Source organism: Geovibrio thiophilus, from assembly GCF_004087915.1.
Lineage (GTDB): Bacteria > Chrysiogenota > Deferribacteres > Deferribacterales > Geovibrionaceae > Geovibrio > Geovibrio thiophilus.
On the sequence record NZ_CP035108.1, the window covers coordinates 1,205,471 to 1,436,156 of the forward strand.

Here is a 230,686-nt window from a genome sequence, read left to right on the forward strand (position 1 = left end):
GCGGATAGCCCGCTGAACAATGGAGGAGATCTCCTGAAGCACTGTGTCGCCTACCTGATGTCCGTGGGTGTCGTTGACCATTTTAAAGTGATCCACATCGAACATTATGACACTGAGCTTCTGGCTGTATCTGCGTACTCTGTCTATCTCCTTATTGAGTTCATCGTAAAATTTCTTTCTGTTGAAGATTCCCGTCAGGTAATCCTGATTGGACATGACCATATACAGCTCTTTTTCCTGCTCAAGCTTGGTTATATCGCTGAAGCTCAGCAGCCATTCCGCATGTCCGGGAACCTTGTTCACTCTTATCATGAACGATGAGTTATCGGAGTTGTTCGGATCCTTATGCTGGAGATCTCCCGTCATGATCAGCATATGATCGGTTTCGGGATGATTGATTACAGTTTTCACCCACTCGCTGAACGGTCGGTTTCTGTAGAAGCTGTCCTCCTTTTCTATGAGGAAGTAGTCTATGGAGCCGAACTTATCCTGAAACTGTTCGATATTTTCGCATTTTATGTACCTCAGGAAAGACTTGTTCAGGTAAGAGATCTTCTCGCCGTCGGTTATCAGAAGCATCTGGGGGTTGATGTCCAGTATGGTTTTGATGAACTGGTTTTTGGAATCCAGCTCCTTCTGCTGGATGACGGTTTTTGCAGTGCGTATCAGCACCTGAATGAATTCCTTGAAGTTAATCGGCTTCTTAATGTATTTATCTATGCCTATATCTATGGAGCGGAGGAAGAACTCCTCATCATTGTGTCCGGTGGTGATGATGATCGGGATGTCCGTGCTGTGCTCACGGATCTGCTCAGCCATGCTGAGACCGTCCATAACGGGCATGCGTATATCGGTTATAATTATGTCGGGCTTGTGCTCAAGGAACATCTCAAGTCCTTCCCGCCCGTTAGACGCCTGATACAGGGTCTGCGTGCGCCTCTGTAGGAATCGGGACAGCCGCTCCCTGATGGAGTCCTCATCTTCAACGTAAAGTATTGAGAGTTTGTCTATCAGCCCGCTTTCCGCTTCAATCACCGCTAAACCCCGCTAAAATTGTTATTATAATAATATTCTACACCATTCGGCGTAAATTTCTAACTAATTTACCGGAAATAGGAAAAATTGTCTATTACATTGACCTCTGTCTGCCTGTTCATATATATGCCACTCCATTCCCCTCTTGAATTTGGTTTTTCAACCTGATACTATCTGCTTTTCAAGGAAAACTCGGAGGACGTAATTTGAAGGCTGTCATTAAAACCCTTATCGATAAAGCAGTTGAGGAAATATTAAAGGAAGGCGGGCTTGAAGCCGAGCTGCCGGAATACACCGTTGAAGTGCCGAACAACAAAGACCACGGTGATTTTGCGGCGAACACCGCCCTTAAGCTCTCAAAATCCTTAAGAAAAAATCCGTTCGATATAGCCGCAGACATAGCCGGAAGAATGAAGCATCCCCTGATCGAAAAATGCGAGCCGGTACGCCCGGGTTTTATAAACTTCTCTATATCAAAAACATTTTACACTGATCTTCTCCGTGACTGCATAAGCTCCGATGTTCCGTTCATGTCCGATATGGGCGGCGGAAGAAAGGTGATGGTGGAGTTTGTCAGCGCCAATCCCACCGGACCGCTTCATATAGGACACGGGCGCAATGCCGCCTACGGCGACAGCCTCGCACGTATACTGAAAGCCGCCGGATTTGAAGTAATGACCGAATATTACGTCAACGATGCCGGCAAGCAGATGAGCAACCTCGGCAAAAGCATTTACGTGCGCTACCTTCAGGTGTGCGGCAAGGATGCTGAGTTTCCTGAGGACGGCTACAAGGGTGACTACATAACAGACATAGCTAAAGAGCTTCATAAAATACACGGAGATAAACTCCTCTCCATGGACGAAAAGGAGGCGCTCAATCTCGCCTTTGAATACGGTCTTGAGGACATAAGAAGCGGGATAGAGGCGGATCTGGAAGAGTTCCGTGTCACATTCCAGAGATGGTTCAGCGAAAAATCGCTTTATGAAAGCGGAGAGGTTGAGGAGTGCTTGGCAGAACTCCGCACCCTCGGTCATGTCTATGACAGTGAGGGAGCCGTGTGGTTCGCTTCCACTAAATTCGGCGATGACAAGGACAGGGTGGTCAAGCGCCAGAACGGCGAATATACCTACTTCGCTTCCGATATAGCTTATCACCGCAACAAATTCAGAAGAGGGGTAAGAACCAGCATAGATGTATGGGGAGCAGACCATCACGGCTACGTGAAAAGGCTTGCCTCTGCCGTTTACTCTCTTGGGATAGAGGATTTCGATTTCAATGTTTCGCTGATCCAGATGGTGAACCTCATTAAGGACGGTGAGCGTGCGTCAATGTCCACCCGCGCCGGAGAGTTCATCACGCTGAAATGGCTCATAGATGAGATAGGCGTGGACGCGGCTAGGTTCTTCTATCTCATGAGAGACTTCGAGGCGCAGTTCGATTTCGACATTGACCTTGCGAAGAAACGTACCTCCGACAACCCTGTCTACTATGTTCAGTATGCTCACGCAAGGGTTTATGGGCTGTACTCCAAGGCGGCTGAGCAGGGGCTTAAATGGGAGAAGGGCGCAGAACTTCACCTCCTTGAGCTTGATGAGGAAAAGGAAATAATAAGAAAGCTGTACGAGCTCAGGGGGATTGTCGAAACGTCAGCCTTCCACAGACAGCCGCACAGAGTGATATACTATCTTCAGGAGCTGGCTTCAATGTTCCACTCCTACTACTATAATAACGTTATCATAAACCCGGAAAGCCCCGAACTCTCCGGAGCCAGACTGAGCCTCTGCGCGGGTGTTGCCGCCGCCGTGCGCTTCGGTCTTGATCTCCTCGGAGTGAGCGCGCCGGAAAGGATGTAACTTGTCGGACAACAGGGACAACTTCGGCAGGAAGATACAGTCGGTTTTTCTGTTTTTTCTGCTTTTCGGAATGGCGGCGTATTTCTTTGTTTATGTGACAGAGAAGGTGTCTGAACCGTCAAAAATAACAATCGCTCAGAAGCCTGCGGAAAAACCGGATGAAATGACGGATCCTTCCACCGGCGGTGAGATAGTCTACAAGCTTATCGACAACGGCAGTGTTGATGTTTCCGAAAGGGCGGCAGGGGAAAAACCCGCAGGAGAGGAGAAAAAAATATCCGCTCCGCTGCCTTTTGAGGAACCGGAGGAGAAGCCCGCCCCCCCTCCTGTCGGGAAGAGGGAGCCTGAAAAACCCAAACCGGCGCCTGTGGCAGAAAAGAAGCCGGCGCCTGCTCCAAAACCGGTTGAAAGGAAGCCGGAACCTCCGAAACCTGCGGTGAAGCCTGCTGAAAAAAAACCTGAGCCCAAGCCTGTCGTTAAGGAAACTCCCAAGCCCGCCGTTAAGGGCGCTTATGTGCTCCAGCTTGCCGCCTATAAGGAAGAGGCGACTGCGAAAGCCGAGCTGAACAAGCTGAAAAAGAGTTTTCCCGATATTTATTATGTTAAAATAGATTTAGGAGCAAAGGGTGTCTGGTACAGGCTCCGCTGCTCACCCAGCGCAACCTACGGGGAAGCGCAGAAAAAAAGGGATGCCGTAAAGGCGAAATACCGTCTTGAACCCATAATTGTAAAGTCGGATCTATGAAGCGGATAATACTGCTGTTTGCCCTGCTTTTGCCCACGTATCTGTATGCGGGCTCCGTTACCCTCATAGAGAAGACCCGCCCGCTTCTCAACGGTGTTCAGGTGTTTGTGCTTGACCCTGTTTATGAGAAGGATCCGGGAAGGTTCTTTGATGAGGTGAAGAAGCAGGGGGGGAACACGGTTTTCTTCCGTGTCTTCCAGAACTCATCAGACAGACACCATTTTCTCAAAGACAGTGAGTGCGAAACCGGAGTCTACTTCCGGACAGAAGAAGCCTGCGTGGCGGATGATCTCCTCGCCGTGATGACCGAAGAGGCACACAAACGGGGAATCAGACTTTACGCATGGATGGCTACCCGCACCCTCTCATTTCTTAAGACCCCTCTCCTCATGGAAAAAACCTTCGCGGACGGTCAGGGCACGGGCGAAGGTTACGGTGCGAGCATTTTCATGTCCGCAGTCAGGCGGAAGCTTGTTCGTCTTTTTGAGGATCTTGCCGCTTACGATATAGACGGAATCCTTTTTCAGGATGATTTTATAATGCGCCACAGGGAAGGGGCGAGCCTCTCCGCCCTGCATGCCTATTATATGGACACGGGGGTTATGCTCACTTCAGGCGACCTTTTCGGCTGCCTTGAAAGAGAGAACCGCACGAAGGTCTCCGGCGGCTGCAACGAGACCTATATTCCGTGGGCATACTGGAAAGCGCAGAAAATGGCGGACTTTTTCGGGGAGCTGAGGCAGGCTGTGCTGGTGCGCAATCCCTCCGTGCGTTTTGCAGCGAACATATACTACGAAACTCCAGTTGATGCCATGAAAGGGATAAGCTGGTACTCTCAGTCGGTGGATATGCTGCTGGACGCGGGGTTTGACTATCTGGCTGTGATGAGCTACCACGACCAGATGGCAAGAGAAATGAAACTGGATTATGACGGAACTAAGGAATATGTGAACGGAATGCTTGAGAGCCTTGTCGTTAATGTTGATGATAAAGAAAGAATTCTCATGAAGCTCCAGAGAGTTTCATGGGCGGATAAAAGCGGCGTAGACCGCGGAGAGCTTGAGGGTATATGCCGTCTGATTGACTCATACGGCAGTATCAGCAAGGCTATAGTGCCTGTGAATAAGGCATCCGAAATATTCGGCGGCTGTTTCAGGTAAGAAAAGGAAGGTTTATTTATGAAAGTAGGTATCATCGGCGGAGGGATCGCGGGCTTGTCCGCGGCTTTCTGGCTTTCACGCGTGGAAGGGGTATCGGTCACTCTTTTTGAAAAAGATGACAGACTTGGCGGATGTATAGGAACCGCCAGTGAAAACGGGTTTACAATCGAAGCAGGTCCCAACGGCTTTCTGGACAGCAAGCCGCATACTGTACAGCTTTTTAAGGACGCAGGTCTGGGCGACAGGCTTCTGCCAAGCAATGACGCAGCACGCAAACGCTTCATCATGCGCTACGGCAGAATTATAAGAGTTCCTGAAAACGCTCCGGCGTTTTTAAAAACGGATCTGATTACTTTCAAAGGGAAACTCCGGCTGATGGGTGAGCTTCTTGTTCCTCAGAAGAAGGACGATAAGGATGAAACTGTAGCGGAGTTCGCTGTCCGCAGGCTTGGACAGGAAGCGGCGGATTACATGATAGCGCCGATGGTTTCAGGAGTTTTTGCGGGGGATGCGGCAAAGCTCAGTCTCAAATCGGCTTTTCCGGTAATCTGCGAGCTTGAGTCCAAATACGGCGGTCTCTTCAAGGGCATGCTTAAAAAACCTAAGAAGAAAAGCGGTCCGGCGGGTCCCGGAGGAGTTCTTACCTCTTACATCGGCGGACTGATGCAGGGCATAAATGACCTTGAGGAGAAGTGCGCAGGGGTTGAGATAATCAAGGGCTGCACCGTGAACGAGGTTCATAAGGGCGAAAACGGCTTCAGACTCGTTACTGCGGGGGGCGAATACTATTTTGACAATATAATCTCCGCCGCTCCGGCGTATGAGGCGGCTAAGTTTTTCGGCACGCTTGATAAGGAACTGGCGGAAATAATGGCGGGAATACCCTATTCCCCCGCGTTCGTGGCGGGTCTCGGGTTTAATGAGACAGATGTTAAGGACGAGCTGGACGGCTTCGGCTATCTCATTCCCAAGCTTGAGAATAAGAAAATTCTCGGCGCTCTTTTCACTTCCTCTATCTTCCCCTCCAGAAGACCGAAGGACAAAAAACTCGTCAGGGTTATCATGGGCGGAGACACGGATCTGGGCAGGTCTCTCATGGCGAAAAGCGATGAGGAGCTTGTGGATATAGCGTATGACCAGATCAAGGATACATTGGGTATAACAGCAAGACCGGTGCATTACAGGCATTTCCGCTGGGATAAAGCCATCCCGCAGTATTATCCGGGGCATGCCGAAAAGGTCAAGGCGGTTGAAGACATCTGCGGACGTATCGGCGGCGTGTACGTGGGCGGAAACGTTCTGAACGGCATAGCGCTCAACGACTGCACCCGCAGAAGCCTTGAAATAACCGAATCAATCACCCGTTCACTTGAAAAACAGGCTTAAGAGGGTTAAAATATAGAATTATTTGGAGGAGTTTCAATTTTTTCATACTGAGAGAACCTTTTTTAACGGAAAAGAAAGGTTTTCTCTGACTCCTTCCAAATAAAACGGTAAATTTTTACCGTAAAATCAGGGAGGTATTTCAATGCCGAAGATCGGAGTTGTTTTAAGCGGCTGCGGAGTTTTTGACGGAGCCGAGATACACGAGGCGGTTCTTACACTCTATTTTCTCCAGAAGAGCGGCGCGGAAACAATCTGCATGGCGCCTGACATTGAACAGCTTCATGTTGTGGATCACCTCAGGGGTGAGGTCGCCGCGGGAGAAAAAAGAAATGTTCTCACTGAGGCGGCGCGCATCGCAAGGGGCAATATAAAAAATCTTGCTGACGTGAAAGTGAGTGATTTTGACGCACTCATATTTCCCGGCGGGTTCGGAAATGCGAAGAATCTCACTGATTTTGCGGTAAAAGGCGCCGATTGCGGCATCAACCCTGATGTCCTGCGCATAGTCCGTGAGACTGTTATGGCAAAAAAGCCTCTGGGCGCTGTGTGCATAGCTCCAGTGGTGATTGCGAAAGCCCTTGAGGGAACAGGCATAAAAACTTCCGTGACGATCGGCAGCGATTCGGACACAGCGCATGCTGTTGAAGCCCTCGGAACAACTCATGTGAACTGCCCTGTGAAGGATTTCGTGGCGGATGAAAAGAATAAAATAGTGACCTCTCCGGCTTACATGCTGGGGCGAAGCATACCGGAAGTTGCCGAAGGAATTGAGAAAACAGTGCATAAGCTTCTGGCAATGATATAATCGGATTGCCGTTTTGCGGCTTAGCGGTTTGATGCAGTTATGAAATAAATTTTAATCCGGATATTCCGCTGTGTTCTCTTTTGTGCGGGGTATCCGGATAATTTTTTTAATATGACTGTAAAAAATCATTGAGCAGTGAACGGAGTATTGACACACAGGTATTTAGGGTATATAACGCTATATACCAACGTACATAACGGTAGCATTGTATGAAAATTAAAGGTGAGTTGGGTTTTGATGCGGCGGATAATTTTTTTATCAGCGCAGGCAGAATAAACCTTCTTAAGGCTGTCGCCGAAACGGGATCAATATCTCAGGCGGCAAAGCATGTCGGACTCAGTTATAAGGCGGCATGGGACGCCATACAGGTGATGAATGAAGTGAGCGAGAGCCCGCTTGTCCTTAAAAAAACGGGCGGCGCGGGCGGCGGCGGCGCTGAGCTAAGTCCGTACGCGGTGAGGCTTGTCGCTTCTTACGATTTGGTAAACAATAAATTAAGCGTGATCATGTCCGAGATACAGGAGAACATCCATGATCTGGACGATCTTCTGATCGCGCTTCGGAGGCTGAGCGTGAAAACAAGCGTAAGGAACCAGTATTTCGGTAAAATTAAAGAGATTAATCTCGGTCAGGTCAGTGCGGAAGTGATCATCGCTATCAAGGGCGGAGACGAAATAGCCGCTAGGATCACAAAAACAAGCGTTGAAAGGCTCGGGCTTAAAGTCGGCGGAGAGGCTTTCGCCATGATAAAGGCTTCCTCAGTAATAATCGCAGACCCGTCCGTTAAGGATAAGCTCAGTGTGAGAAACTTCCTCACAGGTTCAGTGGAAGATCTTGACGCAGGTGAAGTCAATGCCTTCGTAACAATCAAGCTTGAAGGCGGAAGTGAGCTGACGGGTGTGATCACCAAGGAATCTCTTGCCGCACTCAACCTGAAAAAGGGCGGTAAAATATCAGGCGCCTTTAAAGCCTCCTCCGTCATAATAGGCGTCAACGACTAATTCTCTTTAGTAATAACATATCAGAATATTGCGCCGTTTAATTACGGACAATATTCTGCCGTCCGGAGGCGGAAAATGCTGGAGATTGATGTAAAAAAACAGCTTGGGCAGACATTTATCGATGTTAACGTGCAGATCCCCAGAACGGGTATAACTGTTTTTTACGGTCATTCCGGCGCAGGGAAAACCAGCCTGATAAATATGATCGCAGGGCTCCTTAAGCCGGATCAGGGGCGTTTATCCGTAAACGGAAAAACCTTTTTTGATTCAGACAAAAAATTCAGTCTTCCTCCCGAAAAACGCAGATGCGGCTACATCTTTCAGGACAAACGCCTTTTCCCTTATCTGTCGGTTAAGAAAAACCTTCTCTTCGGCAACGGAAAAAGGGAATCCTCCTTCGGGCTTGACGAGGCGGTGAGGCTTCTTGGCATAGCGCATCTTATGAAGCGCAAGCCTGTTTTTCTTTCCGGCGGAGAAGCGCAAAGGGTGGCGATAGGGCGGGCTCTGCTTTCAAATCCCGAAATTTTCCTTATGGATGAGCCAATGAGCTCACTCGATTCCGAAAGAAAGGATGAGCTTATCCCTTTCATAGGCAAGCTGCCCGCAGCGAGCGGCATCCCCGTTATTCTTGTCACCCATTCCTATGATGAAATGATACGTCTTGCGGATTATGTTGTTGTTCTCAAAGGCGGCAAGGCTGTGAAATGCGGTACTGTGAATGAGGTTTTCCACAAACCCGATAAGGAGATATGCCCTTACTGCTCCGCTCAGTTCACAAAAAAGTTTGTTACCCCTGACAGGCGGTTGAGGGTGTCGTAAAACAAATACTGCCCCATGGAGGGGGCAGCGCCGTGCGGAGCGAAGGCGGGTTTATCCCGCCGCGAGCGTGTATATAAATCCGACAGGATGTGCGGATTTATGCAGCGAGGACAGACGCAGCGCCGTGCGGAGCGAAGGCGGGTTTATCCCGCCGCGAGCGTGTACATAAATCCGACAGGATGTGCGGATTTATGCAGCGAGGACAGACGCAGCGCCGTGCGGAGCGAAGGCGGGTTTATCCCGCCGCGAGCGTGTACATAAATCCGACAGGATGTGCGGATTTATGCAGCGAGGACAGACGCAGCGCCGTGCGGAGCGAAGGCGGTTGTTGCCTAGAGCAATTGCCATTGAAACGTCATGCTGAACGGAGTGAAGCATCTCAGACCGATACGGGGTTTTTCACTGTGCTCAGAATAAAGCATGGTTTTATCAGGATTTCGGAGGAATAATTTATGCTCAAAAAACTTATAATAGTCACAGTTGTTTTTGTTATGTCCTCATGGGCGTTTGCTGCCGATGAAGTCACTGTCGCCGCAGGTGCGGGCTACAGAAAGCTTGTTACCGAGATGGCGGCGTACTGTGAACAGAAAGAAGGCATCAAGGTAAATATGTCCTTCGGCAACCTTGGTCAGGTTATCGCACAGGTTAAGGCAAGCGGGCTTATACCCGTTGTGATAGGAGATAAAAACTTCTTCACAAGAGCCAAGCTTGAAATAACCGAATTCCAGCCCATCGGTAAAGGCAAGCTTGTTCTTGCGTGGAGAAAGGGGATAGATATTGCGTCAGTTGATGAAATAGCTACGGACAAGATAAAACGTCTCGCCATCCCCAACACCGAAAACGCCATCTACGGCATAGCCGGAACTCAGTATATGGCGGGTAAAGGACTCACTGATAAGGTGAAGGACAAGCTTCTTGTGGTTGCGACTGTTCCGCAGGTGAACTCATACGTCGCCACAGGCGAGGTTGACGCCGGATTCTCAAACCTCACGGACACAATGGGCATAGCCGATAAAATAGGCGGCTACATCGAGATAAATGAAGGCTACGCTGAGATCCCCATAGTTGCCGCTTTCCTTAAAGAGAGCGAAGGCAATGCCGCCGCGCTCAGACTGAAAAACTGCCTCGCCGATGCCGAATCCGCAAAAATAGCCAAAAAACACGGATTATGATCGATATACTGAATGATGAAAACATAGCTTTCAGCATTCTGCTTACCGCCAGAACATGCCTTGCCGCGCTTGTGCTTCATTGCGCGGCGGGGCTTCTGCTCGGCTATTACCTCGGAAAAAAGAAGGGCGTGCTTGCGGGTTTTGTCGATTTTCTGGTGACTCTTCCTCTCGTGTTCCCTCCTGTCGGAACAGGTTTTATTCTGCTTTATCTTCTCGGGCGCAATGGGCTCATAGCCGCGCTCACGGGGGGCGCAGTCAGCCCGGACATCATTTTTACCGAAAAAGGCGTTATCATAGCGGCATTCATAGCCGGACTGCCTCTGGTGGTTAAGCCTGTGCAGTCCGCCATTGAGCGTGAGGTGCTTAAGCTCGCAGAAGCGGCGAGAACACTCGGCAAAACCGAATTTCAGACATTCTTCCTTGTGGTTGTGCCTTCTGTCAGGCGCAGCCTCGGTGCGGGGCTTATTCTGGCAGCGGGGAGAAGTCTGGGCGAAGTGGGGATAACGCTGATGGTGGGGGGCAACCTCATAGGTAAAACCAACACGGTTTCACTGGAGATTTACAATTCTGTTATGGATGCCGACTTTACCGGAGCGGCTTTTCTTTGTATACTGCTGGGAAGCATCTCTCTGGCGGTGTTTTTCTCGCTGAAAAAGCTCTCCGCTCTCTGAAGACGCTGCTTGAAGGAGGCGTATTTTGATTATTTACGATCAGCTTATTGAAAGAATTCTGTCCGAAGATGTTCCGTACGGTGATATAACAACAGAAGCGATGGGCATTTCCCATATAAAAGGCATAATGGAGTTCAGGGCTCGGTTTGACTGTGTTCTGGGCGGAGTGGCGGAAGCCTGCGCAGTGCTGAAAAAAGCCGGAGCCGAAGCGGAAGTCCTTTTTCAAAGCGGAAGCAGGGTGGAAGCGGGAACGCTGTTTATGACCGCTAAGGGCACGGCGGGAGAACTTCACGCAGGCTGGAAAGCTGCGCAGAACATCATGGAATATGCCTCGGGCATCGCAACCCGCACGAGAGAAGTTGTGGACAGCGCTAAAAAAGGGAACCCCGCCGTTGTGGTCGCCTGCACACGCAAGAGCCTCCCCGGGGCTAAGACTCTCTGTATGAACGCTGTTGAGGCGGGCGGAGCTGTTCCGCACAGGCTGGGGCTTTCGGAAACCTTCCTGCTGTTTGAGAACCACACTGTTTTTTTTAAATCCGAAGCTGAGGCTTATGCCGCTCTGGAAAAAGCCTGCGCCAAGCTTCCCGAAAAGAAGCCGGCAGTGGAGGCTGATTCACTTGATGCCGCTCTCAGAGCCGCAAGAGCCGGAGCGGGCAATATTCAGTTTGATAAGGTCAAGCCTGAAACACTGAAAGAATGGATAAAGCTGATAAAGGCTGAATATCCGGGCATAATCATAGCAGCAGCAGGCGGAGTAAACGCCTCGAACGCAGAGGAGTATGCCCGCACAGGGATAGACGTGGCTGTCACGTCATCAGTTTACTGGGGCAAGCCCGCCGATATTGAAGTGGTCATGCGTCCCCTTTGAACTTTGTTCATTTATAATTTTCCTAACAATTGACCCGCTTGAAAAAACTCCCCGCTTCATGTATGGTTTAATGGCGGCGTTTTGTGCGCCGCAAACTACGGGTGATTTATGAAAATTCTGCTTACAAACGATGACGGAATCTACTCCGACGGCATATACCAGCTTTATCTCAAGCTGTCTGAGTTTGCGGATGTCACCGTTGTCGCCCCGCTCACGGAGCAGTCCGCCGTGGGGCACGCAATCACTATTTACGATCCTCTCCGCACTGAGGAATTTTACAGATACGGAAAATTCTTCGGCACGGCGGTAAAGGGAACCCCTGCCGACTGTGTGAAGATAGCACTCTCCAATATACTCGCCGAAAAGCCTGACCTTGTGGTCTCAGGCATTAACCACGGGGCAAATGTCGCTACTAATGTCATATATTCCGGCACTGTTTCCGCCGCAACCGAAGGCGCCATGCTCGGCATAAAGTCTATCGCTGTGAGCCTTGCCTCCAAGAGATACCGGAACTTTGAGCCTGCGGCGAAAGTCGGCGCATTTTTTGCGAAAAAGCTGTACAATATGAACGCTGATAACGGAATGCTGCTCAATATTAATGTTCCATCACTCGAATATGAAGACCTGAAAGGCTGGAAATACGCCATTCAGGGAGATACTAAGTTTCTGGACAGCTTCGCTGTAAGGGAAGACCCGAAGGGGAACAGATACTTCTGGCTCACTGGCGAGGAGTACAAAAGAGACGAGCGTGAGGAATCGGACGATTATGTGATCTCTCGGGGATATGTGAGCGTCACTCCTCTTATGTTTGATATGACGCATCACGGGCTTTATAATAAATTAAAATCAACGGAGGACGGCGGTGAAATTAACTAGGCTTTTTATAGCTCTTATCGTGGCTGTTTCGCTTTTCAGCGGTATAGTGGGATGTGAGGGCGGGTGCTCAGACGCTACTTCGCCCGAAAAGAAGACTGAAACCGAATAATGAAAAAATTTATACTCTCCTGTCTGCTTTTTGTTTTTGCCGCTGTTCCGTCGTTCTCGGATGTGCTTATTCCTGAGTTTGCGTTCACGGGCGAGGATATTTCCAAGTTCAGTGTGGCTCCGTCCTATATGGATGTTTCGCTGTCGTTTAACGTGGCTTCCGGTTTTGACACGTACATCAGGCAGGAAAGCTTTAAGCTGGAAAGCACTCAGGAGAAGGAATACACCTCCTCCGAACCCGGGGGAATGTACTCCGGCAGTTTCGGCACAAGTCTCTCATCCGTTTTCGTGGGTGAAAGGGCGTACCGAAACAATATTGTGAAAAATTTCATCCGTAAGGAGTATATTCCGGTGATAGATTCCTACGGCAGATACAGGGAAAAGCTTGTCGGAACACCTTTCATACAGGAATGCTCACTGCTTTACGCACTCTCCCTCATGGAAACAGGCAACCTCACCGGCGGCACGGATATTCTTAAAACTGTTATAAAGTCCGGCGGTCCGGCTGGAGACATAGCCACGGACAGTCTTTTTTCATATTATTTCAATATTAAAAATTATCAGGCTGTTATAGCCGCCGGCAGGGAGCAGCCCAAGTTCACCGAGTATTCACTCTACACATACCTTTATTCACTTATGCAGAGGAAGGAATACGGGGAAACAGAGAAAACCGCCGCAGCTCAGAAAGAGCTTTTCGATAAATACCCCTATATGTACGACTTTGCCGTTGTTGCGGACTACCTTCTCGGCAAACCGGAAGAGGTGGCAAAGCTTGCTGACAAGGCAACTGCGAACACCGCGCCTATGATAGCGGACACCCTCATTTCAAAGGGCGATAAAACAGCCGCTGAAAAGCTTGTAAGCTCAATGTCTGAGGGCGAGGCAAAAAATGTTCTGAATGCCAAGCTCGCCATTCTGGACAGAAACATCAACAGGGCAGCGGAGCTCACCGGAAAACTGACAGCGGATGAAAACAGGCTGAACGTATTCTTCTTTTACGTAAATCAGATGTTTCCCGCCCTTGATCCCGCCTTTGGCGACCGGATCAAGTTCGACAAAAAAACCAACAACGATTATATCAACTACTATAACGGGCTTGCAGCCATGGCAGGGAAAGACTACCCGCAGGCAGTGCGCCGTCTGGACAGTATAATATTCAGCCGGGACCTGATTGAAAGCGCCTATTTCTACCGAGGTATATCCTATTTCCGCACGGATATATCCAAGACTGAGTTCCTTCTGCTGAAGTACATAGATTCCAGTGAAGAGGATGAAAAGGTCAAAATAGCCCGCTATGTTCTGGGGCAGATATATTATCTGCGGGGCAGAACGGCGGATGCGCTGATGCTTGTGGAGGACTGCTTCACGGACGACTGTAAGCTGCTTAAGGCGGAGATTGCCATTGGCGGTCATCAGTATGAGGCGGCGGAAGGTTTTCTCGGAAAGATTCAGGGTGAAAAGGCGTCCAAGCTCCGTGCGGCTATTCTTTATAATAAAAAGGATTTCAGCGGCGCATTGGCGGAGCTGAAAAAAGTTCCGCATACGGAAAAAGAGACGGACTATCTCCTGATGCTCACTTACCTTAAGCTTGATCGGCATGACGAAGCGGTGAGCATATACAAAAAGCACTTTGCCGATATGCAGTTTTTTGACACTCTGACGGAAAATCTTTTCCTTGCGGGGGATTACAGGCGGGTGCTTGACCTTCTGGATTCCACGGATAACGAGCCGAAAAACCTTCTGCTGAGAGCAAAGGTTTACACATCCATGAAGCGCTATGACGATGCGGAGCCTATCTACCGCACGCTGATTGCGAAGAATTATGCCATTTTCGACTCTGTTTACGGTCTGCTTTCAGGCTATGCAGCCAGAAACATGAAAACTGAATTTCTCAAAACAGGCGAAATGTCCCTCACAGGGCTGGGCAGGTTTGAAAGAAAGGATTTCCTGCTTATTCAGGCGGCTAGGCTTGCCATAGACCTTAAAGAGATAGATCTGGCGACTAAGATGGTGAACCGCTTCTTCGGCGAATTCCCCGATTCTCAGTATGTGCGTGAGGGTTATCTGCTGAGGGGCAGGCTGTTTAAAAACACTGGCAGGCTTGAGCAGTGCATAGCCGACGCGGACAGGCTTATGGCTCTGGGCGGGTCGAAAGAGGATGCGCTTTTCCTTAAAGCGGACTGCACAGAGGCGAAGGACTCAGCCGCCGCGGTCAAGATATACATACAGCTTACAGAAACATCCGACAGGTTCAGGGAGCTTGCCAACAGCAAAATTGCCGAGGTCTCCAAAAATCCGGCTGAGGTGCTGAAAGCGGCAGAATATTTTAAGGATAAAGACGCCGAGCTGTATTATGCGGGACTGGAGAGGTTTCTTTCACTCCTTGACGGGGCGGAGCTTGTGAAAAACGAGCAGACGGTTAAGGATATGCTGGCAGGAAAAAACGTTTCAGTTATGCCCGGCGGATATTTCCATCAGGGCAGAGTACTTGAGGCAAAAAAACAGCCGGAACAGGCGGCGGCAGCGTACATGAAAGGGTATTATCTTTTCCCCGAATCAAAATACGCAAAACAAAGCTTGAGGCAAACTGTCGATATATATAAAAAGCTGGGCAAGACTAAGGATGCTCAGGTGCTGGAGAAAAAGCTCAGCGGTAAATGATGGCGGATAACAGCGAACTGGAGAGGAGACTGCCGCGTCAGGCTTACGCCTTCCTCGCAGTGACTGTTGATATGTCATTGCGAACCCCCTAAAAGGTGGAGCAATCTCTCATGCGAATAGGGATAAACTACAGGATGTAGTTTTTTTCAAACTGTACAGTCTTATGACCGTTTGCGGCATAAGACAGCATATAAGCGTATAGTATATTTAAGGTATTTATAAGAGAAGGTAACCGCATGAACGCAACAGGTTCCCATGGAAGGGAACCCGCCGTGCGAAGCGAAGGACGGTTTATCCGTCCGCGAGCGTGTGTAAAAAATTTCCAAGGATGGAAAATTTTTTACAGGCAAGACAGAAGAGGAACCCGCCGTGCGAAGCGAAGGACGGTTTATCCGTCCGTGAGCGTGTTTGAAAAAACACAGGATGTAGTTTTTTTCAAACTGTACAGCCTTATGACCGTTTGCGGCATAAGACAGCATATAAGCGTATAGTATATTTAAGGTATTTATATAATTGGAGGTCTACTGATGTTGGATTCATTCGTGCAGATTATGGAGAAGGGCGGAGTGCTCATGTATCCGATTCTGTTTTTGTCCATGATTTCACTGGGGATATTCCTTGAGAGGCTGTACGCTCTCAGGAAAGAAAGATACATGCCGAAGCTTTTCCTTGAGAAGCTTTTTGAGGCACTCGGCAAGAAAGACCTTGAAGCCGCCAGAACAATAAGCAGCGCGGACGCAAGCTCCGCAGCGAAAATTGCGTCCGATGTGCTCAACAACCTTGATCTTCCTATCTCAAGGCTTATGGAAGCCACAGAGGAATCGGGTCGCTACGAGGCGCGCCGCCTTGAAAAATACCTCCCCACTCTTCAGACCATAGCCAGTGTTTCACCGCTTTTAGGTCTTCTGGGAACGGTGTTCGGTATGATTAAAACTTTCATAGTGATAAGCTCTCAGGGCGTGGGCGATGCTCAGGCTCTGGCGGGAGGCATCTCCGAAGCATTGATAACCACTGCGGCGGGTCTCAGCGTCGCGATTCCCACTATGATTTTCTACTACATCGTGAGGAACAGGTCTGACAGAGTCAGCCTTGAGCTTGAACAGGCAACGAGCAGAATGATCAATCTTATATTCAAAGAGGGCGGACAGTGAAATTTTCCAGAGACGACCGCAAGCAGAGCCTTGATATAAATATTACGCCTCTGATAGACGTGGTCTTCCTTCTGCTTATTTTCTTTATGGTATCAACATCTTTCATAGTCTCAAGCTCAATTGATGTTGATTTGCCCAAGGCGAAAGGGGACCCTGTGGAGGTTAAGAAAAACATCCGCATTTCCATAAACAGCGAAGGCGGAATCCATATAAACGGCGTGCTTTATCCTGATGATAAGGTGGCGGGAATTTTGGACAGTCTTAAAAACGAAAGCGCTGAGGCGACAGTGGTTATTGAGGCTGACAAGTCCGCAACCCACGGCAAAGTTGTTTTTGTGATGGATGCTGCCAGAAAAACCGGATTCGAGAAGTTCGCAATCGCGGTTGAAGAGGAGTAGTCTTGGCACGGCTTTTTCCGTTTGTTCTGATCTCAATTCTGGCGCATATCGCCCTTCTGGGCTTTATTCCGAAGTTTGAGGTCAATTTTTCAGACAGATCGGAACCTGTTGAGGTGGAGATAATTCCGCCGAGACCTAAGATTCTGCCCAAACCTCCGGTTAAGGTAACAGGGGTGCCGGATAGACCTGCGGAAAACCCTTTCAGGAACATTGAACCTACTATCACAATGCCCGAACTTGATATTCCGAAGGTCGATGTGGACACAGACTATGAGGTTGAGATCCCTGATCTCAAGGTGAGCCGAATAACCACGGATTCCGAAGCCAGAGTTGACAACAGGCTGCTTTCCGAGATTCAGTCCACCCGTGAAACCGTGGATAAGGAAACCAGAGCCGGACAGGGTGAAAAATCAGACGCAGAAGCAAAGGAATACGCCGACAGCAGCTTCTTTGTGCTGGAAAATATAAGCAATACCAAGCGCCGCATAACCCATGTGCCGCCTAAGCCCTCGTTCTCCCTTGCCAATAACACAAAGGTGAACCTGCGCTTTAAGATAGACAAACAGGGGACAACCTACGGAATAGTTCTCATAACCAGAAGCGACTCAAACATAGAGAAACTGGCTGTTGAATTTGTGGAGAGACTCAAGTTCAACTCAGTTACATACGCAACCAACGATTCCGCCGAAATAACGCTCTACTTCAAGGTCAGATAATGGATTCTCTCACGGATAAAATACGCTCTCTCATTGCCGCCAAAGGCATGATAACTTTCGCAGAATTTATGAATATGGCTCTCTATGAGCCCGGACAGGGGTACTACCAGAAGAAAAATCCCTTCGGACATCAGGGGAGCTTTTATACCTCGGTCAACGCTTCCGCCTCCTTCGGGCGTACACTGGCAAACGCTTTTTCCGATACAGCCGAAAGGCTCGCTCTGCCTCCCTGTTTCTGTGAAATGGGTGCCGGAAGCGGCATGCTGGCAAACGATATTCTTACGCATCTGAAAACGGTTAAGCCCGAATTTTACTCAAGACTCAGCTATACGATTATAGAAAAAAGCGGGTATCTCATTGAATGCCAGAAGGAACTCCTCAAGGAGCATGACGGCAGGGTAAGCTGGAAAACCTTTGAGGATTTCAGCGGCTTTGAGGGCGTTTTTTACTCTAACGAGCTTGTGGACGCTTTTCCCGTGCACAGAGTAATCAGAATCGGGGAAGAGCTTAAGGAGCTTTATGTTATTGAACACGAAGGCGGGCTGACTTTTTACCCTGAGAAGCTTTCAACCCCGAAAATTCAGGAATATCTGGACAGGATAGGGCTGAGGGTCACTGACGGGCAGATTGTTGACCTGAACCTTGATATGATCGGCTGGGCGCAGGCTCTTGCCTCTAAGATAGACAGAGGCATGGTTTTCACAGTTGACTACGGCTATCCGGCGGAGAATATATTCGCCTCATACCGCAGGGACGGAACGGTGACCTGTTATTATAAGCACTCACAGAACAACGACTTTTTTGACAGAATCGGCGATCAGGACATTACCGCTTTCGTAGATTTTACATCCTTGCAGAGCTACGGCAGGGATGCGGGTCTTGAGCCTGTTTCCCTTACTCCGCAGTGGCTGTTTCTCGTTCAGTCCGGTATTCTGAGTGAGATAGAAAAGGCGGAGACGGATCTTCAGAAAGCGTCCGTGAAAGCGCTGATAATGCCTGAGGGCGGCTTCGGAACAAATTTCTTTGTTTTGGCGCAGAGCAGAAATGTGGAGATTCCGGAAGACTTCCCCTACCGTAAGGGAGCCAAGGAAACTCTTGATATTCTGGCGAAAATGAACGGTTTCTGAAAGCATAAAGCCGAAATAAGCACACCATGCCCTGAAACGGAAGCTGTTTCAGGGCTTTTTTTTAAATTTTAATTCTTTCTTTGCTGACCGAAAGGCAGCGCCTTGTGAAGCGATGGTTTGTTAAGCAGCCCCAAGGGTTTTCGGGAAACCGGCAGGAAGCGCAGTTTCCCGTATTACATCCTTATATCAGCTTCTGCACTAGGAAGAACAGCAGGTAGAACAACAGGAAAAAGCATATAACAAAGGCTGAAAGCCCTATGGACCAGTATTCCACAAGCCCGTCCACGTAACCGTCCTCAGATTTTGCCATCTTCTCTCTCAGTCCTTTGAATCTGCCGTCAGGAACCATGAGGAGCAAGAGCCCCACAGGGTTTCTGGTGAGCATTCCGAGGGTTTTCGGTATGTAGCCGAAGAAGAGAGATTTGCCGAAGTTCATGAACCTGATCAGTATGTTATCCACAAGCCATATGAACAGCTTGTAGCCTTTTCTGTAGAAAAAATCGAAATCGAGGTTGACTGATTTTATCTCAGCGGGATAGAGACCGCTTCTCAGCAGCAGAGTGAACGCCAGTACGGAGAACAGCAGCAGCTGGAGCTGGAATATTGTGTGGTCTGCGGTGTATGCGTTGTAGGTTACCTCATAGGGAAGTATCCGGAACAGATAGCCCGGGAAAATACCGAGGAAAATATTCAAAAATGCGAGGAATCCCATGCCTATGAGCATGTTGAGGGGTGCTTCCTTCGGTTTCAGTCCGCTGTCATGCCCGAAGAAAGCGAAGAACGGAATCTTGATTCCCGAGTGGTCGAGAACGCCCGCAGAGGCAAACAGGAGCACAAGCCAGATTACCATGAAGCCTTCCGTCGCCACGGATGAAAGTATCATCGATTTGGTTACGAATGCCGAAAACAGCGGGAAGGCTGAGATCGTCATTGAGCCGACTATGGTGAAGACCGTGGTAAAAGGCATGTACTTGTAAAGCCCGCCAAGCTCGGTGGCTTTTATTTTCCCCGTCTGATGGAGAACAGCGCCCATGCCCATGAACAGCAGTGATTTGAACATTATATGCACAAAAGCCTGCCCCACAGCGGCGTTTATCGCCATTTCGCTCCCCACGCCTATGCCCACAACCATGAAGCCGAGCTGGTTGATAAGGCTGTATGAGAGAACCTTGCGCAGGTCATTCTCAAGCACTGCGTAGAATATAGGGAAGGCTGTCATCACCGCTCCGATAACGATCAGCGTTTCTTCTCCGGAGAAGCCTCTGGCAAGGGTGTAAATCGCCGTTTTGGTGGTGAAGACACTGAGCATTACCGTTCCGAGGAAACTTGCCTTGGGGTACGAATCCACAAGCCATGTATGCACGAAGGGCCATGCTGCGTTAACGCCGAAGCCTATCATGATCAGCCCTGTGGCAAGGTCTGTCCAGCCCATGTGAACAAATGCGGCATTGCCCGTGGTGATGATATAGATCACTATGCCGATGAGGAGCGCAAGCCCGCCCACGAGGTGGAATATGAAGTAGCGGAAGCCTGCCCCCACTGCGTCTGTTGAGTCTTTACGCCAGATTATGAATGTGGAGGCGACTGTCATTATTTCCCAGAAGATGTAAAGGGTGATCAGGTCATAGGCGAAAACCGCACCCAGACCGCCGCCGGCGTATATCAGTCCGATTATGAACTCTTTATTGCTCTTAACGTGCATTCCGTAGACCAGAACGGCTATGGAAACTATGTGGAAGGCGTATCCGAAGACAAGAGAGAGCTTGTCCACCCTGAAAAGGGCAAGCTGATGACCCAGAAACTCATACTGGAGGTAGACCCCGTGAGGGATCATGGCGAGGTTAATGAGACTCAGCACCGGAACGGCTATAAGCAGCGCATTACGCAGGTTTCCTTTGAGAAAGCCCGCAATCACTCCGCCGAGCATGAAAAAAACAAAAGGAGGAATGAGAAGCCCGCTACTCATAGTAGTTCTCCTTTCTCATGATCAGCGGGCGTATTACGTATTTAGCGAAAAGCACCAGCCCCACGTATGAGATAAAGCCGTAAACGGCGTAAAAGCCTGTTTTTTCCTCAAAGAAGAAGTAGGCGTGCTTGTGGACGAACATATCAGCGAAAAAGATAACGGCGCACAGAACATAAAGAATAATAAGAATTATCTTTATATTCCGGGGGTTATCGAAAATGTATTTCTTTTCGGTATCCTTCATGAGTAATCCGCCCCCTAGTGAGATAAAAATATATAAGCGAGGTAAATAACCGCTGCCGCGAGCACGGCGCCGAAGACAGGCTTGTAGCCCTTTACCGCACCGTGTTTAAGCTCTTCCAGTTCCTTGTCATGTTTTGCAGCCATAAACCCCTCCTACTCTTTAAAGAGACCGCTGACTATTAAGTCTGCGAAGTTTGTGAGAACCTGCGGGAAGAAGAACAGAAGCACCGCTATGCCCGCAGTTATGCACATGGGAATGAGCATGGCTGAGGGGGCTTCGGTGATCTTGTCGTCCATGCCCGCGTCCAGAGGCTTCATGTACGCCGTGTAAATTATCGGCAGGAAGTACAGGGCATTGAGGAATGAGCTCACCGCGAAGACCACTGCCACGGGGAGCATTCCCGCCTCCACAGCTCCTGATACGAAGTAGTATTTGCTTATAAATCCGGAGAGGGGCGGTATGCCTATGAGACTCAGAGCGCCTATGGTGAACACAGCCATGGAGACGGGCATTTTTTTGGCGATGCCGCTTAGCTGACTGATGTATTTCTTATGCAGTGCCACATAAACGGCGCCAGCCCAGAAGAAGAGGCTTATCTTCGAGAAGGCGTGTATTGTTATATGGATTATGCTTGCCTTAATGCCGGAGGGTGAAAGCAGAGCCGCACCGACGACAATGTATGAAAGCTGGCTTATGGTGGAGTATGCGAGCCTTGCCTTGATATTGTCCTGCCTCATGGCGATGAGTGAGGAGACCACTATGGTGACGCAGGCAAAGGCAGCTAAAAACGCTCCTGCGCCTATCTCCCTGAGAAGGTCAACTCCGAAGACATAGAGTATTACCCTCAGTACCACAAAGACACCCATCTTCACCACTGCGACAGCGTGCAGAAGCGAGCTGACCGGAGTCGGCGCAACCATTGCGTTGGGCAGCCATGAGTGAAAGGGCATTATCCCCGCCTTGGCTATGCCCGCTATGTAGAAGGCGAATATAACACCGAAGAAGAGACTGTGTATTCCGCCTGTGTCGCCGAAGACGCCGCCGAGCCTGAAATTCATTGTTCCGGCGGTGAAATAGGTGAAGAGTATAGCCGGAAGAAGGAAAGCTATTGAGGTTCCCAGAAGGTAGATAAGGTAGATCTTGGCTCCTCTGAAAGCTTCTTCGTTTTCCTCATGGGCTATAAGCGGATATGTGAAGAGCGTGAGCGCTTCGTAGAATATGTACATTGTGAACAGGTTTGCAGCGAAGGCAGCGCCTATGGTAACTGAGAGCGAGCCTGCGAAGCATATGAAATATCTGGTTTGAGCGTGCTCCTTAAGCGCCCTGACATAGCCTATGGAGTAAAAGGAGGTGAGAATCCACAGGAAGGACGCCGTGAGCGCGAAGAAAAGCCCGAGGCTATCCACCTTGAAGGCTATGTCAATGCCCGGGTAGGCGGTGACTATCTTGAAGTATATCTCCTTTCCGCCGAGAACAGCGGGAACCATGCTGAGGACAATTAAAAACTTCGCCACAGCTGCGAGAATTGTCCAGCTTTCGCGCAGGTTCGGATTCCTGCGGGAGAAGTATATGGGGATTATGGCGACAAGCGAAACCAGCACGGCATAAAGAGGTGCGGAGGAATGTATTATTTCCATGTCACACCCCCGAGAACCGCCTCAGCGGCTTTGCCCGCCATCTCCACGGGGAAGGTGGCGAAAATGCCGAAATATATGCAGAGAAAGGCGACAAATGCCATGGGGATAACCATGCCCATGGGTTCACTGAGCTTCACCGCCGCAGTGTGTCCGGAATGATCGTGGCATTCATGCCCGCCTTTGAAGTACATAACAAAGATCACCTTGCCGAAATAGATTGCCGTAAGCAGTGAACTGAGCAGCACCACGCCGATTGCGTACCAGTGACCGGAGCCGATTGCGCCGATTATCAGATACCATTTGCTGACGAAGCCGACAGTAAGAGGCACGCCTATTATAGAGAGGGAGAAGATTGTAAACGCCGCCGCCGTGAAGGGCATCCTCCTTCCCAAGCCTTCAAAGTCGCATATCCTCTCAGAGCCTATGTTGAACACAATCAGACCCACAACAAAGAACAAACCGCCCTTCATAAGCGCATGGCTGAATATGTGAACCACGCCCCCTGTGAGCGCTTCTGCGTTGACCATCGCCGCCGCCAGAAGGATGTAGCCTATCTGCCCCACGCTGGAGTAGGCGAGCATTTTCTTTATGTTTGTCTGCGCTATGGCTATCACCGAGCCTGCTATGATCGAGAGCGAGGCGAAGAATATTATTATGCTTGTCATGGGTATTGAGCCGAGGCTGAATTCAATGTCAAACACTGAGTACATCAGCCTTATCAGCACATACGCGCCGACCTTGGTTGATGTGGCTGCCATTGCGGCGCTCACGGCGGACGGGGAGTAGGTGTATGCGTCCGGCAGCCAGAGGTGAAGGGGGAAAACCGCCATCTTCACAAACAAACCAACTATTATGAAGGCGTAGGCTGTCAGCACAACGCTTGAGCCGTGCAGGGGCTTTACCCTTTCGGCGAGATCAGCCATATTCAGCGTTCCTGTCACCATATAAAGGTAGCCAATACCCAGAACAATGAATGTGGCGGCGATAGTGCCTATTACCAGATAGTTGAAGCTTGCCATGGGGGCGTATCTTTTGCTGCTGGTGGCTATGAGCGCATATCCGGCGAGGGATGTTATCTCAAGGAAAACGTAAACGTTGAAAAGGTCGCCCGTGACAGTGATGCCAAGCATGCCGACGATGAACAGGATGAACACCGAGTAGAAGGCAGGGTGCTTGTATTCGGGAATCTCTTTTTCCACAAGCTCTTTGCCGAAGAGCAGAGACACAAGGGATATAAACGAGATAACAGCCAGAACAAAGGCGTTCAGCATGTCTATTCTGTATTCGATGCCTATCGGCGGCGCCCAGTTGCCCATGAAGTATGATATGGGACCCGAGGCACTGACCTTGGCAAGGATTGTCATAATCATGGCGAAAGAGGCTGTTACCACTGTAACTGCCGCATACCAGCATATTTTTCTGTTAATCATACCCAGAAGGGGAATGATCGGAACAAAAATCAGAGGAAGCGTAACAAGAAGAGCGGGGAAATGGACAGATATGTTCATCGGCATGCGCTCCCGCCGGAATCTCCGGCTTCGATTTCCCTTATTTTGTCGTCCTCTATTGTTCCATACGCTTTATAAATCCGGATCATCAGCGCTATGGCGACTGCGGCTGTGCTCACGGAAACAACTATCGCCGTGAGTATCAGAACGTGGGGAAGAGGGTTGTCATACCTGACTGCTCCTTCCCAGATAATCGGCGCAGTACCGTCCTTGACCTTAGCCATTGATATATAAAAAAGGAAGACGGATGTCTGGAATATACTTAAGCCAATAATTTTTTTCATCAGGTTATGCTTGGCGATAACGGCGTAAAAGCCTATCATCATCAGACACACCACAATAAGGTAATTGTATTTGGCGGCAATAAAATCAATCATTTTCCTTCCCCGCGATCTCAAAGAATATCGTGACCATAACCGAAGCAACGGCTATACCCACGCCAAGCTCTATGCCTATCATGCCGAGGTGGTTCCCTTTTTCGGCGGAACCGAAGGGAAGCTTTCCGTATTCCAGAAACAAACCGCCGAAGAGAAGGGTGATAAACCCTATTCCGGCGTATATCATGAGCCCTATGGAGCAGGTGATGTCGCTTATTTTCTTCTTAAACTTTTCTCTCGCTTTTTCCTTGCCCACAGCAAGAGCTATGAGGATGAAGGCGGAGGCGAAGATAACTCCCGCCTGAAAGCCGCCGCCCGGGCTGATTTCACCGTGCGCCTGAACATAGAAGGCGAACAGGAGGATAAACGGAACCATACATCTGGCTACTGTGCGCAGGATTACATCATCTTTCATTTTCATCCCTCCTTCTCAAAAGCAGAATCACGGAAATAGCCGCAGTAAACACCACCGATGTTTCCCCGAGGGTGTCATACCCTCTGTAGCTGGCGAGAACGGATGTAACTATGTTGACGGAGCCAGTCTCATGCTCCGAATTTTCGATGTAGTAAGGCGCAACATGCTTGTTTATGGGTGCTTCGGGGTTATTGTAGGCGGGCATGTCGACTGTTGCGTAGAAAAGCATGACCGCTGTGACCGCTACGATGAAAACAGGCATGTATTTTGACGAGCCTGTTCTTTCTCTGGATGATTCAAAGCGGTTCATACGTGTGAGCGCGCCAATCATGAAAACTCCGGATACTCCCGCACCCACCGCCGCTTCGGTAAAGGCAACATCGACCGCGTTAAGCTCTGTCCACACAAGCGCCATGAACAGGCTGTAAACCCCAAGATACATTATGGAGTTGAGTATGTCCTTCGCCTGAATTGCCGCTATGGCAATTATCACAAGAAAGAGAAGCAGCATAAGGTTAATCATTTCTCTTCCTCCACGGTTTAAGCCCTTCCACCCATGCGGCTTTTGCGATTGCGTGCGCCGCCGTCGGGTTAGCGATGTAAATGAAGATTATCACGAACAGCATTTTGAGGCTCAGTATGTTGAAGCCCTCATAAATTATCAGCCCGATGATGACCAGTGTCTGCCCCAGAGAGTCGGCTTTGCTGCCAGCATGAAGTCTGAGGTAGAAGCCCGGAAGCCTCAGTATCCCTATTGAAGCGGTTATGACGAAAAAGCAGCCGACAAAAATAAAGATACCGCTTAATATGAGTTTAATTTCCATGATTTCTCCCCCTAGTCCAGCCTGCCTCTCTCCATGAAGCGGAGGAGGGCTATAGTGGCAATGAAGTTAATCAGCGCGTAGACAAGGGCGAGATCCGAGAAATGGGGTCTGCCGTAAATGTATCCTAGAAGCAGGATAAGGATGATGGCTTTAGTGCCTATCAGATTCGCCGCCAGAATCCTGTCAAAGACCGTAGGTCCTTTGAGCAGTCTGGCTCCGGAGATAAACACAGATAAAAGAATGATTACCGCTGCGGTTTCAAACATTTCCGTTCCCCTCGATTTTAAGCACTCTGCGTTCCATCTCTCTGCTTAAAAGACCGTTCGCGTGCTCCGGTGTGAGTGCGTGAACAACAAAAACATTATCATCCTTAATGTCCAGCGTGACGGTTCCCGGCGTGATAGTTATGGAGTTCGCCAGAATGGTCAGTCCCAGATCGCTCTTCAAGTCAGACTTGAATTCCACGATCTGCGGATCAATGGGCAGTGAGGGACTCAGGATAATTTTAACTACCTGAAGGTTGGCTATTACAGTCTCTTTCATGAGCCAAGGAAGATAGAGGAGAATCTCCTTAACGATCCTTATGTGATCCTTCCTCAGTCCGCGCAGAAAGAAATCATGGCTCAAATACGCGGCAATCAAGCTGAAAATGACAGCGAAAGCCACCAGAAGTCCGCCGAATTCTCCTGATAACATGAACCAGAAGATGAAAAGCACCAGAAATGTGAATATGAATGTCATCCCCGCTCCTTAAAACAAAACAGGTTTATAGTATCAGTTTTGAAGGCTTAGTCAATATTTTTCGGAAAAACCGTATACGCAGTTTTATTTTTTAAGATATTGTAAACAATGCAAATAGTCAGTCTTACCGAAAAGAACTAATCCCCCTTTATAGAGTTTATATATGAAATATATATCAAAATACTATAGCTGATACGGCTTAATGTATATTGTATACAGTGTACCACTGATTTGCGAAGTTAAGCATTATTTAATAAAAATTTTTATAAAAATTTATTGTTGCAGTATCCGAATATCCGGCGTATAAATTCAGCAAGTTAGATATTTCTAAGAAGGTGAATTATGACTGAAAAGCTTATTCTGCTCGCCATATTGGCAGGCGCCGTGTACGTTCTTTACTACAAATTTTTTAAAAGCAAGGGTTGCGGCTGCGGCGATGGTAAAAGCTGCTGCGGCGGAAGCAAGCACGAGCAGTAGTCAAACACCGTGGACAGATTTTCTCTTTGAGGTATATTATTAGTCACCCAAGGAGATATTCTTATGCACGAACATATAGGTATAGCCCTCAGAGGGGAAAAGGTTCTCTCTCTAAGGGCTGAGGCGGCGGAGGATCCTTCCGGACCGCTGATAAGGCAGCTCGCCAAAGATATGCTCATCGCTATGAAAACCCACGGAGGCGTCGGTATCGCAGCGCCTCAGATAAGGGTTTCCAAGCGTGTCCTCATAATCCACTCCAAACCGAACGAACGCTATCCCGATGCGCCTGAGATGGAGCCTGTTATAATGGTGAACCCTGAGATAATCTCATATTCCGAATGCTTTGACTCCATGTGGGAAGGATGCCTGAGTGTGCCCGGACTCAGAGGACTTGTACCACGACAGACCGGCGTCAGCGTGCGGTACCATGATCTCACGGGGAAAGAGCAGGAAGCCTGTCTTCAGGGTTTTCCCGCAAGAATTTTTCAGCACGAGTTTGACCATCTGGAAGGAATACTCTTCCCTCTGCGGGTGGCTGACTGCTCGGACATTTATTCCGAAAACGAGTACAGAAGAAGGATTCAGGGTCTGCATGATTGATGACAGAGTTTTCAGTGAGCTTTATCATCCGGTGCTTATTCCGCGTACTGTTCTGAAAGCTGCGCAGGGAAGGCTGAGCAAAACGTTTAAACACGCTGTCGGTGTGCCTTTTCAGAATTTCCTTCTGTATATGTGGCTCAAAAGTTATCCAGCCTCGGGTATTATCGAGCGTTTCGGTCTGCCGAGATACGGAGCGGAGAACAGGTACAAAGATAACCTGACAATAAAAGCATCACCTGAATCCCTTGAGCGGATGGCTGTTTTCAAATCAAGGCATCACCGCCGCAGAATGGCGAACCGTTTCATCTGGGACGGTGACTGGGATATGGGCAAGACGCTGTTCAGGGATACAGACCGATACCTCCGCATATCCGATATATGGGAAAACAGGCTTGATTTGCGGAAAAGCAGACGATATGCCGAATTGACGGAAATGATACGCTGCGGCAGACCCTATATCGAATACAACAGAAACCGCATGGGTATTTACCTGAACACGGAAGGGAAGGTTTTACGGTATCTGGAAATATATCTTGAATTTATGAAGCAGCTTGAAACGCACGGATACGAAAGCTCGCTGGAGAAAGATCCTGTCTGTGCGGCAGTGGGCAGGAACGGAGAGCTGATCAAGACGGCGAAAGGGCTTCACCGTCTCGCCATGGCGCAGGTCTTGGGTATGAGGAGCATCCCTGTGCGCATAAGGGGTGTCCATCGTGAATGGTGGGAGAGAACCGCAGGAAAGGAAAATGACACGGATAAAAAGATTCTGCGAGCCTTGGAGCACCTCGGTTAATTCATCTCAATAGTTTTTTCAGCTTTTTCTTGAAGTTTATCCTCATTTTATAATTGTGAAGCCATTTCAGGGCATCCTGCACCGAATTATTGGGATTGTCTCCCGAGAACGCGGCGTACTCACGGATCAGTGTTCGCATGGTGTCATCATCCGCCCAGAGTTTTATAAAATTTTTCAGCCTTTCCTCATATGTGAGTTCCCTGAATTTCATGCGGTTTATATCAACCAGTTCAAAGTTCCAGCCCGAACCGTTTCTGCTGACCAGTATATTCCCCGGGGAGTAATCCAGATGCAGGATGTTCTTTTTATGGAGCCGGAAGGTGAAGGCGGCGAAGGCTTTCAGGAGTCTGCCGCGGTCTTTGATTTCTTTGTCCAGCAGAACTTTCCTTATGGTAAAATCGCTATCCGAATAGGCAGAGACATAAAAGCTTTCCCGCATCAGTCTGCCTTGGAAGAACTCTATATAGCCGAGCGGATCGGGAGTGGGAATGCCCAGTGATTTCAAAGTTACGGCATTCGTGAAAGACCTTTTCGCCTTGCTGTCCCTCAGAAAGGAATACGCAAAGCGGTTCACGGGCGAGGGAACCTTAAAGGATTTCAAAACCAGATCCCTGCCTTGATAGCGGATCACTCTGATTTCGTTCCGGGCTTTCTGCAATACTCTGAAATTTTGTTCAAACAGATTTTTGATGTTGAGCAACAGCTCTTCACTGCCGTTCGGAGCGTCTGCTGTCTCGTACCTGAAATAAGTCAATTTGCCTCACGAAAATTCTGTGCCTAATCATCAACTTTCTGCACATTAAAATAAATAATGTACTTATTGATTATTGTTTCAATAAAAACAGTGTAAATATTTGTAACAAAAAACTGACAAATGGTTGACATTACAGGAATAGGCAATAAGGCTGGCTAAGCGTGGGTTCGTTTTCCCGTTATGTAGGCGATGCGGTATGTGACAGGGACCGTTTCTCCGTCACCGAAGAAAGATTCGTAAAGTTCACAGAAACGGCGGTATGAATCCTTGCCCGCGGCGGCGGTTCTGCCTGTGAACCTTGCTCCGGTGGCTTTTTGCTTCTTCAGAAATTCTTTTACATCAGGAAACCTGAGGACATAGTCGTGTATTTCCAGCCTGTGGGTTATTCCGTTTATGCGCCCGAACAGATCATCATAAAATTCCGCAGTTTTCAGCGGATAAACGCTGCCGAAGCCTGTTATCCTGTTGAGAACTGCCATTTCAGTGAAGGTTCCGTCGCAGAATACGGAAAAATAAAATCTGCCGTCCTTTTTGAGGGTCTCCAGAGCGGCTGGAACGGAAACCTCCGGCTGCTGAAACCATTGCAGAACGGAAGAACTTACCAGTACATCGGCGCATTCCTTCCCGAACGGAAGCCTTTCCCCGTCCGCCTGAATGAAAAGACCGGAAAAGGAAGCGGAAGCCTTGGACATGGAATATGCTATATCAAGACCGATGAATTTTTCCGGTCTGCATTTTGCGAGGAACATTTCAGTGAATATGCCGCTGCCGGTGCCTATCTCAATTGCAGTTTGCGGTGCCACGGCTTCCGTGAGGTCAATCAGCTTTGACGCGGCGATTTTCTGTATGTCCGCAGAGGAATCATAGCAGTCCGCCGCTTTGTCAAAGAATCTTTTTATGTGTATTTTCATAGATAATTTCAGCTATGAGCTTTTCCCTCATGTAGTGTCCGCTTTCAATTGTAATGAGCTTTTCGCCGCGGAGCATGTCCGCCACATCCTCACTGGCACGGAAATTAACTATCATATCGCCTGCGCCCTGCACAAGGACAACCTTATTCTCCGCGCTGCATCCTTTTACATCCGCCCGGCTTTCCAGAAGAAACTCAAGTCCTTCTATAAGCGCCGTAACGGTTTTTTCATCCGTTTCAGGCGTGAATCCGTTTAAACCGCATTTATCGTAGAAATCATTAAGAACTGTCCGTGGGTCACGCTTCATTTTTTTTATCATCAGCATAATAGCCTGAGAATGAAAATAATCGCAGAAGCTTACGAAGGGAGCGAAAAGAAATATTTTTTCATATTTATCCGTTATTCTGTCAATATTTTTAAGAATAATGTGCGCTCCGGTTGACCATCCGGCGAGTATTTCCCCGCCTTCGTCCAGAGCTTTTGCGATTTCGTTTTCCGAATGAGTGACAAACGGGAGATAAAATGGATAGCGTTCAGATATTTGCGGAAAAAGAGCGGGGAAGCCTGCCCAGCCGGAAACAAATTTAAGCATTTTTCAGCCTCCTGACGGAAGATATAACATGCTGCACCTCTTCATCATTCAGATCCAGACGAACAGAGAGGCGCAGCCTAGCCGTGCCGTCCGGCACGGTGGGAGGGCGGATGACTCCCGCCTTAATCCCTGCCTCTTCAAGAAGCGTTCCCGCCTGCTGAACTTTGAAGTTATCTCCTATTATAACAGGAATTATCTGCGTTGAGGAATCCGCCGTATCAAACCCTGCCTCATTGAGGGCAATACGCACGGTCTTTGCTTTCTCAAGCAGCCTGTGTCCGCAGGATGGGTTATCCCTCAGCCATTTCAGTGCGCCCAGATTAGCGCCGATTACAGCGGGGGGAAGGGATGTGGTGAATATGAATGCCCGCCCTTTGTTGCGGATATAGTCAATGATTTCCGCATCGCCCGCTATGTACGCGCCGAAGGAACCCAGAGCCTTGCTGAAGGTGCCCATGTGAACATCTATGCGCTTTTCAAGTCCGAGCTCACGGGCAAGCCCTCTGCCGCCGCCCAGTATGCCCGTTGCGTGGGCTTCGTCCGCCACAGTGAGCGCTCCGTATTTTTCCGCCAGTCTGACGATTTCCGCCAGATCCGCCCTGTCCCCGTCCATGCTGAACACGCTGTCGGTGACGATTATCTTCTCTTCCGTATCCTTATACTGCTCAAGGAGCTCGGCGAGATGAGCCATATCGTTGTGGCGGTAGCGGATGTGTCTTGCACCGCTGAGTTTTATGCCGTCTATTATGCTGGCGTGGTTGAGCTTATCCGAGAAAACAGCGGTGTGTCTGCCCGCCAGAGAGGTTATTACGGCAAGGTTTGCCATGAATCCCGTATTCAGCACAAGACAGCTTTCCGTCTCCTTGAAGTCTGCCATCTCTTTTTCCAGAGAGTTATAAAGCGAAAAGTTTCCGGTAACCACCCTTGATGCTCCGCTGGAACAGCCGAACGCCTTGAGCGCGGCGGCGGATTCATCAACCAGCTCTTTTTTTTTGGAAATACCGAGGTAATTGTTTGAGGCAAGGTTCAGAAGGCACTTTCCGCCGGAGATAATGTATTTCCCCGCCCCTTCGTCTATGTCGGGCAGGCTGCGGTAAAGCCCTTCGGCTTTTATCTTTTCCAGTTCATGTTTCAGTTTTTCTCTCATATTCTTAAGGATATAACCCATGCTTGCACGGTGTCAACGAATATAGTAGACTCTCAGGCATGAAAACAGATTCTAAATGCCCCACAAATATCTGGCATCCGTGTACACAGATGAAAGACCTTGAAGCTCACCCGCTGCTTGAAATTGAGCGTGGAGAGGGAGTTTATCTCATAGATAAAAACGGCAAAAGATACATAGACGCCGTATCCTCATGGTGGGTAAACCTTTTCGGACACTGCAACCCGAAACTCACGAATGCCCTGAAAAAACAGGCGGACAGGCTTGAGCATGTCATATTCGCCGGAGCTACCCATCAGCCTGCCGAAGAGGTCGCGGAAGGGCTGCTTGCTCTCACACCTCCGGAGCTGAACAAGATCTTCTTTGCGGACAACGGCTCGTCCGCAGTGGAATCCGCCATGAAGATGAGCTACGGCTACCGCAGAAACACAGGCAATGCCCGCAAGAACCGCTACGCCTTCCTCACTGACGGCTATCACGGCGAAACTCTGGGATGTCTTTCCGTCTGCGGGGAGACCATGTATGCGGATCTTTACGGCGACATAATGATCGATAATATCAAGGTTCTGGGACCGGACTGCTTCAGATGCCCGTGCGGGAAAAAACGCGGCGCATGCTCTGCGGACTGCTTCGGTTTCATGGAAAAGGCGCTGAGGGAAAATTCAGAAATACTCACCGCTGTTCTCATCGAACCGCTTATCCAGTGCGCCGGAGGGTTTAAGATGTTTCCTCCGGAATACCTTGTGAAGCTTCGCAGCCTGACCACAGAGCTTGATATACACCTTATTTTCGATGAAATAGCAGTCGGCTTCGGCAGGACAGGCACAATGTTTGCCCTTGAACAGGCGGGGGTATGCCCCGACATGCTCTGTCTTTCCAAAGGCATAACCTCTGGTTATCTGCCTCTTAGTGCCGTTCTCACGACTGATGAAATTTTTTACGGATTTTATGACGACTACTCCGCAGGAAAGGCTTTCCTCCACAGCCACAGCTACACGGGCAACCCCCTTGCGTGCTCAGTTGCGGCGGAGACACTGAGAATCTTCCGTGAGGAGAATGTCATAGAGACCAATAAACCAAAGTTCGCCCATATGCGCAAATGTATTGAGGACGTTTTCAGCGGGCATCCGAATGTGGGTGAGATACGTCACACAGGCTTTGTGACCGCCGTGGAACTGGTCAGAGACAGAAACGGAAATGTACCGTTTGACTCAGGACTCCGCACAGGCTTTCAGATATACAGAAAAGCGGTTGAAAAAGGCGCTCTGCTTCGCAATCTCGGCGATATTATCTACTTTATGCCGCCCTATGTGATAAGCAGAGACGAGACGGAAACCCTTGTGAGTATAGCCCGTGAATCGGTGAGAGAGGTGCTGGGGTGAGGCTGTTCATCTCCGGTTCGGGAACAGGGGTGGGGAAGACATTTTTCTCCGCTCTGCTGGCGAAGCATTTACACGGGCAGGGCATGGATGTTTCCTATATCAAGCCCGTGCAGACAGGCTATCCTGCGGATGATGACGCTGCTTTTGTAAAAAGCTTCTCAGGCATAAAAAAAGCGAAGACTCTTTTCACGGCGGAACCGCCTCTCGCACCGTGTCTGTGCTTTGACAGGTTTCCGTTTGAGGAGGCTGCTGCGGCTGTAAAGGCGGATGATTCGGAAATCGTTATAGTTGAGGGAGCGGGAGGGATAGCTGTCCCTCTGGATTACATCCGTATGACATGGGAGATCCCCAAGGAGTGCGGGCTTGAGGTGATTATTGTAATTCCAGACAGGCTGGGCTGTGTGAACGAGGCTGTGCTTAATTACTCCTTCCTTATGGAAAAAGGAGTGAGATTTAATGGTTTCGCCATGAACAGACACTTCTCCGCCGCGGAAAGCGACAGCAAAAATTCGGGGATAATTGAAAGAATCATCCCCGCTTCAATAGCATATTTTTTTTGATCAGGCTCTTTATTCAAACAGAGCTGATACGTCAGCGTTGTAGCTGATCCGTCCCTGACCTGCGTTAGCCGCTCTGTTGGACTCGGCGATTGTTTTAAGCAGGCTGTCGGTGTCACCTTCCTCAATATTTGCTTCCAGAGCCGCTATGACAGCCTCAAGGTTTGTGCTTCCCTCAGTACCGAAATAACTTGAACCCAACTGGAAAAATTTTTCCAGTGCCGCCTTCTGCGCTTCAGTTGTTGCCGTGTCTTCTGACGAGTAGCTGTTCAGCATATCCAGAGCCGCCTGAGAGATCTGCACCTTATCCAGAACGGAAGTTGATGAGTCTGTTTCATCTGCGGATTTGCCTATGAGGAGCGGATTGGCGCTTTCCTTTGCCGATTGAAGGGCGGAGGAAGAATCATTTTTAAGAAGTTTGTTATACTGCTCCAGCATTATGCTCTTGGCTGTGACCTGCATTTTTTGCCTCCGAAATGTTTTCGTTTTTTTATAAGTAGCAGTCCGCATGCCAATTTGCTATATTGCACGGCGGAGGACAGATAAATGACAAAGACACCCGTGGAAAAGCTTCTGAGTCACCGTTTCAGGGGTTATGCCCCCGTTGAGCATACCTTTTCCGGCTTTCTTGAGGCGGCAAAAAGCTCCGTTAAATATTTTGAGATAGACACCAGAGCCTCAAAGGACGGTGTGGTCTATGTTTTTCACGATCCTTACATTCATGGGCATATCTTTCCTCAGACCGGAAGCACGGTTATCGACAGCATAAATATATATAATGATGAGCCTGTTCCCCGCCTTGACGACGCTCTGAGGATATTCAAGACAGATTTTTCTTCGGATACAGTTTTTTGCCTTGATATTAAGGACATAGGTTTTGAAAAGGAGCATATTCGCCTCATAGAAAAGCACGGGCTGGAAAAACAGGTTGCTATAGTTTCATGGTGCGCTCTCGCGTTGATGAATTTCAGCAGGGAAGGTTTTTCCGCCCCGCTGTTTCTTTCCTATCAGAGTCTGTTTTCCTACGGACTCAGAGGGCGGCTTACCGAATTTCTCGCTCAGAACCGTATAAAAGTGAAAAAATACAACGTATTTACCGGAAAGAATGTTTTTGAGTCCATTCCGCGTGAGCTTTATCAGGGCTATTTTCATTCTCTGAGGTGCCGCACCCTGCCTGATAAGCTTCTGAAAGTTATCCGGAAATCCGGCGGCGGAGTATGCGTGGCGAAAAACCTTATCTGTCCCGAACTGGTTTCCTACTGTAATGAAAACGGACTGAGGCTTTGGGTTTATTCCGTTAACGAGATAAACGCCTACAGGCGGTTTGCCTCTATGGACGGGGTGGATATGATCTTCTCCGACAGGGCGGAAAGCATTTTTAAAGAACTCTGAACATAAAAAGAGGAGCCCGAAGGCTCCTCTTTCTGTTTTGTTATTTAAGGAGATAAAAAGGTGTTGTGTTATTCCGCACCCACTCCGAGGTATGTTCTTATTTTTTCCTGCTCGAATTTTTCCTGCGATTCAGGCTCGGGCGCAGTCACTGAGCCAATGAAAGCCGCAATGAAAGCCACTGTCATGGAGACAATCGCGGGGTTTTTCAGCGGGAATACAGCCTGCTCAAAGCCGAGCAGACCTACCCATATAACAGGGCTGAGAATTATGCAGACGGACGCTGAAACAGCGCCGGCTATGATTGACCATACAGCGCCCCTTGTGCTGAACTTTTTCCACGTGATGGAAAGAAGCAGAGCGGGGAAGTTCGCGCTTGCGGCGATGGCAAATGCCAGACCAACAAGGAAGGCAACGTTCTGGTTTTTGAAAAGAATGCCCAGCGCAACTGCCGCCACGCCGAAGATTACCGTTGCTATTCTTGCCACCTTAACCTGCTCAGCCTCTGTCGCCTGACCTTTCTTAAACACGCTTACGTAGATGTCGTGGCTCATCGCGGATGATGCCGCGAGGGTAAGACCCGCAACAACCGCGAGGATCGTGGCGAAAGCAACCGCGGCTATGAAGCCGAGGAAGGGTTTACCGCCGAGAGCCGCGGCGAGGATGGGAGCAGCCATGTTGCCGCCCTTGTCTATTCCGGTAATGAAATCCTGTCCGACAAGCACAGCCGCACCGAAGCCAACTATGGGAATTACGAGGTAGAAGTAGCCGATGAAGCTTGTCGCGTATGCAACGGATTTTCTCGCTTCTTTAGCGTCAGGCACCGTGAAGAACCTCATAAGGATGTGAGGCAGACCGAGAAGACCGAACATAAGCGCCAGACCGAGTGAAAGAGCCTCTATGGGGCTTGTTACGAATCCGCCGGGTTTAAACATTGTTTCAAACCCGTACATGTCGCCCACTGCGCCGAAGAGATTTCCGGGGTTGAAGCCGAACTTGAAGAGAACAAGCCCCGCAAGAACAGTAACACCGAAAAGAAGAAGAACCGCTTTGATTATCTGCACCCATGTGGTAGCGAGCATTCCGCCGAAAAGAACGTACAGAAGCATAACTGTTCCCACGAGGATTTCAGCCAGCTCGTAAGGCATGCCGAACATGAGCTGTATAAGCTTGCCGGCACCCACCATCTGCGCGATTGTGTAGCAGAGAACCACGAGGATTCCGCCCACAGCGGAGGCGATGCGTATCGGACGGTTTTTAAGTCTAGAGGAAACAACATCCGCGAAGGTGAATTTACCGAGGTTTCTGAGAGGTTCCGCTATGAGGAACATAAGAGCAGGCCAGCCCACAAGCCAGCCGACAGCGTATATTGCGCCGTCGTAACCCCGCAGGGCAACCATTCCTGAAATACCGAGGAAAGACGCTGCGGACATATAATCGCCCGCGAGAGCAAGACCGTTCTGAAAACCTGTAACACTGCGCCCCGCGGCGTAAAATTCACTTGTGGTCTTAGTTTTTCTTGCCGCCCAGTATGTGATCATAAGGGTTCCGGCAACTATGATGGCAAAGAAAAGGAGCGATATGGGATCTGCCTTGCCCGCCTGAAAATTTGCAAGTCTCTGAGCAATAACTTCATTCATGTGTGGTATCTCCTATTTCAGCATCTTTTTGAGTTCTTCGACTTCTTTGTCGTACGAGTTGTTTGCCCAGAGAACATAAGTAATTGTGAGTACCCATGCGATAACTATCACTGCGACGAACAGTGCTATTCCAAGAGTAATATTCGGTGTAACCATTTTGATCATCAGTTCCTTATCCAGCGAAATAAGAAACAGATACCCGAAATACACTACAAAGAGGATCGCCAGCATAATATAGCTGAAAGTCCACCTCTTTCTGACTAGGTTTTTGAACCTGTCAGAGTTCACGATTTCGCGAGCGTTCATAAAGACCTCCTACCTGTTTTGAGAAAAGTATAAAACTATAAGCAGTTTCAGTTATGCGGTTTAATTCCTGTTTAAATCCGCATGCGCCTTAAAGTAAAACTACTTTATATAATGTATGTATTATTAAATTATATAGACACTATTTGTCAAGAAGATTTTATAAACCCTGATACAATAAAATGTTATAAGTATGTTGATATGGAGTATAAAAAATTAATAAATCAGTATGTTTATTTAAAGTTATTTGATTAATTATTAATGAGACATCGGTATATAATTAATGATAAATAAATATGTTTATAAATAATTCGTTTAATAAAGAAGTTTATTTTTGGTTCAAAAAGGGTTCTGTAGGTGAAAAATGCAATACATAAATAGTTTATCTTGATATTGCGAACGAGTGAAGGCTTTTTCAAACATAAATGAGATTTGTTCCGGCGAATGCAATTAATAGTGTATTAATTTCTGATGGGTTTAAAATTAGTCTGTTAAAAAAAGACTGATATGTATATAATCAAAAGGAAAAGCCTGCCAGCAGCTGTTTCAGCAGCTGTAGAATGGCGGTTGATTATGCCGTATGCTTGCTTTGCTCCCGCATCTGAGCGAAAAAATTTTCGGAGGCTTTATGGAAATCAGTTCCATGAACGGAATAACCGACATTCTGGACAGACTCACAAGATTTTATGTTTTCAAGGGTATAGAATATTCCCGTCTGAGGCTTCTTCTGGAAAAGAGCGAGTTTGTTTCGGTGGAGCAGGGCGAGGCGCTTTTCAAAAAGGGCGAATCCTACCACAAAGGCGTATATCTTGTTTATTCGGGCGAGGTTGAGCTTTACAGCGATTCAGGGCTGAAGGCTGTTGCCGACGCTGGTGATTTCGCAGGTCTTTCCAACTTTGTGGGTAAGTCCGTTTACCACGTCAGCGCCACGGCGTCCCTGAACTCCGACCTTATTTTTATACCTGAGCTGAGTATCTATAAGCTGATGGAAGTTTCCGAAGAGTTCAGGGAACGCTTCTACGGGCTGGTTACGAGACGTATGAACGCCATCACCGGAAAAGATACGGGCAACATAGAATCCAGCACCCACAGACCTGTCGGAAGCTATATGACCAGTCCTGTGATAACAGCTCAAACCACGGATACGGTCATGGAGGCGGGCAAGGTAATGTCTGAGCACAATATAGGCGCTCTCGCTGTTCTTGACGATAAGGGGGCGCTTGCGGGTCTCATTACCAGTAAACATATGGTTCACAGGTTCCTCTCAAATATAGAGAGCAGCCTTCAGGCCCCGTATGTCAAAAACTTTATGGAAAAGGAACCTCTTGTGCTGCCTGCGGAATTTCCCCTTGCGGAAGCTCTGGGAGAGATGCAGATGAAGGCACAGGAATACGCGCTCATATCCATGAAGAACAAGCCGGTGGGAATCATTTCCAACAATGATATAATGCGCACCCTTTTCAGGAACACATCTATTCACAACACATACATTGAAGGCGTTTCGGGAATTGATGAGCTGCGTGCCTCCTATGCGGGGCTTTATAAAATAGCCGAGGGTCTGGTGGGAAGCTCAAGGCTCACCTATGACGTTCTGCCTGTTCTTTCCGCCGTCCACCTTAACATACAGAAAAAGGTCTATCGGCTCACAGCGGAAAAATTCGCCGCGGAAACAGGGTTCGACATAACAAAGGTGAAGCACTCGCTGATCATAATGGGCAGCGGCGGACGAAAGGAGATGATGCTGGATCCCGATCAGGACAACGGCTTCATCTTTGCGGACGATGTTTCGGATGAGGACATAGCGATGTTCCTCAAATTCGGAGCATTGTTTACTGATAATCTTGAGTTTGTGGGCTACAAAAAATGTCCGGGCAACGTTATGGTTACCAACCCGGAGATGTCCATGAGGCTTTCCGAATGGAAAAACAAGGTGCGTGACTGGGTGGACGGTTCTGCGGGGAAAAGCATTCTCTGGAGCAACATTGTTTTCGATTACGATGGTCTTGCGGGGGATGAAAAGCTTGTGTGGGAGCTCAGGGAATACATCAACATGAAAATATCCCAGAAACCGATATTTCTCATATTTATGCTGGAAAACGACTCCAACCAGCGCAGACCTATCAACCTTTTCGGCAAGTTTATAACCGAAAAGGACGGCGAGCATGCCGGTAAGATGAATATGAAGATCGCCGCTCTGGCTTTTATAGTGGATGTTACTCGTGCCTTTACTCTCAAATACGGACTGAATGACCTTAATACGATCGAGAGGCTGAAGCATCTGCGCCGCAAGAAGATTCTGTCGGATGAACTTGTTTCTCAGACTCAGGATGCCTATGAGATTCTGGTGGATATAACTTTGAATGAGCAGATACGTCAGGCGCATTCCGGTGAGAAAATAAACAAGTTTGTCAGCCCCGAGAGCCTGTCAATGTATAATCAGGAGAAACTCCGGAAGGCGCTTAACCATATGTCGAAGTATCTGTCGGTGGGGCTTAAGTATTTCAAGGGACATCCTTAACTGAATTTATGAAATGAAGCATGGTTTTGTTCCAGTCATTCTGAACGCAATGAAGAATCTTTTTTTGGGTATTTTGATTACTCAGAGTGACCTGTGACTGGTAAAAATGACTCTGACAACTCCATGGATGGAGTTGCGCCGTGCGTAGCGAAGACGAACGAAGTTCGGCGCGAGCGTGTACCCAAAATTTCCAAGGATGGCAAATTTTGGATTATAAAGACCAGATGTTGCGCCGTGCGTAGCGAAGACGAACGAAGTTCGGCGCGAGCGTGTATCCAAAATTTCCAAGGATGGCAAATTTTGGATTATAAAGACCAGATGTTGCGCCGTGCGTAGCGAAGACGAACGAAGTTCGGCGCGAGCGTGTACAGTAGTCCGGCAGGATGCACGGATTACAGTTATTAAGTAAGACGGATTGACTGGCATAAGTTTCTGATATAATCTCAACTCTATGAAATCGGACGCCAAGCGGATATTTTCCAACGCATCATCTCTGTTCATCCTTCAGCTTATAACATATGCCATATCCTTAGCTGCCGTTCCTTATCTTGTCCGTGTTCTGGGACCTTCCAAGTACGGACTTGTGATATTCGCCCAGTCGGTTATAACCTATTTTATCTTCCTTGTTGACTACGGCTTTGACATGTGGGGAACAATGCGCATAGCCGAAAATCAGCATGACAAAAAGCGTCTTTCCGAAATATTTCACAACGTAATGACCGCCAAACTTATGCTGGGCGGTGCGGGTTTTCTGATTATCCTTATTTTCATTGCCTCCGTGGGCAAATTCCGTGAGGAGTGGCGCCTTATTCTGCTCTCCTTCGGCATGATAGGCGGGCAGATACTTATCCCCTCATGGTTTTACAGGGGTATGGAACGGATGAAGTTCATAGCTGTCTGCCTTGTGGCGGTGAAAACGGGGTATCTTATTCTTGTTCTCCTCACCGTGAAGACCGAGGCGGATTATGTTCTCGTGCCGCTGGCTAATTTCATAGCTTATTCTCTTGCCGGTCTGTACGGCATATGGACTGTATACGCCAAATTCGGATTAGGCTTTTCCCTTCCTGTTTTCAGCGAGGTTATAAAGGGAATAAGGGAAGGCTTTATCTACTTCGCGAAAGCGATTACAGATAACTTTGCCAAGATTACCAATACAGTGCTTCTCGGTTTCATCGCCGGAGATGCGGCGGTGGGCTTCTACGGCTCCGCTGAAAAACTCATGGATGCAGTGCGGGCGATGCTTTCCCCTGTGTTTCAGGCTATCTTTCCGCACTCCCGCAGGACGGCAGCCAGATCAAAGCATGAATGGTTTATTTTCATAAAAAAAGCAGGTACAGCGATGGCTGCTTTTGCCGCTGTTCTTTCCGCTTCCATATTCCTGCTTTCCGATTTCGGGGTAAGGCTTGTTCTGGGAGAGGAGTTCATGGCGAGCGTGCCTGTTCTGAGGATGCTTGCCGTTTATCTTTTCTTTTTCTCGATTAACAATATAATGGGTGTTCAGACTCTGGTATGCTTTGACAGGGGGAAGGCGTTTCTCAGCCTCACGCTAGCGGCGAAGCTTCTGGGACTTGCGCTCTCTTTCCTTCTGATTCCGGCATTTTTTGAAAAAGGCGCAGCGTTTGCACTTGTTTCGGCTGAGGCGGCTTACAGCCTTTTTCTTTTCATATATATAATTAAAAGCGGACTCCTGAGCGATGTCCGCAGGAGCGGTAAATGAAAGCGGCTTTTGTGGTGAGCCACCTCAGAACGGAGACCTTTTACGGAATATCAAAGCATATTGATGCCGAAATCTATTGGATCTCAACCGGAGATCCCTATTGGATCAGCTTTCTTAAGGCAAACGGAGTTGAGGAAGACCGTATTCTTGATCTTTCGCCCGCCTCATTCAATAATGATGCGGATATTTCCGAAGTCCTTGAGATGGAGGAGCATTCATCCTACAGGGCTTCCGCTGTCATCATGTCCGACCGCCTCCTCAGCCGCAAGCCCAGAGAAGTCAGCTATTCATACATCGCCGCTGTGTACTCCATGATTAAAAAATTCATAGCAGACAATAAAATAGATGTTATCTTCGGGGAGTCCACATGGACTGCGGAACTTACCGCCGCCGCCGCTGCCGAAAAATGCGGAATACCATACCTTACTCCCGCAACAACAAGGATTCCCAACGGCAGGTTCACTTTCTTCAAAGGCTTTTTTCAGGATAAGCTGTTTCTGGATAAGCCTGTTTTTGATTCCGATCTGGAAGCTGCCGAAGAATTTTACGACAGATTCGTGAACCATCGTCCTGTGCCGGACTACGCTCATATCAAGAGGGATTTTTCTTTGTTCAGTGCGGAGAACTTCCGCAAGATTAAGAAACATCTGGCATATATGATGTTTCATAAAGATAAGGATATGACCCGTCCGGATCTGGATTACCTTTTCGATCAGCGAATATTCCGCCGCAACAACTCCAAAAGACTGAAAAGACTCAGGCTTTCCAAAGATATATCTTTTCTGACAGGGCAGAAATACTGCGTTTACAACCTCCATATGCAGCCGGAGGCGAGTATCGATGTTCTCGGTGCTTACAACTCGGATCAGTTTCATATAATACAGAATATTGCCCGCTCTCTTCCGGCGGACGCTGTCGTCATAGTGAAGGAGCATCCTCAGGCCGTGGGTGACAGAGTGCGGGAGTTTTACAACGCAGTGAACGATTTGCCCAACGCCGTGCTTGTTCATCCCGAGTCCGACAACTGGGAACTGACGGCAGGGGCTTTTGCCGTGATTACGGTTTCCGGCACTGCGGCTTATCAGGCAGCGCTTCTGGGTACCCCCTCAGTTATTTTTGCCGATGTTTTCTTTTCAGAGCTGCCTCTTGTGCACAGATGCCGCAGTCAGGAGGATCTGCCGGAAATTCTGAAAAAGTGCATGGAATCGGACAGAAACCCTGACAGAGACGCATGCACAGCTTTTTTGGCTAAGCTCATCAAAAACTCTTTCGAGGGCTCTGTTTACGGCAGGGAAGTCAGTGATGCTAATGTTCAGGACGCCAACTTCAAAACTGCGGCGAAAGGCTTCAACACAGTTCTGCACCAAGTAAAAGCGGAGAAGCCTAAGATAGTCCGTTAATCCTTAACCAGATACTGCTGATTGTTGTAGTAGCCTTCCAGAAACGCAGTGCGGGCTTCATCGGGGCTGAGGTATGTCTTGCTCACTGCCACATCCGCCGAGTATTTCAGCTTGGCACTCATTACGTCTATGCTTTCGCTGGCCTCATCCTCAAAGCCTTTTCCGGTTATTGTGAGTTTTCTGGCGTAGTTGTCGGAGATTATGCCGCCGAGGAGCGCCTTAAGCTGAGGTGCGGACATGCTCCCTTTGGTGTTGCCCATGCTCACGGTTATATCCATCTTAAGTCCCTCCAGTGTGCCCATTATGGAACCGAGCTCACGTCCTGACTCACTGGTGAGCACAGTGTCCACAAAATCCGCCGTGGGGGCTTCCACGCTGATCTCAAATTTTCTGAAGACTTCCCAGTTCTGGATTTTGTTATACGCATCGCTTATGAAAACAGGATCAAGAACAATGGTATTTTCATCAGCAAGCCAGCGCAGAAACTCCGTGAAGGCTCCCTTGCCCGCTGTGCCGGATGCGGTGAGAAGAAGCCTGTCCTGCGGAAGGGCGAGACCGTAGGTTATATCGCCAAGAGTGCCTGAATTGAGAGGGACTTCGCTGAGTTCGCCGTTTCTGTCATACCATACCGGCCAGCTTGACTTCTCCTTGATAAGCCCGAAGAGATAGGCGGGGAAGCCGTTGACCTCAAAGGATTCAAACAGCTTAAACATTATCTCTCTGCTTTTTGTCTCGAAAAAGCCGTAGTCCATGCCGCTGTCGAACAGGGTGGAGAGCTTTTCGGAGAGTGTCATGAAAACTCCGTCCTCCTGAGATTCTATATTAAAGAAGTTTACGTTGATCCGCTTTTTTTCAGTCATTTCTTTCCTCATTGCATTAGATTATGTTTATACTATCAGCAAAACTGTGAAAAATAAAGGAGGCGTGTATGAGCGCTATGGCATTTGTATCCATAACACCTCTCGGCGAGGGTGAGAGTGTTTCGGAATATGTGGCGAGGGCGGTCAGGGTCATCAAAAACAGCGGGCTTGAGTGGCGCCTTACACCCATGGGGACTATTATTGAGGGGGAAAATACTGCGGCTGTTCTCGGAGTTGTCAATTCCGCCGTGGAGGAACTCGGCGACTGCAACCGCATCTCTGTTTCCATAAAGATCGATTATCGCAGGGGCAGAGAAGCGGGCATGAGCCGCAAGGTGGAAAGCGTGATGGAAAAAATAGACCTGTAGGAAAAATTGTTCATTTTTGTTTTGAGTGAATGATCTTTACCCGCGCTTTACCCTAAGCGTGCTAATAACCGAACACCTGTTCGGAATGCCGCCTTAAGTTATGCGGCTGAAAGCCGATTGGGAAGGCATCGGAGATGTGTCATGCACCAGTCTGAAAATGACTTACTTAATGATGAACCCCAAAACCCGGCAGCCATAGACAGGCTTGAGAGAGTCCTTGAAAAATGCAGAGAGCTTGCCTCTCAGGAACCGAACGGCTGCGCCGTTGTCAACCGGCTGGCAGAGGATTTGGAAATAGTTTTGAGCAAAGCGAAAAGATTGGTTTGAAAGTATTTTTCATCTGAACTGCTTTGTGTGGTATAATATATTATGACGGCTTTGTGAGAAAGCCGCTGGATTGAGGGCTCCTACGGATTAATCCGCAGGAGCCTTCTGCGTTATTGTCGGATTTTGCCACACGCTCGCGGCAGGGTAAACTTTCCTTCGCTTCGCACGGCGCATGTCTTGTCTTAATAATCCCCAATTTTCCATCCATGGAAATTCGGGATACACGCTCGCGGCAGGATAAACCTGCCTTCGCTTCGCACGGCGCATATCTTGTCTTAATAATCCCCAATTTTCCATCCATGGAAATTCGGGATACACGCTCGCGGCAGGATAAACCTGCCTTCGCTTCGCACGGCGCAGTTCCATCCATGGAACTGTTTATGCTCCGATTCTTAGGATGATCATAATGATATTTTCGCCCGTGCCTAAGCTCAAAATATCATTGCGAACTTTAGTGAAGCAATATCTCATTCATGTAAGTACGGCAATTTTTTCCCGGTTTTTTTTGGCATGTTTCCTGCTTAAATAGTCACAGAGATTGAAAAAGGGCAGGATAAGAAGATGCAGACCGCCGAACAGGTTAAAACAACACTTTTTACTGAGAGGCGTAAAGCAAGACTTATTCCATTGTCGGAGATAAGGTTCTGCGACAGGGTATACAGATACCCGGAAGACTTTCCCGCAGAAGTGATAACCACGCTCATTGAGCTTGTGGCTCATGATGAAATAAGCATGAAAGAGCTTAATTATCTCCACCTTGTGCTGATAGAGCTGCCGAAAACTGCGGCTGAACAGCGAAAAACAGCATACCCTTTTTCAGATATGCAGGAAGACAATTTTGCGGAAGGCGGTCTTAGTTTTGCGGAATATGTGGATTACCAGATAGAACGCATGAAAAGGCTTGCTGAAAACGGAATCGGCGAGGAGTACTCCAAGCGGATTCGTGAACTCCTCCTGCGTTTCAGGAACCTTTAAGACGGTTCCGCCCGCTCCGCCTCTCAATACATATGAGGGCGCAAATATAAAATTGCGGCAGCGGGGAAGCATTAACTACGGCGTCGAAAGCGTGATTGCAAAATCACGTAAATACTGTCCTGGGGGTGCAGCGATGCGCCCCCTTCCTAATTTATCTCTATCCACTCCAATCTGCCGGAAACGAAGTTAACCAGATACTTTTTCACTGGTTTTCTGTAAAGCCTTGAGAGAATATCCGCATAGCCGTTTATTTGCTCAGTGTATTCCGCAGTCATCTTCGCGGTTATGCTTCCGGTTTTGAAATCCAGACAGTAGACCGCCTGATCCTTCACCGAGTAAAAGTCCACGGTTTTTATCCCCGATTCGTCAGAGAAGCTTCTCTCACGAAAGATTTCGGCGTTTTCGGTTATTTCTTTGAAGAACGGTTCCGAATACAGCATGAGCAGTGAGTATTTTATTCTTTTCTCATCCTCATCAGTGAGATAAGGAGCATGCTTAATCACGGTGAAGCGGGCTGTTTCCTCTGCCTCCTGCTCATCAAACCGCACACAGAGAAAAATCGCTTCGTGCAGCGCTGTTCCGAATATTTCCCCCTGAAAGTCCGTGCTTTCCTCCGTGATGGGGTATTCCGGTACGGGGCGTGGCACGAATTTCTCCGTTTTACGTTTTTTCTCCTCCGGCTGCTGTGCGAAGGACTTTTTATATTTTTCTCCAAGTACACAGGGGATTTCGATGCTGTTAGCCAGAAGCTGCTCCAATGAATTTGCCGTGGGCTCTTCCTTGACAGGGATGTAAAGCTCCCGTTTTGCTCTTGTCACAGCCACATAAAGAAGGTTCAGCCTGTCGTGGTATGCGGCTTTTTCCTCAGCCCTGTATGCCTCAGTGAAGCCGCCGCTGACGAAGGAGTTCAGCTTTTCGCCGTGGTTGAATATTATGCTGTCGGCGAGCATTGAACCGTCTTCGGAGTAGAAGATCATCCTTGAATTGTTGGCGTTCGGTTTCACGCTTATTTCAAGATCGGAGATGATGACGGCTTCAAACTCAAGCCCTTTTGATTTGTGGATCGTCATGACCGTTACAGCGTCGGATTTTCCGGCTGAAAGGGCGTTTTCGGATTCCGCCCTGCGTCTGAATTCCTCAAAAAAAGCGGGGAGATTCGCTGTTACGGGAACATTTGCCGATATATCGCACAGCTTTTTGAAGTTGGGGTCGCCCTCAAATCTTTCGGCAAGGAAAAACTCATTAACCGCCATGGCAAAAGCCGCCCGCCCGTTCATGCCGTTTGTTTTTTCAGCAAACTCCTTAAGCTCCTCCTGAATTTTTTCGCAGAAGCCCTCTTTTGCCGCCTCTTCCTCTGAGTTCACCGCCGGACCCGTCATTCGGAAGGCGAATGCGTTCAGGCTGTCGCCGTAGAATATATGATTGAAGACATTCATAATTATCTTAAACGGCGCACTGTCCGTGAGTTTCTGCCTTGTTTCGCTCCGTGCGGGTATCCCGTTTTCGTTCAGGTATTCGGTGCAGGTGTCCGCCTTGCTGTTTGTTTCGGTAAGCACGGCTATGTCAGCTGCTCGGAAGCCGCGTTCCAGCAGGTCTTTGACACGCCCGAGGATGTATTCTTCGTTGCTGTCCTTTTCGATAAACTCAACGGAAACATGTCCTTTTTCATCGCTGTTACCCTTTTGCTCAGTGTAGCGGAAGGTTTCATCGTGAAGTTTTCCGAAGAGAAGGTTGGCAAAATCCATGACCGCTTTTGCGCTTCTGTAGTTTGTGTCCAGCTTGTGCTCGGTTATGAAGTCGCTGTAACTTTCTGTTACGGTGTCAAAAAGCCTGCTCTCGCCGCCTCTGAACCTGTAGAGTGTCTGCTTCGGGTCGCCCACGTAAAAGAACGATTTCACCGCGTCCTGCTGTCCGACACCTGCAAGCGCCTGCTGAACAAGCGGTTCGAGTATTTTCCACTGGGCAAGGCTCGTGTCCTGAAATTCGTCTATGAGGATGTGGAGTATGCGCCCGTCCAAACGGAAATAGAGATATTCAGTGTCCTCGGCTATGCTGTTTTCCACAAGCATGCGGTATGCTTTCATGGTGATGTCGGCGAAGGTGAGAACATTCCGGTTTTTTTTCAGGCGTTCAACCTCAGCGAAAAACAGTGTGTAAAACCGGACAGAGAGGCGGATCATCAGATCTCCTTTGGTTTCCAGATATTTACCCATGTTTTCAATGACTTGATAATAGGCTTTGCGCTGTTTGTCATCATAGTCGAAGGTTTTGAAGTTACCGTTTACCGGGTCGCACGCGGCGTAAAGAGCTGTGTCTGTAATTTTTTTCAGATTTGCGGTTGCCGCCAGACCTTCAGCCTGAGTCTTCTGTTTTCCGTTGAGTTTTGAGGCAAGCAGCTCCGCACCGAAGGTGCGGGAAGCGTCAATTGACTGCTGTTTATAGAAATTAAGGCTGTTAATGAGAGCCGTGAAGCTTTCGGAATCTGTTTTGTATTTCTCTGCCAGAACAGGCAGACCGATAAGCTGATTCTCAAAATTTGACTGCTGTTTACGGATTTCATCAATCATCGCCTTGGGGGTCTGCTCCAGTGCGCGGGCGGCGTTTTTCAGCGTGTCTCCGGTTTCTGCCGCAAAAATCTGATATGTTCTGAAAAATGCTTCCGCTTCAAGCTCTTCCTTCTCTTTATCCTGAATAATCGAAAACCCCGGGCGCACATTCGCCTCAAAAGGAAACTGGGAGATTATGCGGTTGATGAATGAGTCTATGGTGCGTATGCGCATCTGGGAGAAGTTTTTCAGCACATAGTCTCGCACGGGTCTGGCTTTTTTTTCAAGCTCTTCATCGGTAAGATTATTATGCTCTCTCAGTATCTCCCTTTCCCCTTTGAAGTCCGCGCGGCTGCCGTCCGCAAGGGCATTGAGCACCTGAATGATCCTCTCCTGCATTTCTGCTGTGGCTTTCACTGTGAAGGTGAGGCAGAGAATCTGCTCCATCTGCGCGCCGTTAAGGAGAAGGTTGATATACCGGAGGGAGAGATTGAAGGTTTTTCCAGTTCCAGCGGATGCGACGAGGGCTATATTTCTTCTGTTATCAAGGTTCTGCATCAGCTCCTCCCGCAGAGATCCGCATAGTCGCAGTAGCGACAGTCGGACTGCCTGTCGGTTCTCGGGTATGCCTGTTCGGGGTCAGCGAGGCGTTTCAGCATCTCCTCCAGAAACTCCCTGAACTCATCCATGCGGCTTACGTCAAACGCTTTCACGGTTCTGAACTCTTTTTTCAAGTCATACCAGAGGATTTCGTCAGGCATATGCCCGTGTTTGTGCATAAAAAGCAGAGCGTAAAGCGGCATCTGCACGTCTTTTATCTTTTCCGGCTTAAAATCCCTGAAATCTTTGACAGTTTTCAGTTTGTAATCGATTATGGCTGTTTTGCCGCCGTTTTCGTCCGTTCTGTCCAGCCTGCCTTTCAGACGCATTCCGTTTATCTTCGCTTCCAGTTCGTCCTCTTCTGTTTTCGGTCGCCATCCTTCGCTGAACCTGTTTATTTCATTGACTGCGAATAAGTAAAGACGTTCCGCCAAATCCTCTGCCTGTTCCTTTTCCAGCGGGTTGACTCTGTATGCGTCAAATTTGCCTATGGCTTCCAGAAAGCCGCTGTAAATCCGCCCATGGAGCTCTTCCGCAGTTTCAGGAAGACCTGCGGAGTATATGTTTTCCAGAACGCTGTGGATTGCCTTGCCGTATTCGTAAGGGGGAATGGAGTCCTCCGGTCTTTCGGCAGGCTTCAAGCCTATGATGTATTTAGCGTAAAACCTGTAAGGGCAGGCAATATAGTCGTTGAGCATTGTAGCTGAAATTCCGCGTTTTTTGAGCTTGCCCGCTATACCTGCATCAGGCTTGAAGGAGGTTTGCTCATACAGTCTCAGTCCGTTTTCCGTTGTGCTGAATATGCGGAATCCGGAGGATGAGTAGGGGCGCACTCGGAGCCTTCGTTTTATTATAATCTCTTCCAGAAACGGGCTGCGGTATGATGAGCCTTTATCACGTGAAATACATGATATGTATGCGAATTTACTTTTAGCTATTATCTGGCTCATATAGTTTTTGATCAGGTGCTCCCTGTCCAGAAATGTGGGCAGACGGAGGCTGCACCGGATTTCCGTGTTGAGGAACAGATCTTTATCACTGGAAGGCGGAAAAACATCCGCATTCATATTGGGGATAAAAACCGCGTCAAACTGCATGTTTCTGGTTTCCAGAAGCCCCATGACAGTCACCTCGCCTCCGGGGCGGTGAAAGCCGAGACGCGCGAGCGCTCCCATCAGCTGGGTGAGGGCGGTATGCAGCGGAAAAATATCCATAACCGGAGCATAGACGGTTATCAGTCTTTTGAGCTCCTTTATCACAAGTGTTCCGTGCTGTTTCTCACGCTGATCCTCAGCGTTTTCGTTAAATATTTCCGCAAGGTTTATCAGCTTTTTAGCCGCATCAGTGAGTGTTGTGTGAGTCTCTTTGAAGAAAGGGGTGAGGACCTTTCGCACGGAAGGGAATCCCGCCGTTTCATCAAAGGTCACGGCAAGACGCTTCATGCCTATCAGATCCTTGATGCGTTCTGCCAATGAACCGAATCCTGTAATTTTTTTCAGGAATGGCTGGGCAGTCAGCTTCTCCATTGTCTCAATGCCTATTAAGCCTCCGGAAAGGAGATTCTCTTCCGCCGCCTTCCTGATTATGTCCGCAGTCTGGTATATTTCAGAGTATGTTCCGTCAGTGCCTGCCGTAATATTGAAAAGGTTGTAAATATCGTTTTCTATGAAGTAGGCTTTCATTTTTTCATCAGGCAGAATCACCGCCATGCGGTTGAAGTCTACCCCTTTTGCCGCTGTCTCGTATATTTTTTCCGTGATGAACTCATACTCTTCCATGCGGGAACCTGTTTCTATGACCTCAATGCTGCCTGTGGGGGCAGCGGGTTCATCGTCCGGCACGGCTGTGCCTAAAGTTTCCTCAATCTCTTTGTGGTTAATGGTCTTATCTCCGATAAAGTGAAAGAAAAGGTGTACGGAGCCTTTTTCGGAGAGTGTTTTCAGCGTCCTCATCTCGTGCCTTGTAAGGAAGCCGGTTATCAGAAACACATAATCGGTGAACCTGTCTGTAAAGAATTGATTAAACTGAGGATTATCGAACATCTCGGAGGAGTCGCACAGTCCGTTAGCTCCCAGAATCCCTGTGTATGCCTCCCAGAGCGCATGGAGAATGCGGGTCTGTCTTTCGTAATCAGTATAGAGGGCATGTTTGGCAAGCTCTTCCGCTGTTATCAGTTCACCCTTTATCTCCCTGAAAAAGCGGAAAAAGGCGCTGCCTGTCTCCGCGAATGTTATAAAGTTTTCCATGAAGTCCGGGTCGGTTCGTTTAAAGAGGGCAAGTTTTTCGTCTCTGCTGAGCCGATCTGCCGCCTGTCTCATGAAAAAATGCCTGAGTTCGGGCGGCACAACAGGTTTTTCCGTGCGGAAAAGGAAGCTGTTGAACTCCGGTATGCTGAGTATTACGGGGGATTTTTCAGACGTATTAAATCTGAGCGCCAGAGAGCGTTTGTTTCTGCCGGTGGGCAGTACGCAGCAGACATTCCCCGAGAGAAGTCCGGAGCTTTTAAGATATTCCGATATAACGGGAATAACAGGTTTTGCCGCAGGGGTTCTGTATATATGAATCATAGTGGAATTTTAGCATCTGAGGGGCAGGTTGTTCAATCTTATTATTTCTGTCCGATACGGCTGAGAACATCTTTGATTTCGGCAAATACCATATCCGGCGTTATGTCACCCATGCAGGAATGGTTTGTCCTTCTCGGGAAACTGCCGTTCTTTATGCAGGGGGAGCACTTCTTCTCAAGCCAGATGTATCTGCTGAGGTGGTTGGTTATGGGGTATCTGTTAAGCGGGCTGGTGGGACCGAATATGGAAACAACGGGTATACCCGCGGCAGCGCCGAGTATCATCGCTCCGCCGTCATTAGCGACAAGGACAGTGCAGCGTTTCAGAGCGGCGTATGAGCCTGCGACAGGGATTTTCCCGCAGAGGTTTTTCACCCTTGCCTCATCGAATCCGCCTGTATCAAGGAGATCCTTATCACTTTTTGAGCCTATCACAAGAACATTGCAGTCACTTTCCGCCACAATTTTTCTGATCAGCTCAAGATACCCCCGCCAGCGTCTGAGGTCATCCTCTGCTTTCATGCCTGAGCGCCCGCCCGGGGCAACGGCTATGACTCTTTTCTCAAAGAGTCTTCCCGTGAGGCTTGCGACCCTTTCCGGTTCCGATTCGCTGTGATAGACATTCATCACATGCCCGTCCGGTTTGAAGCCTTCAGCAAGCTTGCAGAGCTCAATATACGCGTCAACCTCGTGAAACTCGTCCCAGTTTGTGAGAGCGCGGGTGAGGTATTTGCTTTTGCCGTCGCTGAAGCCGAAGCGCTCGGTAATTCCGGCATTTTTGGCGGCATGATCCCAAGCTCCGTCACGCTGCATAATGAATATTTTCTCTGCCCTGCATGACTTTATCAGGTTTGTGACCTTGAACATGGTTCTCATGCGGGTTACAACCCCGCCTGTGTAAAAGGCATCGTCATCAAAGGTTATAAGTCTGTCAATATTGGGATTTCCGAGAAGAGCCGCTTCGCATGTTTTACCGATTATGTAGATGATTTCTTCATGGGGAAAGGATTTGCGGTATGCTCTCAGAGCGGGGGTGGTCATTATGGTGTCCCCAAGCGCTCCGAGTTTGAAAAAAACAGTAACCGGTCTTCTGTTCAAGGTGCGCTCCGATATGTTAGTGAAGATAAAAGAATTTTATACTCAACTTAAAAAATTTGGAAGAGTTATTGAAAGGAGATAACAAAAAAGGCGGGAGCTGAACCCCCGCCCGGTTTGGTGTCAGTGGGTCATGCTTCTGACGTACAGGGTTTCCCTGCCGTTTTCAAAGACAGCCTTTGCCGTAAAGCTTCCCGAGAACGGGGTGAAGCTCACGGAAGACGTGCTGAAAGTCAGGCTGTGCAGCGATGTGTTCACAGGCAGGGCTTTCTCAAAGAAATTGTGCATGGCGTAATTGTCACCTGCCTCAAATGTTGCCCGCATAAAAACGGGATGCTCAGCGGCAGGCTTGCTCAAGGTAGCTGTAAAATCCGTTGTTTTGTAATCTGTTACAATGCCGCTGATCGCTGTTATCGGTTTGAGGAAGTGCCCTTCGGTAACTTCTGTTGAAGTAAAAGGGCGCACCGGAAGATTCAATGTGCGTGTTTCAAGGAGTGTGCCGTTTGAGTCGTAAGCCTTGAAAGTATACGCTGCGTTGTCTGCTATACCTGTGATGTTGTCATCGTCAATGGGATATACGGCTTTATCAAACAGGCGCATTCCGCTTCCGGCAGTTCCGTTGTCCGCTGCCTGAAAGATAAAGTTGTCTCCGCCGTAAGTGCTGCGTATCATTTTTGTTCCGGCGGCTGGGAGTTTCGGACCTGTCACCGTTATGTAGCTGATATTTCCGGTCATGTCATATACATCGGCGTAAATTCCGGAGTATGTTTCCGTATGGTTGTCGGGGTAATATGCCGTGAGGGTTCGGGGGGCTATGTCGAGCTCGTAGAGGAAGCCGTTTCCGGCATATTTCCAGACCCCGTTCTGCTTCACAACACGCAGTGTGTGAAACTCATAGCTGCCGTCCTCATATTTGATTTTTATTTTCAGTATCTTTCCGTATGCCGCAGGCTGAATGTCCGCTATCTCCACATCCTCAAGGGGTGCGGGAATGAATTCACCGTCATCATCTAAGGCGTCCTGAATGAAGGCAGCTCTGTCAAGCCCGTTTTCAATACCGAATGTCGCGTTATCCGCGATGAAAGCTTCAATCTTCTCCGGTGTTCTGTCATTATCGTTTATGAAAAAATCAGCGATTTCATATAATGACGCGCGCAGTGTGGTTTCGTTGTCGAATTTACAGGTGAGGTTTATTTCTGTATCCTGATTTGCTGTGATTGTCGCCGTGTCTGATCCGCTGCACAGCATGAGGTCTCTCACGCCGTAGGCGGAAACCGAGAAAACGTATTCCCTGCCTGCCTCAAGCCCGTCAATGATAACTTCACTGTCGCCGTTTTTTATCCGGTTCAGAATATTGATACGCACATTCGGGTTGTGGTCTCCCTGAGCGTAAACATCCAGAAAGATCCTGCTGATTTTGTATCCTAAACCGATTTCCCCGGTCTCATCTGTAAGCGGGGCTGATATTCCCCTTAGTGATACGCTGACGTCCGTATTACCGTTTCCCGCTGTTCCGTCTGCGCCGCCGCAGGCTGAAACAGTGAGTGATGCCAGCAGAACTGCCGCCAGTGAAAGAAGTTTTCTGAATTTCATTGCTCACTTCCGTTTGTGTAATTAAGTATATTCGGTTTTATTTTAGCAGAGAAACTGATTATTTTAAACGGCTTTCAGCATCGGCACTCCAGTGAAATCCTCCTGCCTTGCTAGGAAATACCTGCTCACATGTGTGCAGAAACTGCACAGATGAGGACGGTTATTGTCAGGATATATATGTTAATTATAAATAACTTATTTCTCAGAACTCCTTATGGCACGGTTTGAGCTATCAGGGTATGACTTTTAACGCTTAGGAGGATAAGAATGAAAAAAGCGGCATTATTAACACTTGCGGTGGTTCTCGCGGCGGGAATGGCGTTCGCCTATGGTCCCGGCGCAAAAGGCGGCAGAGGCGGTTTCGGCGGATGCGGCGGAGCTGGGTATAACACGCCCTGCGGCGGAGGTCCCTGCGGAGCGCCTGTTGCTGATTATCAGCCAGTGACAGAGGACGCAGCCAAGGCGTCTGTTGAAAAATACGTGGCTGAAAATTTCAAAGGCTTCAAAATTGAGAAGTTCGACAAATTTGTCATGCCCAGAGGCGAGTCGTATCAGGCAACTGTTAAGGACGCAAACGGCAATACTTTTTACTTCCATGTCAGGAGAGACGGTTCCGTCTTCGGTCCTATAACCGCAAACTGAATATAAACCTTCTTAAAGATTGACGGGGAGTCCGTAAGGCTCCCCGTTTTTTTTGCCCGTCTTAAATATCTATTAATTATATAGATATTATGTAATTTCTGCTCACCGCTGTGCGGATATTGCACTCCTGTTTTGGGTTCATATTTATTTTATTCTTTTATGACAAATATTTAACCTTTTTGTATATTCAGGCACGCTTCCCGCTTTTAAGTCTGTACGAAAAACATCAGGAGGATGAAATGAAAAAAACAGTATTCCCTGCAATAGCAGTATTTCTCGCGGCAGGTGCCGCTTCAGCCATGGACGGCATGGAAATGGAGAAGCGGATTCACGCTTATGTTGCCTCTCCCGCAGAGATGACAGACGCGGCAGAAAGCTACAACGTGGAGCTCGAACTTCAGCGTTTCACAGGCAGGATTGAAAAAGGAGAGGTGATAAACGCATATGTGGCGCTGCCTGAGGAAATGGTTGATTCTTCCGGCAGTTATAACGTTGAGAACGATCTTAAGCGTTTTCTTGATAAAAGCTCGGAAAAAGGAGAAAGAATAAATGTTTATATTGCTTCTCCCGAGGAAATGGTTGATGCCGCAGGCTCTTACAGCCTTGAGAACGATTTGAAGCGGTTCGGTATCGAATAAAGGTTTGCCGGAACAGGGAAGGAGTCCATGAAGAGGGCTCCTTTTTTAGTTACTTGATCAAAAACGGGAATTTATCCTAAAGAAATATGATCTCCTGCCGATAAATAAAGAATAAGGAGAAAATTATGGATCTCACTTCACTTGCTTCCAGTTTTTCACAGATGAAACAATCCGAATATGCCATGCAGGCTTCCGTTACGGTTGCCAAAAAAGCTCTGGATGTTCAGGAAAGTCAGGGTGCCGCAGCTCTTAAGCTTATTCAGTCTGCGGAACTGCCTAAAAACTCCGGCGGGGAAAAAGGCAACTTTTTTGACGTTATCGCCTGATTACTTTTTCAGCTTGTGCGTGTGGGAGTAGTTAAAGCTGAAATTTCCCATGTCTGAAGTTGCGTATACTTTTCCGTATATCTTCATTTCCGCGTCTTCCGCAAGGTAAGCCTTTATAAATTCCTGTCCGGCGCGTCTCGGGTAAATGGTCATGCTGAATGACAAATTGCCCGTATTTTTCTCTTTTATCATGAAGCTTTCATTATCAGGATTTTTGCCCGACGCTATGATAGCTTTTCCCATAAGCACATTGTACGTGAAGCCGGTAATATACACGGGAAACAGGTTATCGTTTTTAATTGAAAGGTCAATGTTCAGATCGACCTTATCGAAGCTTGCTTTGTTTTTTATGTCTACGCTGTCAATTCTTATGCTCACGTTGGAGGCGTAGTAGTTCACCATTTGGGCACAGGCAGCAGCAAACAGGGCAGCAAGGAGTACGGGCAGCAGTTTTCTAATCATGTCTCACCTTTTACGATGAGAGTATAATATTATTTAAAACACGAAGAGGAAAGGGGAAAATGCCGCTTTTCTATCAGAGCGGCACCGGATGTGAATGTCAGATCTTCCCGCCTGTTTTGTCGGAAATCTTCTGCCACTCTATGTTCAGAAGCGCCTGAAAGTCAGACATTTCGGCAAGATACTGTGTGTCTATGAAGTATGATTTTTCTGAGGAGGAGTTTTCTGATTCGTATTTCTCTTTGACGCCGGAGGTCATGGCAAAGGATGATTTTCCGAATTCAATCGGGTATTCCCTCTCTATTTTATAACTGTCCAGAAGAGTGTCTATCTCAAGCTCTATTCTTACAGTGTTTTTAACTGAATCCACATACTGAACACCTTCCGCCCTGACAATGCTGAGATCACCGGAGTATATGCCCGAAAGCCTGTATGTTCCGTGAAAGCTGTCCGAAACGCTTGCCGAAACAGGTGTTGTTCCCGCTTCGGTGGAGTGAAGGGCGGAGACGTTGTTTCCGCTTCCGCATGATACTGTTAATAAAATAAGAAAAAACACTGACGTTAAATGGGAAGAAACTCTCAGCACCTGACCTTCACCTGTGCGCATAGTATATTGTATGTATCCGTTTAAATTTCGACAGAAAAAGTGAAAACTTCACTTTTTTCTGCAAAGCGCGGATAAATACTTACACTACTTTGAAGCGATTTACAACTCTGTATTGATCTTCGGACTGCCTTTGAAGATCGCTTACCGTGTGGGAGATCTCCGAAAGAGCTATGCTGCTCTGCTCCAAACCGGATGAAATCATCTGAACATTGTCATTAACTGAATTTACCGCATCGCTTTCTTCATTCACTGCGCTGCTGATGGCGCTGTTGTTCAGAGATATATCCTTCACAGAAATCATAATCTGTTCAAATATTTCGCCTGTTTCCGAAATTGCCGTGACGCCCTTGCTTACTGCGCCGACCGCTTTGTTCATGTTCGTCGACGCGTTTTCCGTTTCTTTTCTGAGGGTGGAGATTATGCCTCCGACTTCGCCTGTGGCATTCTGTGTGCGTTCTGCGAGCTTGCGCACCTCATCCGCGACAACAGCGAATCCTCTGCCCGCTTCACCTGCCCTTGCCGCTTCAATTGCGGCGTTGAGCGCAAGGAGGTTGGTCTGATCGGCTATATCATTAATAACGTCGAGTATGGCGCCGATTCTTTCGGATGAATCGGTGAGCTCTTTTATGGTTTTTGCCATATCCTCCACACTGCTTTTAATGTCGGCTATGTCTTTCACTGCGGAGTCAAGTTTCTTTTTACCGTCGTCTGTGAGATGGTTAGCTTCCTGAGATCTCTGAAGAACCTCACCGACATTGACGGCTATTTCTTTCGAGGTTGCTGCCATCTCCTCCACTGACGCGGCTATGCTGGAGATCTGGGATGTCTGCTGGCTCATGGTGTTTGAAAGCTCCTCTGTAGAGGCGGCAAGCTCGCTGGAGCCGGCGGATACGGATTCCGAAGACTGCTGTATGCTGTGAACCGTTTCACGTACTTTTGCTATAAACGTGTTTATGTAGTCCGCCAGAATCTTTGTTTCGTCATAGGCGTCCACTCGGATCTCTTTTGTGAGGTCGCCTTCTCCCTCCGCAAGATCTTTGGCGGTAAATGTTATAGTTTTGACAGACTTGATTATGGAGGTTGAGACGAGAAGGGTAATAATTGTGTTAATTGTTATTATGAAAAGCATTATGAATAAGCTGCTGATTACGGATGCCTTGCTGATTGACGCTGCGGAAGCGGATGTTTTATCAACATCAGCGTTTATTCCGCTGAGTATCTCATTAATCTGATCGTCAATGGCGGAGCTGGTGTCGTCAATTATGTTGTCGAATGCTCCGAAAACAGAGCTGTCAGCCCTGTCCTCCACCGCCGTGATCAGATCGGTGCTCACCAGCGCATAAAGCTTGTCAAACTGCTTGTATATCTCCTCAAATTTTGCCAGAACGGTTTCATCGGTTATCATCTCTTTGATTGCTTTTTTACCGGTCTGATAATCGTTAAGGATGTCTGCCAGCTCCTGCTTTCTTTCTTCGTCCACGAAGCCGTCTATCCTGTCGACTATCATGTCCATTGCGACCAGATTCAGCTTAAGGTTTGCCATTTCCAGATTTCTGACTGCAGTTGATTTATCAAATGAGATACCCTGCTCCGAAGCAAGACCGTTGAGTTTTCTTATGGTAAGATTATTATAAAAACCGAGTACTAAAAAAAGAACGCTGCCGACAATGAGTATTGCCATTATTTTTTTTCTGATGGTAAGGTTTCTCATTTTTTCACCGTTTTTTTTAATTTAATATTTGGTTAATTTCTTTAAACCTCATTTTATTCGATTAATGATACTTAAAAACGTTGATAAATGAAACATAATTATTTTATTGTACTGAAAAAGAGGAAAACTTTTTTGAGAAATACACTTCAGGGTGCAGGACAGTGGCGAAAAACTTATTGAAAATACTGGGTTTTATTTTTGTTAACACGTTCCTTTTCCGATGGTTTTTTGAAAGCCTAGGCGGTTGGCTCTACGAGAGTATAGCCAATAGAAATATATTGCGTATCATAGCCTTTTCATTCGCTGCCGCAGTTGTTATTGTGCTTGTAATCAAGTTCGGTTTTACAGCGGAAAAAAGCGGGTGGTAATGCTTGCTTTTTTCTGAATGATGTATAATATATTCAAAAAAATATATATTAAGGAGGCGGAATGAAGAAGATAATTGTTCCCATTGCTGTTCTGACTGCGGTTGCTGTTATAATGGTTCTTTCGCTTAAAACCGGAAAAGACGGCGGGCTTACCCTTGCCATGCTTCAGGCGGAGGCAGCGGAAAACGGCAGAGCGCTCGTGGTGCAGTTCAGTTCCGACGGCTGTATAACATGCAGGAAAATGAAGCCGGCTCTTGAGAAAATCGAAGCGGAAGGCGGCGAGAGATACTATGTCAAGGTGATTGACGTGGATGTCAATTCCGGCATAGCCATTGAGCTGGGCATAACCGCCGTTCCGGTGCAGCTTTTCATCTCCGATAACGGCGAAATTATGGAAAGACACCTCGGCTATCTTTCCTACAAGGATTTTACCGATATTTTCGCGGAGCACTCCATATAATAAAACACCTGAGCCGCCTTTCGGGGCGGTTTTTTCCTTATGTAAAATTTGTAATTAAGATTCCATTTAATTCCGAAAAAGTTTAGTATATTAAAAAATAAAGCGGTTTTAGCTGCCGTGCTCTTTTTGACTGCGCCTGAGCCGCTCAAAAGCATTTACAAAATTTGTTTTCATTAATATCTTTATAACGATATTGCAAATAAAAGCTGAAGGTTTATTTCAATGGAAAAAGTAATACTTGTCGTTGACGATGACCCTGAAATACTGGAAATAATCAGGCTTCTGCTTTCCCTTGAAAAATATACAGTACTGACAGCCTCCACGGGGATGGAAGGTATAGCGAAGGCAAGGGGAAACAACATTGACCTCATTGTTCTTGATCTGAATCTGCCGGATGTGGACGGTCAGCAGATATGCAGACTGGTCAGAAAGGAGAAAGATGTTCCGATCCTTATTCTCTCCGCCAGAGATAATGTTTCCGACAAGGTTATCTGTCTTGAATACGGCGCGGACGACTACCTGACCAAGCCTTTTGAAAATATCGAACTTACAGCAAGAATCAAGGCAATTCTCCGCAGAACAGAACCCTCCGCCGAAGCATGTCAGGAAGGAGTCATTCAGTTTTTTCATATCTCAATAGATCAATGTGACCGCACAGTGCACATCGGCGGGGAAAAAATCAACATAACTCCCAAGGAGTTTGAGCTTCTTATGTACTTTTATGATAAGAGAGGGCAGGTGCTCTCCAGAGACGAGATAGTTAAGGACATATGGGGGAAAAACACAGTGTACTCATGGTCACGAAGCCTTGATGTGCATGTAAAAAACCTCCGCCAGAAGATAGAGACGAACCCGAAAAATCCGGACATTATTAAAACCGTTTCAGGTGTGGGCTATAAAGTGAAAAAATGAGACTTACTCTCAAGCTGATTACCAATATTGTGATTGTAACAGTAATATTTGTGGTGCTTTCCACAATGTTCCTCTGGCAGCGTCAGAAGGAGCTTATAATCGAACAGGCGCATATTCAGGCAAAAACTCTGTTCGAGATGATAATCATCACCCGTCAGTGGGTGGCGGAGAACAGGAACGATGTGCGCCCCGTGCCTGCCGTTGTGACCAAAGAGCTTTCCAAATACGCGGGTGTTATGTCCCGTTTCAGGTTTCATATAACCAGCACAAGCCTTATCAACCCGGAGAATGCTCCGGATGAGTTTGAAAAACGTGCCCTCACTGCTTTAAGCTCAGGGCAGAAGGAATATGATGAAACCATTGAAGAGGGTAAATCGAAAATATACAGATACATGGCTCCGCTTTACATCAACGAAGCATGTCTTGAGTGCCACATCTATCAAGGCTACACCGTGGGCGATCTGCGCGGCGGCATATCCATTGCCGTTCCTCTGGATGAGATAGAAGCCTCCATAGACCGCAACAACCGTTTTTTTTACATGGCAGGCATAGTGACATTTCTAGGGATAGTTATCACCATAAGTATTCTTGTCCGCAAGCTTGTGCTTAAGAAGCTGGATATACTTGCGGACGCCGCCTCTGCTTTCAAATCCGGCGATTATACAAAAAGCGTTGATATTGACACGGATGACGAAATAGAAGAACTCGCCGAAACCTTCAACCATATGCGGGAAAGCATTCTTCAGAACGAAGACAACCTCAAGCGCAGGCTTAAGGATGTGACGGGCAAGTACGTTATGCTTGTGAACGAGCTTGAGCATAAAAACGAGGAGCTTCGCTCCGTCAACTCTTTCAAAACAGAGATTCTGGATTCCATTTCACACGAGATCAGGACACCTCTCACAAAAATCCTTGCCTATAGCGAGCTTTTGCAGAAGCCTGAGCTTGAGAACGATCCGGAGCTCAGATATAAATCTGCGGAAACCATCAAGAAAAGCTCAAAGGCTCTCAACAGGCTTTTTAACGAGATAATAACCCTCAGCAGGCTTGAGCATAAACAGCATGACTACCATTTTGCTCCGGTGAGGATAGCGTCCATGTTTGAGGAAACGCTTGCCTTCTTTGAGCAGGATATAAAGGAGAAAAAGCTTAAACTCAGTGCGGATATTCAGGAAGACCTTGTGGTGTGTGTGGATGCGGATGTGTTTAAGTATCTGATAGATAACCTTCTCTCAAACGCAATCAAGTTCAACAGACAGGAAGGGGAGCTCAGTGTAAGGGCTTTCAGAAGGGATGAGGCGACATATTTCACTGTGAGAGACACAGGCTGCGGAATTCCTGTTCATGAGATGGAGAATGTGAAAAAACGCTTCTACAGAGCCAGCAACGTCAAAAAGGATTACCCCGGAACAGGGCTGGGGCTTTCAATAGTTAACAGGGTGGTGCATGCCCACAAAGGCAGCATTGAGATCGAATCGGAGCTTGGAGTGTATACCGAGTTCAGGGTGATTCTGCCTGATTCCGCCTCACTCTGTGTGTGACACGGGACAATTTTGTGTTTTTTTGCATGGAATTTGAGAGCCTTCGCCCTTCTGTGAATCTCTTAAATGTTTATATATTTTTTGCTGAGTGTCCGTAGGGTGAGCTTTCGGTGTCCAGCATCATGTTCTCAAGCTCATACTTGGTCATCCAGCCGTTGTCAATATAGCTGGAGGCTGTTTGTGTAATATCGTACAGATATTCCATATAGTGCTCGCTTTCCTGAATCCTGTGACGCTCCACGATAAAAAAAGCATTTCCGCTTAAGGTTTGCGCTTCCCGCACAAAGCTTGCCTTTCCGTTCAGGCAGGCTGCTTCACGTCCGCATACGCAGTTCATGTAGTTTTTGCATTCGGTCTCAAATCCTCTGAAAATGAAGTGGCATTTATGTTTCCCGCAGGAGAATTCGCCGAAAATCCGGTGGGCGGATTCGTTCATGTAGATAAGTGTTCCGTCAGCGTCAAATATTATAACGGGGTAGGTGTGCCTGTTATACGAGCTGTAATCGACTTTCATATCCGCCTCAATACTGTACTTAGTTGAAAATATATCACCATGAAATGAAAAAATCGTGAAAAGAATTGCGGTAATTGACAGACAAGTAATAGATGAATCTAATAATGCTTCATAAGCCTTTGGTAGTGAACTTTAACTACGAATGGTAAAAATATCGGAAATAATCATTTTTATGTTACAGGAAATATGGATATTTGAGAAGAAAGGTGAAAACGGAGTGCTGCGCAGGTTAAACTTATGCTTTAGAGCTAAAGAGTTATACAAAAAGGCGACGCCCGGAATCGAACCGGGGTGCAAGGCTTTGCAGGCCTCTGCCTAACCACTCGGCCACGTCGCCATTTAGATAAAAAAAAGAGCGGGTGACCGGGCTCGAACCGGCGACCTCAACCTTGGCAAGGTTGCGCTCTACCAACTGAGCTACACCCGCAACGGGAAGATATATATACCTTTGTGAGTTTGGTTTGTCAATAAGTAGTTTTCATTTTTTTTTAAATTTTTTTGTAAGTTATATCAGGATCTTCCTGACTTTTGCAGTGTAGTCTTCAAGGCGGCTTATATTGCGCATCACAGAGTTTTTATCCCCCAGTTTCGCACTCTCTTCTATGGCTCTGCCCAGCTCGGTGATGATCTCGAAGCCGTAGCTTGCCCCTGTGCCCTTGATGCTGTGGGCTATGAAGCCTGCTTTCTCGAAATCGTCTCTTTCCGCTGCTTTGCGCATTTCCGCCACTTCCTCAGCCTTACGGCTTATGTAGGCGGGCACAAGGTCAGCAAGATCCGGGTCTATGCTTATCCTGAGATCCTCTTCATCAGCGCTTTTGATAATATCAGGGAAAACGGAGTTAAAGAAGTCCTCCAAATCCTTTTTCTTGAAAGGCTTGCTGAAATGACCGTCATAAAGCCCCTGCGGGAAGCCTGTCTCCCCGGGCAGGTTTGCTGAAAAGCTGAATAACGGTGTCTGCTCTCCGCGTTTTCTTTGGATTCGTCTTATTGCCTCCGCAGACTCGTCTCCGCTCATAACTGGCATGCGTCTGTCCATAAGAACCAGATGGAAACTGCCGTTTTTATATTTATCCAGCGCATCCTGCCCATCCTCGGCAAAGGTGATTTTGACGGGGATATTTTTGGTGTACATTTTTATGAGGTTTTTATTATCTTCCGAATCTTCGGCTATGAGAACCGACGGATTGGCAGTGCGTATTGAGAACTGCTTCTGCTCTGCCGTTTTTTCCTCATCCGCTGCTGCGAATATTACTGAAAAATAGAAGGAGCTGCCCTTGCCCGGTGTGCTGACGGCGTATATTTCTCCTCCCATCATTTTTACCAGCTTTCTGCATATGGCAAGTCCCAGACCGGAGCCGCCGTATTTTCTGGACATGGATTGATCCGCCTGAGTGAATTCATCGAATATTTTTTCAATATTCTCTTTGCTTATACCCATTCCGGTGTCTGTAACCTCGACATTCAGAATCAGGCTGCCGTTTTCTTTCCGTGCGTCCGCCTTTATTGTTATGCTGCCCGTATGAGTGAATTTTATGGCGTTTCCTATGAGATTTGAGAGAATCTGCCGGAGCCTGTGGCGGTCGCCCTTCACGTGCTCCGGTACGCTTTCATCCAGAAACATGTACAGGTTCAGACCCTTTTCCGATGCGGCATATGAGAAAAAATCAGTTGTTACGCCAAACACTTCCCGCAGGCTGAAGTTTTCGCTTTCCAGTTCCATTTTTCCCGTATCAAGCTTGGAGAGATCCAGAAGATCATTCAGTATCCCCATAAGGTTTTCCGCGGCTCCGGCTATGCTTTGCAGCTTGCTCAGCCTTCCTTTGTCCGTTTCATCGGTTTTGAGTATGTCGACCATGCCGATTACAACATTCATCGGCGTGCGTATTTCATGGCTCATCACCGCCATGAAAGCTGTTTTTGCCTTGCTTGCCTCTTCCGCTGCCTGTTTTGCGCTTATGAGCTCAAGCTCGTCCTTCTTTCTCTCGCTTATGTCCCTGATTACTCCGGTGAAGAATACTTCACCGTCTATCATGGAAGCGCTTACCGCCATCTCAATTGGGAAGAGAGTACCGTCGGCGTGCACACCCTCTATGTCTCTTATTATGCCTATGACCGATGACCGTTTGTCGAAATCAAAGGAATCAAGCTTTTGCTGGTGTCCCAGCGCCGCCTGATGAGGCATGAGAATATTGATGCTTTTGCCCAGAAGCTCTTCTTCCGTGTATCCGAACATTTTTTCTGCGGCAGGGTTAAATACGGTAATACTTCCGTCCTGTTTGATAATAACTATCGCATCAACAACGGTTTCCAGAATTCCCCTAATCTTGGCGCTCTCTTCCTCAGCCAGTTTTTTGGCTTTTTCCAGATCATCCAGAAGAACTGTCAGCTCTGTGTGGCTGCTCTGCACCGAGAGCGACATGGCGTTGAATGTTTCGGAAACGGCGGCGAGTTCGTCACTGCCGTCTGCGGTTACGGTGACCCCAAGCTCTCCGGCGGTTATGCGGGCGGATGCTTCGGCTATTCGGTATATCTGTCTGGTGAGGATGTGAGCGAGAATATATGAAAAAATCAGCGTGGTGAAGACCTGTATGGCGGCGAGGATAAACATTTCTTTCAGCGTTTCGGATATGAAGCTGGTGTATGTTCCGGTGGCGATGCCGATTTCAACTCTGCCTATGTAGTATTCTCCGCTGTAGAGATCGGCCGATTTGTCGAAAGAGCCGTCATCAGCGCCGCCGACTTTTGTATCGTCCGTAAAAGGTGCGGAGATGAACTCCTCTTTTCCGTTCTGCGCTATGGTGGAGCCGATTTCATTCTTCACACGGGCGTAAGCTATCTCTTCATGGCTTGAGAGGCTTTTGGTGAGGCTGTCCAGCAGGGCGTAATCATTAACGAGTATAGCCTCCTGTGCTGAGGCGCCCAGAAGGTTTACAGCCGTTTCCGCCCGCAGAAGAATTTCCCTCTCTCCGTAGGCTTTAAGAAACCCGATGCTGACAGAAAGAGCCGCAGCGGTGGTAAGAAGCTGGATAAGGACGGCTCCGAGAGCTATTTTCAGTTTGAAGGACATGTTCAGTCTGCCGAAAATCATTTATCCTCCGGAATTATAAATAACGAGATGCCTAGTTTTTTCATTGCTGCCTTAGTTTCGGAGTGCCTGTGCATATCCGTGAATATTTTTCTGAGATATTCCGCAGTCTCCTCCCCTATGCGTTCGGATACCCCTATTACATAGGATTCGTATTCATCAGTTACGAAAACAGTCTTCAGACTTTCGTCATTCTCGTAAAATCCGCCGAGTACCGAACCCGCCGGATAGAGCTGTTTTTTTGTGCCTATCACCACAGAGGTTACAGAGTTGAGATAAACCGGTTTAAAGCTGATGCCGTGGTCTGAAAGGATTTTCTGCATAACCACTGAGGAAGCGTGCTCGTCCGGCGAGGCGAAGGCTATATGCTTGTTATCTAAGTCTTTCAGCGAATTGATGCCGCTGTTAACGTGTGTTATCACTGCTCCGGACAGGTTTTTTTCAAAAGGAACGGCAATTGCCCTGTAGCGTTTCCTGACTTTTTCATACTGACTGGCTGTCATGAAGGCTATATCGTATTTAGCTGAAAACAGACCGGACTCAAAATCCTGCGTTGAGCGTTCGGTTCTGATAATGATTCCCGTATCGGCATTTTCAGCATAAACGGCGAACGAACCCCATATTTCAAGGGTTTCCGATGCGGAGTAGAGCGGAACTATACCGAAAACAATACTTGTTTTATCGGCAAAGGCTGTGCTACAAATAAAAAGCGAAAGCATAATTATTAAATATTTCATAGACTGCCTGAAAATATATTTTCTGCCGTATTATACATTGTGTAATGATTTATTGTAAACGCGGCACTCAGTTTTTTATCCGCAGGCAATAAAGGAGCTGCTCAGTGGGAATACCGTTACTGTCTGATATTACAATTATATTTCTTTTTGCTGCACTTGCGCTTTTTATTGCCGGAAAGCTGAAAATACCCGAAATTATGGGCTACCTGATTACCGGCGTTCTCGTGGGACCCAACGGCTTTAAGCTTATCCACGGAGTGGAGCAGGTGGATATGATGGCGCAGATAGGCGTTGTTCTCCTTCTGTTTACTATAGGCATAGAATTTTCCCTTGCCACGCTTATCTCTCTGAAGCGTCCTGCCATTTTCGGCGGCGGGCTTCAGGTCACAGGTACAATCATTGTTTTTGCGGTAATAGCCTATCTAGGCGGATACAGCATGAACAGCGCGGTTTTCGTAGGCATGATGGCGGCTGTATCGGGTACTGCTATCATGCTTAAGGTATTTGCCGCAAGGGGTGAGGTGGACTCTCTCTACGGAAGGATAGCCCTTGCCGTCTCAATATTTCAGGACATTGCTGTAATCCCCATGATGTTTATGGTTCCCGTGCTTGCGGGGCAGGGCGGCGGAATCGGAGAAGTTGGGCTTCTGCTCGGCAAGGCTGTTCTTATAGTCGTCTTTGTATTCTTCGGCGCCAGAACAATCGTGCCTAAAATTCTCTACCATGTGGCATCCACCAGAAACAGGGAACTTTTCATGATCACCATAGTTCTCCTCTGCCTCGGTGTTGCGTGGTTCACGTCCATGGCCGGTCTGTCGCTGGCTCTGGGAGCCTTCCTTGCGGGTATAGTGGTCAGCGAATCGGGTTACGGTCAGCAGGCGCTCGGTGATGTTGTTCCGTTTAAGGATGTCTTCACCGGATTTTTCTTTGTTTCCATAGGCATGCTCCTTAACCCCGCCGTTGTTATGGCAAATCCCGTTGCGATAATCGTCAGTCTCCTGCTTCTGGTGCTGTTTAAGTTTGCGGTAACCGGATTCGTGGTTAATATACTTGGCTATCCCATGAGGGTGGCTGTTCTTTCCGGTCTTTCCCTAGCTCAGGTAAGCGAGTTTTCGTTTATCCTAGGTGCTGCGGGTGCTGCTGCGGGGCTTATTGACGCCGACACATACTCGTTTCTCATAGCTGTAACTGTTATATCCATGGCGACCACGCCCTTTCTTATAGTTGCCGCTCCGAAGCTTGCGGACATTCTTTCTGTTCTGCCTCTGCCGACTAAGCTGAGGTTCGGTTATCTCCATGAGAAGAAGGAGGATGACAGCAAAGAGCTTATTGACCACATAATAATAGCGGGGTTCGGTCTCAACGGCAGAAATACAGCAAGAGCCGCCAAGGAGACAGGGATCGATTTTGTAGTTATCGAGATGAATCCTGAAACTGTCAAAAAGGAGAGGGAACTGGGAACGCCGATATTTTACGGTGACGCTTCCCAGTCTGCGGTTCTGGAGCACGGAAGCCTCCGCAGCGCGAGGATAGTTGTTGTCACGCTGCCTGATCCGGTGGCGGTGCGTAAGGTGGTGGAAACCGCCAGACGGGAGAACCCCACGGTTTATATACTCGCCAGAACAAGATACATAACCGAGATAAAGCCGCTGAAGGATCTCGGCGCGGATGAGATTATTGTCGAGGAATATGAAACAGCGATAGAAACCTTTTCCCGTGTGCTGAGAAAGTACCAGATTCCGGCAGAGGAGATAGAGAGAATCGCGTCAAGCATACGCTTTGAGGTTCACGGCGGCTCAAACGGCTCTGAATCCAGAGTGGCTTATAATGAGGGCGTCTGCCTCACCGGAATGAACATTAAGAATGTCACCGTTCCTGTGGGTTCGCCCGTTTCGGGGAAAACTCTCCGTGAGCTTGATCTCAGGTTCCGCTACAATGTCTCCCTCCTTGCGGTGAGAAGAGGGCAGCAGGTAATGGCTAACCCGGGCAGCGGATTTCTTCTGGATGAGAGGGATGAGCTTGTTCTCATGGGGGACGATGACGCTGTGCAGAATTTTATGAAGAGCCTATGATGAATGTTGATAACATACTTATATTTCTCAGCGGATTCATGATAGGCGGTTTTATATGCACCCGTGCGGAGGCGTTTTTGATCGAAAGGCGCTTCCCCGGAGAACGGGAGGCGGAGGATGTTGCTCCGTATATGAAAAGACTCAGCTTCGGCGGAGTGTTCTTCTCCGTTCTGCTGGGTGTTGTGGCGTATAATCTGTTTCCTCATGTTTTCATCTACGGACTTTGCGGAGGGTATGCCCTGTTTGCCGCTAAAATCGGAATGTAGCCCTTTTTATCAAGTTTTCTTATATTTTTATCATGCTATCGGTTTTTAATCTCGGACGATGGTTTTATCTGGTAATATAAATTACGGGTTCAGCCCTTTTCTTTTTCAGCTTTCAGAACAAATTCGGGAGAAAACCATGAAAGGTGTGTTCAGGTTATGTTTCAACATTATTTTTCTGTCCGCGTTTCTTATATTTTCTGCGGTTTCCTGCGGAGACAATGTCTCTGACAGTGAGACAGATAAGGTCAGCGTCCGTCTTAAAATGGACGGACTCTTTGAGGATGCCGGAAGAAGTAAGAGAACCTCTGTCGGCGGGCATACGGTAAGCAGTCTGTATCTTGATGTTTCTGCCTCGGGGTGGTCAGGGCTGAGGCTTAACCTCACTGATATGCTTAACAGAAACGAAAACGAAGTTGATGTGGAGATCACAGCCGGAAAGATATACACCTTTGCGGTGAGCGCATATACTTCCGGCAATGTTCTTCTTTGCAGCGGTTCAGAAAGCGCAATGATCCGCGCTAATTCAGAAGTTAATATCAATCTGGTCTGCGCTCTTCAGATTAGTGTGGATCTTTCATCCGCCAAGGTCGAAGGCGTTATGAACTTCCTTGACTACCAAAGCCTTCCGTCAGTGCAGACTGTTATGCAGAATCTCACGGACGCGATAGATGACGGCGTGAACCTCAGTGAGGTTCAGGATGCAGTGGAGGAAGCGGAGCTTGCGGCGGGAAGTTCTGTCAGAAGTAAAAACTCCCAGAGCTACCGAAATCTGGTTGCAGGTCTCAAGGCGCTTAAACAGAGCTCCGCTGCCGCTTTTAACGCATTTAAAAGCATGGTGAACGCTCTTGACAACACGGCGGAACTTAAGGAAGCCGCATCTATTCTTGAAAGTGTTCTGGAAGAAGGGCTTAAGCCTGAAATATCCGTAAGCCCCCCCTCAGTGAGCTTCGGTGATGTCGCCGTGAACACCTTTTCTCCTGAGGAAACTGTACTGATAACAAACTCCGGCAATTACAGGCTTAATATAAGCAGTGTAATGTCTTCAAATAATTACAGCTTCATGGCTGATATGTCCGGAGGCTCCTCACCCTGCGGCAGTACGCCTTTTACACTTGTTCCGCAGGCAAGCTGCACAGTTACTGTGAAGGCTCACCCCGTGACAGCGGGGATCTTAAACGGCACGCTGAGTATAATCTCATCGGACGCATCGGTTGACTCTGCTTCTGCGGCTCTCACCGTGAACGGAACGGTAACGGCAGCTCCCGTCATTACTGCGGATACCTCAAAGCTCGACTTCGGCGCGGTTGCAACGGGGCACTTCCTCACAAAAAACGTTACACTCACTAACGGCGGTACGACACCTGCCACGGGCATAACGGCATCCTTCACAGGCGGGAACGGCTACACAGAAACAACCGGCTGCACCAGCCTTTCGGCAGGGCAGAGCTGTACCATTACTGTGAGATTTGAGCCCGCTTCCCCCGCCGGATTAAGAGATTCCGTGATGACAATAAGCTCTAACGCCGCGGATGTTTCGGTTGAGCTGAGAGGTTATGCCGTGGTTGACGGCACTATGGCGTCGGAAGTGCTGTTTGAAGACACAGGATTTAACTCCATTACCGAAAAAAGCATAGCAGTATGCGGGGGAGGCAAGGCGCATGCGGTATTTTCCTCCAACGGCAAACTCACTTACGGCTTTTATGACGGTTCTGCGTGGATGTTAAGCAATATGGGAGCCGAACCGGACGAATGGGACAAAGCTGTGATCACAGCGGATTCGGACTGCATGCCGCATGTCGCTTATACAAAGGATCAGACTCTTCATTACGCCCAGAGCAGAACATCCGGCTTCTGGCAGCATTATGAAGTTGATCCTTCCATGACACTGAGAATGGACGGCGCGTTATCCATAGCCGCGGACGGAACGGATATTTATATATCAAGCATAGCTGAAGGCACAGACTCTGTAGTTGTTGATAAAACAGCCGACTTCGGGGCGACCTTCACCAGAAGAACCGTTGAGAGCGGGCTGGCAGGACCTGAAAGCACAATGCTCAAAATAGATTCCGCAGGCGTAATACACATTGTCTATAAAGACAGCGACGGCATTCACTATGCCGACAGCACATCGGATCCGTGGGCGGTGGATGAGGAAATAGCCGACGGCTACAACCCCTCAATCGCTTTTTCCGGCTCGGAGGTTCATGTTATTTATCACAACGGCGGTCTTTACGAGGTTGTCAAAAGCGATATTGCCGGATGGACTTCGGTACCGATTGAAATAGACAACACGCCAATGAACGGCTTAGCAGCTCTCTCCATTCCGGGCGGAATTGAGGTTTATTATAAATATACCGATACTCACAAAATTATGAAAAGCACATACGACGGCACATGGTCGGCTCCTGCCGAATTATATGACAACGTCATACCGTTTTTTACAGGAAGCGCCATGATAGCCGCTTCAGCCGCATCAAACGGCGACAGGATCGTCGTTTATGACGAAAAAGCAGTCCTCTCCTCCAAAAGCTGTACAGGCGGAACTTGGGGCAATTCGGTACCAGTCCAGATGCTGCTGGGCATAAATTCAGCCCTGTCGTTTGATGTGGAGTTTGTTCCGGAAGGAGCAGATTTCTCAGGTGTTCTCGGAGATTTTCTCTACGACACAAGCGGCGGACTATACATATTCCGAATGGAAAGCGGGGGTGTTTCGGCTGAGGTTCTTGATACTCCGGAAAAGTACATTGTTAAGGGTGTGGATTTTCTGAATACCGGCTCCGGCGAATCCGTGTGCTATGTTTATGAAACAGGGGTATCCCGCAAGCTCGGTTATTTTGACGGAGATACATATGCCTCACATGCGGCAATGGATGACTCTACCTCAAAAACATGCGCTCTGGAGAAAGATGATACAGGCGGCATATACATAGCCTACGGCGACAGCGCTTCAAAACCTGCACTCCGCAAAATCGGAACAGGAGTTTCCGGCGGGCTTAACGCAGACGTCAGTGAAACAGGGATGAGCATGAGGTTTCTTCCGTCCGAAAACAAGCTTTATTTCGTTTACTATGATGTTTCAAACGATTACTATGGTTTTAACTATTTCAGCAACACCAACGGCTTGACAGTTGAGAGCGTGTCACATGAAAGTGCTTATGCGGATCTCGCCGTGTCGTCGTCCGGTTCACTTGTTTACCTCTTCGGGGGTTCTGATGCAGCCGGCAATTCAACGGTTATGCTCGCCGAGTGCGAAGCGGATCTTTCTTCCTGCGATACGGAGGAGATTTACTCTCCGGCGGCAGGAAACTACGTGGACGGTGTATCGCTTGCTGTGGACAGTTCGGATCATATTTACGCAGGTATAATTGAGAGCGGAGAAAAGGTTGTTCTGGTTGAAGGTGTGCTGGGTGATACCTACACAGTGCATACTCTCGAAAGCTCCGATAATGTGAGTTCAGGCTCGTATGACGGCATAAAAGTTCTCACAGATCCGGTTACAGGACTTGTATCTGTATTTTATCGCAGCGGCAGCAAGCTTCTGCATGAAACAGAAAGTCTTATACCTGTCCTGAGTCTTTCCCATGTTTATAAAAACTTCGGCAGGATCACAATGGGGACAAATTCGGCGGAGCTTGCGATAACTCTTGCCAACAGCGGCACACAGATGATGAGCGTGGAAGATATAAGCCTAGAACACGGAGACAGCTTTATTCTGGAAACAGAATACGGAGCAGGTTCCTGCCCGCAGGATCAGTTCTCGCTTTATCCGGGTGAATCATGCTCCGTGAAGGTTAAATTCCGCCCGCTCGCGTCAGGCGCTTTTGGCGACAGGCTGGTTGTGGAAACTGACAGAAGCACGGAAATGACGAGCCTGTTCGGGGTGGGGCAGTAGATTGAAATGAGAGGCTTCCCGTTGTTAGGGAAGCCGTTTCTGTATTATATGGCGATGCTTTTATAAAGCTCTATAACTTCGCTGTTGTTCAGGCAGCGTTTCTTTCTGCCGCTGATATTTTTGGCGGCTTCAAGGAGCGCCTTCACTGTTTCGGAAGTGTATTCCAGCCCGTGAGACTTAAGAATGTATTCCAGTATTCCTCTGCCCGAGTGCTTGCCCACTACAAGCCTTCTCTCCATCCCCAGTTCCGCCGGATCAAAGGCTTCGTAGTTGTTGGGATTTTTCAGTATTCCGTCTGTGTGTATGCCGGACTCATGGGTAAACATCAGCTCGCCGATCACCGGTCTGTAAGGCTCAATTGCCCTGCCGGAAGCCTTTGATACATATTCACTGAGGCTTTTTATACACGAGTGATCAAATCCGTCCTCAATACCGTAAACATGGCGGGATGCCATGACTATCTCTTCCAGAGGGGCGTTGCCCGCTCTCTCCCCGAGACCTATGACTGTTGTGTTGACGTGTGTGGCGCCCGCTCTGATTGCAGCCAGCGAGTTTGCCGTAGCCAGCCCGAAATCGTTGTGAGCGTGGATCTCAACATCTATCTGAGCTTCCTCTATAATGCGTTTAACCGTCTCATAGGTCGAAAAAGGATCGAGTATCCCGACTGTGTCGCAGTAGCGGAAGCGTGCCCCGCCGTGCTCCTTTACCAGCTTCGCGTATTCTGTCACAAAATCAATGTCCGCTCTTGAGGCATCTTCGCCGCCGACGGACACATAAAGATTTTTCGATACGCAGAAGTCTATGACACGCCTTATCTGATTCTTGATCCATTCACGATCCTTGTTCAGCTTGGTTTTTATCTGTATGTCCGACAGGGGGAGGGAGATTTCCACCGAATCGGCTCCTGCGTTGATTGATGCCTGAACATCGCTTATGAGCGCCCTGTTCCATGCGATTATGCGGGCGTTTAAGCCGAGATCCACTATGCGTGAGAAGACTCTGCTCTCCTCTTCGCCCATTACGGGGATTCCCGCCTCAATCTCCTGAACGCCTATTTTATCAAGTCCTTTGACTATCTCCAGTTTTTCAGGGAGGGTGAAGCTGACCCCGGGGGTCTGCTCTCCGTCACGGAGGGTTGTGTCGTCTATCACAAAGCTTTTCATATATGCCTCCTTACAACGGGCGTCCTTTGTTTATTACACCTGCAAAACCCGTGCCATAGGTGTTTTCTTGTACGAATTGATATTTATCAGATATTTAGAGAGTTGCGGCACATTGTCGCAACAATGACAAAGTTACAAACATTGTAAGGTTTCGGACAAAGTGACAATTTTATAAGTTATTGATAGTTAATGAAGTGATGTTTGGCAGGCTTTTTGCATAGAGTCTGGCATAAGGAGAGTGCGTTATGGACAGAGAAACAATCAAACAAAAGGTAGAGAAACACCCCTGTTACTGTGCCGGTGCGCACATGAAATATTCACGCATACATCTCCCCGTTGCTCCCGCATGCAACATACAGTGCAACTACTGCAACCGCAAGTTTGATTGCAGCAACGAGTCTCGCCCGGGTGTGACAAGCGATATTCTCACTCCCGAGCAGGCGCTTGAGAAAACAATCTCCGCTTATCACGCAGTTGAGAACCTCAGCGTGGCTGGCATAGCGGGTCCCGGTGACGCGCTTGCGAACCCTGAGGAAACCTTCGGCACATTCAGGCTGATAAAGGAGTTCAACCCCGAAATCAAGCTCTGTCTCAGCACAAACGGTCTTGCTCTTCCCAAATATATTGATCAGATAGTGGAACTGGGCATAGAGCATGTAACGGTCACAATGAACGCCGTTGACCCTGAAATCGCTGTTAAGATATATGACAACGTAGGCGGAGAAAAGGGTATCGAAGCCGTCAAAAAGCTTATCGGCAACCAGATCTTGGGTATACGCATGCTTGTGGCTGAGAATGTTATAGTTAAAATAAATTCGGTACTCATTCCCGGAGTAAATGACGAACACATAGCCGAAGTGGCTAAAACCATAAAGGAGCTGGGCGCTTACATCCATAATGTAATACCCCTGATGTCAAAAAAGGAATACGGAACTAAGTTTGCAGAAATGGAGGTTCCCGAACCCGACTGCGCTATGCTTGCCAAGGTCAGAAACGACTGTGAGGATGCCATGGGCAGCTCAGAGAACATCATGAGCCACTGCCGCCAGTGCAGGGCGGACGCGGTGGGCAAGCTGGGGAGCGTATCCAAAATAGGCGACCTCTCTCTTGATGAGCATTCCAGAACACACAGTGACGCCGTTTTCGGCAAGCTGAACGAACTCGCCAAGGCGGATGTCAGCGTCGGTGTGGCGGAGCTTAAGGATTTCCTCGCAGACCGCACAGTAAGAATCGCCGTTGCTTCCTCAAACGGACGCTATCTTGATTCCAATTTCGGAAAAGCGGGAAGATTTGAAATATACGCTTTCACAGAGAGCGGTTACGCACATGAAAAAACATTCGATCTCGCCGCGGAGATAGCCGGCTCCCCCGAAAACAGACTGGATGCCAGAACATCGGCTATAATATCCGGTCTTGGTATCTGCAACGCCGTTGTCTTCCGTAAAATAGGCAACAGCGCAGCAGAAGAGATGAAAAACTTAGGCATAGCCCCCGTGGTGGGAACGGCTTATAACGTGTGCCTGAAAGAGGCATGGAAAGCGGCTGAAAAAATCATAGCTCCTGAAAAGGCGGAGGTGAAAAAATGATAACAGCACCGGGACTTTCATCCAGAGACTTTAACGGACAGCTTATTAAGGGCACTGTTATAGAGGTGGATTCGGGACTTATAAACGCTTCCGTCCTGATTCAGTCCGGCAAGCGCACCATAAGCATTATGATGTCCGCGGCAGAACTTGTAAAAGCCGGAATCACAGTAAACAGCACGGTTTTCTGTCTGATGAGCGGAAAGGACATAACAATAATAACGGATATAAAGGAATATATGACCAAGCTTCAGAAGAAGAATCCTAATCTGGAGACTTATCTTGTAAAATAAATCTGAGATTTCCTGACGGTATGCTCGGCACACTGTCAGGATTAGAAAGCTAACACCTTTCGACCCTCCTTATGAAAGACCGGAGTTCGCCGCTCCGGTCTTTCCATTTATCGCCGCCTGCCGTGCCGTCCGTGGGAAAGTTTTGCTTCACTGCGAACGAAGTGAAGCCGTCTCACATTCGAGGGGACGGGTGGATTTTCATCACCGCACAACATAGGTTGCCCCGAACTCCGGCACAATAAACTCACTCTCCGCAAGCCCTGCCGCCTCACGTGCTTTTACAAGGTCTGCGGCGGGTTCGTCTATTCCTTCATCGGTAAGCTGGACTGTGCCGAAGTGACCGCCTATGCTGAATTTAGAATTAATCTCCTGATGTATCTGCACGGATTCCTCCGGATTGACGTGGGAATACTTCATGAACCATCTTGGCTCATACGCCCCTATGGGAATAAGCGCCAGCTCAAAACTGCCGAATTTGTCCGCTATCATTTTATCATGGCTGCCCTTTGCCGTATCACCGGCAAAGTATATGTTGCCTGAACTCCCGGTGAGCACAAAGCCACCCCACAGAGTCATATTTCTGTCCCACAGTGTGCGGGCGGAAAAATGCCTTGCCGGAACAAACGTGATTTTCAGCCCCTTGAACTCAGTCTCTTCCCACCAGTCCATCTCCGTAACGTTTTTGAACCCTGTTTCCCGTATGTCCGGCACATTGCCCAGTCCGGTATATACGGCGGCATCGGGGAACAATCCGTGCAGCTTTTCAAGAGCGGGTTTGTCCATATGCTCATAGTGGTTATGGCTGATGAGGATTACATCCACAGGCGGCAGATCCTCCATCCTCACACCGGCATCCCTGACACGTTTCGGTCCTGCCCATGTGAAAGGGCTTGCTCTGTATGAGAAAAAAGGGTCGGTTAGTATGTTGAGCCCGTCAGTCTGTATAAGGAATGTGCTGTGATTTATGAAGGTCACCGAGAGCCCGTCCACTCTCCCGTTCGGGATTTTCTGCGGTGTGCTGTCCACCCACTCCGGCCATTCTGCTTTATTTGAACTGAAACGCCATTTCCAGACATCCCACCTTGAGCGTTCCGGACGGGGATCATAATTATAGAATCTTTCGCCGTCAAAAGGCGCGTTTACTTGTGCTCTCTCAACTTTTGCCGATGCCGAGCAGCCCGCCATAAACAAGGCGAGAAGAATAATTCTCAAATCCATTAAATCCCCCTGAACCGGATTAATAATATATTAAACCTGACTATTTCCGGCATAAAAAGTTTGCTCATTATGCAGATTTCATTTAATAAAAATACTGGACAATAGCCTGTATTAGTTGCTATTGTTGCTTTTGTTCTGGTAATACCTCTTTCCCATATACAATAGTTCTACTGGGGGTTGAACTGTGTTTTATGATGTTTACAAATGGCTTGAACGTTCTTTTTTTAATTCTCTCTCAAAAAAGATAGCGGGTAACCTTATCTTTTTAACAGGCGTTTCTTTTGCGGCGCTGATTTATCTTCTTTCCGAAACGGAAAATGACGGTTTTGTTTATTTCGTTCTCTGTCTTCTGCTTTTTTCTTCTGTTTTTACATTCTTTTTTCTGAGGAGCCTGATTGTGCGTCCGATCAGTGATGTTATTCAGACTCTTGAGGAAATGAATACAGGCTCAAAGGATCTCTCAAGACAGATTAAGTGCGGCTCCATAGACGAAATAGCTGATATGGTCGACAAATTTAACCTGTATCAGAGGAACATAGCCTCAACTGTGGATGATATACGCCGTCTGGGACTCAAAATTGCCGAGGAAACTGCCAAAACAACTAAGAATATCAATGATTCCGCTGATGATGCCCAAAATCAGGGCGAGCTGGCGGGCATAATATTCAACGCAAGCAGCGAGGCGACATCCGCCCTCACAGATATTTCCGTAAGCACCTCCGAAATAACCAGTTCCACCTCTGAGAATCTGGAATCCGTCCGCAGGAGCTATTCAGACATGGTGGGCATTACAGAGGGGATCAACATCATCAAATCAGAGATAGACTCATTTCAGCGCACAGTATCTGATTTGAGCAAAAATTCAGAGAATATCAGGCAGATAGTCTCGCTCATCAGTGATATATCAGACCAAACAAATCTTCTGGCGCTCAACGCCGCAATTGAAGCCGCCAGAGCCGGCGAGGCGGGCAGAGGTTTTGCCGTTGTCGCAGACGAAGTCCGCAAGCTTGCCGAACGGACTCAGAGCGCCACAAACGACATCGGCAGCAACATCAGCGGCATGACGGGACTTGTGAAAAGCACGGACAGCGGAGCTAAGCAGATAGAATCCTACGCCGCTGACATTCAGAATGTGGTCACAGGGGCTACGGCGCAGTTCCAGACTATGATGGACGACCTTGAGAAAAATAACTCAAATCTTCTCCGAATCGCCTCCGCAATTGAAGAACTCTCCGTCACCAACAGCCAGATACACGAAAACGTTGACTCAATAAACACTCTCAGTGTGAATGTTGCCGGGCATATGAAGCTTTCGGAAGAGGCGTCACACAATCTCGGCGGATTTACCGAGGAACTTCTGGATAACGTCGCCTCATTTAAAACGGGCAGCTCGGCAATTGAAAAGCTCATCCGCAGGGCAGGGGAGATGCGGGATATGTTCCAGAAGGAGCTTGAGGCTCTTTCCGCTAAATGCGATGTTTTTGACCGTAACTACAAGCCTGTGAAAAACACAGATCCGCAGAAGTACGAAAACTCCTATAACAAGCAGTTTGAAGCTGCCATGCAGAAAATGTTCGATAAATTCCGCGAGGAACTGGGCTCGATCTACACTCTCGGTGTTGATGCTGGCGGGTATCTGCCCACACACCACAGCCAGTTTTCCCGCCCCATGACGGGCAACGCTCAGGAAGACCTTGTGAACAGCCGCCACATGAGGATATACAACGCCAATCAGGTTGAGAAGAGAAGGGCTAAGAACACCAAGCCTTTCCTCCTGCAAACCTACGCCCGTGACACAGGGGAGCTGCTGAACGATCTCTCCCTGCCGGTATATGTTAAGGGCAAGCATTGGGGCGGTCTTATTATTGGTCTGAAACCGGAGAAAGTGCAGGGCTGAAATATTATTTCCTCCACTGCCGCTTGATTTGCGCAGGTTAGCGGTATACAATTCGTCATAGGTGTTATTGCGAGGCGTATATGGTTGAAATGTTTAAGGAACTCAGTCCGGTTTATCAGGCGCTTCTGGCGACTCTGTTCACATGGGGGATGACTGCTCTCGGCGGTTCTCTTGTATTCTTTTTTGTAAAAATCAACCGCAAGCTTATGGATGGCATGCTCGGCTTCGCAGCCGGAGTAATGATCGCCGCCAGCTACTGGTCTCTCCTTGCCCCTGCAATCGAAATGGCTGAAAACAACGGCGACACACCCGCATGGATACCCGCTGTCGTGGGGTTTCTGGCGGGCGGCGTTTTCCTTTGGGGTATTGACAAGGTCTTGCCTCACCTGCACCTCGGTTTTCCCAAATCCGAAGCAGAAGGCATTAAAACAAGCTGGCAGAGGAGTATTCTTCTGGTGCTTGCGATAACTCTTCACAATATCCCCGAGGGGCTGGCAGTGGGCGTTGCTTTCGGCGCTGTGGCATATGGTCTGCCTTCGGCTGATCTGGCGGGAGCAGTCGCTCTCGCCATAGGTATAGGCATACAGAACTTTCCCGAGGGTACAGCGGTTTCAGTTCCCCTGCGCAGAGAGGGCTTAAGCAAGTTCAAATGCTTCTGGTACGGGCAGCTTTCCGGAATAGTCGAGCCTATCGCAGCCATAATTGGCGTTCTTGCTGTTCTCGCCATGCGTCCGCTGCTGCCGTATGCCCTTGCTTTTGCCGCCGGCGCTATGATTTATGTCGTGGTGGAGGAGCTGATTCCGGAGTCTCAGCTTGAGAAAAACACAGATATAGCCACAATCGGGACCATGCTCGGCTTTGCCGTGATGATGGCACTTGATGTGGCATTGGGATAAAGGAGAAATTTTAATCTAAGTTTATTTATTAACTGAATGTCACTTTTTGTCTTGCAAAAAAGCGTATGTGTAATATTTTGTGACAATATATACAAGAGCAAAACAAAATATATACAAACAGGTGACTTTAATGATTGGAATCGGGTTCGACAAGCTTGACGAACTTACTGATGGTGTATTCTACGTGGACAACAAGCGACGCATCCTCTTCTGGAACAGGGGCGCAGAGGAGATCACTGGCTATCTCAAATCCGAATGTGTGGGGAAAATGTGCTTCGATGATCTTCTGCGCCACGCAGACCATTGCGGGAAGGAGCTTTGCAGGACGGACTGCCCTATGCAGAAAACCCTTAAGGACGGCAAACCAAGAGAGCTTGATGCTTTTCTTCTGAATAAAAGAGGTGAAAGACTTCCCTGCACTGTGAGCATTAAGCCTCTTTATGATTCAACAGGCGCCATAAGAGGAGCCACGGAAAACTTCAGCCTCAGATAACATACAGAGACATTTCCTGTCTGCCAAGCAGTTATAATCCTCCGAAACTTGCGGAGGATTGACTATGCTTGAAACAGTTGCTGTGATTCTGGGGATAGTTCATACAATTACTATGCTTATTTTTGTTCCGGTCTGGAACGTTCTCTCTAAACTCAACAGGAGCATAGGCGGGGTTAAGGACGCTTTGCAGGATCTTAAGCTTCATATATCCGAGAAGTATTCGACCAAGGATGATTTTTACCGTCTGGAACGTCAGTGCGAGGAGGCTGTTCAGCGCGTCCATGAGCGTATAGACGCGCTTACCGACAAACGCTGATTTAGCTGTCGCCGTTGTAGAATCTCCACTTTTTCTCCAGAATAAGCCTTGAGCCCCTGCGGAATGTGAGGTATGACCATGCCCACTGAGCGACGACAAGGAAGCGGTTCTTGAATCCCGCCAGATAGTAGATGTGAACCAGAAGCCACGCCACCCATGCGGTGAATCCGGTAAGGCGCATTATACCGAACTCGGTTATGGCTTTGCTGCGCCCTATAGTTGCCATCTGACCTTTGTCTTTGTATTTGAAGGGTTTTCTGGGCTTGCCTCTCAGCTCCGCGGATATGAGATCCGCAAGGTAATTCCCCTGCTGCATAGCCACAGGAGCTATACCGGGGAGCGGCTTGCCTTCATCGTCCGGAAAGCAGGCGCAGTCTCCCGCCGCAAATATATCCGGATGACCGATAAGACTCAGATCGCTTGTAACCGCTATGCGGTTCATTCTGTCCTTTTCTATTGTGAAGTCGGCGTCGATGGAGTTTGCCTTCACTCCGGCAGCCCAGAGGACTGCTGTGGTCTCGATCCTTTCATTTCCCACATTCAGTCCGTTTTCGTCTATATTCGTGACAATACTGTTTGTCCATACCTGAACACCGAGCTGCTCTAATGATCTGGTTGCCCATGCGGAGAGCTTTTTGCTGAATGACGGGAGTATGCGGCTTCCGCCTTCGATGAGTATTACTCTGGTGAGCTTGGCATCTATGTTTTTGAAGTCCTTGGCGAGTGTATATCTGCTCATTTCTCCGATCGCTCCTGCCAGTTCAACCCCTGTGGGACCGCCGCCAACAACGGCGAAGGTGAGGAATTTTTTCTGAAGGCTGCGGTCTGATGTTTTTTCGGCGTTTTCAAAGGCGGAGAGAACCCTTCTCCGTATTTCCGTTGCCTGCTCCAGAGTTTTCAGCCCGGGAGCGTGCTGCTCCCACTGCTCATTGCCGAAATATGTATGCTTCGCCCCGCATGCTATTATCAGGTAATCGTAGGAGAGCTCACCGAAGTCGGTGACAACTTTTTTATCATCTGAGTTTATGGAGAGCACATTCCCCAGAACAACCTTGATATTGTCATGTTTGGCGAGAAGGCTGCGCACCGGGACGGCTATATCCGCAGGGTTCAGCCCTGCCATAGCCACCTGATAAAGAAGAGGCTGGAAAAGATGATGGTTTGTCTTATCTATCAGAATCACTTCTGCGTCTTTATTTCCGCCGAGCCCCTTGGCTGTGTTTAATCCGGCGAACCCGCCGCCGATAATAATGATTTTTTTCATGCCATCCTCCGGATGCAAAAGGGACAATGCCTGTGTATGCCGCTGATAATTGGTTATTTATTTATGCAGGTCAAGCATTTATTTTGGTTTTTTTTAATCGCTTTATCTTGATATAATATCACAGTGTTATACACATTATGAGGGGTTTTAATGTTGATTTATGAACAAATACTGAAAAGAGTGACGGACAAGCTGAGTAAGGCAAGAACAGACGCCTGTCTCGGAAAGGCTGCCGAACAGGCGGCTGAGGCTGCTGATATGCTCATCGGCAGGGAGAGGGATAAGACTTCGTTTGAATTTATCGCATGCAGGGTCGGGTGCGCACATTGCTGCGTGGTTTATATTACGGTGCTTCTGCCCGAGGCGGTGAATATCGCCCGCTATCTCAGGGAGCAGGGGGAAGCCGAAAGGCTTATTCCGCTTCTTGTGGAACGGGTGCGGGAGACCATGTGGACGGAGGAGCAGGACTGGAGCCTTCTCGGGAAAAAGTGTATTTTTCTCGACAAAAGCGGGGGATGCTCTGTTTATCCGGTGCGTCCTCTGCTTTGCAGGGCGGTAACCTCCGTTTCCGCGGAGGATTGTCATGAAGCTCTGACGGCTAGGATAATGGGGGAGGAAAAGCCGATCCTGATGAATCTTGCGGTGAAAAAAAACTATGAGCAGGCTTTCAGGGCAATGGCGGGTGCCATGGAAAAATGCGGTATGGACAGCGCCGGACTTGAGCTGACACGGGCGGTGCTGTGCGCTCTCAGGCATGACGACATAGCGGAAAGGCTCGGAAAAGGGGAGAAGATACGCCCCTGTTAGGCGGCTATGTACAGGGCAACACCGCCCGCGGCGAGTGCCGCCGCAAACACCGTCATAACCCTGATGCCCACCTGCCTGTTTGATATGAAAAGCACAAGCAGACCCTTGAGCAGGGTGTTTGTCGCCGCCGCCGTCATTATCGCCGTGGCTGCGGTGGTGTGGCTGAGCTCGCCGTGCGCCAGTCTCGCCATTGAGATGGTTATGGCGTCCACATCTGTTAAGCCTGAGAAGAAAGCCAGTACTATAATTCCCGCATCGCCGAAGGATTCCTTGATAAACTGCGAGATTAACAGAATGAGCGAAATAAGCGCCGCAAACTTCAATGCAGGCTTTATCTGAAACGGGTTGCTGAGAGGCGGGACATCCGCTTTCACCTCTTTGTCCTTCGCGCGGGTGAACCAGAAAAAAGCCATGCCCAGATAAACTGCGATGCCGCTGACTAAGAGCGGAGCGGCAACCAGCCTCAGAAGCTCTTTGTTAACAACGGAAACCTCAATGAGCATTCGGGGGAACATCGTTCCGCAGGCGATGAGTATTCCGGCGGAGAAGACTCTTTTAAGCTGTGAATGCTTGCCCAGTCGTGAAAATGAGAGGGTGAGCGCTGTGGAGGACACCAGACCGCCGAGTATGCCCGTTATCATTATGCCTTTGCCCGCACCGGCTATTCGTATGGCGAAATATCCCGCGAACGACATTCCTGTTATAAGCACCACAAACCACCATACTTCATAGGGATTCAGTGCTGCATAAGGACCGTATCCCTGATCGGGAAGCACAGGGAGCAGAACGACAGATATGAGCAGAAGCTTCAGCGTGGCGTGTATCTCCTTTGCTTCAAGCTTTTTTACCCATTGATAAACAACGGGCTTCATGCTGAGTATCACCGCTGTTACAACCGCTATGGAGGATGCTATTGTCATAAAGCCGAGTGATGAGAGCAGCCCGAGGCAGAAGGTAATGTCTGCTGCGATGACTGTTGTTATTCCCACTCCGTGCGGGCGTCCGCAGTCGCTCACATGAACGGCGGTGAGAAGAACAGTGACAGCGGCAAATGCAATGCCTGCTATGAAAAGATTATTGTAAGTGCTGCTGAGAAAACCGATTATTCCGCCGAGAAGACCTATGAGCCCGAAGGTGCGGAGACCGAAAAAAGGTGAGGACTCACCGTCTATAACTTCACGCCAGCCTCTTTCAAGCCCGATGAGAAGCCCCAGCGCAAGGGACAGAAACAAAGGAATAAACTCGTTCATCAGACACCTTCATTAATATAGCCGATAATAGTTTAGCCTATTTCGGGCAGGATAACAAACCAAGAAATTTTAAGGCGTAAGCCGGCGCTCAGCCCATTGTTCTCAGGCTGATACGGTTTCTGCCGGCGTCTTTTGACTTGTAAAGTTCTTCGTCTGCCGCTTTGTACAGTGAATCCATATCAATTTTTGGATATTTTGCCAGATTAACGCATATCCCGCCGAAGGACGAGGTCACGAATTTGGAGGCGGGGTTGCCTGTGTGCTCTATCATAAGATTTTCAAGCGCGCCGCGGATTTTTTCAAGAAACTCAGCGCTCTTTTCTTCGTCCAGACCGCTGAACAGGAGACCGAACTCTTCGCCGCCCAGACGGAAACTGTAGTCCGAGCTCCTCAGCATGAAGCCTTTCAGGCAGTGGGCAACGCTTTTAAGCACCATGTCACCCTGAGTGTGTCCGTAGGTATCGTTGTATTCCTTGAATTTATCTACATCCAGCAGGACAAAGGTGAGGAATTTGCTGTCCCGTCTCACTCTTTTCAGCTCGGCACTGAGAACGGAGTTGAAGAAGCGCCGGTTGTGCAGTCCGGTGAGCTCATCAGTGAGAGAAAGCTCCTCAACTTTTTTTCTGTCGGTTATATCCTGCCTGACAGAGAGCATGCCAATCACTGTGCCGTCAGGGTTGAATTTAGGCGAAACGGTAGCCTTCACCCAATAAAGTTCTCCGTTTTTGCGCCTGTTTCTCACCTCTCCCGTCCATTTTTCTCCGGAGAGTACCATAAAGCGTATGTCGTCCGCCGTGGGCGGGTCGTTTCTGTCATACTTGAAGTCGTTATGCTTCTTGCCTATCAGCTCTTCCCTGCTGAATCCGGAGACAAGGCAGAAGGCTTTGCTGACTGAGGTTATTAACCCTTTTTTGTCAGTTTCGGAGACGATCACGTTTTCATCTATTATTTCCACGTATTCGTTGAGCTTGAAGTAAGCGTTTTTGAGCTCATGCTGAGCCTTGCGCATTGCGGTAATATCCTGCACAGTCCCTGTTATCACCTTTTCCCCGTTTTTCAGAACGGATGTGACGGCTTTGGCGTGCACCCACTTATCCTGACCGCTCTGGTCGCTTACTTTGTATTCGGTTTCAAATGGAATATTTTTTCTTGCCAGATCCTGAAGGTGCTTTTTCAGCCTGTTGCGGTCATGCTCATGAACTTTCTCCAGAAAGCTTTCCAGTACCACTTCCTGTCCTTCCCTGATCCCGTGGATGGTGTAAAACATTCTGGAAAGCCACAGTCTGCCGCTGCGCAGGTTCCATTCCCAATTGCCTATGTTGGATATGGTCTGGGCGTTTTCAAGACTTGCTCTGGTTTTTTCCAGTTCGTCATGAAGTTCTTTTCTGGTGCTGATGTCGCTGAAGGTGGCCGCTGTTTTGTCTACCCTGTCGGCGTTGCTTGTGAACAGAGGCATGACGTTTACTATAAACCAGCTTGTGTTTCCGTCAGGCTTTTTCAGCCCGATTATGCTGTCCACAGACGGCTTGCCGTTAGTTCTGCATGCTGCTATGGGCGGGCAGAAGCTTCCGGTTACATTATCGGTTTCATCGGTGAATTTGAGCCCGACTGATTCAAGGGTTCTCCCTATTATGCCTGTGTCGCCTATGCCGAACATTTCCCGCAGGCTGGCGTTGATGCTGATTATCCGCCCCTGTCCGTCCTGAATAAGCACTCCTTCGCGCATCACGGCAATTACAGTCTTGAAGCGCTTCTCGGTTTCCTGCTTCTCTTCCGTTTCTTTCAGCAGAGCGAGATGTTTTTCTTCCAAGCGGTTCTCAAACCCGATCCTTTCATCAATCATCCTGTTGGCGTATTCCGCAAGGATTCTGAATTCCGTGAAAAACAGCTCGTCGGGAGCTATTCTCGCATTTTCATCCCTTCCTCTTTCAAAGAAGAGCATGAATGAGCCGAAGCTTCTCTTTATACGCTCTGATATTCTGCGGGCAATAAGTGAAATAACTATGAGAGTTACGAGCAGCACAGCGACTGTCTGTATTATGCTTTTTTTTGTCCTTGCCGCCATGACGGTCTTTTCCGCTTCGTATTCCGCTTCTATATCATCGATGTACAGTCCTGTTCCGTAAATTGCGTTCAGTTCCCTGTCTGCGGCGAAGTATGATATTTTGTTGAGGGGCTTGCCGCCTTTGCGTCGTGGATAGAGATAAGAGTAGAATGTACCGTCCTCTTTTTCCAAAAACTCTTTTATTTCGAGATAAGGGTACTTGCCTGTAGAATCCTGAAACTTTTCAAAGTAGAGGGGAGGGTCGTAGAAACTTCCGAAGTTTGCGTGGAGATAGCCGTCAAAGTCTGCGACGATGAAATATCCGTCCTGCCCGAGGGACATATGAGCAAGAGACCTGAATATCTTCTCTCTCATTCTGCCGAGAAAAAGCTCTCTGTTTATCTGAACGCCTATTATGAGCCCGGATCTTTTTTCCAGAGCGGCGGACGCGCTGATGTCTAAAGGACTTCTCTCTTCCTTCGGAGCGCTTCTGAAGCGTGTATTTGCCTTAAAGCCTGTGAGTGCGTTTTTGAAGAGAGTTTCGTAAGGGCTTAATTCATCAGCGTCTTTGTATGTGAATACATGGCTGCCTATAAGCTCGGGCATGGAGGAATGAGCGAGGAACATGCCTTCCTTATCCAGAATGAAAATATCTGTCTGGAGATTCAGCGCAAGAGATATTAGTGAGCTTAAAAGCTCGTTATGTTTTTCGTATTTCGCTATTTGTCCGGCTGAGGCAAGAATATTTTCCAGACCGGCGGAGATGAATCTGCCTATCTCATCTTCTGTCCGCCCCTTTTCAAAGTCTATGAAAGCCTTTACCTCATCCACCTGAGTGCGGATAAGCTCTTTTCTGCTGTTAATCTGAGCGGTTTTCAGGGTCGCCGCTTCTTCATCGAAGCGTGTGTTGATCTCCTTTACCCACAAAAAACCCACCGTAACGACGGTAACTACCGCCGCAGTGAACGCTGACAAAAAAATCTGTTCCGATAGGTTTTTGAATTTAAGCATCAGCCTGCCTTACTATTCCGGCTTCACCCGTAGCTTTTAAGTGCAGACTCAGTATCTTTATATACTTTAAGCACTTTGTGCAGACTGGTGATCCTGAGTATATCCGTAATTCCCGGGCTTACCGCAGCCAGCCTGAGATCTCCGCCTGAGTGTCTCAAATCCGCGGCGGCTTTAACAAGCGTGCCCAAGCCGCTGGAATCAATGTAAATGGTTCTGTTCATGTTTATGACCGCTTTGACGCATCCTGATTCGGCAAGCTCTCTGACAAGCTTTCTGAAATCTTCAAGGGTGTCGTAGTTGATCGATTTCGGCGGCGTTATAACAGTCGTGATTCCGCCCTCATTTTTATATTCCCACATAAGCTACCGTTTTATTATGAATTATATGTTCCCGCACTGCTTTTGTAAACTCAATGTCGGGCTCCATTTTAAGACGCAAAGTACACATACGCCATATAGATCACATAAAGTGCGGCTATAGCCCATGATACAAGTGATATACGCCTGTGCTTTTTTGCTGTTTTATCAAGCTCTATTCCCAGAAGCACAAGAGCGACAACAATTGAGGTGAGCAGCACCGCCAATGTGTTAACCCTGCTCACTGTGGAATATACGTCACCCTTGAGGTAAAACAGGTCACAGAGCCCGACTATCGTTATATTGAATATGTTGGAGCCGATGAGGTTGCCCACAGCCATATTCACCGAGCCCAGCTTAACAGCGGCTATGCAGACTGCAAGCTCCGGCAGGGACGTCACGAACGCCAGAAGAAAGTTGCCCACGAACGAGCCCCCCAGTCCTGTATCAGTGGCTATGAAATCCGCTGACTTGCTGAGCGCAAGCCCCGCCGCCACTATGATTGCCGCTGAAACGGCGAATGATATGAAGGCGGATGAAAGCGTTGTTCCGTTTACGTCAGTCTCCTCCAGCTCTGCTTCAAGCTCGTCTTTGTGGATGAACGCTGTGTACATGGAGATAAAATAAACGGCGAATATGGCTATGCTTGTAACATTCAGCCAGCCTATGGAGGGCATAGGCGCTAAAAGTCCCACACCGCTTATCATCGTGAGGATGATAACGTAGAGTCCGGTTGTCACGTTGGACTTGCTGGCGTGTGCCAGTATGCTCCCCTTGCGGTACATGGCGTCCATTATGAAGATTACCAGCATGTTGAACATGTTTGAGCCGTAAACATTACCGAAGGCGAGATCAGGGTTGTCGACGATCGTTACTGCGCCTATGGAGGAAATTACCTCCGGAAGACTGGTGGAGGCGGCAATGAGCGTAAGCCCTATGAAGCTGTGCCCGAGTCCGGTTTTTTCGGCTATGACATCGCCGCTGACGGACATTTTTTTACCGGCGAAGATTACCGCCGCAGCGGACGCAAGGAAAAGAAGATAATACATTTTAAATACACCCTGAATTTCAGATTATTTTTGAGGCACGCAAGCTATCCGTCAAGCTCTTTGAGAAAAGTTATTTTTCTGCCTTCATAGGCTATAACTTCCTCTTCCGCAAGCTTTTTCAGAAGCCTTGAAAAGGTTTCCGGAGTTGTCCCCAGCAAAAGAGCCAGCTCCCCCTTCGGAACCGGCAGTGTGACTGTGTTTTTACCCTTGTGCTGCAAGGTTTCCAGATAATGCAGGAATCTTCCCCGCACATCCTTAAGGGTGAGGTTTTCGATCATGTTGACGAAATATTTTATCCGTCTGGCGAGCAGACCTATTATCGCCATTGCAACCTTCGGAGTTTTTTCTATCTGCCTGAAAAGCTCCGCGGCGTCCATCTCAAGGAGGACGCAGTTTTCCATTGCTTCTGATGTGACAGGATAGCAGCACTCAAGCTGAAGAATGATTTCAGCGAACATTTCATTCTGCGCAACGAAGTGAACTATGGCTTCCTTGCCTTCGTTATTCGTTTTGTAGAGCTTGATCTTCCCTTCCAGCAGAAAATAGATGTATCTGCCCGTCTGCCCCTCCATGAAGAGTATGCCCCCTTTGTCGAGGGTTTTTACTCTGGAGATCCTGTCAATGACGTCATGCACGCTGTCATCGCCGAAAAATGCCGTTAAAAATTTCTTTACTGCGTTTTTTTTATCCATTCTTGATCCATATCAAATCATTTACTTGTTATTCTTATATCATAACTCCATCAGAAAAAAAAAGACAGGAGGACAAATTAATGGGAATGTTTTGTATGCAGTGTCAGGAAACGGCAAAAAACACCGGCTGCACGGTAAAGGGTGTTTGCGGCAAACAGGCGGATACCGCACAGCTTCAGGATCTTCTTCTTTTCACCCTCAAGGGCATAGCTTTTGCGGGCGAACACGCTCCCGCCGGAGTTTATGAGAAAGAGGCAGGTTTCTTCACAATCAAGGCGCTTTTCGCCACAATCACCAACGCTAACTTTGACAATGTTAAGCTGACATCTCTTGTGAAAGAGGCTTTGAATATAAGGGAATCCGTTAAGGCTAAAGCGGCTCTGCCTGCGCAGACCCCGGACTGTGTTACGTGGACGCCCGCAAGTGACGCTGAACTTGATGCGAAAGCGGCTTCAGTGGGCATTCTGCTTGAAACAAACGAAGACCTCCGCTCTCTGAAAGAGCTGATCACCTATGGTCTTAAGGGAATAGCAGCCTATGCTGAGCATGCGGCGGTTCTCGGTTATGAGGATGACGCCATCTACTCCTTCGCTAAGGAAGCTCTCGCTGCCACAGTTAAGGATCTCGGCATGGAGCAGCTTATAGCGCTTGTTATGAAAACAGGCGAAATCGCTGTAACAACTATGGCACTGCTTGATAAGGCTAACACCACATCCTACGGCAGCCCTGAACCCACTGAGGTTAACATCGGCGTGCGTAAAAACCCCGGGATACTTATCTCCGGTCACGACCTGAAAGACCTTCAGGAGCTCCTTGAGCAGACGGAAGGAACAGGTGTTGACGTTTACACCCACAGTGAAATGCTTCCCGGTCACTACTATCCGGCATTTAAAAAGTACAGCCAGTTTGCAGGAAACTACGGCGGCTCATGGTGGCATCAGGATAAGGAGTTTGAAACATTCAACGGACCTATCCTTATGACTACAAACTGCATCGTGCCCGTTAAGGATTCTTACAAAGAAAGAATCTTCACAACAGGCATGGCGGGCTATCCGGGCGTTAAACACATCGCCGACAGAGCAAAAGGCGGCAAAAAGGATTTCTCCGAAATTATCGCCCTCGCTAAAAAATGTGCGGCTCCCGTTGAGCTTGAAACAGGCAAAATCATCGGCGGTTTCGCTCACGGAACGGTTCTTTCCATAGCTGATAAGGTCATAGAAGCTGTTAAATCCGGCGCTGTGAAGGGCTTTATCGTTATGGCAGGCTGCGACGGCAGACACAAAACCCGCTCACACTACACGGAAGTTGCGGAAAAACTGCCCGAAGGATACATCATCCTCACAGCCGGCTGCGCGAAATACCGCTATAACAAGCTGAATCTCGGTACAATCGGCGGAATCCCCAGAGTGCTTGACGCCGGTCAGTGCAACGATTCATACTCCCTTGCCGTTATAGCGCTCAAACTGAAAGAGGCTTTCGGTCTGGATGATGTGAACAAGCTCCCCATCTACTATGATGTGGCATGGTATGAGCAGAAAGCGGTTACCGTTCTTCTCGCACTTCTTTACCTCGGCGTGAAAAACATCCACCTCGGACCCACGCTGCCCGCGTTTCTTTCTCCGGCAGTGGCAAACTTCATAGTCGAGCAGTTCAAGCTCAGCCCTGTTAAAGAGGCGGATGAGTTTGTAGGAATGCTTGCTTAACTGAAAAAAATTAACGTACCGGAAGGGTGCAGACCCTTCCGGTTTTTTTATCTCTTGACTATAAGTCTCTCAGGCAATATCCTCTAGAAAACACTACATTATTGATAGTAATTTTCATGGGGTGAGGCGTGTCTTCATTGGATTTAAGCAAGCTCAGGGTACTTTGCGTTGAGGATGACGAAATAGCCAGACTCTCCATCGTGAATATCATCCGCAGAAGGGCGGCTGAGGTTTACATGGCTTCCAACGGTCAGGAAGGACTGGATGTCTTTATTGAAAAACGTCCCGATCTCGTGGTGGCAGATCTCGCAATGCCCGTTATGGACGGCGCTGAGATGATAGCCTCCATCAGAGAGCATGATAAGCATGTACCCATCGTAATCGTAACCGCTTTTCCCGATCAGGGAAAAAATCTCGACGGCGCTGACTATATAATGGTCAAGCCCGTTCATAAGGATCTTCTTCTGGAACTTCTCCATGCCTGTGTGAGAAAAATAAACGAAAAAGGGAAAGCCTGAACCCGCCGATCATTAAAATCTTTGTTACTTTCGTTCGTCAGTTAAAAAAATCCATACCTTGTTTTTTGAATTTCAAGTGAACAATCGCTAAGATTTATTCTTAAAAATGTCAGAAAAGTCATAGTTTTGTATTGTTGTTCCGTGGTAAATTTGATATTCTTGGAAATGTAGGGGTATATCTGCACGCTGTTAAATTCTTCAAATAAAGACCATGGAGCAGGATTATGAGCTTCGGAAGTACTGTATATCGTTATGGGCTTTATATTACTTGGGGCGTTGTGTTCATTATGGCTTATATCTACTGTGTCAAAACCTACGGCTTTGCCCTCGGCGGCGGCGTGGGCTGGCTGCCTTCCGCCATTGCCGCTTACGTGGCAGGGCTTGTGTGGCCTGCGGTGGTTCCTCTTCTTGCGTTTATGCTTCTCAGCGGCAGGTTCGTGGTTTGACTTTATGATGAAAAATTTTCTATTCATGGGAAGGTTTGAGTCATTGCGAACTCCGCAGGAGTGAAGCAATCTCTCTGTATACTCAGAGACTGCTTCGTCGCTTCGACTCCTCGCAGTGACATAGTAATGCGTCATTCTGAACCTTGTAATGGCAAAGCAGCTGTTTACTTCTTCTTTCCGAAGTCGTGTCTTATTATTTTGCCTTCCTGATGAGTGTTGTTTTCCTCTTTGGGCTGTTCGGTTTTTTTCTCGGGAACGCGGAAATTTACGATGAACTCAGGAGAGACAGGGTCGTTGAATACTGCCGCTACGGCTTCGTACGGGATGAAAACCTCCTCCCATCTGCCGGAGAATTTCATTGTGACGGATATGAAGCTGTCCTCCATTCTGAAATCACGGTATGACTGCGGACCGAAAACAAGAACAATACCTCTTGTTTTTTCCTCATCCACCAGACCGCGCCTGCCTATAACCACGCCCGGATGCGGCGATATGTGCATGAAGAACTTGAGATAGTTCGCCGTAACGCTTCCGATAAGCTCTTTTTTGAAGGGTATAATTGAATCCATACTGATTTTATAGCAGGAAAATGAGTTTTTACAAACCGGATTTTCTGCTTATGTCAGCAGGCTTTTCTGACAGTCCACAAGCTCGCGGATTGTGTTGTAGTGTTCGTTTGCCTGAAAGATCATCTTAGTGAAAACTTCCGCAGTGGCAAGAGCGTCCCCGAGGGCGGTGTGTCTTCCGTTACACTTGACATTGTACACGTCAAAAAGGTGATCCAGCGTGAGATGATCCTCCTTCTTGATGATAGCACGGGAGTAGATAAGCATTGTATCCAGCCACTGGTTGTGAAGCTGGCAGCCGAAGCAGCTGTTAAGTTCTTTGTTGATCATCTTTATGTCAAAGTTGATGTGGTGACCTACAATTACCGATGAGCCGACAAACTTCATGAAATCAGGCAGAATCTCCTCCACCTTCGGCTTGTCCCGCACCATTTCATCGGTGATGTTGTGCCATTTCACTGATTCCGGCGGTATGACCATTTCAGGGTTGATAAACGTGTTGTAAAAGTCGATTATTTTAAAGTTCTGCACCTTAACGGCGGCTATATTGATCACCCTTGCCTTGGTGAGGTCAAGACCTGTGGTTTCCGTATCGACCACAGAGAAAACGGCTTCCTCTATCTTTTCGCCCATAACGGAATGATTCTTTGCCGCTTCACACATTTTATTAACATAAATAGCAATGGGGTCTTTCGGTTTATTTTCAACGTTCTTCCTGCCGAACAGCTTAGTTATCATTTTTCACCGGAGGCGTTTTTCTGGTTTATGAACATTTGTAATTTATAACACAATTTCATTTCGATGTTATTCTAAATATATTTTTTCCCTTTTTCAAGCTTCTGTTTTTGGTTTATACTGTTTTTTACAATTGTTTACAGAAAAAAAGGTGCTTTTTGTCGGATTCTTCTTTCAGTAAAAGGATATGGACGGTTCTTAAAATATCCTTTCCTGCCGCTATGTATAATCTTCTCGGTATGGTTCAGTCCCTTGTGGATATGCTTTTCGTGGGGCGTATTTCGTCCCTGAGCGTTGCCGCTGTCGGTGTGAGCATGCAGTACGTGGGCATGCTGTACGCTTTTATGTCGCTCTTTTATGTGGGTACGAATGCCCTTGTCTCCCGTTTTTTCGGTGCGAAGGAGCCGGAGAAGGCAGGGCTTGTCAGTTATAACATGTTTGTGCTGGCGCTCGGTTTTTCCGTGCCGCTGTTTATTATGGGCTATTTCAAATCCCATGTATTGTTTCATATTCTCGGTATGAGCGCTGAGATAGAGGCTATAGGTTCGGTTTATATGAAAATATACTCCTTCTCTATCCCTATTCTGTTTGCCCAAGGGGTGCTCTACAGCAGCCTGAACGCATACGGTAAAACAAAAATACCTTTTTATATAGGTATTTTCGGCAATATAGTCAATTTTCTGCTGGACTATGCCCTTATCTTCGGCGCATGGGGTTTTCCTGCTCTCGGTGTGGCGGGCGTTGCCTATGCCACTGTAATCGCAAGGATTCTGGAATTTTTTATCTACGCTTATCTGTGCTTCATCAGAAAGGAGATCGATTTCGTAATGCGTTTTTCCGGCGATCTGCTCCGCAGGGCGCTCAAAGTGGGCTTTCCCACTTGGATGGAGAGGATGATGACCTTTCCTACATATATCGTGCTCTCCGCTCTGGTGGCGAGATACGGAACAGAGGCACTCGCCGGTTATCAGATTGGTCTGCGGATAGAGGGCATTGCCTTTATGCCCGGTGTCGGCTTCATAGTGGCTACAATGGCGCTCACCGGCAGGCATCTTGGGGCAGGTGAACCGGAAGAGGCTGAGAAGGATGCCATGGCTGCGACAGTTGCCGCCTGTGCGTTTATGGGCGCTGTGGGGCTTATGATGTTCCTGTTCCCTGTACCCTTGGCACGGATGTTTACCACGGACGCGCCCACTGTGGAATCCGCGGCGGAATACCTGCGGATAATGGGCTTAAGCCAGATTCCGCTGGGAATCTTTTTCGTGATGAGCGGCGCGCTGAGAGGGGCGGGAGACACAAGAACGACATTCATTGTGAACACCGCCTGCATATGGCTTCTGCGTGTTCTGCCCGCAGCCGTGATGGTGTGGATGGGCATTGCGCTTTTCTGGGTTTATCTGGTCGCTGCGCTGGAAAGCGCTGTGAGAGCCGGGCTATTGGTCAGGGTCTTCCTGCGGGGCAAGTGGAAAAGCATTGCGGTTTAGAGCGGGTTATGGCAGGCGAAGGGGCGGTTTTCCGTCAGCTTTGGCTTTTCAGTGAGGCATTTATCAATCCTGTTGAAACAGCGTTTATGAAAAACGCATGAGTTGTCATACTCTTCCGTGTTTTTATCAATCACGCCCGGAATGGAGTAGAGCTGTTCATTCTTCTCCTCCAGAGTGGGCAGGCATTTTTTCAGGCTGAAGGTGTACGGATGGCGGATTCTGTTTTCTCTCAGGTTTTCCGAGTCTGTTTTTTCCATTATTTCGCCTGCGTAAAGGATTACGCATCTGTGAGAGATTGCCTGCATCAGCGAGAGATCGTGAGTTATGAATATGATGGACAGGTGCTTCTCTTTGTTGAGCTTGAGGAGAAGATCTATAATCTGCTTCTGTATGGTGACATCAAGCGCTGTTGTGGGCTCGTCGGCAATTAGCAGCTCGGGGTTGCTGGCAAGGGCGATGGCTATCATCGCTCTCTGGTTCATCCCGCCGGAAAGCTGGTGCGGATAACTTTCAAGCCTTTCCGAGGGATAATCTATCTCAACCTCTCTGAGAAGCTGTTCGGCTTTTCTGCGTGCTTCCGCCTTGCCGATGCTTTTGTCCGCAGCACGGATCGCCTCTGTTATCTGTGTGCCGATCTTCATGACGGGGTTGAGGGAGGCGGTGGGGTTCTGGAAAATCATTGAGACATTTTTGCCCCGCACTGAGCGGAAGTCTTTCTCGGTTTCGAGAGGCTTTCCCTCAAAAATGATTTCGCCGGAAAGCTTCCGTACCGGACGGCTGAGAAGCCCCAGAACAGTTTTGGCGAGAATCGTTTTGCCGGAGCCTGATTCGCCGCCGATTCCGAGGATTTCTCCTTTCTGAACACTGAGGGAAACATCACGCAAAATATGTATGGTTTTTCCGGAATTTTTTATTCCGATATTGAGACCGTTTATAAAAAGCATGTTAAAATATATTTGAAATAGGATCCTTTGTCTATATTATATAAAGTATGAAGATATTCATTCATCTGCCGATAATTACTTCTTCCTGCTTTCCCAGATTCGTTTGAGATGATAAAGGTTCATGTTCATGTCGTATTTGTTCGGCATCGGCAGTATCCGACAGGATGTGCGGATTTAAGTTATTAACATTCCCAAGGACGGGAATGCGCCGTGCGAAGCGAAGCCGAACTTGTTTCGGCGCGAGCGTGTACTTAAATCCGACAGGATGTGCGGATTTAAGTTATTAACATTCCCAAGGACGGGAATGCGCCGTGCGAAGCGAAGCCGAACTTGTTTCGGCGCGAGCGTGTACTTAAATCCGACAGGATGTGCGGATTTAAGTTATTAACATTCCCAAGGACGGGAATGCGCCGTGCGAAGCGAAGCCGAACTTGTTTCGGCGCGAGCGTGTACTTAAATCCGACAGGATGTGCGGATTTAAGTTATTAAATTAAGAGGTATATTCTATATATGAAAATTCCCGATACGGTTGTCGAAGAGGTTCTGAGTTCAGCGGACATTGTCGACATTGTCGGAGAGGCTGTTCAGCTTAAAAAAACCGGAAACAGCTATAAAGGTCTCTGCCCGTTCCACGGGGAGAAGACTCCGTCGTTCAACGTTAATCCGGAGAAAAACCTGTTTTACTGCTTCGGCTGCGGGGCAGGGGGGAACGCCATAACATTTGTTTCCCGTTTTCATAACCTGAGCTTCACGGATGCGGTTATGTTCCTTGCAGAGCGCTATGGTATAAGTGTGGCTACAGGCAAAGACGATTCCAAGCGCAGCGGCATAATCGGTCTGCATGAGGATATTCTGCTGGAAACAAAGCGCAGGCTGCTCTCCGCCGAAGGAAAAGAGGCGAGGGAATACATCACCTCCCGCAAATTTCCCGATGCAATAGTGGAGGAGTTCGGTCTGGGCTACTTTCCGCTCCGTCTGGACACTGAACCTTACCTCAAGAGGTACGGCAAGGATGTTCTCTTGGCGTCGGGTCTTTTTGTTGAGGGGCAGTACGGCGTGCGGATGCGTTTTTTCAACAGATTATCCTTCCCTATAAGGAGTATAACAGGAAAGGTCGTGGGCTTCTCCGGGCGTTCCATGGACGGCTCCATGCCGAAATATATGAACTCTCCTGAGACTGAGGCGTTCAGAAAGAGAGAAATTCTCTACAACTTTGACAAGGCGAAGGACAAGATAAAAAAAACCGAAACCTGCATAATCACAGAAGGCTACTTTGATGTGATGCGAATGGTGGAAAAGGGCTACGGAAACTCAGTGGCGACTATGGGAACTGCGCTCACCAAGGAGCATGTGGATCAGCTTAAACGCTATGCTCAGGAGATTGTGCTCCTGTTTGACGGTGATGAGGCAGGCTTCAAGGCGGCTCTTAAAACGCTGGACATTTTTCTTGAGTCCAATTTTTTCCCCTACGCCGTCTTTCTCCCCAAGGGGGAAGACCCCGACACGTTTCTTTTGCAGAAGGGCGCGAAGGAATTTGAAAAGCTTCTGGACGCAAAGAAGGATCTGTTTTTGTACACCGTGGATCTGCTTAGAGCGAAGTCCAGCGACTTTAACAGAAAGCTCATACATTTAGGCAGAATTAAAGAGAAACTGATGCGGATAAAGGATCCGTACCGGAAATCACATTACCTTGAAGCTGTCGCGAAGCGCTTTGAAGTTGACCCTGACATTATGAAAAAAGATGTTGATCTTTCTCTTGCCAAAACTAACTTAAAGAAGACCAATTCAGCAGGACTGAATTATATATGCGAGAGGCATTACCTCTCAAGCCTGTTCCAGCTTCCCGAAGACTTGGGGCAGAGACTTGCCGAAGGTGTCGCCGAGTCCTATTTTCACGATCCGGTGGCGCGAAAAATTTTTAAGAAACTAGTTGAAGTTTTTAATGAAGGTGGTAGTATCGAGATTCTTGTCAATGATCCCGAAGTGGGTGAGGATATTGCTGAAATGCGTATCCAGCAAGAGTCTCAGGAAGATTATTACCGTTCCGCAATGGAAAACAGGGGTAAGATCATCAGCAACGCAATGCCTGCTTTCAAAAAAAACATGACTAAAAAAATATCCGAAGCGACCTCGTTTGAAGAGAAGATGGAACTGCTCCGTCTTCAGAACAGTGTCGTTCGGAACGAAGTTATTGATAAGAAATCGGAGGTTTAGGGTAGATGTCGAAAAAGATTAAGACCCCGGAAGTTAAACAGATTATCGCACTGGGGAAAGAGAAGGGATTTCTCACTTTTGACGAGATAAACGACATCCTTCCGGAAGAGATGAGTTCGGCAGAGTTCATTGACGAAATACTCATGCTTCTGGCTCAGCTTAAGATCGATGTTATAGATTCCAAATCCAAGAACAGCAGCCTTCTTTCCGCAGATGATGAAGATGATGAAGCCGATGAGGATGATGAGGTTCTGTCTGCGCTGAAATCCGGCGTTGAGGACACTATGAGCACGGATGATCCCGTGCGCCTTTACCTTAAGGAGATGGGCAACATTCCGCTTCTTAACAGGGAAGAGGAGATTCAGGTCGCAAGGGAAATAGAAGACGGACAAAGCAAGGTAATCAGAAGCGTTCTGCTTTTCCCCACCACCGCCAAGAAGATCATGGAGATAGCCGAGGCGATAAATGACGGCTCCATGAGGCTGAAAGACATAGTGGATGTGGACGACGAACTTGACTTTGAATCCGGTGAAATAGACTTTGATGATGCCGAGCACGAAGCTGAAGCAGAGCACGAAGAGGCTGAGGAAGACAGCTTCAGTGACGCTGAAGAGGGCGCCGAGGAAAAAACCGAGGAAGCCGCCCCCCAGAAGACTGTTGCCGAAGCCGTTGAAGAGATAGAGAGAGCCAAAAGCGCGGCAGCGGAAGCTGCCGAAGACAGGGAAGCGCAGATGCGCGCTCAGTTTGTCTGCATTTTTGAGGATATAACCCAGAAGCTCAAAGAGAACATTGACCTTGCCGCCAGAATCAAGGACGGTTCGATCAATGTGGAAGACATGATCGATGTCAACAGACACAGGCAGTCTACCGTGGATGAAATCACGGAAAAGCTCCTTGAGATCAAGGTCAACTACTCCAAAATATGCCAGATTGCAAACGATATAAGAGAGATGTACTCCAGAGTCATCGACTCTCAGAGCGATATACGCAAGCTGCTCAAGCTTATGAAGATCACCGCCTCCAAGGACCCTCTTGAGATTACCGATGAGGAGATCACAAAAGCATGTGAGGAAACCGGCAAATCCGCCGGAGAGAAAGAGCTTGTCGTCAAAAAATTCTCCAAGGCGCGTGACACTCTTCTTAAGGAATACAAGAAACTCGGCTGCGACAAACAGGAGCTTGAACTCATATACGAAGGGCTTCTTCTCGGCGAGAGAGAGACAGAGAACGCGAAAAGCAAGCTTATAGAGGCTAACCTGCGTCTTGTTGTTTCTATCGCCAAAAAATACACAAACAGAGGCTTGCAGTTCCTTGACCTTATTCAGGAAGGGAACATAGGGCTTATGAAGGCTGTTGAGAAGTTCGAGTATAAACGAGGCTACAAGTTCTCCACATACGCCACGTGGTGGATTCGTCAGGCTATCACAAGGGCAATAGCGGATCAGGCGCGCACCATCCGTATCCCCGTGCATATGATAGAGACCATAAACAAGATGATGAAGATCACCCGCCAGCTCCAGCAGGATTACGGCAGGGAGCCCACCCCCGAGGAAATATCCAAGAAGATGGATATACCCGTGGAAAAGATCAAAAAGGTTATGAAGATAGCCAAGGAACCCGTCTCTCTGGAAACGCCCATAGGCGAGGATGAGGACAGCAGCCTTGGTGACTTTATCGAAGACAAGAGCGCCACAAACCCCGCAGACGAGGTCATGTACCTGAAGCTGCGTGAACATACCAAGCAGATACTCAATACACTGTCACAGCGCGAGGCAAACGTTCTCAAGCTGCGTTTCGGCATCGACTGCGAGTCCGACCACACCCTTGAGGAAGTGGGCAAGCAGTTCAGTGTAACCCGTGAGCGTATCAGGCAGATTGAGGCTAAAGCTTTAAGAAAACTGCGTCATCCTACCAGAAGCAGAATTCTTAAAACTTTTGTAGAATAGCTCTTGACAAAGCTTTAATATTTAAGTAAAACAACCTTCTCGTTTTTAACGGGATAAAGGGCCAATAGCTCAGTTGGCTAGAGCCTCCGGCTCATAACCGGGAGGTCCTAGGTTCGATTCCTAGTTGGCCCATTTTTTTCTAAATAAAATTATGAGCAGCAGCATAAAAAACGTAATCGCTTTTCTTGAAAAAAATGCAGTGTGTCAGTCCAGACAGTATTCTTGGGATAATTCCGGACTGCAAATCTGCCTCAGTCCGGAGACGGAGACCCGAAGGGCAGCTCTGGCGCTGGATCCCAGCGAAGGGGCGATAAACAAAGCAATTGATGCGGGGTGTGAGTTACTTATTACTCATCACCCCCTTTTTTTTGACAAACTTAAAAGCATAAATTCCTCAAACGCACTGGGGCGCAAAATCATAAAAGCGGTTCAGGCAAACCTCAGCATCATTTCATACCACACTTCCGCAGACCTTGCGGACTTCAGTTTAAATGACTATCTGGCAGAAAAACTCGGCGCGTCAGTAAGAGGCGGTCTCGTGAAGGAAGGGAAGGAAAACTGGTATAAGTTCGCGGTTTTTGTTCCCAAAGGGCATGAGGAAGCGGTGCGTGACGCCATAGACAGAGCCGGAGCCGGAATCATCGGCAATTACTCAAAGGTGACATTCAATATTGAAGGTACGGGAACCTTCCTCCCTATGGAGGGCGCAAACCCGTTCATAGGTAAAAAGGACGAGCTGGAAAGGGTTGAGGAGTTCCGCATCGAAACTGTGGTTACGGCTCCTAATCTCAGCAGGCTCATAGAGGAAGTCAAAAAGGTTCATCCTTATGAAGAGGTCGCCTACGATGTTTATAAAATGGAAATAGGCACGGAATTTTCTCTCGGCAGGAGCTGCTCCTTCGGGCATGAATTTACTCTGGGCGAATTTCTGGAAATTGTCAGAACCAAGCTCGGCTGTGAATCGGTTCGCTATAACGGCTTCCCCCTTGACACGAAATTTACCGGTTTCGGCATAATAACAGGCAGCGGCGCCTCCATGTGGAAGCAGAGCGGCGTTAAGCTTCTCCTCACGGGGGATATGAAGCACCACGAAGCGCTGGACGCATACGAAGCAGGTGTGTGCCTTGTGGACGCGGGTCACTTTGAGACAGAGAGATGCTACATGGAGCATCTGGCGGAAAGGATAAACAAAGAATTAGGCATAGAAACAGTAATTATTGAAGAGAGTTCTCCAATAAAATATATGAGGTGATCAATGCTCCAAGAAGTGGAACAGCTTATTGAACTGCAAAAGCTGGACAACAGAATTGCCGAACTGGAAACGAAGGTTTCTCAGGTTCCGGGCTTTCTTAAAGATGTGAGGAACGAATTTGAAAGTGTCAGTACCGAGTGCGAAACGGTAAAAACCAAGCATCTGGCGGACACGGAGGTTCTCAGGAAACTCACAAAAGAATGCGCAGAGAACAAGGCGCTGCTGGACAAGGCGCAGTCAAAACTTCCTAATGTTAAAAACAACAAGGAATATGAAGCCGTTCTTAAAGAGCTTGATATACTGAAAAAGAACGTCAACGAGGGTGAATACAGGATTCTGGAGCTTCAGGATACGGTGAATGCCTCACAGAAAAAGGTTGAGGAGCTTGAGACCAAAGAGATCGAGCTCAAGGCAAGCCTTGAGGAAAAAGAAACACAGAAAAGCGAAGAAGACTCCGAAGCAAACACCGAACTCACCGAGCTCAAAACCAAAAGGGAAGAAGCTCAGACGGTGGTTAAAAAATCAATTATATCCAAATACGAAAGAGTAAGACACGCCAGAAACAACCTCGCCATAGTCAGAGTAACCGATGAAATCTGCACAGGATGTTATATCAAAGTTCCCCCCCAGCTTTATGTTGAAGTGAAAAAAGGCAAGGCTCTTCACCAGTGTCCCAACTGCCAGCGTTTTCTTTATGCGCTTAATGATGATTAGTCAATGATGCTTAAGGTTTTTTCCGACGGAGCCTCAAGGGGAAACCCCGGCGAGGCAGGCTGCGGATTTGTTATTCTGAACGGAGAAGGCGCAGTTCTTGAAGAGGGCTGCCTCTACATAGGTCATGCCACAAACAATGTCGCTGAGTACAAAGCTGTGCTGGAAGCCGCCCGCAGAGCCAAGTTGATGAATCCCTCCGAGATAAATTTTTATCTGGATTCCGAGCTGATTGTCAAGCAGATGAAAGGCGAATACAAGGTGAAGAACGAAACTCTGGGTCTGATACGCCTTGAGCTGATTAAAACCATTCAGGGAACAAAATTTTCTTTTAACCATGTACCGAGAGAGCAGAACAAACTGGCGGACAGACTTGCGAACAAAGCCATAGATGATAAGGTTATGGCGTAATTTTATCCGTAATATCAGAATGTTTAATATTTATTGATTTTTTTTATAATGAGCATATATTAGTTATATGCCGCTGATTGTTCAAACCGGCGGCGGTTTAAAAGGCAGAAGTGACGCTTGCTTCTGCCTTTTTGTTTTTATGACCGGAAGCCGTTGATAAAAGTTCCTAGAAATTGTTTTGTTCTTTCTTCGTCGGGTTCCGCAAATATCTTTTCCGGCTTTCCCTGTTCGACTATTTTCCCTTCCGCTATGAACACCACTCTGTCCGCAACACGTCTGGCGAAGTCCATTTCATGGGTGACTACTATCATGGTCATGCCTTCTTTTGCCAAGTCCTCCATGGTCTTGAGAACTTCGCCGACAAGCTCCGGATCAAGGGCTGAGGTTGCTTCGTCAAAAAGCATTATATCAGGCTCCATGGCAAGGGCACGGGCTATTGCCACCCTCTGCTTCTGCCCGCCGGAGAGTGTTTTCGGATATGCGTCCCGTTTTTCCAGCATGCCGACCTTTTCCAGAATCTCTTCCGCTGCTTTTTCAGCCTGTTTTCTGGGCTTTTTCAGCACATGCACCGGAGCCTCAATCACGTTTTCAAGCACTGTCATATGCGGAAAAAGGTTGAACTGCTGAAAAACCATGCCCACCTTTGTGCGGATGCGGTTTAAATGCCTTTGAAATTCCTTGCGCCGCATTCCTTTGACATTAAGGAGATTCCCCTCAATAAAAATCTCTCCTTCTGTGGGTTCTTCCAGATAATTTACGCATCTCAGCAGGGTGCTTTTGCCGGAGCCGCTGGGACCTATTACCGCCACAACCTCACTTTTTGCCACACTTATGTCTATGCCTTGCAGCACTTCATTCTCACCGAAGTATTTATGCAGATTTTGCATCTGCACCATTATCTGTTCCGTCATCCGTGCCCTCCTTTTCAGTAAGCCATTCTTTTTTCCACACGCCCAAGCACGAGGCTTGTCGCCGTGGTGAGCACCGCATACAGGAACGCCGCCATAAGATACATCTCAAACGGCTTGTAGGTTGAGCCTATGAGCCGCTGGGCGGTGAGTGTGAGCTCAACGAGAGTGATGGTGGACACCAGTGAGGTGTCCTTGATGAGAATAATAAAATTATTCCCCAGCGAAGGCAGAGCGATACGCATAGCCTGCGGGAGTATTATCCTGCGCATGGCGAGTCTGGATGACATGCCGAGGCTTCGGGAGGCCTCCATCTGTCCTGATGGAACAGATATTATGCCGCCCCTTATCGCCTCAGCGTTGTAAGCGCCTATGTTAAGCGCAAGCCCCAGAACCCCTGAGAAAAAAGAGCCCAGATCGATGCCGAGCTGCGGCAGACCGAAATAAATGAGGAAAAGCTGAACAAGGAGCGGAGTCGAGCGGATGATCCAGATGTAAAAACCCGCCGCGCTTCTCAGAAGAGGATTTTTGGAAAGTTTGAGAAGCGCGGCTGATATTCCGAAAATGAACCCCAGAATCAGGGCGAATACTGATATTTTCAGTGTCAGAACCGCTCCCTGAAGCAGAAAGGGAAAGTAATGCACCATTATTCCCCAGTCAAGCATAAGAGGCTCCCTCAGGTTTCAGGTGTTTATTATCTGGCATCGATGCCCAGCCATTTCATGCTTATTTTTTCGTACGTGCCGTCGTTCTTCATGTCTGCCAGTGCTTTGTTTACGGCATTTTTCAGTTTCGGGTTGCCCTTGAGCATGGCTATTCCCATTCTTTCCTCATAAAGCAGCCCGCCTACAAGCTTAAGGGGCGCATTTTTATCTCTTATCGCCATAGCGCCGACTATTTTATCCGTCACAAAAGCATCTATCCTGCCTGTGGCGGTTTCGAGGATCATATCCGGCACGCCTTTATAAGTTTTTATTTCAGCACCCTTTATGTTTTCCCGCACCCACTGCTCATATGTTGTGCCAAGGGTTACGCCGATTTTTTTACCGTCCAGATCGGCAGAGGAACCTATGTCAGAGCTGTTTCCGGCGAATATCTGCGCCCCGCTTCTGTAATACGGGTCTGAGAAGTCGATTGACTTAAGTCTTTGTTCTGTTATTGCCATGCTTCCGCAGATCAGATCATATTTGGAGGCGATGAGCCCTGCTATTATTCCGTCCCACGCGGTGGTTACAGGTTTGCCTGTAACGCCGATCCGCTCAGCTACCGCCTTGCCTATTTCCACGTCAAAGCCTGTTACTGTGTTTTTGTCGTCAACAAAATTGAAAGGAGGGTACTGACCGGTGAGAGAGAAGGTCAGCTCGCCCTTCTTTTTCACATCATCAAGCCCTTCGGCAAACGACGCAGCGGCGGTGAGGAGCAGCAGCCCCGTAACGATAAATGCGGTAAGTTTCTTCATTGCTTTCTCCTGATATTTGAATTTGCTTCTGAATCAATTGATGTCTCTATGATTTATATATGAAATATATATACTTAAAGATAACACGCATATGGAGCGTCTTCAATATTAATGTTGCGCAAATTTTAAAAGTGAAGCAGGTTATGAAAAATCTGATTTAATAAAAAAGAATTAATATTTAAAAAAAACGGACGATTTCAATGACAGCGCCATAAGTGTGTTTATGGGCAAGTATGATTACAGGAAATGAATATAAGTGCAGCCAGAGCAGTGCTGAAGCTTTACAGTCCGTACCTTGCGGGATTTTTTCTTTTCCTTGTTCTTGCAGTGATTTCCTGCTCCGAAGAGGAGCGGATAAAGCTGATTGAAGACAACTTCACCGACAGTCAGCCAATCTCCGGCGTCGCCGTGGCAGAGCAGGATCAGGGTATAGAGGAAGGGAACAATCTCTTTTTGCAGGGGAACTTTGAACAGGCCATAGCCAAATATGAGGAAGGTCTGAAAATCAACCGTTCCGTTGCGTTCTATAATATGGGTGTGAGCTATTATCTGCTTGGTGATATTGATAAAAGTGAAGAATATTTCAGAAAGTCCATTGAAGAAGACCCCAAATTTACCGAAGGGTATATAAACCTTGCCGTCGTTCTTCTTCAAACCGGCAAGCTGGACGAGGCGGAACTCTACATGGCAGAGCTCCTCAAGGACAGGGCATCGGGCAAGCTTCTTGTGAATATGGCTAATATTTACCTTAGAAAAGGCGAGACCGCACGCGCCACGGTTCTGTATGAGGAAGCTCTCAAAAAGGACGGAAAATCAAGGTTTGTCATGTCAAACTACGCCTACTTTCTTCTCAGCATAGGCGAGTTTGAAAGCGGCATTAAAATAATAGAGGGTCTGGAATATAAAAATTATACGGACTATTTCAACCTTGGCACCGCTTATTTCAGAACGGACGATTACCGAACTTCCGTTGCCAATCTGCATCTGGCAGAAAAATTTAACCCGACCGAAGAGGTTTATGAGCTCCTTGCCAGAAACTTTTACATGCTTAAAAGCTACGCAGAGGAAGCCGCTGCCCTGAAAAAACTCACCGACATGAATAAGGACAGGGATTACAGGCACAGGTACGCCACAGCGCTTTTCAAAAGCGGGTCACTGAACACCGCCCACGAGGTAATGACCGGACTTCTCGCGGAATACCCGCAGGAGACCGCATACTATATAACCGACTACAACATACTTCTTGCCTTGGGCGAGTACAGACAGGCGGGAGAGCTTATTCTCGCCGGTTTCAGGGCAATTAATGATGACGCTCTGATGTATATGTACGCCAAGCACTCGCTGGTTTATGAAAACAAGGGAGAAGAGGTGCGCAGGCTTGTGTTTTCCCGCGCCCCGTCACCTTACGTGAGTCTGGCGAGTGCCATGTACCACATATACTCCGGAAGCATGCTTCCCGCGCAGAAGCTTCTGGATCAGGTTCCGCCCGAAACAGACAACGATTACTACGTCTACCGTGCCTATATAATGATGAAATACCGAAACTATAACGATGCCATTCGTGTCGGCGACCTCATAGACGATTTCAAGCCTGAGTATTTCTGGTATAAAACGGTGAACCTCTGGAACACGAAGAAGCTTACCGAGCTTAAGGTGCACTTAAACGATGCTCTCACCCGGGATCTGCGTATAAGCAGGCATCCGCAGATAGCGCTGCATCTTGATCCGGTGCTTGACGACATGAATTTTTCATACAGATTCAACGGGGACTTTGAGGACATTCTCTCCACCGTGCTTTACCCGCTGCTCATAGAGCCGGACGAGATGCTGAGTTTCGTTGCTCTCGGCTACAAGCTGCTTCAGCAGGATGATAAGCTTCTCGCCCTTGAGGAGCTGCAAAAATCTGTTCGGTTCTCAGAGGGCATAGCTCAAAACAACAAAGGGGTTACCCTGTTCCTTGCGTATGCCTATCAGGATGCCCTGCGTGAATTCACTCAGGCAAACACCCTTCTCGGCAACAATCCGTACACCCTTTACAATATAGGGCTGGTGAACCTCGCCATGGGCAGACCGGAGCAGGCGGAGAAGTTTTTCGACAATTCCATCCTCCAGAACCGCTACAATTTTCCCGCTTATCTAGCCAAGGCAGTCTGCATGAAGATGAGGGGGGACGCTAACGGAGCCTATCAGGAATACAACCTTGTGCGTGACCGCGCGGAGGATGTCAGGGACGACAGGGAGAAGGTTCCCAATATTATCTACTACACCAAATATCTTGCGGATATGGGTGTCGGTGACTACAGAAGAGTGATAGAGGATATAGGCAAACGCAAGCCGGAAGACGGCTTCCTCAGGGCTCTGCTCACTCTTTCCGAATATCTCAGCGGGCAGGGAGCGGACAGGCTGGAAGATCTCAGGAGCGACAGGATTTTCCGCGGAACAAGCCTGCGGGATTTGCTGGCTCTTCTGGAGAACAAAGAGCCTGTGCAGAATCCGGATACGATCACAGACAGATTTTACAAGTTTATGCGTGCCTATCTTCAGGTTAAAAAGTCTAAACAGCTCACAGGCATCGATGATGACGACTATATTAATGATAATGTCATACTCAAGGAGCTTTTCTACTATCAGGTATACATGGGCGACAGCAGAAGGGCGCTTTATTACCTGCAAAGGCTCAACAATGTGGATTTCAGGTATCCGGAGCTCTACAAGGCTTCGCTTTACTATTTTATATGGCTTGAGGACTTCGTGAACGCCGAGGCGTCTTTCTCCGCCCTTGAGAATCTGGGTTATCAGGACAGGTATTTCGACTACTATAAAATGCTGTACTTTCTGCTGAACTACCATGACCAGAGGCTGATGAACCATATTAACAACTATATGACGAAATACCCCGATGATTTCAGAGGTGCCGCTATAAGGTTGATGGTTGCGCTGAAAAGTGATAATATCCGCATGGTCTACAACGAAATGGGAGAGCTGGAAGCCAAGAGCGGGAACTTCCTGCTGAAACTCCCGCTGGAGCTCGAAATTGACGGTTTATAGAGTCGGAACCTCTGCTGTTGTGCTTTCTTTTCTTCTGATAGTGTCGTCTGTTATTTTTTCTGTTTCACATGTTTTCAGCGGAATGAACGGGGCAAAATGGGTCATTGCCGCTATTGTGGTCGGTTTTACACTGTTCAACTTTATATCGCTGTATTTCAGGCGGCTTGAGGTTGAGGATGATGAGGTGCGCCTCTTCACCGTATACGGCAGAAAATCCATAAAGCTCAGCGCCCTTGAGGAGATAGGCGTAATACTGCTGAAAATGCGGGCTATCCTTATCCTTTCGGATGCAGAAAAGTTTGTTTTCGTATCATCATATTTCAGAAATTTTGCTGAATTTACCGAACTGGTTAAATCGAATGTGAATGCGGAGCTTCAGGGAAATATTGCGAAGCTTGATAATAAGCTCATCAGAAAAAAACAGATAACCTTCATGGCTCTGCTTGCCGTGCTGAATATATTTCTTGTGGGTTCAGCGGTTTATAATTTCGTTAATGGCTGAGTAGGCTGCGTTTCTTTTAACACCCAAGGCTTTCAGAACAGTCAGGCAGTCCTTGGCGGACAGCCCCTCCTTTATCAGGGTTTCCGCCAGTTCCCTGAAATCCTCTTTCTCTTCCTTTTCTTCCTCTCTGCGGTTGTTTACCACCAGAACAAACTCACCCTTCAGCATGAGGGCGTTTATATCCTCTTCGGTGCTTATCAGGAGGGTTTCCTCGTGGAGTTTGCTTATCTCCCTGCTGAGTGAGACAGGGACGGGGAAATTATCAATGAGGAGCTTAAGAGTTTCAGCAACCCTGTGAGGGGATTCATAGAAGACAATGAGGCTGTTTATCGTTTTGAGTTTTTCAATTTCACCCTTCTTTTCAGACAGCTTATGGGGCAAAAAACCGTGAAAGTAGAAATCAGAGGTGTCAAATCCGGAGAGAGTGAGCGCAGGAACAAACGCAGTCGCCCCGGGCAGAGCCTCAAACTGTATATTCGCTTCACGCAGGGCGGCGCTGAGGTACATTCCCGGGTCTGATATACAGGGGGAGCCCGCTTCGCTGATAACGGCGATTTTTTTACCCTCGCCGAGCAGTTCCATAACACGGTGAATGGTTTTTTTCTCGTTATCCTTGTGGAATGATTCGATTTTAACCTTGATTTCAAGGTGGCTGAGAAGTTTAAGAGCTGTTCTGGTGTCTTCGGCGAAGACAATATCCGCCGCGCGCAGGGCGGCAACAGCCCGTATTGTTATATCGCCCAGATTACCCACGGGTGTGGGGACAAAGCTGAGAAGAGGGTTACTGCTCATTAACCTTAAAGTCTACAGAGTCTATAAGCTGACCGCTCTGGGCGTATATCTCCACTTTCCACTCCCCTGTTTTATCGGGGCTGATGGTTTTGGAGCTGTATGTTCTCCATTTCGGGGAGCCAATGAAGAGCTTGACTTCCGCCTCAATGTTTTTTTCATGTATCCAGATGTGGGTTATTTCGGTGGGGTACTCATCCGTCTGGATTTCGGTAAAGCAGTAGATGTCCTGCATGCCGCCGCCGACGGTGCTCACATTGTCCGCAGGCTCTTTGTTTTCTATGCCTGTGGTCACAACTATTCTGCTGACTTTTGTCTGCGCATGAGCCAGATTCGTCATAAGTAAAACCGCAAGGAAAACAAGAAACGCCTTTTTCATATGTCAACTCCGTATATTATTGTTCAAATACTTCGCCGATGTATTTTCCGGCTGCCTTGGCGGCTACCGAGCCGTCAGCCACTGCCGTTGTGATCTGCCTTAGGGGTTTCCAGCGCACATCGCCTGCGGCAAAAATGCCCGGAACGCTGGTTTCGGTGGTTTCATCCGCCACTATAAAGCCGCTTTCGTCAAGCTTGATAAGATCTTTGACAAGTTCTGTATCCGCCGTCTGACCTATGAAAACGAAGATGCCCGCTACCTCAAGCTCTGATTCTTCGCCTGTTTTCAGGTTTTTCAGAGATACTGAGCTCACTTTCTGGTCGCCGTTCACCGCTGTTACCACAGTATCCCATATGAAGCTCATTTTTTCATGTTTGAGTGCTCTGTCCTGATATATTTTTGCCGCGCGCAGCTTGTCCCTGCGATGGATTATGGTTACTTTGCTGGCGAATTTCGTAAGGTACAGACCTTCCTCAACGGCAGAATCGCCGCCGCCGATTACGGCAATTTCCTTGTCTTTGTAGAAGGAGCCGTCACAGGTGGCGCAGAAAGACACACCGCGCCCAAAAAATCTGTTTTCACCTGTTACATCAAGCCTTTTCCAGTGTGCGCCGAGACAGAGAATAAGAGCTTTAGCCTTTATCTGAAAGGAGAGGTTTTTTATTGTAAGGTATTTATAGTCACCCTTAACTTCTATGTTCTGACATTCCGCAGCGCGGATCACAACGCCGAATTTTTCCGCATGGGCGTACATTTTCTCGCTTAAATCAGCTCCCATGAGCCCTTCAGGAAACCCCGGATAGTTTTCCACAAATTCGGTGGTTGCGACCTGACCGCCGGGGAACTGCTTTTCGAGCAAAAGGGTACTGAGATTGTCTCTGGCTGCGTACATCGCAGCGGTAAGACCCGCAGGACCCGCGCCGAGAATCACTACGTCATATTCTTCCTTAATATCCTGAAAGTTGAAAAAGTCCTGCATTTATACTCCTTTAAGTATGCGAATAATCTTATCCACGGAGGGAACTTTATCTTGGTAAAGTATTGTGTTGTTCCTGTCCATCAGAAAAAAATGAGGCCAGCTCCGAACACCGAAGTAGCCTGACAATAGTTCAGTATTACTCAAATAGATGCTATTTTCAAGGATTTTATACTTATTCCGTCCGAGTAGTTTTTTGACCGATTCGGGCGTCTGCTCAACATCCGTGACCACAATCAGCTTCATGTAGCCTGCCTGCTCAATCAGTTTCAGTTCAGGAACCGCCTTCATTATCAGGTTAGGATATATATTGCTGGTGAAGAAGGTTTTTGTGTTGAGGAACACAAGCATGACCGGTATTCCTATTTCATCTGTAGTGAAAGTTTGCCCTTCAAGGGTCCGAAACTCCAGCTTTTCCGCCTTATAACCTTCCGGCAGAGCTTCATTAAACCTGCTCTGCCAGAGTGTATAGAAGGCAAGGGCGATTATGCCGAAAACCAGAATACTTTTACCGTCGAAGAAGCGAGCCTTTTTCAAATCTAACCCCGCATTTTAAGGCTTATGTCGACTCCTGTCGCCTGATGGGTGAGGGCGCCTATGGAAACATAGTCCACATCCACGTCTCTGAGCTGTTTCAGAAACTCAAGGGTTACGCCGCCCGATACCTCAATTTTTGCTCTTTTATCAATGACTCTGACAGCTTCCTGAATTGCCGGAATGTCAAAGTTATCAAGCATTATTATGTCCGCTCCGGCTTCCACTGCCTCTTCAACCTCCTTGAGGTTACGGGTTTCCACCTCCACCTTTACGGTGGTGGGAATGAACCGGCGAACGTTTTTAACGGCTCCCGTGATGCTGCCCGCAGCGTCCACATGGTTGTCCTTAAGCATTACGCCGTCGAAGAGACCGAGCCTGTGGTTCCAGCCGCCGCCTGTCTTGACGGCGTATTTCTCTATCCTGCGCCAGCCCGGAGTTGTTTTGCGGGTGTCGAGTATTTTAATTTTGGAATCTCCCAGAGCTTCAACGTATTTTGCCGTGTTGGTGGCAACCCCTGAAAGCCTCTGGAGGAAGTTAAGCGAAGTTCTTTCACCCGTGAGAATCGAGCTTGCCGGTCCGGTGACCTGACCGATTATACGGCGTTCCGTAATGCGGTCGCCGTCTTTTACGGAGAACTCCACCTTCACTTCGTGATCAAGCATGAAATAAACCTCCTGCGCAACCTTGGTTCCGCAGATGATGCAGTTTTCCTTGGCTATGAAGTTAAAAGTCGCCTGAGATTTGAAGGACTCAAACGCTCCCGCCGTGAGGTCGCCTGTTCCTATGTCCTCATCGAGGGCAAGCTGTATGAGCCTTCTGGTGTATCCGTTTATCAGCATTGGCTTTTCAGTCTCCTGAGGTTTTCTTCTATCTTAGCGGCAAGGGTTGAGACCTCTTCAAATTTCTTTTTGTCTTTTTCAATGATCTCAGGTGCAGCATTGGCGAGATACTTCTCGTTTTTCAGCTTGCCGCCGTACACATTGAGATCTTTTTCCACCGCTTTCTGCTCTTTCTCAAGTTTTTTGATCTCTGCCTCCACATCTATAAGACCCTGAAGGGGAACATAGACAGTGAAACTGCCGGCAATGTTCGCTACGGAGTCGGCGGGTTCCGCATCGGTGAAGTCCATGCTCTCAAGCCTTGCGAGGTTTATTACCCTGTCTTTGGCGTGGGTGAAGAGCTCTTTTGTCTTGGCGCTGTCTGTTTTTACCCATGCCTTAAGCTGCTTGGACATGGAAACATTATATTCGCCCCGCACGTTTCGGATAAGGCTCACAAGCTCAATAACTGCGTCCGTCTCCTCCATTTCCGTCTGCCATGTGAAGTCCGGCTCGGGATAGGTTTCAGCCATTACTGACTGTCTGCCTGTGAGCATTTTATAGATATACTCCGTCACAAAGGGCATGAACGGATGAAGGATAATCAGAGATTTTTCAAGAACGTAAGCCGCCACTGCCATTGCGTCCGCTTTGGTCTCCTCATTGTAGATTCTGGGCTTGATGAACTCTATGTACCAGTCGCAGAACTTATGCCAGAAGAAGCTGTATATGCTCAGCGCTCCTTCGTTGAAGTCGTATTTCTTGATGGCTTCGGCTGTCTGCTCCGCTGTTTTGCGGAGGTTCATGAGAATCCATTTATCTTCAATTTTCAGCCTGTCCGCAGGGGGCAGGGGAGCGCCATCCTCAAAATTCATCATGATGAACCTTGAGGCGTTCCATATCTTGTTCACAAAGTTTCTGTAACCGTCTATGCGCTCTTCGGACATTTTTATATCACGCCCCTGAGCGGCAAACGCGGCGAGAGTGAAGCGGAAGGAATCCGCTCCGAATTTATCTATCATCACCAAGGGATCTATTACGTTCCCCTTTGATTTGCTCATTTTCTGCCCGTGCTGATCACGCACGAGGGCATGGAGATAAACCTCTTTAAAAGGCTTTTCATCCATGAACTTATACCCGTCCATTATCATCCTTGCCACCCAGAAGAACAGGATGTCGAACCCTGTAACAAGGCAGGAGGTAGGGTAGAATTTTTCCAGTGTTTTGGTTTTTTCCGGCCAGCCCATGGTTGAAAAAGGCCAGAGGGCGGAGGAGAACCATGTATCCAGAACGTCAGGATCCTGAGTGAGGCTGGCGCTGCCGCATTTCGGGCATGTGTCGGGGTCTTCCGTCTCTACTATAATCTCTCCGCATCCTGCGCAGTACCACGCGGGAATTCTGTGCCCCCACCATATCTGGCGGCTGATGCACCAGTCACGGATGTTGTACATCCATTCGTAGTATGTGTTTTTCCATGATTCGGGGTAGATTTTAATGTCGCCCGTTTCCACGCCCTCAATGGCTTTTTCCGCCAGAGGCTTTATCTTCACGAACCACTGTTTGGAGATTGTGGGTTCAACAATTGTAGTGCATCTCTGGCAGTGACCGACGCTGTGCATGTGAGCATCTTTTTTTACGAAGAGACCGAGCCTGTCCAGCTCATCAATGACCTGCTTTCTGGCGACGAACCTGTCCAGCCCTGCGAACTGCCCGCCGTTGGCGTTTATTTTGCCGCTTTCGTCCATTACCTTGACAGCAGGAAGGTCATGCCTTCTGCCTATTTCAAAGTCGTTGGGATCGTGAGCGGGGGTAACTTTCAGGCAGCCTGTTCCCATTTCCATATCAACGTATTCATCGCCGATTACGGGTATCTCACGGTTCATCAGGGGCAGGATAACGGTTTTGCCTATGAGGTGTCTGTATCTTTCATCTTCCGGATGAACGGCAACTGCTGTATCACCCAGCATTGTTTCAGGTCTGGTTGTGGCTACTGTGAGTTTTATATCGCTGTCTTTGACAGGGTAAAGGATCTGATAGAAGGCGCCTTCGGTGTCTTCGTGCTCAACCTCAAGGTCGCTGAGGGCGGTATGGCATCTGGGGCACCAGTTTACAATATAGTCCGAGCGGTAGATCAGCCCTTCCTTATACAGAGTCACAAATACCTTGCGGACTGCGGCGCTGAGCCCTTCGTCCATTGTGAAGCGCTCACGCTCCCAGTCGCAGGAACAGCCGAGGCGTTTAAGCTGGTTTATGATTGTTCCGCCTGATTCCGTACGCCATTTCCATACTCTTTCTATGAAAGCGTCACGCCCGAGGGCGTGCCTGTCTGTTCCTTCGGCAGCGAGCTGTTTTTCCACCACATTCTGTGTGGCGATCCCTGCGTGATCCGTTCCGGGCATCCATAGGGCTTCAAAACCCGCAAGACGGTGATAGCGGATGAGAATATCCTGCAAAGTATTGTTCAGCGCATGCCCCATGTGAAGCGAGCCTGTGACGTTTGGCGGAGGTATTACTATGGAATAGGCGGGTTTTCCGGAATTTTCATTCGCATGAAACCTGTTATCCTTTATCCATTCCGCGTAAATGTCTGCTTCAAATTCCTTCGGGTCGATTCGCGTGGGTATTTCTTTCGGCATTATTCTCAGCTCCGTATATTATGAAAATTTTGATTTATCAATTTCTCTGTCTATAGCTGTGTTGACCTTGGCGTTTATGTCCGCCATGAGCTTTTCCAGCGCTTTCAGTCTTCTTTTGTTCAATGCTTTTTCATCGTCTGATAATGCCTCATCGTCGAGTATCCGGTAAGTGTGCTCAATCTCCTGAATAATCAGGTTCAGATCCTCCAGACCGTTTTTAACGATGAGTATTTTGTTTACATCCTCTTCAGAGAGGTTTCCGGATCTGTTAATGCGGGTACCCTTTGGGTTTGTCATCGTCATCTATCAGCGCGTCAAGATCATCAGGGGTTATGCTGTCCCACTCAAGCTCGCCTTCCGGAATTATGCGGTCGAAAAGCTCGCCGCAGAACTGGCATTCGTAATGATATATAGTCCATATCATGTTGTCTATGGCGACTTCTGTCGGCTCAAGCTCTTCAAGTTTCTGGTCCCCGCAGTAGGGGCAGTATTTGGGTATCATATCTATTCCTTTATTAGCAGCTCTCTCTTATCGCCGCCGAGATTTTTTATATCAATTATTACAAAACTTTCAAGCTCATCTTCCAGCTTGAACTTTTCCGCCCACTCAATAAACTTGGTCGCCTTTTCATCCATGGTTTCAAAAAAGCCGATTGTTTCCAGTTCCTCAAAGTGGTTGAGCCTGTAAAGGTCAAAGTGAAGAATATCCGTTTCGCCTCTGTATCTCTGCATCAGGGTAAAAGTGGGGCTTGAGCCCTCCTCTCTGCAACCGGAGGCTTGTGCGAACGCTTTTACGAAGGTTGTTTTGCCCGCCCCCAGATTTCCGTTGAGGAGAACAGTCTTTCCTGTGAGCTCGTTTATAAGGCTTTTTGCCGTTTCTGCGGTTTCTTCGGGGGATGATGTGCTAATCTTCAAGTTCACCTATCACCGCTCCGATTTCGTTTATCACATCCGTGGTCATAACGCTTCTTTCGCTACTGCCTTCGGATGCTCTGCGGGCAGCGGCGCCGAGGATGTAGCAGCCTAGAACAGCCGCCTCCGCCGGTTCGTATCCTTGGGAAATGAAGCCTGTTATCAGCCCAGTCAGGCAGTCTCCGCTGCCGCCTTTGGCGAGTGCGGGGGAGCCGCTTATATTTATGAAGGTCATTCTTTCGGGAGTCGCTATTATCGTATCTGCGCTTTTCAGCACAAGCACAATACCGTACTGAGCGGCGAATGTGCGGGCGAGGTTCAGCCTGTCTGCCTGAACTTCCTCAACGGAAAGCCCTGTCATGCGGGCAAATTCTCCTATGTGCGGTGTCAGCACCGCATGTCCTTTGAGTGTCTGGAGCGTTTCCTTGTCAAGGTGATACAGCCCGTCCGCATCGATCACGGCAGGAAGTGTGCTTTTGGACAGTATCTCACGGACGAATGCGCCCGTGCCGTCCTTTCTTCCTATTCCGGGTCCGATGGCGAGAGCGCTTTTTCCTTCGAGGAAATCTGCCGCTTCCTCCGCTCCTTCGGCTTTGAAGTGGTCTTCTATCCCCACGGGGAAGCTCATTATCTCAAGGGCTCCGACCTCCGCTGTGTAGTTCAGTCCTGCCGGTATCATGCAGGTTACAAGCCCTGCGCCCGCCGCGGAGCAGGAGATTGACGCCATAACGGCGGCGCCTGTTTTTCCTGCGGAACCTCCGGCGATCACCGCGTGTCCGTAGGTTCCCTTGTGGGAGTCGGTTTCACGTTTGCTCAGACGGGGAAGGAGAGCTTCGGTAACAAGATAAAGCCTGTCTGCCACGGCTTCCACATTGAAATCAGGTATGGATATGTCTGTCACAGCCACTTCGCCGCAGAATTTTTTGGCGGGGTACATACAGTGGGGTATTTTCGGGCGGCAGAATGTCACTGTGGCGTCAGCGTCAACGCATATGCCGTTTACATTATGGGAACTGCCGGAAAGCCCGCTTGGTATATCTATTGAAAGCACGAAGTTTGATGTTTCGTTGATTGATTCGATAAGTTCGGCGTAAAAGCCTGTGACTTCGCCTTTGAATCCTGTGCCGAAGATGGCGTCAACTGTTATGTCGTATGAATCGAAAAGGGGAGCCTCATCCTCAAGCTCTATAACGCTTACGGGGAATTTCAGCAGAATATCGTAGTTCAGCTTTGCGTCGCCTTTGAGTTTTTCAGGCTGACAGACAAATACATCTACAATGCAGCCAGCATTCGCCAGACGTCGGGCGAGGGCGAAGCCGTCTCCGCCGTTGTTGCCGGAGCCCGCGGCTATGGCTATCCTGTCCTTGGGGATCTCAAGGGAGCTGATGTAGTCAAAAACGGCAGCAGCGGCATTTTCCATCAATACGGCAGAGGGAATCCCCGTTTCCTGAATGGTGAGTCTGTCCGCCTCAGACATGGAGGCGGAATTAAGAATTTCCATGATTAATACTCTTCCGTGTTTTCAACCTGCTTGGCTTCGTCAATAAGCATAACGGGAATGTCGTCCTTTATCTCGTAAACGAGCCTGCATGCGTCACAGACTATCGCTTTGCCGTTTTTGGATACTCTCACGCCTGTTTTGCATTTGGGGCATGCCAGCACTTCTATAAGTTCGGGTTTTAAAGCCATTTTTGCGCTCCGGATACAGTTTGAGTTAATGTAAGATATTATAGCAACAAATACAAGAAGGGAAATTGATTGAAGATGATACAGTTAAATACTAATAAATACTAAATTAGTAGATGTTTATTGTTAGTCATTTATGTGGTTATTTGTTTTACTGTAGTTTTTAAATACTAATAGCTTCTCAGCTTTTCGACTAAATTATCCTGCGGGATAAAAACATATATTTTCCCAATTTTGAGTTTATTTGTAAATTATAAATCTTTTCAAAGTAAAAGATTGGTATATAGTCAAATATTGTATTGTATAATTATTATGGGGAATTAGTATTTGGGGAAAATGATGACAGATAATCTGTACCTCGATCTGAATACCTATCTCCGCCGCCGTTTCGGACGGAAGGTGTGGAAAGTTCCCGTGGATGCGGGCTTCACATGCCCCAACAGGGACGGAACCAAGGGGCATTCAGGGTGCATTTACTGCAACAATGAATCCTTCTCCGGCGCATCGGCGGGCGGGATTACGGAGCAGGTGAAGAAGCGCATTGAGGCGCTTAAACGCAGGAACATCAACGCTTATATTATATATTTTCAATCATACTCAAATACTTACGGCACTATTGATGAGATAAGGACAAAAATTGAAAGTGCCCTCATTGAAGACGGCATAGTGTCTGTTCATATAGGAACCCGCCCCGACACCGTGGACGATGAAAAGCTGGATTATCTGGCGGAATTAAACAAAAAATACGAAGTGGTTGTTGAGTATGGTCTGCAATCCTCAAACCCTGAGACACTGCGCATAATAAACCGCGGACACACGGCGGAGGATTTCGCCGATGCGGTGCGGAAGACCGCTGCAAGGGGAATAAAGTCCTGCGCTCACATCATCCTTGGTCTGCCTAACGATACAAAAGCAGACATGCTGGAAACAGTGCGTTTTGCCGCAGCCTGCGGGGTGCATTCCGTAAAGTTCCACCATCTTCACATAGTGAAGGATACGGAGCTTGAAAATATTTATAATCAGGGTAAAATCAAGGTTATGGACGTGCGTGAATATGCGGATGTTCTGGCGGAGTGCATTGCTCTTCTGCCGGAGGAGACTGTCATCGCGCGTCTCATGGGGGATGCCGCAGGGGATACGCTGATTGCGCCTAAGTGGGAAATCTCCAAGAATGAGTTTATTAATCTTCTCAAAAGCGTAATGCGTGAAAAGGGACTGCGTCAGGGAGATTCATTCGGGAAATGACCGCATATTTTGATTTATTTTTTCAGCATCTGGGGGAAGTTATTTCGCTTATACTTGTCCTTGTGATTCTCTCCGGCAGGAGGGAGGCGAGGGCAAACTTCTCATGGCTTATGGTGGTGGTGCTGTTTCCGTTCATAGGCGCCGTGATGTACATCCTTCTCGGTAACCCGAGGCTGAAAAGGATGCTGGAGAAGAAGTTTAAATCATACCGTTCCATAGACCTTAAAAAATACGTTAAGCATGATGAAGAGTTTGACAAAAGCGGGCTTGGCGCTCTTGTGGAAAAAATAACCGGCGTTGTGCCCCACATGTGCAGCAATCTGAAGCTTATCATAGGCGGCGGTGAGAAATACTCCCTTCTCGGCGAGGATATAGGCTCGGCAGAAAAGTATGTTCTCATGGAATATTACGTTTTCAGAAACGATTTTGCGGGGAAGTTTTTTGCGGATCTTCTCATGGAAACCGCTGAGAGAGGCGTGAAGGTTTACCTGCTTGTGGACGGCTTCGGCTCCTTCGGCTTCACTCTGAGCGGGACATACAGAAGGCTTAAGAAGAGCAAAGTGAATATCGCCGTGTTCCATCCCCCTTTCGGGTTTAAGACAGTTTCGAGGATGAATTTCCGCAACCACCGCAAGATAGCTATAATCGACGGCAGAGTATGCTACACAGGCGGAATGAACATTGGCAAAGAGTATATGGGCGGGTTTTTCGGCAACAGAAAATGGTTCGACGCTCATCTCTCCTTCGGAGGCGATGCGGTTTACCCTGTGGAAGAGGTTTTCGCTGAGGACTGGCTTTTCGCCACCGGAGAAAGCATAGAGGAACTCATAAAAAGCGCTCAGGTGGAGCGTGGAGGGGATACCACGGTTCAGGTTGTGCCGTCCGGTCCGCATATGCCCCGTCCGCTGATATACAGCACGCTTTTCAGCACGCTGAACAGGGCGAGGAAATCGGTTGTGATCGTTACTCCTTACCTTGTGCCGGATCAGCCCGTAATCGAAACACTGAAAAATATCAGCCGTCAGGGGATAGATGTCACGGTAATTCTCCCCGGCAAAAACAATCAGCCCCTTGCCGCTGCCGCCGGGCGTTCTTATTATGAAGAGCTTATAGAAAACGGCGTGAGGATACACGAGACAAAAGGCATAATGCTTCATGCCAAGATTGTTGTTATAGATGATTATTTTGTGATCACAGGCTCATCCAACATGGACGGCAGGAGCTTCAAGATAAACTTCGAGCTTAATATAGTGGCTTATTCCGGCGCGTTTGCCGAGGATGTGGAGAAGCTTGTCCGTTATTACCTCAATCATTCGGAGGAGGTTGAACTTAAGGCAGTGAAAGCCCGTCCCTTCGCAGTGAGGGTGTTTGAGGGTGTGTGCCGCACTCTGGGACCTGTTCTTTAGACCTGAATATCCAGCTTCTGCTCTATGAAGTCTATGCAGACGATGTAGTTTTTCGCTCCTGCGTTTGTGCGAAAGGACGCGGTGCGGCAGAGCTGACCGGAGGCGAGGGATATATACGGATTGGTGTAGAACCTCTCAAGCCCTAGGTGGCTTATGTAGTAATAGTAATCTTTGAGGGAATGATCATCCAGCTCCTCAGCCGGTCTGAAAAAATGGTTCTGTTTCAGTGATTTCTTGCCGCAGCCGCAGATTGTGGGTCCGATCTGTGTTCCGCTTGAGTCAAGGAGGTAGATGCACTGCACGGAATCGTTACCGTTTGCGGTTTCCTGAAACTCCTGAAAAAAGTCTTTTATTGTCAGTTTGTTGAGCCTGCGCTCAACCTCTTCGATTATCTTCTGGTTTTCCTTATGCTTCTCTTTATTTTCATTTATGGATGTTTCGATATTTTTTTTGATTTTATCTGCGCAGGTAAGCACCCTGTTGATGCAGCCTTCCACAGCGATTTCGTCAAATTCGCCGGGTCTTGCGAAGTAAAAGCCCTGATAAAGGTCTATGCCCATTTCATAGCAGGTGAAGATGTCCTCTTCCTCCTCAAGTCCTTCTGCGAGGGTAAGTGAGCCGATTGTCTTTGCGAGCTCTATGATCGATTTTATTATGGAGCGCTGGTAGTAGCTCTTGCTGACATTATTTACGAGGCAGCGGTCAATTTTGATTATGTCCGGCTTGGTGATCACAAGTCTGTTGAGGTTTGAGTGCAGCGCTCCGAAGTCATCCAGAGCGACAAAGAAGCCCAGCTCACGGTATTTTTCGATAACTTCAATTAGCTTGGCGTTGTTTTCCACTGCGGATTCAACAATCTCCATCGCGATGTTGCCGTAATTTATGCCTTCGGTATCGGCGTATATTTTGGTGCGCATCTGGAGTTCGCAGTCCTGATTGAGAACGGAGGTGTTCAGATTCAGAAACAGCACTATATCTCTATGGTTTTTAATTTTTCTGTAGTTTTTTATGGCTGTTCTGCGGCAGAGCCTGTCCAGCTCTATTGTAACTCCGGCTTCATCTGCGGCTTCAAAAAGGAGATTAGGGGGAATCATGCTGTCATTTGCGGGATCGCAGCCTCTGGTGAGTGCTTCCAGACCGACTATCCTTTTTCGTTTGAGGCTGATTATGGGCTGAAAGGCTGTTATTACGGACTCTTTTGCCAGTATTTCTTTTATATCAAAGTTCAAATGACTCACCATGCTCACAGCGAACTGCTTTTATTAAAGTTCATGTTTGCGGCTATCTCCACAAAGTCTATGCAGACAACCTCCTCTTTTCCGCCGCGCAGGTATCTGGAGGACATTGTTCTGCACAGCCTGCCGGACAGTATAGACATGAACGGGTCAGTATAAAACTTTTTTATATCAAGACGCATCAGAAAATAATAATAATCTTTCAGTGAATGATCCATATTTTCCGTGTCGGGCCAGTAAAGTCTGTGGAATCCGTTTTTGGAAACACAGTTTACGCTCACTGCCTGAGCAGTCTGCATGCCTTCACTGTCCAGAATACATATTTTTTCTATTTCCTGATGTTTGTCTACAACTTCCTGCAAAAAATCTACTCCCGCGGATGAACCGGACGCGCGTATTTCATCCACAAGCCTGTCCAAAATTGCTTCAAAATGCTTATGCTGCTGCTGTTTTCTGGTTATGATGCCGTTGAGGTGAAGCTTGATGCTTTTTGAGATTTTCTCAATCTCCTCATTGCAGCTTTCCTTTATTCTGCTGAGATTTGACATGGGCTCGCTGAAATAAAAGCCCTGAAAGAGGTCTACCCCGAGTTCATAGCATTTGATGATGTCTTCTTCGGTTTCAAGTCCTTCTGCGAGGGTGAGTGAGCCTATCTTGCGGGAGAGCTCAATTATGGAGCGGACTATTGACTGCTGGTAGTAATCGTTGTTCATGTTCGCTATCAGCGAGCGGTCTATCTTTATGATGTTCGGTTTAGATTTTACTATCCGGTCAAGGTTGGAGTGATAGGCTCCGAAGTCGTCCAGAGTGACAAAGAAACCGTAATCCTTGTGTTTGTTTACAAAATGGACGAGGTTTTCGTTCTTCTCGACCCGGGATTCGACTATCTCTATAGCGATCATGCTGCAATCTATCCCCGCCTCATCCGCGAAGGATTTCGTCCACGACTTTCCGTTTATCTCGATCATGTCCAGTATGGAGGCATCAAGATTTATGAAGAGGATAAGCTCTTCGCTCTCGGCAAATTCCCGGAAATTCTGGAGTGCTTTCTTTCGGCAGAGTCTGTCCAGCTCCACCAGACAGTTGTTTTCCTTGGCGGATTCAAACATGGCTGAAGGGGGTATAATAGTCCCGCAGACAGGCGTGACGCCTCTGCTGAGCGCTTCTATACCCACAACCCGTTTTTCCTTAAGGCTGATAATTGGCTGAAAGTGCGTTATGACGCTCTCTTTCTCTATAATTTCCCGAATATTGAAACTGTTCACCGAGCACCGTAAAAGACTACATATAAATTAGTAGACAGAATATTGTATTTGTAACTCATTTTGCAAGAAGTAATTTTTCGTTAGCCTGCGTATAAGGCACTGCCTTCTCAAAGGAAGATGAAGAAAGCCACCTGAATCAGACCGAACAGGAACCCGAGCACGAAGCCGAGCCTGTTTATCCATTTGAACTGATCCTTCATAAAGTCAAATAGAATGTCCTCAACTTCATACAGGTTCAGTGTATTTATCTTTTTCTCCACTATTCCCGGAAGATCCACAGCGCGCACAAGTCCGGGAACATTTTTCTCCAGAAGAATATTTATCTCCTCCAGAAGCTTATTTTTTACAGCGAGAAAAGATTTCTTCGGCATGCCGTCATAGAGGTTTGCCGCGCGTATTCCCTTGAGGATTTTGTATATGGCATGCGGCAGTGTGCTTTTCAGCACGCCGGAACCGGCGAGTCTTGTTATGAGTGCCGATGCTGTTTCCCCGTTTTTGAGGTCTATGCCTATCATCTTCGCTGCGGAGCCTATTGTTGCCCCGCGTTCCGTGAGCATGCCGCAGGCTGCCTTGGATATGCTTTCTGCGAATCCGTCGGAGGAAAGATATTTCTGAATGCGGGTGATATAGTCGCCTCTTACCTCGTATATGGTTTCAAAGCCTATCCTGCCTGCATGTGCGTAAAGGGGTTTATGGAGAAAGTCGTCTATTTTGCCTTTTATTCCGTTTGATATGCGGCGCTTCATGACGGGGTCGCCTTTTATCCCGCTTATCAGCTTGGGCAGGTGCTCCTGCACAAGGTCGTTTATGGTGTCCTCGTTCAGAAACATATTGAGAAAGCCGAGCTTAATCTGATCCAGCCCGCCGCCGCTGAACATTCCGTCCTTGAGGCTTGTGAGTCTTTCCGCAACTTTTTTTCGGGATTCATCGTCCTCGAACAGCCTGTCCAGAATATCCAGAGCTCTGTCAGTGAGAAAATCGGATATTTTGCCTGTGGATTCATTGAGCTTGTCCGGCAGGAGATCCGAGAAGGATTTTCCTGAGAGAACAAGGTTGTTCAGCCTGTTTGAGAGCTCATTTATAACAGCGGGCTGCCATTTTCCTTCGGTGAAAACTTTTTTGAGGACAGGCTCAAGCCCTCCGTCAGGCAGAAGAGTGCTGATTTCAGTGTCCGCCAGACGCTCAAGCATGGGTGCCGATATGGACGCCAGAGCCTCGCTGAGGCTGTTCAGGGTTGCTTCATCCGCCAGAAGGTCGGTGAGCTTCTTTATAACCGTCTCCTCATGGAGACCGATTTTTTCCAATATATCGCTTATGCTTCCGTGGTCTGTTCTGAGGAATTTCTCAAGCTCTTTTTCGATTGTGGCGGATATGGCGTTCTGGACATTTTCGGATTTGACCGCCTTTGCGATCTCCTCCTCTCCGATGAGCTTTTCGCCCACCATTATGCCTATTTTGGAAGCGAGCTTGGATCGGTTGCGGGGAATTACGCCTATCCAGCCGAAGGAGTACCATCTCCGTCTGTGGGGGCGGAAGAGCATTTTGATGGCAAGCCAGTTAGTAACATAACCCACTAAGCCTGTTATAAACGGAGTGGCTATGAGGTTAATTGTTTGCGGCTGCAACAGCGAGACCCTCCCTTAAACCGAAGTCTGAAACAGTGAGTGTTTCCATTCCCGTCATGCACATAAGCTCCAGCGTGATAAGGGTTCCGGGTATCAGGAGATCCTCCCGCCCTTTCTCCATGCCGGGAAGAAGAAGCCTCTCCTCCGCCGTGAGTGAACATAACTCAATGAATATTTGTTCTATCCTCGATTTTTTCAAGGGGTAACCGTTTATTTTTTTCCAGTCATATTCTTTCATTTTGAGATCAATGGCGGCTAGGGTCGTGGGTGTGCCCGCACTGCCGATCAAAAGCTCGGGCTGAAAGTCCATTTCTCTTTTTACATCGTTGAGGATCGTAAAAAGCGGTATGCGTATTCTGTCCATGTGCTCTTCTATGCAGGGTTCACGGAAATTGTAGGAGTCCGCCATTTTTACCACACCGAGAGGGATGCTCATAACTTTTACCGGCACATTCGGCTCAGTGTATATGAATTCGGTGGAGCCTCCGCCTATGTCGAAGATAAGGGTTCTGCGTCCGCCAGTTTCAATTCCGGACTGAACCCCGGCAAGCTCCAGCGCCGCTTCGGTTTCGCCGTCAATCACATTTACGGATATGCCTATCTCCTTTGCGGGAATGAGCAGATCCTCCCTGTTGGAGCACTCTCGCACTGCGCTGGTGGCAACGGCTGTGAGCTTCGCCGCCTTATGCTCTTCCGCTGCTTTTGCGAATTTCTGTAAGGCTATAAGTGTTTTCAGGACAGATTCCTCAGAGATCCTTCCTGTATTCTTAATCCCGTTACCGAGCCTCGTTATTATTCTGTCGGAATGGATTACCTCAGTAAGCACTCCGTGTTGAATCTCTGCTATAATAAGCCTTACGGCGTTTGAGCCTATGTCTATGGCGGCTACTCTCATTTCTGCTCCCGTCTTATCTGATGCAGATAAACCTGCCTGCGGTGTTCATCGTATGTTTTTGTGAAAACGTGGGTTCCGTCCTGCTTTGCCACAAAGAAAAGATAATCCGTGACAGCGGGGTAAGCCGCCGCTTCCAGTGACTGTCTGTCGGGGTTTGAGATGGGGGTGGGGGGAAGTCCTCTTATCATATACGTGTTGTATGGGTTTTCACCGTCTCTTATGTCTTCCTTGCGTATGTTTCCGTCAAACTCGGCGTATTTTCCGTAAATTATCGTCGGGTCTGCCTGAAGACGCATTCGCTTTTTCAGCCTGTTGTAGAAGACTGATGCCACGGTTTGCGCTTCTTCGTCTATGTAGGTTTCCTTCTGAACTATGGAGGCGAGTGTCAGAGCCTGATAAAAGCTTAAGCCCTTTTCCTCAGCTCTTTCGGTGAAGTCCTCCGGCAGATTGTTCAGGAAGTTGGCGTACATGGTGCGTATAATGTAGTCTGCCTTGGTGTAGGGCGGAAAAAAGTATGTATCGGGGTAGAGAAACCCCTCTATAGTGGGGGCAGAGATTCCTGTGAGCCTGAATATGAACTCGTCATCCAGAGCGGTTTTCAGAAAATCGTCAATACCGATTATGTTGCTCTTTTCAAGTACCGAGGCTATGTCATGTATGTTGTAGCCTTCAGGGATGGTTATCTTAAGGGTGGACTGTGTTCCTTTGAAAATATTCTCCAGATAATCGCTGAGAAGCATGTTTTCGGCACGGTAGTAGCCGTATTTAATCCGCCTGTCCGCCTTTTTTACATGAATGAGGTATCCCCTGAAATAGGGCGGGGTGTTCAGATGGGTGAACACCCTGTCGTAAAACTGATTGAAGGTTCCGTTCTTCGGCAGGTCAAGCTCAAGGGTTACTTCCGTTGTTTCCAGAAATTTTTCGGATTTTACAATCCATACACCCAAAACCGCGGTGACCGCAAAGGCTATAACGGCTGTAATTACAACGGCGGCGATGATTTTTTTTACCATCGCCTTACGCCTTGCTCTCCTCTATCATATCCGTGAACCTTTTGAAAAGGTATGTAGCGTCGTGCGGTCCGGGACCGTTTTCCGGATGGTACTGAACGGCGAATATCGGATATTTTTTATGTTTCAGACCTTCAACGGTTTTATCGTTTAGGTTCATGTGCGTTACTTCAACCTGATCTCCGAGGCTGTCTATATCAACGGCGAAGCAGTGGTTCTGGGCGGTTATTTCCACCCTGCCTGTCTCGCTGTCCATAACAGGCTGGTTGCCGCCGTGGTGACCGAATTTCAGCTTGTATGTCTTTCCGCCGAGGGCAAGTCCGAGGATCTGGTTGCCGAGGCATATGCCGAACATAGGGTATTTGCCTATGAGCTGTCTTGTAAGCTCTATGCCGTACGTAACCGCTTCGGGGTCGCCGGGACCGTTGGAAAGGAAGACTCCGTCAGGCTTGAGGGCGTCTATCTCTTCAATTTTAGCAGTGGCGGGAACAACCGTAACCTTGCAGCCGAGATCAGCCATGTTGCGGAGAATGTTTCTTTTTATGCCGAAGTCAATGGCAGCAATGTGGTATTTGGGATTTTCAAGCGTGCCGTAGCCGGTGCCCAGCTGCCAGCCTGTCTGTGTCCATTCATAGGGGACTTTACAGGTTACTTCCTTCACAAGGTCTTTGCCGACGATGGTCTGGATAGCCGCCGCCTGTTTTCTGAGCGCCTCAGTGTCCTCCGTCTGAGTGGATATGACGGCGTTCATGGAGCCTCTCTCCCTTATGTGGCGGACAAGCTTTCTCGTATCTATGTCTTCAATGCCGATTACGCCGTGTTTTTTGAGGAAATCACCCAGACTGCCGTTTGATCTGTAGTTGGAGTGCACTCTGCTGTGCTCTTTTACTATAAACGCAGAGAGGTAAGGGCGGTATGCCTCGAAGTCTTCTTCATTAACGCCGTAGTTGCCTATCAGCGGGTAAGTCATAGCCACCATCTGCCCGTAGTAGGAGGGATCTGTGAGTATTTCCTGATAACCTGTTATAGAGGTGTTGAAAACCACTTCACCTTCAGACGTTCCGTCCGCTCCGAAACTTTTTCCTTCAAACACAGTGCCGTCTTCCAGCACAAGAAAAGCCTTGTTCATTAATACCTCTTATATATAACAAAAATCCGTACATCCTGTCGTATATGATATATTGTTTTTACTGTCTTTATTCAAATCTTTGCTGCTGCTTTCAGGCACATGGATGTGCCGCCCGCCGTGCGCAGCGAAGCCTTGCCTAGCAAGGCGCGAGCGTGTATGCAAAAAACACAGGATGTAGTTTTTTGCATTGTAAGATCAAGGGTTCAGCTTGATCTGCAAGAGTCTGCCGTCCCTGTACACCGTGAGGATGAACGGCTTATCCTGATTATCCTCAATCAGCCGACTGAGCTGTTCTAGGTTGTCAAGCTCCGTTCCGTTAAGGGCAACAACTATGTCGCCGACGGTGATATACTTGGTACCCTCACTTTTTGCCACGGTAAGATAACCATCTTTCTCGCTCACTGCAATACCGTATTTAGTATCCAGATGTATTAATCCGAAATCTGAGGGTCTCTCAGTGAGGACAAGCCTCCCTTTAAAGGTTCCGTCAGCCCTTTTTATGCCTATTTCAACGGATGAATCGGGGGGATAGCTGCGGAGGATGTGGTACATTACCTCTTCACTGTTTATGGGCACGCCCCCGACCTCAACGACTTCATCTCCGGCTTTAAGACCTATCTCTTCGGCATTGGAGCCTTTTTCAACGGATTCTATGACGGGCATCATGTCCTCACCTTTGGCGGTGTCCTTAACGGTGAAGCCTACATGTCCGCGGCGGAGCTTTCCGCTTTTCATTATCTCCGGCAGAACTCTCTTTATTGTGTCCATAGGAATCGAAAAGCCTATCCCCTGCGCCTGACGGTGTATGGCGGTGTTTATGCCTATCACCTCGCCGTTTATATTAATCAGCGGACCGCCTGAGTTGCCGGGGTTTATGAGTGCGTCAGTCTGTATGAATACGCTGTAGTTATTTCCGATATTCATCATCCTTGCCGTGGCGCTGATTACTCCGGTGGTGACTGAGCTGCTGAGTCCGTATGGATTGCCTATGGCAATTATCGGTTCACCCAACATAATATCTGAGCTTGTGCCGAGCGCCGCCGCCGGAAATTTCTTTGTTTGATCTTTAATTTTCAGTATCGCAAGGTCTATGGATTCGTCGCCGCCCACAAACTCCGCTTCGTAATTGGCGTTGTCGCGGGTGATAACAAAAATAGTTGTGGCGTCTTTTACCACATGGAAGTTGGTAACCACCGTTCCGTCCTCACGGATCATAACGCCCGAGCCAAGACTCTGGGTTTTGTAGCTGCGTTTGCGCAGTCCGAAGAAATCGTCAAAAAACGGGTCGTTGAAGAACGGGCTGACATTTGTTTCCACGGTTTTTTCCGTGCGGATGTTCACCACGCTGTCTTCAATTTTGCGTATTGCAAGAACAGTAGGCGTGACCCTGCTGGATTCAGAGGCGTCCGGCTGATGCTCGGGATGCACAGGGGCGATCGTCTCAGCTTTCGGCTGCTGTTCACCGCTCTGCGCGGGTTTTTCCTGCTTTGCCGCTCCGCAGCTTACACTGAGGATAAGAACTATGATGACTGCTGATAATTTTCTGAACATTTAACTCTCCGACGGGTAGAAATTCTATCAGAAAATGGACGCATAAAAAAGATGTTTTGTTCGGTTTTTTAAGCATATTGACTTTTATATTCCGTATGCCTCACCATGAGGTCAGAGGAGTACAAATTTTACTGTATCGCTCCCTGTATCATCGCAGTCCGCACACATGACATGCGCATCATCACCTTTTTTGCGGCATATGCGGCAGTAAAGATAAATAATTATAAAACTGCGCTTAACAGGGCAGGAACAATACCCGCGTAGATTTCCTTTCAGCGGTTCACCCATTGCAACCGGATCAGCCAGAATCATGTCGATTTTGTTTTGAATAATCTTTCTTATGGATTGATGTTTTTTCAGACTTTTAATAAAAGCTTCTTCAAAAAGAACCTGATTCATCTGCCGAACACTTCATCATAGGATTGCCAGCGGGCTTTTCCTGCTCTCAGCTTTTCCTGAACTTCTTCAAAGGCTTCGGCAAACGCAGGGTCAGCCAGTATGCGTTCGGTGGTCTCTCCGTCCTTTCTGCGCTTAACAGTCAGAAAATACTGGGTTATTATATCTGAAACCGTAGTGCGGTTTTCGCTTGCGAAATCCTTGGCAAAGTCGGCAATATCCTGATCAATACTGATATTGAGTCTGGTTTTGTGCATATTGTTCCTCCGTTTATGTGTATATTATGCGCATGACAGGTGCAGGATGCAAGTATTTTTAAAGAAATAAAAGTTTATACTTCCGCCGCTGTGTGATATAAATTTTCCTGTGATGATATGACGATAAAAAATTACTTTGAAGATGAAGACTTTCTGCCGTCGGTGCTGAGCGGCTACAGACCGAGAAAACAGCAGGCGGAGATAGCTGACTTCATCCATAAATCAATGAGCGGTCATGTTCCGGCTGTGGTCGAGGCGCCCACAGGTTCCGGCAAGACTCTGTCATACCTTATTCCCGCCCTTGAGCTTGAGCGGAAGGTGATAATATCTACCAAGACAAAGCAGCTCATGCTCCAAATCCTGAACAAGGATATTCCCATAGCTTCCAAGCTTTTCGGACATTCCCCCGCGGTGTATTACCTCAAGGGACGGCGGAACTACTTCTGCCATGAGCGGTTCTTCCGCCTCATTTATCCCAGCTCCAGCTTTTATCCGGACGCTGTGAAATGGTTTGAGGGAATAGCCGAAAACTATGTGATAGAGATACCCTTCGGCATGTTCGGCGGCGAGGTCATAGAAAAAATGACCGCAGACAGCTATCAGTGTACGGGCAGTTCATGCCAGTTTTTTGCCCACTGCTCATTCTACAGGGCGAAGGAAGCTGCGAACGCATCGGACGTGATAGTCACCAACCATCATCTTCTCGCAAGCGATATAGCTATGAAAAGCAAAAGCGAGTTCGGCGCGGTGTTCGACTTCGCCGAGCATGTGATATTCGATGAGGCTCATGCCCTGCCGGATATTTATCCGCTGTTCGCCGGAAGCGATATAAATCTTCGCAGCTTCATGTCGCTGATACGTGAGAACAAAACGCACTTCTCCCCGAAGGATGCGGAGACAGCGACAGGAGCATACAACACTCTCCTTGCCGGAGTGCGGGAGAGCCGCATGCTCCTTGAGCAGATGAAGGGCGATGTGGACAGATACCTTGAAACTGTTTTCAGAATTATAGAAGACAAAACCGAAAAAGAGATAAAAGATCCCTTCACCAAGCTGAAAGCAGCCCTTGTTCCCATACGGGGCGAGGAGGAGGGTGTGAGGATCTGCGAAGCGGGAGCGGGCTCTTTCACCGTGAAGTTTATTCCGCTTACCGCGGGCGATAATTTCAGGGAAGGACTGAAAGGAACCTGCATTTCGCCTCTGTTCATAAGCGCCACGCTCACAGCGGGGGACAGCTTCGGTTATTTCCTTTCCGAGCTGGGCTACGACCCGAGCGAGGTTAACGCACTTAAGACAGGCGCAGTTTTCGACTACGAGACCAGAGGGCGGATCTACGTTCCCAAAGGCTTATGGAATGATAAGAACGCCGACGGCATATACACTGCCCTTGCTTCCCGCCTTGAGGGTTCAATGCTTGTTATCTGTAACAGCACGAGAAGGATGGAGGAGCTTGCCGCTCTTTTTGAAACTGCGCTTCCCTATAAAAAAGTGTTCATACAGGGAAATGTGGATGTGAGCGACCGTGAGCTTGAAACAGGCGGGATCTTCATCGGCTGCAACATCTTCCGTGAAGGAGTGGACTTCGCTCACACGGGGCTTAAGTGCGTTGTGCTGGACAAGCTCCCTTTTGAATATCCCGATGATGCCTTTCTTAAGCAGAAATCCGAGAAGGTTAAAAGTAACGGCGGCAATCCTTTTATGGATTTTTTCCTTCCCCGTGCGGTGATTTATTTCAAGCAGGCGGTGGGCAGACTCTTTCGCCATGAGGATGATATGGGGCTCTGGGTAGTTCTGGATGACCGCCTGTTAACTAAAAATTATGGAAAGTCCTTTATGGATGTGCTAAAAAATGTACACAGGGTACGCACGCTCAGCGAAGCCCTGAGCTTTCTGGAGGTTTGCGATGGAAAGGATCAGGCTGGATTATAACTATGTCTCGTCAGCTTTTATAAAAGGCGGCATGGGCGAGACTGACTTCGAGCAGTACAAGGAGAAGGCCAGACTCGGTCTTTCCAGACTGATTGATCTTGTAAACTCAGGGAGCATCGGTTTTCCAAACCTCAAGGGGCAGAACACGGTAGCCATGAAAAGCTTCGCCAAGGAGATTAAAGGCTCCGTGAACGACTTCATAGTGGCGGGCATAGGCGGTTCATCCCTCGGACTTGAGACGCTGTGCGACGCTCTGCTCCCCTTCGGGTACAACTCCCTCTCCTACGGAGAAAGGGGCAGCAAGCCGAGAATCTGGGTGGCGGACAATGTCGACCCTTCAAAAGTCGCCTCTATCATGAACACCTGCGAACCGGACGATACCTTTATCTGCGTCATATCAAAATCAGGCAGCACGGTGGAGACAGCGGCGAATTTCAACATCCTTTACGAGTGGCTGAAAAGCAATGTCAAGGACATATCCAAAAAAGTTGTGGTAATCACCGATCCAGATAAAGGGATTATGCGGTCAATAGCAACGGAGAAAAAGTTCCGTGCCTTTGATGTACCTTCAAACGTAGGCGGAAGATACTCTGTCCTCAGCCCTGTGGGGCTTCTTCCCGCTGCGGTGCTCGGTATGGATATAGACAGGCTTATCAAGGGCGGAGCGTCCATTACCTCGGATAATTACGAGATGATCCTCGTTCTCGCCTCCATATACATGTACTACATGGACAACGGGCGCAACATGAATGTTATGATGCCCTACAGCTCAAGGCTTAAGTCGTTTTCGGCTTGGTTCTGCCAGCTTTGGGGCGAAAGCCTCGGCAAAAGGTATGACCGCAGCGGGAAAGAGGTCTTCTTCGGCTCCACTCCTGTTCCGTCCGTGGGCGTAATCGATCAGCATTCCCTTGTTCAGCTTTTTAAGGAAGGTCCCTCGGATAAGCTTGTTACCTTCATAGAAGTGCTTAACCACGAAAGCGACAAAACACTGAAATCATCCTTCCCTGCTTATGATTACTTAAACGGACACACCATGGGCGAGCTCTGCAATGTTGAGCTTAAGGCAACGGAAGCCGCGCTGAAAAACACCGGCAAGCCTTCGCTTAAGCTTATCATTGATGTGCTTGATGAATATACTCTAGGTCAGCTTTTCATGCTTTATCAGTATGTTGTGCCTGTGATCGGTCTCGCCCACGATATAGACCCCTTCGACCAGCCCGGCGTTGAGGAGGGTAAGGAATATGCTTACGGACTCCTCGGGCGGGACGGTTTTGAGGAGAAGAAAAAGGCATTTACGGAAATTTACCGCAAACAGAATGATTTTATCCTTTGACAGATACATGGAAGAAAGCGCCGGAAGCATGGCGGGCAGGAAGGTTCTTGCCGCTTTTTCCGGCGGAAAGGATTCATGCGCTCTTCTCCACTGGCTTCATATCAATGCGGAAAGATTGAGAATCAGCTTCGAGGCTTGTCATGTCAATCACATGATAAGAGGCGAAAACGCTGATCGTGATGAGGAATTCAGCCGCTTATTCTGTGAAAGACGGGGCATAGCCTTCCGCTCAGAGAAAAGGAATGTTCCCGAACTCGCTGCGGCGCAGGGGCAGGGGCTTGAGCACGCAGCAAGAAAGCTCCGTTATGATGCGCTGGAAGAGGTTGCCGAAAGGGAAGGGTATGAACTGATACTCACCGCCCACACCAAGGACGATATGGCGGAAACCTTTTTCATCAGGGTTTTTCAGGGCGCATCACCTTATTCTCTCGGAGGGATAAGGCTCACAAGGGGCAGCATATACCGTCCCATGCTGAAAATTTCCACGGAAGATGTTCTGGAATATATAGAAAAACACGGCATAGAGACAACATTTGACGAAACGAATCTTGAACACTCATACCTGCGCAATTGGGTTCGGAGCGGGATAATCGGTGAAATAAAGCGGTATAATCCCGTGTTTCTGGATAAGGTTATACAGCTTATGGAGCAGTCAGCCGAGCTTGATTCTGAGACGGAAAAACGTCTCGGCGGTGTTTACCGCTGCGAGAACGGGGTCTGTATCATGGAAACTGACAGGCTCCTTGCCCTGACTCCTCTTGAGCAGGCATGGGTCATCCGCCGTGTGCTTTCCGGTTTCTTCCGCGCGGAGAAAAGGCATGTGGATAATGTACTTGCACTGGCTTCAGAGGGTGAGTCCGTAAGGATCGACCTGCCGGAAGGGTTCAACGCTGAATGCTCATATGGCAGGCTTAGGGTGTTTCACTCGGATCTTCTTAAGCCTGTGGAAGTCTTTAAAGCGGCGGGAGAGAAGAGACTGACGGCAGGCGGCAGGGTGCTTGAATTTTCAGGTGCTCTTGAGCAGGCGGAACTTACTGTCCGCACCAGAAGGAACGGAGACAGGATAGGCAGTAAAAAACTTAAAGATATTTTTATAAACAGTAAAACTGAACTTTTTGACAGAGACAGAGCTCTTATTGCGGAGAAAGACGGTAAAATTATCTGGACTGAAAGAGTTTTTCAGAACCCGGACATTCTTTTCCCAAAAGACAGCGGATGATTAGGCAATTACTATTAACGGATTATTTTTGTTTGACTTTATCCTTTCCGTTGACTAAAAAAGTATTTTTTCCTGAAAAGTTCCAGTGTCCTTAAATCTGTTTTTGTGTATATTTATGGACGGTTGCGGAGGGTTCGTGAACAGGCATACACTTGCAGACTACATATCAGAAGAGAGTATAAGCGAAAAAGTCGCTGAGCTGGCAGAAAAAATCAACAATGACTTCGCGGGCAGAGATCTCCTTGTCGTGGGCGTTCTCAAGGGCTCGTTCATCTTTATGGCGGATTTGGTGAGGAAGCTTGATAAGCCTGTAGTTGAAACAGCGTTCATAACAGTGTCCAGCTACAAGGGCGCCAGCACCAAGTCCAGCGGCTCTGTGCAGCTTGTCTGTGATATTGATAAACCTTTGAAAGATAAATGTGTTCTTCTTGTGGAAGATATTGTGGACACAGGCTATACTATAAATTATCTTACAAAGATGCTCAAGGTGCGTGACCCCGATTATGTCGGCGTGTGTACGCTTCTGGACAAGCCCTCAAGGCGTATAATGGACTTCACGCCCGATTACATAGGCTTTTCCATTCCTGACAAGTTCGTTGTCGGTTACGGACTTGATTATGACGGCAGATACAGAAACCTAGCGGACGTAAGGGTGGTTGAGTTTCAGTAAAGATTTGATAATATTGTATTATATATCACTTTGAATCAGCGGATTCAAGAATTAGCTGCGATACGCAGTGAAAAAATTTGGTTAAAGTATAATTCGGAGGAGAAATGAACAACAACCTCTATAAAAATATGGCTCTCTGGCTTGTTATAGCATTCATCATGGTGTTTCTGTTTAACATTATTTCAGGAACGCAGGGAGTCATCAAAAACATATCATACTCGGAGTTTCTTCAATCCGTTCAGAAGGGCGAAGTCGAATCCGTTATTATTAAGCAGGAAAAGCTTAACGGGCAGTACATGGACGGAACCCAGTTTGAGAGCTATGCTCCGAATGATCCAGAGCTCGTGAAGATGCTTGTTGAGAACAAGGTTAAGATAACTGCCCGTCCTCCCGACAAGAGCCCGTGGTATATGCAGGTTCTTATCTCATGGCTGCCTATGATACTGCTTATCGGTGTGTGGATTTTCTTCATGCGTCAGATGCAGGGCGGCGGAGGCGGGGGCAAGGCGTTCAGCTTCGGCAAAAGCAAGGCGAAACTTCTTACTCAGGATCAGCAGAAGGTTACGTTCAAGGATGTAGCCGGTATTGAAGAAGCGAAGGAAGAGCTTGAGGAAATTATAGAATTTCTCAAGGATCCCCATAAATTCCAGAAACTCGGCGGTAAAATTCCCAAGGGCGTGCTCCTCGTGGGACCTCCCGGAACAGGTAAAACCCTGTTGGCGAAGGCTGTAGCGGGCGAAGCCGGAGTTAACTTCTTCAGCATAAGCGGCTCGGACTTTGTTGAAATGTTCGTGGGCGTGGGTGCATCCCGTGTGCGTGACCTTTTTGATCAGGGCAAAAAACATGCGCCCTGCATTATATTCGTGGATGAGATAGACGCAGTCGGACGTCACAGGGGCGCAGGTCTCGGCGGCGGACACGATGAAAGGGAGCAGACCCTTAACCAGCTTCTTGTTGAAATGGACGGCTTTGAGTCCAATGAGGGAGTAATCCTGATTGCCGCCACAAACAGACCCGATGTACTTGACCCCGCTCTGCTCAGACCCGGCAGGTTCGACAGACAGGTGGTAGTCCCCAGACCGGACATGAACGGAAGATTTGAGATACTCAAAGTGCACACCAGCAAAATCCCCCTTGATCCGGATGTGGAGCTTGAAACAGTTGCTAAGGGAACTCCCGGTTTCGCCGGTGCGGAACTCGCCAACCTTGTTAACGAAGCCGCTCTCCTTGCAGCCAGACGTAACAAGGACAAGGTCGACATGAAGGACATTGAGGATTCAAAAGATAAAGTAACCATGGGCAAGGAAAGACGCAGCATGGTTATAAAGGACTCCGAAAAAGAGAACACCGCATATCACGAAGCAGGACACGCTATCGTCGCGAAGCTTGTTCCCGGTGCGGACCCTGTCCACAAGGTAAGCATTATCCCCAGAGGAATGGCGCTCGGTGTTACCCAGCAGCTTCCTGAGGATGACAGGCATATGTACACCAAAGAGTTTATGGAAGGCATGCTTGCCGTTCTCATGGCGGGAAGATGCGCCGAAGAGGTCATATACGGCAGACTGAGCACAGGCGCCGGAAACGACATTGAACGTGCCACGGACATTGCCCGTAAAATGGTTTGCGCATGGGGAATGAGCGAAAAGATGGGACCCCTTGCCTTCGGCAGGAAGGACGAGCAGGTGTTTCTAGGACGTGATTTCGGACACACCAAAGACTACAGCGAATCAACGGCTGTTATGATCGATGAGGAAGTAAAACGCTTCGTGCTCACCGGTTATAACAACGCAAAGGATATACTTAAAAACAACATGGGGCTGCTGCACGCTGTCACAAGACTTCTCCTTGAAAAAGAAACCATCGACGGACATGAAATAGATGCTCTGCTGGCAAAGATAGAATCAGGCGAAATAGACGCCTCCCTGCTCCAGCCCATCGAAAGAAAAAGCGAAGCAAAAGCTGAATCCGCCGAAGTTAAGGAAGGGGAAGAAGCGCAAGTTGAGACTGTTTGAGGTAACGCCCGAGAAAGATCGGATAATCTATGAGCTGAAAAAAGTAGGGGTAGACCCCTACGCCCTGAGAATGGCGGACAAGGCAGTTGCCAGAGCCGTTAAAATATGCGGGCTCACGCCCGCTCAGGGAAACATTATAAAGCAGGAGTCTCTTGCTTGCGGTATAGATGCCGCCGTGTGCAGAGGCACCGTAAACTGTGCGGTGGAAAGAACTGATGTTCTTATCATCGGAACCGAAAGAGGGCTGAAAGCACTGTCCGAAAGACTTGCCGTTCAGCCCTTTAATTTGCCTGAAACAGGCATAGCCTTAAAATCATTTCTCACAAAATCAAAAAAACGGTCATTCTTTTCCCGCGGAAGGGAATTTTCACTGGAAAAACCTCTCGTTATGGGTATTTTTAATGTGACTCCGGATTCCTTCAGCGACGGCGGCATGCTTGCAAACGAAGAGAGGGTGAAGGCGAAGCTCGCCTTATTTGCCTCTCAGGGTGCGGATATAACCGACATAGGCGGTGAATCCACAAGACCCGGATCTGATGCTGTTTCCCTTGAGGAGGAGCTGGCTAGAATTCTTCCCGCCGTTAAGCTTGCTAAGGAAATGGATCTTTTTGTATCCGTGGACACTTATAAAAGCAAAACAGCGCTAAAGGCTCTTGAAAAAGGAGCCGATATGATAAATGATATAAGCGGTCTTACCTTTGACAGCGATATGGCAAAAGTCTGTGCCGATTTCGGCGCCGCTGTCTGCCTGATGCACATCAAAGGCGAGCCGAAAAGCATGCAGGAAGCGCCCTCATACGCTAACCTGCTGGAAGAGGTTAAAAGCTTCCTTTACGATTCGGCGGATGCCGCGGTTAAAGCGGGCGTAAGGGAGGATTCGATAATTCTTGATCCGGGGTTCGGATTCGGAAAGACTTTGAAGGATAATCACGTTATCCTTAAATATCTGGAGGAATTCACCTCAATGGGTTTTCCGCTCCTTGCGGGGATGTCCAGAAAATCCATGATTGGCGGCATAACCGGAAAGCCGCCGCAGGAGAGGCTTATCGGAACAAAATCCCTTGAGGCGGTCGCTGTTTTCAAGGGGGCTGACATTATCCGTTCCCACGATGTGGCGGAAACCGCCGAGATGATTAAGGTGGTTGATTATTTAAGAAAGGCAGGGTGTGATGCCTGAATTTTTGAAATTTGTAACGCTTATTGACCTTTTGGACATGACTATTATCGCCGTTGTGGTGTACAGGATTCTTCTGCTCATAAAGGGCACAAGAGCCATACAGATGATTCTGGGCGTTCTTCTGCTCATTGTTATTGCCTTTGCTTCCAAATACTTAGGGCTTAAAACCACAAGCTGGGTTCTAAGCAACTTCACAGGTTATCTTTTCATAATTCTTGTTGTTCTCTTTCAGCCTGAAATCAGGAGGGCGCTGGCTGTCTTCGGTGAAACTAGGATGCTGGGCTCCGGCGGCAAATCGACACTGAAAGTTCTGGATGAAATAGTTAAGGCTGCGAGCATTCTCGCCAACAGGCAGATAGGCGCGCTTATCGTCATAGAGGGCAATACTGACCTTGAACATTATCTCGAAACGGGCGAGACGCTTAAGAGCCTTGTAACAAAGGATATACTGATAAGCATATTCATTCCCTACTCACCGCTCCATGATGGCGCTGTGATAATCAAGGACGGTGAAATTCTCAAAGCAGGGTGCATACTCCCCCTGAGCAAAAAGGTTGATATAGGCAAAAACTACGGAACCCGCCACAGGGCTGCGATAGGGATCACTGAGGAAACGGACGCGGTCAGCGTGACCGTCAGCGAGGAGAAAGGCTCCATAACTGTAGCTCACAAAGGTGTGCTGAGTGAGGAGCTTGATGCGGAAATGCTGAGGATCAGGCTGAAAGAACTCTTTGAAATTGACAAAAGAGGGGCTAAGAAAAAATGAAAAACCTTCATTTGAAAATACTTTCAGTTGTTATAGCCGTTTCTCTCTGGTTCGGACTGGTAAGCGGAGAGTATCAGGAGTTCAACGTGTATGCTCCCGTCAGGCTTAAAAACATGCAGGGTGAGCTTGTCGCCGTTTCCGCCGATACCCATGTGAATGTCACAGCGAAAACTCCCAGAGGACTCATGCGTGCTCTGGATTACAATGCCGTGACGGTAGAGATCGATGTTTCCGCTCTCGGTTACGGTGATACGTACCACAGACTTACACCAGAGGAGATCAAGCTCCCGTCAGGTGTTGAGCTTGTGCGTGTGGAGCCGGAAGGCATAAACATCACCGTGGATAAGCTTGTAAAAAAATCCACCAAGGTCGTCCCCACCTTCATAGGCGAGCCGCACCCGGGATTTAAGGTAGGCAGTGTTACTGTCTATCCCGAATATGTGGAAATTCAGGGAGCGACAAAGAAACTCGCCGGAATAAACTCCATAGAAACAAAGCCCGTTAACCTCTCCTCCAAAAAGGAGGGGCTGACCTACAGCATAGGTATAAAGGAGACCGACGGAGTTCTCACTTCAACTCCTGAACAGGTTGAAGTCTATGTAAGCTTTAAGGAAAACGTAATGGAGGACACCATCGACAATGTGTCCTTAATAGCGGTAAACCTGAACGATAACCTCACCGCTGTGATAAACGACATAGTCTCCGTCAGGGTGAAGGGTCGTAAGGATCTGCTCACACCCGAGAATATCGAAAAGAAAATCAAGTTCTACGTTGATCTTGAAAATATAGACAAGCCGGGCAGACACACGCTCAAGGTGCATTCAAGCAAAGCCGAGGGGTATCAGGTACTCAAAATAACCCCGAATAAGGTAAGGATTAGGCTCGAACGGAAAGGTGAATAAAGGTGAGAAAGTACTTCGGAACCGACGGGATCAGGGGAAAGGCAAACGTATTTCCCATGACGGCTTCATTCGCGCTGCGTCTTGGTCAGGCGGCAGCACAGCAGTTTAAAAACGGAAAGAAAACCCACCGTATTGTTGTGGGAAAGGATACTCGTGTTTCAGGCTATATGTTTGAAAACGCTCTCGTTGCGGGCATATGCTCCATGGGTGTGGACGCTGTGCAGGTGGGCGTTATCCCCACCCCCGCCATAGCCTTTATCACCCGCAGTCTCAGGGCTGACGCCGGGGTTGTAATATCAGCTTCCCACAATCCATATTATGATAACGGAATCAAGTTTTTTTCCTCCGAAGGGCTTAAGCTGCCCGATGAGGTGGAGCTTGCCATAGAGCAGAAAACCGACAGCATGGTTCACGGAGGAGAGGTTTCCATCTCCGCCGAGAACATAGGCAAGGCATACAGGATAGACACTGCGGTCGGGCGTTATGTTGAGTTTGTGAAAAGCAGTCTGGACAAGGATCTTGATCTTATGGGGATGAAGATTGTCATGGACTGCGCCCACGGCTCCGCCTACAGGGTTGCGCCTATGGCGATGATGGAGCTCGGCGCGAATGTCACCACCATAGGCGTTGAACCGAACGGAACAAACATAAACGACGGAGTGGGCTCTGTTCATCCCGAAAAAAGCGCTGAACTGGTGAAAAAACAGGGCGCGGATGTGGGCATCTCATTTGACGGTGACGCCGACAGGGTGATCTTCGTTGATGAAAAAGGCGAGGTTGTGGACGGCGACATAATCATGGGCATATGCGCCCGCCAGATGAAGCTGGAAGGCAGACTCAGCAGGGATACGCTGGTCGCTACAGTGATGAGCAACTACGGCTTTGAAAAATCCATGAACGGCATAGGGATAAATATTGAACGCTGCGCAGTGGGGGACAGGTATGTTCTCGCCAAGATGCTTGAAGGCGGCTATAACATAGGCGGAGAGCAGAGCGGACACATGATCTTCTCCGATTACAACACCACGGGCGACGGCATGATAAGCGCCATCCAGCTTCTCAAGGTTATGCGCAGAACAGGCAAGCCATTAAGCGAGCTCAAGCAGTTTATTGAGCTTTTTCCGCAGGTGCTGATCAACGAAAAGGTTGAAAAAAAGATCCCGCTGGATGAACTCACAGTGACATCAGCGCTTATAAAGTCGGTTGAGGAAAAGCTGAAGGGCAGGGGGCGTGTGCTTGTGCGCTACTCCGGCACGGAAAACAAGATAAGGGTTATGACCGAAGGCTACGATCATGATGAAATAACCTCAATGGCGCGGGACATAACCGATACAATAGTTAAAGAGATAGGTAAGAAGTGATGGTAAAACTCGGTGTAAATATAGACCACGTGGCAACGGTGAGACAGGCGAGAAGAGGTCATGAGCCCGATCCCGTTCAGGCTGCTGTTCTGGCGGAACTTGGCGGGGCGGACGGCATAACCGTTCATCTCAGGGAGGACAGAAGGCACATCAATGAGCGTGACGTAATGCTCCTTCGTGAGACGATCAATATCCCTTTGAATCTTGAAATGGCTTGCAGTGAGGAGATAATTCAGATAGCTCTCGCAGTGATGCCCGAAACCTGCACTCTGGTGCCTGAAAAGCGTGAGGAGCTCACCACTGAGGGCGGGCTTGATGTTATATCCAACTACGATATGGTTAAGTACACCGTGGAGCAGCTCATGAACGCGGGAATAGCCGTGAGCGTATTCATAGACCCCGACAACAGACAGATAGCGAAAGCCTGCGAAACCGGCGCAAAATATATTGAACTCCACACCGGCAGTTATGCCGAAGCTAAGGGCATGCAGCAGAGAGGCGAGCTTGCCAAGCTTTCCACAGCGGCGGATTTCGCCCTTGAGACAGGCTTCATAGTGAACGCCGGCCACGGACTGAACTATAAAAATGTCGGCGAGGTTGTCACTCTCCGAGGGATGCACGAGGTCAATATCGGGCATTCGATCATCGCCAGAAGCATATTCACCGGACTCACTCAGGCGGTGAAGGACATGCGGGAAGCCATGGACAGGGCTGCGCTCCATGCTGGGCTGTGACATTGTCGAGCTTTACAGAATTAAAGCGGCTTACGTGCGCTTCGGACAGAGGTTTCTGGATAAGATACTCTCAGAGCGGGAGCAGGCTGTTTTTCATAAAAGAAACAAAAACGGGATAAATTTCCTTGCCGGACGTTTCGCCGCGAAGGAATCCGTTTCAAAATCCCTCAAAACCGGAATGCGTGGAATAGGCTTTTCCGACATTGAGGTTCTGCCCGTCCGCGGCGGCGCCCCCGAGGTCTATGTCAAAGGCGTTAAGCGTCCGGATATTGAGGTTTCCATATCCCACGGCAAGGATTATGCCATTGCTGTCAGTATGATGAGGCAGGGCTGAGCCCCTTCCGCTATTAAAATCGTTTACAGATAAATAACAAAAGTTATTGTGCGGCATTGTTTTTGCTTGTTGAAAAACTTTGCCGTTCATACTATTATGTAATGTTTTGAGTGCAAATAAAGTTTGAAGATGCTTAAGGTCAGGTTTTTATGAGTGTTGTTGTTATTCCGGCACGTTACGAATCAAGCCGTCTGCCGGGCAAGCCTCTGGTTAAAATAGGCGGAGTGCCTATGATTCTGCGCACGGCGGAAAGGTGTATGAAGTCCGGAGCGGACAGAGTGATCGTTGTTACGGATGATATGCGTGTGCTTGATGCCTGCGCGGCGGTTGACGGGCTGGAAGCCTCCATGTCAGACCCTGCGATCCCATCGGGAACGGACAGGGTCGCCAAGGTTGCAAAGTTCATAGAAGACGATATAGTTATAAATGTTCAGGGGGATGAGCCTTTTATCGATCCCGAACTCATTGACGCTCTCATAGCTGAGCTCAGGGCGGACGCGGAACTTAATATGGTGACAGCCTGCACCCCCTTTGAAGAGGGTGAGGATTCACTCAATCCCAACGCCGTCAAGGTTGTTTTTGACAATGCCGGCAAAGCTCTTTACTTCTCCCGCCTGCCCATCCCTTACGACAGGGACGGAAGCGGCGCACAGAGATACAGACACATCGGAATCTACGGATTCAGAAAGAATTTTTTACTGAAATTCTCCTCCATGGAACAGGGCAGGCTTGAAAACACAGAAAAGCTCGAACAGCTCCGCGCTATGGAAACCGGAGAAAAAATCCGCGTTATAGTAACAGGTTATAAGCCCGTCTCCGTTGACACGGCAGAGGATTTAATAAAAGCAGAAGAATATTTAAAAAGGTTGGGAAATGGCTAAGTATATTTTTGTAACGGGCGGGGTTCTGTCTTCGCTGGGAAAAGGAATAACGGCGGCTTCACTTGGCGCTCTTCTTGAGTCCAGAGGCTACAGGGTAACGGTGAAAAAGCTTGATCCGTATCTTAACGTTGACCCGGGAACTATGAGCCCGATTCAGCACGGAGAGGTTTTTGTGACTGAGGACGGAGCGGAGACAGATCTTGACCTTGGTCATTACGAGCGTTTCCTTTCCTCCTATACAACAAAAGAAAGCAACTACACCACGGGAAAAATATACAAATCCGTAATAGATAAAGAAAGAAGAGGCGATTATCTGGGGGCGACCGTTCAGGTTATTCCCCACATTACCGACGAAATAAAATCGAACATCCGGGCCGGAAGCGAGAACTTCGACATAGTTCTTGTGGAGATAGGCGGCACAGTGGGCGATATAGAATCCCTGCCCTTTCTTGAGGCTATCAGGCAGTTCCGCTATGAGGACGGGGAGAACAACGTGCTGTACATCCACGTAACTCTTGTTCCGTACATGAAAAAAGCGGGCGAGCTGAAAACAAAACCCACTCAGCACTCTGTTAAGACCCTGCGCGAGATAGGTATACAGGCGGATGTGCTTGTCTGCCGCTCCGAATATCCTCTTAACGACAACTACAGGGAGAAAATAGCCCTGTTCTGCAACGTTTCCAAGGAATGTGTAATCAATGCCATAGACGCGGCTTCAATATATGAGATCCCTCACAAAATGAGCAAAGAGGGGATAGACAGGGTCGTGCTGAAAAAGCTCCGTCTTGAGGAGAGGGAATCAGACCTTTCCGTATGGGAAGACATAGTCTACAGGTTAAAACAGCCGGAAGACACGGTTGATATAGCCGTTGTAGGCAAATACATTTCACTCAAAGACGCATACATAAGCATTTCCGAAGCCCTCCTTCACGGCAGCATAGCCAACAAGCTGAAGGTGAACATCAAGTGGATAGATGCCGAAGATCTTGAGGAAAACACACCGGACAAGTTCCTTGACGATGTGGACGGAGTCCTTATCCCCGGCGGCTTCGGCGACAGAGGCGTGGAAGGCAAGATTAACGCTGTTAACTTCGCCCGCATAAAGGATATTCCGCTGTTCGGAATATGTTTGGGGCTTCAGTGCATGGTGGTGGAATACGCCCGCAACGTGCTCAAGCTTGAAAACGCCCACAGCATCGAATTTGCCGAAAACACTCCCCATCCTGTTATCCACTACATGCTGGAGCAGAAAAATATACAGAACATGGGCGGAACCATGAGGCTCGGCGCTTATGCCTGCAAGCTTGAGGAAGGCAGCACGGCGTATGCCGCTTACGGTGAGCCGCTCATAAGCGAAAGACACAGGCACAGACTTGAGGTAAACAACGAATACAGGGAAGCTTTGAAAAAAGGCGGTCTTCATATAACGGGAATTAACCCCGAAAAGGATCTGGTTGAGATACTTGAACTTAAAACCCACAGGTGGTTTCTCGGGTGTCAGTTCCATCCGGAGTTTAAGTCCAAACCCACGAAACCCCACCCTCTGTTCTCAAGCTTCATAGCCGCTTCCTACAAGTTCAAGAAGGAGCGCGAGGAGCTGGAAGGCGAGGGGGAATAGATTGGATATTCTTGAAGCGGGCAAAAAGACCCTTGATGTTGAGATAGATGCCCTTCACAGAGTGAAGGATGCTCTCGGCGCCGGATTTGTGGACGCGGTTGAGCTTATTTTCTCATGCAGAGGACGTGTTGTAGTTACCGGAATGGGTAAATCCGGTCACATAGGCAAGAAAATCGCCGCCACCTTCGCCAGCACAGGCACTCCCGCTCTGTTCCTCCATCCGGCGGAAGGAGTTCACGGAGACTTGGGCATGCTTGTGAAGGGGGATGTGATGATAGCTCTCTCCAACAGCGGCGAGACGAAGGAGATTCTTGAGATTCTCCCTGTTATAAAGAGATTCAGCATTCCGCTTATCTGCATAGTGGGCAAGACAAATTCGATGCTCGCCAAAAAGAGCGACTGCGTTCTGGACGCATCCGTTGAGAAGGAGGCATGCCCCCTGAACCTTGCGCCGACAGCCAGCACAACCGCTGCGCTTGCCATGGGCGACGCTCTGGCTGTTGCCCTCCTTGAAAAGAGAGGCTTCAAAAAGGAGGATTTCGCGATCTTCCATCCGTCGGGCTCACTGGGCAAGCAGCTTCTCCTGAAGGTGGCGGATGTATACAATACAGGCGAGGCGCTGCCTGTGGTTAAAGAAGGCACTCCGGTTTCCGATGCCGTTTTTGTCATAAGCTCCAAAGGCTTCGGCTGCACAACGGTAATTGACGGGCAGGGCGCGCTGAAAGGCATACTCACCGACGGCGACTTAAGACGGGCTATGGAAAAGCACAGGGACAAGGTTTTTTCCATGAAAGTTGAGGAGGTCTGCACCAAGACTCCGAAGACAATTCCGGATGACGCCCTTGCCGCCAAGGCGCTTTCCGTTATGGAGACTTACTCCATAACATCGCTCATCACTGTTGATTCACAGGGCGTACCCACGGGAATAATCCATCTTCATGACCTGCTGAGAGCGGGGCTTGCATGAAGAAAGACATAAAGGTCCTCTTCCTCGATGTCGACGGTGTAATGACCGACGGCAAAATCATTTACAATGAAAGAGGGGAGGAAACTAAACATTTTAACGTCCACGATGGTCTTGGTATTAAGCTCGCTATGCGTGCGGGGCTTGAGATTATCATAATCTCCGGCAGAAAGTCCGTTGTCACCGATTACAGGGCGGCGGAGCTGGGCATAGAGGCGCACACGGGCATAGCGGACAAGGCTGCCCTCTACAGAGAGATCAGGGACGCTAAAGGTTACGCTGACTGCAACTGCGCAGCCATAGGCGATGATATAAACGACATAGGCATGCTGAGAGCGGCGGGTACCTCCGCCACTGTTGCGGACGCGCCGGAATATGTAAAGAGCGAAGCGGACTACATCACCTTTGCCAAAGGCGGAGAGGGTGCGGTCAGGGAGTTTATAGAATATATACTGAAAAAATGCGGAACATGGGAAGACGTTTTAAGATCATATTAGCCGCCGCGGGCGGAGTTGTTCTCCTGTTAGCTCTCTTCTCCTGCTCCGGCAGCGATAAGAGGGTGAAGGGCTATGTGCCGCCCTCAAACGTTTTTGAGATAACGGATTTTGAAATGCTCACCGGCAGGGAAGGGGCAAACTACCGCCTTACCGCCGTTAAAGCGTCATTCAACAGGATAGAAAATATAGCCGAACTCACCGATATTACAGTCGAGTTTGAAGACGGTGAGGAAAAGATAACCGCCAGAGCCGACAGAGGATATTATCTACAGAACCGTTATCTGGTCGCTGAGGGTAATATCAGGGGCAAAACAGACGATCTCAGCTTTGAAACCTCTGAAAGCGGCATAATGAATTATGATTTTGAAAGCTACACAGGAACCATTGAGAACGATGTCGTCTGCATGCAGGGCTCTAACACTATCAGAGCGGACAGGGCGGAAATGGACTTTAAAACTAAAATTACGGAGTTTAAAGGCAATGTATCGATTAGTTATTTTATGTAGCGTTATTCTGCTTGCCGCTTTTTCGGCATATGCGGTCGAAGGCTTTAATATGGGTTCTTCCGGTCCTATTCATATAGAAATGGATAATATGACCGTGCTTAAAGATAAAAATATCCTCAGAGGCAATGTATTCGTTAAGCGGGGTGTGCTTGAGGCTCGTTCCGAGGAGCTTGACGTCTATCTTAAAGGCAGTAAGGATGTCGAGAAGCTTATCTTCAAGGGCAATGTAAGGATAAACAAAGAGGACATGCGCGCGATCTCCGACAGGGCAGAGTTTTATGTCACGGAAGACAGAGCTGTGCTCAGCGGTTCAGTGAGAGTCTGGCAGGGGATCAACTACCTTGAGGGCGAAACCGTAACCATAAACAATAAGACCGGCGAAGCGAAGGTATTCAGAGGAAAAGATAAACGGGTAAAAATCATACTCAACCCCGAGGAAGGTAAATAGATTGGGACTTTCTGCGGAAAACCTGCGTAAGGTTTATAAAAAGCGTGCCGTTGTGGACGGAATCTCGCTTAAGGTTTCCAAAGGCGAGGTAGTGGGGCTTCTCGGTCCGAACGGAGCCGGGAAAACCACCACCTTCTACATGCTCACCGGCATAGTCAAGCCGGACGGCGGAAGTGTGCACCTCAACGGCAAGGACATAACAAGAAGCCCCATACACGAGCGCAGCAGGGCGGGCATAGGCTATCTTCCGCAGGAACCTTCTGTTTTCAGAAAGCTCAGTGTTTATGAAAACATATACGCAGCGCTTGAACTGAAAAACAGTGATAAATCTCTGATAAAAGAGACAACAGAAAGACTGATCCGCGAGTTCGGGCTTGAGAAAGTGCGGGATTCGCAGGGCTATTCCCTTTCCGGAGGAGAGAGAAGAAGGGTGGAGATAGCGCGCTGCATATCCGCTGAACCCGATGTTATAATGCTTGATGAGCCTTTTTCGGGTATAGATCCTATATCCGTATCGGATATACAGAAGATGATTTTTGCTCTGAAGGAGATGGGTCTCGGCGTTCTGATAACTGATCACAACGTGCGTGAGACTCTTAAGATAACCGACAGGGCTTATATTGTAGCGGACGGAAAAATACTCTGCCACGGCTCCCCACAGGAGATTGTGAACAATGAAGAGGTTATCAGCCGCTACCTTGGTGAGGGCTTTGAAATCTGATGGTATCCGGAAAGCTTAATATCGGTCTTCAGACAAAACTTTCACAGAAGCTTCTGATCACTCCTCAGATGAAGCAGTCTCTGAACATCCTTCAGATGCCTATTACCGAACTGGTGCAGGAGCTTAACACATATCTTGAGGAAAACCCCGTGCTTGAGGAGATTCAGGAAGGGGAGGAAAAATCCGCTGAGGAGCTTAAGAACGAGGAAAACTTCGAGGATGATCTCCTTAAGGTTGACTGGGATGAGCTTTACCGTGATAACGAGGAGCTCCAGTATAATCCGTCAAGCGATGAAGGCTACGATTTTGAAAAATTCATCGGCAGAACGGACAACCTCTGTGACCACCTGATGTTTCAGCTTAAGATCATGGGACTGGGAACGGAAGCGGAGAATATAGGCGAATACATTATAGGGAACCTGTCCGAGGACGGTTTTTTCAGGCTGCCCTGTTCGGAGGTCGCCGAGCATTTCGGCTGTCCGGAGAAACAGGTTGAGGCTGTTTTGGAGATCATCAAGGGGTTTGAGCCTTCTGGAATAGCCAGCTCAAACCTGCGTGAATGTATCTGCCGCCAGCTTGAGGATTTCGGAACGGAAGAAGTTTATATGGAGCTTGTCGCCGAACTCCTTGAAAACTACGAAGAAGAACTGATAAACTTTAAGTATGCCGATATAATGAAGAGTATCGGCATCGAACAGGACACTTTTGAGTATCTCCTTTTTTTAATAAGAAAGACAGACCCCAAACCCGGGCTTTCTTTTCAGAAAGGGGAGAACAGACATGTTACCCCCGATGTGTACATAGCCCGTAAGGGCGATGATTTTGACGTTGTCCTCAATGAGGACGGAATGCCCTCACTGCGCACAAGCGCCTACTACATGCGCCTGCTGAAAAGCGCCAATGTGGATGAAAAAGCGAAGGCGTACCTTGAGGAGAAGATTAAAGGCGCCGTATGGCTGATAAAAAGCCTTAACAAGCGCCAGAAAGCCATATACCGTGTGGTGAAGGCGATAATCGATGCGCAGAAGCCGTTCTTTCTCGGTTCGGTGAGGCATCTCAGCCCGCTGAAGCTGAAAGACATTGCGGAGGTCACCGAGCTTCACGAATCCACAGTGAGCAGAGTTACTTCCGGCAAGTACGCCATGACGGAGCACGGGGTCATGGAGCTGAAGTCCTTCTTCGTGAAAGGGCTGGACACGGCAGACGGCGACATGTCCACCGACAGGGTGAAGGATATGATTAAAGGGATCATTGATGAAGAGCCCGCTGACAGTCCCCACAGCGATCAGAAAATTGTGGAAATTTTGCAGAAAAAAGGTATAAAAATTGCACGGCGAACCGTTGCGAAATATAGAGATGAGTTAAATATACCCACCAAATCTCAGAGAAAAAAAACCGGGAGGTAGCATGAACGTCCAGATTACTGCAAGAAACATTGAAATTACGGATGCAATAAGAAGCTACGCAGAAAAGAAAGTAGCCAAACTCGAAAAATACTTCGATCACATTACCGAAGCAAACGTTCTTCTGGAGGTTCAGAAAAATCTTCATATAGTGGAAGTGCTTATCACTGCAAAAGGCGTGTTTATGAAAGGGCTGGAGAAGTCCGAGGATCTTTACGCGTCCATAGACCTCTCGGTGGATAAGATAGAAAAGCAGCTTATAAAATATAAAGAAAAACTGAAAAGCAAAAAGCTTATGGATAAAGAGTTCAGGGCTCCCCTCAAGCTTAATGTTCTTGATGTTGACAGCTTTGACAGTAACGAGCCCCGTGTGGTTGTCTCCAAGGACATGCCGGTAAAACCCATGGATGTTGAAGAAGCCGTTATGCAGATGGATCTCCTGAACAAGACCTTTTTTGTTTTCCGCAACGCTGAAAGCGGTGAACTGAGTGTTGTCTACAGAAGGGACGACGGCAATATCGGTCTGATAGACTCCTAGGCATATTTGATGAATCTTTCCGATTACATAGACGGGGAGAGGGTAATCCTCTCCCTTTCTTCTCAGGATAAGGATTCCGCAATCAGAGAAATGGTGAGCTTTCTGGACGGAAAGAATGCCCTTAGCGATGCGGAATCGGCTCTTAAGGCACTTTTTGAAAGAGAAAAGCTCGGAAGCACAGGGGTAGGGGAGGAGATAGCCATCCCCCACGCCAAGCTTGCCATTGACGATCTTGTAATGCTTATGGCTTTCAGCGAAGGCTTGCCCTTTCAGTCCGCTGACGGTAAAGATGTGAAGATACTCTTTCTCGTTCTCGCTCCGGAAAAGCAGATGAACCTCCACCTGAAAACGCTGGCGAAAATCAGCAGACTGGTGAAAGCCACCGATTTCAGGGACAGGGTGCTCGGGGCGAAAAGCGCTCAAGAGGTCTGCCTCATTCTCCGTGAAGAGGAACAGAAGCTTTAAGAGGATATAATTCCGGATGGATCTGCATGGATAAAATGCCTGTTTCCGATCTGCTTTCTGCCGGAGCAAAGCACATAGGGCTCAGGCTCCTCCACGGCAAAAAGCAGACTCACGAACACTTCATAACCAGCCACCGCATTCAAAAGCCCGGGCTGGCTCTGGCTGGTTTTACCGAATACCTCCACGAGGGTCGGATACAGATTCTCGGCAATACTGAAATAACCTATCTCTGGACACTGCCGCCGAAGCAGCGAAAAGCCGCGGCGGATAACCTTATGCAGCATGAAATCTGCTGCTTCATCGTTACTAAAAACTTAAAAATACCGAAAGAGTTCCTCGCCGCAGTGCAGGAATGCGGTGTACCGCTGTTTAAGACCAAGCTTCTCAGCTCCAAGGCAATAGAGCTCATAACCGATTTCCTTGAGGAAAGATTAGCGCCGGAAACAAATGTCCACGGGGTTCTTATGGATGTTTACGGAATAGGCGTGCTTATCATGGGCAGAAGCGGCATAGGCAAGAGCGAGTGCGCCGTGGAGCTTGTCAAACGGGGGCACAGGCTCGTTGCGGACGATATTGTCACCATAAAGAAGCGTTACGACACCCTTGTGGGCATGAGCAACGACATACTCCGTCACCATATTGAAGTCCGCGGGCTGGGCATACTCAACATAAAAGACATGTTCGGCGTGACTGCTATCCGCATGCGCAAAAAGATTGAGCTTGTGATAGAGTTTGTGGACTGGGATCAGGTGGGAAGCTGCGACCGCATAGGGCTTGAAAAGAAATTCTATGAAACCCTCGATATAAAAACACCCATGACGGTTCTGCCCATAACTGCGGGAAGAAATATGGCGGTGATTGTCGAAGTGGCGGCGAGAAACCAGCTTCTTAAGGTTATGGGATATGATTCCGCCAAGGATTTTTCGGATAATCTGCTCAATAAAATGAACCCTAAAAGAAAAAAGAATGGCGCCGCTGCCGGCGATATATTATCCTTTAAGAATATTCCTAAAAAGGGGGAAGAGTAGTGCAGAGAGTTTCTCTGGTTGTTCTGACCGGACTTTCCGGCGCGGGTAAGTCGCGTGCGGCGGATGTTCTGGAAGATCTCGGCTATTACACAGTGGACAATTTTCCTCCTCAGCTTCTTGAAAAATTCCTTGAGCTTATCTTTAATTTTAACATGGATGTTTCCAAGGTTGCCCTTGTAATAGACATACGCAGCAGAAACAGCGTTAAGGCTTCCGAGGTTATTTCGCTCCTTAAAAACAATTACGGGGCAAAGGTGCTTTTCATAGAGGCGGACAACGCAACGCTTATCAAACGCTACAAAGAGACAAGACGCACCCATCCGCTGGGCTCAAATCTGCCCGAAGCGATTGACACCGAGAGGGAAAGTCTCAGGGAGATAAGGGAAACAGCGGATATTGTCATAGATACCTCACGCAAAACAGTGCATGAGCTTGCCCGTCAGGTGGAGTCCTACTTCATGGACGATGATTCCGCGCAGCTCAGCATAACTGTTCAGTCCTTCGGTTTTAAATACGGTGTGCCTGAGGATTCCGACCTGCTTTTTGATGTCCGTTTCCTGAAAAACCCTCACTTCGAGGATGACCTCAGGGAAAAGACAGGACGGGAAAAAGTGGTTCAGGATTATGTGTTTTCAGATGAAAAAACTGGAATTTATATTGAAAAAATTAAAGATATGCTGAATTTTCTCATTCCAAACTATCTTACAGAAGGAAAAAGATTCTTAACCGTATCAGTAGGGTGCACAGGCGGTAAACACAGATCCGTGGCTATTGCCGAAAATCTATCGAAATATCTGAAAGAAACGACTAAATTTAAAATTATAACTAAGCACAGAGATATGGACAGGTGACAATGATGGTCGGAATAGTTCTTGTAACACACGGCAGGTTCGGTGAAGAGCTTAAAAAAAGCGCGGAAATGATTTTGGGCTCTCAGGAAGGTGTTGAGACGATTTCCATGGAGTACGGTTCCTCTCTGGCGGATGTAGCCGATGAAATAGAAAAAATGATCGCCAGATATGAGGATTCGGGCGCCATAGTGTTCACCGATATGTTCGGCGGCAGCCCCTCCAATGTGGCTATGGCTTATCTCGGCTCAAAAAATGTCGAGGTGGTTTCGGGCGTTAATCTCCCCATGCTTATCAAGGCTCTGGGGCTGAGACGCGAGAATAAATCGATCAGGGTAATGTGCAACGAATGCGCGGATTCCGCGAGACAGAGCATAATCGTTGCCGGAGAGCTTTTAAAAGAGACATCATGAAGAAAATAATTTTTCGTGTTGATGACAGACTTATACACGGTCAGGTGATTGAAGGCTGGGTCAAGTATTACAAAATCCACCGGATTATGGTTGTCAGCGACCGCATAGCCGGAGACAGCCTTCAGCGCATGATTTATCAGAGTGCGCTCCCTTCGGGCTGCACCCTTGAGATTATGAATGTGGAACAGTTCATCTCTTCATTTGAAAAACTGAAAGCTGTGAAGGACTACACCCTCGTTCTCATGGAATCGGTGGAGGATCTGGCACGCTGTACCGACTTAATAGACAATGATGTTTATGTGAATATAGGCTGCGTCGCCTGTCGTGAGCACAAGGTGGAGGTCTCCAACACCGTGTTTCTCGATCTGGACGAGATTGAGCAGGTCTGTTCCATCCGTGACACGGTGGAAGTGTATATTCACAAGGTTCCTTGGGAACCAAGCGTTGAAATAAGAAACTTTTCAAAACTCCTGAAAGGCGGGTTATGACCCAACAGATTCTGCTGTTAGCGTTTTCGGGGATAATCACTGTGGACAGAGCCGCAGGCTTCAACACTATGGTATCCCGCCCTCTTGTTGTGTCCGTGATCATAGGTATGATATTCGGAACGGTGGAGTTGTGCTTTCTTGGCGGGTTGATCTTTGAAATAATCGGACTGGTGGATGTTCCTGTAGGCACAAGGATTTCCAGAGACGACAGCTTCGGGGCATACGCTTTTTCTCTCGTTTTGTCCTACCACGCCGTGACGGGGATGAGCAGCTTTATCCTTGCTCTGATGCTTGTTATAGTGTTTACATACCCTGTTACAATGTCGCTGCATATATGCAGAAAGCTCAACAAGAGACTTTATCTCAGAGAGCTTGGCATGGGGGATAAATTCAACGCCTCCAAGCTGGTTAGGCTGGGGCTTCTGTTTCACTTCGGACAGGGGGTTATGGTTTATAATCTCGCCTTTGTTGTTATCTACACACTTTACCAGTGGTTTGCCTCGTATCTTCCCGGTAATGACAACTTTATCCCCTATGTAATTTTTACAATCATATTCCTCTCGGGCTTTCTGCTCCGCTTTCTTTCCGGCAACAGTTATGTGAAATACCTGCTGTTTCTCGGCGGGATTCTGGTCGGCTGGGCGGTCTTATGAAAAGTCTGGTTACTCTTTTCAAAAGTCTTTTTTACCATGCCGGACTTAACCACGAAAATATGCAGGGGACAGGCTTCTATTACCTGCTGAAAGACGCGGCAAAACGCAACGGTATGGAGATTGACGAAAAATGTCTTGAAAGCCAGCGCAAATATTTTAATACTCATCCGTTTCTGGTAAACTTCATTCTCGGCATGTGGCTGACGGAATATAAAAACGGTTCGGATCCGGAGACTTTCAAAAAGGCGTATTCCTCCGCTTTCGGTGCACTGGGCGACAGCTTCTTCTGGCATTCTCTGCGTCCGTTTTCTTTTGTATTCGCCGCTATCACGGGTACATTTGATCCGTTTCTGGGAGTAATGGTTTACCTGCTTACTTTCAATCTGTTCCACCTTACATTTCTTTTCACGGGCTACAGCCTCGGCATGGAGCTGGGGCGTGATGTAATAGTGTGGTTCAACCGTATAGGCTTCAATAAGTGGCCTGAACATTTTGATCTTATAAGCGTCTTTTTTTTAGGCGTTTTTCTTTCGTATATGTTTAAAACCGGCGCTGAAATAAGCGTGGATATTTTCTTTATTGCCGCCGGCTATCTCGCTATGGGGCTTATTCTGGCAAAAAAGCTGGATATAACCCTAGGGCTCATGATCAATCTGATTCTGAGCGGCATAATATTTTTTCAATTGGGAGTCTAAATGCAGTTACTTAACAAAAAGCTGGAAATTGTAAATGAACTCGGACTGCATGCCAGAGCGGCAGCGAACCTTGTTAAGGTTGCGGAGAAGTTTTCCTGCGATATTAAAGTGAAGAAGGACGGCTTTGAGGTAAACGGAAAAAGCATCATGGGGCTTATGATGCTTGCGGCGCAGAAGGGCAGCTTTATCGAGATCATCGCAAACGGCACCGACGCTGACGAAGCGGTATGCGCCATTGAGAATCTTGTCGCAGACAGGTTCGGTGAGGGGAAATGAAGATCTACAAGGGCATAGGCTCGTCCGAAGGGGTATCCATAGGCAAATGTTACCTCCTTGACCGCCTGAAGGTCAGCTTTCAGAAACGCAGGATAGAGCCGCACGAGACAGACGGCGAATGCGCGCGGCTTGACTCAGCCGTGGCTGACGCTACCGCTTATATTGAAAAAGTGCGTGAAATGGGCAAGGACAGCTATTCCGAAAGCCATTCCATGATTTTCGACGTTTACCTGATGCTCCTTCGCGATGAAATGCTCATCGGCAAAAGCAAAGAGCTTGTCAGGAACAGTCTGGTAAATGCCGAACAGGCTCTGCACTCAACTGGAAGAGAACTCAGCAGAGTTTTTCAGCGTGCTGACGATGAATATCTCCGTGAGCGGGGGAACGATGTTGTCCACATAGTGCAGAAGCTCATGCGCTTTCTCACAGGTGAAGGGTACGACATTCTTGAACAGGTTGAGGAAAATTCCGTGGTTGTTTCCCACGACCTTTCCCCGTCTGACACTACGCATATTCTCAAGAAAAAAATAAAGGGATTCGCCACGGATCTGGGCAGCAAGATCTCCCATACCTCAATCCTTGCCCGCTCTCTCGGACTGCCCGCCGTTGTCGGGCTTGAGGACATATCAAAGGTTGCCGAAAGCGGCGATATAATCATCCTAGACGGCTTTGAAGGGGTGGTGATAATCGACCCTGACGCCGAAACCCTTGAAAAATACACTGTAAAGGAAAAACGCTACCGTGATTACATCACCTCTCTTGAAAATCTCCGTGATACAGAGGTCCGCACTGCTGACGGAGTGGATGTCTACCTCTATTCAAATGTTGAGCTTAATGACGAAATCCATCTTTCCAACCTGAACAACGCCTCCGGTGTGGGACTTTACAGAACGGAGTATATCTATCTCCAGCACGGGGACGTTTCAGAGGAGCAGCAGTTTCAGATATTGAAAGAGGCCGTGGAGCTCAACGGGGGGAAGCCGACAACTATCAGGACATTTGATCTCGGCGGGGAAAAGCTCTCCGAGGAGATGCCCCACCCGAAGGAGCAGAACCCTGTAATGGGGCTGCGCGCCGTGCGTTATTCCCTCCGTTTCAGGGAATTTTTTATCAGGCAGCTCAGGGCGATTCTGCGTGCCTCAGTGTACGGAGAGATAAAGATAATGTTCCCCATGATCTCCGGTCTGCACGAATACCGCAAGGTGCGTGAGGTTTACGAATCAGCCAAAAAATCACTCAGAGCCGAAGGCGTGCCGTTTGCGGAGAATATAAAGCTCGGCATAATGGTTGAACTTCCCTCCATAGCCATAATCAGCGGTCTGATAGCCCGTGAGGTGGATTTCATGAGTGTGGGCACCAATGACCTCATCCAGTACACCCTCGGAATAGACCGCAACAACGAATACGTGGCTTATTTGTATAAGCCTGCGCATCCGGCTATACTCACTCTTCTGAACACGATAATAACCGCCGCCAGAAAAGAGGGGATAGACTGCTCTGTCTGCGGCGAGATAGCCGGCGAACCGAGATATATTCCTATACTCTTGGGACTGGGCTACAGACAGCTCAGCATGAGCCCCGCCCATATACTCAGGGCTAAGAAGCTGATTAAGCAGCTTAAGGCTCATGACTGCGAGCATCTCGTGGCTGATCTTATGAAGTGCGATACCTCTATATTGGCGGAAGAGAAGGTCACCTCCTTTGTCGAAAGGCAGGGAGAGGGTATTTTCTTCTCCTGAAAAATTGGTTTGTAAAAAACACCTGAACGTATATAATTCACCCTGTTACTAAAAAATAACGGAAGTTTTTATGAATAAAGCCCAGCGTGAGCTGAACCCCGCTAACCTTCTTACGGCACTGAGAATTATCTCAGTTCCTGTTTTTCTCGCTTTTCTCTATTTTGATAAGCCGCTGCTGAACGTGATCGCATGCGCGGTGTATACTGTTTTCGCCGCGACTGACTATGTGGACGGCTACATAGCCAGAAAATACAACATGGTTACTGACCTCGGTAAAATCCTTGATCCTGTGGCGGATAAGATTTTTGTCGCAGCCACCATGATCGCTCTCGTAGAGATGGGCAGGCTTGAGGGCTTCATACTGATGATAATCCTCACCCGTGATTTTGCCGTGGGCGCTCTGCGTAACCTCGCAGCCAGCAAAGGGATTATAATAGCCGCGGGCGGCGCCGGAAAATGGAAAACAGGCTTCCAGATGACAGGTGTGGGCTGTATCATATTCAAAAACAGTCTTTTCGGCTTGAACGTGCATCTCGTGGGAACAATACTGGTCTATATATCACTGATATTCTCGCTGTATTCAGCATGGGAATATTTCAGAGGTTATTACAAACCGTCTGATGAAAAAAGTAAGCCTTAGCACGGCAGCGGAGTATTCCGACCCCGCCGTTCTTTCATTTATCGATTCATTTTTCTCCCTCCATGCAGGAAGGCTGGCGGAGGCGGGAAAAGTTCTGCTCAAACCGAATCTTCTCCTTGCGGCACCGCCTGAAAGAGGAATCACCACGCACCCGCTTTTTGCTGATGCCGTGATAACCGCTCTGCGTAAATACACAAGGGCGGATCTTTTTCTCGGTGACAGCCCGGGAGCGAACTTCGGCAAATATGAAACTGTCCTGAAAAAGACGGGCATGACTGAAATATGTGAAAAACACAGCATAAGGACAGTCCGCATGGAGGCTTCCGCTCCGAGGATGAAAAACGGGCGTGTTTATGCCACCGCTGCCGATGAGGCTGATATAATAATAAATATAGCCAAGCTCAAAACCCACTCCCTCACAGGGCTGACACTGTGCGTAAAGAACATGTTCGGGCTTGTTCCCGGCAGCGCCAAGGTCGGTTACCACAGGGAGCATCCGGATGATAAGGAACTGGCTTATAATATTTACGATTTCTTTTCGATGTTTGAAGGGAAGATTATGAATCTCCTTGACGGCATAACAGCCCATGAAGGCGACGGTCCCTCAAGGGGCAGACCTGTTCATCTGGGGCTTATGGCTGCATCAGACGATGCCGTGGCGCTGGACGCGGCTGTGACCCGTCTTCTGGGGTTTGATGAGGACTTCTGTCTTACCACCCTTGGCGCCAAGCGGGCAGGCTACGACACGTCAGATATTCAGGCGGATTTGCCGGAGGGTATATTCAGGGTGAAAATACCTGTTTCCAAGAAGGTTCCCGTGCTGCCTGAGTTTATTAAGTCGTGGGTATCTGACAGAGTGTTTGTTAAGCCTTTCATTATAACGGAAAAATGTATAAAATGCCGTCTGTGCGTAACAAGCTGTCCGGTGGAGGTGATTCGCACGGACGGGGAATTTTTCATAGAAACAGATAAATGTATAGAATGCTTCTGCTGTCACGAGGTCTGCGAATCGGACGCTGTGGGCATGAAGCGTTCACTTCTTCATAAGGTGTTTGTAAAATGAAATTTGTTTTACTTATTATTTGTTATCTCATCGGCTCCATCCCCACCGGCTATCTTTTGGTGAAGAAGGTGAAGGGTATAGACATCAGAACGGTCGGCAGCGGAAACGTGGGCGCTACTAACGCCGCCAGAATCCTTGGCAAATGGGGCTTTGCCGCTGTTTTTGCCGTAGATATGCTCAAGGGCTTCATCCCCGTGTGGATCACGGGCATGCTTTATCCGGATGTTGTGCTTATCGCCGCGGTGCTTGTGGTTCTGGGGCATACATACACCGTATTTCTCAACTTCAAGGGCGGAAAAGGCGTGGCGACAGCCGTGGGTGTTTTTCTCGCTCTGGCTCCGATTCCTCTGGGCGTGGCGGCGGTGGCTTTCGGCGTGGTGATTTACATTTCCCGCATGGTGTCCTTAAGCTCCATCACAGCTGCGGCAGTGCTCGCCGCTTCTGTTGTTCTCATGGACACGGAAGTATCTTTGAAAATATTTACAGTGGTTATCGCCGCTTTTGTGATCTATAAACACAGAACAAACATCAGCAGAATTATGAAAGGCGAGGAAAGCAGAATTGAGTTTAAGCGTAAATCCTCTTGATATAATGGATGAGTGCGCCTCTCTCGCTCTGGCGGGAAAGGGCTTTACGAAGACCAACCCGATAGTCGGCGCCGTCATTGTCAGGGACGGAAAAATAATCGGACGCGGCTGGCACACTGAATACGGCAAGGCACACGCCGAAGTCATGGCGATTGCCGATGCCGGAGAAGTGCGCGGTGCGGATCTGTATGTTACACTCGAGCCTTGCAGCCATCACGGTAAAACGCCTCCCTGCGTCAATAAAATCATTGAAACAGGGATAAAACGTGTCTTTGTGGGTGTTGTGGATCCGAATCCGGTAAATGCCGGAAACGGTCTTGATATTCTCATGGAGCACGGGGTTGAGGTTTTTCTCGGTTACCGTGAAGAGCTATGCGCGGCGCTCATTGAGGATTTTACAAAACGCATTCTTATCGGTCTGCCTTATTATTCGCTGAAAACAGCCACATCCATAGACGGCAAGCTCGCCACCAGAACAAAAGACTCCAAATGGATCTCATCTTCTTCATCAAGGGCCTATGCCCATTATCTCCGGAGTGTTTCCGACGCTGTGCTGGTTGGGGTGAATACAGTGATAAAGGACGATCCGCAGCTTACAGTGAGAGATGTTCATTCCGAAAACGATCCCTATAAAATAGTGCTGGATCCTCACGGCAGAATGCCCGAAGGGAGCAAACTAGAGGAAAACCCCGATAAGCTTATTTATGTGACTGAGAAGGGCGCAGAAACCTCCGCTTCCTCCCGACTGCGTGCTAAAGGCGCTAATGTGCTTGGGATTTCCTGCATCAACGGGAGTCTTGACCTGCGTGAGCTTTCAGGAAAACTTATTGAAATGAAAATAATGAACATACTTATCGAAGGCGGCGGGGAGACTGCGGGCTCTTTTTTTGATGCGGATCTTGTGGATAAAGGCTATTTTGTCATAGCGCCGAAAATAATCGGCGGGCGTGATGCTGTTATGACCGTAACCGGAAAAGGTGTCGAACTTGTCAGCGGCGCAAAAGAGATGCTGGAGACGGACATAAGACACTTTGAAAACGATATACTCATCAGCGGACGCTTTGCGGACTACCGCAGGCATGTGCTGGATTTAACCGAAAAACTGAGGAACAGATGTTCACGGGGATTATAGAGGAAACAGGGAAGATCGATGCCCTGAACATAAAAGGAAATTCCGCCGTAATCAGAATCAGGTGCTCTAAGGTGCTTGACGGCTCGAAAATCGGCGATTCCATAGCGGTAAACGGTGTATGCCTCACCGCGACTGAGATCGATGGCGGCAGCTTCAGTGCGGATATATCGTATGAAACGCTGAAACGCACTTCTCTGGCGGGGGTCTCCGCCGGAACCCGTGTTAATCTTGAGCGGGCACTCACTCTTTCCACCCGTCTCGGCGGGCATATAGTCAGCGGACATGTGGACGGGCTCGGAACAGTGGATTCAGTGACTCCGAAAGGTGATTCCTATGTGCTGCGGATAAGGTTCCCCGAAGCGATGGATAAATATATAGCCGAAAAGGGCTCCGTTTCCGTGGACGGGATAAGCCTTACTGTAGCGTGGGTTAACGGGCTTACGTTTGATGTGGCGGTGATTCCGCACACCTTTAAGGAGACTGTCCTCTCTGATAAACGAAGGGGCGACAAAGTAAACCTTGAAGCGGACGTTATAGCACGCTATCTTGAGAAGCTGATGAAAAAAGAAGCCAAAGGAATAACTTCGCTTTTGGATATGCTGTAAAATAAAGATTACCAAGGCAAACACGAACAATAAAATAGAGATTTCCATGGAAGGAAATCCGCCGTGCGGAGCGAAGCCTTGTTTGACAAGGCGCGAGCGTGTGGTGAGTGTTTCCATGGACGGCAAACACGAACAATAGAATAGAGATTTCCATGGAAGGAAATCCGCCGTGCGGAGCGAAGCCTTGTTTGACAAGGCGCGAGCGTGTGGTGAGTGTTTCCATGGACGGCAAACACGAACAATAAAGTCTCAGGTGCTGAAAATGAAATATAAAAACTTAGCTACAATAGACGCGGCTATTGAAGATCTCAAACAGGGTAAAATGATTATCCTTGTGGATGATGAGGACAGGGAGAACGAAGGCGACCTTGTTCTGGCTGCGGAATATGTGACTCCGGAAGCCATAAACTTTATGGCGAAATTCGGACGCGGGCTCATCTGCCTCGCCATGACAGAAGACCGCTGCGACAGACTGGGGCTTAACCTTATGGTGGGCGGTGACGGCAATACAGCCCGTTTCGGAACGGCGTTCACCGTGTCAATCGAAGCGAAGGAAGGCTTAACCACAGGTATTTCCGCTTTCGACAGGTCACACACTGTAAAAGTCGCAATAGATGATAAGTCCACATCAAAAGACCTCGCCAGACCCGGTCATGTTTTCCCTCTGAGGGCAAGGCAGGGGGGCGTGCTTGTCCGTGCCGGACAGACGGAAGGCTCCGTTGACCTGATGAAGGCGGCTGGACTTAAGCCCGCAGGCGTGATCTGCGAGATAATGAACGATGACGGCACAATGGCAAGAATGCCTCAGCTTGACGAATTTGCCGGAGTACACGGACTTAAGATAATCACTATAGCCGATCTCATATCATACAGAATGGAGCACGAAAAGCTTATCGAAGAAACAAATGTCGCAAGGCTTCCCACCCATGCCGGCGAATTTAATATTCTCGGCTTCAGGAGCGTTGCCGACGGTCAGGAGGCGGTTGTCCTTATGAAAGGGGATGTAACCACCGATGAGCCCGTGCTCGTGCGTGTGCATTCACAGTGCCTTACTGGGGATGTTTTCGGCTCCAGAAGATGCGACTGCGCCTCACAGCTTCATGAGGCTATGGATCTTGTGGAAGAAAAAGGGCGCGGCGTTGTTCTCTACCTGTTTCAGGAAGGACGGGGGATAGGCATCCTTAACAAAATCAACGCTTACCATCTTCAGGATGAAGGGCTTGACACCATAGAGGCAAATATTCATCTGGGCTTCAATGAAGATTTGCGTGACTACGGTTTCGGCGCACAGATTCTCAGACATCTGGGAATCAAGGAGATCCGTCTGATCACCAACAATCCCAAGAAGATGCGCTGCCTCTCCGGTTACGGGCTTGAAGTGGTGGAAAGGGTGGGCACCCACAGCGACCTCAACCCCGAAAACGAAAAATATCTGTTTACTAAAAAGGATAAAATGGGGCATAAACTGGATTTGTGATGCCGTGCGGAGCGAAGAGTCTCATATTTTGCAACGTTTGAATTTAGAATAAAATATAATTAACATCTAAGGAGTTCCCTATGATCAAACCGATAGAAGGAAAATATGACGGCAAAGGATTAAAATTTGCCATAGTCGCTTCCCGTTTCAATGATTTCATCACTCAGGCGCTCATAGGCGGCGCTGTTGACGCTCTTGTGAGGCACAACACAGCCGAAAGCGACATTGCTGTGTTCAAAGTTCCCGGCGCTTTTGAGATCCCCTTTGTGGCTCAGAAGCTTGCGCTCACCAAAAAGTATGACGCTGTTATCACTCTCGGAGCTGTTATCAGGGGCGCTACGCCTCATTTTGACTTTGTTGCGGCAGAAGTTTCCAAGGGTGTTGCCAAGGTTTCTCTTGATACGGGTGTGCCTGTTATCTTCGGTGTACTTACGACAGATACCATAGAGCAGGCTGTGGAAAGAGCCGGAACAAAAAGCGGCAACAAAGGCGCTGACTGTGCCATGGGAGCCCTTGAGCTTGTTAATCTCATAAAGGACAACCAACTTGGCTGATAAATCAGGACGTACAAAGGCGCGCGAATACGCATTTCAGATGATGTACCGCTACAGCATGACAGGCGAAGCCCCCACTCAGATACCGCTGACCTTCTGGCAGCCTCTGGGAATAATCGAAACCGATGTGAAGGAATTTGCCGAGTCCTTGTTCCGCGGTGCCGCCTCAAAAGCGGCGGACAGCGACGCCATGATTGTAAAATTTCTCAAAAACGGCTGGACATTCGATCGCATGGGCGAAATAGAGAAGAACATAATGCGTGTCGCCATGTTTGAGCTTCTGGACGGCAAATCCCCGTATTTCGCGATTCTGGATGATTTTGTCACCCTCACCAAGAAATTCGGTGATGAAACGGCGGCAGGTCTTGTTAACGGTATTCTGGACAATGTTAGAAAAACCTACAGTCTCTCGGCGGGTGAAAATGAATAAAGCTAAGGTCGGTCTGCATAACAAAGGGCTTTTCCCCGCTTTTCTGGATTATAACGTTACGGAGCTCAGATGCAGGGGCATGTCCTCCAAACTTGATCTTTTCTACTATGGCGGGCTGAACAGGGTTCTTTCCGCTCTGAACCCAAAGGAGAGATCATTTATAAAGGAGGAATGGCTTTTTCTGAGGAGCACCGGCTTCTTTGAGGAGAGCGGTTTTTTTGTTACAGATTTTCAGTCCATAGCACCCGCAAAATTTGCCGAGAAAGTGATGGATGCGGGATTTAAAAAGATATATCTGGAAAACGCCCTTAACTTTGATGTGAAAGAACTTCAGGACGAGCTTAAGGGTGTTGAAATAGTTTTTATGGAATTTGCGGATGACCCGTACCGTAAAAGTTAAGTGTCATATTGATAAGCACAACATCCTGCTGGTGAACAGCCTTGTGGATTCTTACGAGGGGCTGGGAATTGTCCGCACTCTGGACAGCGCCAAGGGGAATGTGGTTATCTATTCTACTGACACTGTTTATGAAAAACTGCTCAGGGTACTGGAAGAACTGAACAAATCAGGCATCGGCATTACCGATGTCAGGACTGAATTCAGTGAGGATGTTGATAATTGGTAAAAACTCCGGACTACACCCGCATACTTAAAAAACTCGCTTCATGCGGGGATTATGCGGATATTTTCATAGAAAGCTCCTTCAGACGCATAATCGTATTTGAGGACGGCAAGATAGACACGCTCTCCTCTGAAGATGATTCAGGCGTGGGGCTCAGGCTGATCAGAAACGGCAGAACATTCTACGGATACACCAACTCATCCGATCCCGCCGTGCTGAATGAGATTGCAGACGGGCTTACCGCTCTGGGCGCAAAAGGCGCAGAGCGCACGCTGGACTTTACCTGCTCTGCCCCTGTTTACGCATTTGAGAGACCATGCGAGACTATAGCCTTGCAGGATAAGATAAAAATAGCCGAAACCGTAAGCAGGTCCGCTTACGGGGACAAGAGAGTCGTTCAGGTGCGCGCTTTCTACGGCGATGTTTTCAGGGACGTGCGGATCATCAACTCTATCGGTGATGATAAAACCAAAAAGCTTTCATACATAACTATATACGCAAACGCAGTCGCCAAGGACGGAGACGATCTTCAAACGGGATACGAATCTTTCGGCGGTGTTTTCGGTGCTGAGGGTCTGGACTGTTTTGATGCGGAGACAGTAGGGAAGGAAGCTCTGAGAAAAGCCATGAACAACCTTGAGGCTGATTACGCTCCGGCAGGGAGAATGCCCGTTGTGCTTGCTTCAAAGGCGGGCGGAACGATGGTTCATGAGGCTGTGGGGCACGGGCTTGAGGCTGATCTGGCGGAAGAGGGCATGAGCGTTTACGAAGATAAAACAGGCACTCAGGTGGCGAATCGGATCATCAGCGTGATAGACGACGGAACCCTCAAGCCTAAACGGGGCTATATTCCCTTTGATGATGAAGGAACTGATGCCCGCAGGAATGTACTCATCGAAAACGGCATACTGAAAAGCTATATGCGTGACAGGCTGTACGCTCTCAAAAACGGCGGAACTCCCACAGGAAACGGCAGGCGTGAAAGTTACAGACATAAACCCATAGTGCGCATGACAAACACATTCATTTCTTCCGGAAGCACCAAGCCGGAAGAGATAATAAAATCCGTGGACAACGGAATTTATGTGGCGGATATGGGCGGCGGACAGGTAAACACAGTCAACGGGGACTTCGTTTTTGAGGTAACCGAAGGCTATATTATAAAAAACGGACAAATAGACAGACCGGTCAAAAACGCCACTCTCATGGGCAACGGACCGGAAGTGATGCAGAGTATCGATATGACGGGAAGCGACCTCGGCTTCGGGATCGGAACCTGCGGCAAGGGCGGGCAGGGCGTACCTGTTTCCGATGCTCAGCCGACTCTGCGTATTCCTTTGATAACTGTAGGCGGTAAATAATGGAACTTACTCTTAAGAAAGACTTTATGCTCACTGACATAAACAAGAATGTGACAAGAGACGGCAAACCCTTCCTTCGTCTTGTGCTGAACGACAGTGAAGGAACGAGACACAACGGTATCATGTTTGACAGCAGCAGACTGGCTTTTGAGCCGTCAGGCGGTGACGTGGTTACTGTGGAGGGCGTTCTTCAGCAGTACGCAGGGCAGACTCAGCTTAAAATCACCATGATGGAAAAAAAGGAGAATGCTGATCCGTCACTCTTTCTTCCCACAAGCGGGCTTGATGCTGACAAGCTGCTGAAGGAACTTAAGGATCTTCTTGACGAGAGGGTTAAGACCGATTATCTGAAAACCTTTATTAATTTGTTTTTCTCAGATGAAAAAGTTGTTGATAAATTTAAGAAAAGTCCTGCCGCGAAGGCGGTTCACCATGCGTATGTCAACGGCTTGCTCGAACACACTCTGAGTGTCGCCAAGCTTGCCGTACTGATGGGCGATTATTACGGTGAAAAGGCAAACACTGAGCATCTGCTTTTCGGGGCGCTTTTTCATGACATGGGTAAAATAGTTGAGCTTGATTCCAAGCTTGGCTTCGACTATACGGACAGCGGGAAACTTCTCGGGCATCTTATTCAGGGAATTATGCTTTTCAGAAACCTTGCCGATAAGATTGAGGGCTTTCCCGAAGAGGTTAAGGATCTCGTGTGTCACATGATAGCAAGCCATCACGGTTTCCTTGAATTCGGATCCCCAAAAAAGCCCAAGACTATCGAAGCACTTATTCTTCATCACATTGATGATATAGATGCCAAAATAAACACCTTCTCCTCAATCTTCAACAAGGACGAGGTTCAGGAGGCAGGCTGGAGCGGTTACGACAGGCTGCTTGAACGTCAGATTTTTAAGCACGGCTATAAAGAGGAACAATAGGCAAAGGCGCAGGACGCGCCGCCTGCCGTGCGCAGCGAAGCCGAAAAAGATACACGGATGTATCCGCAGAGTGCGTACCGCAACGTATGTGAGGAACGCAAACGGAGCGAGAGCAGCAAGCGGCTTTGCCGTGCAGGCTGCGAGTGAGAAAAAACTACATGGATGTAGGTTTTTACGAACTATAATAGGTCTAGACAAGTTTTATTTCCTGTCGTATGCTTTTTTATGAAAAAATTCAGAATATTTTTGCGCAACGCCTTCATAGCGGGTATTTTATCATGCTTACCCATAGTGGTAACCGTATGGTTTCTTCGCTTCGTATTTGAGAAGTTCTCAGGTTTTCTTCTGCCTTACTTCGATATGTTCGTGGTTAGGTATGATCTGATAATCCCAAGATACATAATGGAATCGTTCTCGTTTGTGGTCATTCTCCTTGCCATTTTGTGCATAGGGTTTGTGGCAAAGCATTATGTCGGTAAAAAGTTTTTTAACCTGCTTGAGGCTTTTGTATCCAAAATTCCTTTCGCAAAAAGCGTGTACGGAATTATGCGTCAGATTGTGGATACTTTCCAGAATGCGGGCGGGAACAACTTCAAGAAAGTCGTACTTGTGGAATATCCCCGTAAAGGGATATACAGCATGGGTTTTATCACCAAAGACGCTTCCGATTTTTTCACAAAGGCAACAGGGCAGGACTGTGTGAGCGTGTTCATCCCCACCACTCCGAACCCTACTTCCGGTTTTGTGCTTATTATTCCTAAATGTGAGCTTATCGAACTGAAAATTCCCGTTGAAGAAGGTGTAAAATATATTATTTCCGCCGGAATACTGGAACCCTTTGACAAAGATTACAGACCGGATTCTGAAAATGTATCTTAATCTGGGTTTGATCGGAAATCCTTTATCACACTCCCTTTCGCCCTCCCTCCACTCCCGATTTCTTGTATCCGCCGGAATAAACGGCGGATATGTCTGCCTTGAGACACCTTCGAGGGATAATCTTGCAGAGGTCTTTGAAACTCTGAAACAGTTCAAATTCAGGGGAGTCAATGTCACTGTTCCGTACAAAGAGGACGTCATAAGCTTTATGGATGAGCTTGATCCGCTTGCGGACGAACTCGGAGCCGTGAATACGATCCTTTTTGATAACGGACAAAAAAAAGGGTTCAATACCGATGTTTACGGTTTTTCGGAAACCCTGACAGAAAACGGACTTGATTTTACAGACTCAAAAGTGCTCATGCTGGGCTGCGGTGGTGCTGCGAAGGCTGTTCTCTGCTGTTTAAAAGATTTCAGAAACATTAAACTTACCGTTGTTAACAGAGACACGGCAAAAGCGGAAAGAATTTTGAAATTTCTTAATTTTGACAATGCAGAAATATGTGATTATAATTACATCAGCAGGGAAGCCGTATACGATGCAGTCATTAACGCCACTTCCCTCGGACTGGACGGTTCGTCTTTCACCGACATGAGCAGGATAAAATGCGCATCGGCGGCAATTGACCTCCAGTACAAACCGTGGGTTACCCCGTTTCTGAAATGTTATGAAACCAGCGGGTGTAAAAAGATAAACGGGTTTTCCATGCTGGTGCATCAGGCGCATAAGGCGTTTGAGATATGGACGGGCAAAAAAGCCTTTATAGATATGAAGGAACTAATAAAACTGAGCGGAGCCGCTAATTGAACACCGTCAGGAAAAGTACCAAGCTTGGCAGCATGCTAATTCAGGAAAATCTGATTACTCAGGAGCAGCTTGAGAAGGCTCTTGAGCATCAGGTCAGCAGAGGCGGCAGGCTCGGTACAATCCTTATTGAATTCGGCTATGTGGACGAGCTCTCCATAGCAAAGCTTCTCAGCCGGCAATACGGTGTTCCTTATGTAGACATTTCCGAAATAGAAATAGATCAGTCCGCTTCGGACGCTCTCTCAACAGACCTCTGCAAAAAATACAATGTCGTGCCCTTTTCCAGACAGGGCAAAACTCTCAAAGTTGCCATAACCGACCCTTCCAACGCATACGCCCTTGAGGAGCTGCGTTTTGTCTCCGGCTTCAACATGGAACCTTACGTAACTGTGGAATCCATGATGAACGAGTTCATCCGCAGGCGTCAGGAGAAGGATGAGGAGAGCAGAACCGACCTGATGAAGGAGATCGGCGATTTTGATATGGACGATCTCGAAATTGAGACTGTGGAGGAGAACAGCGTAGCCCTTGAGCAGCTCCGCAGAGATATAGAAGACACCCCCATAGTCAAGCTTGTAAACCACATCATGCACGAGGCTGTGAAAAAGGGCGCTTCGGATATTCACATAGAGCCTTACGAGAAGGAGTTCCGTGTCCGGCTCAGGGTGGACGGTGTTCTTCAGGAGCTGCTGAACCCGCCGAAGAGCATTAAGGACGCTGTGATTTCCCGTATCAAAATTCTCGCCGACCTTGACATAGCCGAACGCAGACTTCCGCAGGACGGACGTATCAAGCTGAAATTAGGTAAAGCCTCTATCGATATGAGGGTTTCGACCCTGCCTGTTCTCTTCGGTGAGAAGGTGGTTATACGTCTTCTGGATAAAAGCAATCTTCAGCTTGATATGGAGAAGCTCGGTTTTGAAAGGGAATCTCTGGACAGGCTGATAAAAGCCATAGAAAGCCCATACGGTATGGTTCTGGTGACAGGACCCACGGGCAGCGGCAAGTCAACCACGCTTTATTCGGCACTGAGCCGGCTTAACAAGGAAGATGTTAATATCATGACTGCGGAAGATCCGGTGGAATATAACCTTTTCGGCGTGAATCAGGTTCAGATGAAGGATGAGATAGGACTCAACTTCGCCGCGTCCCTGCGATCTTTCCTCCGTCAGGACCCCGACATAATCATGGTTGGTGAGATAAGGGACTATGAAACAGGTGAGATAGCTATCAAGGCGGCGCTCACCGGTCACCTCGTTCTCTCCACGCTCCACACGAATGATGCTCCCAGCACGATAAACAGACTGCTCAACATGGGTATAGAGCCCTTCCTTGTGGCTTCATCCACAAACCTTATACTTGCGCAGAGGCTTGCCAGAAGGATATGCCAGTCATGCTCAGAGGAGATCGATCTGCCTGCGGAAGCGCTCCTCAGCATAGGATTCAGAAAGGAAGAGATAGGAACCTTTAAACCGCACAAGGGCAAAGGCTGTGAAAAATGCGGCGGAACAGGCTACAAGGGCAGGGTGGCGTTTTACGAGGTCATGGAAATTACCGAGAATATCCGTGAATGTATTCTCCGCGGAGCAAATGCGGGCGAAATTAAACGGGCGGCGCTTAATGACGGTATGATATCATTAAGACGCAGCGGTCTTGAAAAGATAAAGAGCGGCATAACCACGGTGGAAGAGGTGGTGCGAGTCACCTTCACCGACTGATTCGGAGGATAGGAAATGTACAGCCTTCAGGAACTTCTTTCCAAAATGGTGGAGCTTGACGCCAGCGATATGCACATAACAGTGGGCACTCCGCCCACATACCGTGTCAGCGGTGACCTTGTCAGAATCGAAGGCGAGCCAATGAAGCCGAATGAGACAAAGCAGCTCTGCTACAGCATCCTCACCGAAGCGCAGAAGCAGAGACTTGAGGAAGACTGGGAGCTTGACTTATCCTTCGGGCTCAAGGGTGTCAGCCGCTTCAGAGCGAATTTTTTCATGCAGAGGGGCGCGATAGCCGCCGCTTTCCGCCGGATTCCATATAAAATACTCACATTTGAAGACCTTCATCTCCCCGCTGTGGTGAAATCTCTCTGCGATAAGCCCAGAGGGATGATTCTTGTTACAGGTCCCACGGGCAGCGGTAAATCAACCACTCTGGCATCAATGGTCGACAAGATAAACACGGAAGAGCCCGTGCATATAGTGACAGTGGAAGACCCTATAGAGTATGTGCATGTCCATAAAAAGGCAACTGTGAACCAGAGGGAGCTTCATGCGGATACGAAATCCTTCCGCAATGCCCTTAAGTATATTCTCCGTCAGGATCCGGACGTTGTTCTCATAGGTGAGATGAGAGACCTTGAAACCATCGAAGCCGCTCTCACCGTTTCGGAGACAGGTCACCTCACCTTCGGAACGCTCCACACCAACAGTGCCGTACAGACAATCAACCGTATTATAGATGTTTTCCCGCCGCATCAGCAGCCGCAGATAAGGGCGCAGCTCTCTTTCGTTCTTGAGGGGGTTATTTCCCAACAGCTTATTCAGAGGGCAGACGGCAAAGGGCGTGTCATGTGCTGCGAGGTTATGGTTCCCAACTCCGCCATACGCAACCTGATAAGGGAGGACAAGCTTCATCAGGTTTACTCCATGATGCAGTCCGGTCAGTCCGAACACGGCATGCAGACCATGAGTCAGTCGCTGTTTGACAACTACAGCAGAGGGCTTATCACATATGAAGACGCGGTTAACCGCGCCGTTTACCCTGATGAGGTAAGGCAGCTTATCGACAGGGCAGGCGGACCCAGAAAGAGAAGGTAGGGCTCATGGCTGTTTACAAATACAGAGGCACAGACCCCGGCGGTCAGCCCATTCAAAGTATAATAGAAGCTGATAACAAGCAGCAGGCTACAGAGATACTGAAAAACCGCAGAATAGCCGTGCGTGAGATCAAGCGTGATCTCAGCAAGGTTGAAATCGGTCTGCCGGAAAAGATAAATGACGAAGACGTGCTCATATCCACCAGACAGCTCAGCGTTATGGTTGATGCGGGTCTGCCCATAGTTAAGGCGCTGGATATTATAGCCACTCAGGCATCCAAAAAGCGCATGCGCAAGATATTTATGGATGTCAAAGGCGGTATTGAGACAGGTTCAGAGTTTAACAAGGCTCTGGGCAGGTATAAAAACGACTTCGGTGAGCTGTACGTGAATATGATCGCCGCAGGCGAGGCGGGCGGTCTGCTGGACTCTATCCTTGAAAGGCTTGCGAACTATCTGGAAAAATCCATATCACTCAAAAGAAAAGTAAAAGCCGCTATGACATACCCCACAGTGGTGCTGATAGTTGCTGTTGCGGTTGTTTACGGACTTATGGTTTTTATTATTCCGAAGTTCAAGGAAATGTACGAGGGCTTCGGCGGCGAGCTTCCCGCACTTACTCAGCTTGCCATATCAATAAGCGATTTTTTAAGCAAGTGGTATGGCGGCGGACTTATCTTTGCGAGTATAATTGTATCTTTCACGGTGTTGAAGCTTACATATAAACGCTCCCCCGCGGGACGCTACAAAATGGATCAGATCTTCCTGCGCATACCGAAAATAGGAGACCTGATACGCAAGGTTGCCGTGGCGAAATTCTCACGCACATTCGGCACCCTTCTCTCAAGCGGCGTTTCAATCCTTGATGCCCTTGATATTGTTGCGAAAACCAGCGGGAATAAGGTTATAGAAAAGGCGCTTCTGGACAGTAAGAGAGATATAGAGTCAGGGAAAACAATCGTTGAACCCCTTGAAAAATCCGGTGTTTTCCCGTCAATGGTTATCCAGATGATCTCCGTGGGCGAGGAGACAGGCTCTCTTGATTTGATGCTTCAGAAAATTGCCGACTTTTACGACGATGAGGTGGACAGGTCTGTTGAAGGGCTTACCAAACTTATCGAACCGTTCCTTATGCTCTTTGTGGGCGGAGCCGTGGGCTTCGTTATTATCGCAATGTATCTGCCGATCTTCAAGCTCGGGGATGTTATACAGTAAGGGTATTCCGGTCATTCTGAGGCTTTAGCCGAAGAATCCCGATTTATTGCTGGATGAGAGATTCTTCACTGTGTTCAGAATGACCTGTCCTGATGAAGAATCTTTTAAAACACCTTCTGTTCCACAACTCTTTCTATCTCAGCCATGGCTTTGTAAATATCGTACAGTGCCTTGTTGTAGTTGTTTCTCGCTCTGGTGAGCATCACACGGGCATCAAGAAGGTCTGTGGCGGTGGCTACACGCTGTTTGTACTGGTTTTCCGTGATGCGGTAGTTCTCTTCAGCGGATTCCACCTCTTTTTCGGCGACTGTGAGGCTGCCAGTGGCGAGGGAATACTGCTCAAGAGCGTTTTCAAGCTGATATTTCATCTGGGCTGTCGTTTTAAGCTCCTGATGCTTCAGTGACATTGCGTAAGCTTTTTCGGCTGCCGCGGTGCTTCTGCGGGCATTGCCGTCAAAAATGCTCCACGTGGCGGAAGCGCCGAAGATAACTTCGTCATCGTATGAGGTTTCCCTGTCTGCGGGTTTGGCATCATCACCGTATGAATTGTACGATGCCGACACGCTCACGGAGGGCAGTCCGCCCCGTCTTGTGGCATCTGCTGTATAATTCTGCGCTTTTACAAGCTCACGGACGTATTTCAGTTCGCTTCTGTTGGCTTTCAGGCTGTCAAACAGTGACAGGGAGTTCATCTCCTGATTGGCGGGAACCGCAAAATCCTGATAAGTTTCATCAGCGGGGATATTTTCGTTTACAAGCCTTTCAAGCTCGAAAACAGCAGTGTTTTCCGTGCTCTGAGCCTGCAAAAGCGCCTGCCTCTGTGAGGCAAGCTCCGCCTCAACCCTAAGCACTTCATTCTTCGGTGAAATACCGACTTCATAATTAAGCTGAGCGTCCTTAAGCTGGCTTTCAAGCAGGGCAACGCTCTCCTTTGCCGCTTCCACATCCTTCTTTGCCTGAAGAATATTGAAAAAAGCCTTTTTTACATCAAGAACCACATCGGACTTAATGCTTTCTTCCATAAACTTCTGAGCCTCAAGGGATGATTTCGCCGCTCTGAGGTTAAGGGTGTCCGCTCCTCCTCTGAAGAGGTTGTAGCCGACTGTAACATCAGCGCTCGAAGCCTGATTTTTATCCAGACCGTATTTATTATCCTCGTTAGAGCGCTGGTAGCCGTATGTGGCGTCAAGCTGAGGGAGGAAAGGTGAGCGCGCCGTGCCGACCTGATTCTCCTTCTGTTCGGTGAGGTATCTGTATTCTGTTATTTCATGGTTGTTCGCAAGCGCCTTGTTCACCGCCTCATCCAGAGTGAGGGCATGGGCGGAAACGGCGAAGGTAAGACAGAAAGCGGCTGCCGCAGTCTTTTTTATCATGGTTACGCACCTTTTTGTCAGTAATTAAAGCATCTTAACATAAACAGAACGCACGGGGAAACAGGAAAGAAAAAATCCTCCGCCCGCGTGCCGCATGTGAATGACATGCTGACGGCAATAAAGTTTACCTGATACTGATAAAAACTGGCTGCTTATTTGTCAGGTCATGAACGGGAAATGTTTTTCTTTGAAGCTTTTGCAAAAATGAATTATTATATTTTTCTTATCGGTCAAAAACAGTACGGTTTACAAAAATTAAAAGGGTGATTGAATTGAATAACGGCGAACTTAATCTCAACGGGCTGCAATACCTCATAGATGATATGAAGGTTGGTGATACATGGCGTGTGTTCAAAATACTCGCTGAATTTGTGGAAGGGTTTGAAACCCTGTCAAAAGCCGGCAGCTGCGCTACGGTCTTCGGTTCCGCACGTGTCAGGGAAGGCGACTACGACTATGAGCTTGCCCGCAAGGTAGGGCGTCTGCTGGCTGATGAGGGGATCGGAGTCATGACGGGCGGCGGTCCCGGAATCATGGAGGCGGCGAACAGAGGCGCCTTTGAAAAAGGCGGGCGCTCTGTTGGCTGCAACATTGAGCTTCCATACGAGCAGAAGCCGAATCCCTACACTAATATAAGCATATCCTTCAATTATTTTTTCGTCCGCAAGGTAATGCTGGTTAAATATTCCAGCGCGTTTATAATAATGCCCGGCGGATTCGGCACGCTGGATGAGCTTTTCGAGGCGATAACGCTCATACAGACCCGCAAGATAAAGCCTTTCCCTATCATAATGATGGGCAGCGATTACTGGAAGGGCATGCTGGACTGGGTTAAGGAGAGTATGATTTCTAAAGGGTTTATCCATACCTCTGACCTTGATCTGATCCAGATGCAGGACGATCCCTACGAGGCGGTCGAAGCTGTTAAGCGTTTCCTTGCAAAGTAAAGTTTTGTGATATAAAACAGGGGGCACACTATGCGGATGTATGATCTGCACACTCATACGGTTTTCAGCGACGGAGTCCTAGTTCCCGCCGAATCCGCCCGCAGGGCAGATAAAGCAGGCTACGGCGGAATGGCGTTTACTGACCATGCGGATGATTCCAACCTGCTTCTGGTGTTGGAGAATCTGCTCCGTTTCAAGGAGCGTTTCAACAGAGAATCGCCGGAGTTTAAGGTTCTTGCAGGAGTGGAGCTTACCCATGTTCTGCCTTCGTCAGTGGCAAGGCTTGTTGATGAGGCAAGGCGCTTCGGGGCGGATTTAGTCATTGTTCACGGCGAAACACTCACCGAACCGGTGGCGGAAGGCACGAATAAAGCGGCGATAGAAGCGGGGGCGGACATTCTGGCGCATCCCGGACTTATCTCCGCAGAGCTTTGCAGGCTGGCTGCGGAAAAAGGCGTTCATCTTGAGATAACCACAAGAAAAGGACATTCCCTTTCAAACGGTTATGTGGCGAAGACAGCTCTTGAAAACGGCGCGTCCCTTATCATTAACAACGATTTCCACGCTCCCGGGGACGCGGTGAGTGCGGAACAGGCGGAAAAAATACTTCTCGGCGCGGGGCTCAGCAGCCTTCAGGCGGCGGAAGTTTTTGAAAATAATAAGAAACTTTTTTTAAAAAAACTGGGAGGCTAAGGTGGTCAGGAAGAAGAAACAGCCCGTTCAGGAAGTGCCGATTGATAAAGTCGAAGACTTTATGTTGCAGAACTACAAAAAGATAGTAATGGTAGTGGGCGCATGCCTGCTTGTTTTTGTAGCGGTCTACACAGTGCGCCAGATTATGGCTGTCAGCTCCGCCAAAGCGGACAGTGAAATAGGGACAACGGAAACAAAAATGGCATTAGGCAGCGCAAATGCTGAAAGCCTTGCGGCTTTTAAAGCACTTGCCGACAAAAAATCCGCCTCAAAAAACTATATATACCTTAAAGCCGGAATAATCGAGGCGAACAACAACCTGCCCGACGCGCAGAAGACTCTCTCCGCAGTTAACGGGGAACTGGGTGAGCTCGCTAAGGGACTTGCCTACGATCTCGGTGCGAGAGAAACTGATCCTAAAACATACATAACCTCAGGCAATATGAAGCCTCTCTGGTACTACAGAGCTGTTCTTGCCTCTCAGGGCGAGGAAAAAGCGAAGCTTCTTGAGGAGTTCGGAGCGAAATATCCCGAAAACGAGCTTTATGATATGGTTAAAAGGTGGGAAAGCTAAATGAAGGAAGTTTTAAGCGGAAACGAGGCGTTTGCCAGAGGAGCGTATGAACACGGGGTAAAAGTTGTCAGCTCCTACCCCGGAACGCCCAGTACCGAGATTACCGAGCATGTGGCTCAGTATGAACAAATATACAGCGAATGGGCAACCAATGAGAAGGTTGCCCTTGAGACGGTCATAGGCGCATCCCTTGCGGGCAGACGCGCCATGACCTGTATGAAGCATGTGGGGCTCAACGTTGCGGCGGATCCGCTTATGACTGTGTCCTACACAGGTGTGAACGGCGGTCTTGTTATTGTCGTGGCGGATGATCCTAACATGTTCAGCTCGCAGAATGAGCAGGACAGCAGGCATTATGCCCGCCTTGCCAAGGTTCCCATGCTTGAGCCCGCAGACAGTCAGGAAGCCAAGGATTTTATCGGCATAGCCCTTGAAATGTCTGAAAAGTACTGCACACCTGTTCTTGTACGTTCATGTACAAGAATTTCACACAGCAAATCGGTTGTTACCCTTAAAGCGAGAAACACACCTCCGACATTTGAGCCGGAGAATGACATAAAAAAATGGGTTATGGTTCCCGCCAACGCCAGAGTGCGGCACAAGATTGTTGAAAACAGGCTTGAAAAGCTTGCCGACTGCGCCGACACAGGCAGGCTCACAATAAACCCCGTTGAGTTCCGCAGCGAGGAGATAGGCATAATATGCGCCGGAGTGACATATCACTATGTCAAGGAAGCCATGCCCGAAGCATCGATCCTCAAACTTGAGATGGTTTATCCGATCTGTTTCGAGAAGATAAAGCGCTTCTGCGAAAGAGTCAAAAAGCTTTATGTAGTCGAAGAGCTTGACAGGTTCATAGAAAACGAGCTTAAAGCCGCCGGAATTGAGATTCAGCCGCTGAACAGGAGTGTCTGCGGTGAGCTTTCCGTGGATGAGGTGAGAAAGCTTTTCGGAAAAAGCGTCAAAGAGCCTGCTTTCGATCCCAAGCAGCTCCCCGCCCGTCCGCCGAACATGTGTCCGGGCTGCTCACACAGGGGTATGTTTTACGCCATAGCCAAGCTTAAGCTTTTCGCAGCAGGAGACATCGGCTGCTATACCCTTGGTCTTCTGCCGCCTCTCAGCGCCATCAACTCCACAGTGTGTATGGGAGCAAGCATACCAATGGCGCACGGCATGGACAAGGCGACTGACGGCGCACTGGCGAGGAAATCCGTTGCGGTTATAGGCGATTCGACCTTCTTTCACACAGGGATCAACGGTCTCTTGAATTCCGTTTATAATGCCGGAACATCAACTGTTATTATTCTGGACAACAGCATTACAGGCATGACAGGTCACCAGCCCAATCCGGGTACAGGCTGCACCATAAAGGGCGCCCCGACACAGAAGATAAACTTTCCCAAGCTCCTTGAGGCTATGGGAGTAAAAAATATCAGGACAGTCAACCCCTTTGACCCCGATGAGTGCATTAAAGTGCTTAAAGAGGAAACAGCGAGAGAGGAACTCAGCGTGATAGTGACGGACAAGCCCTGCATCTTTGCGGACAGAAGCGTTATCAAGCCGCCTTTCTATGTGGATGTGAAAAACTGCTCCGGCTGTACTATCTGTACAAGGCTGGGATGCCCCGCCATACTCTGGAACAAGGAAGATAAAAGGGCGTTCATAGACGAATCCCTCTGCACAGGCTGCGAACTCTGCGTTAAGGTATGCAGGTTTGACGCAATTCATCAAAGGGGGTAATTATGAAAGATATTAATATATTAATGATAGGCGTGGGAGGGCAGGGGACTGTTCTCTCCAGCGATATAGTCTGCGATGTTGCCCTTGCCGGTGACGCGGATGTTAAAAAAAGCGAAATCCACGGCATGGCGCAGAGAGGGGGCAGTGTTGTTTCCCATGTGCGCATAGGGGCTAAGGTGCTTTCGCCCGTTATCCCCATCGGCGAGGCGGATATAGTTATCTCATTTGAAAACATGGAGTTTCTGCGCTATCCTGAGTATGCGGGAAAGAATACTTCTCTGGTGGTCAGCACACACCGCATTTATCCCCCTTCTGTTGCCGGCGGACAGGAAGCTTATCCGGCTGAGCAAACAGAGGATACAAAAAAGGCTTTTAAGGAGGTCTTTGAGATAGATGCCATGAAAACCGCGACTGCCATAGGCAACTCAAAAGTTGCCGGAATGGTGATGCTGGGCAAACTTGCCGCTCTGCTTCCCTTTGACGCGGATCTCTGGCGTGCCGTGATCTCCAAAAAGGTTCCGCCCAAAACAGTTGACATGAACCTTGCTGCCTTTAATGCGGGTTATCAGTTTTAATATTCTTACATGCAGCCCCAAGGAAGGGGCTGCGCCGTGCGCAGCGAAGGCGCTTTCCAAGCGGCGCGAGCGTGTGAGCAGCCGGACAGGACGTACCGATCTGCGAACTATTCATCAGATTCATCATGCCAGCAGTTTTTTCAACCCCAAGGAAGGGGTTGCGCCGTGCGGAGCGAAGCCGCTTTCCAAGCGGCGCGAGCGTGTGAGCAGCCGGACAGGACGTACCGATCTGCGAACTATTCATCAGTTCGATCTGCATATACACTCAAACCACAGCTCGGACGGCATTTTGTCACCAACAGACATATATACCGTTCTGCGTTCACGTGATTACTCTCTTTTTTCCATAACCGATCACAACACTGTTTCCTCCGTGCGGGAGATTCTTTCTTTCAGGAACGGTGACGGCAGCGTGGTGTATATTCCCGCTGTCGAACTTTCCACATACCACGACGATACGGAGATACATCTCATCCCTTACGGGATAGACCCTGATGATGCTGATCTTACTTATCTTCTTGAGGAGTTTGCGGCAAACCGGCTTAATCAGGCAAGACTTCGTACCGACAAGCTTAAAAGCATAGGGTTCAGAGTGGATTTTGACAGGGTCATTGAGGCGGCGGACGGGAAAACACCTTCCGGAGTGACTTTCCTGAAAGTTCTGGCGGAGTATGATGATAATCTGGCAGAGCTTCAGCCCTATCTTAATGGCGAAAAATCCGGCTCTCCGTATACCAACTTCTATTTCGACTACTTCTTCAGGGGCGGCAGAGCGTATGTTGACGTGAGTCTGCTGGATTACCGCAGAACCGTCGCCGCGCTTGCACATAAATCCGTCCTTGTTGTGGCGCATCCGGGTCTTTATCCGCAGAATAAAACGAGAGAGCTTTTCATTGACGGGGTGGAAGGAATTGAAGTTTATTCATCCTATCATAATGAATGCCAGAGGGCTGAATATCTTTCATTCGCAGCGGAAAAGGGTTTGCTGGTTACCGCAGGGAGCGATTTCCACGGTGAAAGGATCAAGCCTTCTATTCATATGGGCGGACACGGCTGTGAGGATTTATCGGTGCCGACCCGCCTTCTGGAAAAATTGGCTGAAAAAAACTGCTCCGTTTACAGAATATAAACATAAATTCATTCGGGAACCCGCGCAGAATCAAAATATCTTGCATTGCAATTTAAATTGTGGTAGTTAAATTAGCGGTGGGAGTTATCCCACCAATTTTTTTGTAGCTGTTCATATGGGTAATTTTATAGAGAAAGACATTTCGTCCAAAGTCAGAAACGCACTGGGTCCTATCGTTAAAGAGATAGGAGTAGATATTTTTGATGTAACTTTCAGGCGGGAAAAAACAGGCAGAACCCTGCGTATCGTAATCGACAGGGAAGAGAGCCTGCCCGGGCTTGAGGAATGCGCTGAAGTAAGCAGGCGTATTTCCAAATGGCTGGACGAAGCAGATCTTATACCTTACGACGGCTACAGCCTCGAAGTCTCCACCCCCGGACTTGAAAGGCCGCTCCGCAGCGAGAAGGACTTTCTCAAGTTCTCCGGAAAAATCTGCAAAGTCACAGCCAAAGAAAAGGATGATACGGGGCGTAAAAGCTATACCGGAGCTATTCTCGGTGTAGAGAACGGCTCTTTAAAGCTGTTTGTTGAAAAAGAAAACAAAGAATTCTGCATAAAGCTGGACAATATCGCTAAAGCGGTCTTACAGCTCGATTTTTAGGAGGAACAATGATAAGGGAACTTGCTAAGGTTGCCGATGAACTTGGTCGTGAAAAAGGGGTTTCCAGAGAAATTCTCGCCGAAGCCCTGAAAGAGGCGATAGTTGCGGCTGTTGGCAGAAAAATAGGAAAATACCTTGAGCCTGAAGTGGTTGTGGATCTTGATAAAGGCAACATAGAAATTCTTGTGCCCAAAGAGGTCAGCGAAGACGTGACCAACAAATGGTTTGAAATAGATATGGACGAAGCCTCAAGATACAAGGAAAACCCTCAGCTCGGTGACGTACTTATGGTTTCCGTCACTCTGGACGACCTCGGCAGGCAGGCGGCTCTTGTCGCCAAACAGAAGCTTTTTGAAAAGCTCCGTGATGCAGAGCGTCAGGTTGTTTTTGATCAGTTCAACAATAAAAAAGGCGAGATAGTCAACGGAACCCTCCTTAAAGCCGACAGAGACCTGCTTACCGTGAATATAGGCAAGACCGAAGCAATACTTCCCCGCAGAGAGATGATGGCGGGAGATTATTTCAACAGGGGCGACTATGTGCGCGCTCTTCTGCTTGATATTAAAACCCACAAGGGCTGGCCTCAGCTTGTGCTCTCCAGAACTCACCCCGAGTTTATGAAAAAGCTTTTTGAAACAGAAATTCCCGAAGTTTTTGAGGGGATAATAGATGTGAAATCTGTTGCGAGAGAACCCGGCGACAGAGCTAAAGTAGCCGTATACAGCCAGAACAGCAACATCGACCCCGTAGGTGCGTGCATCGGACTTAAGGGTTCAAGAATCAACTCCATCAGCCATGAACTCAGGGGCGAGAAGATCGATGTTGTGGAATGGTCTCCGGATCCCGTAAGGTTCGTGTGCAATGCCATTTCTCCCGCAGATGTGGTGCTCACCAACGTTTTTGAGGATGAGGGAACCATAGAAGTTGTCGTTCCCGATGATCAGCTCTCCCTTGCCATAGGTAAGAAGGGGCAGAACGTCAGGCTCGCCGCCAGACTTACAGATTGGAGAATAGATGTTCTGAAAGAGAGCGAATACGCGGAGATCAGAAAAGAACGTCTCGTCGCTCAGGAACAGGAGATGAAGGACTTCTACGAACTCTATAATCTTGAGAATCTTGAAGGTCTTGAGGATTCTGCTATCTCCCGGCTTCTTGAGGTCGGTATAGATGATATAGAAAAGCTCTCCAACACCACGCCGGATGAACTTACTGAGGATCTTGAAATAACAGAGGAAGAGGCGGTAGAGCTTATAAATAAGGCTATTGACTACCTCTCTTCAAAACTTGAAGAGGCAGGCGTTTTTGAAGAAGGCGAGTTTGAAGAACTTGAAGAAGAACCATCCGAAGAAGACAGAGAAGAAGAACCCTCCGAAAAAGACAGAGAAGAAGAACCCTCCGAAAAAGACGGAGAAGAAGAGCGTTAATAAACCCGAAGTTCCGGAAAGAAGCTGCGTTGCCTGCGGGAAAACAGCGGACAGACCGGATCTCCTCCGTTTTGTTACGGACGGTGAAGGGAAAGCCATATACGATCGCAAAGGCAAACTGCCCGGACGTGGGGTTTACCTCTGCTTTGACGAGGAATGCCTTAGGCTTGCAGCAAAAAAGAACCTTTTTGCGAAGGGCTTCAAGGAAAACATAAACAGAAAGGAATATGCACAGCTGCTTGAGGAAATTAAAACCGTAACTGCGGATTATTTCTTCGCTCTGCTCAAATCGGGCAGAGGAGCGGGACTCGTGTTCACAGGCAGCTCCAAATGTGAAAAGCTGCTTGAAACATCACAGGCAAAGCTGTTGCTTATTCCCGAAGACGCTTCTGAGGACACGGTAAAAAAAGCCTTTGCCCTCGCAGAAGCTCAGGGCGTAACCGTAATGAAATGTCCGGATAAGCTCACAATGGCGGAGGAACTTGATGTTCCCTTGATAGCCGCCCTTGCGGTAACGGACGAAAAACTTGCGGAAGCCGTATCCGTTCCGCTTAAAAGAGCGGGTGTAATAAAGAGTTGGCTTGACGGGGTGTAATTGATGTCAGACTTAAAAAATAACGACGAGGGGAAGAAATTGAATAGAAATGACGAACCAGAGAATACGGGACTGGATTTGACCGAAGGCGATTCCGACGAATCCGCAAAAGAGGATAAACATTCCAGACTGAACAGGCGTCAGGAACTGCTTCAAAAAGCCCTTGAACGACATAAGAGACATCCCCGAGCAAGAGAAGTGAAAATCAAAGGCAATGAGGAAGATCCTCAGCAGCCTAAAAAAATATCCCGTGAAGAGTTGCAGAACCGCAAGCGCGCTCTTGAAAAAAACATCCGGAAAGTGGATGAACAGAGAGAGCAGTACACAAAGGATACGGAAGGCAGAGCACCAGCCCGCGCTGAAAACGCGCAGGAATCTGCTGTGTCAAGACCTGCGGAAGCACCTGTAACGGCGAAGGAACATACTGTTTCGGCGGAAAAAACGGAAGCACCGGTTATAAAGACTTCCGCCTCAGCCGAAAAATCTCAGAACAATATATCTGCCGGCTCTGTTCAGGCTGAAAAAACAGCAGGAACTGATGACCGTCAACAAGGTGAGAGAGAAAAAATGCTTCAGCAGGAAAAGGAGTTGCCGTCGCAGGGTGATGAACGGGAGAAACCTGCGGCAAAACCCGATTCAAATGAAAGACCAAGATACGAGGAACGCCGTCCTCAGGGAGACAGACCCCAGTACGGCGACAGGCGTCCTCAAGGCGACCGTCCTCAGGGAGACAGACCCCAGTACGGCGACAGGCGTCCTCAAGGCGACCGTCCTCAGGGAGACAGACCTCAGTACGGCGACAGGCGCCCCCAAGGCGACCGCCCTCAGGGAGACAGACCTCAGTACGGCGACAGACGCCCCCAAGGCGACCGTCCTCAGGGCGACAGACCTCAGTACGGCGACAGGCGTCCCCAAGGTGACCGTCCTCAGGGAGACAGACCTCAGTACGGCGACAGGCGTCCCCAAGGTGACCGTCCTCAGGGAGACAGACCTCAGTACGGCGACAGGCGTCCCCAAGGTGACCGTCCTCAGGGAGACAGACCTCAGTATGAGCGTCGTCCTCAAGGTGACCGTCCTCAGGGAGACAGACCTCAGTACGAGCGTCGTCCCCAAGGTGACCGTCCTCAGGGAGACAGACCTCAGTACGAGCGTCGTCCCCAAGGTGACCGTCCTCAGGGAGACAGACCTCAGTATGACCGTCGTCCCCAAGGCGACCGTCCTCAGGGAGACAGACCTCAGTACGGCGACAGACGCCCCCAAGGCGACCGTCCTCAGGGAGACAGACCCCAGTACGGCGACAGACGTCCTCAGGGTGACAGACCGCAGTACGGAGACAGGCGTCCTCAGGGCGACAGACCTCAGTACGGCGACAGGCGTCCCATGGATAAGGACAGAGGCGACAGACCTCAGTACGGTGACAGACGCCCTCAGAGACCTGCTGCTTCCGGCGGTATGACCCCGAAAGATGAAATAAAGCTTGAGATCAAGAAGAAGATAAAGGACAAGCCTGAGCCTCAGAAGGTTGAGGTTAAGAAAAAGCCTGTCAAAAAAGCGGATAAGCCCAAAAGCTTCCATAAAACAGTAGCTGAAGGCTTTGACGAGCTTACTATAGAGCACGAGATAGCTGCCGTTGTTGCTGCTCCTGTGGCTGTTGTGGAAAAGGAAGAGGAAGTCGATGAGAGTGCAAAAAGAAAGCCTCAGACCTCAAGACCCAGACACGATAAGCGCAAGAAGCGTCACGAAGTAGAGCAGAAAGTCATAGTGCGTCCGTCCAGCGTTGAGATAGGCGAAAACATTATTGTTTCCGACCTTGCCAAGCTCATGGCTGTTAAGGCAACGGAGCTTGTTAAAAAGCTTCTTTCTCTTGGCATAATGGCTTCCGTGAATCAGGCTGTTGACGCAGATACAGCGGTGCTTCTTGCCAGTGATTACGGCATAGACATCAAAACCAAAGTGGTTACAGAGGAAGACCTTCTGCCCACTGTTGCGGATAAGCCTGAAGAACTTATTCCCCGTCCGCCTATAGTTACCGTCATGGGTCACGTTGACCACGGTAAAACCTCTCTTCTTGACGCAATAAGGAGAACATCCGTTGCGGAGAAGGAAGCAGGAGGCATCACTCAGCACATAGGCGCGTACGAGGTTGATCTTGAGCACGGAAAAATAGTTTTCCTTGACACCCCCGGTCACGAAGCGTTCACAACACTCCGTGCCAGAGGCGCGCAGGTTACGGATATAGTTATACTTGTCGTAGCGGCGGATGACGGCGTTATGCCCCAGACCAAGGAAGCGATTGACCATTCCAAGGCTGCGGGTGTTAAAATTGTCGTTGCTGTCAACAAGATCGATAAAGAAAACGCAAACCCCGATATGGTTAAGCGCCAGCTTGCGGATCTCGGCATTATTTCCGAGGAATGGGGCGGCAATCACCAGTTTCAGGAAATATCAGCTAAAAAGAACCTCAATATAGACACTCTGCTTGAAAGAGTTCTGCTTGAAGCCGAAATGCTTGACCTTAAAGGTAATCCTGAGAGACCCGCAGAAGGTATTATTATCGAGTCCAAACTTGATAAGCAGAAGGGTCCTGTTGCTACTGTGCTTATACGCAACGGCAGCCTGAAAAAGGGCGACTATTTCGTATGCGGAACTGAACACGGCAAAGTAAGAGCCATGTTCAACTTCAAGGGTATGTCGGTTAAGGAAGCCGGAGTATCTATACCTGTTGAGCTAATGGGCTTCTCCGATGTGCCTCAGTCCGGCGACAGATTTATCGTTACTCCTGATGAAAAAGTGGCAAAACAAATCGCCGAACTCAGAATGGATCATAAACGTGAAAAAGCACTCATGGAGAAAACAAAAGTTTCTCTTGCGGATCTTTTTGCGAAAATTAAACAGGGTGAGCTGAAAGAGCTTAACATAGTTCTTAAGGCGGATGTTCAAGGCTCACTTGCGGCCCTTGAAAACTCGCTTAACAAGCTCACAAGTACAGAGATCAAGGTTAACATCATCCACTCGGGCGTGGGCGGTATCAACGAAAACGATATTATCCTCACCGCTGCATCAAATGGTTTGATATTCGGCTTTAACGTAAGACCGGATGTCAAGGCGAAAGAAAAGGCTGAGAAAGAGGGTGTGGATATTAACCTTTACTCCGTAATCTACCAGATTGTGGACGATGTTAAACAGGCACTTGAAGGAATGATAGACCCGAATCTCAGAGAACAGATTATCGGTCAGGCGGAAGTCAGACAGGTATTCTCCGTTCCGAAAATCGGCAAAATCGCCGGCTCATACGTTACTGACGGCAAGATCCTCAAAACGGCGGGCGTACGTGTTATCAGAAACTCCATTGTTCTGTATCAGGGTAAGATTTCTTCGCTTAAACGCTTTAAGGATGATGCGAAGGAAGTTATGGCAGGATATGAATGCGGTATCGGCGTGGAGAAGTTCAACGACCTTAAAGAGGGCGACGTAATCGAAGCCTTCATCACTGTAGAAGAAAAGAGAACGCTGGACGACGTTAAGAAAAGCGATCTCGAAAAACAGAAAGCTGCTGCTGCTCAGGAAACTGCAAGCACAGAATAAAACGCTTACAGGACGTAAGTGCGCCGTGCGGAGCGAAGCCGCTTTTTGAGCGAGATTGCTTTACCCTTTCAGGGTTCGCAATGACAGTAAACTGTGTCACTGCGAGGAGCAAAGCGACGCGGCAGTCTCAGTTTTTGTGCTTTTGTCAACAAACGCACGCTTACGGGACGCGGATTCGCCGATATAAAGCGCAGTAATCCTTCCCTGTCTCTCCTTTTAAAAAGGAGGGATTGTTTCCCCCTTTGCAAAGGGGGATGAAGGAGGATTTAATTTGCATAAGTTTATGGTAATAGCTTCAGTTGTGTTTGAGCTGGGGATAGAGCAAGCCTTTTCTCTGAAGGATAAAAGACGTGTTATCTCCGGACTCAAAGCAAGACTTAAAAACAAATTCAATATTGCGGTGAGCGAAATCGGTTCCCATGATATATGGAACAGGGCAGAGATAGCCGCTGTAACGGTTTCGGCGGAAAGGCAGCACGCAGAAAGCCAGCTTTCCGCCGTTATGGATTTTATGGAAGCATACGCAGAAGTGGAAGTTATCTCTATCAATGAAGAGATATTCTGATTTCTCATAGAAGGTTAGAAAATTGCACAGAATAGAGAGAGTTTCGGAACTCCTTAAAGAGGAGATTTCAAGAATAATACAGTTTGACGTGAAAGACCCGAAGGTGAAGGATGTTGTCATAACCTCCATAGAGGTGACAAGGGATATTTCTCAGGCGAAGGTATTTTTCACCAGCTACAACAGAGAAAATCTCAAATACATCCACCGGGGGCTGATGAGCTCTGCCGGATTCATAAGGCATCAGCTTCAGAAAGCTGTGCATCTTAAAAAAACACCTTCCAAAATAATGTTTTTCATTGATGAGTCATCGGAGTACGGAAGCCGTATTGATGAGGTTCTCCGTGAAGTAATCAAAGAAGAAGATGAACGGGATAGTTAATCTTTACAAGGAAAAGGGTATGACCTCCTTCAGGGCTGTAGACAGGCTGCGGAGGATTCTCGGTGTCAAGAAATGCGGACATCTGGGAACCCTTGACCCCCTTGCGGAGGGCGTTCTGCCCGTATGTGTTGGGAATGCCACAAAGTTTGTGGACTACCTTATGGATGTGGATAAGGAATATATCGCCGAATTTACCCTCGGGATGAAGACGGACTCCTTTGATACAGAGGGAACCGTTCTCGGGGAAAACGACAGCATACGCCCCAGTATAACCGAAGCTGAAAAAATATTTAAGTCATATATCGGTGAGCATGAGCTTACCGTTCCTGCTTTTTCCTCCAAAAAAATCAACGGAGAAAGAGCTTACAAGCTCGCCCGCAGAGGCGAAATCGAAGATGCCGGCAAACGCAGAATGCGTATACTTTCCGTTGAGCTGATTGAGTACGCCTATCCTAAGGGTGTTCTCAAGGTTCAGTGCGGGAAGGGGACGTATATCCGCAGTATAATTCACGAAGCCGGACTGAAAATGGGCTGCTTCGGTGTTATGAGCGGGCTTATACGCTCCGCAAACGGAGAATTCAGAGTGGCGCACGCCTTTACTTTAGGCGCGCTGGAAGAGATGGCTGCCAAGGGAACACTGACGGCTGCCGTTCATCCTGTTTACGCCATGCTGGACTGGAAGCACGCCATCCTCAAAGACGAGGCGGTGAAGCTTGTCTCCAACGGGGTTTCGGTAAAGGAGTGGAACTATGCCTGTCTGCCCTTTGAAGGGAGCAGTGACGGGGATATGTTTTTTATAACCGAAAAAAACGGGCGTGTGCTCGCTATAGCGGAAAAAACGAGAGGCGGAGACTGCCCTCTGAAAATAATTAAAGTGCTTATATAGTATAAAACCGTTTAATAGGGTAAGATAATGGTAGCGGCAGTAAAAAATGTGCCGCTGCGTTGAATATTGCCTTGTTTTTTGGCAGCATATTTGTTATAAATTCAGGCTTAGCTTGTGGAGGTATTAGCATAATGGTCATGACTAAAGAACAGAAAACATCACTGATCGAAAAATTTAAAACGCACGAAAAAGACACAGGATCGCCCGAAGTGCAGGTAGCTCTTCTTACAGAGAGAATTACTTACCTTACCGGTCACTTCAAATCAAATCCTAAGGATCACCACTCCAGAAGAGGTCTTCTCCTCCTTGTAGGACAGAGACGCCAGCTTCTTGACTATGTGAAAAAGAAAGATTTCAAAAGATACCGCACGATTATCGAGACTCTCGGAATCAGGAAATAACGCATGGATAAAAAACTCGATACCGTATCGGTAAGCTTGCGTGAAGATGCGGAACCCATAATATTCGAAACGGGCTGGAAAGCAAAGCAGGCAAACGGAAGTATCTGGATACGTCAGGGCGGTACAGTTATTCTTGTTACCGCAACCGGAAGAAAAGAAGCTTCAGACAGTGTGGACTTCTTTCCTCTTACTGTAAACTACGTGGAAAAATTCTACGCAGTAGGCAAGGTTCCCGGCGGCTTCCTCAAAAGGGAAAGCAGACCGTCCGACAAGGAAACCCTTATTTCAAGACTCATTGACAGACCTCTTCGTCCCATGTTTCCCGACGGATTCAGAAACGAGACTCAGGTCATTGCCACTGTTGTATCCTATGATGGTAAGCACTCTCCGGATGTTCTTGCCATAAACGCTTCAAGTGCCGCGCTGCTCATTTCGGACATTCCCTTCAGCATTCCTGTTGCGGGTGTCAGGGTCGGCAAACATAACGGACAGCTTATAATCAACCCCTCTTACGAAATATTCAATGAACTCACTATGAATATTGTCGTTGCAGGTTCGGATGATGCCATCAACATGGTGGAAGCCGGAATGGAAATGGTTACCGAGGATGAGGTTGTCGAGGCACTCCAGTTTGCCCATGATAATATAAAAACTCTTGTTCAGACTCAGAAAGAACTGGCTGAAAAATGCGGAAAGGCGAAATTTGAGTACAAGGATTTCTCTGTTCCCGCGGCTGTTCTGGAAGAAACCGAAAAAGAACTTAAAGAAAAAATCAACGCCGCTCTTATTATCCCCGGCAAGCTTGAAAAATACGCAGCCCTTGACAGAGTCAGGGACGAGTACTTTGAAGCTGTCGAGGCAAGGCTCGGCGAAGAATATTCCGATAAAAAAGGCTTTTATAAGGAAGTATGGCACAATGTTGAGAAAAAAGTCTTCCGTGACTTCTCTCTTGACAGCGGAAAGAGAATCGACGGACGTACGGCGGAAGATGTCCGCCCCATCGACATAGAAACTCACCTTCTTCCCATGCCCCACGGTTCCGCCCTCTTCACCAGAGGCGAAACTCAGGCGCTTGCCGTTGCCACTCTCGGTACAAAAACCGATACGCAGATGCTGGACAACATTGAAGGCGAATCCAAAAAACGCTTCATGCTTCATTACAACTTTCCCCCTTTCTGCGTGGGTGAAGTCGGTTTCCTCAGAGGTCCCGGCAGAAGAGAGATAGGTCACGGCGCACTTGCTGAAAGAGCGCTTCTGTCGATACTTCCCGATGAAGCGGATTTCCCTTATTCTCTGAGAATTGTTTCCGAAGTTCTTGAGTCAAACGGTTCGTCCTCAATGGCGACAGTTTGCGGCGGATGCCTCAGCCTTATGGATGCCGGCGTTCCTGTGAAGGGTGTCGTAGCGGGCGTTGCTATGGGTCTTATTAAAGAAGGCGACAGATACATAATTCTCAGCGACATTATGGGAACCGAAGATCACCTCGGCGACATGGACTTTAAAGTTGCCGGAACCGAAAACGGCATCACCGCTCTTCAGATGGATATTAAGATTGAAGGTCTTTCAAGAAAGCTTCTTGAGGAAGCACTTGCACAAGCTAAGAGATCAAGGCTGCATATTCTCGGCAAAATGAAAGAAGCTCTCCCCACATACAGAGAAGAGCTCGCCGAAACTGCGCCCAGATACCAGACCCTCAGAATTAACCCCGAGAAGATCGGTCTGCTCATCGGACCCGGCGGAAAGAACATAAAAGCGATAGTTGAAGATACCGGCGCTCAGATCGACATTGACGATTCGGGACAGGTAAACGTATTTGCCGTGAGCAAAGAAGCCATCGAAGCTGCCATAGCCAGAATCAACGGTACGGTTCAGGAAGTGGAGCTTGATAAGATCTATCAGGGCAAAGTTAAGAAGATAATGGACTACGGCGCTTTCGTGGAGATAATCCCCGGCGTTGAAGCCCTGCTTCACGTTTCCCAGTACAGCAATGAGCGTATCAACAGCATTGCCGATGTTCTCAAACTCGGAGATGTGGTTGAAGTGAAATACCTCGGCAAAGACCAGAACGGCAGACACAAAATCTCCAGAAAGGTGCTGCTGTAAACTCTGTTCTTTACGAAATTTTTCAAATAATTACTAAAAATAATAAAAGGCACACTTCATGTGTGCCTTTTTTGTAGATTCTTATGAAACCTAAACTTACTTATCACGGTGAAATACCCATATTGACAGACAGTTCAGGGATAACCAACGGGCTTGTTTCCCTGTCTGTTACCTTCAAAAACGGAAGCATGGCGGAAACGCTTAAAACCAACGGTGTTTCCCACTTTATAGAGCATCTCGTTTTCAGAGGCAGCCGCAAATACACTCAGGAAGAGATAAGCAAGGAATCCGAACGTCTGGGCGGGTACATGAACGCCTACACCACAAAGGAACAGACGACATTCTATATCAACGGATTTTCAGGAAATTTCGATAAATTCATGGATATTCTGCTGGATATAGCCTTTTTTCCGAACCTTTCCGAGGCGGACTTTAAGCACGAGAAAAAGGTGATCCTCACTGAAATAGCTTCACTCAAGGACAGTCCGGAGGAGTATCTGGATGAGGAGGCTGAGGGATATTTCTTTGAAGGACACCCCATGGCTATGCCTATCTCCGGTACGGAAAAATCTGTGAAGGGCTTCGGTGTTGAAGAACTGAGAAAATTTTACCAAGAGAAATACACCGCCGGAAACTGTATTATCTCAGTCGCCGGAAGCGCCGCGGCGGAGGATGTCATAAAAGCTCTGGATACCAGCGGCGCTGATATACATTCAAAGGCGTCAGCCTCAGCGGGCGGAGAGTGCAGGGGCAGGAAATTCGATAAAACCCTCAGCCTTGGCGTGGAGCAGGTGTACGCACAGTATATGATGCCCGCGTGCACCGCATCGGACGATGAGCGTTTTGAGCTTTCGGCGCTGAATATGATTCTGGGCGGACTGATGAGCTCACGTCTTTTTCAGGAAGTCAGGGAGAAGAAGGGACTCTGCTATAATATCGAAACGGATATGAGCCTGTATGCCCTCAGCGGGGTGCTGTCTGTCTTCTTCAGTTGTGATCGTGAAAACCTCGGCGCTGTTGAGGAGATAACGAGAGAAGAGATAAAGAAAATGGCGAAGCACGGCATAACCGATGCGGAGTTTGAGCTTGCGGTAAACCAGATGCTCTACGGCTTCTGCTCAGGGCTTGAAACCTCTTCGGGCAGAATGTTTTCCAACCTCAGACAGTTTTTCTATCACGGAAAAACTGTTGACAGCGGCAATATAACACAGAGAATTAAGAGCATGACGCTTAAAAGCGTTAATGCCATTGCGGAAAAATATTACTCAGCGGAGGAGTCGAGATGCCTGATATTACCGTCAGAATCATAAGCGAGCACGGAGAGGAATTTGTTCCCGCATACCAGACAGAAGGTTCAGCGGGCATGGACATCAGGGCAGGGGAAACGGGCGGGATTGAGGCGGGAGCCTTTAAGCTGGTCAAAACCGGACTCAGGATGGCGATCCCCGCAGGATACGAGGCGCAGATTCGCCCAAGAAGCGGGCTTGCGCTGAAGCAGGGAGTAACCGTGCTCAACTCCCCGGGCACAATCGACAGCGATTACAGGGGCGAGGTGGGCATCATCCTCATAAACCATTCAAAAAATACATTCAGATATGAAAAGGGTGACCGCATAGCCCAGGCTGTGTTCGCTAAAGTGACAAGGGTCAGCATTCAGTCGGCAGACACCCTTGATGATACAGAACGCTCCTCCGGAGGCTTCGGGCATTCGGGAGTGAGGTAAACCCTCAGGTTTCGGCTACGATCGTGCCCATATTTGCCGCATCGTAGCCAGCTATGCCTTCAAACTCCTGCCGGAACTGAGAAGATTTTAAAATACGCATCATCTGTCTGACCCGCTCTGTCTCAAAATCTTCTTTTTTTATGACCAGTTCAAAGCTTTCCTTCTGCAACGGTATAAAGTCCACTGATTCCACCTGCCGGGCGACAAATTCACTCCCCACAGCTATATCGGCGTCTCCCCTGCCTACTGTGCTGGCAAGTCCCACATGTGCTGCGGTTTCGGTGTAGTATCCGTTAACTGAGGATGCCTTAATCCCAAGCAGGCGAAGATGCTCATCCAGCAAAACCCTTGAGCCGGCTCCTTTTTCTCTGTTGACTATTCTTATATCTCTGCGTCCCAGATCTTTCCAGCCTTTGATGCGCCTGGGGTTTCCTTTTGCGACAAAAAACCCCTGAGTTCTTACAGTGAGATGCACTATTACGGCAGGAACGCCCGGAAGAAGAGCACGGACGAAAGGTATATTGTATGTATTTGTGCTGCTGTCCCAAAGATGGGCGGCGGTTACGGCAGCATTGCCTCTGTAAAGTTCCACAAGCCCGTCATAACTGCTGAGATAGGAGCGGAGAACAGGCTGCTGTAACTGTTCTTTCTGCATGCTCTCCACAAGAGCGTCAAGAACCAGATCCTGCCCGCATATTACAAAACCCTTCTCATTCTGTCCTGCTGCGGAGCCGTGGTCAGCATGGCAGATTTCACATTGCTCCGGTATGCGGATTTTTTTTGAGCCTGAAATGTAGTCTTCCACATCTTTCATGGTAAAACGGACTTTTCTGCCGACTTTGTAGGAGTTGATTTCCCCTCTTTTGATAAGTTCATATACTGTATTTTTTGCAATATTAAGTATATTCGCAACATCCTGAACATCTAAAGCTGTCTGGTTTTTCATGAATGTTCCTTCCGTGATTTTATTTAAGTGACATTTTATAAGCATATTTACGATATTGACTAATCAATTTATAGGTGATATTACGTGATAAAACAATATAAAACATGATGTAATTTTTATATTATATCACTTTTCATATTGATTGATAATTTATATTGATTTATCTGAGGCTGAAATGAAAAGAAACATTGCAAGTTTTATAAGCGGTTTATCCATAGGTACACTTGGCGGACTGATAGGTCTGGGCGGTGCTGAGTTCAGACTTCCTGTTCTTATATCATTTTTCAGGTTCTCCGCTCTGGATGCTGTCATACTGAACAAGGCGGCCAGTCTTGTTGTGGTTGCCTCTGCTCTTCCTTTCAGGGCGCAGTCTGTTCCGGTAAGCGTTTTCAGCGACCACTGGACAGTAATTCTCAACCTCCTGGCAGGCAGTGTTCTGGGCGCATGGATCGGAGCCAGCTTTGCTGTAAAACTGCATTCAAAGACCTTTTTCAGAATAATTTCCGCTATGCTTGTTATAATCGCATTCATACTTCTTTTCAGCCACAGCATGCGGGCGGAATCCGCTTCATTTTTTGCTCCCGGTTTTGTGCAGACTGTTCTGGGTGTTGCCGCAGGGTTCGTTATAGGTGTTTTTGCATCTCTCTTGGGGGTGGCGGGCGGAGAACTGCTTATCCCTACGCTTATTCTTCTCTTCGGGCTTGATATAAAAACAGCGGGGAGTCTTTCCCTCGCGGTGAGCCTTCCCACAATGCTTGCGGGTTTCGCGAGGTATTCAAGGGATCAGAGCTTTGCCGTGATAAAGAGGAACAACGTATTCATAATTTATATGGCGGCGGGTTCCGTAGCCGGAACATTCATCGGCGGCAGACTGCTGGGCATTATTCCCGAATACATACTTCTTCCCGCTCTTTCGGCGATACTTTTCATTTCCTCTTACAAAATATGGAAGCATAAGTGAGCGGGATATTGACAGAATGTACGCATTAATTCTGAAGGCAGCTCTGGGCACTCCTAAGTGAGCAGGGAGTTAGCTGTCCCTATTCTGTATTAAATTTCAATTTACTTTTTTTATTGAAAACATTTTTTCTTACTTCTTCTATAAGCTTGTCCATCTTTTTGCAAGTTATTTATAATAAGGTATATATTAATTAGCTTAATGATAAAAATAAAATTAATTACTTCTAATATAGTTCTATATTGCGTAATATTTATTTTTGTGCAATAAATTACTATTATGTGACTCTGGGGTGCGCTTTATGTCAATTAAAGAAAAGCGGCTAGATAACAAAACCTCTCGAAGAACAATAATTAAGGCTTTATTATCCTTACTTTTCATTCCGGCATGGAAAATGCCGGAAGCTTTTGCTGTCCATGAACCTTTATGGCTTGATAATCTTAAAATAAAAGGTAGTGAAGCAGTAATTTTTTTTGATCGAAACAAAAGAATTGGCAAGGTCACTATAATCAGTCGCAATACAAGCGAACGGGTACTCAGTGAAAGTACTGCTCTTTTTGATACGGCGCAAGAAATTGATAAGATTGTTAAAGGTGCTGAAATTTCTCAATACAGTAAATTTAACTTACCACAAAAAGCTGTATTACGCATTGCAGATCGTACAGTTATTTTAAATACTTACAGTGAAATTATTATCGGTGAACAATGTAATGACCTTGGTAACGGTATTTGTATCTACATTGACAGATGTATTGGCTGTGAAGAATGTTCCTCCGAATGTTCTTTTGAGGCAATTACTATTGTTGAAAACACGCTCAATATTAATCCTGAGAAATGTGTTGCGTGCTACGCCTGTGTTGGCATATGTCCAACTTCAGCAATAGTTTTATGTTGAATATTATACTCAGGAGCTGGATATGGGAAAAATAATATTTCTCTTTTTAATAGCATTTGCTTTTGATACTTGTTACTCATTTGATAATATTGGAAAAATCGATACCGTTGGCGGTGTATCTAAAAAATACAGGATTAGCTCACAGGAAAAAGAATTTATTCCTGAAAGGATGTATAAAACACAAGATTCTTTTGTTTATGAGCGGAGTGAAAACGAAATTACAGGATGCGTTCCGCAGATTGTGTGTAATACTCCCTGGGTAGTGACTAACAACAATTATAAAGTTGAAGGAACATCTAACATATATAATTTATGGGTTAATGCAAGTACTTTGGTTCGATATGGAGGCGAGGAAGATATTTGCGGTGCCATCCCTTATATTGCTGACAGTATTTATACTAAAGTTGGTGTTTTTCCTGAAAATCAACGTTTGTTATATGAAAGTGAAAAAACTGTGTACAATACCTCTGAGCTGATTCTCACATCAGGTAAAAAGACCCATTTCGGGGTTCCTGCTCCATGCGGGATAAGGAGCTCACATAGAGTTACTATTAATGGAGAATCATTGTCATATAGTTTAAAGAATGGATGTATAGGATATCCTCATGGTGTATCTGATTCTGAAGTCCTGCTTTATGGTGCTGAATAGGTTTGTGGAATGATAAAAAAAATTATTTGCAATGTCCTGGCTGTCTTTTTGTGTATTGTGTGTTTTTCCTGCGGCAGCAGCTCTTCTTCTGTGGATTCAGAAGTTGACTATTCTTCATATTTCAATATGGAAACAATTGATTTTTTAGCCTCTTTAACGGATAATGGCTATATATTGTCTTTGTCCAGTGAACCTGACAATGTAATGTCAAAAGTCAGGACAACATATTATTTTTCTGCTAACAAGATTGAATTGTATCTTTTGGTACGTAATTGTTATTCGACACTTTTCACACCCCGTTTTAAATTTTTTCTTAATTATAGTGACAAAGATATTGTTTTTAACGGCAGTTTAGAAAATTCAGTGACTATGCAGTTATTGCCGGATGAGCAAAAGATTATCAAATTAACAGTCGATGGTTTACAGTCTGGTGTAAGTTATGATTTTTTAATTATTAATTCATTTGTAAGTGATAATTACTCTGAAATACATACTTACAGATATGTATTGACTGAAAAAGACAGGGCGTATTCTTTTCCCGAAATTATATATGAAAATGTCGGTTCTGATATTTTAAATCCTGATTTATCGAATAATTATACAGAATATAGATTTGCTCATGCAGAAAATGGAACCAATACTGCTCTCTTCATGCTTAACAATATGAATACGGATATTAATTACATTGTGCTTACGATGCAGGGACTAAATAAGATTAGTGAAAACAGAATAGTTTTGGACAAATTTACGGAATATAAGTTAAATTTAGACACATTTGAACAGAAACATATTTGGTCAATTGCAGTAGAGAACCCTTTTGTTCCGCTTGAAGATGGAGGAGTTTTGAGACAAATTCCGGCAAATGCTTCCGTTAGTCTTCCTAATTAATATGTTCTAAAGATTGGCGTATTTGGATTTTAAAGGCAGGCTGGATTTAAACAATAATTTTTCTTCAAGACTTAAGGATTAGCTTGAGCTAGACCAAAAAGACAGCATCTTTGATGTGATTTATGCCTTCTTGAGCGAATGCGGTAAAAAACCACAGCGGGGCATTAAGAAGTTTTATTAAATCCACACTCCCACCCCAAAAACCGCATGAAAAAAATCTTTTTTACAAGTATACTTGATCCACATATAAGTTTTTCTATATAATTTTCAGGGGGTGGAATATGAGGATTTCTGAATATAATGTAAGACCTGACCTGCCGCAAGAGTTGAAAGCCCTTGAGGAGATTGCATATAATCTCTGGTGGTGCTGGAATGATGACGCTCTGGAGCTTTTCAGAAGTATAAACCCTGCCTCATGGGAGAAATCCCGCCACAATCCCATAGCCGTTATCGGAAGCCTCACGAGGGAAGGCTATGAAAAACTTATGAAGGATCCCGTGTTTATGTCCCGCCTTGAGGCTGTGCATAAGCAGTTTACGGAGTATATGACTCTGCCCCGCTGGTTTGAGCTTGAACATGCAAAAAAAGTCGAAGAGAAGATGCACGTTGCCTACTTCTCCGCGGAATACGGAATACACGAATCCGTTAAGCTGTATTCCGGCGGTCTCGGTGTTCTCTCCGGAGACCACTGCAAATCCGCCAGTGATGTGGGAATACCCTTTTCCGCCATAGGTCTGCTCTACAGAAACGGCTATTTTCACCAGTATCTTAACTCCGACGGATGGCAGCAGGAATACTATCCCTACAACGAGTTTTATAATATGCCCATGCGCAGGGCTCTGAACCCTGAAGGTCAGGAAGTCTGCGTTGAGGTCATGGTTGAGAACAGAACCGTTAAGGTCAATGTATGGCGCATGGCGGTGGGCAAGATAGAGCTTATACTCCTTGATACGGATGTTGAAGGCAACTCCAAGGAAGACAGACAGATAACGGGTCAGCTTTACGGCGGCGATTCCAACATGCGTCTCAAGCAGGAAATAATACTCGGCATAGCAGGTTACAGGGCGATCAGGGCAATGGGCAGAAAAGCCACAGTTTATCATATAAACGAAGGTCACCCCTCATTCGTGAATCTTGAGCGCATAAGGAACTATGTCTCCGAGGGGATGGAGTTCCGCACGGCTGTCGAGGTAGTGCGCAAGAGCACGATTTTCACCACTCACACCCCCGTTCCCGCAGGGTTTGACATATTCGGAACGGATCAGGTTAAAAAATATCTCGGTCCTCTCTTTGAAAACTGCGTCCTGAACATAAATCAGCTCATGGGCTTCGGCAGGGTGAATCCGTTTGACGAGAGTGAAGGCTTCGCAATGGCAGTATGCGGCATAAAACTCAGCACATACAGAAACGGCGTGAGCCGCCTGCACGGCGAGGTTTCAAGGAAGATGTTCAAGAACATCTGGCCGAACGCCCTTGAAAACTCCATCCCTGTGGGGCATGTGACAAACGGCGTCCATCTGCCCACATTCATATCAGAAGAATTTAAAACAATATACAACAGATATATAGGCGAAAACTGGTACTACAAGCCTTACGACTTCACAATCTGGAGCAAAGCGGAAAACATACCTGATGCCGCTCTCTTCAAAGCCAAGCAGAGGCAGAGGGAAAAGCTTATAGCCTTCGCCAGAAAACACCTGAAAAGCCAGATTCTCCAGCGCGGCGGAACATCCGGCGAGCTTGTTAAAGCTGACGAGGTTCTTAACCCCGATCACCTCACAATCGGCTTCGCCAGAAGGTTTGCCACATACAAAAGAGGTTATCTTCTTTTCATGGACGAGCAGAGGCTCCACCAGATACTCAACAACGCCGATCGTCCGGTGCAGATAATCATAGCGGGCAAGGCGCACCCCAAGGACAACGGCGGCAAGGAGATAATCAAAAAGATTTTCCATATCTGCCGTAAGCCGATGTTCAGGGACAAAGTAGTTTTCATAGAGGATTATGACATTGAAGTGGCGAAATACCTCGCTCAGGGCGTGGATATATGGCTGAACACTCCGAAACGCCCCATGGAAGCCTCCGGCACAAGCGGCATGAAGATAGCCGCCAACGGCGGGCTTAACCTCTCTATTCTTGACGGATGGTGGGATGAGGGCTACAACGGCGAAAACGGCTGGGCAATCGGTGCAGGTGAGGAATACGAGAAGGAGACCTATCAGGATCATGTCGAGAGCATGGAGCTTTACGACAAGCTTGAGAACGAGATAATACCGCTCTTCTACACCAGAGACAGAGCTGGCGTTCCCCGTGAATGGACAAGGATGATGAAGCAGGCGATTAAAACCTGCGCCGCTTTCTTCAACACCTCCAGAATGGTTATGAACTACACCGACCAGTATTATGTGCCCGTTCACGAGCTTAATTCCGCTTTCCGCGCGAACAAGCATGAAGAGGCGAAGGAGTATGTTCTCTGGAAGGACAGCATAATCCAGAGCTGGGACAATGTGCAGTTTGTAGATACAAAAGTTGAGGCTGACGACCTTAAAATGGAGTCGGGCGTAATTTTCAGCGCTGCTGTGCGTACCGATGCCATTCAGCCTGAAAACCTTTCCGTATGCGCAATTGTGGAGTTTGACGGAGCAAGCGGCGAGTTTAAAGATCCTGAGTTTGTGGAGCTTGAGTTCAAGAACGTTGAAAACGGCGTTTACAGCTATTCCACCAAGACAACACTGAAAAAAGCGGGCAAAATGAAGGTGGCTTTCGCCGTTCTGCCCAGACATAAATTTATAAAGGAACGCTTCGAGCTGAACCAGATAAAATGGGCATAAGATATTACCTGCCTCACTCCAGCGGATGCTTTATCTGCGGTGAGGAAAATACTTTCGGCGTGGATGCGCGCTTTTATGTGGAAGACGGCTGCGTAAAGGCGGATTTGTGCATCCCCGCCCGCTTCTGCGGGTTTAAAGGAGTTGTGCACGGCGGAATTGTCTCCGCCCTGCTTGACGAGTGCATGGGCTGGAGCGCCAGCGTATTCGGCACAAAGGACACGCTCTGCTTTACCCGAAATCTCAATGTAAAATTCAGGAAGAACACTCCTTCCGAGACACCTCTCACTCTTATTACATCTTTTTCAGGAAAAAACAGGATGTTTTATGAATCTGTGGGGTGTATAAAGGACAGTGAAGGCACGGTGTACGCGGAAGGCTTCGGACAGTTTATCGCTGTTCCGGCGGACAGAATGGACGAGACCATGAATTACCTCCGTATGGATCCTTCACTTACATACCACCCCGTTTTTATTAAAATTTATGAAAACTGGAAATCGGGGCAAGGGGGCTGAACATGCTTAAAATACTTGTCAACGGAGTCACTCTGGGACTCATCAAGGGTGACATCACCGAAACAGACACGGACGCCATAGTTAATGCGGCAAACACAAACCTTAAGCTCGGAACCGGCGTTGCCGGAGCCATAAAAGCCAAGGGCGGCGAAAGCATACAGAAGGAATGCGACGCTATAGGCTACTGCCCGCTGGGTTCTGCGGTTATCACAGGCGGCGGTGATCTGAAGGTGAAGTTTGTTATACACGCTGTCGGTCCCAGATACGGCATAGACCCCGCACCGGATAAAAACCTTTACGGCGCTGTTTTCTCAAGCCTCATGACAGCGGAGACAAAAGGACTCACCTCTATTTCTCTGCCTGCTATATCAATGGGGATCAACGGGTTTCCTGAGGATGAGGCAGCGGGGATAATCATAAAGGCTATAACCGATTTTGCGGAGCATTCGCCCGAAACTCTTAAAAAGATAGTTATATGTCTCTTCTCCGATAAAGATCTGGCAATATTTGAAAAGGCGGCGGCGAAGAAGTCCTGAGCATTTGTCGGTAAGTGTGCCTTTTTTCCTCTTTTCTGTACGGAATAAATGTGCTATTTGATTTTTATTATTAGATGATTTCGTATTTCTAAGAGGGTGCGGTGACAAGAGACAACAAAATGTATTTCTTCCTGTTTCTTCTTACCGTTGCATCTATAATCGGTTTGCAGACATGGCAGACTCTTTTTAACAACTTCGCTGTGGAACAGGCTGGCGTAAACGGCTATCAGATGGGCGTTATCCAGTCAGTCAGGGAAATTCCCGGCTTCCTTGCGCTTCTGGTGATTTATGTAATAAGGTTCATACCGGAGCATAAACTCGGAGCGTTTTCAATAATCTTCCTCGGCATAGGCGTGGGGCTCACCGGATTCATGCCAACTTATTACGGGCTGATATTCACCACCATTGTCATGTCCTTTGGCTTCCACTATTACGAAACAGTGAACCAGTCACTCACTTTGCAGTATTTCACCAAGCAGGAAACGCCTCTTGTTCTCAGCAGATTCAGAAGCATCTCCGCCGCATGCAGCATCATTGTCGGCGTGATTGTAATGGGCATGCTTAAGGTGTTCGACTATAAAACCATCTACCTGCTTGTGGGTGTTTTTCTCACTGCGGGCGGCGTTTACTGCCTTTTCATAGACCCCACGAAGCAGAATATGCCCGTTCAGCGCAAAAGCATGTTTATGCGCAAAAAATACTGGCTGTATTATGTGCTTACGTTCCTTGCGGGAGCGAGAAGGCAAATTTTTGTGGCGTTCTCCGTTTTTCTCATGGTGGAGAAGTTCGGGTTCTCAGCATTTGTCATAGCCATGCTTTTTGTTGTGAACAACGCAGTGAACTATTTCCTTAACCCAATGATAGGTAAGGCGATAAATAAATTCGGCGAGAGGGGCGTGCTCTCGCTGGAATATGTGAGCCTGATTGGTGTTTTTCTCGCTTACGCCTATGTGGACAATAAATGGATAATAGCAGTTATGTATATACTGGATCACATATTTTTCAATTTTTCAGTGGCTATAAGAACCTTCTTCCAGAAGATAGGCGATTCCGGAGACATAGCGCCTACAATGGCGATCGGCTTCACTATCAATCACATAGCGGCAGTTGTGATTCCTCTTATCGGCGGGCTTCTGTGGATGCTGGACTATCGTATACCCTTTGTGGCGGGCGCTGTTCTCGCCTTTGTTTCACTGGTGTTTACTCAGCTTATCGACAGAGACCTGAAGCTGAAAGAGCAGGCGTGAGAATTTCATTCTCCTATATTGAAATTTCTTTGAATTTTTCATAATTATTATTGTCTTGTAAAAACCAGAGGCATGTTTTAGATTCGGACTGCATACGGCGGATTCTCTTGAAGAGTTTCTGCCGTTGGGTTATTCTGGAATAACAGAAGTAAATTTTACATAATTATCAGACTCCATGGATGGAGTCACGCCGTGCGTAGCGAAGCCGTGTTTATCACGGCGCGAGCGTGTATGTAAAATTTATATGGATGGTAAATTTTACATAATTATCAGACTCCATGGATGGAGTCACGCCGTGCGTAGCGAAGCCGTGTTTATCACGGCGCGAGCGTGTATGTAAAATTTATATGGATGGTAAATTTTACATAATTATCAGACTCCATGGATGGAGTCACGCCGTGCGTAGCGAAGCCGTGTTTATCACGGCGCGAGCGTGTATGTAAAATTTATATGGATGGTAAATTTTACATAATTATATAAAGGAGTTGTAAAAGTATGAGAACATCAAACCCTATGCTTACGGACAAAGCGTTTGAGAAAGCGGCAGCCGCCGCCAGAGGCGAAAGAGTGGCTGCCTCAACTGCGACTTACACCAGAGGCGAAAGCGGGGGTTCACTGGGGACAGCCGCCACAAGATTTGATGATGCGATGACAATAAGAGGAACGGTCAACAAGACATTCCTTCTCACCGTCATTCTGCTTATCGCAGGCTATATTCCGTGGAATATGGCAGTCAGCGGGAACGTGAAGTATCTCTATCCGCTGATGATCGGCGGAATTATCGGCGGGCTTATAGTAGCTGTTGTCACAACCTTCAAAAAGGAATATTCCGCAATAACCGCACCGCTTTACGCCGCTCTTCAGGGGCTTGCCGTAGGCGGAATCTCCATTATGTTCGAGATGCGCTACCCCGGCATAGTGCTTCAGGCGGTTATGCTCACCGTGGCTGTTCTGGTTGCTCTGCTTCTTGCTTACACAAGCGGATATATTAAGGCGACAGAGAACTTTAAGCTCGGCGTTGTGGCTGCGACAGGCGGAATTATGATTCTGTATCTGGCAAGCTTTATACTCGGCTTTTTCGGAATACAGATGAACTTCATGCACGATTCCAGCCCCCTGAGCATAGGTATAAGCATTGTGGTGGTTATCATTGCCGCTCTTAACCTCGTGCTTGACTTCGACTTTATCGAAAACGGAGCGGAAGCGGGCGCGCCGAAGTATATGGAATGGTATGCCGCCTTCGGTCTGATGGTAACCTTGATCTGGCTGTATATCGAGATACTGAGACTCCTTGCCAAGCTTCAGGACAGGAAGTAGTTTTGCTTGTAGCAAAAGACGGTGCGGAGTACATCTGCGCCGTTGACGACAGCGATATTTTACAAATAACATCCACAAACAGAGGCGGTTACAGCGAAGGAATTTACACCTCCTTCAATGCCGCTCTGCATGTGGGAGATGACTGCTTTAAGGTGTTGAAAAACCTTGAAAAGCTTAAAACAGCGTGGGGCATAAGCAGGCTTGTGACCCTCACTCAGGTTCACGGAAATGTTATAAGGGAAGTTACTGCGGAAAACATAGCTGACGTTATGTTCAGCGATGGTGACGGTCTTTTTACCCGTGAGCGGGGCATAGCTCTGGGCATACTCACTGCCGACTGCTGGAACGTGCACCTGATAGGCAGAGGATGTCTCGCCAGTCTCCACTGCGGGTGGAAAAGCGCCGCCGCAGGCATAGTGGAAAATGCCCTGTCTATGTTTGAGGAAGCCGGAGACCGTGTGACAAGGGCTGTTGTCGGTCCCGGAATAAGCACCGCCAACTTTGAAGTCGGCAGCGAGGTTGCGGATATTTTCACATCAGCCGGACACGGCGAAAGCGTGGAGAGCATCTGCGGCAGAATGTGCTTTTCTATAGGCGGAAGCGTTGAAAGAACACTCAGAAATGCAGGCGTGCCTGAAATAACCAGGGTTACTGACTGCACATACTCGTCGGACTATCTCTTCTCATACCGAAGGGACAGCGGCAGAACAGGCAGGATGATCTCCATCCTGATGAGGAAGTAAATTGTTCAGCGAACGAAAAGAAAAAATAATGCGGGAAGCGGAAAAAGCTCTGAAACGTGCCGGAAGGACTGACAGCGTGACGCTTCTTGCGGTGAGTAAGACCTTTCCTGCGGAAAGCATAACTGAGGCATACGAGCAGGGGCAGAGGCTCTTCGGTGAAAACAAGATGCAGGAAGCGCTGGAAAAACATGAGAAACTCAAAAGTTTGAAGGAGCTTGAGCTTCATTTCATCGGACATTTGCAGACTAATAAGGTAAAATATCTTAAAGGTAATTTCAGCCTGATTCACTCTGTGGACAGGATACCGCTTCTTAATGAGATGGAGAAGCACTTCACCCGTGAAGACAGGGTGCAGGATGTGCTGATTCAGGTTAATGTGGCAAACGATCCGGCTAAGTCCGGCGTGGATGCGGCGGAACTGCCCGCTCTGCTTGAGACAGCCTCAAAATGCAGACACATAAGAGTAAAAGGCTTTACCATGATGCCCCCGCTGGTTAACGAGGCGGAAGAGAACAGAATCCACTTCGCCCGCACAAGGGAGCTTATGGAAGAGATGAAAGGCAAATTCGCATCGGAAAATATAGATCTGCAAATCCTCTCCATGGGGATGAGCGATGATTTCACGGTCGCAGTGGAGGAAGGCTCCACGCTGATCCGTATAGGGACAGCCCTTTTCGGCGGGCGCTCCTGAAAGGAGGAAATTGTTTAAATGATTATTATAATTGGTTTTGCTGTAAAATTTCTCATATGTGTTATCCTGCTTCATGCTGCCATGACAACACAGGAACTGCACTTTAACCCGCTGGGTAAGCTTGTCGCTTCCGTGACCAACCCTGTATACATGAACATGCTTAAAATGACAAAGAAGCGCACTGACGCTCTTGCGCCTCTTTTTATAGCGGGTATAGCGGTTTTTTACGGTATCATTGTCTCCTTTTTCGGCGGCAGCGGGCTCATATGGGGATTTTTCTACGCATTTGACGATATTCTGCGCTTCATTCTTCTGTTTTATATAATAGCCGTCCTTGTGGGCAGCACTACAAACCGTTTCGGCACAACGTCATACTCCACATTTTTCTACCGCATCGCTCTGCCTTGGGTAAAGCTGACCAGAACTTTCGTTAATCTGCCGGGGAACACCGTTGTTATACCTGCGATGGTTGTTCTTTTCGTTCTTTTCATAGCCATGGACACGCTGTTTCATCTGGGCTTCTATATGTCCACGACGGGAGGAGTACAGCTTATTCCCGCCGTTAAAGGCGCTGCCGCGGGCAGTATAAAGGTGCTTCTCGATCTGCTCGGGATCTTTACATGGCTTATTATAATCCGCGCGCTTATGTCATGGGTGAGCCCTGATCCGCGCAACCCTGTGGTTCAGTTCGTAATCGCAATGACAGAGCCTGTTATGGAACCCTTCAGGAAGATAATACCGCCTCTCGGGTTCATGGATATAAGCCCCATAATACTGCTCATCGTGATCTATTTCGCCCGTATGATGCTGGTGAGTCTTATCGGTTTGCTGTAGCTTGCTTTTTTTATAAATAAGACCATATTTGAATTATATCTTTTTCCCCGCCGCTTTTACTGATGGCGGGGCTGTTTTTTCTACTCAGGGGGAAGCTATGTGGCTTTTCAGGTTTTTATACTCTGTAATGATTTTTCTTGTTTTTGTCCTGATGCACGAGTCTCTCGGCATCGACATCTACTACGCGGTGACCTACGCGGTCGTGATTATCTTCTCTATCTATTTCATAGAGAGTCTTTTTTCGGATTTCAAGAGCTATAAGTTCTTAGCCGGAGCGGTAGGAGGGATTGTTTTTTCGCTCATTGCCTATCTTCTGGCGACGATTTTTGATTCTCTGGTTACCAATGAAGCTGTGAAGCTCGGGCTGTATTTCTTTATGCTTTATCTGGGCATCATCCTCGGCATGAAGGTGCACTGGGTGTTTGAGCTGCTTTTTTCCAAGATACTTAACTCGAAGCAGAAAACAGCGAAATACGCCGCTCAGCAGAAGGTTCTGGATACTTCAACGCTCATCGACGGACGCATAGCGGATATTGTCGATACAGGGCTTATGGAGGGTGCGCTGGTTATTCCTACCTTCGTTCTGAAGGAGCTTCAGAACATAGCCGATTCCCACGATCACCTGCGCAGGCAGAAAGGGCGCAGGGGTTTGAATGTGCTGAAAAAGCTACAGGAACAGACGAAGCTTCCCGTGGAGATAAACCAGACGGATTTTACCGATCTGGGTACTGTGGATGAAAAGCTTGTTGCTCTGGCAAAAAGGCTTAAGGCTCATATAATCACCACGGATTTTAACCTGCTGAAAGTGGCGGAGATACAGAACATAAGAGCTATTAATCTTAACAATCTCGCCATGGCAATGCGACAGAACATTCTCCCCGGCGAAGACCTCAGTATCACCATAGTGAAAGAGGGCAAGGAGCACGGGCAGGGTGTCGGTTATCTGGATGACGGTACAATGGTTGTTCTCGAAAACGGGCGCAGGATGATGGGCGAGACAGTGAAAGTGAATGTGACAAGCCTTCTGCAGACCGAATCAGGACGCATTATCTTTACCAAGGTGCGTTCTTGAGCGTAACTGCGGTTATACCTGCCGCCGGAGTGGGAAAACGCTTCGGGGGTGATGTTAAAAAGCAGTTTGCGGAGTTTAACGGGCGCTCTGTGCTTTACTATGCGCTGAAATGCCTGCGTGATGCCTATGAGTTTGACGAATTTCTCATCGGCGCCGGAGAGGATGATTTCGGAACCGTAAACGAAACGGCGGACGCTCTCGGAATAAGATACCGCATGATAAAAGGCGGTGACGAACGATGGAAAACAGTGCTTAACTGTCTTCTGGAAGTGAAAAGCACGCATGTGCTGATTCATGACGCCGTGCGCCCCTTTGTTCCGGCGGAAGTTACAAGGGACACCATAAAAACAGCAGAGGAGTCAGGAGCGTGCATATGCTGCGTTCCCGTGCGGGAAACACTGAAACGGGTTACCCCTGACGGCATAGAGGGCACAGTGGACAGGAACAGATATGTCCTCAGCCACACTCCGCAGGTTTTTGAGCTGGGCAGGCTTCTTGCCGCCGTTATGGACGCTGCCGGAAAAAAGGCAAACCCCACTGACGAGTCCATGGCAATGGAGATGGCGGGGCACAGGGTTAAGTATGTGCAGTCCACTCCGGAGAATATAAAAATCACTTATTCATCTGACATTGAGCTGGTGAAGAGTCTGATGGGTAAATATCACGGGAATATATGAAAGTTATATACGCCAAGGGCACACAGGAAGAGATAGCAACCTCCCTTTACGGGCAGATAGAGCACAGGGAAACACTTGACTACTTTATGGATTTTCCCCGCAGGGTTCTGGGGGGCATAGTGGGTAACAACCTGCTGGGCAACATGGGGCTTTTCGCTCTCAAAAAGCTTACCGGTCTCATTTCATCCAAGTACAACAAAAACGATCTTGTCTTCTGGAAGACATATTCCGAGCTTCTGGGTCTTGACTATTCCGTGGTTTCCAAAAGTCTCTCATATCCTGATATGCTGCTTTATCTGGTGGGCAAATCCGGCTATTTCATAAGCGGAATGCCGCAGATCTTCCTAGGCTGCTCAAGTCTCGCAGTAAAAAAAGGGAGCGGCATACTCCACGGGCGCAACCTCGATTTTTACGGCGGCAAATACTGGACAAGGGATCACGCCCTTATCGTTATCAAGCCTAAGGATAAAATAGGGTCAATCACGCTCAGCGCAGACGGACTGCTGCTCCCCGGACTTACCAGCATAAATGAAGAGGGGATAGCTGTTTCGCTGCATGTGCTCTTCACCCGTGAAGTTTCATTAAGCGGTGAACCTGTTCTCGGCATAGTTTCGGACATTATGGGAACATGCAGAAGCATTGCGGAAGTGCGCAGCCTGCTTGAGAATAAGAAAACCGCAGGGGGCTGGGGGATTCTCGTAACAGACGGAAAAACCGGCGAATGCTCCGTGTTTGAAATGAACAGCAAGGGCATGAGCGAATTTAAAGTCACCGAGAACAAATTCAGCTACGCAAACATGGCGCACACGCCGGACAAAAAGGCGGATGAGTTTGTGCCCGCCTACATCTGGGTGCAGAACAACTTCTACCGCAAGAAAAGAATGGACGATATGCTTAGCTCTATGTGGTTCGGCGTGGATCATATAAAGATGTTCAAGATTCTCGGCGATTTCTATGATGTAGGAATGAAGAGAGATCTCTACGCAGGGTGCACAGTCGCCAACAGCAACACGATCTCAAGTGCCAGCTTCAGCTTCGCTGATGACCGCATAGCCGTTGCGGACGGAACCACCCCTTCGACAGCGGGCGATATATACGATTACTCAATCTCTGAGCTCTTCGCGGGGAAAACCGAACCGCTCAGAGTTATAAAGCCCGATGCTCCCCATTCGGAGGTTATGGAAACATACACACTCTCCGGCTGTGACCACTCTGAAACCCATAATTATGAAGAGCTTGTGAGCATTATGTCCGGGCTGAAAAACATGAAGCAGGATGAATATGCCTTTCCACTGTTCCTCTCTGTTTCGTACGCCAAGCTGGGCGAGTACGCAAAGGCTCTGGAATTTGCCGATGAAACCCTTGGACAGAAGCTTGATCACTACAGGGAGGGGACAGTGCTGATGATGCGTGCCATGCTCATGGACATCTCCGGCAGAAGAGGCGAGGCTATGCGGGAGTACGAGCACATCCTCAAGGAATACCGCTATCCGTGCCTCACGAGGAAATCACTGAAATATTACTCCGCTCCGTGCGGACAGCGTGACATAGACCGAATCGAACTCAACTGGTTCATGTCCTTCGTGCTGCTTCTGTGATGAGATATTCAGCGGCTTCTATTGCAGCATAAAAATTCTGAAACGTTTCTTCAATTATTGATCTGTTGAAAATAAATCAACAGTTCATGCCCTTATTTAATTCACCGCCAACTTGTTCTGTAAGATAGGTTGTTTAATCTATTTAAGTGAATATTGATATGAGTGATCGATAATTTGATTACACCGTTATTTCTAAGCCATTGACAGAATGGTTGGTGAACTATAGATTATAAATTAAAGAAATAAATTAATTATAAATAAACATAGAAGGGAAGTTGAATGATTAAATCGCGCCAAATTATGAAAATATTACTTTTCGCCGTGTTACTTGCCGCCTTTATTGGCTGTGCATCCAGCAATAAAAAAGAAAGCTCCGGTGAGTACTTTGACAACTCCGTAATCACAGCTAAAGTTAAAGCAGCTATATTTGACGAATCCTCGCTTAAAACACTGGAGATTAATGTTGAAACTTTCAAAGGCAAAGTCCAGCTAAGCGGATTTGTTGATTCAAAACAGAATGCGGAACTGGCAGGCAGAATTGCCTCTCAGGTTGAGGGTGTTACATCCGTACAGAACAGCTTGGCTTTAAAATAACAGATCAATAAAGCTGGTCTGAGTCAGGCGCTGCATAAGAGGTTGTCGGTGCACTCGCAGGCAGTGACAGAAATATTTTGATCACTGCCTTATTTCTAAGGAGAAAGTTATGTTGTGGACAATAAGCGTAGTTCTGGTAGTTTTATGGCTTCTTGGTTTAGTCAGTTCTTATACTCTCGGAGGTTTCATCCATATTCTGCTTGTAATAGCTCTGATAATTATTCTTGTAAGAATTATTCAGGGACGCAGTGTGCTGTAGTGTTACGGAGCAGCAGCCAATAAAACCTTTCTCCGGCTGAGTTTTAAAAGCACGGCGGCACAAACAGCAAAAGAGTCTATTAATCGGGGGTGATATACTGCTTACTCTGGATTTCCTTCCTGCATCCTCTATAAAATTGACGGCAACCCGTTTATCTGGTATGAACTTCTGATGGATTTCAATATTGCAGAATATATAAGATTTATGTCACTGGCGATTGTGCCGTTCTTTTTTGCTATCACCGTGCATGAGCTTTCCCACGGTGTGGCGGCGTACATGCTAGGGGACGACACGGCGAAAAGGCTCGGACGCCTCACCCTCAACCCGTTTGCGCATATCGATATTGTGGGACTTTTATTTCTTCTGATAACACAGCTTTTCGGCTGGGCGAAACCTGTTCCGGTCAACTTTTCCCGCTTGAGGAACAATAAATACGGCATGGCGATAGTGGCTGCCGCCGGTCCCGTCTCAAACATTGCAGTTGCTCTGGCTTCCGCTCTTTTGCTTCAGGCTGTACTGGTTGTTCCGATTCACGCCGATACTCTGGCAGCAAAGATAGCTATGCCTATAGCGATAATGCTTAAGCTCTCCGTGCAGATAAACGTGGCTCTCGCCGTGTTTAACCTTATTCCCATACTCCCCCTTGACGGCGGGCGGATACTTACCAACTTTCTTCCGTATGAAAAGGCGTTCAAGTTTTCCCAAACGGAGCGTTACGGTTTTATCATTATTATTCTTCTGTTTCTCACAGGGATATTTGACAAAACGGTTCTCCCCGTGATCCGCTATCTCACGGCATTTCTCCTTTAAGAATTTGATAAGAGGTAAAAATAGATGAAAAGAGTTTTAAGCGGAATGCGCCCCACGGGCAAACTCCATATAGGACACTACTTCGGCGCGCTCAAAAACTGGGTGAAGCTTCAGGACGAACACGAATGCTTTTACTTCGTCGCGGACTGGCACGCGCTGACTACCAATTACGAAAATCCCGAAAATATCATAGAAATGAGGCGTGAGCTCGTTCTCGACTGGCTCGCCTCAGGCATTGACCCCGAAAAGGCGACAATGTTTGTTCAGTCCAAAAACCTGTACCATGCGGAGCTTTTTCTCCTGCTCTCCATGATTACCCCTGTGAGCTGGCTGGAAAGATGCCCGACATACAAGGAGATTAAACAGGAAATCACTGATAAAGATCTTTCAAACCTCGGTTTTCTCGGTTACCCCGTGCTTATGAGCTCGGATATAATAATCTACGGCGCTAACTATGTGCCCGTGGGTTTTGACCAGCTCCCTCACCTTGAGATAGCCCGTGAGATAGTGCGCCGCTTTCAGTTCCTTTATAATGCCGATGTGTTTGTGGAGCCGGAGGGGCTTCTCACCGAAGTACCGAAGCTTCCCGGGCTTGACGGACGCAAGATGAGCAAAAGCTACGGCAACGCTATCATGCTGTCCGAAGACCTTGACGAAGTGGAGCAGAAGCTCAAACGCATGAAGACCGACACCCGCCGCCAGCGCAGGACAGACCCGGGCGATCCGGAAGTCTGTCCGGTATTTGACTATCATAAGGTTTTCTCCACGGAAGAGGAGAAGGCATACATCATGACCGAATGCAGGAGAGCCGGTATAGGCTGCATGGACTGCAAAATGATACTTATCAAGCATATCAGAGCCTTTCTTGAACCAATTCAGGAGCGCAGGCGCAAGTTTGACGCCGAGATAAAGGATATGGACGAGTTCCTCAGCGGTTCGCAGAAGAAAGCGAACGAGGAGGCGGGCAAACTTATGGAAAGGGTGCGTGAAGCCATAAAAATATGAGCAGCGAGCTTCTTGACGTTTCACTGGAAAACTTTGAGGGACCGCTGGATCTGCTGATCCACCTCATATATAAGAACGAGCTGAACATTTACGACATTCCCATAGCGATCATTACCGAAAGCTTCATCACCGCTGTTAAAAGGATGGAGCAGCTTGATATAGAAGTCGCTTCGGATTTTATAAACATGGCGTCATACCTTGTGTATCTCAAATCGCGGATGCTTCTCCCCCGAGACAGTTTCTTTGAGGAGGAACTTGATCCGGAAGAAGAAAAATATCTTTTTACTCAAAAGCTTGTGGAATACTCCTTCTACAAGGATGTTTCGCTCTTCCTGAGAAAAAGCGAAGAGGAATCATCCAAGTTCCTCATGAGAACAGACACGGTTTTTATCGCCAAGGAGCGGGCGGACACGGAAGACCCGTTTCTGCTTGCGGATTCCTTCTTTGACCTCACCACGAAGGAAAGAAAAACCAGAATGGTGGTGGAGAAGAACATTGTGGATTTCAAAGAGGTTGTGGCGAGGCTTAAAAGCCTTGTTACAAAGAAAATACGCATGTTCTGGAGCGATATAGTGCGCTCCTGCGGAAGCAGGAAGGAGGTCGCAGTTTCGCTTCTGGCGATTCTTGACCTTTTGAAAAACAAAGTCGCCAACGCATCTCAAAACGAAAACTTCGGCGAAATATTAATTGAGAAAACGGAGGAGAAGGATGGATAACAAACGGGAAAAGAAGATTTTCTACGCTTCCCTTTTTCTTTCCGGCACTCCGCTGGAGAAAAGGTTCTTCCGTGCGTTTTTTGAACCCGTGAACCTTGAAAACAGGCTTCTGGAATACGCAGAAGAGTTCAATAAGCTGGATACCGGACTTAAGATCCGCATGGTCTCAGGCGGCTTTCAGCTTGTTACGGAAAGTTCCTTGGTTGAGGAACTTCGCCCGCACTTCGGCGAAAAGTCCGACGCGCTGGGCAGAGCAAGCCTTGAAACAGCGGCGATAATTGCGTACAAGCAGCCTGTGACAAGGCTTGAGATAGACGAAATAAGGGGCGTCAACTCCTCCGGTACGGTGAAATATCTGCTCGACCGCAACCTGATAAAGGTGGCTGGCAGGAAGGATGTTCCGGGCAGACCGCTTCTTTATGTAACGACAAAGCAGTTTTTGGAATACTTCGGCATGAATGACCTTTCCGAGATGCCCACTTTCCGTGAGTGGCAGGAACTCAAACAGAGCGGCGGATGACAGTGAGACTCAATAAATTTCTCTCAGCTAACTGCGGTGTTTCCAGACGCGAGGCGGACAGGCTTATCGAAAGCGGGCTTGTCCGCATAAACGGCGAAAAGGTAACCGAGCTGGGCGTTCAGGTTTCGGAAACGGACAATATAGAGCTGGACGGTGATCCTGTAACCCTGAGTGAGCTTGAGTATTACAGGTTCTTCAAGCCACGGGGAATGCTCACCGCCTACGGCGACGGAAGGGGCAAGGAAACTCTGGAAGAGATTCCTTATTTGAGAGAAAAAAAGCTCGCCTACTCCGGCAGACTTGACTATGACAGCGAAGGTCTTATTATTTTTACCAACGACGGTGACCTTATTCTGAGGCTCCAGAAGTCGGAGTTTAAGGCGGAGAAGGAATACCTTGTCTGGGTTAACGGTGATCTCTGTGAGGACGACCTTGAGCAGATACGCAGCGGGCTCAGCACAGATGAGATGCGTTATCTCCCCTGCGGTGCGGAGAGGATAAAGGCGGGGCATTTCCGTCTGATACTCACCGAAGGGAAAAAGAGGCAGATACGTGAGATTTTCCGCTTCTTCGGACTGAGGGTCTCAAGGCTGCTCAGGGTGAGAATAGGCAATATAAACATAGACGGACTAAGAGCCGGAGAGTTGAAAAGGCTTTCCGCAAAAGAAATTACGGAGCTGAAAAAATGTACAGGGTAAGAGTTATAAAAAGTTTTGCGTCCGCTCACAACCTGCGAGAATACGAAGGTGACTGCGAAAATCTTCACGGGCACAACTGGAAGGTTGAGGCGTATCTCGCTTCCGACAAGCTGGATAAGATAGGGATGCTTGTGGATTTCAAGGTGCTTAAGAAGCATCTCAACGAAATTCTCGACGGGCTTGACCATAAATATATCAATGAGCTGGAATACTTCAAAACCGTTAACCCCACCAGCGAGAATATGTGCAGATACATCTACGACAGGCTGAAGGAAAACTTCGGCTCAATGGTTGAAAGGGTTGTTGTGTGGGAGAGCGATAATGCGGCTGCGGAATACTGGGAATAAGGGCAGAATAAACGAGGTTTTTCACTCCGTTCAGGGTGAAGGTTTTTACGCAGGCGCCCGTCAGCTTTTCGTCCGTCTTGCCGGATGCTCCGTGGGGTGCGAATACTGCGACACTGAGTTCGGCACGCCGGAAAGCTTTGAGGTGTACGGCAAACCATTCAAAAACCCCGTAACACCGGAGGAGTTTTTCGTTGCCGTGTGCGCAGGGGCTGATTTAAGCCTTTTTCATTCCGTATCCTTCACCGGCGGGGAGCCGACTGAACAGATCAGGTTTCTCAAGGGAACCGCTCTTCTCTTTAAACAGGCGGGCTGCAAACTCTTCCTTGAAACCTCCGGCTACAGACACGCCGAACTGAAAGCCCTCAAGCCTGTCTTTGATATATTCAGCATAGATGTTAAGCTCTGCCGTGCGGACTGGCGGGAAAATCTGGCGAAACTGCTTCCCGTTCTTAAATTTCTCGGTAAAGAAAAGTTTTATCTGAAAGCGGTTTTTGACGATAATAACACGGAAGACGAACTCGCCGAGGCGGCGGGTGTTCTCCACAGTGCGGGTGTGACGGAAGTTTTTGCCCAATCGGTGGATAATAAGGCGGATTTTAATAGAATAGACACGGTTCAGGTGATATTCTCAAAGGAAGGGGTCGAAATGTTTTACCGTCCTCAAATACACAGATTTCTCGGGATAAGATAATGCTTTTTTTCGGAAGAAAAGACAAAACTTTTCAGGACGCCATGTCCTTCTACTCCAAAAAAAACTACAAGCAGACAGTTAAAGCGTGCGGGGATATTCTCTCCTCACAGCCGGACAACTTTGAGGCGCTTAATCTCATGGGTGATGCCTACTGCATGACGGGGGACAAGGAAAAATGCCTTGAGGTGTACGATGCGCTCCTGAAGAAGTTTGAAGGCGGAAACTATCTCGATAAATCCATAGCCTTGGTGAAAAAAATCATCCGTAACTATCCGGATAAGGAAAGCTATCAGGAAAAGCTTTCCGAGCTTTACGGACAGAAGGCTCTCGTAAGGGAGCAGATAAATATACTCACTGCGCTTCTCGAAGCCAAAACAAGGCGCGGCTTCGTGCAGGAAACCGACCGCATAGTGCGCAGGCTCACTTCTGTAAAATCCGCTCATTCGTCCGATATTGCGGTGCTGATTGATATTATGCGCCGCTACGGTTCATCAAATGAAGTGCGGCTGACCGCAGAAAAGGGGCTTGCCCTCAAAAAGATTGACTCTGCGGATCTCACTCTTTTCATAAACTGCGCCATTGAGACAGAAGCGGACAGCCAGCTTTACATAAAACATCTGCCCGGATACATAAAGTCAAACCCCGATAAGATTTCTTCCCTCACAGACATTATCGCCGAGCATCTGGAAAAGAACTTTGACAAAGCGTATTTTGCCGAAATAGTGAGCAGCGCCGAGCTCAGCTCCCTTGTGCCGCTTTTTGTGCGCCTGAAAAGGAAATACCCCAAGCCGGAGATTTATTCATATCTGCTTGAAAACGCAGTGGCGGAAGGGCACGGGGACAGCTTCGGGCAGATACTCACTGAAATAGCCTCAGTCTCCGATGCCGTGCTGGATTACTCATTCGCCAAAATGTGCTTTAAGTTCATCGGTGAGATGAACAGCACAGACACTCTTGAAAGTATGCGCACTATCGTTGAGAAGGCGCAGGCTATGGACATGAAGCATCAGGTGCTTGACCTTCTCCGTGAGGCATATGCCAGAGCGGGAGATAAGGAAAGCGCCCAAAGGATAGATGACGAACTCTACGGCAGAAAATCACCCGATCCTGTAGACAGCGGCAGGGAAGCGAACGTGCTTTCCATAGACTCCTTCGACCATACTGATGATCCCGAAGTGAACGACATTCTGGAATTTTCCCTTATGGATTCGATTCCCTCCGGTAAAAAGAAGCCGGTGCCTGAGCCCGTGGTTGAAATTCCTTCCGAGCCGGAAACGGATGACTTCTCCATAGTCACTTCCGAGTTTGATCTGGATTCGTTTGTGAGCGTGCCCTCCGCGTCAGAGGATCAAGGGCTTGATCTGGATAAATTCGCCTCTTCCGAAGGGGAGAGCAGTCAGAACGGTTTTATCGAAAGTGAAACAGGGATTGAAGAACCCGAGCATGAGGAGGAGCACAGCAAACCCGTGCATGGGATGATTCTGCATGTTGATGAAGATTTTGACGAGGCTGAAATATTCGGTGATATAGAGATTAAACCTCAGACTCAGGACATTCCGCAGGCTGTCAGCGAACAGTACGAGCCCAAGGGCGGCATTGACGATCTTTTTGATGATCTTGAGATAATCATCGAAAAAGAGGAACCGTCAGGCAGGGAAGAAGCGGTCGAAGCGGGCGCGTTGACCCTTGATGATCTCACATTCGACTTTGACAGCGAAAAGCCCAAGCCTGAGCCGCGGAAGAAGGAAGATTCACCTTCCATTACCTCCGGAGCTCTTGATGAGCTTTTAGAAAAATAGAGCAGGGATGTTCGGATTCTCAGAGCGTAAAACCAAGCTGATGCTGCTTAAAGGCAAGTTTACTCTCAAGCGGGTGGGGCTCTATGCTCTTTTGCTTGCCGCACTTGCGGCGGTGAATCTCGCTGCCGGCTCAAACATAGTCAACACCGGATTTCCGTGGTACTCCAACGTATCGATCTTTCTTCTTATCAACATAAACATAATTCTTCTTCTCGTTGTTTTCATACTTATATTCCGAAATCTCGGCAAGATGCTGGCGGAACGGAAAAAGAACATTTTCGGCGCACGGCTTCAAAGCAAGCTGGTAATGTTTTCCGTTTTACTCACCGTTATTCCGGTCTTCATAGTTTTCGCGTTTTCAAGCACTGTCATAAATAAAAGTATAGATAAATGGTTCGACGCGCAGATAGAGCAGGCGCTGAAAAGCTCCATAGATCTGATGCAGAAGTATCAGAACAGACTTGAGCAGGACATAATAGAGCAGAGCAGCACCCTTTCTCAGATCATATCAGATCGTGATTTCATGCAGACAAGGCATAAAAAGGAGCTGGACGCCTACATAAAGGAATACTCCGCAAAAAACCAGATAGACGGCATAGCCGTATACAACAATCAGCAGACGAAAATAAGCTCCGAGGAGAAGGGAGGGTTCTTCTTCTTCTCCTTCGTAAACGGTGATGTTGTGGATGAGATTCTCGGCAAGCAGAGGGTCGCCCGTTATGAGTTTTTCGGCTATGAGCAGATCTACTGGGTGGGACATCCGGTTGTTTCAAAAAACAATGAGAATATTGTTCTGGGCGCTGTCTTCATATACCGCAAGGTTCCGGCGAACGAGGCTGAAAAGGTTTCCAAAATACTCGATTCATACAACAACTACAGCCAGACACAGTTTTTCGCCGAGCCTGTGAAAAACTCATACAAGCTTCTTCTTGTGCTTATGACACTCCTTGTGGTGTTTGCGGGCATATGGGGAAGTCTCATCTTCTCAAAGGGGATCACGCAGCCTCTGGAAAAACTCGCCGAGGCGTCACTGAGTGTTTCCAAAGGGAATCTTGACGTCAAACTGGAATCAGTGGGGGATGATGAAGTCGGCGTACTCACCGGAGCCTTCAACGATATGGTGAAAAGGCTCAAGGAACATAACGAGGAACTGAATCTCAAAAACGAGAAACTCGCCGAAATGTTCATGCAGATCGCAAAGGACAACCAATATATAGACACGGTTTTCAAGAACGTTAAGTCAGCGATTGTTCTTTTTGACGAAACCCTGCATCCGCTGAAATACAATGACCCCGCCGAAGCTCTGAGGATAAACAATCCTGATTCGTTCGAGAATAATGTTATGAACGAGCTCAGGGAGTTCATGCTCAGCACAAGGGCTTCAAAACACTTCCAGACCGAGCTCTCGGTGGGGGATGATCTGCGCACCTTCGCAGTGACCATAACCAAGCTTTTCGGTGCCGACGCGGATGTGGAAAACGTGGTGATGGTGCTTGACGACCTCACGGACATCATTCAGAACCAGCGTATGAACATCTGGCGGGAGATAGCAACCAGAATCGCCCATGAAATAAAGAACCCGCTCACACCCATAAAGCTTACCGCAGAGAGAGTGAAGAAACGTCTCGGCAAAACCCTTGAGGGCTCTGAGGGCGAGCTTGTCAACAGCAGCATGGACACGATTATAACCGAGGTGAACGAGCTCCAGAATATGGTGAACGAGTTCAACTCCTTCTCCCGTCTTCCGGATCTCACAAAGGGGATTTTTAATCTGGGAGATCTGCTTGATGAGGTGACGGATTTTTACTGTCAGTCACACCCTGATATTGAATTTGTTTACGAAAGCCGTGACTGCCGCATAAACGCAGACAGAAACCAGCTCAAGCGTGTTTTCTACAACCTGCTGAATAACGCCATACACGCCATAGGCAAAAACGGCAGAATTATTCTTTCCGCCGCTGAGACAGACGGTATATGCCGCATAACCGTTGAGGACAACGGGGCGGGCATAGCTCCTGAGGACATTGGCAGGGTGTTTGTGCCTTATTTCAGCAAAAAAGCCGAGGGAACCGGACTGGGGCTTGCGATTGTGAAGAAGATTGTTGACGAGCACAACGGAACAATTACAGTGGAAAGCAGGCAGGACGAATACACCAGATTCATTCTGGAGCTGCCCAAAGGGGTATGAAAGTGAAGACGCTTATTATTGATGATGAAAAGAATATATGTACAACGATTCAGGGCATTCTTGAGGATGAGGGCTACGAGGTGGATTATGCCCTTACCTTCTCCGAAGGGTATGAAAAGCTCAAAAGCCAGATGTACGATTTCCTCTTTCTGGATATATGGCTGCCCGACAAGGACGGCATAGAGGGCTTGAAGGAGATAAAACGCTACTACCCCGAAATAGAAGTGGTGATGATAAGCGGGCACGGCAACATCGAGAACGCCGTGGAGGCTATCCGCTTCGGTGCTTGGGACTTCCTTGAGAAACCCCTCTCCCTTGAGCGCATAGTGCTGATTGTCAAGCACCTTGAGGATAAGCTCAGGCTGATACACGACCTGCGGGAATACAAGTTTAACACGCTGAAACGATATGATCTCATTGGCACCTCCACCCGCATGGCTGAATTAAGGAAGAAAATAGAGAAAATAGCCCCCACAAACGCATGGGTGATGATCACCGGAGAGAACGGAACAGGCAAGGAGCATGTGGCAAGGCTTGTCCATATGCTCAGCAAGCGTGATAAGAAGAACTTCGTGGAGATAAACTGCGCCGCCATACCGTCCGACCTTATAGAGAGCGAGATGTTCGGTCACGAAAAAGGCTCATACACAGGTGCCCACGCTACCACAAAGGGCAAGTTTGAAATGGCTGACGGCGGAACCGTTTTTCTGGATGAGATAGGCGACATGGAGCTTGCGGCTCAGGCGAAGCTGCTCCGTGTTCTTGAAACCAGCCAGTTTACGAGGGTTGGCGGCAACGAGCTTATCAGCTCTGATTTCAGGCTTATCTGCGCCACCAACAAAAACCTTGAAGAAGAGATAAAGGCGGGCAACTTCCGTGAAGATTTGTATTACCGTATAAATGTTGTTCCCTTCGTTGTGCCGCCCCTGAGAGAGCGCAGTGAGGACATTCCGTCCCTTGTGAGCTTCTTCATGAGGGAGGCATGCTCCATGAACGGTATGCCTCTCAGAAAGATAGACAATGAGCTTATGAACGCCTTCACCCGCTTTGAGTGGCCGGGAAACGTGCGCCAGCTTAAAAACATAGTGGAGCGTATGGTGGTTCTTGCGGATGAGGACACGCTCACGGTTGATGACGCTCCTTCGTTCCTTCTGGGTGCGCCGGAAAAACCCGTTAAGTATGACATAGAATTCAGCTACACTTTGAAGCACGCCAAAGAAAATTTTGAGAAATATTACCTTCTGAATGTTCTAAAGAATAACACATGGAACATAAGCAAATCGGCTAAGACTCTGGACATTGAGAGAACCTATCTTCACCGTAAGATAAAGCAGTACGATTTGGACAAAGACAAAAACGGCGGCTGAGTGAAAAAATTTATAAATATCTTTTTTGAGGCTATTCAGGGAGTTATCTCCTACAGGCTCAGAACCTTTCTTTCCGTTTTCGCCATAGGTCTGGGGATTGCGGCGGTTACGCTTGTCGTTGCCGTGGTCAACGGCGCCTACAAATCCGTAACCGAACTGATAGGCACCTTCGGACCGGATACCGTCATGGTTTTCGGCGGCGGCAGGAACGTTGCCGGACACGGTTTCCGCTCCATGACAATCACAGTGGAGGATGTGCAGGCGGTTAAGGACGCTTTTCCCACCGCCTACAGCGTACATCCCTTTCTGCCCAGCGCCGGTACCAGAATTTCATACAGGGATAAGCATCACAGAGCCTTTGTCATAGGAACACCCACAGCATACACGGACATGGAGTCATGGGAGCTTGTTTCCGGCAGGGATATTCTGCCCGTTGATCAGGAATCCGCGGCGAACGTCTGCGTTCTGGGCGACACCGTGAAGAGGACACTGTTTGATGAATCCGATGATCCGATCGGCAAATATGTGAAAGTAAACAGCTTTTACTGTCAGGTGATAGGCGTGCTTAAGCCGGTCTCCCTCATGGGAATGCGGGGCGACATGAACGACAGGTTCATCATGCCCATGTCATCTGTTATGAAGCGCATCTCCGGTCAGTACAAGCATATAATGATGCTGAGAGTGAGCTTTGAGGACATAGGCAACCTGAAACAAAGGGCGGAGGAGCTTGAGAGCTTCCTGCGCATGCGCCACAACATAGCCGACGATCAGGACAGCGATTTTATGATAATAAGTCCCGACATGATAATGAAGTTCTTCTTAGCGGTCAGCGGGGCGATAATGGTTTTCATCGGAATAATGACACTGCTCACAGTCTCCGTGGGCGGCTTTGTAATGGCGAATATGTTCCTTATATCCGTGCAGGAGCGCACAAAGGAGATAGGCATAAGGCGGGCGTTCGGGGCTACCAAGTCGGATATTTTCAGGCAGTTCATCCTTGAGTTCGGGATAATAACCGTTCTCGGCGCACTTATCGGTTTTGTTCTCGGCGCGTTGGGGGCTAAGGCGGTTTCAGGCTTCGGCATATTCACAGCAGAGATCTCCCTCGGCGTATTTTTCGCGGCGCTGGCTGTCTCCATACTCATTGCCGCAGTCTTCGGCACGGCTCCTGCGGGCAGGGCGGCTTCCGTTAATCCTATTGACGCTATAAGGAGCAGATAAGTTGAGGTACCTGCTTACTTTCAAAATCGTTCTGGATGTTCTCCGTGCGTACAAGGTTCGCACTGCTCTGGCGGTAACGGGCGTGCTGCTCGGAACCTTCGCTGTTATACTGGTGACAAGCCTCACCGCATCTTTGGAAAAAAAGGTGCGTGAGGAGATAGATAAATTCGGTGAAAACACACTGACAGTTGTTGCGGGCAAGATCCGCAGCAGAGCATCAACACAGGTGATATACCAATCCACATCCCTCAAGCCGTCAGACCTGCGGGACATACGGGACGAGGTAAGCGGTGTTAAGGCGGCGGAAGCCTTTACCATGCGTACAGCTCTTGTAACCTACAGCGGAACCACCGTGAGCACCAGCGCGACGGGAGTCACGCCGGACGGATTCAGGCTTAAAAACCTTGTCATCGAAAACGGCGGCATGTTTACCGATACGGACAACAGAGACATGAACAGGGTCTGCGTCATCGGCTCCGAGGTGAAGACCAAGCTTTTCGGAAGCACTGATCCGGTGGGTAAAACAATTCTCATATACCGTGTGCCGTTCATTGTTTCGGGTGTTCTGGAGCCTATGGGAACGGATCTCACCGGAGCGAGCCTTGACGATGTGCTGGTTATGCCGCTGAACACGCACATGAAGCGCATTACCAACGTGGATTATGTGGACGGCATAATGGTGCAGATGTACAGATATGAGGACGAGGCTCAGGTAACTGCCGGAATTCAGAACGTATTGAGGCGAAACCATAAAATCACAGCAGGTAAGGAGGATGATTTTGACATTATCTCTCCTTCTGATATGATGGAGATGCGCACAAAGGCTCTTAACATAGTGAGCTTTCTGGGCAACATCACCGCCGCCGTGAGCTATCTCATCGGCGGTTTGGGCATATTCTCCATAATGCTGCTCATTGTCGGTCAGCGCAGACAGGAGGTCGGCATACGCAGGGCAGTGGGCGCGCGCAGGCGGGATATAATGCGTCAGTTTATGGGCGAATCCGCATTTATAGGGCTCTGCGGCGGGTTTCTGGGCGGAGCTTTCGGGTTTCTTGTGTGTTATGCGGTTTTCGCAACAGGGAAGCTGCCGTTTGCTTTCAGCACCACGGGCGGTGCGGCGGCGTTTGTTTCCTCACTGCTCATAGGCGTAATCGCCGGAGCGTATCCTGCGTCCCTCGCCGCAAAAGTTAAGCCCGTGGACGCGTTGAAAAGCTGAAAAATTCCCATGGAAGGAGAATTTTTTATTATACAGATTCTTCGCTCTGCCCAGAATGACTTAAATAAATCCCATGGATGGGATTTCGCCGTGCGCAGCGAAGGGCGGTTTATCCGCCCGTGAGCGTGTATAAAAAATTCCCATGGAAGGAGAATTTTTTATTATTATACAGATTCTTCGCTCTGCTCAGAATGACGGTTTCGGAATGTTTTTTCTGATACGTCATCCTGAACCCGAAGGGTGAAGGAACTCTGAAAGAGTTTTTTTTAAAATCGGAAGGTGGTTTATGAAATCAATACGTTACATGATAATGTCCCTTACGCTGTTTATACTGGCGTTCGGAATGATTTATTATACAAGTAAATTTATGGGCAGAGATTCAGATTTTGACTCATTTCAGGAGACGGCGGGTAAGGGCAGCTTCTCCTCCGTTGAAAAAAGCAAGGACAGCGGCATAAACACTATTCTGTTCAGAGGCGTGAAGCTTTTTACAGACGGCTCAGGGCTTGCCTATGTCTGCACAGGCGACATAACCGCCTCAAGCGCTGACGATGAATCAGCCAAAATGATCATGAAATACAGGTACGATATTCTGAACTACGCACCGCAGGCTCTCAGCCCGCTGAAGAGCTTTACGCCTGAATCCCTGAAAGCAGCCGCTGCGGAAACGTCGAGACTGTATAAAGAAAAAAGAAAAATCCCCTCGGATGTGGAATTTGCCTTCGTAAACTGGAACTGTGTTCCCGCTCAGTAAAGCACGAAGCTTTTTTCGTTTATATTCCTGATTGCTATGGGGATCTTGTATGCTGTGCTGAGGTGCTCCTCGCTGATTTCGTTTTTACCGCCGAAATACAGGGTTGAGCCGTTTTCCAGCAGCAGTATCCTGTCCGCATAGCGCACGGCAAGGTTAAGATCATGCAGTACTATGATAGTGGCAAGATTCCTGCGCTCTGTTATATTTTTCGCAGTCTCCATTATCTCCACCTGATTCTTCACATCCAGATGGTTTATGGGCTCATCCAGCATAAGCACATCGGCATTCTGCACAAGCGCCCTTGCTATCAGTGTTTTCTGAAATTCTCCGCCGCTGAGCTCCGTGACGCATTTTTCCCTCATGTGCCCTATGTCCAGTTCGCCTATAACATCTTCCGCCATGCAGTGATCCTCCGCCTTCGGGTGCCATGTCATGTACGGCTTTCTGCCTATGAGCACCGATTCATAAACACTGCACGGAACAGCGTGAGCAGTCTGCGGCAGGTAGGCGATTCTCCTTGCTGTTTCATTGCGCTTCATTGAGGCTACAGAGCAGCCGCCCACATAAACACTGCCTGACGATGCCTTCAGCACACCCGCCACAATCTTCATCAGCGTGGTTTTGCCAGCTCCGTTCGGACCTATTATTCCGCAGATTTCGCCTTTTTTCAGACTGAAAGAGACATTATCAAGTATTTTTCTTCCGCTTTTCAGCGTGTAGGAGATATTTTCAGCCCTGACCATATTTGACGGACCTCTTCATAAGCAGAAACAGAAACATGGGAACTCCCGTAAAGGCTGTTATCACCCCCACAGGGAGCGTCAGGGGATAAAACACAAGCTGTGCCAGCAGGTCAGCGCCCAGCAGAAAAACTCCGCCGAGCAGGGCGGATGCCGGAATCAGAAATCCGTGTCCCGTGTGCCTGAACATCAGCCGCACCATATGAGGCGCTATCAGTCCTACAAAGCCTATTACTCCGTAAAAAGCCGTGGCGAACGCCGCCATGAGCGATGTTATTATCAATGAGTATATGCGTATTTTTTTGACCTCAACCCCGAGACCCGCCGCATGGAGCTCACCCCACTGCATGGCGTTGTAGTCCCAGCTGAAACGGAATGAGAACAGAATGCCGAACGCCGTTACTATGAGAACGGTTATCGCTTCGCCCCAGCCGCCCTTGCCCAGATCACCGAATGTCCAGAATACTGTGGCGGCAAGCTGGTTATCTGTGGAGAAATACTGCAAAAGCATAGTGCATGCGCTGAAAAAGGCAGACATGGCGACACCCGCAAGAATCAGCCCCTGCGCAGACATACCTTTTACGAACGAAAACAGAAGTATGATAAGAGATGCGAGCATTGAGCCGAAAAAGGCTCCGGCGGCTATCATCCCCATATTACCGAAGATAAGCCCGCTGCCTGTGTGAACCATCGAGCCCGCACCGAGGATGATTATGGCAAACGCGGCTCCGAACGCCGCACCTTGGGAAAGCCCGAGGGTAAAGGAGGAGGCGAGAGGGTTGTTCAGTATATTCTGGAGTATTGCTCCGCTGACAGATAATGCCCCGCCCACAGCGAGTGCGGCAAGGATCTTAGGCATTCGCAGATGCCATATGAAATATTCGAGATCTTCATATTCACCGCGCATAAAGAGAGCCGAGAAGGTCTGACCCCATGTGCTCCGCAATGCGCCGTGCTTAAGTCCGAAAAGAACAAACAGAACGAGAAGACAGACAAGACCAAGCCAGAAAAGCAGCCTTCCCTTCATACTGCCAGTTCCTTTTTAATAACAGTTTTTTTGAATATAAAACATTTCGTGTTACGCATATTAAATTTTATAACACAAAAATATTTTTTGTTCCGCAAAAAAATAAATTATTTTGTATTCCAGATTATAAGTTCAAGAAGCGCATGGGTTTTATCAGTCGCCATGCCTTCGGCATCGGTGATTTCATCAACTTCTTCCGAGACTGTTTTCTCAGCGTTCGGAGCGTCATATCCGGAGAGAAAGTCCATGCACTGCCGTTTCATGTTTTCAGCGGTAACACGCTTTTCCCACATATGGTCTATTTGTGCCGATTTATAAGTCAGACCCTTTTCATCCAACCATTTTTTAAGGACAGGAGTGTCGTTGAATCTTTTAGGAGTTATCCCGCACTTTGCGTAGATCCGGTTCATTATTTCAGAATCCTTTTTCCCCGCGAAGCCGAGGTATACAACGAATTTTCCGGCGAGCTCCGTCACTCTGGCAAAATCCTCCGGAGTGCGCACCGCAGGGGTGGTGGAACAGAAAACCATATCAAACTTTTCGTTTCCCGAGTCAAAGCCTTCCCAGTCCGTATGAACGGTTGTGATGTTGGTTATGCCTTCCTTTTGCGCGTCCTCTCTCAATATGCGGAGCATTTCGCCTGATATATCCGCAGCGGTCACGCTTGCCGCCTTTTTCGCCAGTCTGAGCGTATATTTTCCGCTGCCGCTGCCGACATCAAGAACTCGCAGTCCCGACAGGTTTACTCCCGCCTCCTCTGCCATTCTTAATACTTTTGCCTCAAAGGTATCTTCGGAACTGCTGTATCTGGGGTAATCAGATGCACGTTTGTCCCACATAATCTCAGCTTTTTTCGGATCCGCATTTCTTTGAATATCCATAGTCCGCCTCTCTGTTCATAATTTAAATCAGGCGCGGTGTTACCCGTGCCTGATTTCGTATTATACTCTTTTTTGTATTTATTAAAATGGTTTAAATATCAGTATGTCCATCTTACACTTGCGCCCGCGTTGAATCCCATTGACTCATAACCGGATGCCTCTTCGTACTTTTTGTCGAATATGTTGTCCGCATAAACCTCAAGAACGGTATTTTTTACCACTTCGTAAGCTATGCTCGCATCCGCAAGAGTGTATGATGAAAGAGTTTTCTTTTTTCCATCCTCATATTTGGGGCGCTCGCCTATGTAGTTCAATCCCATGTCGAAGGTGAGCTTGTCGGTGATTTTCCAAACGAATCCGGCATTGCCTTTATATTCAGGTATATTGTCAACCTCGTCTGATGATGAGCTGAAATCCTTGTCCGTGGGATCACCGCTTTTTTCAGATTTCTGATAAGACACTCCCGCATTGAGGGTAAGGCTTGAAAGAACCTTGTACTCGCCGCCGAGAGATGTGCCGATAAATTCGGCGTTATCCACGTTGTACTGAGCGTTTACTGTTGTTGCGGGATCGGCTGTAGTGGGGATGGTTCTTCTTATGGAGTAGTTATCAATGTCATAGTACCACGCGGAGAACTTGACGAAGCCTTTGCCGCTGAAATCATGCCTGTACACGAAATCCAGAGCGTTCACCTCTTCGGGTTTTATGCCTCTGTCCCTGAGCTCGTCCACAGCGTCTCCGTTAGCGTAATGCACTGTGTCCGGCATGGTGGGTATCCTGTAGCTCTGGTACATATAAACTGCCGCCTTATCCTGCGGGGTTATGGTGTAAGTCAGCCCTGCCTTGGGCGAAAGCTTGCTGTCGTCAAAATTGTGGGTAAAGTTTTCGGTTTCGTATGTGTCATACCTTACGCCGAGATCAAGGGTGAACATGCTGTTTATATCCCATGAATCCGCAAGGAACACTCCGTCTGTTATGATTTCCTGCTTGCTGTCCGTTTTGCCGAGGGCACGTTGCTGGTTGCCGTTATTAGGATTTATACTGACTTTGATGTCGGTTTCTCCGCCGTGAAGGTTTTTGCGTTCGGCGCCGAAGAGGACTGTATGGTCACTTATTTTCACTTCTGTTTTGGCTTTGAAACCGTAGCTTCTGTCCATCTCCAGCTCACGTTCGTATATCACGTCACCGTCTTGCACAAGTCCGTTATTGCTGTCTTTGGCGGCGAAGTTTTTATCCGTTCTGTCTTCGTATACCTTGTATGCGCTGAGCTCAAAAAAAGCGTTGTCGGTGATGTCCTGAGTGTAGGCTGCGTTGTAGATGAACCGTTCCTTTTCCTGATATGCACCCTCGTTCGGGGTCATGTCCGGTCCGCCGCCGCCTGCGAATCCGTCTGAGGTTTCAATTGTCGGAAAGTCTGAATCATAATCAGCAGTGCCGGGCACGTTTGCGATTATCATACCCCTGCGTGATTTTGTATAATCCACTCCGGCGGTGAGCTCCGCTTTCCACGGCAGTCTGAGAAAAAACTTAGGGGCTATGTGGGTTACCTTGTAATCACTGTTCTTGAAATATTCATCGGCTTCCTGACGGCTCATGCCGAGGCTTACGCCGAAGTTGCCGAACATCTGTGAGTAGCTGCCGCGTATGTTGTAAAAATCATCCGCTTCGTCCCAGCCGCCCATTGTGGCGTAAATGCTCGCCTTGGGTTTTGATGTGGGGTGCGCCGTGTATGCGTTGATAACACCGCCTATTACGTTGCCGTATTCTGCGGAGCTGCCGCCTTTGATAACTTCGATCCTTTCTATGTTATCGAGAGGGAGCATGTTGAAGTCTATGTACCCTGCGCCTATATTGCCTGTGGAGTTCATGTTTACTCCGTCAATATTGACCTGTATTCTCTCGCTGCTCTGACCTCTGATGGTCAGGGTGTTTGTTCCGTCACCCACGCTGCTTTTTCTGGTGAGGTTGATTTCGGGGTCTTTAGCAAGGAAGTCCGCTATGTTGTTGCTTCTCTTTTTTTCAACGACTTTCGCTTCCGATGATTTCAGATCGTCTTCCACTGCGCCGGACACTGTGACTTCCTCAAGATAAATCGTGTCCTGCATCAGTGTTTCCGACATGGCTGTGGTGTTTATAAAAAATAAACATATCGCCGCCGCAAACGGTATTCTCCTCATAATTCTCTCCTTAAATCGTGTGGTGTTAATAATTCCTGATTTCCAGAAATATAAAAATTCCCCTTTATTTCAACATGTTGCAATGGTGAATAATACTGCACAGATATATAGTCGTGTCTAACAAATTTAAAATAGGCTGTCAATGATTTTAGAAGAGATTAAAACTGTTTTAAACATATGTTTATGTTTATCTGTCTCTGAGTAAAAGAGTTATGCTACATATTTTTTATTATGTGTTACCCGATAGTGTAATTTTTTTTGACTTTTCGGTTTTGAAGGTCTATTATTCATAAAGGCGAACACTTGTTTGCTCTTGTTGCTCCATGTGACGTATACAGACCCATGGAAGGGGGCTGCGCCGTGCGAAGCGAAGCCGCATTTACTGCGGCGCGAGCGTGTACATCAAACTGACAGGATGTGCAGTTTGATGTTATTGAATGAGAGGTTGCTTCACCCTTTCAGGGTTCGCAATGACGCATTACTGTGTCACTGCGAGGAGCTGAAGCGACGAAGCAGTCTCTGAATAAGCAGGGATATACAGACCCATGGAAGGGGGCTGCGCCGTGCGAAGCGAAGCCGCATTTACTGCGGCGCGAGCGTGTACATCAAACTGACAGGATGTGCAGTTTGATGTTATTGAATGAGAGGTTGCTTCACCCTTTCAGGGTTCGCAATGACGCATTACTGTGTCACTGCGAGGAGCTGAAGCGACGAAGCAGTCTCTGAATAAGCAGGGATATACAGACCCATGTAAGGGGGCTGCGCCGTGCGAAGCGAAGCCGCATTTACTGCGGCGCGAGCGTGTACATCAAACTGACAGGATGTGCAGTTTGATGTTATTAAATAGGAGGTTGTTTATATGTCAGAACCGACAAAAAGGCAGAAACAGTTTCTGGATTTTATCGAAAGCTTCATTGAAGAAAAAGGGTATTCGCCCTCCATGCGGGAGATAGGCGAAGGGCTGAAGCTCTCGTCCACTGCGAGCGTCAAAAAGATGCTGGACAGGCTTGCGGAAAGCGGCTTTATCCGCCGCGCGTCCTCCTCCGCCAGAGGTATAGAGCTTTCCAGAAGGCACTCCATACCCATAATAGGGCGAATCAAAGCGGGCATGCCTGTTATGTCAGAGGAGAACCTCGAAGGTTATATCTCCGTGAAAGACCTTGTCCGGTCTGATTCCTTTTTCCTCCGTGTGGAGGGAGACAGCATGAAGAACAAGGGGATTCTGGACGGTGATTTTGCTCTTCTTCGCCCTAGTCCGGTCATCGATAACGGCAAAATAGGCGCATTCCGCCTGAACGGAGAGATTACCCTGAAAACTTTCCGCAGAAACAGGGACGGCATGTTCCTTGTGCCGGAAAATGATGATTATCCCATTATTCCCGTTCATGACGGGGATGATTTTGAGGTGATCGGTATTCTGGATATGGTTCTCCGCTTCTTTAAAGGAAATTATGATATTAAATATTCATGAAAAGATCCGTGTCGGCGCTGTTTTTGACGGCGGATTTCCGAAGCCTGTATGGTTTGGTCTGCACGGGGAAAAGGTGCTGATTAAGGAAGTCTGCTACAAATGGAAAGAGCGCGAGGGAACGGATGTTATATACAAATTTACCGTGACTGACGGTTTCAACATATTTGAGATCATGTTCAGCAGCGTGGAAGTCTGCTGGTATCTGGTCGCCATGGATCAGGCGTCATGATTCTCTGTATGGATATGGATGCTTTTTTCGCATCGGTTGAGCAGGCTTCAAATCCGGCTCTGCGCGGAAAGCCCATCGCCGTTGTCGGGGCGAAGGAGCGCACTGTTGTTGTGACTTCTTCATATGAAGCCCGCAAATACGGTGTTAAAACAGGCATGAGCAAATACGAGGCGCTGAAGGTCTGTCCTTTTCTGACAGTTGTGGCGGCACGCAACAGAAAATATACTTATGTATCAAGGGAAATAACCGCATTCTTATATAAAATCACTCCCTGTGTGGAGCCTTACTCCATTGACGAGGCGTTTTTGGACATCAGCGGTACGGGAATAGCCCCGCAGGACGCGGCTTATATGATAAAAAGCTTTGTTAAGAAAAACTTCGGCATAACCTGCTCAATAGGTGCGGGTTCTAACAAGTTCATAGCGAAGATGGCGAGCGGAGTTAAAAAACCGGACGGCTATTACTGCGTCGAAAATGATAAGGCGATCGAGTTTCTGGACAGGTTCCGCCTGAAGGACTTCTGGGGAATAGGGCGGAGGCTGGCGAAGCGCTTTGCGGATATGGGCGTTTTCACTCCTGCGGATCTGCGGGCAATGGGCAGGGAAAGGCTGGTGGAGATATTCGGCGTTAACGGGGGTTACCTTTACGGGCTTGCCTGCGGAGAACATACTTCCGCTGTGAAGACAGAAGAGGAACCGATGAAATCCATCGGTCACAGCCTCACACTGCCGGAGAATATTTCAACAAGGGAAGAAGCGGCGGGCTATCTGCTTCAGCTTTCGGACATGGTGTCTTCAAGGGCGAGGCGGCTCAGGTATTCCGGCAAAACCATTACTGTAACCATACGCTATCCCGATATGGGCACTTTTTCTCAGGCGCATACTATACCTTTTTTCACATCCGCCACACATCATATATATGCCGAAGCTCTGGAGGTTTTCGATAAGCTTTGGAACGGCAAGGATATAAGGCTTCTGGGAGTGTGCATCTCAAGCCTTGTGCCGGACTGCGTGACCCTTTACAATATAGAGGACAGCGGCAAAAACTGGGAAGGACTGTATTCGGTGATGGACGAGATCAACACTAAATACGGTGAACGCACTCTCCAGTTCGGTTCAGTGCTGAACTGCCGCCGCAAGGGTTCCAGCGTTATCTCCCCCGCTTGGCGTCCCTCCGGCGACAGGCATGTGAATATTATGGACGGGAATTGATTCCGAAAAATTTTCTCCTCCCGTCCTTGCAATCCGCAAAATTCATATTATAATAATCTTCGTACCGGGCCCCTCTGGCATTTTGTCCCCGAAATGCGATGTCGGTATGTTCCGTTCGGAACCTTAATCATGGGGCTGAGATGTTCTGTGAATACCTTACATGCGTTCCTTTTTTCCGATTTTCTTCACAAACCTGTGTGGATGTGGCTTGTTTTTCTGGCTGTTGTTTTGTTCCTTCTTATTCTTGATCTGGGTGTTTTCAACCGGAAGGATCATGAGATAGGCGTTAAGGAAAGCCTGTTGATGTCTGTGTTTTACATAGGCATAGGTCTTCTTTTCAGTCTCTGGGTAGGCAAAATTCTCGGGCAGGAAAAAGCCTTTGAATACCTCACCGGTTTTGTGGTGGAAAAGACCCTTGCTATGGACAATATATTTGTCATAGCGATGATTTTCTCCTACTTCCGCGTACCCCGAATATACCAGCACAGAGTGCTTTTCTGGGGTATTCTCGGAGTCATAGTCCTCCGTGGAATAATGATAGGTGTCGGCGCTAAGCTGGTCAGCGAGTTTGAGTGGGTGCTTTATCTGTTTGCCGCTTTCCTTATTTACTCCGGCGTGAAGATGCTGTTTAAGCAGGAGGACGAAGCTGATATAGGCGCAAATCCGGTGCTGAGGTTCATCCGCAAAAGGATAAGAGTGACAAGAGATTTTCACGGGCACAGCTTTCTTATATACCGCACGAATCCCAGAACGGGGCATAAGTTTCTGTATGCTACGCCGCTTCTGATGGCGCTTATCTTCATTGAGATTGCCGACGTTATCTTCGCCGTTGATTCCGTGCCTGCGGTGTTCAGCATCACAACGGACGCTTACGTTGTTTACACCAGCAACATATTCGCTATTCTCGGCTTGAGGTCGCTTTATTTTGCCCTCTCAGCAGTGATTTCAAAGTTTCACTACCTCAAGTACGCTCTTTCAGTTGTGCTGATATTCATAGGCGCTAAGATTTTTGTTTCCGAGATGCTGCATCTGGTGAAAATTCCTCCGGCAGTGAGTCTTGGTGTAACTCTTGCCATACTCGCTGCCGGTATTGTCGTGTCTCTGGTTAAGGGGGATAAAGAGGCTTAGGCTTCTTCCTCTTCAATAGTTCTGGCGGGTCTTTCAAACAGGGTGGCGACAAAGGTGTTGCCGCCTTTTTTATTTTTCTCCAATGTGATTGAGCCGTCGTAAAGCCCTGTAATGTGCTTAACTATTGACAGACCGAGACCTGTGCCGGTAAGGTTTCTGTTTTTAGATTTATTTACAGTGTAGAAGCGTTCAAATATCCGTTCCTTTTCCTCATCGGGAATGGCGGGACCCTCATCCGATACACGTATCACCGTTTCATCATCCTTTCTGCTTACGTTTATCTCTATGACTTTGCTGCTGCTGTATTTGTGTGCGTTGTCAGTGAGGTTTGTGAGCAGTGTCATAAAATGCTCTCTGAGCACAGGCACTTCCGTGCAATCCGCATTGAGAACTGTTTTTATTTCAAATCCCTCGTACCGTTCTTCAATCTCCGCCAATGCGGAATCAAGCTGCAAAGGTTCGTCCACACTGAACCCATCCGGAATATGCTCAAGCCTGTGGAGCTCCAGAATGTCGTTTATTATATTATTCAGCCGTTTTGAGTTGCTGTGGATGATAGTGAGAAACTTCTCAAGGTTTTTCTTATCCACCGAGGTGTTGCCGAGAAGTGTCTCCGCATAGCCCATAATCATGGCAAGAGGAGTCTTGAGCTCGTGGGTAATGTTGCCGATAAGTTCAGTTTTAAAGTCCTCATACTGGGTTCGTTCGGTTATGTTGTAGAGAACTATGAGGATTTCATTGTCGAGATAGCGCACATGAACATCGAACATCTTCTGTCTCAGTTCAAGGTGATGTATGCTGTCCTCTGTTTTTTCCAGAATCCTGCTTATAAAGCTTATTACATCCATATTGTTGACGGAATCCACAATATTCCTGCCGAGGGTCAGTTCGGCGCCCAAGTGTTCCACTGCCTTCCGGTTGAAGTGCTTTATTCTGTATGATGTGTCCAGAAGAATGATTCCTTCGTTGAGGATAGTGAAAACATGCTGGAGTTTGTGGCGTTCGTTTTCAAGCTCATTCTGCTTTTTTGTCATTGAACTGTACATACGGTGAAAGATGTCTGAGACTTTTGACATGGTTTTGTCGCCGAAAACAGGGAAGTTTATGTTTTTATCCCCCGCTTCTATCCGGTCGGCGATTTGGGCGAGCTTCCGCATGGGAACGGAAATTCTGCCCGCCAGAAGAAAAGATATAAGACCGGACGTGGCGACTGATAAAAGAATCAGCCGGAAGTTGTAGTCAAGGGTTCTGCGGTTATGCTCCGACGCTTCGGTTTCGGTGAGGTTCTCTGAGAGGATTTCGCTTTTGCCTCTGAGTTCGTGGGCGTGAGGCGCAGTCAGAGCATCTTCCGCCAGCCTGCCGGAATAGTGCAGAGTAAGCATCAGCACTAAAGTGACAGGAACGAATATGGTGAAAAAGATGCTGACGAAGAGCCTCATGTATCGGCGCGGTAGCCTATTTTCGGTACTGATTTGATGATTTTCCCCCTATCTCCCAGCTTCTTTCTCAGTGAGGATATGTGAGTGTCCACTGTTCTGGAGTATACATCGGTGTCATATCCCCATACCGCGTTTAAGAGCTGGTTTCTGGTGAAGACTCTTTTCGGGTTGCGCAGGAAGGTGACAAGCAGCTCGTATTCCTTGTTGGTGAGGACTATTTCGTCTCCGTCCGCCTTTACTGTGTAGTTGACCGTGTCGATGGTAATGCCCGATTCGGAGATGATTTTGTTTTCCATGGCGGGTGTACGGCGGAGGATCGCCTTAACCTTCGCCGCGAGAATATTCATGCTGAAAGGCTTGGTGAGATAATCATCAGCGCCGTTTTCCAGTCCTTTGATTATGTCGTTCTCTGTGTTTTTAGCGGAGATTATTATTACGGGTATGTGGATGTATTTCTGGTTATGGCGGACTATGCTGAGGAAATCCATCCCTTTGAGCCCGGGAAGCATCAGATCGAGAAGTATAACATCAGGGCTGAAGTTTTCGAGGTGGATTAGTCCGTCATTAGCGTCCGCGGAACAGATTACTTCATAGTTTTTCTGTTCCATGTTGAATTTGATGAGGTCGCTCATCTCCTCGTGGTCTTCAATTACCAGTATTTTTATCATATAGACTCCTTTCCGGCACGCCTGCGGGCAGACCCGTCAGGCATGCTGCGTCCGTCAGTCCAGTTTCTGGTGGCGTACAATCTTTCCTTCCACCATGAAATAGACAAGCTCGGCTATGTTTGTTGCGTGGTCGGCTATGCGCTCTATGCACCTTGTTATCTGCATCAGGGATATTACCCCTGTTGTTTTTTTGATGTCTTCGGCGATGTAGGTGAGCAGCTCACGGATTATCTGCGAGTGCAGACCGTCAATTATATCGTCTCTTTTTATGACGTGATAGGCAGCGCCGGTGTCCTTGTTGAAGTAGGCGTTCACGGCGTCATTCAGCATAACGGCGGATGCCTCGCCCATTTTAGGCAGGTCAATGTACGGCTTTATCTGCGGTATTTCATTCAGCCTTAATACTTCCTTCGCTATATCAACGCTGTAGTCGCCTATGCGTTCAAGATCGACAATAATTCTGGAGGCAGTGAGGACAAAGCGGAGATCCACTGCCTTCGGTTCGTACAGGGCAAGTATCTTGCGGCAGAGGGCGTCCACCTCTATATCG

227 protein-coding genes and 3 tRNA genes (2 of these 230 cut by a window edge) are annotated in these 230,686 nt (G+C 48.1%); 156 read left to right on the plus strand and 74 right to left on the minus strand.

Features of this window, described 5'->3' with window-relative positions; all coding sequences use genetic code 11:
* A protein-coding gene (locus tag EP073_RS05690; RefSeq protein WP_128466200.1) for a GGDEF domain-containing response regulator crosses the window boundary here: on the minus strand, positions 1 to 1,035 show its 5' portion. 291 nt of this gene lie to the left of the window's left edge; only the first 1,035 of its 1,326 coding nucleotides appear in the window; it begins with the start codon at positions 1,033 to 1,035; the stop codon falls past the left edge of the window.
* A gap of 206 nt (positions 1,036 to 1,241) precedes the next feature.
* Here EP073_RS05690 and argS point away from each other — a divergent pair, with 206 nt between their 5' ends.
* The 17 genes from argS (at position 1,242) to EP073_RS05770 (ending at position 18,555) form a co-directional block, all read left to right on the plus strand.
* Positions 1,242 to 2,891: an arginine--tRNA ligase gene (gene argS, locus EP073_RS05695; RefSeq protein ID WP_128466201.1), complete on the plus strand. Its 1,650-nt coding sequence runs from the start codon at positions 1,242 to 1,244 to the stop codon at positions 2,889 to 2,891.
* A 1-nt stretch (position 2,892) separates the two neighbouring features.
* Entirely contained in the window at positions 2,893 to 3,636 is a 744-nt protein-coding gene (locus EP073_RS14070; protein WP_128466202.1) for an SPOR domain-containing protein, read from the plus strand.
* Positions 3,633 to 4,796 carry a poly-beta-1,6-N-acetyl-D-glucosamine N-deacetylase PgaB gene (locus EP073_RS05705; RefSeq protein ID WP_128466203.1) on the plus strand — a complete coding sequence of 388 codons (1,164 nt, stop codon included), beginning with the start codon at positions 3,633 to 3,635 and terminating at the stop codon, positions 4,794 to 4,796. Before EP073_RS14070 ends, EP073_RS05705 begins: the two co-directional genes overlap by 4 nt.
* 18 nt (positions 4,797 to 4,814) lie before the next feature.
* Positions 4,815 to 6,182 (plus strand): protoporphyrinogen oxidase, encoded by a 1,368-nt coding sequence (gene hemG, locus EP073_RS05710; RefSeq protein WP_128466204.1) that lies wholly within the window; start codon positions 4,815 to 4,817, stop codon positions 6,180 to 6,182.
* Positions 6,183 to 6,324: 142 nt separating this feature from the next.
* Positions 6,325 to 6,987: an isoprenoid biosynthesis glyoxalase ElbB gene (gene elbB / locus EP073_RS05715; RefSeq protein WP_128466205.1), complete on the plus strand. Its 663-nt coding sequence runs from the start codon at positions 6,325 to 6,327 to the stop codon at positions 6,985 to 6,987.
* A 209-nt stretch (positions 6,988 to 7,196) separates the two neighbouring features.
* Positions 7,197 to 7,988, plus strand: coding sequence for a TOBE domain-containing protein (locus EP073_RS05720; protein ID WP_128466206.1), 792 nt, complete (start codon positions 7,197 to 7,199; stop codon positions 7,986 to 7,988).
* Positions 7,989 to 8,063: 75 nt separating this feature from the next.
* Positions 8,064 to 8,807, plus strand: a complete 744-nt coding sequence (locus EP073_RS05725; protein ID WP_128466207.1) for a molybdenum ABC transporter ATP-binding protein — start codon at positions 8,064 to 8,066, stop codon at positions 8,805 to 8,807.
* A 452-nt stretch (positions 8,808 to 9,259) separates the two neighbouring features.
* Positions 9,260 to 9,979, plus strand: coding sequence for a molybdate ABC transporter substrate-binding protein (gene modA / locus EP073_RS05730; RefSeq protein WP_128466208.1), 720 nt, complete (start codon positions 9,260 to 9,262; stop codon positions 9,977 to 9,979).
* Positions 9,976 to 10,650 (plus strand): molybdate ABC transporter permease subunit, encoded by a 675-nt coding sequence (locus tag EP073_RS05735; RefSeq protein ID WP_128466209.1) that lies wholly within the window; start codon positions 9,976 to 9,978, stop codon positions 10,648 to 10,650. Before modA ends, EP073_RS05735 begins: the two co-directional genes overlap by 4 nt.
* Before the next feature lie 25 nt (positions 10,651 to 10,675).
* Complete coding sequence (modD, locus tag EP073_RS05740) at positions 10,676 to 11,518, plus strand: ModD protein (protein WP_206617504.1); 843 nt, start codon at positions 10,676 to 10,678, stop codon at positions 11,516 to 11,518.
* Between the two features lie 108 nt (positions 11,519 to 11,626).
* Positions 11,627 to 12,394, plus strand: a complete 768-nt coding sequence (gene surE, locus EP073_RS05745; RefSeq protein WP_128466211.1) for a 5'/3'-nucleotidase SurE — start codon at positions 11,627 to 11,629, stop codon at positions 12,392 to 12,394.
* On the plus strand, positions 12,381 to 12,503 hold the full coding sequence (locus tag EP073_RS14075; RefSeq protein WP_283808379.1) for a hypothetical protein: 123 nt from the start codon (positions 12,381 to 12,383) through the stop codon (positions 12,501 to 12,503). The genes surE and EP073_RS14075 overlap by 14 nt, the downstream gene beginning before the upstream one ends.
* Entirely contained in the window at positions 12,503 to 15,163 is a 2,661-nt protein-coding gene (locus EP073_RS05750) for a tetratricopeptide repeat protein (protein WP_128466212.1), read from the plus strand. The genes EP073_RS14075 and EP073_RS05750 overlap by 1 nt, the downstream gene beginning before the upstream one ends.
* 527 nt (positions 15,164 to 15,690) lie before the next feature.
* The gene (locus EP073_RS05755) at positions 15,691 to 16,314 is read left to right on the plus strand and encodes a MotA/TolQ/ExbB proton channel family protein (protein ID WP_128466213.1); all 624 of its coding nucleotides are present in this window, start codon (positions 15,691 to 15,693) and stop codon (positions 16,312 to 16,314) included.
* Complete coding sequence (locus EP073_RS05760) at positions 16,311 to 16,712, plus strand: ExbD/TolR family protein (protein ID WP_128466214.1); 402 nt, start codon at positions 16,311 to 16,313, stop codon at positions 16,710 to 16,712. Before EP073_RS05755 ends, EP073_RS05760 begins: the two co-directional genes overlap by 4 nt.
* A 2-nt stretch (positions 16,713 to 16,714) precedes the next feature.
* Positions 16,715 to 17,428, plus strand: a complete 714-nt coding sequence (locus EP073_RS05765) for a hypothetical protein (protein WP_128466215.1) — start codon at positions 16,715 to 16,717, stop codon at positions 17,426 to 17,428.
* The gene (locus EP073_RS05770; protein ID WP_128466216.1) at positions 17,428 to 18,555 is read left to right on the plus strand and encodes a class I SAM-dependent methyltransferase; all 1,128 of its coding nucleotides are present in this window, start codon (positions 17,428 to 17,430) and stop codon (positions 18,553 to 18,555) included. Before EP073_RS05765 ends, EP073_RS05770 begins: the two co-directional genes overlap by 1 nt.
* A 181-nt stretch (positions 18,556 to 18,736) precedes the next feature.
* On the opposite strand, the gene EP073_RS05775 is transcribed toward EP073_RS05770, so the two are convergent.
* Genes EP073_RS05775 through EP073_RS05820 form a run of 11 tightly spaced genes read right to left on the minus strand, consistent with a single transcriptional unit; the run spans position 18,737 to position 26,267 of the window.
* On the minus strand, positions 18,737 to 20,521 hold the full coding sequence (locus tag EP073_RS05775; RefSeq protein WP_128466217.1) for a Na(+)/H(+) antiporter subunit D: 1,785 nt from the start codon (positions 20,519 to 20,521) through the stop codon (positions 18,737 to 18,739).
* Positions 20,514 to 20,765: a hypothetical protein gene (locus EP073_RS05780; RefSeq protein ID WP_128466218.1), complete on the minus strand. Its 252-nt coding sequence runs from the start codon at positions 20,763 to 20,765 to the stop codon at positions 20,514 to 20,516. Before EP073_RS05780 ends, EP073_RS05775 begins: the two co-directional genes overlap by 8 nt.
* 14 nt (positions 20,766 to 20,779) lie before the next feature.
* Positions 20,780 to 20,908, minus strand: a complete 129-nt coding sequence (locus EP073_RS14080) for a hypothetical protein (RefSeq protein ID WP_283808380.1) — start codon at positions 20,906 to 20,908, stop codon at positions 20,780 to 20,782.
* A gap of 9 nt (positions 20,909 to 20,917) precedes the next feature.
* The gene (locus tag EP073_RS05785) at positions 20,918 to 22,402 is read right to left on the minus strand and encodes a monovalent cation/H+ antiporter subunit D family protein (RefSeq protein WP_128466219.1); all 1,485 of its coding nucleotides are present in this window, start codon (positions 22,400 to 22,402) and stop codon (positions 20,918 to 20,920) included.
* Positions 22,393 to 23,916, minus strand: coding sequence for a monovalent cation/H+ antiporter subunit D family protein (locus EP073_RS05790; RefSeq protein WP_128466220.1), 1,524 nt, complete (start codon positions 23,914 to 23,916; stop codon positions 22,393 to 22,395). Before EP073_RS05790 ends, EP073_RS05785 begins: the two co-directional genes overlap by 10 nt.
* On the minus strand, positions 23,907 to 24,287 hold the full coding sequence (locus EP073_RS05795) for a cation:proton antiporter subunit C (protein ID WP_128466221.1): 381 nt from the start codon (positions 24,285 to 24,287) through the stop codon (positions 23,907 to 23,909). Before EP073_RS05795 ends, EP073_RS05790 begins: the two co-directional genes overlap by 10 nt.
* Positions 24,280 to 24,702 (minus strand): Na(+)/H(+) antiporter subunit B, encoded by a 423-nt coding sequence (locus tag EP073_RS05800; RefSeq protein ID WP_128466222.1) that lies wholly within the window; start codon positions 24,700 to 24,702, stop codon positions 24,280 to 24,282. Before EP073_RS05800 ends, EP073_RS05795 begins: the two co-directional genes overlap by 8 nt.
* Positions 24,692 to 25,225, minus strand: coding sequence for a DUF4040 domain-containing protein (locus EP073_RS05805; RefSeq protein WP_128466223.1), 534 nt, complete (start codon positions 25,223 to 25,225; stop codon positions 24,692 to 24,694). Before EP073_RS05805 ends, EP073_RS05800 begins: the two co-directional genes overlap by 11 nt.
* A complete protein-coding gene (gene mnhG / locus EP073_RS05810) occupies positions 25,218 to 25,526 on the minus strand; it encodes a monovalent cation/H(+) antiporter subunit G (protein ID WP_128466224.1) in 309 nt (102 codons plus the stop codon). Before mnhG ends, EP073_RS05805 begins: the two co-directional genes overlap by 8 nt.
* Positions 25,527 to 25,537: 11 nt before the next feature.
* Positions 25,538 to 25,792: an MrpF/PhaF family protein gene (locus tag EP073_RS05815; protein WP_128466225.1), complete on the minus strand. Its 255-nt coding sequence runs from the start codon at positions 25,790 to 25,792 to the stop codon at positions 25,538 to 25,540.
* Positions 25,785 to 26,267, minus strand: a complete 483-nt coding sequence (locus EP073_RS05820; protein ID WP_128466226.1) for a Na+/H+ antiporter subunit E — start codon at positions 26,265 to 26,267, stop codon at positions 25,785 to 25,787. The genes EP073_RS05815 and EP073_RS05820 overlap by 8 nt, the downstream gene beginning before the upstream one ends.
* 342 nt (positions 26,268 to 26,609) lie before the next feature.
* Between EP073_RS05820 and EP073_RS05825 the strand changes: the two genes are divergently transcribed.
* The 3 genes from EP073_RS05825 to EP073_RS05835 all read left to right on the plus strand — a co-directional run bounded on the left by EP073_RS05825 (position 26,610) and on the right by EP073_RS05835 (position 28,137).
* Positions 26,610 to 26,744, plus strand: coding sequence for a FeoB-associated Cys-rich membrane protein (locus tag EP073_RS05825; RefSeq protein ID WP_128466227.1), 135 nt, complete (start codon positions 26,610 to 26,612; stop codon positions 26,742 to 26,744).
* 63 nt (positions 26,745 to 26,807) lie between these two features.
* Positions 26,808 to 27,344, plus strand: a complete 537-nt coding sequence (gene def, locus EP073_RS05830) for a peptide deformylase (RefSeq protein ID WP_128466228.1) — start codon at positions 26,808 to 26,810, stop codon at positions 27,342 to 27,344.
* Complete coding sequence (locus EP073_RS05835; protein ID WP_128466229.1) at positions 27,337 to 28,137, plus strand: hypothetical protein; 801 nt, start codon at positions 27,337 to 27,339, stop codon at positions 28,135 to 28,137. The genes def and EP073_RS05835 overlap by 8 nt, the downstream gene beginning before the upstream one ends.
* 1 nt (position 28,138) lies before the next feature.
* Here the strand turns inward: EP073_RS05835 and EP073_RS05840 are convergent, their stop codons facing one another.
* From EP073_RS05840 to EP073_RS05855, 4 genes are all read right to left on the minus strand, one after another.
* Positions 28,139 to 28,891: a lipopolysaccharide kinase InaA family protein gene (locus EP073_RS05840; protein WP_128466230.1), complete on the minus strand. Its 753-nt coding sequence runs from the start codon at positions 28,889 to 28,891 to the stop codon at positions 28,139 to 28,141.
* Positions 28,892 to 29,046: 155 nt separating this feature from the next.
* Positions 29,047 to 29,802 (minus strand): methyltransferase domain-containing protein, encoded by a 756-nt coding sequence (locus EP073_RS05845; RefSeq protein WP_128466231.1) that lies wholly within the window; start codon positions 29,800 to 29,802, stop codon positions 29,047 to 29,049.
* Positions 29,774 to 30,394 (minus strand): alpha/beta hydrolase, encoded by a 621-nt coding sequence (locus tag EP073_RS05850; RefSeq protein WP_128466232.1) that lies wholly within the window; start codon positions 30,392 to 30,394, stop codon positions 29,774 to 29,776. Before EP073_RS05850 ends, EP073_RS05845 begins: the two co-directional genes overlap by 29 nt.
* Entirely contained in the window at positions 30,387 to 31,541 is a 1,155-nt protein-coding gene (locus tag EP073_RS05855) for an aminotransferase class I/II-fold pyridoxal phosphate-dependent enzyme (protein WP_128466233.1), read from the minus strand. Before EP073_RS05855 ends, EP073_RS05850 begins: the two co-directional genes overlap by 8 nt.
* Before the next feature lie 59 nt (positions 31,542 to 31,600).
* Between EP073_RS05855 and bioA the strand changes: the two genes are divergently transcribed.
* Both bioA and bioD read left to right on the plus strand, forming a co-directional pair.
* Positions 31,601 to 32,941 (plus strand): adenosylmethionine--8-amino-7-oxononanoate transaminase, encoded by a 1,341-nt coding sequence (bioA, locus tag EP073_RS05860; protein WP_128466234.1) that lies wholly within the window; start codon positions 31,601 to 31,603, stop codon positions 32,939 to 32,941.
* Complete coding sequence (gene bioD / locus EP073_RS05865) at positions 32,938 to 33,501, plus strand: dethiobiotin synthase (protein WP_164885285.1); 564 nt, start codon at positions 32,938 to 32,940, stop codon at positions 33,499 to 33,501. Before bioA ends, bioD begins: the two co-directional genes overlap by 4 nt.
* A gap of 9 nt (positions 33,502 to 33,510) precedes the next feature.
* Here bioD and EP073_RS05870 read toward each other — a convergent pair whose 3' ends face one another.
* The gene (locus EP073_RS05870) at positions 33,511 to 33,960 is read right to left on the minus strand and encodes a hypothetical protein (RefSeq protein WP_128466236.1); all 450 of its coding nucleotides are present in this window, start codon (positions 33,958 to 33,960) and stop codon (positions 33,511 to 33,513) included.
* Between the two features lie 84 nt (positions 33,961 to 34,044).
* On the opposite strand from EP073_RS05870, the gene EP073_RS05875 reads away from it, so the two are divergent.
* Positions 34,045 to 34,890 carry a glycerophosphodiester phosphodiesterase gene (locus EP073_RS05875; protein ID WP_128466237.1) on the plus strand — a complete coding sequence of 282 codons (846 nt, stop codon included), beginning with the start codon at positions 34,045 to 34,047 and terminating at the stop codon, positions 34,888 to 34,890.
* A 68-nt stretch (positions 34,891 to 34,958) separates the two neighbouring features.
* Here the strand turns inward: EP073_RS05875 and EP073_RS05880 are convergent, their stop codons facing one another.
* Both EP073_RS05880 and EP073_RS05885 read right to left on the minus strand, forming a co-directional pair.
* Positions 34,959 to 36,527 carry a sodium:solute symporter family transporter gene (locus tag EP073_RS05880; protein WP_128466238.1) on the minus strand — a complete coding sequence of 523 codons (1,569 nt, stop codon included), beginning with the start codon at positions 36,525 to 36,527 and terminating at the stop codon, positions 34,959 to 34,961.
* Positions 36,528 to 36,539: 12 nt separating this feature from the next.
* Positions 36,540 to 36,833: a DUF485 domain-containing protein gene (locus EP073_RS05885; protein WP_128466239.1), complete on the minus strand. Its 294-nt coding sequence runs from the start codon at positions 36,831 to 36,833 to the stop codon at positions 36,540 to 36,542.
* 625 nt (positions 36,834 to 37,458) lie between these two features.
* Between EP073_RS05885 and EP073_RS05890 the strand changes: the two genes are divergently transcribed.
* The 3 genes from EP073_RS05890 to EP073_RS05900 all read left to right on the plus strand — a co-directional run bounded on the left by EP073_RS05890 (position 37,459) and on the right by EP073_RS05900 (position 42,465).
* Positions 37,459 to 39,348: a putative nucleotidyltransferase substrate binding domain-containing protein gene (locus EP073_RS05890; protein WP_164885286.1), complete on the plus strand. Its 1,890-nt coding sequence runs from the start codon at positions 37,459 to 37,461 to the stop codon at positions 39,346 to 39,348.
* Positions 39,349 to 39,799: 451 nt separating this feature from the next.
* On the plus strand, positions 39,800 to 41,065 hold the full coding sequence (locus EP073_RS05895; RefSeq protein WP_128466241.1) for an oligosaccharide flippase family protein: 1,266 nt from the start codon (positions 39,800 to 39,802) through the stop codon (positions 41,063 to 41,065).
* On the plus strand, positions 41,062 to 42,465 hold the full coding sequence (locus tag EP073_RS05900) for a hypothetical protein (RefSeq protein ID WP_128466242.1): 1,404 nt from the start codon (positions 41,062 to 41,064) through the stop codon (positions 42,463 to 42,465). Before EP073_RS05895 ends, EP073_RS05900 begins: the two co-directional genes overlap by 4 nt.
* Here the strand turns inward: EP073_RS05900 and EP073_RS05905 are convergent.
* On the minus strand, positions 42,462 to 43,325 hold the full coding sequence (locus EP073_RS05905; protein WP_128466243.1) for a DUF6731 family protein: 864 nt from the start codon (positions 43,323 to 43,325) through the stop codon (positions 42,462 to 42,464). The two genes, EP073_RS05900 and EP073_RS05905, sit on opposite strands and share 4 nt — an antisense overlap.
* 68 nt (positions 43,326 to 43,393) lie before the next feature.
* On the opposite strand from EP073_RS05905, the gene EP073_RS05910 reads away from it, so the two are divergent.
* The 3 genes from EP073_RS05910 to EP073_RS05920 all read left to right on the plus strand — a co-directional run bounded on the left by EP073_RS05910 (position 43,394) and on the right by EP073_RS05920 (position 44,995).
* Positions 43,394 to 43,693 (plus strand): MTH1187 family thiamine-binding protein, encoded by a 300-nt coding sequence (locus EP073_RS05910; RefSeq protein ID WP_128466244.1) that lies wholly within the window; start codon positions 43,394 to 43,396, stop codon positions 43,691 to 43,693.
* A gap of 141 nt (positions 43,694 to 43,834) precedes the next feature.
* Positions 43,835 to 44,020: a hypothetical protein gene (locus tag EP073_RS05915; protein ID WP_128466245.1), complete on the plus strand. Its 186-nt coding sequence runs from the start codon at positions 43,835 to 43,837 to the stop codon at positions 44,018 to 44,020.
* A 561-nt stretch (positions 44,021 to 44,581) separates the two neighbouring features.
* Complete coding sequence (locus EP073_RS05920; protein ID WP_128466246.1) at positions 44,582 to 44,995, plus strand: hypothetical protein; 414 nt, start codon at positions 44,582 to 44,584, stop codon at positions 44,993 to 44,995.
* A 146-nt stretch (positions 44,996 to 45,141) separates the two neighbouring features.
* Here EP073_RS05920 and EP073_RS05925 read toward each other — a convergent pair whose 3' ends face one another.
* The 4 genes from EP073_RS05925 to EP073_RS05940 form a co-directional block, all read right to left on the minus strand.
* On the minus strand, positions 45,142 to 48,099 hold the full coding sequence (locus tag EP073_RS05925) for a UvrD-helicase domain-containing protein (protein ID WP_128466247.1): 2,958 nt from the start codon (positions 48,097 to 48,099) through the stop codon (positions 45,142 to 45,144).
* The gene (locus EP073_RS05930) at positions 48,099 to 50,708 is read right to left on the minus strand and encodes a PD-(D/E)XK nuclease family protein (protein ID WP_128466248.1); all 2,610 of its coding nucleotides are present in this window, start codon (positions 50,706 to 50,708) and stop codon (positions 48,099 to 48,101) included. The genes EP073_RS05925 and EP073_RS05930 overlap by 1 nt, the downstream gene beginning before the upstream one ends.
* A gap of 41 nt (positions 50,709 to 50,749) precedes the next feature.
* Entirely contained in the window at positions 50,750 to 51,805 is a 1,056-nt protein-coding gene (locus EP073_RS05935; protein ID WP_128466249.1) for a glycosyltransferase family 9 protein, read from the minus strand.
* Positions 51,806 to 51,925: 120 nt separating this feature from the next.
* Entirely contained in the window at positions 51,926 to 53,395 is a 1,470-nt protein-coding gene (locus EP073_RS05940; RefSeq protein WP_128466250.1) for a nuclear transport factor 2 family protein, read from the minus strand.
* Positions 53,396 to 53,662: 267 nt separating this feature from the next.
* On the opposite strand from EP073_RS05940, the gene EP073_RS05945 reads away from it, so the two are divergent.
* From EP073_RS05945 to EP073_RS05955, 3 genes are all read left to right on the plus strand, one after another.
* The gene (locus EP073_RS05945) at positions 53,663 to 54,037 is read left to right on the plus strand and encodes a PepSY domain-containing protein (protein ID WP_128466251.1); all 375 of its coding nucleotides are present in this window, start codon (positions 53,663 to 53,665) and stop codon (positions 54,035 to 54,037) included.
* Between the two features lie 239 nt (positions 54,038 to 54,276).
* Positions 54,277 to 54,675 (plus strand): hypothetical protein, encoded by a 399-nt coding sequence (locus EP073_RS05950; RefSeq protein WP_128466252.1) that lies wholly within the window; start codon positions 54,277 to 54,279, stop codon positions 54,673 to 54,675.
* A 125-nt stretch (positions 54,676 to 54,800) separates the two neighbouring features.
* Positions 54,801 to 55,001 carry a YjfB family protein gene (locus tag EP073_RS05955; RefSeq protein WP_128466253.1) on the plus strand — a complete coding sequence of 67 codons (201 nt, stop codon included), beginning with the start codon at positions 54,801 to 54,803 and terminating at the stop codon, positions 54,999 to 55,001.
* Here the strand turns inward: EP073_RS05955 and EP073_RS05960 are convergent, their stop codons facing one another.
* The 3 genes from EP073_RS05960 to EP073_RS05970 form a co-directional block, all read right to left on the minus strand.
* Positions 55,002 to 55,463, minus strand: coding sequence for an LEA/WHy family protein (locus tag EP073_RS05960; protein ID WP_128466254.1), 462 nt, complete (start codon positions 55,461 to 55,463; stop codon positions 55,002 to 55,004).
* A gap of 97 nt (positions 55,464 to 55,560) precedes the next feature.
* Positions 55,561 to 56,067: a hypothetical protein gene (locus EP073_RS05965; protein ID WP_128466255.1), complete on the minus strand. Its 507-nt coding sequence runs from the start codon at positions 56,065 to 56,067 to the stop codon at positions 55,561 to 55,563.
* Positions 56,068 to 56,146: 79 nt separating this feature from the next.
* Complete coding sequence (locus EP073_RS05970) at positions 56,147 to 57,778, minus strand: methyl-accepting chemotaxis protein (RefSeq protein WP_128466256.1); 1,632 nt, start codon at positions 57,776 to 57,778, stop codon at positions 56,147 to 56,149.
* A gap of 429 nt (positions 57,779 to 58,207) precedes the next feature.
* On the opposite strand from EP073_RS05970, the gene EP073_RS05975 reads away from it, so the two are divergent.
* The 3 genes from EP073_RS05975 (at position 58,208) to EP073_RS05985 (ending at position 61,059) form a co-directional block, all read left to right on the plus strand.
* On the plus strand, positions 58,208 to 58,606 hold the full coding sequence (locus EP073_RS05975; protein WP_128466257.1) for a thioredoxin family protein: 399 nt from the start codon (positions 58,208 to 58,210) through the stop codon (positions 58,604 to 58,606).
* Between the two features lie 222 nt (positions 58,607 to 58,828).
* The gene (locus EP073_RS05980) at positions 58,829 to 59,518 is read left to right on the plus strand and encodes a response regulator transcription factor (RefSeq protein ID WP_128466258.1); all 690 of its coding nucleotides are present in this window, start codon (positions 58,829 to 58,831) and stop codon (positions 59,516 to 59,518) included.
* Positions 59,515 to 61,059, plus strand: coding sequence for an ATP-binding protein (locus tag EP073_RS05985; RefSeq protein ID WP_128466259.1), 1,545 nt, complete (start codon positions 59,515 to 59,517; stop codon positions 61,057 to 61,059). Before EP073_RS05980 ends, EP073_RS05985 begins: the two co-directional genes overlap by 4 nt.
* Before the next feature lie 70 nt (positions 61,060 to 61,129).
* Here the strand turns inward: EP073_RS05985 and EP073_RS05990 are convergent, their stop codons facing one another.
* The 5 genes from EP073_RS05990 to EP073_RS06010 form a co-directional block, all read right to left on the minus strand.
* On the minus strand, positions 61,130 to 61,573 hold the full coding sequence (locus tag EP073_RS05990) for a PAS domain-containing protein (RefSeq protein WP_128466260.1): 444 nt from the start codon (positions 61,571 to 61,573) through the stop codon (positions 61,130 to 61,132).
* Between the two features lie 266 nt (positions 61,574 to 61,839).
* Positions 61,840 to 61,910: transfer RNA gene (locus EP073_RS05995), tRNA-Cys, on the minus strand.
* A 17-nt stretch (positions 61,911 to 61,927) separates the two neighbouring features.
* A tRNA-Gly gene (locus EP073_RS06000) sits at positions 61,928 to 62,000 on the minus strand.
* Between the two features lie 78 nt (positions 62,001 to 62,078).
* A complete protein-coding gene (locus EP073_RS06005) occupies positions 62,079 to 64,661 on the minus strand; it encodes an ATP-binding protein (protein WP_128466261.1) in 2,583 nt (860 codons plus the stop codon).
* On the minus strand, positions 64,658 to 65,395 hold the full coding sequence (locus EP073_RS06010; protein WP_128466262.1) for a PhnD/SsuA/transferrin family substrate-binding protein: 738 nt from the start codon (positions 65,393 to 65,395) through the stop codon (positions 64,658 to 64,660). Before EP073_RS06010 ends, EP073_RS06005 begins: the two co-directional genes overlap by 4 nt.
* A 104-nt stretch (positions 65,396 to 65,499) precedes the next feature.
* Here EP073_RS06010 and EP073_RS06015 point away from each other — a divergent pair, with 104 nt between their 5' ends.
* The 3 genes from EP073_RS06015 to EP073_RS06025 all read left to right on the plus strand — a co-directional run bounded on the left by EP073_RS06015 (position 65,500) and on the right by EP073_RS06025 (position 71,625).
* Entirely contained in the window at positions 65,500 to 67,467 is a 1,968-nt protein-coding gene (locus EP073_RS06015) for a monovalent cation:proton antiporter family protein (RefSeq protein WP_128466263.1), read from the plus strand.
* Positions 67,464 to 67,733, plus strand: coding sequence for a hypothetical protein (locus tag EP073_RS06020; RefSeq protein ID WP_128466264.1), 270 nt, complete (start codon positions 67,464 to 67,466; stop codon positions 67,731 to 67,733). The genes EP073_RS06015 and EP073_RS06020 overlap by 4 nt, the downstream gene beginning before the upstream one ends.
* Before the next feature lie 136 nt (positions 67,734 to 67,869).
* The gene (locus tag EP073_RS06025) at positions 67,870 to 71,625 is read left to right on the plus strand and encodes a choice-of-anchor D domain-containing protein (RefSeq protein ID WP_164885287.1); all 3,756 of its coding nucleotides are present in this window, start codon (positions 67,870 to 67,872) and stop codon (positions 71,623 to 71,625) included.
* Between the two features lie 44 nt (positions 71,626 to 71,669).
* Here the strand turns inward: EP073_RS06025 and nifV are convergent, their stop codons facing one another.
* Positions 71,670 to 72,788 (minus strand): homocitrate synthase, encoded by a 1,119-nt coding sequence (nifV, locus tag EP073_RS06030; protein ID WP_128466266.1) that lies wholly within the window; start codon positions 72,786 to 72,788, stop codon positions 71,670 to 71,672.
* Positions 72,789 to 73,033: 245 nt separating this feature from the next.
* Between nifV and nifB the strand changes: the two genes are divergently transcribed.
* Both nifB and EP073_RS06040 read left to right on the plus strand, forming a co-directional pair.
* Positions 73,034 to 74,374, plus strand: coding sequence for a nitrogenase cofactor biosynthesis protein NifB (nifB, locus tag EP073_RS06035; protein WP_128466267.1), 1,341 nt, complete (start codon positions 73,034 to 73,036; stop codon positions 74,372 to 74,374).
* A complete protein-coding gene (locus EP073_RS06040) occupies positions 74,371 to 74,664 on the plus strand; it encodes a hypothetical protein (protein ID WP_128466268.1) in 294 nt (97 codons plus the stop codon). Before nifB ends, EP073_RS06040 begins: the two co-directional genes overlap by 4 nt.
* Before the next feature lie 201 nt (positions 74,665 to 74,865).
* On the opposite strand, the gene EP073_RS06045 is transcribed toward EP073_RS06040, so the two are convergent.
* Entirely contained in the window at positions 74,866 to 75,882 is a 1,017-nt protein-coding gene (locus EP073_RS06045) for an MBL fold metallo-hydrolase (protein ID WP_128466269.1), read from the minus strand.
* Positions 75,883 to 76,279: 397 nt separating this feature from the next.
* Here EP073_RS06045 and EP073_RS06050 point away from each other — a divergent pair, with 397 nt between their 5' ends.
* The 4 genes from EP073_RS06050 (at position 76,280) to EP073_RS06065 (ending at position 79,484) form a co-directional block, all read left to right on the plus strand.
* Positions 76,280 to 77,779: a methyl-accepting chemotaxis protein gene (locus EP073_RS06050; protein WP_164885288.1), complete on the plus strand. Its 1,500-nt coding sequence runs from the start codon at positions 76,280 to 76,282 to the stop codon at positions 77,777 to 77,779.
* A gap of 80 nt (positions 77,780 to 77,859) precedes the next feature.
* Complete coding sequence (locus EP073_RS06055; protein WP_128466271.1) at positions 77,860 to 78,675, plus strand: ZIP family metal transporter; 816 nt, start codon at positions 77,860 to 77,862, stop codon at positions 78,673 to 78,675.
* Between the two features lie 130 nt (positions 78,676 to 78,805).
* A complete protein-coding gene (locus EP073_RS06060) occupies positions 78,806 to 79,168 on the plus strand; it encodes a PAS domain-containing protein (protein ID WP_128466272.1) in 363 nt (120 codons plus the stop codon).
* Positions 79,169 to 79,232: 64 nt separating this feature from the next.
* Positions 79,233 to 79,484 carry a hypothetical protein gene (locus tag EP073_RS06065; RefSeq protein WP_128466273.1) on the plus strand — a complete coding sequence of 84 codons (252 nt, stop codon included), beginning with the start codon at positions 79,233 to 79,235 and terminating at the stop codon, positions 79,482 to 79,484.
* Position 79,485: 1 nt separating this feature from the next.
* Here the strand turns inward: EP073_RS06065 and EP073_RS06070 are convergent, their stop codons facing one another.
* Positions 79,486 to 80,748, minus strand: a complete 1,263-nt coding sequence (locus EP073_RS06070; protein ID WP_128466274.1) for an NAD(P)/FAD-dependent oxidoreductase — start codon at positions 80,746 to 80,748, stop codon at positions 79,486 to 79,488.
* A 150-nt stretch (positions 80,749 to 80,898) separates the two neighbouring features.
* On the opposite strand from EP073_RS06070, the gene EP073_RS06075 reads away from it, so the two are divergent.
* Positions 80,899 to 81,555, plus strand: a complete 657-nt coding sequence (locus EP073_RS06075; RefSeq protein ID WP_128466275.1) for a YkgJ family cysteine cluster protein — start codon at positions 80,899 to 80,901, stop codon at positions 81,553 to 81,555.
* Here EP073_RS06075 and EP073_RS06080 read toward each other — a convergent pair.
* The 5 genes from EP073_RS06080 to EP073_RS06100 form a co-directional block, all read right to left on the minus strand.
* The gene (locus tag EP073_RS06080; protein ID WP_128466276.1) at positions 81,552 to 82,805 is read right to left on the minus strand and encodes an MgtC/SapB family protein; all 1,254 of its coding nucleotides are present in this window, start codon (positions 82,803 to 82,805) and stop codon (positions 81,552 to 81,554) included. The genes EP073_RS06075 and EP073_RS06080 overlap by 4 nt on opposite strands.
* Positions 82,806 to 82,893: 88 nt before the next feature.
* On the minus strand, positions 82,894 to 85,860 hold the full coding sequence (locus EP073_RS06085) for a diguanylate cyclase domain-containing protein (RefSeq protein WP_128466277.1): 2,967 nt from the start codon (positions 85,858 to 85,860) through the stop codon (positions 82,894 to 82,896).
* A 23-nt stretch (positions 85,861 to 85,883) separates the two neighbouring features.
* A complete protein-coding gene (locus tag EP073_RS06090; protein ID WP_128466278.1) occupies positions 85,884 to 86,219 on the minus strand; it encodes an STAS domain-containing protein in 336 nt (111 codons plus the stop codon).
* A gap of 68 nt (positions 86,220 to 86,287) precedes the next feature.
* Complete coding sequence (locus EP073_RS06095; protein WP_128466279.1) at positions 86,288 to 87,265, minus strand: sodium:calcium antiporter; 978 nt, start codon at positions 87,263 to 87,265, stop codon at positions 86,288 to 86,290.
* A gap of 44 nt (positions 87,266 to 87,309) precedes the next feature.
* Positions 87,310 to 87,957 carry a Crp/Fnr family transcriptional regulator gene (locus EP073_RS06100; RefSeq protein WP_128466280.1) on the minus strand — a complete coding sequence of 216 codons (648 nt, stop codon included), beginning with the start codon at positions 87,955 to 87,957 and terminating at the stop codon, positions 87,310 to 87,312.
* Positions 87,958 to 88,037: 80 nt separating this feature from the next.
* Between EP073_RS06100 and hcp the strand changes: the two genes are divergently transcribed.
* From hcp to EP073_RS06115, 3 genes are all read left to right on the plus strand, one after another.
* Entirely contained in the window at positions 88,038 to 89,660 is a 1,623-nt protein-coding gene (gene hcp, locus EP073_RS06105) for a hydroxylamine reductase (RefSeq protein WP_128466281.1), read from the plus strand.
* A gap of 137 nt (positions 89,661 to 89,797) precedes the next feature.
* Positions 89,798 to 90,178 carry a response regulator gene (locus EP073_RS06110; protein WP_164885289.1) on the plus strand — a complete coding sequence of 127 codons (381 nt, stop codon included), beginning with the start codon at positions 89,798 to 89,800 and terminating at the stop codon, positions 90,176 to 90,178.
* A gap of 224 nt (positions 90,179 to 90,402) precedes the next feature.
* On the plus strand, positions 90,403 to 90,624 hold the full coding sequence (locus EP073_RS06115; RefSeq protein ID WP_128466283.1) for a hypothetical protein: 222 nt from the start codon (positions 90,403 to 90,405) through the stop codon (positions 90,622 to 90,624).
* Positions 90,625 to 90,788: 164 nt separating this feature from the next.
* Here the strand turns inward: EP073_RS06115 and EP073_RS06120 are convergent, their stop codons facing one another.
* Both EP073_RS06120 and EP073_RS06125 read right to left on the minus strand, forming a co-directional pair.
* Entirely contained in the window at positions 90,789 to 91,193 is a 405-nt protein-coding gene (locus EP073_RS06120) for a ClpXP protease specificity-enhancing factor SspB (RefSeq protein ID WP_128466284.1), read from the minus strand.
* Positions 91,194 to 91,241: 48 nt separating this feature from the next.
* A complete protein-coding gene (locus EP073_RS06125; protein WP_128466285.1) occupies positions 91,242 to 91,928 on the minus strand; it encodes a 3'-5' exonuclease in 687 nt (228 codons plus the stop codon).
* A gap of 155 nt (positions 91,929 to 92,083) precedes the next feature.
* Between EP073_RS06125 and EP073_RS06130 the strand changes: the two genes are divergently transcribed.
* Positions 92,084 to 93,409 (plus strand): MATE family efflux transporter, encoded by a 1,326-nt coding sequence (locus EP073_RS06130; protein ID WP_128466286.1) that lies wholly within the window; start codon positions 92,084 to 92,086, stop codon positions 93,407 to 93,409.
* Here EP073_RS06130 and EP073_RS06135 read toward each other — a convergent pair.
* Complete coding sequence (locus EP073_RS06135) at positions 93,406 to 94,293, minus strand: ABC transporter ATP-binding protein (RefSeq protein WP_241654052.1); 888 nt, start codon at positions 94,291 to 94,293, stop codon at positions 93,406 to 93,408. The two genes, EP073_RS06130 and EP073_RS06135, sit on opposite strands and share 4 nt — an antisense overlap.
* A 570-nt stretch (positions 94,294 to 94,863) precedes the next feature.
* Between EP073_RS06135 and dnaG the strand changes: the two genes are divergently transcribed.
* From dnaG to EP073_RS06165, 6 genes are all read left to right on the plus strand, one after another.
* Positions 94,864 to 96,567, plus strand: a complete 1,704-nt coding sequence (gene dnaG, locus EP073_RS06140; RefSeq protein ID WP_128466288.1) for a DNA primase — start codon at positions 94,864 to 94,866, stop codon at positions 96,565 to 96,567.
* 5 nt (positions 96,568 to 96,572) lie between these two features.
* Positions 96,573 to 98,513: an RNA polymerase sigma factor RpoD gene (rpoD, locus tag EP073_RS06145; protein WP_128466289.1), complete on the plus strand. Its 1,941-nt coding sequence runs from the start codon at positions 96,573 to 96,575 to the stop codon at positions 98,511 to 98,513.
* Between the two features lie 58 nt (positions 98,514 to 98,571).
* A tRNA-Ile gene (locus tag EP073_RS06150) sits at positions 98,572 to 98,645 on the plus strand.
* 19 nt (positions 98,646 to 98,664) lie between these two features.
* Positions 98,665 to 99,765, plus strand: a complete 1,101-nt coding sequence (locus EP073_RS06155; protein WP_128466290.1) for a Nif3-like dinuclear metal center hexameric protein — start codon at positions 98,665 to 98,667, stop codon at positions 99,763 to 99,765.
* Between the two features lie 3 nt (positions 99,766 to 99,768).
* Complete coding sequence (locus EP073_RS06160; protein WP_128466291.1) at positions 99,769 to 100,479, plus strand: zinc ribbon domain-containing protein; 711 nt, start codon at positions 99,769 to 99,771, stop codon at positions 100,477 to 100,479.
* A 3-nt stretch (positions 100,480 to 100,482) separates the two neighbouring features.
* Positions 100,483 to 100,887, plus strand: a complete 405-nt coding sequence (locus EP073_RS06165) for a ribonuclease HI family protein (protein WP_128466292.1) — start codon at positions 100,483 to 100,485, stop codon at positions 100,885 to 100,887.
* A gap of 137 nt (positions 100,888 to 101,024) precedes the next feature.
* Here EP073_RS06165 and EP073_RS06170 read toward each other — a convergent pair whose 3' ends face one another.
* The 3 genes from EP073_RS06170 to EP073_RS06180 are packed head-to-tail and all read right to left on the minus strand — an operon-like array spanning position 101,025 to position 103,254.
* Entirely contained in the window at positions 101,025 to 101,783 is a 759-nt protein-coding gene (locus tag EP073_RS06170; protein ID WP_128467772.1) for an amino acid ABC transporter ATP-binding protein, read from the minus strand.
* Positions 101,784 to 101,812: 29 nt separating this feature from the next.
* Positions 101,813 to 102,460: an amino acid ABC transporter permease gene (locus EP073_RS06175; RefSeq protein WP_128466293.1), complete on the minus strand. Its 648-nt coding sequence runs from the start codon at positions 102,458 to 102,460 to the stop codon at positions 101,813 to 101,815.
* Between the two features lie 29 nt (positions 102,461 to 102,489).
* Entirely contained in the window at positions 102,490 to 103,254 is a 765-nt protein-coding gene (locus EP073_RS06180) for an ABC transporter substrate-binding protein (RefSeq protein ID WP_128466294.1), read from the minus strand.
* A 246-nt stretch (positions 103,255 to 103,500) separates the two neighbouring features.
* Here EP073_RS06180 and EP073_RS06185 point away from each other — a divergent pair, with 246 nt between their 5' ends.
* Both EP073_RS06185 and EP073_RS06190 read left to right on the plus strand, forming a co-directional pair.
* Positions 103,501 to 106,302 (plus strand): tetratricopeptide repeat protein, encoded by a 2,802-nt coding sequence (locus tag EP073_RS06185; protein WP_128466295.1) that lies wholly within the window; start codon positions 103,501 to 103,503, stop codon positions 106,300 to 106,302.
* Entirely contained in the window at positions 106,289 to 106,804 is a 516-nt protein-coding gene (locus EP073_RS06190; protein ID WP_128466296.1) for a hypothetical protein, read from the plus strand. The genes EP073_RS06185 and EP073_RS06190 overlap by 14 nt, the downstream gene beginning before the upstream one ends.
* On the opposite strand, the gene rsmI is transcribed toward EP073_RS06190, so the two are convergent.
* The 11 genes from rsmI to EP073_RS06245 are packed head-to-tail and all read right to left on the minus strand — an operon-like array spanning position 106,775 to position 115,540.
* A complete protein-coding gene (gene rsmI, locus EP073_RS06195) occupies positions 106,775 to 107,596 on the minus strand; it encodes a 16S rRNA (cytidine(1402)-2'-O)-methyltransferase (RefSeq protein ID WP_128466297.1) in 822 nt (273 codons plus the stop codon). The two genes, EP073_RS06190 and rsmI, sit on opposite strands and share 30 nt — an antisense overlap.
* Entirely contained in the window at positions 107,586 to 107,972 is a 387-nt protein-coding gene (locus EP073_RS06200; protein WP_128466298.1) for a DUF2914 domain-containing protein, read from the minus strand. Before EP073_RS06200 ends, rsmI begins: the two co-directional genes overlap by 11 nt.
* A gap of 16 nt (positions 107,973 to 107,988) precedes the next feature.
* A complete protein-coding gene (trxB, locus tag EP073_RS06205; protein WP_128466299.1) occupies positions 107,989 to 108,951 on the minus strand; it encodes a thioredoxin-disulfide reductase in 963 nt (320 codons plus the stop codon).
* On the minus strand, positions 108,952 to 109,485 hold the full coding sequence (locus EP073_RS06210; protein ID WP_128466300.1) for a TlpA family protein disulfide reductase: 534 nt from the start codon (positions 109,483 to 109,485) through the stop codon (positions 108,952 to 108,954).
* Between the two features lie 2 nt (positions 109,486 to 109,487).
* Complete coding sequence (nadC, locus tag EP073_RS06215) at positions 109,488 to 110,324, minus strand: carboxylating nicotinate-nucleotide diphosphorylase (protein ID WP_128466301.1); 837 nt, start codon at positions 110,322 to 110,324, stop codon at positions 109,488 to 109,490.
* Complete coding sequence (locus EP073_RS06220) at positions 110,318 to 112,939, minus strand: valine--tRNA ligase (RefSeq protein ID WP_128466302.1); 2,622 nt, start codon at positions 112,937 to 112,939, stop codon at positions 110,318 to 110,320. The genes nadC and EP073_RS06220 overlap by 7 nt, the downstream gene beginning before the upstream one ends.
* Before the next feature lie 18 nt (positions 112,940 to 112,957).
* Positions 112,958 to 113,236, minus strand: coding sequence for a hypothetical protein (locus EP073_RS06225; protein WP_128466303.1), 279 nt, complete (start codon positions 113,234 to 113,236; stop codon positions 112,958 to 112,960).
* The gene (locus tag EP073_RS06230; RefSeq protein WP_128466304.1) at positions 113,208 to 113,441 is read right to left on the minus strand and encodes a hypothetical protein; all 234 of its coding nucleotides are present in this window, start codon (positions 113,439 to 113,441) and stop codon (positions 113,208 to 113,210) included. The genes EP073_RS06225 and EP073_RS06230 overlap by 29 nt, the downstream gene beginning before the upstream one ends.
* A 2-nt stretch (positions 113,442 to 113,443) precedes the next feature.
* Entirely contained in the window at positions 113,444 to 113,860 is a 417-nt protein-coding gene (tsaE, locus tag EP073_RS06235; RefSeq protein WP_128466305.1) for a tRNA (adenosine(37)-N6)-threonylcarbamoyltransferase complex ATPase subunit type 1 TsaE, read from the minus strand.
* A complete protein-coding gene (locus tag EP073_RS06240; protein WP_128466306.1) occupies positions 113,844 to 115,352 on the minus strand; it encodes an NAD(P)H-hydrate dehydratase in 1,509 nt (502 codons plus the stop codon). Before EP073_RS06240 ends, tsaE begins: the two co-directional genes overlap by 17 nt.
* Positions 115,353 to 115,354: 2 nt before the next feature.
* Complete coding sequence (locus EP073_RS06245; protein ID WP_128466307.1) at positions 115,355 to 115,540, minus strand: Trm112 family protein; 186 nt, start codon at positions 115,538 to 115,540, stop codon at positions 115,355 to 115,357.
* A 333-nt stretch (positions 115,541 to 115,873) separates the two neighbouring features.
* Between EP073_RS06245 and mnmL the strand changes: the two genes are divergently transcribed.
* Together mnmL and cls are read left to right on the plus strand one after the other, a co-directional pair.
* Positions 115,874 to 116,782 carry a tRNA modification radical SAM protein MnmL/YtqA gene (mnmL, locus tag EP073_RS06250; protein ID WP_241654053.1) on the plus strand — a complete coding sequence of 303 codons (909 nt, stop codon included), beginning with the start codon at positions 115,874 to 115,876 and terminating at the stop codon, positions 116,780 to 116,782.
* Positions 116,779 to 118,188, plus strand: a complete 1,410-nt coding sequence (gene cls / locus EP073_RS06255; RefSeq protein WP_128466309.1) for a cardiolipin synthase — start codon at positions 116,779 to 116,781, stop codon at positions 118,186 to 118,188. Before mnmL ends, cls begins: the two co-directional genes overlap by 4 nt.
* On the opposite strand, the gene EP073_RS06260 is transcribed toward cls, so the two are convergent.
* The 8 genes from EP073_RS06260 to EP073_RS06300 all read right to left on the minus strand — a co-directional run bounded on the left by EP073_RS06260 (position 118,185) and on the right by EP073_RS06300 (position 127,551).
* Entirely contained in the window at positions 118,185 to 119,417 is a 1,233-nt protein-coding gene (locus EP073_RS06260) for an EAL domain-containing protein (RefSeq protein WP_164885290.1), read from the minus strand. The genes cls and EP073_RS06260 overlap by 4 nt on opposite strands.
* 14 nt (positions 119,418 to 119,431) lie before the next feature.
* A complete protein-coding gene (locus tag EP073_RS06265) occupies positions 119,432 to 120,688 on the minus strand; it encodes an EAL domain-containing protein (protein ID WP_164885291.1) in 1,257 nt (418 codons plus the stop codon).
* A 107-nt stretch (positions 120,689 to 120,795) separates the two neighbouring features.
* The gene (locus EP073_RS06270; RefSeq protein WP_128466312.1) at positions 120,796 to 122,313 is read right to left on the minus strand and encodes a DUF445 family protein; all 1,518 of its coding nucleotides are present in this window, start codon (positions 122,311 to 122,313) and stop codon (positions 120,796 to 120,798) included.
* Positions 122,294 to 123,208 (minus strand): Ppx/GppA phosphatase family protein, encoded by a 915-nt coding sequence (locus EP073_RS06275; protein ID WP_128466313.1) that lies wholly within the window; start codon positions 123,206 to 123,208, stop codon positions 122,294 to 122,296. The genes EP073_RS06270 and EP073_RS06275 overlap by 20 nt, the downstream gene beginning before the upstream one ends.
* Positions 123,205 to 124,221, minus strand: a complete 1,017-nt coding sequence (gene mltG / locus EP073_RS06280; protein WP_128466314.1) for an endolytic transglycosylase MltG — start codon at positions 124,219 to 124,221, stop codon at positions 123,205 to 123,207. Before mltG ends, EP073_RS06275 begins: the two co-directional genes overlap by 4 nt.
* Positions 124,222 to 124,225: 4 nt before the next feature.
* Positions 124,226 to 125,347: a glutamine-hydrolyzing carbamoyl-phosphate synthase small subunit gene (carA, locus tag EP073_RS06285; RefSeq protein WP_128466315.1), complete on the minus strand. Its 1,122-nt coding sequence runs from the start codon at positions 125,345 to 125,347 to the stop codon at positions 124,226 to 124,228.
* 195 nt (positions 125,348 to 125,542) lie between these two features.
* On the minus strand, positions 125,543 to 126,898 hold the full coding sequence (locus EP073_RS06290) for a S1C family serine protease (RefSeq protein ID WP_128466316.1): 1,356 nt from the start codon (positions 126,896 to 126,898) through the stop codon (positions 125,543 to 125,545).
* 395 nt (positions 126,899 to 127,293) lie between these two features.
* On the minus strand, positions 127,294 to 127,551 hold the full coding sequence (locus tag EP073_RS06300) for a DUF6364 family protein (RefSeq protein ID WP_128466318.1): 258 nt from the start codon (positions 127,549 to 127,551) through the stop codon (positions 127,294 to 127,296).
* A gap of 117 nt (positions 127,552 to 127,668) precedes the next feature.
* Between EP073_RS06300 and EP073_RS06305 the strand changes: the two genes are divergently transcribed.
* From EP073_RS06305 to EP073_RS06530, 46 genes are all read left to right on the plus strand, one after another.
* Entirely contained in the window at positions 127,669 to 129,480 is a 1,812-nt protein-coding gene (locus EP073_RS06305; protein ID WP_128466319.1) for an ATP-dependent DNA helicase, read from the plus strand.
* Entirely contained in the window at positions 129,455 to 130,813 is a 1,359-nt protein-coding gene (locus EP073_RS06310) for a glucose-6-phosphate isomerase (RefSeq protein WP_128466320.1), read from the plus strand. The genes EP073_RS06305 and EP073_RS06310 overlap by 26 nt, the downstream gene beginning before the upstream one ends.
* Positions 130,797 to 132,032, plus strand: a complete 1,236-nt coding sequence (gene tilS, locus EP073_RS06315; protein ID WP_164885292.1) for a tRNA lysidine(34) synthetase TilS — start codon at positions 130,797 to 130,799, stop codon at positions 132,030 to 132,032. The genes EP073_RS06310 and tilS overlap by 17 nt, the downstream gene beginning before the upstream one ends.
* Positions 132,033 to 132,168: 136 nt before the next feature.
* Positions 132,169 to 132,702, plus strand: a complete 534-nt coding sequence (gene hpt, locus EP073_RS06320) for a hypoxanthine phosphoribosyltransferase (protein ID WP_241654054.1) — start codon at positions 132,169 to 132,171, stop codon at positions 132,700 to 132,702.
* A 104-nt stretch (positions 132,703 to 132,806) separates the two neighbouring features.
* Positions 132,807 to 134,714: an ATP-dependent zinc metalloprotease FtsH gene (ftsH, locus tag EP073_RS06325; protein WP_128466323.1), complete on the plus strand. Its 1,908-nt coding sequence runs from the start codon at positions 132,807 to 132,809 to the stop codon at positions 134,712 to 134,714.
* Positions 134,701 to 135,891 (plus strand): dihydropteroate synthase, encoded by a 1,191-nt coding sequence (folP, locus tag EP073_RS06330; RefSeq protein ID WP_241654055.1) that lies wholly within the window; start codon positions 134,701 to 134,703, stop codon positions 135,889 to 135,891. Before ftsH ends, folP begins: the two co-directional genes overlap by 14 nt.
* Positions 135,884 to 136,657, plus strand: a complete 774-nt coding sequence (gene cdaA / locus EP073_RS06335; protein WP_128466324.1) for a diadenylate cyclase CdaA — start codon at positions 135,884 to 135,886, stop codon at positions 136,655 to 136,657. The genes folP and cdaA overlap by 8 nt, the downstream gene beginning before the upstream one ends.
* Entirely contained in the window at positions 136,654 to 137,559 is a 906-nt protein-coding gene (locus tag EP073_RS06340; protein WP_128466325.1) for a CdaR family protein, read from the plus strand. Before cdaA ends, EP073_RS06340 begins: the two co-directional genes overlap by 4 nt.
* Positions 137,560 to 137,561: 2 nt before the next feature.
* A complete protein-coding gene (gene glmM / locus EP073_RS06345) occupies positions 137,562 to 138,920 on the plus strand; it encodes a phosphoglucosamine mutase (RefSeq protein ID WP_128466326.1) in 1,359 nt (452 codons plus the stop codon).
* Positions 138,920 to 139,654, plus strand: coding sequence for a pyridoxine 5'-phosphate synthase (locus EP073_RS06350; protein ID WP_128466327.1), 735 nt, complete (start codon positions 138,920 to 138,922; stop codon positions 139,652 to 139,654). The genes glmM and EP073_RS06350 overlap by 1 nt, the downstream gene beginning before the upstream one ends.
* Positions 139,641 to 139,988, plus strand: coding sequence for a holo-ACP synthase (gene acpS / locus EP073_RS06355; protein WP_128466328.1), 348 nt, complete (start codon positions 139,641 to 139,643; stop codon positions 139,986 to 139,988). Before EP073_RS06350 ends, acpS begins: the two co-directional genes overlap by 14 nt.
* A 149-nt stretch (positions 139,989 to 140,137) precedes the next feature.
* The gene (gene kdsB / locus EP073_RS06360) at positions 140,138 to 140,869 is read left to right on the plus strand and encodes a 3-deoxy-manno-octulosonate cytidylyltransferase (RefSeq protein ID WP_128466329.1); all 732 of its coding nucleotides are present in this window, start codon (positions 140,138 to 140,140) and stop codon (positions 140,867 to 140,869) included.
* Entirely contained in the window at positions 140,862 to 142,487 is a 1,626-nt protein-coding gene (gene pyrG / locus EP073_RS06365; protein WP_128466330.1) for a CTP synthase, read from the plus strand. The genes kdsB and pyrG overlap by 8 nt, the downstream gene beginning before the upstream one ends.
* Position 142,488: 1 nt before the next feature.
* Entirely contained in the window at positions 142,489 to 143,454 is a 966-nt protein-coding gene (locus tag EP073_RS06370; RefSeq protein ID WP_128466331.1) for a KpsF/GutQ family sugar-phosphate isomerase, read from the plus strand.
* Entirely contained in the window at positions 143,451 to 143,948 is a 498-nt protein-coding gene (locus EP073_RS06375; RefSeq protein ID WP_128466332.1) for a KdsC family phosphatase, read from the plus strand. Before EP073_RS06370 ends, EP073_RS06375 begins: the two co-directional genes overlap by 4 nt.
* On the plus strand, positions 143,921 to 144,454 hold the full coding sequence (gene lptC, locus EP073_RS06380; protein ID WP_164885293.1) for an LPS export ABC transporter periplasmic protein LptC: 534 nt from the start codon (positions 143,921 to 143,923) through the stop codon (positions 144,452 to 144,454). Before EP073_RS06375 ends, lptC begins: the two co-directional genes overlap by 28 nt.
* A 49-nt stretch (positions 144,455 to 144,503) precedes the next feature.
* A complete protein-coding gene (locus EP073_RS06385; protein WP_164885294.1) occupies positions 144,504 to 144,902 on the plus strand; it encodes an LptA/OstA family protein in 399 nt (132 codons plus the stop codon).
* Position 144,903: 1 nt separating this feature from the next.
* On the plus strand, positions 144,904 to 145,623 hold the full coding sequence (gene lptB, locus EP073_RS06390; protein ID WP_128466335.1) for an LPS export ABC transporter ATP-binding protein: 720 nt from the start codon (positions 144,904 to 144,906) through the stop codon (positions 145,621 to 145,623).
* On the plus strand, positions 145,623 to 147,029 hold the full coding sequence (gene rpoN, locus EP073_RS06395; RefSeq protein ID WP_128466336.1) for an RNA polymerase factor sigma-54: 1,407 nt from the start codon (positions 145,623 to 145,625) through the stop codon (positions 147,027 to 147,029). Before lptB ends, rpoN begins: the two co-directional genes overlap by 1 nt.
* 1 nt (position 147,030) lies before the next feature.
* Positions 147,031 to 147,564: a ribosome hibernation-promoting factor, HPF/YfiA family gene (hpf, locus tag EP073_RS06400; RefSeq protein ID WP_128466337.1), complete on the plus strand. Its 534-nt coding sequence runs from the start codon at positions 147,031 to 147,033 to the stop codon at positions 147,562 to 147,564.
* Positions 147,565 to 147,573: 9 nt separating this feature from the next.
* The gene (locus tag EP073_RS06405) at positions 147,574 to 148,029 is read left to right on the plus strand and encodes a PTS sugar transporter subunit IIA (protein WP_128466338.1); all 456 of its coding nucleotides are present in this window, start codon (positions 147,574 to 147,576) and stop codon (positions 148,027 to 148,029) included.
* 26 nt (positions 148,030 to 148,055) lie between these two features.
* Positions 148,056 to 149,057: an HPr(Ser) kinase/phosphatase gene (gene hprK / locus EP073_RS06410; protein WP_128466339.1), complete on the plus strand. Its 1,002-nt coding sequence runs from the start codon at positions 148,056 to 148,058 to the stop codon at positions 149,055 to 149,057.
* On the plus strand, positions 149,057 to 149,908 hold the full coding sequence (rapZ, locus tag EP073_RS06415) for an RNase adapter RapZ (RefSeq protein WP_128466340.1): 852 nt from the start codon (positions 149,057 to 149,059) through the stop codon (positions 149,906 to 149,908). Before hprK ends, rapZ begins: the two co-directional genes overlap by 1 nt.
* Before the next feature lie 2 nt (positions 149,909 to 149,910).
* Positions 149,911 to 150,318: a PTS sugar transporter subunit IIA gene (locus EP073_RS06420; RefSeq protein WP_241654056.1), complete on the plus strand. Its 408-nt coding sequence runs from the start codon at positions 149,911 to 149,913 to the stop codon at positions 150,316 to 150,318.
* Positions 150,315 to 150,806, plus strand: a complete 492-nt coding sequence (locus EP073_RS06425) for a PTS sugar transporter subunit IIB (RefSeq protein ID WP_128466341.1) — start codon at positions 150,315 to 150,317, stop codon at positions 150,804 to 150,806. The genes EP073_RS06420 and EP073_RS06425 overlap by 4 nt, the downstream gene beginning before the upstream one ends.
* A complete protein-coding gene (locus EP073_RS06430) occupies positions 150,803 to 151,459 on the plus strand; it encodes a PTS sugar transporter subunit IIC (protein WP_128466342.1) in 657 nt (218 codons plus the stop codon). The genes EP073_RS06425 and EP073_RS06430 overlap by 4 nt, the downstream gene beginning before the upstream one ends.
* The gene (locus EP073_RS06435; RefSeq protein WP_128466343.1) at positions 151,456 to 152,154 is read left to right on the plus strand and encodes a PTS system mannose/fructose/sorbose family transporter subunit IID; all 699 of its coding nucleotides are present in this window, start codon (positions 151,456 to 151,458) and stop codon (positions 152,152 to 152,154) included. The genes EP073_RS06430 and EP073_RS06435 overlap by 4 nt, the downstream gene beginning before the upstream one ends.
* Positions 152,155 to 152,430 (plus strand): HPr family phosphocarrier protein, encoded by a 276-nt coding sequence (locus EP073_RS06440; RefSeq protein ID WP_128466344.1) that lies wholly within the window; start codon positions 152,155 to 152,157, stop codon positions 152,428 to 152,430. It abuts the gene before it with no gap.
* Positions 152,427 to 154,169 carry a phosphoenolpyruvate--protein phosphotransferase gene (gene ptsP, locus EP073_RS06445; protein ID WP_128466345.1) on the plus strand — a complete coding sequence of 581 codons (1,743 nt, stop codon included), beginning with the start codon at positions 152,427 to 152,429 and terminating at the stop codon, positions 154,167 to 154,169. Before EP073_RS06440 ends, ptsP begins: the two co-directional genes overlap by 4 nt.
* Positions 154,170 to 154,239: 70 nt before the next feature.
* A complete protein-coding gene (pgsA, locus tag EP073_RS06450; RefSeq protein ID WP_128466346.1) occupies positions 154,240 to 154,809 on the plus strand; it encodes a CDP-diacylglycerol--glycerol-3-phosphate 3-phosphatidyltransferase in 570 nt (189 codons plus the stop codon).
* Positions 154,790 to 155,872 (plus strand): DUF362 domain-containing protein, encoded by a 1,083-nt coding sequence (locus EP073_RS06455; protein ID WP_128466347.1) that lies wholly within the window; start codon positions 154,790 to 154,792, stop codon positions 155,870 to 155,872. The genes pgsA and EP073_RS06455 overlap by 20 nt, the downstream gene beginning before the upstream one ends.
* A complete protein-coding gene (gene plsY / locus EP073_RS06460; protein WP_128466348.1) occupies positions 155,869 to 156,459 on the plus strand; it encodes a glycerol-3-phosphate 1-O-acyltransferase PlsY in 591 nt (196 codons plus the stop codon). The genes EP073_RS06455 and plsY overlap by 4 nt, the downstream gene beginning before the upstream one ends.
* A complete protein-coding gene (gene ribD, locus EP073_RS06465; protein WP_241654057.1) occupies positions 156,434 to 157,591 on the plus strand; it encodes a bifunctional diaminohydroxyphosphoribosylaminopyrimidine deaminase/5-amino-6-(5-phosphoribosylamino)uracil reductase RibD in 1,158 nt (385 codons plus the stop codon). The genes plsY and ribD overlap by 26 nt, the downstream gene beginning before the upstream one ends.
* Entirely contained in the window at positions 157,573 to 158,196 is a 624-nt protein-coding gene (locus tag EP073_RS06470) for a riboflavin synthase (protein ID WP_128466349.1), read from the plus strand. Before ribD ends, EP073_RS06470 begins: the two co-directional genes overlap by 19 nt.
* Positions 158,197 to 158,458: 262 nt before the next feature.
* A complete protein-coding gene (locus EP073_RS06475) occupies positions 158,459 to 159,673 on the plus strand; it encodes a bifunctional 3,4-dihydroxy-2-butanone-4-phosphate synthase/GTP cyclohydrolase II (RefSeq protein WP_128466350.1) in 1,215 nt (404 codons plus the stop codon).
* An 83-nt stretch (positions 159,674 to 159,756) separates the two neighbouring features.
* Positions 159,757 to 160,227, plus strand: a complete 471-nt coding sequence (gene ribH, locus EP073_RS06480) for a 6,7-dimethyl-8-ribityllumazine synthase (RefSeq protein ID WP_128467776.1) — start codon at positions 159,757 to 159,759, stop codon at positions 160,225 to 160,227.
* Positions 160,220 to 160,657, plus strand: coding sequence for a transcription antitermination factor NusB (nusB, locus tag EP073_RS06485; RefSeq protein WP_128466351.1), 438 nt, complete (start codon positions 160,220 to 160,222; stop codon positions 160,655 to 160,657). Before ribH ends, nusB begins: the two co-directional genes overlap by 8 nt.
* The gene (locus tag EP073_RS06490) at positions 160,650 to 161,057 is read left to right on the plus strand and encodes a hypothetical protein (RefSeq protein WP_128466352.1); all 408 of its coding nucleotides are present in this window, start codon (positions 160,650 to 160,652) and stop codon (positions 161,055 to 161,057) included. The genes nusB and EP073_RS06490 overlap by 8 nt, the downstream gene beginning before the upstream one ends.
* Positions 161,035 to 161,283: a DUF4911 domain-containing protein gene (locus EP073_RS06495; protein ID WP_128466353.1), complete on the plus strand. Its 249-nt coding sequence runs from the start codon at positions 161,035 to 161,037 to the stop codon at positions 161,281 to 161,283. Before EP073_RS06490 ends, EP073_RS06495 begins: the two co-directional genes overlap by 23 nt.
* Entirely contained in the window at positions 161,277 to 162,641 is a 1,365-nt protein-coding gene (locus tag EP073_RS06500; RefSeq protein WP_128466354.1) for a TldD/PmbA family protein, read from the plus strand. Before EP073_RS06495 ends, EP073_RS06500 begins: the two co-directional genes overlap by 7 nt.
* A complete protein-coding gene (locus tag EP073_RS06505) occupies positions 162,641 to 163,573 on the plus strand; it encodes a 3'-5' exoribonuclease YhaM family protein (protein WP_128466355.1) in 933 nt (310 codons plus the stop codon). Before EP073_RS06500 ends, EP073_RS06505 begins: the two co-directional genes overlap by 1 nt.
* Before the next feature lie 225 nt (positions 163,574 to 163,798).
* Entirely contained in the window at positions 163,799 to 164,452 is a 654-nt protein-coding gene (locus tag EP073_RS06510; RefSeq protein WP_128466356.1) for a DUF502 domain-containing protein, read from the plus strand.
* On the plus strand, positions 164,442 to 165,260 hold the full coding sequence (gene aroE / locus EP073_RS06515) for a shikimate dehydrogenase (RefSeq protein WP_128466357.1): 819 nt from the start codon (positions 164,442 to 164,444) through the stop codon (positions 165,258 to 165,260). Before EP073_RS06510 ends, aroE begins: the two co-directional genes overlap by 11 nt.
* Positions 165,261 to 165,292: 32 nt before the next feature.
* A complete protein-coding gene (gene pilB / locus EP073_RS06520) occupies positions 165,293 to 166,978 on the plus strand; it encodes a type IV-A pilus assembly ATPase PilB (protein WP_128467777.1) in 1,686 nt (561 codons plus the stop codon).
* Positions 166,979 to 166,993: 15 nt separating this feature from the next.
* Entirely contained in the window at positions 166,994 to 168,079 is a 1,086-nt protein-coding gene (locus tag EP073_RS06525; RefSeq protein ID WP_128466358.1) for a type IV pilus twitching motility protein PilT, read from the plus strand.
* Positions 168,080 to 168,084: 5 nt separating this feature from the next.
* Complete coding sequence (locus EP073_RS06530; protein WP_128466359.1) at positions 168,085 to 169,293, plus strand: type II secretion system F family protein; 1,209 nt, start codon at positions 168,085 to 168,087, stop codon at positions 169,291 to 169,293.
* Positions 169,294 to 169,397: 104 nt separating this feature from the next.
* Here the strand turns inward: EP073_RS06530 and EP073_RS06535 are convergent, their stop codons facing one another.
* Positions 169,398 to 170,666, minus strand: a complete 1,269-nt coding sequence (locus EP073_RS06535) for a TolC family protein (protein ID WP_128466360.1) — start codon at positions 170,664 to 170,666, stop codon at positions 169,398 to 169,400.
* 272 nt (positions 170,667 to 170,938) lie between these two features.
* On the opposite strand from EP073_RS06535, the gene EP073_RS06540 reads away from it, so the two are divergent.
* The 17 genes from EP073_RS06540 (at position 170,939) to dut (ending at position 188,586) form a co-directional block, all read left to right on the plus strand.
* On the plus strand, positions 170,939 to 171,613 hold the full coding sequence (locus EP073_RS06540; RefSeq protein ID WP_241654059.1) for an LOG family protein: 675 nt from the start codon (positions 170,939 to 170,941) through the stop codon (positions 171,611 to 171,613).
* 36 nt (positions 171,614 to 171,649) lie between these two features.
* Positions 171,650 to 172,306: a histidinol phosphate phosphatase domain-containing protein gene (locus EP073_RS06545; RefSeq protein WP_128467779.1), complete on the plus strand. Its 657-nt coding sequence runs from the start codon at positions 171,650 to 171,652 to the stop codon at positions 172,304 to 172,306.
* A 1-nt stretch (position 172,307) separates the two neighbouring features.
* Positions 172,308 to 172,880: a hypothetical protein gene (locus tag EP073_RS06550; protein WP_128466361.1), complete on the plus strand. Its 573-nt coding sequence runs from the start codon at positions 172,308 to 172,310 to the stop codon at positions 172,878 to 172,880.
* Complete coding sequence (gene iorA / locus EP073_RS06555) at positions 172,881 to 174,620, plus strand: indolepyruvate ferredoxin oxidoreductase subunit alpha (RefSeq protein WP_128466362.1); 1,740 nt, start codon at positions 172,881 to 172,883, stop codon at positions 174,618 to 174,620.
* 2 nt (positions 174,621 to 174,622) lie between these two features.
* The gene (locus EP073_RS06560; RefSeq protein WP_128466363.1) at positions 174,623 to 175,195 is read left to right on the plus strand and encodes an indolepyruvate oxidoreductase subunit beta; all 573 of its coding nucleotides are present in this window, start codon (positions 174,623 to 174,625) and stop codon (positions 175,193 to 175,195) included.
* Positions 175,196 to 175,268: 73 nt separating this feature from the next.
* Positions 175,269 to 176,324 carry a PHP domain-containing protein gene (locus EP073_RS06565; protein WP_128466364.1) on the plus strand — a complete coding sequence of 352 codons (1,056 nt, stop codon included), beginning with the start codon at positions 175,269 to 175,271 and terminating at the stop codon, positions 176,322 to 176,324.
* A gap of 115 nt (positions 176,325 to 176,439) precedes the next feature.
* Positions 176,440 to 176,925, plus strand: a complete 486-nt coding sequence (locus tag EP073_RS06570; RefSeq protein ID WP_128466365.1) for a ribosome maturation factor RimP — start codon at positions 176,440 to 176,442, stop codon at positions 176,923 to 176,925.
* 8 nt (positions 176,926 to 176,933) lie between these two features.
* Entirely contained in the window at positions 176,934 to 178,349 is a 1,416-nt protein-coding gene (gene nusA / locus EP073_RS06575; RefSeq protein ID WP_128466366.1) for a transcription termination factor NusA, read from the plus strand.
* Positions 178,243 to 178,944 (plus strand): YlxR family protein, encoded by a 702-nt coding sequence (locus tag EP073_RS06580; RefSeq protein WP_128466367.1) that lies wholly within the window; start codon positions 178,243 to 178,245, stop codon positions 178,942 to 178,944. Before nusA ends, EP073_RS06580 begins: the two co-directional genes overlap by 107 nt.
* Positions 178,945 to 178,983: 39 nt before the next feature.
* On the plus strand, positions 178,984 to 182,529 hold the full coding sequence (gene infB, locus EP073_RS06585; protein WP_241654060.1) for a translation initiation factor IF-2: 3,546 nt from the start codon (positions 178,984 to 178,986) through the stop codon (positions 182,527 to 182,529).
* Positions 182,530 to 182,800: 271 nt separating this feature from the next.
* On the plus strand, positions 182,801 to 183,094 hold the full coding sequence (locus EP073_RS06590) for a DUF503 domain-containing protein (RefSeq protein ID WP_241654061.1): 294 nt from the start codon (positions 182,801 to 182,803) through the stop codon (positions 183,092 to 183,094).
* A gap of 22 nt (positions 183,095 to 183,116) precedes the next feature.
* The gene (rbfA, locus tag EP073_RS06595) at positions 183,117 to 183,473 is read left to right on the plus strand and encodes a 30S ribosome-binding factor RbfA (protein WP_128466369.1); all 357 of its coding nucleotides are present in this window, start codon (positions 183,117 to 183,119) and stop codon (positions 183,471 to 183,473) included.
* A complete protein-coding gene (gene truB / locus EP073_RS06600) occupies positions 183,457 to 184,359 on the plus strand; it encodes a tRNA pseudouridine(55) synthase TruB (RefSeq protein WP_128466370.1) in 903 nt (300 codons plus the stop codon). Before rbfA ends, truB begins: the two co-directional genes overlap by 17 nt.
* Before the next feature lie 131 nt (positions 184,360 to 184,490).
* A complete protein-coding gene (gene rpsO / locus EP073_RS06605; protein ID WP_128466371.1) occupies positions 184,491 to 184,760 on the plus strand; it encodes a 30S ribosomal protein S15 in 270 nt (89 codons plus the stop codon).
* Between the two features lie 3 nt (positions 184,761 to 184,763).
* Positions 184,764 to 186,863, plus strand: a complete 2,100-nt coding sequence (gene pnp, locus EP073_RS06610; protein WP_128466372.1) for a polyribonucleotide nucleotidyltransferase — start codon at positions 184,764 to 184,766, stop codon at positions 186,861 to 186,863.
* 83 nt (positions 186,864 to 186,946) lie between these two features.
* Entirely contained in the window at positions 186,947 to 188,173 is a 1,227-nt protein-coding gene (locus EP073_RS06615; protein WP_128466373.1) for a M16 family metallopeptidase, read from the plus strand.
* Positions 188,146 to 188,586 carry a dUTP diphosphatase gene (gene dut, locus EP073_RS06620; RefSeq protein WP_128466374.1) on the plus strand — a complete coding sequence of 147 codons (441 nt, stop codon included), beginning with the start codon at positions 188,146 to 188,148 and terminating at the stop codon, positions 188,584 to 188,586. Before EP073_RS06615 ends, dut begins: the two co-directional genes overlap by 28 nt.
* Positions 188,587 to 188,590: 4 nt before the next feature.
* Here the strand turns inward: dut and EP073_RS06625 are convergent, their stop codons facing one another.
* Complete coding sequence (locus EP073_RS06625; RefSeq protein ID WP_128466375.1) at positions 188,591 to 189,532, minus strand: helix-turn-helix transcriptional regulator; 942 nt, start codon at positions 189,530 to 189,532, stop codon at positions 188,591 to 188,593.
* Positions 189,533 to 189,707: 175 nt separating this feature from the next.
* Here EP073_RS06625 and EP073_RS06630 point away from each other — a divergent pair, with 175 nt between their 5' ends.
* The 30 genes from EP073_RS06630 (at position 189,708) to EP073_RS06775 (ending at position 219,165) form a co-directional block, all read left to right on the plus strand.
* Complete coding sequence (locus EP073_RS06630) at positions 189,708 to 190,493, plus strand: sulfite exporter TauE/SafE family protein (RefSeq protein WP_128466376.1); 786 nt, start codon at positions 189,708 to 189,710, stop codon at positions 190,491 to 190,493.
* Between the two features lie 298 nt (positions 190,494 to 190,791).
* On the plus strand, positions 190,792 to 191,385 hold the full coding sequence (locus EP073_RS06635; RefSeq protein ID WP_206617507.1) for a DUF362 domain-containing protein: 594 nt from the start codon (positions 190,792 to 190,794) through the stop codon (positions 191,383 to 191,385).
* A gap of 22 nt (positions 191,386 to 191,407) precedes the next feature.
* Entirely contained in the window at positions 191,408 to 192,034 is a 627-nt protein-coding gene (locus EP073_RS06640) for a hypothetical protein (protein ID WP_128466377.1), read from the plus strand.
* Positions 192,035 to 192,043: 9 nt separating this feature from the next.
* Positions 192,044 to 192,922, plus strand: a complete 879-nt coding sequence (locus tag EP073_RS06645; protein WP_128466378.1) for a hypothetical protein — start codon at positions 192,044 to 192,046, stop codon at positions 192,920 to 192,922.
* A gap of 281 nt (positions 192,923 to 193,203) precedes the next feature.
* Complete coding sequence (gene glgP, locus EP073_RS06650) at positions 193,204 to 195,753, plus strand: alpha-glucan family phosphorylase (protein ID WP_128466379.1); 2,550 nt, start codon at positions 193,204 to 193,206, stop codon at positions 195,751 to 195,753.
* Entirely contained in the window at positions 195,744 to 196,265 is a 522-nt protein-coding gene (locus EP073_RS06655; RefSeq protein WP_128466380.1) for a PaaI family thioesterase, read from the plus strand. Before glgP ends, EP073_RS06655 begins: the two co-directional genes overlap by 10 nt.
* A gap of 2 nt (positions 196,266 to 196,267) precedes the next feature.
* A complete protein-coding gene (locus tag EP073_RS06660; protein WP_128466381.1) occupies positions 196,268 to 196,801 on the plus strand; it encodes a macro domain-containing protein in 534 nt (177 codons plus the stop codon).
* 101 nt (positions 196,802 to 196,902) lie between these two features.
* Entirely contained in the window at positions 196,903 to 198,048 is a 1,146-nt protein-coding gene (locus EP073_RS06665; protein WP_241654062.1) for an MFS transporter, read from the plus strand.
* Positions 198,049 to 198,543: 495 nt separating this feature from the next.
* Positions 198,544 to 199,365: a Bax inhibitor-1/YccA family protein gene (locus EP073_RS06670; protein ID WP_206617508.1), complete on the plus strand. Its 822-nt coding sequence runs from the start codon at positions 198,544 to 198,546 to the stop codon at positions 199,363 to 199,365.
* Between the two features lie 2 nt (positions 199,366 to 199,367).
* Positions 199,368 to 200,108 carry a purine nucleoside phosphorylase YfiH/LACC1 family protein gene (locus EP073_RS06675; RefSeq protein ID WP_164885295.1) on the plus strand — a complete coding sequence of 247 codons (741 nt, stop codon included), beginning with the start codon at positions 199,368 to 199,370 and terminating at the stop codon, positions 200,106 to 200,108.
* A 1-nt stretch (position 200,109) separates the two neighbouring features.
* Positions 200,110 to 200,799 (plus strand): YggS family pyridoxal phosphate-dependent enzyme, encoded by a 690-nt coding sequence (locus EP073_RS06680; protein WP_241654063.1) that lies wholly within the window; start codon positions 200,110 to 200,112, stop codon positions 200,797 to 200,799.
* Between the two features lie 18 nt (positions 200,800 to 200,817).
* Positions 200,818 to 201,633, plus strand: a complete 816-nt coding sequence (locus EP073_RS13895; RefSeq protein WP_206617509.1) for a YggT family protein — start codon at positions 200,818 to 200,820, stop codon at positions 201,631 to 201,633.
* A 97-nt stretch (positions 201,634 to 201,730) separates the two neighbouring features.
* Positions 201,731 to 202,705 carry a PIN/TRAM domain-containing protein gene (locus EP073_RS06690; RefSeq protein WP_128466383.1) on the plus strand — a complete coding sequence of 325 codons (975 nt, stop codon included), beginning with the start codon at positions 201,731 to 201,733 and terminating at the stop codon, positions 202,703 to 202,705.
* Positions 202,702 to 203,382, plus strand: coding sequence for a 2-C-methyl-D-erythritol 4-phosphate cytidylyltransferase (gene ispD / locus EP073_RS06695; protein ID WP_164885296.1), 681 nt, complete (start codon positions 202,702 to 202,704; stop codon positions 203,380 to 203,382). Before EP073_RS06690 ends, ispD begins: the two co-directional genes overlap by 4 nt.
* Positions 203,379 to 204,980: a C45 family peptidase gene (locus EP073_RS06700; RefSeq protein WP_128466385.1), complete on the plus strand. Its 1,602-nt coding sequence runs from the start codon at positions 203,379 to 203,381 to the stop codon at positions 204,978 to 204,980. Before ispD ends, EP073_RS06700 begins: the two co-directional genes overlap by 4 nt.
* A 300-nt stretch (positions 204,981 to 205,280) precedes the next feature.
* Positions 205,281 to 205,574 (plus strand): BON domain-containing protein, encoded by a 294-nt coding sequence (locus tag EP073_RS06705; protein ID WP_206617510.1) that lies wholly within the window; start codon positions 205,281 to 205,283, stop codon positions 205,572 to 205,574.
* Positions 205,575 to 205,683: 109 nt separating this feature from the next.
* Positions 205,684 to 205,833, plus strand: a complete 150-nt coding sequence (locus EP073_RS06710; RefSeq protein ID WP_128466387.1) for a lmo0937 family membrane protein — start codon at positions 205,684 to 205,686, stop codon at positions 205,831 to 205,833.
* A 171-nt stretch (positions 205,834 to 206,004) separates the two neighbouring features.
* Positions 206,005 to 206,643, plus strand: a complete 639-nt coding sequence (locus EP073_RS06715) for a site-2 protease family protein (protein WP_128466388.1) — start codon at positions 206,005 to 206,007, stop codon at positions 206,641 to 206,643.
* Between the two features lie 24 nt (positions 206,644 to 206,667).
* On the plus strand, positions 206,668 to 207,648 hold the full coding sequence (gene trpS, locus EP073_RS06720; RefSeq protein WP_128466389.1) for a tryptophan--tRNA ligase: 981 nt from the start codon (positions 206,668 to 206,670) through the stop codon (positions 207,646 to 207,648).
* Positions 207,645 to 208,364: a segregation and condensation protein A gene (locus EP073_RS06725; protein WP_128466390.1), complete on the plus strand. Its 720-nt coding sequence runs from the start codon at positions 207,645 to 207,647 to the stop codon at positions 208,362 to 208,364. Before trpS ends, EP073_RS06725 begins: the two co-directional genes overlap by 4 nt.
* Entirely contained in the window at positions 208,357 to 208,884 is a 528-nt protein-coding gene (gene scpB / locus EP073_RS06730) for an SMC-Scp complex subunit ScpB (protein WP_128466391.1), read from the plus strand. The genes EP073_RS06725 and scpB overlap by 8 nt, the downstream gene beginning before the upstream one ends.
* Before the next feature lie 2 nt (positions 208,885 to 208,886).
* Positions 208,887 to 209,582 (plus strand): pseudouridine synthase, encoded by a 696-nt coding sequence (locus EP073_RS06735; RefSeq protein ID WP_164885297.1) that lies wholly within the window; start codon positions 208,887 to 208,889, stop codon positions 209,580 to 209,582.
* Positions 209,570 to 209,929 (plus strand): 6-carboxytetrahydropterin synthase QueD, encoded by a 360-nt coding sequence (gene queD, locus EP073_RS06740; protein ID WP_128466393.1) that lies wholly within the window; start codon positions 209,570 to 209,572, stop codon positions 209,927 to 209,929. The genes EP073_RS06735 and queD overlap by 13 nt, the downstream gene beginning before the upstream one ends.
* Positions 209,904 to 210,620 carry a 7-carboxy-7-deazaguanine synthase QueE gene (locus EP073_RS06745; protein ID WP_128466394.1) on the plus strand — a complete coding sequence of 239 codons (717 nt, stop codon included), beginning with the start codon at positions 209,904 to 209,906 and terminating at the stop codon, positions 210,618 to 210,620. Before queD ends, EP073_RS06745 begins: the two co-directional genes overlap by 26 nt.
* On the plus strand, positions 210,620 to 212,419 hold the full coding sequence (locus tag EP073_RS06750; protein ID WP_128466395.1) for a tetratricopeptide repeat protein: 1,800 nt from the start codon (positions 210,620 to 210,622) through the stop codon (positions 212,417 to 212,419). The genes EP073_RS06745 and EP073_RS06750 overlap by 1 nt, the downstream gene beginning before the upstream one ends.
* A 7-nt stretch (positions 212,420 to 212,426) precedes the next feature.
* Positions 212,427 to 214,607: a sensor histidine kinase gene (locus tag EP073_RS06755; protein ID WP_241654064.1), complete on the plus strand. Its 2,181-nt coding sequence runs from the start codon at positions 212,427 to 212,429 to the stop codon at positions 214,605 to 214,607.
* Positions 214,604 to 215,974 carry a sigma-54-dependent transcriptional regulator gene (locus EP073_RS06760; RefSeq protein WP_128466396.1) on the plus strand — a complete coding sequence of 457 codons (1,371 nt, stop codon included), beginning with the start codon at positions 214,604 to 214,606 and terminating at the stop codon, positions 215,972 to 215,974. The genes EP073_RS06755 and EP073_RS06760 overlap by 4 nt, the downstream gene beginning before the upstream one ends.
* The gene (locus EP073_RS06765) at positions 215,975 to 217,195 is read left to right on the plus strand and encodes an ABC transporter permease (RefSeq protein WP_128466397.1); all 1,221 of its coding nucleotides are present in this window, start codon (positions 215,975 to 215,977) and stop codon (positions 217,193 to 217,195) included.
* Between the two features lies 1 nt (position 217,196).
* Positions 217,197 to 218,411 (plus strand): ABC transporter permease, encoded by a 1,215-nt coding sequence (locus EP073_RS06770; RefSeq protein ID WP_128466398.1) that lies wholly within the window; start codon positions 217,197 to 217,199, stop codon positions 218,409 to 218,411.
* 286 nt (positions 218,412 to 218,697) lie between these two features.
* Positions 218,698 to 219,165, plus strand: coding sequence for a hypothetical protein (locus EP073_RS06775; protein ID WP_128466399.1), 468 nt, complete (start codon positions 218,698 to 218,700; stop codon positions 219,163 to 219,165).
* Here the strand turns inward: EP073_RS06775 and EP073_RS06780 are convergent.
* From EP073_RS06780 to EP073_RS06795, 4 genes are all read right to left on the minus strand, one after another.
* On the minus strand, positions 219,159 to 219,908 hold the full coding sequence (locus EP073_RS06780) for an ABC transporter ATP-binding protein (protein WP_128466400.1): 750 nt from the start codon (positions 219,906 to 219,908) through the stop codon (positions 219,159 to 219,161). The two genes, EP073_RS06775 and EP073_RS06780, sit on opposite strands and share 7 nt — an antisense overlap.
* Positions 219,895 to 220,932, minus strand: a complete 1,038-nt coding sequence (locus EP073_RS06785) for a FecCD family ABC transporter permease (protein ID WP_128466401.1) — start codon at positions 220,930 to 220,932, stop codon at positions 219,895 to 219,897. Before EP073_RS06785 ends, EP073_RS06780 begins: the two co-directional genes overlap by 14 nt.
* A gap of 107 nt (positions 220,933 to 221,039) precedes the next feature.
* Positions 221,040 to 221,813 carry a class I SAM-dependent methyltransferase gene (locus tag EP073_RS06790; RefSeq protein ID WP_128466402.1) on the minus strand — a complete coding sequence of 258 codons (774 nt, stop codon included), beginning with the start codon at positions 221,811 to 221,813 and terminating at the stop codon, positions 221,040 to 221,042.
* A 98-nt stretch (positions 221,814 to 221,911) separates the two neighbouring features.
* Entirely contained in the window at positions 221,912 to 223,990 is a 2,079-nt protein-coding gene (locus tag EP073_RS06795; RefSeq protein ID WP_128466403.1) for a TonB-dependent receptor, read from the minus strand.
* 859 nt (positions 223,991 to 224,849) lie between these two features.
* Here EP073_RS06795 and lexA point away from each other — a divergent pair.
* The 4 genes from lexA (at position 224,850) to EP073_RS06815 (ending at position 228,029) form a co-directional block, all read left to right on the plus strand.
* Positions 224,850 to 225,461: a transcriptional repressor LexA gene (gene lexA / locus EP073_RS06800; protein ID WP_128466404.1), complete on the plus strand. Its 612-nt coding sequence runs from the start codon at positions 224,850 to 224,852 to the stop codon at positions 225,459 to 225,461.
* Positions 225,442 to 225,690 (plus strand): hypothetical protein, encoded by a 249-nt coding sequence (locus tag EP073_RS06805; RefSeq protein ID WP_241654065.1) that lies wholly within the window; start codon positions 225,442 to 225,444, stop codon positions 225,688 to 225,690. The genes lexA and EP073_RS06805 overlap by 20 nt, the downstream gene beginning before the upstream one ends.
* Entirely contained in the window at positions 225,687 to 226,901 is a 1,215-nt protein-coding gene (gene dinB, locus EP073_RS06810) for a DNA polymerase IV (protein WP_128466405.1), read from the plus strand. Before EP073_RS06805 ends, dinB begins: the two co-directional genes overlap by 4 nt.
* A 201-nt stretch (positions 226,902 to 227,102) precedes the next feature.
* The gene (locus EP073_RS06815; RefSeq protein WP_347338913.1) at positions 227,103 to 228,029 is read left to right on the plus strand and encodes a TerC family protein; all 927 of its coding nucleotides are present in this window, start codon (positions 227,103 to 227,105) and stop codon (positions 228,027 to 228,029) included.
* On the opposite strand, the gene EP073_RS06820 is transcribed toward EP073_RS06815, so the two are convergent.
* The 3 genes in view from EP073_RS06820 to phoU are tightly spaced (at most 54 nt apart) and all read right to left on the minus strand, a layout consistent with a single transcriptional unit that may run on beyond the window.
* Positions 228,026 to 229,468 (minus strand): HAMP domain-containing sensor histidine kinase, encoded by a 1,443-nt coding sequence (locus tag EP073_RS06820; RefSeq protein ID WP_128466407.1) that lies wholly within the window; start codon positions 229,466 to 229,468, stop codon positions 228,026 to 228,028. The two genes, EP073_RS06815 and EP073_RS06820, sit on opposite strands and share 4 nt — an antisense overlap.
* Positions 229,465 to 230,136, minus strand: coding sequence for a response regulator transcription factor (locus EP073_RS06825; protein ID WP_128466408.1), 672 nt, complete (start codon positions 230,134 to 230,136; stop codon positions 229,465 to 229,467). The genes EP073_RS06820 and EP073_RS06825 overlap by 4 nt, the downstream gene beginning before the upstream one ends.
* A 54-nt stretch (positions 230,137 to 230,190) precedes the next feature.
* On the minus strand, positions 230,191 to 230,686 hold the 3' portion of the coding sequence (gene phoU / locus EP073_RS06830) for a phosphate signaling complex protein PhoU (RefSeq protein WP_128466409.1). Its footprint extends 164 nt past the window's final position; the window shows 496 of its 660 coding nt (coding positions 165-660); the start codon falls outside the window, past its right edge; its stop codon occupies positions 230,191 to 230,193.

What these genes read in the sequence shown, in the direction of transcription:
- EP073_RS05705 (WP_128466203.1), top strand. Translation starts at nt 3,633, where the DNA reads ATGAAGCGGATAATACTGCTGTTTGCCCTGCTTTTGCCCACGTATCTG.
- hemG (WP_128466204.1), top strand. Translation starts at nt 4,815, where the DNA reads ATGAAAGTAGGTATCATCGGCGGAGGGATCGCGGGCTTGTCCGCGGCT.
- elbB (WP_128466205.1), top strand. Translation starts at nt 6,325, where the DNA reads ATGCCGAAGATCGGAGTTGTTTTAAGCGGCTGCGGAGTTTTTGACGGA.
- EP073_RS05720 (WP_128466206.1), top strand. Translation starts at nt 7,197, where the DNA reads ATGAAAATTAAAGGTGAGTTGGGTTTTGATGCGGCGGATAATTTTTTT.
- EP073_RS05725 (WP_128466207.1), top strand. Translation starts at nt 8,064, where the DNA reads ATGCTGGAGATTGATGTAAAAAAACAGCTTGGGCAGACATTTATCGAT.
- modA (WP_128466208.1), top strand. Translation starts at nt 9,260, where the DNA reads ATGCTCAAAAAACTTATAATAGTCACAGTTGTTTTTGTTATGTCCTCA.
- EP073_RS05735 (WP_128466209.1), top strand. Translation starts at nt 9,976, where the DNA reads ATGATCGATATACTGAATGATGAAAACATAGCTTTCAGCATTCTGCTT.
- surE (WP_128466211.1), top strand. Translation starts at nt 11,627, where the DNA reads ATGAAAATTCTGCTTACAAACGATGACGGAATCTACTCCGACGGCATA.
- EP073_RS05750 (WP_128466212.1), top strand. Translation starts at nt 12,503, where the DNA reads ATGAAAAAATTTATACTCTCCTGTCTGCTTTTTGTTTTTGCCGCTGTT.
- EP073_RS05755 (WP_128466213.1), top strand. Translation starts at nt 15,691, where the DNA reads ATGTTGGATTCATTCGTGCAGATTATGGAGAAGGGCGGAGTGCTCATG.
- EP073_RS05770 (WP_128466216.1), top strand. Translation starts at nt 17,428, where the DNA reads ATGGATTCTCTCACGGATAAAATACGCTCTCTCATTGCCGCCAAAGGC.
- EP073_RS05775 (WP_128466217.1), bottom strand. Translation starts at nt 20,521, where the DNA reads ATGAGTAGCGGGCTTCTCATTCCTCCTTTTGTTTTTTTCATGCTCGGC.
- EP073_RS05780 (WP_128466218.1), bottom strand. Translation starts at nt 20,765, where the DNA reads ATGAAGGATACCGAAAAGAAATACATTTTCGATAACCCCCGGAATATA.
- EP073_RS14080 (WP_283808380.1), bottom strand. Translation starts at nt 20,908, where the DNA reads ATGGCTGCAAAACATGACAAGGAACTGGAAGAGCTTAAACACGGTGCG.
- EP073_RS05785 (WP_128466219.1), bottom strand. Translation starts at nt 22,402, where the DNA reads ATGGAAATAATACATTCCTCCGCACCTCTTTATGCCGTGCTGGTTTCG.
- EP073_RS05790 (WP_128466220.1), bottom strand. Translation starts at nt 23,916, where the DNA reads ATGCCGATGAACATATCTGTCCATTTCCCCGCTCTTCTTGTTACGCTT.
- EP073_RS05795 (WP_128466221.1), bottom strand. Translation starts at nt 24,287, where the DNA reads ATGATTGATTTTATTGCCGCCAAATACAATTACCTTATTGTGGTGTGT.
- EP073_RS05800 (WP_128466222.1), bottom strand. Translation starts at nt 24,702, where the DNA reads ATGAAAGATGATGTAATCCTGCGCACAGTAGCCAGATGTATGGTTCCG.
- EP073_RS05805 (WP_128466223.1), bottom strand. Translation starts at nt 25,225, where the DNA reads ATGATTAACCTTATGCTGCTTCTCTTTCTTGTGATAATTGCCATAGCG.
- mnhG (WP_128466224.1), bottom strand. Translation starts at nt 25,526, where the DNA reads ATGGAAATTAAACTCATATTAAGCGGTATCTTTATTTTTGTCGGCTGC.
- EP073_RS05815 (WP_128466225.1), bottom strand. Translation starts at nt 25,792, where the DNA reads ATGTTTGAAACCGCAGCGGTAATCATTCTTTTATCTGTGTTTATCTCC.
- EP073_RS05820 (WP_128466226.1), bottom strand. Translation starts at nt 26,267, where the DNA reads ATGACATTCATATTCACATTTCTGGTGCTTTTCATCTTCTGGTTCATG.
- EP073_RS05825 (WP_128466227.1), top strand. Translation starts at nt 26,610, where the DNA reads ATGACTGAAAAGCTTATTCTGCTCGCCATATTGGCAGGCGCCGTGTAC.
- def (WP_128466228.1), top strand. Translation starts at nt 26,808, where the DNA reads ATGCACGAACATATAGGTATAGCCCTCAGAGGGGAAAAGGTTCTCTCT.
- EP073_RS05835 (WP_128466229.1), top strand. Translation starts at nt 27,337, where the DNA reads ATGATTGATGACAGAGTTTTCAGTGAGCTTTATCATCCGGTGCTTATT.
- EP073_RS05845 (WP_128466231.1), bottom strand. Translation starts at nt 29,802, where the DNA reads ATGAAAATACACATAAAAAGATTCTTTGACAAAGCGGCGGACTGCTAT.
- EP073_RS05850 (WP_128466232.1), bottom strand. Translation starts at nt 30,394, where the DNA reads ATGCTTAAATTTGTTTCCGGCTGGGCAGGCTTCCCCGCTCTTTTTCCG.
- EP073_RS05855 (WP_128466233.1), bottom strand. Translation starts at nt 31,541, where the DNA reads ATGAGAGAAAAACTGAAACATGAACTGGAAAAGATAAAAGCCGAAGGG.
- bioA (WP_128466234.1), top strand. Translation starts at nt 31,601, where the DNA reads ATGAAAACAGATTCTAAATGCCCCACAAATATCTGGCATCCGTGTACA.
- EP073_RS05870 (WP_128466236.1), bottom strand. Translation starts at nt 33,960, where the DNA reads ATGCAGGTCACAGCCAAGAGCATAATGCTGGAGCAGTATAACAAACTT.
- EP073_RS05875 (WP_128466237.1), top strand. Translation starts at nt 34,045, where the DNA reads ATGACAAAGACACCCGTGGAAAAGCTTCTGAGTCACCGTTTCAGGGGT.
- EP073_RS05880 (WP_128466238.1), bottom strand. Translation starts at nt 36,527, where the DNA reads ATGAATGAAGTTATTGCTCAGAGACTTGCAAATTTTCAGGCGGGCAAG.
- EP073_RS05885 (WP_128466239.1), bottom strand. Translation starts at nt 36,833, where the DNA reads ATGAACGCTCGCGAAATCGTGAACTCTGACAGGTTCAAAAACCTAGTC.
- EP073_RS05890 (WP_164885286.1), top strand. Translation starts at nt 37,459, where the DNA reads ATGGAAATCAGTTCCATGAACGGAATAACCGACATTCTGGACAGACTC.
- EP073_RS05895 (WP_128466241.1), top strand. Translation starts at nt 39,800, where the DNA reads ATGAAATCGGACGCCAAGCGGATATTTTCCAACGCATCATCTCTGTTC.
- EP073_RS05900 (WP_128466242.1), top strand. Translation starts at nt 41,062, where the DNA reads ATGAAAGCGGCTTTTGTGGTGAGCCACCTCAGAACGGAGACCTTTTAC.
- EP073_RS05905 (WP_128466243.1), bottom strand. Translation starts at nt 43,325, where the DNA reads ATGACTGAAAAAAAGCGGATCAACGTAAACTTCTTTAATATAGAATCT.
- EP073_RS05910 (WP_128466244.1), top strand. Translation starts at nt 43,394, where the DNA reads ATGAGCGCTATGGCATTTGTATCCATAACACCTCTCGGCGAGGGTGAG.
- EP073_RS05915 (WP_128466245.1), top strand. Translation starts at nt 43,835, where the DNA reads ATGCACCAGTCTGAAAATGACTTACTTAATGATGAACCCCAAAACCCG.
- EP073_RS05920 (WP_128466246.1), top strand. Translation starts at nt 44,582, where the DNA reads ATGCAGACCGCCGAACAGGTTAAAACAACACTTTTTACTGAGAGGCGT.
- EP073_RS05925 (WP_128466247.1), bottom strand. Translation starts at nt 48,099, where the DNA reads ATGCAGAACCTTGATAACAGAAGAAATATAGCCCTCGTCGCATCCGCT.
- EP073_RS05930 (WP_128466248.1), bottom strand. Translation starts at nt 50,708, where the DNA reads ATGATTCATATATACAGAACCCCTGCGGCAAAACCTGTTATTCCCGTT.
- EP073_RS05940 (WP_128466250.1), bottom strand. Translation starts at nt 53,395, where the DNA reads ATGAAATTCAGAAAACTTCTTTCACTGGCGGCAGTTCTGCTGGCATCA.
- EP073_RS05945 (WP_128466251.1), top strand. Translation starts at nt 53,663, where the DNA reads ATGAAAAAAGCGGCATTATTAACACTTGCGGTGGTTCTCGCGGCGGGA.
- EP073_RS05950 (WP_128466252.1), top strand. Translation starts at nt 54,277, where the DNA reads ATGAAAAAAACAGTATTCCCTGCAATAGCAGTATTTCTCGCGGCAGGT.
- EP073_RS05955 (WP_128466253.1), top strand. Translation starts at nt 54,801, where the DNA reads ATGGATCTCACTTCACTTGCTTCCAGTTTTTCACAGATGAAACAATCC.
- EP073_RS05960 (WP_128466254.1), bottom strand. Translation starts at nt 55,463, where the DNA reads ATGATTAGAAAACTGCTGCCCGTACTCCTTGCTGCCCTGTTTGCTGCT.
- EP073_RS05965 (WP_128466255.1), bottom strand. Translation starts at nt 56,067, where the DNA reads ATGCGCACAGGTGAAGGTCAGGTGCTGAGAGTTTCTTCCCATTTAACG.
- EP073_RS05970 (WP_128466256.1), bottom strand. Translation starts at nt 57,778, where the DNA reads ATGAGAAACCTTACCATCAGAAAAAAAATAATGGCAATACTCATTGTC.
- EP073_RS05975 (WP_128466257.1), top strand. Translation starts at nt 58,208, where the DNA reads ATGAAGAAGATAATTGTTCCCATTGCTGTTCTGACTGCGGTTGCTGTT.
- EP073_RS05980 (WP_128466258.1), top strand. Translation starts at nt 58,829, where the DNA reads ATGGAAAAAGTAATACTTGTCGTTGACGATGACCCTGAAATACTGGAA.
- EP073_RS05985 (WP_128466259.1), top strand. Translation starts at nt 59,515, where the DNA reads ATGAGACTTACTCTCAAGCTGATTACCAATATTGTGATTGTAACAGTA.
- EP073_RS05990 (WP_128466260.1), bottom strand. Translation starts at nt 61,573, where the DNA reads ATGAAAGTCGATTACAGCTCGTATAACAGGCACACCTACCCCGTTATA.
- EP073_RS06005 (WP_128466261.1), bottom strand. Translation starts at nt 64,661, where the DNA reads ATGATTTTCGGCAGACTGAACATGTCCTTCAAACTGAAAATAGCTCTC.
- EP073_RS06010 (WP_128466262.1), bottom strand. Translation starts at nt 65,395, where the DNA reads ATGAAATATTTAATAATTATGCTTTCGCTTTTTATTTGTAGCACAGCC.
- EP073_RS06020 (WP_128466264.1), top strand. Translation starts at nt 67,464, where the DNA reads ATGATGAATGTTGATAACATACTTATATTTCTCAGCGGATTCATGATA.
- EP073_RS06025 (WP_164885287.1), top strand. Translation starts at nt 67,870, where the DNA reads ATGAAAGGTGTGTTCAGGTTATGTTTCAACATTATTTTTCTGTCCGCG.
- nifV (WP_128466266.1), bottom strand. Translation starts at nt 72,788, where the DNA reads ATGAAAAGCTTTGTGATAGACGACACAACCCTCCGTGACGGAGAGCAG.
- nifB (WP_128466267.1), top strand. Translation starts at nt 73,034, where the DNA reads ATGGACAGAGAAACAATCAAACAAAAGGTAGAGAAACACCCCTGTTAC.
- EP073_RS06040 (WP_128466268.1), top strand. Translation starts at nt 74,371, where the DNA reads ATGATAACAGCACCGGGACTTTCATCCAGAGACTTTAACGGACAGCTT.
- EP073_RS06045 (WP_128466269.1), bottom strand. Translation starts at nt 75,882, where the DNA reads ATGGATTTGAGAATTATTCTTCTCGCCTTGTTTATGGCGGGCTGCTCG.
- EP073_RS06055 (WP_128466271.1), top strand. Translation starts at nt 77,860, where the DNA reads ATGGTTGAAATGTTTAAGGAACTCAGTCCGGTTTATCAGGCGCTTCTG.
- EP073_RS06060 (WP_128466272.1), top strand. Translation starts at nt 78,806, where the DNA reads ATGATTGGAATCGGGTTCGACAAGCTTGACGAACTTACTGATGGTGTA.
- EP073_RS06065 (WP_128466273.1), top strand. Translation starts at nt 79,233, where the DNA reads ATGCTTGAAACAGTTGCTGTGATTCTGGGGATAGTTCATACAATTACT.
- EP073_RS06070 (WP_128466274.1), bottom strand. Translation starts at nt 80,748, where the DNA reads ATGAAAAAAATCATTATTATCGGCGGCGGGTTCGCCGGATTAAACACA.
- EP073_RS06075 (WP_128466275.1), top strand. Translation starts at nt 80,899, where the DNA reads ATGTTGATTTATGAACAAATACTGAAAAGAGTGACGGACAAGCTGAGT.
- EP073_RS06080 (WP_128466276.1), bottom strand. Translation starts at nt 82,805, where the DNA reads ATGAACGAGTTTATTCCTTTGTTTCTGTCCCTTGCGCTGGGGCTTCTC.
- EP073_RS06085 (WP_128466277.1), bottom strand. Translation starts at nt 85,860, where the DNA reads ATGCTTAAATTCAAAAACCTATCGGAACAGATTTTTTTGTCAGCGTTC.
- EP073_RS06090 (WP_128466278.1), bottom strand. Translation starts at nt 86,219, where the DNA reads ATGTGGGAATATAAAAATGAGGGCGGAATCACGACTGTTATAACGCCG.
- EP073_RS06095 (WP_128466279.1), bottom strand. Translation starts at nt 87,265, where the DNA reads ATGTATTATCTTCTTTTCCTTGCGTCCGCTGCGGCGGTAATCTTCGCC.
- EP073_RS06100 (WP_128466280.1), bottom strand. Translation starts at nt 87,957, where the DNA reads ATGGATAAAAAAAACGCAGTAAAGAAATTTTTAACGGCATTTTTCGGC.
- hcp (WP_128466281.1), top strand. Translation starts at nt 88,038, where the DNA reads ATGGGAATGTTTTGTATGCAGTGTCAGGAAACGGCAAAAAACACCGGC.
- EP073_RS06115 (WP_128466283.1), top strand. Translation starts at nt 90,403, where the DNA reads ATGAGCTTCGGAAGTACTGTATATCGTTATGGGCTTTATATTACTTGG.
- EP073_RS06120 (WP_128466284.1), bottom strand. Translation starts at nt 91,193, where the DNA reads ATGGATTCAATTATACCCTTCAAAAAAGAGCTTATCGGAAGCGTTACG.
- EP073_RS06125 (WP_128466285.1), bottom strand. Translation starts at nt 91,928, where the DNA reads ATGATAACTAAGCTGTTCGGCAGGAAGAACGTTGAAAATAAACCGAAA.
- dnaG (WP_128466288.1), top strand. Translation starts at nt 94,864, where the DNA reads ATGAAAATTCCCGATACGGTTGTCGAAGAGGTTCTGAGTTCAGCGGAC.
- rpoD (WP_128466289.1), top strand. Translation starts at nt 96,573, where the DNA reads ATGTCGAAAAAGATTAAGACCCCGGAAGTTAAACAGATTATCGCACTG.
- EP073_RS06155 (WP_128466290.1), top strand. Translation starts at nt 98,665, where the DNA reads ATGAGCAGCAGCATAAAAAACGTAATCGCTTTTCTTGAAAAAAATGCA.
- EP073_RS06160 (WP_128466291.1), top strand. Translation starts at nt 99,769, where the DNA reads ATGCTCCAAGAAGTGGAACAGCTTATTGAACTGCAAAAGCTGGACAAC.
- EP073_RS06165 (WP_128466292.1), top strand. Translation starts at nt 100,483, where the DNA reads ATGATGCTTAAGGTTTTTTCCGACGGAGCCTCAAGGGGAAACCCCGGC.
- EP073_RS06170 (WP_128467772.1), bottom strand. Translation starts at nt 101,783, where the DNA reads ATGGTGCAGATGCAAAATCTGCATAAATACTTCGGTGAGAATGAAGTG.
- EP073_RS06175 (WP_128466293.1), bottom strand. Translation starts at nt 102,460, where the DNA reads ATGCTTGACTGGGGAATAATGGTGCATTACTTTCCCTTTCTGCTTCAG.
- EP073_RS06180 (WP_128466294.1), bottom strand. Translation starts at nt 103,254, where the DNA reads ATGAAGAAACTTACCGCATTTATCGTTACGGGGCTGCTGCTCCTCACC.
- EP073_RS06185 (WP_128466295.1), top strand. Translation starts at nt 103,501, where the DNA reads ATGAATATAAGTGCAGCCAGAGCAGTGCTGAAGCTTTACAGTCCGTAC.
- rsmI (WP_128466297.1), bottom strand. Translation starts at nt 107,596, where the DNA reads ATGAGCAGTAACCCTCTTCTCAGCTTTGTCCCCACACCCGTGGGTAAT.
- EP073_RS06200 (WP_128466298.1), bottom strand. Translation starts at nt 107,972, where the DNA reads ATGAAAAAGGCGTTTCTTGTTTTCCTTGCGGTTTTACTTATGACGAAT.
- trxB (WP_128466299.1), bottom strand. Translation starts at nt 108,951, where the DNA reads ATGCAGGACTTTTTCAACTTTCAGGATATTAAGGAAGAATATGACGTA.
- nadC (WP_128466301.1), bottom strand. Translation starts at nt 110,324, where the DNA reads ATGCTGATAAACGGATACACCAGAAGGCTCATACAGCTTGCCCTCGAT.
- EP073_RS06220 (WP_128466302.1), bottom strand. Translation starts at nt 112,939, where the DNA reads ATGCCGAAAGAAATACCCACGCGAATCGACCCGAAGGAATTTGAAGCA.
- EP073_RS06225 (WP_128466303.1), bottom strand. Translation starts at nt 113,236, where the DNA reads ATGACAAACCCAAAGGGTACCCGCATTAACAGATCCGGAAACCTCTCT.
- EP073_RS06230 (WP_128466304.1), bottom strand. Translation starts at nt 113,441, where the DNA reads ATGATACCCAAATACTGCCCCTACTGCGGGGACCAGAAACTTGAAGAG.
- EP073_RS06240 (WP_128466306.1), bottom strand. Translation starts at nt 115,352, where the DNA reads ATGGAAATTCTTAATTCCGCCTCCATGTCTGAGGCGGACAGACTCACC.
- EP073_RS06245 (WP_128466307.1), bottom strand. Translation starts at nt 115,540, where the DNA reads ATGGCTTTAAAACCCGAACTTATAGAAGTGCTGGCATGCCCCAAATGC.
- mnmL (WP_241654053.1), top strand. Translation starts at nt 115,874, where the DNA reads ATGATGACAGATAATCTGTACCTCGATCTGAATACCTATCTCCGCCGC.
- cls (WP_128466309.1), top strand. Translation starts at nt 116,779, where the DNA reads ATGACCGCATATTTTGATTTATTTTTTCAGCATCTGGGGGAAGTTATT.
- EP073_RS06275 (WP_128466313.1), bottom strand. Translation starts at nt 123,208, where the DNA reads ATGAGAGTAGCCGCCATAGACATAGGCTCAAACGCCGTAAGGCTTATT.
- mltG (WP_128466314.1), bottom strand. Translation starts at nt 124,221, where the DNA reads ATGGTAAAAAAAATCATCGCCGCCGTTGTAATTACAGCCGTTATAGCC.
- carA (WP_128466315.1), bottom strand. Translation starts at nt 125,347, where the DNA reads ATGAACAAGGCTTTTCTTGTGCTGGAAGACGGCACTGTGTTTGAAGGA.
- EP073_RS06290 (WP_128466316.1), bottom strand. Translation starts at nt 126,898, where the DNA reads ATGTTCAGAAAATTATCAGCAGTCATCATAGTTCTTATCCTCAGTGTA.
- EP073_RS06300 (WP_128466318.1), bottom strand. Translation starts at nt 127,551, where the DNA reads ATGCACAAAACCAGACTCAATATCAGTATTGATCAGGATATTGCCGAC.
- EP073_RS06305 (WP_128466319.1), top strand. Translation starts at nt 127,669, where the DNA reads ATGACGATAAAAAATTACTTTGAAGATGAAGACTTTCTGCCGTCGGTG.
- EP073_RS06310 (WP_128466320.1), top strand. Translation starts at nt 129,455, where the DNA reads ATGGAAAGGATCAGGCTGGATTATAACTATGTCTCGTCAGCTTTTATA.
- tilS (WP_164885292.1), top strand. Translation starts at nt 130,797, where the DNA reads ATGATTTTATCCTTTGACAGATACATGGAAGAAAGCGCCGGAAGCATG.
- ftsH (WP_128466323.1), top strand. Translation starts at nt 132,807, where the DNA reads ATGAACAACAACCTCTATAAAAATATGGCTCTCTGGCTTGTTATAGCA.
- cdaA (WP_128466324.1), top strand. Translation starts at nt 135,884, where the DNA reads ATGCCTGAATTTTTGAAATTTGTAACGCTTATTGACCTTTTGGACATG.
- EP073_RS06340 (WP_128466325.1), top strand. Translation starts at nt 136,654, where the DNA reads ATGAAAAACCTTCATTTGAAAATACTTTCAGTTGTTATAGCCGTTTCT.
- EP073_RS06350 (WP_128466327.1), top strand. Translation starts at nt 138,920, where the DNA reads ATGGTAAAACTCGGTGTAAATATAGACCACGTGGCAACGGTGAGACAG.
- acpS (WP_128466328.1), top strand. Translation starts at nt 139,641, where the DNA reads ATGCTGGGCTGTGACATTGTCGAGCTTTACAGAATTAAAGCGGCTTAC.
- kdsB (WP_128466329.1), top strand. Translation starts at nt 140,138, where the DNA reads ATGAGTGTTGTTGTTATTCCGGCACGTTACGAATCAAGCCGTCTGCCG.
- pyrG (WP_128466330.1), top strand. Translation starts at nt 140,862, where the DNA reads ATGGCTAAGTATATTTTTGTAACGGGCGGGGTTCTGTCTTCGCTGGGA.
- EP073_RS06375 (WP_128466332.1), top strand. Translation starts at nt 143,451, where the DNA reads ATGAAGAAAGACATAAAGGTCCTCTTCCTCGATGTCGACGGTGTAATG.
- lptC (WP_164885293.1), top strand. Translation starts at nt 143,921, where the DNA reads ATGGGAAGACGTTTTAAGATCATATTAGCCGCCGCGGGCGGAGTTGTT.
- EP073_RS06385 (WP_164885294.1), top strand. Translation starts at nt 144,504, where the DNA reads ATGGGTTCTTCCGGTCCTATTCATATAGAAATGGATAATATGACCGTG.
- rpoN (WP_128466336.1), top strand. Translation starts at nt 145,623, where the DNA reads ATGGTATCCGGAAAGCTTAATATCGGTCTTCAGACAAAACTTTCACAG.
- hpf (WP_128466337.1), top strand. Translation starts at nt 147,031, where the DNA reads ATGAACGTCCAGATTACTGCAAGAAACATTGAAATTACGGATGCAATA.
- EP073_RS06405 (WP_128466338.1), top strand. Translation starts at nt 147,574, where the DNA reads ATGAATCTTTCCGATTACATAGACGGGGAGAGGGTAATCCTCTCCCTT.
- hprK (WP_128466339.1), top strand. Translation starts at nt 148,056, where the DNA reads ATGGATAAAATGCCTGTTTCCGATCTGCTTTCTGCCGGAGCAAAGCAC.
- EP073_RS06420 (WP_241654056.1), top strand. Translation starts at nt 149,911, where the DNA reads ATGATGGTCGGAATAGTTCTTGTAACACACGGCAGGTTCGGTGAAGAG.
- EP073_RS06425 (WP_128466341.1), top strand. Translation starts at nt 150,315, where the DNA reads ATGAAGAAAATAATTTTTCGTGTTGATGACAGACTTATACACGGTCAG.
- EP073_RS06430 (WP_128466342.1), top strand. Translation starts at nt 150,803, where the DNA reads ATGACCCAACAGATTCTGCTGTTAGCGTTTTCGGGGATAATCACTGTG.
- EP073_RS06435 (WP_128466343.1), top strand. Translation starts at nt 151,456, where the DNA reads ATGAAAAGTCTGGTTACTCTTTTCAAAAGTCTTTTTTACCATGCCGGA.
- EP073_RS06440 (WP_128466344.1), top strand. Translation starts at nt 152,155, where the DNA reads ATGCAGTTACTTAACAAAAAGCTGGAAATTGTAAATGAACTCGGACTG.
- ptsP (WP_128466345.1), top strand. Translation starts at nt 152,427, where the DNA reads ATGAAGATCTACAAGGGCATAGGCTCGTCCGAAGGGGTATCCATAGGC.
- pgsA (WP_128466346.1), top strand. Translation starts at nt 154,240, where the DNA reads ATGAATAAAGCCCAGCGTGAGCTGAACCCCGCTAACCTTCTTACGGCA.
- EP073_RS06455 (WP_128466347.1), top strand. Translation starts at nt 154,790, where the DNA reads ATGAAAAAAGTAAGCCTTAGCACGGCAGCGGAGTATTCCGACCCCGCC.
- plsY (WP_128466348.1), top strand. Translation starts at nt 155,869, where the DNA reads ATGAAATTTGTTTTACTTATTATTTGTTATCTCATCGGCTCCATCCCC.
- EP073_RS06470 (WP_128466349.1), top strand. Translation starts at nt 157,573, where the DNA reads ATGTTCACGGGGATTATAGAGGAAACAGGGAAGATCGATGCCCTGAAC.
- EP073_RS06475 (WP_128466350.1), top strand. Translation starts at nt 158,459, where the DNA reads ATGAAATATAAAAACTTAGCTACAATAGACGCGGCTATTGAAGATCTC.
- EP073_RS06490 (WP_128466352.1), top strand. Translation starts at nt 160,650, where the DNA reads ATGAATAAAGCTAAGGTCGGTCTGCATAACAAAGGGCTTTTCCCCGCT.
- EP073_RS06495 (WP_128466353.1), top strand. Translation starts at nt 161,035, where the DNA reads ATGACCCGTACCGTAAAAGTTAAGTGTCATATTGATAAGCACAACATC.
- EP073_RS06505 (WP_128466355.1), top strand. Translation starts at nt 162,641, where the DNA reads ATGGAACTTACTCTTAAGAAAGACTTTATGCTCACTGACATAAACAAG.
- EP073_RS06510 (WP_128466356.1), top strand. Translation starts at nt 163,799, where the DNA reads ATGAAAAAATTCAGAATATTTTTGCGCAACGCCTTCATAGCGGGTATT.
- aroE (WP_128466357.1), top strand. Translation starts at nt 164,442, where the DNA reads ATGTATCTTAATCTGGGTTTGATCGGAAATCCTTTATCACACTCCCTT.
- pilB (WP_128467777.1), top strand. Translation starts at nt 165,293, where the DNA reads ATGCTAATTCAGGAAAATCTGATTACTCAGGAGCAGCTTGAGAAGGCT.
- EP073_RS06525 (WP_128466358.1), top strand. Translation starts at nt 166,994, where the DNA reads ATGTACAGCCTTCAGGAACTTCTTTCCAAAATGGTGGAGCTTGACGCC.
- EP073_RS06530 (WP_128466359.1), top strand. Translation starts at nt 168,085, where the DNA reads ATGGCTGTTTACAAATACAGAGGCACAGACCCCGGCGGTCAGCCCATT.
- EP073_RS06535 (WP_128466360.1), bottom strand. Translation starts at nt 170,666, where the DNA reads ATGATAAAAAAGACTGCGGCAGCCGCTTTCTGTCTTACCTTCGCCGTT.
- EP073_RS06545 (WP_128467779.1), top strand. Translation starts at nt 171,650, where the DNA reads ATGTATGATCTGCACACTCATACGGTTTTCAGCGACGGAGTCCTAGTT.
- iorA (WP_128466362.1), top strand. Translation starts at nt 172,881, where the DNA reads ATGAAGGAAGTTTTAAGCGGAAACGAGGCGTTTGCCAGAGGAGCGTAT.
- EP073_RS06560 (WP_128466363.1), top strand. Translation starts at nt 174,623, where the DNA reads ATGAAAGATATTAATATATTAATGATAGGCGTGGGAGGGCAGGGGACT.
- EP073_RS06570 (WP_128466365.1), top strand. Translation starts at nt 176,440, where the DNA reads ATGGGTAATTTTATAGAGAAAGACATTTCGTCCAAAGTCAGAAACGCA.
- nusA (WP_128466366.1), top strand. Translation starts at nt 176,934, where the DNA reads ATGATAAGGGAACTTGCTAAGGTTGCCGATGAACTTGGTCGTGAAAAA.
- truB (WP_128466370.1), top strand. Translation starts at nt 183,457, where the DNA reads ATGAACGGGATAGTTAATCTTTACAAGGAAAAGGGTATGACCTCCTTC.
- rpsO (WP_128466371.1), top strand. Translation starts at nt 184,491, where the DNA reads ATGGTCATGACTAAAGAACAGAAAACATCACTGATCGAAAAATTTAAA.
- pnp (WP_128466372.1), top strand. Translation starts at nt 184,764, where the DNA reads ATGGATAAAAAACTCGATACCGTATCGGTAAGCTTGCGTGAAGATGCG.
- EP073_RS06615 (WP_128466373.1), top strand. Translation starts at nt 186,947, where the DNA reads ATGAAACCTAAACTTACTTATCACGGTGAAATACCCATATTGACAGAC.
- dut (WP_128466374.1), top strand. Translation starts at nt 188,146, where the DNA reads ATGCCTGATATTACCGTCAGAATCATAAGCGAGCACGGAGAGGAATTT.
- EP073_RS06625 (WP_128466375.1), bottom strand. Translation starts at nt 189,532, where the DNA reads ATGAAAAACCAGACAGCTTTAGATGTTCAGGATGTTGCGAATATACTT.
- EP073_RS06630 (WP_128466376.1), top strand. Translation starts at nt 189,708, where the DNA reads ATGAAAAGAAACATTGCAAGTTTTATAAGCGGTTTATCCATAGGTACA.
- EP073_RS06635 (WP_206617507.1), top strand. Translation starts at nt 190,792, where the DNA reads ATGTCAATTAAAGAAAAGCGGCTAGATAACAAAACCTCTCGAAGAACA.
- EP073_RS06640 (WP_128466377.1), top strand. Translation starts at nt 191,408, where the DNA reads ATGGGAAAAATAATATTTCTCTTTTTAATAGCATTTGCTTTTGATACT.
- EP073_RS06645 (WP_128466378.1), top strand. Translation starts at nt 192,044, where the DNA reads ATGATAAAAAAAATTATTTGCAATGTCCTGGCTGTCTTTTTGTGTATT.
- glgP (WP_128466379.1), top strand. Translation starts at nt 193,204, where the DNA reads ATGAGGATTTCTGAATATAATGTAAGACCTGACCTGCCGCAAGAGTTG.
- EP073_RS06655 (WP_128466380.1), top strand. Translation starts at nt 195,744, where the DNA reads ATGGGCATAAGATATTACCTGCCTCACTCCAGCGGATGCTTTATCTGC.
- EP073_RS06660 (WP_128466381.1), top strand. Translation starts at nt 196,268, where the DNA reads ATGCTTAAAATACTTGTCAACGGAGTCACTCTGGGACTCATCAAGGGT.
- EP073_RS06670 (WP_206617508.1), top strand. Translation starts at nt 198,544, where the DNA reads ATGAGAACATCAAACCCTATGCTTACGGACAAAGCGTTTGAGAAAGCG.
- EP073_RS13895 (WP_206617509.1), top strand. Translation starts at nt 200,818, where the DNA reads ATGATTATTATAATTGGTTTTGCTGTAAAATTTCTCATATGTGTTATC.
- EP073_RS06690 (WP_128466383.1), top strand. Translation starts at nt 201,731, where the DNA reads ATGTGGCTTTTCAGGTTTTTATACTCTGTAATGATTTTTCTTGTTTTT.
- EP073_RS06700 (WP_128466385.1), top strand. Translation starts at nt 203,379, where the DNA reads ATGAAAGTTATATACGCCAAGGGCACACAGGAAGAGATAGCAACCTCC.
- EP073_RS06705 (WP_206617510.1), top strand. Translation starts at nt 205,281, where the DNA reads ATGAAAATATTACTTTTCGCCGTGTTACTTGCCGCCTTTATTGGCTGT.
- EP073_RS06710 (WP_128466387.1), top strand. Translation starts at nt 205,684, where the DNA reads ATGTTGTGGACAATAAGCGTAGTTCTGGTAGTTTTATGGCTTCTTGGT.
- EP073_RS06715 (WP_128466388.1), top strand. Translation starts at nt 206,005, where the DNA reads ATGGATTTCAATATTGCAGAATATATAAGATTTATGTCACTGGCGATT.
- trpS (WP_128466389.1), top strand. Translation starts at nt 206,668, where the DNA reads ATGAAAAGAGTTTTAAGCGGAATGCGCCCCACGGGCAAACTCCATATA.
- EP073_RS06725 (WP_128466390.1), top strand. Translation starts at nt 207,645, where the DNA reads ATGAGCAGCGAGCTTCTTGACGTTTCACTGGAAAACTTTGAGGGACCG.
- scpB (WP_128466391.1), top strand. Translation starts at nt 208,357, where the DNA reads ATGGATAACAAACGGGAAAAGAAGATTTTCTACGCTTCCCTTTTTCTT.
- queD (WP_128466393.1), top strand. Translation starts at nt 209,570, where the DNA reads ATGTACAGGGTAAGAGTTATAAAAAGTTTTGCGTCCGCTCACAACCTG.
- EP073_RS06745 (WP_128466394.1), top strand. Translation starts at nt 209,904, where the DNA reads ATGCGGCTGCGGAATACTGGGAATAAGGGCAGAATAAACGAGGTTTTT.
- EP073_RS06750 (WP_128466395.1), top strand. Translation starts at nt 210,620, where the DNA reads ATGCTTTTTTTCGGAAGAAAAGACAAAACTTTTCAGGACGCCATGTCC.
- EP073_RS06755 (WP_241654064.1), top strand. Translation starts at nt 212,427, where the DNA reads ATGTTCGGATTCTCAGAGCGTAAAACCAAGCTGATGCTGCTTAAAGGC.
- EP073_RS06760 (WP_128466396.1), top strand. Translation starts at nt 214,604, where the DNA reads ATGAAAGTGAAGACGCTTATTATTGATGATGAAAAGAATATATGTACA.
- EP073_RS06775 (WP_128466399.1), top strand. Translation starts at nt 218,698, where the DNA reads ATGAAATCAATACGTTACATGATAATGTCCCTTACGCTGTTTATACTG.
- EP073_RS06780 (WP_128466400.1), bottom strand. Translation starts at nt 219,908, where the DNA reads ATGGTCAGGGCTGAAAATATCTCCTACACGCTGAAAAGCGGAAGAAAA.
- EP073_RS06785 (WP_128466401.1), bottom strand. Translation starts at nt 220,932, where the DNA reads ATGAAGGGAAGGCTGCTTTTCTGGCTTGGTCTTGTCTGTCTTCTCGTT.
- EP073_RS06790 (WP_128466402.1), bottom strand. Translation starts at nt 221,813, where the DNA reads ATGGATATTCAAAGAAATGCGGATCCGAAAAAAGCTGAGATTATGTGG.
- EP073_RS06795 (WP_128466403.1), bottom strand. Translation starts at nt 223,990, where the DNA reads ATGAGGAGAATACCGTTTGCGGCGGCGATATGTTTATTTTTTATAAAC.
- lexA (WP_128466404.1), top strand. Translation starts at nt 224,850, where the DNA reads ATGTCAGAACCGACAAAAAGGCAGAAACAGTTTCTGGATTTTATCGAA.
- EP073_RS06805 (WP_241654065.1), top strand. Translation starts at nt 225,442, where the DNA reads ATGATATTAAATATTCATGAAAAGATCCGTGTCGGCGCTGTTTTTGAC.
- dinB (WP_128466405.1), top strand. Translation starts at nt 225,687, where the DNA reads ATGATTCTCTGTATGGATATGGATGCTTTTTTCGCATCGGTTGAGCAG.
- EP073_RS06815 (WP_347338913.1), top strand. Translation starts at nt 227,103, where the DNA reads ATGTGGCTTGTTTTTCTGGCTGTTGTTTTGTTCCTTCTTATTCTTGAT.
- EP073_RS06820 (WP_128466407.1), bottom strand. Translation starts at nt 229,468, where the DNA reads ATGAGGCTCTTCGTCAGCATCTTTTTCACCATATTCGTTCCTGTCACT.
- EP073_RS06825 (WP_128466408.1), bottom strand. Translation starts at nt 230,136, where the DNA reads ATGATAAAAATACTGGTAATTGAAGACCACGAGGAGATGAGCGACCTC.